Source organism: Flammeovirga sp. SubArs3 (genome assembly GCF_947387565.1).
Classification (GTDB): domain Bacteria; phylum Bacteroidota; class Bacteroidia; order Cytophagales; family Flammeovirgaceae; genus Flammeovirga; species Flammeovirga agarivorans.
Map to the genome: position 1 here is coordinate 865,073 of NZ_CANDOA010000001.1, position 230,686 is coordinate 1,095,758.

127 protein-coding genes and 1 other RNA gene (2 of these 128 cut by a window edge) are annotated in these 230,686 nt (G+C 34.0%); 96 read left to right on the forward strand and 32 right to left on the reverse strand.

Annotated features, from left to right (window positions below; translation table 11 throughout):
- Nucleotides 1-3,402: the 5' portion of a two-component regulator propeller domain-containing protein gene (locus tag QL232_RS03240; protein ID WP_281613056.1), read on the reverse strand. It extends 786 nt beyond the left edge of the window; the window shows 3,402 of its 4,188 coding nt (coding positions 1-3,402); its start codon is at nucleotides 3,400-3,402; its stop codon lies beyond the left edge, outside the window.
- A 574-nt stretch (nucleotides 3,403-3,976) separates the two neighbouring features.
- On the opposite strand from QL232_RS03240, the gene QL232_RS03245 reads away from it, so the two are divergent.
- The 4 genes from QL232_RS03245 to QL232_RS03260 all read left to right on the forward strand — a co-directional run bounded on the left by QL232_RS03245 (nucleotide 3,977) and on the right by QL232_RS03260 (nucleotide 11,586).
- The gene (locus QL232_RS03245; RefSeq protein ID WP_281613057.1) at nucleotides 3,977-5,569 is read left to right on the forward strand and encodes an alpha-L-fucosidase; all 1,593 of its coding nucleotides are present in this window, start codon (nucleotides 3,977-3,979) and stop codon (nucleotides 5,567-5,569) included.
- A 104-nt stretch (nucleotides 5,570-5,673) separates the two neighbouring features.
- Nucleotides 5,674-7,197, forward strand: a complete 1,524-nt coding sequence (locus tag QL232_RS03250) for an alpha-L-fucosidase (RefSeq protein ID WP_281613058.1) — start codon at nucleotides 5,674-5,676, stop codon at nucleotides 7,195-7,197.
- A gap of 6 nt (nucleotides 7,198-7,203) precedes the next feature.
- Complete coding sequence (locus QL232_RS03255; protein ID WP_281613059.1) at nucleotides 7,204-8,310, forward strand: aldose epimerase family protein; 1,107 nt, start codon at nucleotides 7,204-7,206, stop codon at nucleotides 8,308-8,310.
- A 219-nt stretch (nucleotides 8,311-8,529) separates the two neighbouring features.
- Nucleotides 8,530-11,586 (forward strand): immunoglobulin-like domain-containing protein, encoded by a 3,057-nt coding sequence (locus QL232_RS03260; protein ID WP_281613060.1) that lies wholly within the window; start codon nucleotides 8,530-8,532, stop codon nucleotides 11,584-11,586.
- Between the two features lie 416 nt (nucleotides 11,587-12,002).
- Here QL232_RS03260 and QL232_RS03265 read toward each other — a convergent pair whose 3' ends face one another.
- On the reverse strand, nucleotides 12,003-14,495 hold the full coding sequence (locus QL232_RS03265) for a glycoside hydrolase family 2 TIM barrel-domain containing protein (protein ID WP_281613061.1): 2,493 nt from the start codon (nucleotides 14,493-14,495) through the stop codon (nucleotides 12,003-12,005).
- A gap of 353 nt (nucleotides 14,496-14,848) precedes the next feature.
- Here QL232_RS03265 and QL232_RS03270 point away from each other — a divergent pair, with 353 nt between their 5' ends.
- The 10 genes from QL232_RS03270 (at nucleotide 14,849) to QL232_RS03315 (ending at nucleotide 29,468) form a co-directional block, all read left to right on the forward strand.
- Nucleotides 14,849-16,360, forward strand: coding sequence for a sulfatase (locus QL232_RS03270; RefSeq protein WP_281613062.1), 1,512 nt, complete (start codon nucleotides 14,849-14,851; stop codon nucleotides 16,358-16,360).
- 399 nt (nucleotides 16,361-16,759) lie between these two features.
- The gene (locus QL232_RS03275; RefSeq protein WP_281613063.1) at nucleotides 16,760-18,313 is read left to right on the forward strand and encodes an arylsulfatase; all 1,554 of its coding nucleotides are present in this window, start codon (nucleotides 16,760-16,762) and stop codon (nucleotides 18,311-18,313) included.
- Nucleotides 18,314-18,480: 167 nt separating this feature from the next.
- Nucleotides 18,481-20,427 carry a right-handed parallel beta-helix repeat-containing protein gene (locus QL232_RS03280; RefSeq protein ID WP_281613064.1) on the forward strand — a complete coding sequence of 649 codons (1,947 nt, stop codon included), beginning with the start codon at nucleotides 18,481-18,483 and terminating at the stop codon, nucleotides 20,425-20,427.
- A gap of 207 nt (nucleotides 20,428-20,634) precedes the next feature.
- Complete coding sequence (locus QL232_RS03285) at nucleotides 20,635-21,693, forward strand: L-rhamnose/proton symporter RhaT (protein WP_281613065.1); 1,059 nt, start codon at nucleotides 20,635-20,637, stop codon at nucleotides 21,691-21,693.
- 86 nt (nucleotides 21,694-21,779) lie between these two features.
- Nucleotides 21,780-22,940 (forward strand): mandelate racemase/muconate lactonizing enzyme family protein, encoded by a 1,161-nt coding sequence (locus QL232_RS03290; RefSeq protein WP_281613066.1) that lies wholly within the window; start codon nucleotides 21,780-21,782, stop codon nucleotides 22,938-22,940.
- Nucleotides 22,912-24,357, forward strand: coding sequence for an aldehyde dehydrogenase family protein (locus tag QL232_RS03295; protein ID WP_281613067.1), 1,446 nt, complete (start codon nucleotides 22,912-22,914; stop codon nucleotides 24,355-24,357). Before QL232_RS03290 ends, QL232_RS03295 begins: the two co-directional genes overlap by 29 nt.
- A 2-nt stretch (nucleotides 24,358-24,359) precedes the next feature.
- The gene (locus QL232_RS03300; RefSeq protein ID WP_281613068.1) at nucleotides 24,360-25,310 is read left to right on the forward strand and encodes a 2-dehydro-3-deoxygalactonokinase; all 951 of its coding nucleotides are present in this window, start codon (nucleotides 24,360-24,362) and stop codon (nucleotides 25,308-25,310) included.
- The gene (locus QL232_RS03305; RefSeq protein ID WP_281613069.1) at nucleotides 25,303-25,956 is read left to right on the forward strand and encodes a bifunctional 4-hydroxy-2-oxoglutarate aldolase/2-dehydro-3-deoxy-phosphogluconate aldolase; all 654 of its coding nucleotides are present in this window, start codon (nucleotides 25,303-25,305) and stop codon (nucleotides 25,954-25,956) included. The genes QL232_RS03300 and QL232_RS03305 overlap by 8 nt, the downstream gene beginning before the upstream one ends.
- 4 nt (nucleotides 25,957-25,960) lie before the next feature.
- Nucleotides 25,961-27,139 carry an alpha/beta hydrolase gene (locus QL232_RS03310; RefSeq protein WP_281613070.1) on the forward strand — a complete coding sequence of 393 codons (1,179 nt, stop codon included), beginning with the start codon at nucleotides 25,961-25,963 and terminating at the stop codon, nucleotides 27,137-27,139.
- A gap of 427 nt (nucleotides 27,140-27,566) precedes the next feature.
- Complete coding sequence (locus QL232_RS03315) at nucleotides 27,567-29,468, forward strand: endo-1,3-alpha-glucanase family glycosylhydrolase (protein WP_281613071.1); 1,902 nt, start codon at nucleotides 27,567-27,569, stop codon at nucleotides 29,466-29,468.
- A 173-nt stretch (nucleotides 29,469-29,641) separates the two neighbouring features.
- Here QL232_RS03315 and QL232_RS03320 read toward each other — a convergent pair whose 3' ends face one another.
- Complete coding sequence (locus QL232_RS03320; protein ID WP_281613072.1) at nucleotides 29,642-30,529, reverse strand: AraC family transcriptional regulator; 888 nt, start codon at nucleotides 30,527-30,529, stop codon at nucleotides 29,642-29,644.
- A 293-nt stretch (nucleotides 30,530-30,822) separates the two neighbouring features.
- Here QL232_RS03320 and QL232_RS03325 point away from each other — a divergent pair, with 293 nt between their 5' ends.
- From QL232_RS03325 to QL232_RS03385, 13 genes are all read left to right on the forward strand, one after another.
- Entirely contained in the window at nucleotides 30,823-34,941 is a 4,119-nt protein-coding gene (locus QL232_RS03325) for a right-handed parallel beta-helix repeat-containing protein (RefSeq protein WP_281613073.1), read from the forward strand.
- A 345-nt stretch (nucleotides 34,942-35,286) separates the two neighbouring features.
- The gene (locus QL232_RS03330) at nucleotides 35,287-38,466 is read left to right on the forward strand and encodes a TonB-dependent receptor (protein ID WP_168882568.1); all 3,180 of its coding nucleotides are present in this window, start codon (nucleotides 35,287-35,289) and stop codon (nucleotides 38,464-38,466) included.
- Between the two features lie 15 nt (nucleotides 38,467-38,481).
- The gene (locus QL232_RS03335; RefSeq protein WP_281613074.1) at nucleotides 38,482-40,122 is read left to right on the forward strand and encodes a RagB/SusD family nutrient uptake outer membrane protein; all 1,641 of its coding nucleotides are present in this window, start codon (nucleotides 38,482-38,484) and stop codon (nucleotides 40,120-40,122) included.
- A 52-nt stretch (nucleotides 40,123-40,174) separates the two neighbouring features.
- Nucleotides 40,175-42,148, forward strand: coding sequence for a hypothetical protein (locus QL232_RS03340; protein ID WP_281613075.1), 1,974 nt, complete (start codon nucleotides 40,175-40,177; stop codon nucleotides 42,146-42,148).
- A 354-nt stretch (nucleotides 42,149-42,502) separates the two neighbouring features.
- Nucleotides 42,503-44,068, forward strand: a complete 1,566-nt coding sequence (locus QL232_RS03345) for a sulfatase (RefSeq protein WP_281613076.1) — start codon at nucleotides 42,503-42,505, stop codon at nucleotides 44,066-44,068.
- Between the two features lie 15 nt (nucleotides 44,069-44,083).
- The gene (locus tag QL232_RS03350; RefSeq protein WP_281613077.1) at nucleotides 44,084-47,014 is read left to right on the forward strand and encodes a sugar-binding domain-containing protein; all 2,931 of its coding nucleotides are present in this window, start codon (nucleotides 44,084-44,086) and stop codon (nucleotides 47,012-47,014) included.
- Nucleotides 47,015-47,116: 102 nt separating this feature from the next.
- The gene (locus QL232_RS03355) at nucleotides 47,117-50,923 is read left to right on the forward strand and encodes a cellulase family glycosylhydrolase (RefSeq protein WP_281613078.1); all 3,807 of its coding nucleotides are present in this window, start codon (nucleotides 47,117-47,119) and stop codon (nucleotides 50,921-50,923) included.
- 128 nt (nucleotides 50,924-51,051) lie between these two features.
- Nucleotides 51,052-52,488 (forward strand): sulfatase-like hydrolase/transferase, encoded by a 1,437-nt coding sequence (locus QL232_RS03360; RefSeq protein WP_281613079.1) that lies wholly within the window; start codon nucleotides 51,052-51,054, stop codon nucleotides 52,486-52,488.
- Nucleotides 52,489-52,573: 85 nt separating this feature from the next.
- Nucleotides 52,574-54,016 carry an arylsulfatase gene (locus QL232_RS03365; protein ID WP_281613080.1) on the forward strand — a complete coding sequence of 481 codons (1,443 nt, stop codon included), beginning with the start codon at nucleotides 52,574-52,576 and terminating at the stop codon, nucleotides 54,014-54,016.
- On the forward strand, nucleotides 54,017-55,900 hold the full coding sequence (locus tag QL232_RS03370) for a sulfatase (RefSeq protein WP_281613081.1): 1,884 nt from the start codon (nucleotides 54,017-54,019) through the stop codon (nucleotides 55,898-55,900). It begins immediately after the preceding gene.
- 4 nt (nucleotides 55,901-55,904) lie between these two features.
- Nucleotides 55,905-58,598 carry a sugar-binding domain-containing protein gene (locus QL232_RS03375; RefSeq protein WP_281613082.1) on the forward strand — a complete coding sequence of 898 codons (2,694 nt, stop codon included), beginning with the start codon at nucleotides 55,905-55,907 and terminating at the stop codon, nucleotides 58,596-58,598.
- 452 nt (nucleotides 58,599-59,050) lie between these two features.
- Nucleotides 59,051-61,636, forward strand: a complete 2,586-nt coding sequence (locus QL232_RS03380) for a family 78 glycoside hydrolase catalytic domain (RefSeq protein WP_281613083.1) — start codon at nucleotides 59,051-59,053, stop codon at nucleotides 61,634-61,636.
- Between the two features lie 39 nt (nucleotides 61,637-61,675).
- Nucleotides 61,676-63,322, forward strand: a complete 1,647-nt coding sequence (locus QL232_RS03385) for a sulfatase (protein WP_281613084.1) — start codon at nucleotides 61,676-61,678, stop codon at nucleotides 63,320-63,322.
- Nucleotides 63,323-63,387: 65 nt separating this feature from the next.
- On the opposite strand, the gene QL232_RS03390 is transcribed toward QL232_RS03385, so the two are convergent.
- The gene (locus tag QL232_RS03390; protein WP_281613085.1) at nucleotides 63,388-64,272 is read right to left on the reverse strand and encodes a catalase family peroxidase; all 885 of its coding nucleotides are present in this window, start codon (nucleotides 64,270-64,272) and stop codon (nucleotides 63,388-63,390) included.
- 265 nt (nucleotides 64,273-64,537) lie between these two features.
- Here QL232_RS03390 and QL232_RS03395 point away from each other — a divergent pair, with 265 nt between their 5' ends.
- Complete coding sequence (locus tag QL232_RS03395) at nucleotides 64,538-65,371, forward strand: Cof-type HAD-IIB family hydrolase (protein WP_281613086.1); 834 nt, start codon at nucleotides 64,538-64,540, stop codon at nucleotides 65,369-65,371.
- Between the two features lie 70 nt (nucleotides 65,372-65,441).
- On the opposite strand, the gene glsA is transcribed toward QL232_RS03395, so the two are convergent.
- Both glsA and QL232_RS03405 read right to left on the reverse strand, forming a co-directional pair.
- Entirely contained in the window at nucleotides 65,442-66,509 is a 1,068-nt protein-coding gene (gene glsA / locus QL232_RS03400; protein WP_281613087.1) for a glutaminase A, read from the reverse strand.
- 267 nt (nucleotides 66,510-66,776) lie between these two features.
- Entirely contained in the window at nucleotides 66,777-67,571 is a 795-nt protein-coding gene (locus QL232_RS03405; protein ID WP_281613088.1) for a hypothetical protein, read from the reverse strand.
- A 337-nt stretch (nucleotides 67,572-67,908) separates the two neighbouring features.
- Between QL232_RS03405 and QL232_RS03410 the strand changes: the two genes are divergently transcribed.
- The 6 genes from QL232_RS03410 (at nucleotide 67,909) to QL232_RS03435 (ending at nucleotide 80,734) form a co-directional block, all read left to right on the forward strand.
- On the forward strand, nucleotides 67,909-69,291 hold the full coding sequence (locus tag QL232_RS03410) for a TolC family protein (RefSeq protein WP_281613089.1): 1,383 nt from the start codon (nucleotides 67,909-67,911) through the stop codon (nucleotides 69,289-69,291).
- 117 nt (nucleotides 69,292-69,408) lie between these two features.
- Nucleotides 69,409-70,503: an efflux RND transporter periplasmic adaptor subunit gene (locus tag QL232_RS03415; RefSeq protein WP_281613090.1), complete on the forward strand. Its 1,095-nt coding sequence runs from the start codon at nucleotides 69,409-69,411 to the stop codon at nucleotides 70,501-70,503.
- An 82-nt stretch (nucleotides 70,504-70,585) separates the two neighbouring features.
- Nucleotides 70,586-73,744 carry a multidrug efflux RND transporter permease subunit gene (locus QL232_RS03420; protein WP_281613091.1) on the forward strand — a complete coding sequence of 1,053 codons (3,159 nt, stop codon included), beginning with the start codon at nucleotides 70,586-70,588 and terminating at the stop codon, nucleotides 73,742-73,744.
- Between the two features lie 111 nt (nucleotides 73,745-73,855).
- The gene (locus QL232_RS03425; RefSeq protein WP_281613092.1) at nucleotides 73,856-77,017 is read left to right on the forward strand and encodes a multidrug efflux RND transporter permease subunit; all 3,162 of its coding nucleotides are present in this window, start codon (nucleotides 73,856-73,858) and stop codon (nucleotides 77,015-77,017) included.
- 354 nt (nucleotides 77,018-77,371) lie between these two features.
- Nucleotides 77,372-79,072, forward strand: a complete 1,701-nt coding sequence (locus QL232_RS03430; protein ID WP_281613093.1) for a hypothetical protein — start codon at nucleotides 77,372-77,374, stop codon at nucleotides 79,070-79,072.
- Nucleotides 79,073-79,390: 318 nt separating this feature from the next.
- The gene (locus QL232_RS03435; RefSeq protein WP_281613094.1) at nucleotides 79,391-80,734 is read left to right on the forward strand and encodes an FN3 domain-containing metallophosphoesterase family protein; all 1,344 of its coding nucleotides are present in this window, start codon (nucleotides 79,391-79,393) and stop codon (nucleotides 80,732-80,734) included.
- A gap of 97 nt (nucleotides 80,735-80,831) precedes the next feature.
- On the opposite strand, the gene QL232_RS03440 is transcribed toward QL232_RS03435, so the two are convergent.
- Nucleotides 80,832-82,052: a GTP-binding protein gene (locus tag QL232_RS03440; RefSeq protein WP_281613095.1), complete on the reverse strand. Its 1,221-nt coding sequence runs from the start codon at nucleotides 82,050-82,052 to the stop codon at nucleotides 80,832-80,834.
- Between the two features lie 120 nt (nucleotides 82,053-82,172).
- Nucleotides 82,173-82,838, reverse strand: coding sequence for a murein L,D-transpeptidase catalytic domain-containing protein (locus tag QL232_RS03445; RefSeq protein ID WP_281613096.1), 666 nt, complete (start codon nucleotides 82,836-82,838; stop codon nucleotides 82,173-82,175).
- Between the two features lie 215 nt (nucleotides 82,839-83,053).
- On the opposite strand from QL232_RS03445, the gene QL232_RS03450 reads away from it, so the two are divergent.
- Entirely contained in the window at nucleotides 83,054-83,863 is an 810-nt protein-coding gene (locus QL232_RS03450; RefSeq protein ID WP_281613097.1) for an SDR family NAD(P)-dependent oxidoreductase, read from the forward strand.
- Nucleotides 83,864-83,938: 75 nt separating this feature from the next.
- Nucleotides 83,939-84,940 carry a hypothetical protein gene (locus tag QL232_RS03455; RefSeq protein WP_281613098.1) on the forward strand — a complete coding sequence of 334 codons (1,002 nt, stop codon included), beginning with the start codon at nucleotides 83,939-83,941 and terminating at the stop codon, nucleotides 84,938-84,940.
- An 84-nt stretch (nucleotides 84,941-85,024) separates the two neighbouring features.
- Here QL232_RS03455 and QL232_RS03460 read toward each other — a convergent pair whose 3' ends face one another.
- Entirely contained in the window at nucleotides 85,025-89,518 is a 4,494-nt protein-coding gene (locus QL232_RS03460; protein ID WP_281613099.1) for a cadherin-like beta sandwich domain-containing protein, read from the reverse strand.
- A 608-nt stretch (nucleotides 89,519-90,126) separates the two neighbouring features.
- The gene (locus QL232_RS03465) at nucleotides 90,127-91,767 is read right to left on the reverse strand and encodes a leucine-rich repeat domain-containing protein (protein WP_281613100.1); all 1,641 of its coding nucleotides are present in this window, start codon (nucleotides 91,765-91,767) and stop codon (nucleotides 90,127-90,129) included.
- A 447-nt stretch (nucleotides 91,768-92,214) separates the two neighbouring features.
- Here QL232_RS03465 and QL232_RS03470 point away from each other — a divergent pair, with 447 nt between their 5' ends.
- A complete protein-coding gene (locus QL232_RS03470) occupies nucleotides 92,215-93,678 on the forward strand; it encodes a sulfatase (protein ID WP_281613101.1) in 1,464 nt (487 codons plus the stop codon).
- Between the two features lie 270 nt (nucleotides 93,679-93,948).
- Here the strand turns inward: QL232_RS03470 and QL232_RS03475 are convergent, their stop codons facing one another.
- Nucleotides 93,949-98,013, reverse strand: coding sequence for a caspase family protein (locus tag QL232_RS03475; protein ID WP_281613102.1), 4,065 nt, complete (start codon nucleotides 98,011-98,013; stop codon nucleotides 93,949-93,951).
- Between the two features lie 725 nt (nucleotides 98,014-98,738).
- On the opposite strand from QL232_RS03475, the gene QL232_RS03480 reads away from it, so the two are divergent.
- Nucleotides 98,739-103,535, forward strand: coding sequence for a RecQ family ATP-dependent DNA helicase (locus tag QL232_RS03480; protein ID WP_281613103.1), 4,797 nt, complete (start codon nucleotides 98,739-98,741; stop codon nucleotides 103,533-103,535).
- A gap of 545 nt (nucleotides 103,536-104,080) precedes the next feature.
- Here QL232_RS03480 and QL232_RS03485 read toward each other — a convergent pair.
- Nucleotides 104,081-104,440, reverse strand: a complete 360-nt coding sequence (locus QL232_RS03485) for a hypothetical protein (protein ID WP_281613104.1) — start codon at nucleotides 104,438-104,440, stop codon at nucleotides 104,081-104,083.
- Nucleotides 104,441-104,724: 284 nt separating this feature from the next.
- Between QL232_RS03485 and QL232_RS03490 the strand changes: the two genes are divergently transcribed.
- The 13 genes from QL232_RS03490 to QL232_RS03550 all read left to right on the forward strand — a co-directional run bounded on the left by QL232_RS03490 (nucleotide 104,725) and on the right by QL232_RS03550 (nucleotide 124,477).
- Nucleotides 104,725-107,088: a DEAD/DEAH box helicase family protein gene (locus QL232_RS03490; RefSeq protein WP_281613105.1), complete on the forward strand. Its 2,364-nt coding sequence runs from the start codon at nucleotides 104,725-104,727 to the stop codon at nucleotides 107,086-107,088.
- 34 nt (nucleotides 107,089-107,122) lie between these two features.
- On the forward strand, nucleotides 107,123-108,007 hold the full coding sequence (locus tag QL232_RS03495; protein WP_281613106.1) for a GIY-YIG nuclease family protein: 885 nt from the start codon (nucleotides 107,123-107,125) through the stop codon (nucleotides 108,005-108,007).
- Nucleotides 108,008-108,036: 29 nt separating this feature from the next.
- On the forward strand, nucleotides 108,037-108,681 hold the full coding sequence (locus QL232_RS03500; protein WP_281613107.1) for a hypothetical protein: 645 nt from the start codon (nucleotides 108,037-108,039) through the stop codon (nucleotides 108,679-108,681).
- Nucleotides 108,682-108,702: 21 nt separating this feature from the next.
- Nucleotides 108,703-110,133 carry a type I restriction-modification system subunit M gene (locus QL232_RS03505; RefSeq protein ID WP_281613108.1) on the forward strand — a complete coding sequence of 477 codons (1,431 nt, stop codon included), beginning with the start codon at nucleotides 108,703-108,705 and terminating at the stop codon, nucleotides 110,131-110,133.
- Between the two features lie 2 nt (nucleotides 110,134-110,135).
- On the forward strand, nucleotides 110,136-111,839 hold the full coding sequence (locus QL232_RS03510; protein ID WP_281613109.1) for a restriction endonuclease subunit S: 1,704 nt from the start codon (nucleotides 110,136-110,138) through the stop codon (nucleotides 111,837-111,839).
- 93 nt (nucleotides 111,840-111,932) lie between these two features.
- Nucleotides 111,933-115,115 (forward strand): P-loop NTPase fold protein, encoded by a 3,183-nt coding sequence (locus QL232_RS03515; protein WP_281613110.1) that lies wholly within the window; start codon nucleotides 111,933-111,935, stop codon nucleotides 115,113-115,115.
- Nucleotides 115,116-115,138: 23 nt separating this feature from the next.
- Complete coding sequence (locus tag QL232_RS03520) at nucleotides 115,139-116,911, forward strand: carbamoyltransferase N-terminal domain-containing protein (RefSeq protein ID WP_281613111.1); 1,773 nt, start codon at nucleotides 115,139-115,141, stop codon at nucleotides 116,909-116,911.
- A 454-nt stretch (nucleotides 116,912-117,365) separates the two neighbouring features.
- Complete coding sequence (locus tag QL232_RS03525; RefSeq protein ID WP_281613112.1) at nucleotides 117,366-118,073, forward strand: hypothetical protein; 708 nt, start codon at nucleotides 117,366-117,368, stop codon at nucleotides 118,071-118,073.
- 56 nt (nucleotides 118,074-118,129) lie between these two features.
- Nucleotides 118,130-118,513, forward strand: coding sequence for a His-Xaa-Ser system protein HxsD (hxsD, locus tag QL232_RS03530; protein WP_281613113.1), 384 nt, complete (start codon nucleotides 118,130-118,132; stop codon nucleotides 118,511-118,513).
- Nucleotides 118,500-119,969 carry a His-Xaa-Ser system radical SAM maturase HxsB gene (gene hxsB / locus QL232_RS03535; protein ID WP_281613114.1) on the forward strand — a complete coding sequence of 490 codons (1,470 nt, stop codon included), beginning with the start codon at nucleotides 118,500-118,502 and terminating at the stop codon, nucleotides 119,967-119,969. The genes hxsD and hxsB overlap by 14 nt, the downstream gene beginning before the upstream one ends.
- A 5-nt stretch (nucleotides 119,970-119,974) precedes the next feature.
- Nucleotides 119,975-121,093, forward strand: coding sequence for a His-Xaa-Ser system radical SAM maturase HxsC (gene hxsC / locus QL232_RS03540; protein WP_281613115.1), 1,119 nt, complete (start codon nucleotides 119,975-119,977; stop codon nucleotides 121,091-121,093).
- Nucleotides 121,094-123,139 (forward strand): hypothetical protein, encoded by a 2,046-nt coding sequence (locus QL232_RS03545; RefSeq protein WP_281613116.1) that lies wholly within the window; start codon nucleotides 121,094-121,096, stop codon nucleotides 123,137-123,139. It begins immediately after the preceding gene.
- 6 nt (nucleotides 123,140-123,145) lie between these two features.
- Complete coding sequence (locus tag QL232_RS03550; RefSeq protein WP_281613117.1) at nucleotides 123,146-124,477, forward strand: MBOAT family O-acyltransferase; 1,332 nt, start codon at nucleotides 123,146-123,148, stop codon at nucleotides 124,475-124,477.
- Between the two features lie 214 nt (nucleotides 124,478-124,691).
- Here the strand turns inward: QL232_RS03550 and ssrA are convergent.
- Nucleotides 124,692-125,101, reverse strand: a transfer-messenger RNA (tmRNA) gene (gene ssrA / locus QL232_RS03555).
- Nucleotides 125,102-125,321: 220 nt separating this feature from the next.
- Nucleotides 125,322-125,708: a hypothetical protein gene (locus QL232_RS03560; RefSeq protein WP_281613118.1), complete on the reverse strand. Its 387-nt coding sequence runs from the start codon at nucleotides 125,706-125,708 to the stop codon at nucleotides 125,322-125,324.
- 327 nt (nucleotides 125,709-126,035) lie between these two features.
- On the opposite strand from QL232_RS03560, the gene QL232_RS03565 reads away from it, so the two are divergent.
- From QL232_RS03565 to tnpA, 4 genes are all read left to right on the forward strand, one after another.
- A complete protein-coding gene (locus tag QL232_RS03565) occupies nucleotides 126,036-126,923 on the forward strand; it encodes a bile acid:sodium symporter family protein (protein ID WP_281613119.1) in 888 nt (295 codons plus the stop codon).
- A 114-nt stretch (nucleotides 126,924-127,037) separates the two neighbouring features.
- The gene (locus QL232_RS03570; protein ID WP_281613120.1) at nucleotides 127,038-128,363 is read left to right on the forward strand and encodes a hypothetical protein; all 1,326 of its coding nucleotides are present in this window, start codon (nucleotides 127,038-127,040) and stop codon (nucleotides 128,361-128,363) included.
- A gap of 196 nt (nucleotides 128,364-128,559) precedes the next feature.
- Nucleotides 128,560-130,314, forward strand: coding sequence for a lysine--tRNA ligase (gene lysS / locus QL232_RS03575; protein WP_281613121.1), 1,755 nt, complete (start codon nucleotides 128,560-128,562; stop codon nucleotides 130,312-130,314).
- Between the two features lie 151 nt (nucleotides 130,315-130,465).
- On the forward strand, nucleotides 130,466-130,912 hold the full coding sequence (gene tnpA, locus QL232_RS03580) for an IS200/IS605 family transposase (protein ID WP_281613122.1): 447 nt from the start codon (nucleotides 130,466-130,468) through the stop codon (nucleotides 130,910-130,912).
- A gap of 28 nt (nucleotides 130,913-130,940) precedes the next feature.
- On the opposite strand, the gene QL232_RS03585 is transcribed toward tnpA, so the two are convergent.
- On the reverse strand, nucleotides 130,941-131,393 hold the full coding sequence (locus QL232_RS03585; RefSeq protein WP_281613123.1) for a hypothetical protein: 453 nt from the start codon (nucleotides 131,391-131,393) through the stop codon (nucleotides 130,941-130,943).
- Between the two features lie 353 nt (nucleotides 131,394-131,746).
- On the opposite strand from QL232_RS03585, the gene QL232_RS03590 reads away from it, so the two are divergent.
- Nucleotides 131,747-132,637, forward strand: a complete 891-nt coding sequence (locus tag QL232_RS03590) for a 3-hydroxybutyryl-CoA dehydrogenase (protein WP_281613124.1) — start codon at nucleotides 131,747-131,749, stop codon at nucleotides 132,635-132,637.
- Between the two features lie 290 nt (nucleotides 132,638-132,927).
- On the opposite strand, the gene QL232_RS03595 is transcribed toward QL232_RS03590, so the two are convergent.
- From QL232_RS03595 to QL232_RS03605, 3 genes are all read right to left on the reverse strand, one after another.
- Nucleotides 132,928-133,524 carry a hypothetical protein gene (locus QL232_RS03595; RefSeq protein WP_168882602.1) on the reverse strand — a complete coding sequence of 199 codons (597 nt, stop codon included), beginning with the start codon at nucleotides 133,522-133,524 and terminating at the stop codon, nucleotides 132,928-132,930.
- A gap of 88 nt (nucleotides 133,525-133,612) precedes the next feature.
- Nucleotides 133,613-134,902, reverse strand: a complete 1,290-nt coding sequence (locus QL232_RS03600; RefSeq protein ID WP_281613125.1) for a glycerol acyltransferase — start codon at nucleotides 134,900-134,902, stop codon at nucleotides 133,613-133,615.
- Between the two features lie 108 nt (nucleotides 134,903-135,010).
- Entirely contained in the window at nucleotides 135,011-135,217 is a 207-nt protein-coding gene (locus tag QL232_RS03605) for a hypothetical protein (RefSeq protein WP_168882604.1), read from the reverse strand.
- Nucleotides 135,218-135,434: 217 nt separating this feature from the next.
- Here QL232_RS03605 and QL232_RS03610 point away from each other — a divergent pair, with 217 nt between their 5' ends.
- Entirely contained in the window at nucleotides 135,435-135,962 is a 528-nt protein-coding gene (locus tag QL232_RS03610) for a DUF4442 domain-containing protein (protein WP_168882605.1), read from the forward strand.
- Nucleotides 135,963-136,258: 296 nt separating this feature from the next.
- Here the strand turns inward: QL232_RS03610 and ggt are convergent, their stop codons facing one another.
- A complete protein-coding gene (gene ggt / locus QL232_RS03615) occupies nucleotides 136,259-137,965 on the reverse strand; it encodes a gamma-glutamyltransferase (RefSeq protein WP_281613126.1) in 1,707 nt (568 codons plus the stop codon).
- 153 nt (nucleotides 137,966-138,118) lie between these two features.
- Here ggt and QL232_RS03620 point away from each other — a divergent pair, with 153 nt between their 5' ends.
- Nucleotides 138,119-139,240, forward strand: coding sequence for a GNAT family N-acetyltransferase (locus QL232_RS03620; protein WP_281613127.1), 1,122 nt, complete (start codon nucleotides 138,119-138,121; stop codon nucleotides 139,238-139,240).
- Between the two features lie 78 nt (nucleotides 139,241-139,318).
- On the opposite strand, the gene QL232_RS03625 is transcribed toward QL232_RS03620, so the two are convergent.
- The 4 genes from QL232_RS03625 to QL232_RS03640 form a co-directional block, all read right to left on the reverse strand.
- Entirely contained in the window at nucleotides 139,319-140,938 is a 1,620-nt protein-coding gene (locus QL232_RS03625) for an FAD-dependent oxidoreductase (RefSeq protein WP_281613128.1), read from the reverse strand.
- Between the two features lie 10 nt (nucleotides 140,939-140,948).
- Complete coding sequence (locus tag QL232_RS03630) at nucleotides 140,949-142,751, reverse strand: thiamine pyrophosphate-binding protein (protein WP_281613129.1); 1,803 nt, start codon at nucleotides 142,749-142,751, stop codon at nucleotides 140,949-140,951.
- 162 nt (nucleotides 142,752-142,913) lie between these two features.
- Nucleotides 142,914-144,371 carry a carbon starvation CstA family protein gene (locus tag QL232_RS03635; protein WP_281613130.1) on the reverse strand — a complete coding sequence of 486 codons (1,458 nt, stop codon included), beginning with the start codon at nucleotides 144,369-144,371 and terminating at the stop codon, nucleotides 142,914-142,916.
- Nucleotides 144,372-144,528: 157 nt separating this feature from the next.
- Complete coding sequence (locus QL232_RS03640; RefSeq protein WP_281613131.1) at nucleotides 144,529-146,145, reverse strand: calcineurin-like phosphoesterase family protein; 1,617 nt, start codon at nucleotides 146,143-146,145, stop codon at nucleotides 144,529-144,531.
- Between the two features lie 560 nt (nucleotides 146,146-146,705).
- On the opposite strand from QL232_RS03640, the gene QL232_RS03645 reads away from it, so the two are divergent.
- The 4 genes from QL232_RS03645 to QL232_RS03660 all read left to right on the forward strand — a co-directional run bounded on the left by QL232_RS03645 (nucleotide 146,706) and on the right by QL232_RS03660 (nucleotide 152,418).
- Nucleotides 146,706-147,260, forward strand: a complete 555-nt coding sequence (locus QL232_RS03645; RefSeq protein ID WP_168882612.1) for an acetate uptake transporter — start codon at nucleotides 146,706-146,708, stop codon at nucleotides 147,258-147,260.
- 283 nt (nucleotides 147,261-147,543) lie between these two features.
- Nucleotides 147,544-149,730, forward strand: coding sequence for a PKD domain-containing protein (locus tag QL232_RS03650; protein WP_281613132.1), 2,187 nt, complete (start codon nucleotides 147,544-147,546; stop codon nucleotides 149,728-149,730).
- Between the two features lie 162 nt (nucleotides 149,731-149,892).
- On the forward strand, nucleotides 149,893-150,876 hold the full coding sequence (locus QL232_RS03655) for a helix-turn-helix transcriptional regulator (RefSeq protein ID WP_281613133.1): 984 nt from the start codon (nucleotides 149,893-149,895) through the stop codon (nucleotides 150,874-150,876).
- 165 nt (nucleotides 150,877-151,041) lie between these two features.
- Nucleotides 151,042-152,418 (forward strand): DUF1214 domain-containing protein, encoded by a 1,377-nt coding sequence (locus QL232_RS03660; protein WP_281613134.1) that lies wholly within the window; start codon nucleotides 151,042-151,044, stop codon nucleotides 152,416-152,418.
- Nucleotides 152,419-152,517: 99 nt separating this feature from the next.
- On the opposite strand, the gene QL232_RS03665 is transcribed toward QL232_RS03660, so the two are convergent.
- Nucleotides 152,518-153,084, reverse strand: coding sequence for a carbonic anhydrase (locus QL232_RS03665; RefSeq protein ID WP_168882616.1), 567 nt, complete (start codon nucleotides 153,082-153,084; stop codon nucleotides 152,518-152,520).
- Between the two features lie 305 nt (nucleotides 153,085-153,389).
- Between QL232_RS03665 and QL232_RS03670 the strand changes: the two genes are divergently transcribed.
- Nucleotides 153,390-153,851, forward strand: coding sequence for a hypothetical protein (locus QL232_RS03670; RefSeq protein ID WP_281613135.1), 462 nt, complete (start codon nucleotides 153,390-153,392; stop codon nucleotides 153,849-153,851).
- Nucleotides 153,852-153,911: 60 nt separating this feature from the next.
- Here the strand turns inward: QL232_RS03670 and QL232_RS03675 are convergent, their stop codons facing one another.
- Nucleotides 153,912-154,547, reverse strand: a complete 636-nt coding sequence (locus tag QL232_RS03675) for a hypothetical protein (RefSeq protein ID WP_168882618.1) — start codon at nucleotides 154,545-154,547, stop codon at nucleotides 153,912-153,914.
- Nucleotides 154,531-155,022 (reverse strand): sigma-70 family RNA polymerase sigma factor, encoded by a 492-nt coding sequence (locus QL232_RS03680; RefSeq protein ID WP_281613136.1) that lies wholly within the window; start codon nucleotides 155,020-155,022, stop codon nucleotides 154,531-154,533. Before QL232_RS03680 ends, QL232_RS03675 begins: the two co-directional genes overlap by 17 nt.
- A 352-nt stretch (nucleotides 155,023-155,374) precedes the next feature.
- Between QL232_RS03680 and QL232_RS03685 the strand changes: the two genes are divergently transcribed.
- Entirely contained in the window at nucleotides 155,375-156,772 is a 1,398-nt protein-coding gene (locus tag QL232_RS03685; RefSeq protein WP_281613137.1) for an OmpA family protein, read from the forward strand.
- Between the two features lie 69 nt (nucleotides 156,773-156,841).
- On the opposite strand, the gene QL232_RS03690 is transcribed toward QL232_RS03685, so the two are convergent.
- Nucleotides 156,842-157,492 carry a hypothetical protein gene (locus QL232_RS03690; protein WP_281613138.1) on the reverse strand — a complete coding sequence of 217 codons (651 nt, stop codon included), beginning with the start codon at nucleotides 157,490-157,492 and terminating at the stop codon, nucleotides 156,842-156,844.
- A gap of 682 nt (nucleotides 157,493-158,174) precedes the next feature.
- On the opposite strand from QL232_RS03690, the gene QL232_RS03695 reads away from it, so the two are divergent.
- The 8 genes from QL232_RS03695 (at nucleotide 158,175) to QL232_RS03730 (ending at nucleotide 172,216) form a co-directional block, all read left to right on the forward strand.
- A complete protein-coding gene (locus QL232_RS03695) occupies nucleotides 158,175-159,659 on the forward strand; it encodes an ATP-binding protein (RefSeq protein ID WP_281613139.1) in 1,485 nt (494 codons plus the stop codon).
- Nucleotides 159,660-159,661: 2 nt separating this feature from the next.
- Nucleotides 159,662-162,874 (forward strand): Z1 domain-containing protein, encoded by a 3,213-nt coding sequence (locus tag QL232_RS03700; RefSeq protein ID WP_281613140.1) that lies wholly within the window; start codon nucleotides 159,662-159,664, stop codon nucleotides 162,872-162,874.
- An 8-nt stretch (nucleotides 162,875-162,882) separates the two neighbouring features.
- A complete protein-coding gene (locus QL232_RS03705; RefSeq protein ID WP_281613141.1) occupies nucleotides 162,883-163,824 on the forward strand; it encodes a PD-(D/E)XK motif protein in 942 nt (313 codons plus the stop codon).
- 2 nt (nucleotides 163,825-163,826) lie between these two features.
- A complete protein-coding gene (locus QL232_RS03710) occupies nucleotides 163,827-166,271 on the forward strand; it encodes an AIPR family protein (RefSeq protein WP_281613142.1) in 2,445 nt (814 codons plus the stop codon).
- 429 nt (nucleotides 166,272-166,700) lie between these two features.
- On the forward strand, nucleotides 166,701-168,116 hold the full coding sequence (locus QL232_RS03715) for a DNA cytosine methyltransferase (RefSeq protein ID WP_281613143.1): 1,416 nt from the start codon (nucleotides 166,701-166,703) through the stop codon (nucleotides 168,114-168,116).
- A 2-nt stretch (nucleotides 168,117-168,118) separates the two neighbouring features.
- Complete coding sequence (locus QL232_RS03720; protein WP_281613144.1) at nucleotides 168,119-169,366, forward strand: DNA cytosine methyltransferase; 1,248 nt, start codon at nucleotides 168,119-168,121, stop codon at nucleotides 169,364-169,366.
- Nucleotides 169,367-169,455: 89 nt separating this feature from the next.
- Nucleotides 169,456-170,895 carry an AAA family ATPase gene (locus QL232_RS03725; RefSeq protein WP_281613145.1) on the forward strand — a complete coding sequence of 480 codons (1,440 nt, stop codon included), beginning with the start codon at nucleotides 169,456-169,458 and terminating at the stop codon, nucleotides 170,893-170,895.
- A complete protein-coding gene (locus tag QL232_RS03730) occupies nucleotides 170,888-172,216 on the forward strand; it encodes an LlaJI family restriction endonuclease (protein WP_281613146.1) in 1,329 nt (442 codons plus the stop codon). Before QL232_RS03725 ends, QL232_RS03730 begins: the two co-directional genes overlap by 8 nt.
- Before the next feature lie 65 nt (nucleotides 172,217-172,281).
- Here the strand turns inward: QL232_RS03730 and QL232_RS03735 are convergent, their stop codons facing one another.
- Nucleotides 172,282-173,412: an HNH endonuclease domain-containing protein gene (locus tag QL232_RS03735; RefSeq protein ID WP_281613147.1), complete on the reverse strand. Its 1,131-nt coding sequence runs from the start codon at nucleotides 173,410-173,412 to the stop codon at nucleotides 172,282-172,284.
- Between the two features lies 1 nt (nucleotide 173,413).
- On the opposite strand from QL232_RS03735, the gene QL232_RS03740 reads away from it, so the two are divergent.
- The 16 genes from QL232_RS03740 to QL232_RS03815 all read left to right on the forward strand — a co-directional run bounded on the left by QL232_RS03740 (nucleotide 173,414) and on the right by QL232_RS03815 (nucleotide 208,632).
- The gene (locus tag QL232_RS03740; RefSeq protein ID WP_281613148.1) at nucleotides 173,414-174,055 is read left to right on the forward strand and encodes a methyltransferase domain-containing protein; all 642 of its coding nucleotides are present in this window, start codon (nucleotides 173,414-173,416) and stop codon (nucleotides 174,053-174,055) included.
- Nucleotides 174,056-174,726: 671 nt separating this feature from the next.
- Complete coding sequence (locus tag QL232_RS03745) at nucleotides 174,727-176,736, forward strand: tetratricopeptide repeat protein (RefSeq protein WP_281613149.1); 2,010 nt, start codon at nucleotides 174,727-174,729, stop codon at nucleotides 176,734-176,736.
- A gap of 317 nt (nucleotides 176,737-177,053) precedes the next feature.
- On the forward strand, nucleotides 177,054-178,826 hold the full coding sequence (locus QL232_RS03750; protein WP_281613150.1) for a hypothetical protein: 1,773 nt from the start codon (nucleotides 177,054-177,056) through the stop codon (nucleotides 178,824-178,826).
- A 77-nt stretch (nucleotides 178,827-178,903) separates the two neighbouring features.
- The gene (locus QL232_RS03755; protein WP_281613151.1) at nucleotides 178,904-179,527 is read left to right on the forward strand and encodes a hypothetical protein; all 624 of its coding nucleotides are present in this window, start codon (nucleotides 178,904-178,906) and stop codon (nucleotides 179,525-179,527) included.
- A gap of 77 nt (nucleotides 179,528-179,604) precedes the next feature.
- Nucleotides 179,605-180,729 carry a caspase family protein gene (locus tag QL232_RS03760; protein ID WP_281613152.1) on the forward strand — a complete coding sequence of 375 codons (1,125 nt, stop codon included), beginning with the start codon at nucleotides 179,605-179,607 and terminating at the stop codon, nucleotides 180,727-180,729.
- A gap of 8 nt (nucleotides 180,730-180,737) precedes the next feature.
- On the forward strand, nucleotides 180,738-183,143 hold the full coding sequence (locus tag QL232_RS03765) for a PEGA domain-containing protein (RefSeq protein ID WP_281613153.1): 2,406 nt from the start codon (nucleotides 180,738-180,740) through the stop codon (nucleotides 183,141-183,143).
- Nucleotides 183,144-183,161: 18 nt separating this feature from the next.
- Complete coding sequence (locus QL232_RS03770) at nucleotides 183,162-185,387, forward strand: SUMF1/EgtB/PvdO family nonheme iron enzyme (protein WP_281613154.1); 2,226 nt, start codon at nucleotides 183,162-183,164, stop codon at nucleotides 185,385-185,387.
- Between the two features lie 92 nt (nucleotides 185,388-185,479).
- Entirely contained in the window at nucleotides 185,480-187,420 is a 1,941-nt protein-coding gene (locus QL232_RS03775; RefSeq protein ID WP_281613155.1) for an SUMF1/EgtB/PvdO family nonheme iron enzyme, read from the forward strand.
- Between the two features lie 259 nt (nucleotides 187,421-187,679).
- Nucleotides 187,680-189,272, forward strand: a complete 1,593-nt coding sequence (locus QL232_RS03780; protein ID WP_281613156.1) for an FAD-dependent oxidoreductase — start codon at nucleotides 187,680-187,682, stop codon at nucleotides 189,270-189,272.
- On the forward strand, nucleotides 189,265-190,263 hold the full coding sequence (locus tag QL232_RS03785; protein ID WP_281613157.1) for a hypothetical protein: 999 nt from the start codon (nucleotides 189,265-189,267) through the stop codon (nucleotides 190,261-190,263). Before QL232_RS03780 ends, QL232_RS03785 begins: the two co-directional genes overlap by 8 nt.
- 7 nt (nucleotides 190,264-190,270) lie before the next feature.
- Complete coding sequence (locus tag QL232_RS03790) at nucleotides 190,271-195,457, forward strand: AAA family ATPase (RefSeq protein ID WP_281613158.1); 5,187 nt, start codon at nucleotides 190,271-190,273, stop codon at nucleotides 195,455-195,457.
- A gap of 326 nt (nucleotides 195,458-195,783) precedes the next feature.
- The gene (locus QL232_RS03795; protein WP_168882640.1) at nucleotides 195,784-195,936 is read left to right on the forward strand and encodes a hypothetical protein; all 153 of its coding nucleotides are present in this window, start codon (nucleotides 195,784-195,786) and stop codon (nucleotides 195,934-195,936) included.
- Complete coding sequence (locus QL232_RS03800; RefSeq protein WP_281613159.1) at nucleotides 195,936-203,546, forward strand: S8 family serine peptidase; 7,611 nt, start codon at nucleotides 195,936-195,938, stop codon at nucleotides 203,544-203,546. Before QL232_RS03795 ends, QL232_RS03800 begins: the two co-directional genes overlap by 1 nt.
- A gap of 310 nt (nucleotides 203,547-203,856) precedes the next feature.
- Complete coding sequence (locus QL232_RS03805) at nucleotides 203,857-205,524, forward strand: hypothetical protein (RefSeq protein WP_281613160.1); 1,668 nt, start codon at nucleotides 203,857-203,859, stop codon at nucleotides 205,522-205,524.
- 341 nt (nucleotides 205,525-205,865) lie between these two features.
- Complete coding sequence (locus QL232_RS03810; protein ID WP_281613161.1) at nucleotides 205,866-207,428, forward strand: BCCT family transporter; 1,563 nt, start codon at nucleotides 205,866-205,868, stop codon at nucleotides 207,426-207,428.
- A gap of 37 nt (nucleotides 207,429-207,465) precedes the next feature.
- Nucleotides 207,466-208,632: a hypothetical protein gene (locus tag QL232_RS03815; RefSeq protein WP_281613162.1), complete on the forward strand. Its 1,167-nt coding sequence runs from the start codon at nucleotides 207,466-207,468 to the stop codon at nucleotides 208,630-208,632.
- 298 nt (nucleotides 208,633-208,930) lie between these two features.
- Here QL232_RS03815 and QL232_RS03820 read toward each other — a convergent pair whose 3' ends face one another.
- On the reverse strand, nucleotides 208,931-210,397 hold the full coding sequence (locus QL232_RS03820) for a hypothetical protein (RefSeq protein ID WP_281613163.1): 1,467 nt from the start codon (nucleotides 210,395-210,397) through the stop codon (nucleotides 208,931-208,933).
- Between the two features lie 410 nt (nucleotides 210,398-210,807).
- Here QL232_RS03820 and QL232_RS03825 point away from each other — a divergent pair, with 410 nt between their 5' ends.
- Complete coding sequence (locus QL232_RS03825; RefSeq protein WP_281613164.1) at nucleotides 210,808-212,667, forward strand: hypothetical protein; 1,860 nt, start codon at nucleotides 210,808-210,810, stop codon at nucleotides 212,665-212,667.
- A 37-nt stretch (nucleotides 212,668-212,704) separates the two neighbouring features.
- On the opposite strand, the gene QL232_RS03830 is transcribed toward QL232_RS03825, so the two are convergent.
- Nucleotides 212,705-213,475, reverse strand: a complete 771-nt coding sequence (locus QL232_RS03830; protein ID WP_281613165.1) for a hypothetical protein — start codon at nucleotides 213,473-213,475, stop codon at nucleotides 212,705-212,707.
- Between the two features lie 151 nt (nucleotides 213,476-213,626).
- Between QL232_RS03830 and QL232_RS03835 the strand changes: the two genes are divergently transcribed.
- From QL232_RS03835 to QL232_RS03845, 3 genes are read left to right on the forward strand one after another with little or no spacing between them, the layout of a single operon-like run.
- Nucleotides 213,627-218,981: an Ig-like domain-containing protein gene (locus QL232_RS03835; RefSeq protein WP_281613166.1), complete on the forward strand. Its 5,355-nt coding sequence runs from the start codon at nucleotides 213,627-213,629 to the stop codon at nucleotides 218,979-218,981.
- Between the two features lies 1 nt (nucleotide 218,982).
- Entirely contained in the window at nucleotides 218,983-219,894 is a 912-nt protein-coding gene (locus tag QL232_RS03840) for a type IX secretion system membrane protein PorP/SprF (RefSeq protein WP_281613167.1), read from the forward strand.
- A gap of 9 nt (nucleotides 219,895-219,903) precedes the next feature.
- A complete protein-coding gene (locus QL232_RS03845) occupies nucleotides 219,904-222,369 on the forward strand; it encodes an OmpA family protein (protein ID WP_281613168.1) in 2,466 nt (821 codons plus the stop codon).
- A 47-nt stretch (nucleotides 222,370-222,416) separates the two neighbouring features.
- On the opposite strand, the gene QL232_RS03850 is transcribed toward QL232_RS03845, so the two are convergent.
- Together QL232_RS03850 and QL232_RS03855 are read right to left on the reverse strand one after the other, a co-directional pair.
- On the reverse strand, nucleotides 222,417-222,854 hold the full coding sequence (locus tag QL232_RS03850) for a hypothetical protein (RefSeq protein WP_281613169.1): 438 nt from the start codon (nucleotides 222,852-222,854) through the stop codon (nucleotides 222,417-222,419).
- A gap of 111 nt (nucleotides 222,855-222,965) precedes the next feature.
- Nucleotides 222,966-225,422 carry a fused MFS/spermidine synthase gene (locus QL232_RS03855; protein WP_281613170.1) on the reverse strand — a complete coding sequence of 819 codons (2,457 nt, stop codon included), beginning with the start codon at nucleotides 225,420-225,422 and terminating at the stop codon, nucleotides 222,966-222,968.
- A gap of 327 nt (nucleotides 225,423-225,749) precedes the next feature.
- Between QL232_RS03855 and QL232_RS03860 the strand changes: the two genes are divergently transcribed.
- From QL232_RS03860 to QL232_RS03875, 4 genes are all read left to right on the forward strand, one after another.
- Complete coding sequence (locus QL232_RS03860) at nucleotides 225,750-227,369, forward strand: arylsulfatase (protein ID WP_281613171.1); 1,620 nt, start codon at nucleotides 225,750-225,752, stop codon at nucleotides 227,367-227,369.
- Nucleotides 227,370-227,441: 72 nt separating this feature from the next.
- Nucleotides 227,442-229,136: an arylsulfatase gene (locus tag QL232_RS03865; RefSeq protein WP_168882653.1), complete on the forward strand. Its 1,695-nt coding sequence runs from the start codon at nucleotides 227,442-227,444 to the stop codon at nucleotides 229,134-229,136.
- 57 nt (nucleotides 229,137-229,193) lie between these two features.
- A complete protein-coding gene (locus QL232_RS03870; protein ID WP_281613172.1) occupies nucleotides 229,194-229,730 on the forward strand; it encodes a hypothetical protein in 537 nt (178 codons plus the stop codon).
- Nucleotides 229,731-229,748: 18 nt separating this feature from the next.
- On the forward strand, nucleotides 229,749-230,686 hold the 5' portion of the coding sequence (locus QL232_RS03875) for an AAA family ATPase (RefSeq protein WP_281613173.1). 22 nt of this gene lie beyond the right edge of the window; only the first 938 of its 960 coding nucleotides appear in the window; its start codon is at nucleotides 229,749-229,751; its stop codon lies beyond the right edge, outside the window.

Below are 230,686 nucleotides of genomic sequence, written 5' to 3' on the forward strand. Positions count from 1 at the left end.
CGGTTTCGTTGTTAGGCTTAGTTCTTCTTCTTGAGCTGTTAATTCCTCTTCTTCCTCATTTTCAATCACTACAGCTTCTTCTGAGATACTTTCAATTTTTACATCATCTTGATAAGCAACTTCATCAAGAGGGAATTGAATTTTGAAAGTGGAACCAGCATTTTGTTTACTTTCTACCTCAATAGTACCATGGTGTAACTCCACTAAACTCTTTGTAAATGATAGGCCAATTCCTGTTCCTTCACTTTTTGATTTTGTCTGATTATCTACTTGATAGAATGGTTCGAACAAATACTTTAGATGCTCTTCAGAGATACCAAAACCTGTATCTTTTACTTCGATAACGACATGGTTATTTTCTTGCTGAATAGTCATCTTTACCTGACCTGCATAGGTAAACTTAAAGGCATTGGAAAGTAGGTTGTTCAGGATTTTCTTGAGTTTATCCTGATCAAATAACCCCTTAATAGAGTGCGTTTTGATATCCAAAGAAAAGTCTACTCTTTCATGATTGGCAAACTCTTTAAACGAATGGTAAATCTGTTCCGTAAACAATACCCAATCTCCTTGTTTTACTTGAAGTGCGGTATGCCCTTGTTCCATTTTTCGGAAGTCTAGCAGCTGATTAACCAGATTCATTAAATGGTTCACATTTTTATGAATCAGCTTGTAATACTTTTCTTTTTCTAATGAAGAATAAGCATTCCCTTTACTCATTAATTGTTCAATTGGTGTATGAATGAGCGTTAAAGGAGTTCTTAATTCATGAGAGATATTCGTAAAGAATTGCAACTTCATTTGACTTAGGTGCTCCAGTTTTTCTCTTTCAAACTGCTCCAACTCTAATTGATGTCTCTTTTTTACAGTAATTAGAGAGAATCTAGAGAAGAGGTAAATGAAACCAACGATGGCAATCACATATAGTATCTTTGCCCATAAAGTAGCCCACCAAGGAGCTGCTATTTCAATATCAAGATATAATGATTTAGGGTTCCAGATATTATCTCCATTAGATGCTTTTACTTCTAAAGTGTAGCTGCCTGGAGATAAGTTGGTATACTTTGCTATTCTGAAATCAGCGTTGGTTGTAATCCAGTTCTCATCAAATCCATTAAGCTTATACTTGTATTTGTTCTTGAATGGAGATCCATAATGTAAGCCTGCAAATTGTACTGCAAAGCTATTTTGATCATGGTTAAGCTGTATTTTTTGTGTGTATTGAATATTCTTTTTTAGAATAACATTTCCATCTAAAGTATCATTGACATGGATATTTTTATTCAGAACACTTAGTTCAGTAAATACTAAATCTCCAACTAGATAATCATCGACAATTTCATGAGGAGTGAAATAATTGATGCCATTGACGCCTCCAAACATCAGGTCGCCATTTTTTAGTTTGCAAGCAGCCAGATCACTGAATTCATTATCTTGAAGGCCATCACTAATGTTGTAATTTTTTATTTCTCTGGAATCCAGATTTATTCTTGTGATGCCATTGTTACTTGCAATCCATAGGTTTTGGTAGTCATCTTCCAATATAGATTTGATGATATTACTAGGTAGTCCATCATCAATTTTAATATGTTCGAAAGAAATACCATCTCCATTAACTTTTTCTGGGTTGACGATATTTAGTCCTCCGCCCATTGTTCCTATCCAGATCTCACCGTTTGATGCTTCAAAAACGGGTAGTAAATAGTTGTAGGAAAGGCTGTTTTTTTGATCTTCATGATGTTGATAGATCTCAAATGCAGGTCTGTCTTTTAATTTCTCTTCTTTTGAAATAAATACTAAACCATCTGACGATCCCACCCATAGGTTGCCATAACTGTCGATAAGAATATTGCGGATAAGTTTAACTTTTCCCTGTTGAAGATCTTTTTGATTGGAAATATTGGTCCATTCAATTTTACCATTTTTCTTTATGCCTCTGATCAGTCCTTTACCATAAGTACCTAACCAAATCACATCATCTCCATCACTTTGAATCGTAAAAGACGGGGCATCCTCATTTTCAGTTAGAAGAAATTCAGCATCTATATCAGTTAGTGTTTCCAGGTTCGTATCAATATCCATTTGATAAACCTTTCCTTTTTTTCTGATCCCAAACATAAGTTGATCTCCCCATTCGGTAATATCAAAAGTGGTGTTTGGTTTAAGGTTTTCGATAGTGAATGATTTGTACCCTACATTCATACCTTTACTACTATTCTCTAAGACATTTAAGGCTCCCCCTTGAGTGCCCACCCAAATTCGACCTTTACTGTCTTCGTAAATTGATCTTATTTTATTGTAGGAAATACTACTTGGATCATTGGTTTTATAGATATCCTTAAAGCGTTTACCGTTTGGATTGTATTTGATAACACCCCCACCTTTAGTACCTATCCAAATTACACCTAATTTATCTTTGTATACTTCAGTAATGATATTAATTTTTAAGGCATCAAAGTTTTCACTATGAATATGTTTCTTTTGAATATAGGTCCCTGAAACTTCATCGTATTCCATAAAAAGTAACCCTTTTCTAGTACCACCAATCATATACTTATTAGGATCAATACATAAAGTGTTGAACCTTGCGGTAGATACTTTTCTTAAAGATGATTTCTCTTCATTAAATAGCTGTATGCCATGTGGTCCTGAAAAGAATACTCCATCTTCCGATTCTGTAATATCCTTTACAGGAGGGATCTTCGTATTTGATATTTCTTTAAATGTATAAGACGGTTGATTATTGGAAGGCTTAATGGCGATTTGTAACCCTTTTTTTGTTCCTACCCATAGATTTCCATTTCTGTCATTAAATAATTTAACGACACCATTGGATAAAATGCTTTTAGAATTATGGTGGTTAGCGTAATATTTTTGAACCTTCAATTGGTCTTTTGTTAACTCATTAGCAGGTATACGGTTCAACCCCTTTGTGGTGCCCACCCATAGGTTGCCCTCATCATCGAGAGCTAAGGAATGCACATTGTTAGAGCTAAGTATTTTTGAGTCTTGAACGTTACGAAAGGAGGTCATTTCACCCGTCTCCAAGTTTAATCTACAGATACCAGAATTTAATAATCCTATCCAAAGGTTATTGAATTGATCTTCTTGAAAACAACTAATGATATTAGAAGTAAGCTGATGGGTATCCATGCTATAGTTGGTAAAACTATACCCATCGAATCTACTGATTCCTGCGTTGGTACCGAACCACATGAGCCCCTTACTATCTTGATAGATGCTAGTGATATCATTTTGTACTAGTCCATTTTTAGTAGAGTACAATTGTATATCAAAAACAATTTCATTCTCTTGTGCATACAACTGATGCGAAAATAAAGAGAAAAGTAATAGGGTAATTTTAGCAATTATAGTACTGTTGGTTGTGAAGTAGTAATTTTTCATAAGTTCATTTCATTGTGGTGGATATAGTATCAAAAAAATCCTCTCCAGAGTACCTTTATAGTCCCTTTTGAAGTGCTAGTGATTTAAATGAAAATCAAATAGAGTAATTATTTACTAGGGTGAAATTAGTATTATTTATCCCCATTTTTTGCCCAATAGGGTAGTTTTTCAAAAAATCACCCGCTAATAAGGACTAAAATCAAGTGGTTGTTTTTTCAAGGGTAGTAAGTGATAAGTTTAAAAAATGATTTGACTACAAAAATAACGCTTTAGTTTTAAAATTATTCATTGATGTAATGAATCAGTAGGTTGTTAAATGACAATTTATGCTAAAAACGATTACTTCTCTCGTTTCTATTTTCAAAAAGGTCAATCTCACACTAAAACCGCTTGTTTTTTCATCTATGGATTATTACCCCAATTGGTTTACTAAAATTCTCTAATCAACTCATAGTATCCCTATACATTTGTTTCAAGCAAGAAGAAATCAGTCATAGTTACTGATCACTTTGTTGGCTTTTGAAATCAAATCTAAAAGTCTTTGACTTACATAAAATAGGATAGTATGAAATTAATGAAGACATTTTCTCTGTCTGTGATGTGTGCTCTAGGAGCTTGCCAAATGCAACCAAGACAGCAAGAACTAAAATCAACTGAAAAATACACAGAAGACTGGAAGTCGTTATCGAAGGTAAATAAATCTCCAGATTGGTTTAGAGACGCCAAGTTTGGTATCTATACTCACTGGGGACCAATTTCCGGTGCATTTGTAAATATGAAGCCAAAGCAAAAACTTGCAGGGTGGCATGGTATGATGATGTACGGAAAAAATGGTATCCCTAATTGGAGGACTGGTGAGTTACCAAAGCATAAAGATGGAAGTGTTAACAACGACCCTACATCAAACTATTTACATCATGTAGAACAATTTGGTGATCCTGCCGAATTCGGTTACAAATACTTGATCGAAAACTTTAAGCCTACAGGTTTTGATCCACAGAAATGGGCAGAGCTGTTTGAAAAGTCAGGTGCTAAATATGCAGGCCCAGTGGCCATGCACCATGATAACTTTGCGATGTGGGATAGTAAAGCGACAAGATGGAACTCTGTAAATTATGGAGGAGTAGATGTTTCTAAAGAGTTAAAATCTGAGGTAGAGAAAAGAGGAATGAAGTTTATTGCTTCTTTTCACCATGCATTTACTTGGAAGTATTTTGCACCTGCTCATGAATATGGTGGAGTAGATCCAAAAGATTATGATCTATATACTGATCCTCATGATTATTACAACAATGAACCAACAGAAAGATTCTATAAAGAATGGTGGGCTAAACTAAAAGAATATATCGATACCTATCAGCCTGATATTATTTGGTTCGACTGGTGGTTGGAGAATATGAACGAAGAAAGTAGAAAGAAATTCTTAGCCTACTATTATAACAAAGGTATCGAATGGGACAAAGAAGTGGCTGTTCTTTTTAAAGAAGAGACTTTCCCTGAAATTACTGCTGTTCGTGACTATGAAAGAGGAAGACCGAACCAGCCAAAAGAAGATGTTTGGATCACTGATACCTCTCCAGGTACTTGGTTCTATAGATCGAATGCTAAGTTTGTCTCCTCCAATGAGCTTGTAGATATCCTTATCGATATTGTAGCTAAAAATGGTAACATGTTATTGAATGTGCCTCCAAACCCTGACGGAACAATTCCTGTTGAAATGGAAAACCTTTTATTGGATATGGGAAATTGGTTAGCAGTGAATGGTGACGCTATTTACGGGACAAGACCTTGGACTATTTTTGGAGAAGGACCAACAAGAATCCCTGCAGGTGGACATAAAATTGAAAGAAAGAAAATCAGATATAAAGCGAACGACATTCGATTTACTAAAAAGAGCAATAATGAATTTTACGCTTTAGTAATGGACACACCAAAAGGTGATATCAAAATCAAGTCGTTAAGCACAGCGATTGGTCTATTAAATAACAAAATCGAGAAAGTGACCTTACTAGGAAGTAGCGAAGAGTTGAAATGGAAAAGAACAGATGATGGGCTAATTATTCAACGCCCGAAGTCGTTCCCAACAAAATTTGCTCATGCTTTCAGAATCTTATGTGAAGGTTACTCTGAAACTGAACTTGGAGGAGAGTTCGAGCAGGTATTATAAATAGGTGCGGTTAAGTATGAGGGGAAGGGAATAGGATTCTGATTAAAAGCATAATGATCAACCCTTCCTCATCTATTATTCCTTTACCTTAAAAGTGTGGTATAATGAGATACAATCTAATGAAGGCATTAGCTGTTAGCTTTTTATTTTTCGTCATTTATAGTTTTTCTATGATCAGCACTCATTCAGAAAAACCTCAGCATTATGCTTACGATACTAATTGGGAGTCGGTGCAAACGTATCAGGTGCCTCAATGGTTTAAGGATGCAAAACTGGGGATTTTTGTGGAATGGGGTATTTATAATGTTCCTAGAATTAAAACATCTTATTATGCCCGATGGATGGATTTTGATAGTGTGCAGTACAATGCGAATGGGAAGGTAGTGAATACCAAACCTCATCCTTTGCATAATTTCCACAAATCACATTATGGAGCTTCCACCAAATACGAAGATTTTGTATCATCTTATACCACACAATCTTTTAATGCTGATGAATGGGCAAGCCTATTTAAAAAATCAGGAGCTAAATACATTATTTCCGTAGCAGAACATCATGATGGTTTCGCTATGTATAATTCAAATCACACTTCATTTAACAGTGTACAACTTGGTCCAAAAAGAGACCTTACAAAGGAATTAATACAGGCATCAAAAAAGCAAAATTTAAAAATAGGCTTATCCTCACATTTTGCCTACAACTGGAATTTCTATAGTCCCAATTCTTCTTTTCAAGATGAAAATAGGCAACTGGGATTGGCATCTCAGTACCCTTCACAGCCAGTGAGTCAAAATTTTATTGATCATTGGTGGGATAGAACGAAAGATATCATTGACCAATACCAACCTGATTTAATGTGGTTTGACTTCTACATGAATAAAAATGAGTTTAAGCCCTATCATGAAAAATTAGCCCTATACTATTACAATAAAGGCATTGATTGGGAGAAAGAAGTAGTCTTACAATCACAGGATAAATACAGTCATGCTCTACCCAAGGGAACCAATGTGATGAACATTAATTATTCGAAGAACAGAGAGATTAATGAAGAGCAATGGCAGGGGAATATTCCACTGGTAAAATATAACCTTGAGACAGGCGAAGAGAAACATAAAAAAACGAAAAGGGTAATTGAAGATTTTATCGATATTATCAGTAAAAATGGCAATGCTCTTTTGCATGTATTCCCTAATGCTGATGGAACGATTCCCGATAAACAAAAGCAAGTATTAGAAGAAATAGGAGAGTGGATAAATATCAATCAATCTGCAATTTTTGGAGCTTCACCTTGGACGACCCATGGTAAAGGAGCAATCAATACTTTTAAGGGTTCCTTTTCAAAACAATTAAAGGTGAATTATTCAACAAGAGACAGCTATCGTTTTACTAAAAATAACAACAGGTTGTATGTCTTTATGATGAGTAACTCGGAAGATGGTGTATTAGAAGTATCGGATATTGAAAGTAATAATCAGCAGAATAAAATCCGACATATCAATTTGTTAGGTAGTGATGAGAAAGTAGAATGGAAGCAGTCTGATCGGGGTTTATCGATTTTTATCTCTAAACATCAACCTAATAAATACGCGCGTGTTTTTGAAATCGAATTTGAAAACCAAATCTTATAAATAGAAATGAAATTATACTGTATTACACTATTCTTTCTAGTGATTTCCCAAATAGGGTTTGCACAGAAAGATCAATTTACCATCACGAAAAATGAGTGGGGTAAAGAGGGTAAGGAAAAGATTTTTTTATTGGATTTACAAAACCCAAATGGAATGCATATTCAGCTGACAAATTATGGGGCTATTTTGGTAAGGGCAGAAGTACCAGATCGCCACAATAATTTTGAAGATGTTGTATTAGGATTTGACTCACTTGCTCAATACCAACAACCGAACCCTCTTTTTGGGGCGACAGTAGGACGTTTTGCAAATCGAATAAGAAATGGAGCATTTGAGATTGATGGAGTTGTTTATCATTTGGATACAAAAGGAGGTAAACACTCTATTCATGGAGGTGGTGAATTTAGTAGTGCACTTTGGAAAGTGGAAAAGACCTTTAAAAGAAAGGAAGAAGCAGGGGTTGTCTTTTCTTATTTTTCTAAAGACGGTAGCCATGGTTTTCCTGGTAATGTACAATCCAAAGTGACGTATACGCTTACAAAAAATAATGAAATTAAAATTGATTTTGAGGCCAAAACAGACAAGGATACACATATTAGTATGACCAATCATTCTTATTTCAATTTAAATGGAATGAAAAGATCTATTGTGGATCAAGAAATAAGAATTGATGCCAATACAATTACTGCTATTGATAAAGACATTGTACCTACAGGTCAATTGGAAGAGGTAAGGAACACCGAAAAGGACCTTACTGTTCAAAAACCAATCGGTGAAAATATATTTAAGTTAGCCAATAACGGTTACCACTTTTGCTATGTTTTTAATAAAGAAATAAACAAACCTAAAAAGGTTATTGAAGTTGTAGATCCTACTTCAGGACGAACATTATCTGTAGTAACAACACAACCCTCAGTACAATTTTACACAGGTAACTCGTTAGACGGATCTATAATTGGTAAAGGAGGTAAGGCCTATGGAAAACATATTGCCTTTTGTTTAGAAACACAACATCTACCCGATACACCTAACCATCCTAACTTTCCCACTTCAATGGTGAAAGCAGGAGAGACTTATCACGAAACAGTCATCTATCAATTTGGTGTAGATTAAACAGTTGAATAATTAAAGAATGATGAATTAGGTGAAAACCATTTCTGAATTGTGTAAATTGGAATTGCTATCTAACAATCTTATAGGGTACTTTTACAAAGTATTAGGGGTAAATAACTATTATTGGTTCCTTTTCCTTGTAGACTAATTACATGATAAAGAAGTGAATAGATACTTTTGATCATTCTCATAAATGAAATGAATGTATACTTATTAAGCATGAAATTAAAAACTACTTTTTTATTAGCAAGCATACTAACGCTTTGCATTTCATCTGTATTTGCAAACTTTGATGCTTCGGTCGCAACACTTTCTTCTTCTAATAACTTAGTACCCAACTATCAGTTTAAAGATGGAGACGGTAACCCGTCATTAGACGAATGGGAGAATACTTCGGCGACAGCTCCAAATTCAATTACAGCCGTAACTGGTGTAGGAGAAAGCCATCAGGTTCTGATATCAAAAAGTGATCTTTCAGGAAATTGGAGCGATGTGAAAATGGGGTTAACATGGCAGGATTTTGATCTAAGTGGTCAAGATGCAATGGCGAAGTTAACGTTATCAGCCAAAGTAAAAGCATCGAACGATGATGGTATGAAATTCAGACTTTATCTTCGTTATAGAACAAGAGACATCGACGATAATATTGTCAATAACAATGTTTACTCAGATGTTTTTGTAGTGACAAGCACAGAACAAGAATTTACTGTTCCCTTGGAAATTCCTAATGATGCTTTTCAATGGAATTTAGAAGTACAATTTGGGGGTACCAAAAGTGGTGCAGCTGGAGACCTCTATTTTTCAACTCCTTCTTTATCATTAGATGCAGAAGAAGAAGAGAAACCTGTAGAGCCAAGTGATCCAGATAATATTATCCCTGATGATAAATTCGCAGATAACCTTGGTAATCCTACATTAGCAGTTTGGTCAAATACATCTAGTGCTGACCCCAATAGTATAACTGCAGTAGAAGGAACTACCAACTTTAATAAAGTATTGATCAATAAAGTTGATGGAGGTTCTGGAAATTGGAGTTCATTAGTTTTAGCATTGCCTTGGCAGGATATCGATTTACCTCAGGATACTGAAATGATTACTTTTGAACTGTCAGCTAAAGTATTGGCGTCTAATGAGGACGGTGCAAAATTCAGATTCAACTTTAGATATAAAATGTTGGATGGTGAAAATAATCCGCAAAATTATGATGTCAACTCCAATCAATTTGTGATTACATCATCTGAAAAAACATTTACTACAACTTTTGAGGTTCCAAAAGACGCTTATCAATGGAATTTAGGAGTACAATTTGGAGGTGTTGATAGTGGAGCTCCTGCTGATATAACTTTCTCTCATCCTATTTTAAAGATTATCCCTTCTGAGGAATCAACAGATGAGGAAATGGTGGCAGAAGCCAAAGAAAATTTAGTGATTTCTTTCGCGAGTGGTGATGATGCAATGATGGTTACTCAAAATGTAACGTTACCTGTTGAAGGTGATAACGAAGTAGCTGTAAGTTGGGTGTCGTCCAATACATCTGTAATTTCGAATGATGGAGTTGTAGTTCGTCAGGATGTGGATATAGAAGTGACATTAACAGCGACACTATCCAAAAATGATGTATCGGATACTAAAGATTTTGTATTGAAAGTATTGGGAGAAAGTGCACCTGCTGAGCCTGAAGTGGACAACCTAATTCCAAACTTTAAGTTTACAGATGATTTGGGAGCACCTTCTTTTGATGGTTGGACAAAAAATACTGCAGAAGCTCCGAATACACTAGATGTTATTGCAGGTGTAGATGACCATAACATTGCCGTTGTAGATAAACAAAACAGTGATGGGAACTGGAATGCATTAATCATTGGACTGCCATGGCAAAATATTGATTATTCTGATCAAGAAGATTCTGTAGCGTTTACTTTATCAGCCAAGTTAAAAGCCTCCAATGATGACGGAGCTATTTTTAGATTTTACTTTAGATACAGAACAAAAGACGAAAACGGTCTGCAAGTAAATAACGATATCTATTCTGATCGCTACACATTAACTTCCAGTGAAGAAGTATATACCACTTCTTTCAAATTGCCGAAAGATGCTTACCAATGGAATCTATCTGTACAATTTGGCGGTAGTGACAGTGGTGCTCCAGCCGAGATTTTATTCTCTTATCCTAAATTATTTGTAGAAGAAGCCGATCAAGGCCCTACTGACGAAGAAAAATTAGCAGAAGCAGTAGAAGCACTAGAAGTTCTATTTGCTGATGGAAATGATGCAAATAATGTATCACAAAATATTACTCTTGTAAATGAAGGTTTAAATAATACAACAGTTACTTGGGATGCGAGTGCTCATGCGAACATCACTAATGATGGAGAAGTGACAATTACTGACGATGAAGTAACAGCAGACATTGTAGCAACAGTTACTTTAGGTGATTTATCAGGTCAAAAATCATTTACCCTTACTACTGCAGCAAGTTCTGATGATGTTATTGTAGAAAGAGTGGCGGGTAAATTAGAGGTGGAATATGCAGAAGGTGATAGCCAAGAGGCAGTAACAGCTTCTGTTACACTAACTACTTCTTATGATGAATATGAAGAGGTTCAAATTGAATGGGAATCGAGTAATGATGCAGTGATCACTAGTACAGGTGTATTAACAGTACCTATGGAGGTGACAGAAGTAACGCTAACTGCTACGATTACATTAAATGAAACTTCTACAACAAAGTCATTTGTACTCACTGTACTTAATAATGAAGAAGAATTAATTCAGGAAGCATTTGATGCTTTAGCCATTATTTATGCTGAAGGGGATAGTACTGAAAGCGTTACTTCGGATCTAACATTAATTACAGAAGGGTTACATAATTCAGAGATTTCTTGGGTTTCTGATAGAACAACGATTACGAACGAAGGAGTAGTTACTAGATCTTTTAGAGATATCAATACTAACTTAACGGCAACAATCCAATTGGGACAAAGCACTATGGTTAAAGAGTTCGAAGTAATTGTAATTGCAGAGCAGGAAGTAACCTCTATTGATCAAGATAAGGTGATACTAAATGTATACCCTAACCCCACTTTTGGTGATGTGACTTTGACTTCTTCATTACCCTTCCAAGGAGTAGATATTTACAACTTGATTGGAGTAAAAGTGAAGACGATACAATTCGTTCACCAAACACAAAAAACGACGCTTAATTTAGATGACTTACCAAGAGGTCAGTATATTTTAAGAGTAAATAACCAGCCGATAAAATTTATCAAAAAATAAGGGACGGTTATAAATAAGGAGACTAAAAACAGCCTGGGTGATTCAGTTCATTCAGGCTGTTTTTTATATACTAATGAGTGGTTTGATTAGTATTCTAGGTTAAAGGATATACCACATTTTTGTCTCAATAAAATAAGCTAGAATATAAATACATAATGATATTTTGGTGTGATGAGTACCAAGAAATCAATACTGTGTGATTTCAATAAGACATTGCAAGAAGAATCGAATACCCGACTTTATATGAGATCATTTGCAGTTCTGTAATTAATTATGGAGACATAAGAAAAGCCTTAGAAAACAATTCTAAGGCTTTATCATCTGCTATTTGAATTAGATATTTAGTTGAGAGTATTGTAATTTATTTAACTTGTTGAGTGAATTGTTTGTAGTTAGTTTATTACTTACAAATGTGATTACAGTTCTTTTGGATTTGCCTTTGTTTCAACAGATATTTGAGCCTTTTTTAACCCTTTTCCCGTAGCTGAAATGATGATTTTACCACCATCACCTTTATTAGCTCTAGCGATAACTAAGGCCATACCATTAAAAAACTTTAGTTTTTTATTTTCAGGTAAGATTAATGAAGCAGGGTCGCCATTGCCTGTAGCTTCAAAAGTACCATCACCAGTTACTGAGAATTGAATCTGACCGTTATATGTCGCACAGAAGTGGCCTTCAGTATCCAATGCTCTCGCTGTAACAAATACTAAATCTTCTCCATTGGCTGATGAAATGATTTTTCGATCAGCTGTCAGTTCAATATTTTTAGCTTTTGATGTAGTATTAATCACTTTCTCACTCACTACTTTATCTCCATTATAAGCGACTACTTTTAGCTCCCCTTTCTCATAAGGAACGTCCCATCTTAATCGATAGGGTGAAGGATAATTATAAGGACCTTCATAATACGAGAACTTAATAGGTACTATACCTTTATCCACACCTTTTACTTTTTTTCCTAAACTTTTACCGTTAAGAAATAGCTCTGCTGATTCTGCATTGGTATAGGCAAAAACAGGAATTTCTTTTCCTTCAAAACCCTTCCAATTCCAATGAGGAAGTAAGTGTACCATTGGTGTATCTGTCCACTGACTTTGATAGAGATAAAATCTATCTTTTTTAAATCCACATAAATCTACAGGTCCAAAGAAAGACGACTTGTTCGGCCAATCATCGTTCCAATAGCCATTGGTCGAGTTGTCTCTACCACCATAAGGTGTTGGCTCTCCCAAGTAATCAAAACCCGTCCACATAAATTCACCTAGTATACTAGGGTTCTCTTCTAAGAATTTAAATTCCATATCGGGAGGGTAAGACCAAATTGGTCCAATGATATCATAACTTGTTACTTGGTGGTCTGTGTTTTTCTCATATTTCTCTAAGAATGGAGTGTGATATACTCCTCTTGAACTAGTAATAGACTCTGTTTCTGAACCATATACAATCCAGTCAGGATAGTTTTCCTTAATTTCAGCATATTTGGCTGCTTTATAATTGAAGCCAACAATATCTACATGATGTGCTAGTTTATTCTTTATCGAATTTTCATATTGATTAAAACCCGCAGTATTGGGTCTCGATGGATCTTCTCTATGACAGATTTCTCCAAGTTTTAGTGCTACTTTCCATCCATCTTTCTCTTTTTGTTCCCTGATTTCATTTCCGATACTCCACATAATAATCGAAGGGTGGTTACGATCTCTTCGAATCATATCTGTAAGGTCTCTTTCATGCCATTCATCAAAAATGGTATGGTAACCGTTCTCAATTTTCTGAATACCCCATTCATCAAAAGCTTCATCAATCACCAATATTCCCATTTCATCACACAGTTCCAGTTGTTCTCTGCTAGGCGGATTATGAGAAGTTCTGATCGCATTTACTCCCATCTCTTTCATAATTTCCAATTGGCGTTCTGTTGCTCTTCTATTTACGGCAGTACCCAATGGGCCTAAATCATGATGTAAGCAGACCCCTTTCAACTCGGTTCGTTTTCCATTTAAGAAGAAACCATCATTTGCAGTAAACTGGATACTACGCACACCAAATTTGGTCGTATAACGGTCTAATATTTTTCCGTCTTTATCTTTTAATTCCGTTTCTAATTGATAGAGGTGTGGAGAAGTGAGTGTCCATAACTGTGGCTGAATTAAGTTAAATGATTGTTGCGAATTGATAGTCTTACTACCTTCTGCCACCGTTTTATGTTGTAATTCTTTTACGGTTTCCCCCAAGTTATTTTTAATAGTTTGTACTACGGAAACAATTTGATCAGCTGCTTTGAAATTCTGAATTTCCAATTGGATATTGACACTAGCTACTTTAGCTGATACGTTAGTCGATGTAACAAAAGTACCCCAATGTGCGACCCGAATGTCATTATTGATATTTAGCCAAACTTTTCTGTACATTCCTGCACCAGGATACCACCTTGATGATAAGTCTTCTGGTTTAGCTTTTACTGCAATAATATTCATTCCTTCTTGATGAAGGTAAGGGGTTAAATCATATTCAAAGCCTAAGTACCCAAATGGTCTTTTTCCTAGATAATGCCCATTGATCCAGACCTCTGAATTTTTCATTACACCTTCAAATTCAATGGCAATATGTTTTCCTTTTTGAGTATTAGTTAAAGTAAAGCTTTTTCTATACCAGCCCTCACCATGAAAAGGTAACCCACCACAACGAGCATTGTACTCTTTTGAAAAAGGCCCTTCAATGGCCCAATCATGAGGTATTTGTACTGTCCTCCACTTTGAATCATCCAGTGTTGGTGATTGTCCATCTTTTACCTCACCTTTAAAGAATTTCCAATCGTTATTGAAATCTGTATGTCCCGTAGACTGTCCATAAACTAAGCTCGAACAGAATAACAAAACAAAGAAATTGATCAAGTAATATTTCATTCGCTTTTCCTTTTATGATTCGTTTTGCTTCTCTTTTCATAGAAGTTAAAGCAATGTATAGAGTATGTTGGTGAGTTATCATGGAGGATTGAATAGAAAAAAATACCCCCCTTTTATTCATAGTATTATTAGGTTTATTTTTCTATTCAAAACTTAGAAAGGGAGATGGTTTCATTTTGGTTAAACTTAATTGTAGGGTAATCATAGAATATAAATGAGTAGTGATTTAGGTATAGAATGAAGTAATAATCCTTCATAATAAGAGGGGATTTTATTTAATTTCTATCCTACACCCTTAACTGAAGTGAGTTTCTGATAGCTTTGATCCAAACGAATTAATCAATGCAATTGAAATGAAATTACTCTATCCAATTTTATTAAGCTCGATACTGTTATTTTTTATATCGTGCAATCAAAAACAAGAACCAAAGAAGTTCGACAAGCCTAACATTATTTGGGTAATGCTTGAAGATATATCACATGACTTTGAATGTTATGGTATGCCTGCAGTAAAAACGCCGACATTTAATGCATTAGCGAAGGAAGGAACGATCTATTACAATTGTTTTGGTACAGCGTCTATCTGTTCAACCAATAGATCAGCGATGATGGTAGGAGCACATCAACGTCTTACCAATACACATCACCACAGAAGTAATAGAAACGAACCTTTAGCAGCTCCATTTAAACCTTTTACTTATCAATTAAAGAAAGAAGGGTATACGACTATTTTAGGTCATACCAAAGTAAGAGGAAGAGGAAGAAAAGTAGATGTCAATTTTAAGCACAATAAGATTGGTAATTGGGAAGAAGACTATGGTTTATTTGATAAATACGATGAGTTTACTGCAGAAGATCAACCATTCTTTGCTCAGATACAATTGAATGTTACGCATAGAGGTGATTGGTGGAATGAGGTGAGAGCAAAATCTGAACACCCTGTTAACACTGCTGATGTACAGCTACCACCAGAATATGCAGACCATCCAGCAATTCGTCTAGATTGGGCCAAATATCTTGATCAGGTAGAATATGCAGATGCTGAGATGCAGATGTTGATTGATGAATTGAAAGAGAAAGGGCTATATGAAAATACGGTAATCATTGTAATTGGAGACAATGGAAGATGCAACATAAAAGGTAAAGGTTACTTGTTTGATTCCGGATCAAGAATTCCTCTGATTATTAAATGGCCAGAAGGGTATGAGCATGATGAAGAGTCTCGCCAAATTATCGCAAGTACAGACATTACGGCTACTATTTTAGATATCGCTGGGGTTGACTTACCAAACTATCTAACGGGTCAATCTTTTATTGATGAAAATTTCGACCGTAAAAATGTTTATTCATTTAGAGGACTATGGGATGAAATTCCAGAACAGTCGAGTTCAATCACAAATTCAGAATTTAGGTATATCAGAAACGACAAACCAGAAATTCCATACGATGCTCATCAAGGGTATTTGGAGTGGTATCGTCCGGCAGTGCATGTGATGAGGACATTAAGCGAAGATGGAAAATTGAATGAAGTACAGCAAAAATGGTTTTCTAAATCAAAACCAAAGGAAGAGTTGTATCATATAAAAAATGATCCTTTTGAAATAGACAACTTGGCTAACAATCCAGAATACAGAGATGTATTAAAGATCATGAGAAAAGAAGCCATGCAAGCGGACCAAAGAATGACTCCGGTAGCTTCAGTTTTTGATCCTAATCCTGTACCTGGTTTGGCGCCTATAGAATATATAAAAGAATATCATCCGGAAGCATATAAAAGAATGATTGAGGGAGAAGAAATTGGACACAGTAAGTACATGAAGTTGTACAAGGACTACTTATCAAAGCAGAATACGAATACTAAATAACAGACAAACTGACTAGTTCAAAATTGTTCAATAGCCGGCAGTTTTGTTGGCTATTGAACTTCTCATTATTTACTGACTACTCCTTCTCAATTCTTGATAAAAGTGAACAAATTGTGTTACATTTTGTCTTAAATGTTTCCCTGAAAGATATTTTCTTTAATAAATAAACGAACCAATTGCAGGCAGTTTTGCAGGTTTTGACCGTATTATGCTACTGATTTATCTTATTCTTGCCTATTTTTCCTACAACTCTTACTTTACTTGCTATCGATTATATTTTTATCCAAAAATGATTAAATAAGATACTTTTAGGTCAATATTGTGTTCATTATGCTGCTAGTGACCACCTATCTTTGTGTTATAACAAAGAAATAAACTATCTTTTTTAATATAAATGGAATGAAGAAATTATTATCATGTTTAGCATTGGCTGGAGTAATGGCTTGTCAGAAGCCTGCAACTAACCAAACTGATGTTTCAAACAACACAGACAAACCAAATATCATTATTTTTTATGTGGATGATCTTGGTTATGGCGATATCGGAAAAAACGGATTAATAGGAGCAGAAACACCGGAAATTGATAAATTGGCCGATGGAGGTGTTCTCTTTACAGATGTCCACTCACCTCATGCTACTTGTACACCATCGAGGTATTCAATGCTTACAGGCGAATATGCGTTTAGAAAAAAGGCACAAATTTTACCTGGAGATGCTCCATTGCTTATCAACCCGAATACAAGAACATTACCCGATATGCTTAGAGAAGCAGGGTATGCCACGGGTGTAGTAGGAAAATGGCATTTAGGTTTAGGTAACGGTAATGTTGATTGGAATAAGGCCGTTAAACCAGGTCCATTGGAAATCGGTTTCGATTACTCGTTCTTACTTCCTTCAACTGGAGACAGAGTTCCTTCAGTATATTTAGAAAATCATAATGTGGTTAACTTGGATCCTAAAGATCCTATTACCGTTAGCTATAAGAAAAATATTTCAGATCGCCCTACAGGTAACGATCATCCAGAGTTGTTAAGACAAGGTGCAGATAAGCAACATGGGAATACGATTATTAATGGTATATCTCGTATTGGTTATATGAAAGGTGGAGAAAAGGCACTTTGGACGGATGAAGATTTCCCTGAGAAATTAGCAGGTAAAGCTTCAGACTTTATCACAAAACATAAAGACGAGCCTTTCTTCTTATATTTTGCATTTCATGATATCCATGTTCCTCGTTTGCCTTCAGATAAATTTAAAGGTAAATCACCAATGGGTCTAAGAGGAGATGTGATTTATCAAATGGATTATACAACAGGTTTAGTAATGAAAACATTACGAGATCTAGGTATCGAAGAGAATACATTAGTGATCTTTACATCGGATAACGGAGCAGTGCTTTCAGATGGTTATGATGATAAAGCAATTGAGCTATTAGGAGATCATAAACCAACAGGTCCATATGCTGGAGGGAAGTATTCTTCATTAGAAGGAGGAACAAGAGTGCCAATGATTGCTTACTGGCCGAATAGAATTAAAGCCGGTCAGACAAATGATGCTACATTCTCACATATTGATTTTTATGCTTCTTTTGCTGAATTATTAGGAGAGGAGATTCCTCAAGGTGTAGCAATAGATTCGAAAAGCATGCTGCCTGCTTTATTAGGCGAGTCTCAACAAGGTAGAGATTTTATGGTGGAAGAGGCATTTTCGTTAGGAATGCGTCATGGAAAATGGAAGTATATACAACCTATTCCAAAAAAGAGGCGAATTCCAGATTTTATGGATAAGAAAAAGTTTATCAAAGGTGGACTTTCTCACCAACCTCAATTATTTAACTTAGAAGAAGATATCGCAGAAGATAAGAACATTGCAGAACAGCATCCAGAAATCGTTGCATTAATGCAAGGGAAATTGGATTCTATTAAAAATGTAAACACTGTTCCTTCTAAATAATATTTGCCTCAAAGGTTTGTATACTTTATTACTCATTGAGTATACAAACCTTTTTTACCCACTAATTCAAGAACATACATCTAATCGGAACTAATAAAAATAGAGATTACTTATAGATATAGAGATGTGATTCTGTTTAATTTTTTAAAGCATTCGACAGATATAAGATGAAAAAAATAAATTTGATACTTCTACAGCTACTATTTTTAATAATATCAGCAGTAGCATCAGAAAAATACTATGTGAGTTCTTCCGTTGGAAACGATAAAAACCCAGGGACCGAAGAGGCTCCATTGCAAACTTTAAAGAAAATCTCATCCATTAAACTAAAAGCAGGAGACCAAGTATTCTTCAAAAGAGGAGATCGTTTTGATGGTCATTTTGTAGTCAACGGATCAGGAAAAAAAGGTAAAGAGATTGTCATTTCGTCGTACGGGGATGGTGCTTTACCTATTATTACCGGTGAAGTAGGAAAAGAAAACGGAGGAGATTACCAAGAAGCAATACTTATAAAAAACCAAAGTCATATTATTATTGAATACTTAGAAATTCATAATGAAAGACTGACTGAAAGAGAAAATGTAAGAAGCCAAGATGCTTTTGGAATTTACGTTTTAAATAACGGAGTAGGGAGTATAGAGAACTTTACTTTCCGTCACCTAACATTCAAAAAAGTCTATGCACCTCAACCTGTTTTGAAAGAAAAAGGAGAGAAAGCATTCAATGGTTTAGAGGTAGCAGCATTACGATTTTTTAGTACTAGAAATATGAATCCTTCCAAGATGAAAAATATCAAAGATGTACTTATGGAAGAGTGTTATTTCGAAGATGTACAACGATTAGGTGTTCATATTAAACATGGAGGGAGTAAGCCAGAGTTGAAGGATCACCCTATGAATTTTAATGAAAACTTTATTTTTAGAAATAATGAATTTCATCATACGGGAGGTACTTGTATCCTTCCAATCAGAACGAATAACGTTTTAATTGAAAAGAACTTATTCAACTACCCAGGTGACGATTCTGATCCAAGAATGCCACATAGAGGTAGTGCTGTTTGGACTTGGAGATGTAAAAATACGGTAATCCAATACAACGACTGTTTACATATTAGAGGCTATCTAGATTCTCATGGTGTTCATATCGATCATGAAAACTTAAACACTTTTATACAATACAACTATATGGAAGATTGTGAAGGTGGATTTGTTGAAATATTGGGTGGAAATGTCAATTCTGTTTATCGTTATAATGTATCAGTTAATGACGGTTGGAGAGAAAATCCTAAATGGAAAACAAGTAACCATACGCTATGGATCAATTATAAAATACCCAATGGCGAACATTATTGTGAAAACAGTTACGTCTATAACAACTCTGTTTATGTAGATCAAGGCTTTAAAACTTCGATCGATATGAAAGGGAAAAAGACTTATATCTTCAATAATATATTTGATTATGCTAAGGGGGAAATGGGGACAAAACAAATGATGATCGATTCGAGAGGAACTACCTTTTTCTTATCAAATAACGCTTATCATGGTATAGTTGCCAACCGTTTTACATCAAAAGATCTAGCTCCCATTTTCATGTCGAAAGTATATGATAAAAAAGGCAACTTTATGATGTCAGAAGACGGTAACGATCTTAGCAATGGTATTGTGAAGTTTGGCCCTAAAGTAGTAGGAGCAGGAAAAGGAGTATTTGCAGAAGTAGCTGAGTTTCCAAAAGTAGATTTCTTTGGGAATCCCATTGATTACCCTTCTGGAAAAGTGGCTGTAGGTGCTTTTGATGTTCAAATGAAAGCTGCAAAAGCGATTGAACTAAATAAGTTGAAAACTGCTGAAGCTACAGCATTTGTGAATAAGTATGGTCATGCAAAAATAACAGCGGATACCAAGTCGAAAGCTGTAAAAGTGGAATTCTCAAAAGAACAAAAAAATATGCCTGTTAGAGTATTTGACCATACTGGAAAAATGATCTATAGAGGTAGTTTAATCGATGCATCATCACTAGACATTGATGTGAATTTGGAGCATGTAAAAAGTATTGTGTACGTTATGTTAGGAAATGGTGTTGACCGTTTCACAAATAAGATAACCGTAAGCAAATAAGCGTAATACAGTTTAATTATTAAGAAAGTAGAATTTCAATGAGAATTGAATATTTAGGTATTGAAATTCTACTTTCATCCTATTTTGACATTTAGACTTTTAAACAATACATGTTGAAGTCAAAATACAGCTACTTTAAGTGAATTTATGTCATAAATACAATTAAAAAATAGGTGATATTTGGATTATACATAAACTGAAAAAGAAATGAATTTACTAGCAATTACATTAATCCTTCTTGCAAGTTTTTTTCAAGGAACATTTGGATTAGGAATGAAACATATCTCACCATTAAAATGGGAAAACTGGTGGGTTGTACATGCTTTAGTGGCGATGATTATTTTCCCAATAGCATGGGCAGTATTTGCTGTACCTGAGACGTTTACTATAATTAGTGAGTCAGACAGTAACGTGTTAATGATGGCGATGTTGTTTGGTTTTCTTTGGGGAATTGGAGGTATCCTTTTTGGAGTGAGTGTAGAGTATACAGGGGTATCGATTACTTATGGTATTGTGATGGGTTTAGCGGCATCTGTAGGTTCATTAATTCCTATGTTCCAGATGGAAGAATTGCCTGCTAATTTCAATACCGTAATTGCAGGAGTAGGTTTGTTATTAGTCGGAGTAGCTATCACAGCTGTGGCAGGTGTAAAAAGAGATAAAGCACAAAAAGCAGTAAGTGAAGATACAATGATTATGGAAGACGATGGAGATGTCTTAGTGGCTCCTCCGAAAGTAGAGACGACACCAAAGAAATCGATAAAAACAGGAGTAGCCATTGCGGTAGCTTGTGGTGTATTATCGGCTTTATTAAATGTAGGTTTTTCTAACGCGGCTCCAGTGGCGGAGTTGGCGGTTTCAAAATATAATGTAGACCCAAAAGATGCTAGTTTAGTAGCATGGGTTGTTGTGTTGATAGGCGCTTTTGCTATGAATGCCTTATACGCGGTTTACAAGTTAGTTGTGAATAATTCTTGGGGCGACTTTTCCACACCAAACAGTACAAAAGCATATACTTGGGCAATTCTTGCAGGTCTATTCTGGTTTGCTGCTTTAGGTGTATATGGTCAAGGTGCTGCATTGATGGGGTCTTTAGGTCCAGTGATTGGATGGCCAATGATGCTTGGTTTGGCATTGATTATTAGTAACGTTTGGGGGTATAGAGAAGGAGAATGGAAAAATGCTTCTCAGCCTTTTAAAGTACTATTAGGAGGACTTGCTGTACTTATTGTTGCCATTTGTATTCTAGGGTATTCCAACTTATAAAAATTACTAACAGTGTACTAGACTGGTGCACATAATAACTATCAGTTCCTGTAGACTTTATCTTAAGGGACATAAAGCTTAATTGAATGAAGATTATTGATATACAACCTTACGTTCTTTCGCAAGACTTAGAAACACCCTTCTACTTCTCGCAATGGCACTATGCCTCAAGAAAGATCTGTTTGGTGAAGGTGACACTTGAAGATGGAACTTACGGTTGGGGCGAAGGTTATGGCCCAGCAGATATGATCAAAACTGGAATAGATTTTTTCAAACCATTTGTACTTGGTGAAAATGCTTTAGAAAATGAAAAAATCTGGCAGATCATGTATTTAAGATCAATGGATTTTGGTCGTAGTGGTATTTTCAATGCAGCAATTAGTGCAATTGATATTGCCTTATGGGATGCCAAAGGTAAACTGCTCAATCTACCGGTCAGTGTGTTATTGGGTGGGGTTAAAAACCCAGTGATTCACCCTTATGCTACAGGATTTTACTTCACAGATTCTCCAACATTAGAGGAGGACTTAGCCAAAGAAGCAAAAATATATAAGGAACTTGGTTTCAAGGCTGCAAAAATGAAAGTAGGTTTAGGAATCGAAAAAGACGTACATTATGTTGAGTTGTTAAAGAAACACCTTGGTGATGATGTAAAACTAATGATCGATTCTAACCATGCCTACAATTATAGAGAGGCATTGGAACTTTGTAAACGAATTGAACATTTAGATATTGGTTGGTTTGAAGAGCCAGTTCACCCCGAAGATTACAAAGGTTATAGTAAACTAAGGGAGAATACAACCATTCCAATTGCTGGAGGGGAGTGTGAATATTTAAGACATGGCTTTAAGCGTTTATTTGAAACCGAAAGTGTAGATATCGCTCAACCAGATATTTGTGCATCAGGTGGACTAACGGAAGCAAAGAGAATTGCAACGTTAGCTTCTTCTTATCACAAAGACATTGTGCCACACTCATGGGGAACTTGGATTGCAATTAGTGCAGCGGTTCATTTTGTGTCTAACTTAGACCAAAACCCAGGTAGAATGTTTAGAAACGCTCCAATGATAGAATTGGACCGTACAGAAAACCCACTTAGAGATGATGTGACAAAGCATAGTATCCAAGTGAATAACGGAGAGATCCAAGTACCTACAACACCAGGTTTAGGTGTAGATGTAAATCAAGAATTCTTAGAAAAATATTCGATAGATAAAAATGCAAGTACTGAACCACTATGGTCATAAAGGCCTATATATCGACGGAGAGTTTGTAGAATCATCTTCAAAAAATATTTTTGATTTAAAATGCCCAGCAAATGAAGAGACAATTGCTACAATTTCTTGGGCAGAGAAAGAAGATACAGAACGTGCTTTAAAAGCCGCTGAAGAAGGTTTTAAAGTGTGGTCAAAAACTCCAGTTCAGGAGAGAGTAGACAAAATGATGGCTTTAAGAGCAAAGCTATTAGAAAATAAAGATCTATTGAAAGAGGTGATTTCTCATGAAATGGGAAAAACTTTTGATGGTGCAGATGAGGATGTAGTGAGTATTACTAATTCACTAGAGTTTTATGGAAAAGAAATCTTAGCAAAAGAAGACTTCGAAATTCCAGATAGAGAAGGAACACACCGACATACAATGGTACATCAGCCTTTGGGTGTAGTTGTTGCTTTCTTGGCGTATAATTTCCCATTGCTAAACCTTGGTTTTAAACTGGGTCCTGCCCTAGCGGCAGGGTGTTCTATCATTATCAAACCGTCAGAAATTTCACCACTATCGGCATTGAAGGTTGCAGAATATGCTCATGAAGTTGGTTTTCCTAAAGGTGTTATCACAGTATTATGTGGTAACAGACAAAACGTGGGTATTCCATTGTGTGAGAGTACTGTACCTCGGTTAATTACGATGATTGGTGCCACTTATACGGCCCAAAAATTAATTGAGCAAAGTATCAAAACTTCTATCAAAAGATACTCGATGGAGTGTGGGGGTAATGCACCGTTTATTGTATTTGATGATGCAAATATTGAAGATGCCTTAGCAGTAGGTACGGGAGTGAAATATGGCAATACGGGTCAGATTTGTGTAGCCCCTAACCGTTTCTTTGTTCAGGAGGGTATCTTCGAAGAATATGTAAAACGCTTTGTAGAGATTGCCGAATCTAAAAAATTAGGTTTTGGTAGAGAAAATAACCCAGATATGGGGCCTCTAGTAAGTGAAAAAGCAAGAGATGGTGTACATCAGTTTGTACAAGATTGCTTAGCTCAAGGGGGAACGTTACTAACTGGAGGCGAAAAGGTAGAAGGCAAAGGTTTCTACTATATGCCAACAGTGATTGTAATGGATGACCCGAAGGCTCCAGTTCTTCAACATGAAGTATTTGGACCAGTAGCGGTAATTCTGAAGTTCAAGACAACAGAAGAAGTGATCCAGAAATCTAACGATGTTACTGCAGGTTTAGCTTCTTATGTATTCACTGAAGACGAGGATAAGCTAGAAGAAGTGACGATGGCTTTAGAATTTGGAGAAGTTCAACAAAACGGAGTGAAATACGACATTTATCTGCCCCACTTAGGAGTGAAAAATAGTGGTTTAAGTATGGACTGTTCAAAGTTTGCTTTGGACGATTACTTAGTGCAGAAAAGAGTGAGTAAAAAATTATAAAAATGAGTGTACCAGAAAAATTCATTAGTTGTGATTGGGGTACTTCTAATTTTAGGTTAAGAGTGATCAAAACAGATACTCTTGATGTATTAGAAGAGTTTCAAACAAACAAAGGAGTGAAAAAGGTGTACAGAGAATACTTAGAGCAAAAGAAAGTAGATCAAGGTAGGTATTTTTCAAACTACCTTGTAGAACAACTTTCTAATATCTCTACAAGTATTGATGACAAAGTGATTGTTGCATCAGGCATGATTTCTTCATCTATTGGGATGAAGGAATTAGGCTACTCTCAAATGCCTTTTGATGCCTTTGGAGAAAATCTATTTAGCAAACGACTTTCATTAGCAAGAAACCTATCTGTATTGATGGTCTCAGGGGCTAGAACCCAAGATGATGTAATGCGTGGAGAAGAGGTACAGGCAGTAGGGTTGTCTACTCTTTTACCTGTTCAAAAAGAAGGTGTGCTTATACTTCCAGGTACCCATTCAAAGCATTTATCTTTTAAGGATTCCAAGTATACTGAGTTGAATACATTTATGACAGGAGAGATGTTCGACATTATCTCTAATCAAAGTATTTTACGCAATTCGGTTACTCCGGGTGAAATGAATGAAGCAGCCAAAGCACATTTTATTCAAGGGGTAAGAGTCGGTGCAGAAGAAGGGTATACGAACCAGCTTTTTAAAATTAGAGCACACGACTTAATTTCTAATGTAGATAAAACAACTGCATACTATTATCTTAGTGGTTTGTTAATCGGTGATGAGTTAAGTTACTTAAAAGATTATGATTCATCGATTTGTATGGCAGCTTCTGGTAAAATTAATGAGTTGTATCAATTGGCGTTAAATGACCTTATTGAGAAGAAAGACAACTTAATAGTTTTTGAAGAAGATGTTATTGAAAAAGCATTATTAATAGGTCAAAGAAAGATTTTAGAACAATATGTCTAACCAAACAACTTTTTCGTGGGAGGCTTTTGAAGCAGCTCCCGTTGTAGGAATCCTAAGAGGTGTCACAGTAGATACATTAAATAGAATTATACCTGTCTATCAAAAAGCAGGGTTTTCTACGATTGAAATTACGATGAATACCGAAGGAGCAACAGATTTAATCGCTCAGTTAAGAGATGAATATCCATCACTAAATGTAGGAGCAGGTACTGTGTGTTCTATGGATGACTTAGAAAAAGCTTTAATGGCTGGAGCACAGTTTATTGTTACTCCGATTCTTAATGAAGAAGTAATCATAAAATGTAAAGAAATCGGTGTTCCAAGTTTTGTGGGTGCATTAACACCAACAGAGATATACAATGCTTGGACATTAGGTGCGGCAGCGGTAAAAGTTTTTCCATGTAGTCAGTTTGGTGTAGGGTATATCAAAGATGTGTTAGCTCCATTAAATACCATTAAATTACTACCCACTGGTGGTGTGACAAAAGATAATATTGCGGACTTCTTTAAAGTAGGAGCCATAGGTGTAGGTATGGGCGGTTCTTTGTTTCCCAAACCATTAATGGAAGAAGGAAAAGAAGAAGAACTAATGCACTATTTGATCAGTTTGAAAAAAGAAATACCAACAGCGACAATACTCTCTTAAATCAATGAAATTTCTAAAGCTATTTTTAGTATTTCAATTATTCCAATCTTATTCTTGGGCATATGAGGTAAAAACTGAGGTTGTAAAGACTGTAGATGGTTTTGCCTTGCCAATAACAATATTACTACCGGAAGGGGAAGGACCTTTTCCGGTAGTTTTTAATGTTCATGGTGGCGGTTGGAATGGTGGAACGACGACCCAAGTACCCGAGGCGAGTGTAGGTGATTTTGCGGCAACAATTACAGATGAAACCCAAGTGATACATGTTGGTATAGGTTATCGTTGTAAACTACAAAATGGAACTTTTGAAAAAGCAATGCAGGATATCGATGCCGCTTTCAAATGGTTTTCGAAGAGAGCGAAACTATATCAAGCTGATATGAAAAGAGTGGGTTTTACGGGAGGATCTGCAGGAACTCCATTGTCAAGTGTATATATGCAAACCGTTAAAGATTGCAAGTTATATATAGGTATTAATGGAGTATATGATCTTCCAAAAAGAGATCCTAAAAAATCATCTTTCCCAGATAAAAAAACAGCACACCTCTATAAGATTGACACTGAAGAAACCATGAGAAATGCTTCGGCTGTTTATCATCTAAAACCAAACAAAATTCCATATACGCTGTTGGTTCATGGTACTTATGATCATACCATTGACATCAAACAGAGTCAAAATTTCCAGAAAGAAATTGAAAAGAAAGAAGGGAAATGCGAATTACTATCCTTTGAAAAAATACCTCATGGGTTGTTACGGACTTACTATCCTCATGTTTATGAGACCACTGTAAATAGAATCACTGAGCTGTATGTTAGTGAATTAGGGGTAGATCGAAAAGCCATAGACCTTGTAAATAAAAAATTAGCGATAGAATTAGAAGAATATAGGGATCTTAAAACGCTATCAAAAGATAAGATTTTAGGAAAATGGTCTTGTCCCAAAAAATGGTTACAAGATGCATTAGAAGTGACATTCACTACGGATAATATTGTGAGTATAAAAGTGAATGACCAACCTATCGTAAATACTGCTTATCATATGGAAAATGAGCAAGTCATTGCAAAAGTTGGAAACAGGAAGTATGCGTTTAGAATGCAAAAAAACGGTGTACTGTATTATTACCGAACTGTAAAGCAAGCGGAAGGCCGGAAGGTAATGTTTGAAAAGAAAACTGAAAATTAAAATTGTATATATTCATTCAAAGAAAGTTTATGATAAAAGGATTTAACCGCTGGTTGATCCTTTTTTTATTGTACAATTATGTAAATATCAATATCGTACTACTTATGGTGTAAATAAGGAAAGAAGTGTGCAGATTATATACCTAATTTTAAAATATATTAAATAATAGAAGTCAAAAGGGGATTGATTTGGAAATATTTCTTGAATTCAACGAGGAAACTATCAAAATGATTATAACATAGTATGCCTGATTTGATATCGGTGTACTACCCTTCTTCCAAGTTGAAATAAATAATCAATTACTTTTTGATCCCAAATACTCTGGAATACTAATATACCAGCACCTGTATTCTACTGTTTTATAAAAGCACTATTTCAAGTGTTTAAGTGAACGAATTACTATCTATACTTACTAAATTTTATGACGATGAAACAAATTATTTTACTTTCTTTTCTATTAGTTTTTACTACTCTTTCAAATAGTATTGCTCAAACCTCTAATTACTTTACAGAGAAATTGGTATTTGCCACAAATCATCCAATACTCAATTATGGTAATACCACATCCTACCTTAAAGGGATGAGGTATGAAACATTAATGGCTACAGAGGAAGACAGTCTTGTAGGACGGTATAGAAGTTACCTCCCTCAAGTATCTCAAATGACCAATCCAATGCCACTAAATGAAGCTGTAGAATTCGAGATGCGTACTGCAAAAAGTATGGGGGTTGATGGCTTCAAATTTTTTGTCAATGTAGATGCCAATAAATATTACCTTAATAGGTTTATCGATGTAATTATCGAGTATGTGACCGTTGCATCTCGAAAAGATATTGATTTCCAATTTTCTGTATGTATCAACTTTCCAAAATGGACCAAAAGGAGAGCGGATTATTTAAAAGAGACGACTTTCCAGAGGTTAGACCAGTTGTTTAAAAGAACAAACTACTCTAAACTGTGGTTAAGAAATAATAAAAATGAGATCGTTGTCTTTACTACAGAGAGTAGTAAGATTATTCAAGAATGTATACCAAAAAGAGATGTAAAATATTTTTTGGATAACCCAGCAATCTTCAAAAAAATCGCTGGGGAATATGATGAGATAGAGAAAAGGTTAGGAACTCCGATTTCTATAGTTTACCATTCTTCATTTCCTCCTAATGTATCTTACAACCATTTAATATTAGATCATTTTCCAGCACTATCTTGTGTAAAATACTCTCAATTTTATGACCCTGGTGTTGAAAGTATTAGAAAAATCTGTAAGCAAAGAAAAAGACCTTTTATTCAGCATGTATTTCCTGATCAGTTAAGCACACAAATGATTTTAAAGGAAAATGATAAAAAGGTCGCGGAGAAATCAAAACTCAGTTATACCTTAAAAAAGAAAGATGTGTACCTGAAATCACAAAGTTTAAAACTAACACAAGGATTCAGAGATTTATTGGGTAAAGCTGTTTCTAGAGATGCAGACTTTATAGATGTAAGTTCTTGGAATCTTTATGAAGAGGGGTCACATTTAGCCCCCGAAATGCACCATGGATATGCAAATGGCTTATTGCTTAAGTACTACAAAAATATTTGGAAAACTGGCGTCGAAAATATCGAAAAAGAATTCGTAATTACTTCTTACAAAAGCTATAACAGTACTCAAAGGGCAGATACAGACATTGAAGTAAGAACCAGTTTGTCTATGTACCCTGACAAAGATCAAGATAGTATAGAAGTGGTGACAGTTCTTAATTATCCTGCGGATGTTTACTGCAATAATAAGTATTTGGGAGAAGCAAAAAAAGGTATATCAGCTTTCTATGCTCCAAAGAAAATAGGGACAGTAACCGTTGAAGTGAAAAGAAAGAATAAAGTGGTGATCGGATATGAAACGCCAAAAGCAATTATCAGTTCTCCAAAGAGAATGGATTGGTTAACATATTCATTCTGTAACCTGGACGAAGAGTTAGCAAGAGATACGCAAAACTATATTTTGGATAACGAAATGAAACATATGAGAAAGCGTTTCTTGTTATCCAAGGAGCAACAAGGAGCGTGGAGAATCGCTGCATATAACCGATACCAAAGTGATCTATTAGCGGCACAACAATTTGGTCAATTACCAGATAAGTATTTAGCAGCTAGAGACAAGAACGAAAAAAAATATAGAGCTGATATAAATAAAATCATTAAAGATCTAGATTATGAAGTGTGGCTAGAATTGGAAGAAAAGGCAAAGTCTGTAGAAGGTATACAAGACATGATGATGCCCTCTGTACTTCCTAAAGAGCTGGATGGTTATAACATTTTGCCGGTGGCAAATCCTTTAAACAATTAGTTTTTACCTACGGATAAAGATAGTAATTCAATCAAAGGAGTACCCCTTGGGTACTCTTTTGTCTTTATCGTTCTTTAGGTAACGACAAAAAGAAAAAGGGAGATGATAAATTTAATTATCGTCTCCCTTATATATTTGATTATGTTTATTTGAAATTACTTGTCAAAAGGTGATTATACCATTGACTCTAAAAGTTGCCCACTTAAGTGCATTTTTTGATAGTCTCTCGGACTTACATTTTTCAGTTTCTTAAATTGTCTATTAAAGTTGGTCTGTGAATTAAAACCACAAGAATAAGTAATCTGACTGATAGATAACTCATTTTCAATCAGTAGTTTGCAGGCGTGTCCGATTCTTACTTCATTTAAGAATTGTGAGAAAGGTTTATGTGTTCTTTTCTTAAAGAATCGACAAAAAGGAGATATTCCTAAATAAGAAAGTTCAGCAACTTCTGACAACTGAATTTCTCTATGGAAATTATCTAACACAAATTGATATACCTTATTGATGCGTTCTGAATCCTTATCATTTAGTTCTTCACTAAAACCACTACTTGCAAATTGATTGATATCGTCAGTAATAGATAGTTTATGAAGAATTTCCATAAGAATAAGCATTCCTGAGAAGCCTGTTGTTTTATTCAACTTTAATAAAAGCTGAAAAATCTCTTCCTTTAATGCGGTATCCCTAAATTCAAGCCCATTATTTGCTTTCTCAAAAAGCTTCTTAAGAAGTACAGTTTCGTTCAACTCAAAGAAAGCTTTACCTAAGAACTCAGGCTCAAATTGTAAGATAAGTGTATCGGTTTCCAAACCGAGGTTATTGTAGTATTCTGGAGAGTTTTTCCAAAGGTGTGGAAGGTTCGAGCCGACTAATACAAGCTCTCCTTCTTGAAATTCACCAACATGATCTCCAAGAAAGCGTAGTCCAGAGCCTTTGTTTACATAAATCAATTCTAACTGTCTATGGTAATGCCAGTCTTCATCCAAACATGGTTTTTGGTTTCGATAAATGGCAAAACTTCTGTTAGTAGGAGTAATTTTCTTTTGAAGTAATTTCATTTCGTCATTTCATAGTTACATACCAATATCTACAAATTTGCACCTATTTTGATAAAAATCAATTATTTCGATCTGTATTATGTCAAAATAGTGTTGGTATGTGTGAATACATGTCTCATTGACACTAATTATTTCGTCGATATTTGACTCACTGATGAACATAACGCCCAATATTAAGTACATACAATGCTGTTTTGTATAAAGAAGTCAATATAGCATTGAAAATAGTGAAATAAGGGCCATAGATGAGTAAAGCAACTACCTTTTGCTAAATTTTAATTACGATGAATGAAATGAAAATTACCACTAATTTTTTTATCATATTTTTTGTCCATTCCCTTTTTTTTGGAAGTCAATTATATGCCACAGATTATTATATCGATGCACAAAATGGAAATGATACCTATAATGGAACATCTGAAAAGACTCCTTGGAAATCACTTCAGAAAGTCAATACGATCACCTTATCTGCCGGAGATCATGTATATCTAAAGTCAGGACAAGAACATAAAGGACAACTCAAGCCAAAAGGCAGTGGAACAGAGGCATTACCTATTGTGATTACAAAATATGGTGGAGATATTCTTCCAATCATTAATGGTCAAGGTTACAGAGCTAATATTTATCTGAATAATGTAGCAGGCTATGAAATCCTTGATCTAGAATTTATTAATGACGGAGGTGATGCTTTAGATGATCATGAAAAAACGGACATCAACAGGGCTGCAATATATATTACATCAACTTTAAAAATTGAAAAGTATTTTTTGCTGAAAGGATTAAAAATTCATGACATCTATCCAAAAGGACCAACAGTAGATGAAGACGGGGATCCCACTTATAATGGTCAAGCATTAACCATTTCTACTTCTTCTAAAAACCCTACATACATCGAGAAGTTGATTATGGAGGATTGTGATATTTATGATATCGGATATAGAGCAATCACAACGGGGAGATGGTCTAGAGAGAATACAGAAGCAGCCTATTTATATCATAAAGATTTTGTATTGAGAAATAACAACATCTACGATATCGGTGGAGCTGGAATAGTACCAATTCATATAGATGGTCTATTAGTAGAAGGAAATACTACAAACTATACAGGATCCACCAAAGACCCTAGAATGATTGGTAGAGGGAGTGGAATTTGGCCACTTTACTGTAAAAATGTTGTTATCCAACATAACAATTTCATGCGAGCAAGAGGCAAAAAAGATTCTTGTGGAGCACATGTTGACATTGGGAATGAAAATACACTTATCCAATACAATTACAGTTATGATAATGAAGGAGGATTTGTAGAAATTCTAGGGAAAAATATCAATACGATTTATCGCTATAATGTTAGTGTAAATGATGGATGGAGAGTTAAAAATGATCGATCACCTCAGTATGGTGTGATCTTCTGGATGTCGGGATATGCCGGAAATGGTGAACCTAATGAAGGGTCTGTCAATACTCAAATTTACAATAACACCATTTATGTTGGAGAGGATATAACAACAAGAATATTAATGGATTATGGAATGGATACCCACTTTAAAAACAATATTGTAATAAACGATGGGGAATTAATCTATTATGAAAAAAGAGATATTGGTACTCACTTCGACTACAATTATTTCTATGGAAATGATATAAAATTGCAACAAAGTAATAAACCAATGCCTTATGGAAGTAATGATGTTGTTGGAGTAGATCCACAGGTATTAAATGCAGGTAGTTTATTGGATAGAGATTATAGGATCAAATCAACATCACCAACGATAGGGACAGGGGCAGTAATAGATGAAAATGGTGGTCTAGATTATTGGGGGCAAGATTTACCGAATGGTAAACCGACAATAGGTGCTTATGAATATAATGTTACCTCTTCAGGAGACTTACCGACTCAATTTTATGTAGATGCTGAAAGAGGAGATGATACGAATTATGGGAATGACCCTAAAGCAGCCTATAAATCACTAGAAATGATAAATAAGTTATCTCTAGTGCCTGGTGATAAAGTATTTTTTAAAGGAGTTTTTGAGGGTGCTCAATTGAATATCAATAAAAGTGGATCAGAAGAAAATCCAATAATCATTGCGGGAATTTCAGAAGAAGAAACTCCTACACTTGTGATGAATGCATCCACTTCAGCAATAACATTAACAAACGCTGATTATGTAAAAATTCAAAACCTTAAGATTGAAAAAGGAGAAGGTAATAATCTTCAACCTTCAATAAAAGGTGTTTTCAATAATGCATTGGATCATCATGATTTATCATTTGAAAACATACATATTTTTAATACAGCAGGGCATGGCTTTTCTTTTGTACCTGATAATGGAAACTTAAGTAATTTGAGCTTTAAAAATGTAAGTGTAAGTAACTCAAAAGGAAGCGGACTAGTAGCAAAGAATGTATCAAACATCACAATTGAGTCTGGTGAATTTTTAGACAATGAAGGTTATGCTTACCTTTTTGATGGGGAAAATTCCATGGATATCTATCGAAATAGAACAGTAAATAATGCATTAGGAGTGCTGTCTGCTTCTGAAGATGGTCAAAATATTGTTGCTCGATTTAATATCTCAATTAATGATGGACTATTTGATGCTGATGGAAAACTATGGAATATTGGTTCAAATTCATCTTTTAAAGGCTTCAATAACACGGTATATATTCCAATAAATAGAAACTTAAATGTAGTTGTCGGTGATCAATCGTCTGTAGAGTTACGAAACAATTTATTTTATCATGATGGCAAAATCACTTTTGATTTACCATCAGCTTATACAGCAGATTATAATGCATTTTTTGGTATTTCTGAGAAACCATCATTCACTTTTGGTGAACATGCAGTTTTTGAAGATCCTTTGGTAATGGATAAAACTTCTGTAGAGGCAGAAGGGTTCATTTTGTCACGAACTTCTCCTTTAAATAAGGCAGGAGAGATGATTGAAAATATTGGCCCTGTGGATTATTTTGGAGATAATATTGAGAATATTTCAACATGGAATATTGGATTCAATATGGTCGCTTCAAATGAAATTGTTGGAGACAGAGTAGACCCAGAAAAAATTTATATTGATCCTGTAAATGGAGATGATGAAAATGATGGGTTTTCCCCAGAACAAGCATTAAAATCATTAGAGCAATTATCAAATACTAGAATTATTGCAGGAGATGAAATACTGTTGTCAACAGAAAGTGTTCACCAAGGACAACTTCAAATTATCGGTTACGGAACCCTGGATAAGCCAATCAAAGTAACGAATTGGGGTGAAGGGTTAGCAACGGTGAAGGCTTCAGGTACAAATACAGTACTTCTAATTGAGGATCAAAGTAACATTGAATTTGAAAACCTATCATTGACAGGGGCCATTTATGGTGTAAATATTCAGCAGAATGATTTTCCTATTTCTGGTGTCTCATTAAAAAATATTGAACTAAAAGGACTTAGTACTGGAGTGGTAGTCAATGGAAAGTCAAGCAAAGTGAAAAACGTTGAAATTGAGGGATGTACATTCGATGGGTTGTCCTCTACTGCAGTAATTTTGAGAAATACAGAAGACTTTAGTTTAACCGCTAATTCATTTATTGATATTCAGGGAAATGGAATTGTTTTGGAAGAAGATAACCATGGTGCTACGATTACGGCCAATTCATTAATTCATGTAACAGCGTCGGGTATTAAAACAGAAGGGAAGCTTTATCAATCAGAATTGAGCTATAATCTATTTGTAGATAACCTTGGTGAGTTATTGATAGATGCAGCTGAAGGAACAGAGAATGCCTTTCTTCACAATACGTATTATACCAGCCAAGGAAAGAAACAGAGTATTCAATTTACAGAAAACAGTGAGTGGGATGTGATCAATAATATCTTCCAAGTTGATGGTAGTGTTGAGGTGGTTATTGCAGAGAAAATCAATTTTGTCAATAACAATATTTACGGAGTTGGCATTGAGTTTTCAGGTTATCCAATAGACGATAAAAACACCTATGATAATCCTTATTTATTAGATGCTGGTAGTAGTGATAAAGAAGAATATATGGTCTTTGCAAATTCTAGTATGATAGGTGCAGCGACACCGATCGTTACAAGAGCGACATTAGATGTTTTAGGAAATGAAATATCAAAAGTTGGTAGTGATCTAATGGGTTGTATTCAGATCAATTCAGAGGATGAAGTAACGAGTATTTCTGAGGATATTAAGCATTCTAAATGGATAGTGTACCCCAACCCCTCTATTGGAAAAGTACAAGTTAACCTTGAGGAGGGAGCTGTAGTCGAAGTCATAGCTTTCAATGGTAATAAATTTTCAAGAAAGGTAGTTAATGGATCGATTGATCTTGAGGATTTACCTAGAGGTGCTTATATTCTATGTTATCAACATAATAGAACAAAATTGATCTTGCGTTAGTATTGGGATGAAATGTTAAAAAACGGGCTAATCAGAGAGTTTAGTCCGTTTTTTTATGATTAATAGTACGTGTATTTGTGAAGAAATTTAAATTTTTTTAAGATTGTATAGAATACCAATTCTATTTTACAATTCTTTTAAACACGATTTTGTTCCAGCCACCAAAAGGTAAAGTCAATAAAGTACTACTTTATGTATAAAGGTGTAATGAATACGCTAATAATATATATGATATTTGAAGTGTAGGCTAGTTATAAGAATCTATTCAATATCTGACAACAATGACTATTCTTTCTACCTACTTTATGAGGCTTCCCTCTTTTTGAAAAATGATGATTAGATGAAATGAACACTAACTTATTTACTATTTTAACAGCATTCTTGTGTTTTGTAAGTATGTCCATTACAGCACAGGATGAATTCACACTGAAAGGTGTGGTAAAAGATGCCAACAATGAATCTTTACCTGGGGTAAGTGTCATTGTAAAAGGCACCAACTCTGGAGGTATCACCAATTTTAACGGTGAATTTTCCCTTCAAGCAAAATCTGGCGATACTTTAGTTTGCTCATTTATTGGCATGAAAACTAAAGAAGTAGCGGTAAACAATGAAAGCTTTATCACAGTGACTTTGCAAGAAAATGTAGAGCAACTAGAGGAAGTTGTAGTTACTGGCTACGGTGAGATGAGAAAAAGAGACTTAACAGGTTCCTTAACCCAAATTGATGAATCGACAGATGTAAAAACTCAATTCTCTACCGTAGACGGACTTTTACAAGGTCGTTCTGCAGGTGTACAAGTGATTGGTAACGATGGTAGCGCAGGTGGTGCTACTTCCGTTAAAATCCGAGGAACCAACTCATTAAGAGGTAATAACGAACCACTTTATGTTGTAGATGGTGTAATTGTATCTACTGCAGGTGAAGGTATGAGTAGCCCTTTTGAAGGTGGTGAAGGATATGCTATGGGTGCACAGAATGGACTGGCAGGTATCAACCCAAGAGATATTGAATCGATGGAGGTGTTGAAAGATGCTTCTGCAACAGCGATCTATGGTTCTCGTGGAGCCAACGGTGTTATCCTAATTACTACTAAAAAAGGTGAGAAGGGAACAGAGAAAGTTACTGCTTATGCCAATACCTCTATTTCTCAATTCCAAAGAGAAATTGATGTTTTAGATGGACATGAGTATGCCGCGTTTATCAATGAGATCAAATTACAACAAGGTACTCGTCCGATGTATAACATTGATCCAGTAACTAAAGAAGTTTCTAGTTTTAATAATGGAGACGTATTCAAGTCTGTAAATTGGCAAGATGAAGTATATCAACAAGCCGTTAGCTACAATGCGGGAGCAACACTAAGTGGTGGATCTAAGAAGTCAAACTATTACATAGCTGCAAACTATAGAAATAATCAAGGTCTTCAATCTATTGCTAGCGTTAACGGTGGTGACTTAAGAATTAACTACAGTAGAAATGTAAGTGATAAGTTTAATTTCAATATTAAATCATCACTATATTATTCAAGTGGTTCTTACTCTCAGTCTGGTTTATCTGCAGGTGGTAATGCTTCTATTGTAACTCAGGCAATCATGTCTAGACCATTAGAAGGAGGTTCACTAGCAGATGGTGATACTGAAAATGAGGATACGAATAATACACCTCTAACTAGAATGTTAAGTACCGATGATCTTACAGAAGAACTTCGCTCTCAGTTATCGTTGAACATGAAATACAAGTTCAATAAATACCTTACTTATAACTTAAGAGCTGGTGCAGATATTCGTCTAAAAGATAGAGAAGTTTGGTATGGACCAGGTACTACAAGAGGTGACAGATCAAATGGTACGTACAATCAATCGTCACAAGATCGTAGAGCATTTACTATCGATAATTTATTGATGTATAACCGTACTTTCAATAAGAAGCATAGAATCAATACTACTATTGGTGCTACTTACGATGGTGTACTACAAGATAATCAGGTTTATGGTGTCGCTGACTTCGGAAACAAGACATACAGAACTGAATTCCCTCAATTAGGTAGAACAGTGATTATGCCTTTCTCAAAAACAAGATCTGATTACACAGTATTATCAGGTTTAGCAAGAGCAAATTACTCTTTTAAAAATAGATATATTCTTACTGCTTCAGTAAGAGCAGATGGTTCTTCAAAATTTAGACCTGACAGACAATGGGGTTACTTCCCTTCATTATCTACGGCATGGTACATCTCGGACGAACCTTGGATGAAAGGCCTAAAGACATTATCTAACTTAAAATTAAGAGCAGGATGGGGTCAAACAGGTAACCAATCTGTTCCTCCTTACAGATCGTGGCAAAGTTATACAACAGGTAGATATGTAGATATCAATGGAAATACAATTACTACAACAAATCCTATTAACTTTGAAAACCCTAATATTACTTGGGAAACAACGGCACAAACAAACGTTGGTATCGATTTAGGTTTCTTTGATGATAGAATCACATTAGTAACAGATATCTATTACAAACAAACAGATGATCTTTTACAGCAAGTACAAATTCCTAACTCTTCAGGATTCGGAAATTACTTAACCAATAGAGGTTCTTTAGAAAGTAAAGGTATTGAGTTTGCACTAAGCACAGTAGCATACGACAAAAACGACTTTAAATTAGAAGTAGGTGGTAACATCTCTTTCAATAGAACAGTGATTACTGACTTAGGTGTTCCTCCTTCAACATTCTTCTTGAATGGTAAAGAAGTAACAGAACAAATGATCCAAGGTTCTAATATTGCAACAGGTTATGTATTAAAGGCGCCAGCTAACATTTTCGTAGTAGGTGAGCAGTTAGGATTAATCTACGGATATGAGACGAATGGCATTTATAAGTCAGCAGAAGAAGCTGCAGCAGGTGCTCCAATCAATGATAAACCAGTAAAAGCAGGTGATGTACGTTTTGTCGATCAGAACGGTGATGGTAAAATTACACCAGATGATAGAACGACAATCGGTAATCCAAATCCTAAATTCAACTATGGTATCAACCTTAACGCATCGTATAAAAACTTAAGTTTAGCGGTACTATTTACAGGAGTTTATGGCAACGATTTATTAAATTCTGGAATGGCATTCTATGGTTACCCAGATCCGATGTGGAACAGTAACAACGTTAGAAGAGACGTTTATCAAGACAATTGGTCAGAATCTAATACAAACGGTAATAACCCAAGAGTGGGTTATGGTTACACAGACGGTTACAATAACCTAATTAATGATAGAGTGATTGAGGATGGTAGTTACTTAAGATTATCTACTGTAACATTATCGTATAATGTTCCTACTGCTAAACTAGGGATGAAGAAGGTGAAATACTTAAATGTATACGCGACGGGTAGAAACTTATTCTTACTAACGAACTACACAGGTTATGACCCTGAAATCACTTCTTACTTATACGACGGTACTATTCTAGGTGTAGATTGGCAAACAATGCCTAACCCAAGAACGTTCATCTTCGGTTTCAACTTAACATTCTAAAATCTACCTACTAACATGAAAAATAATCAGATCTTAAAATATATAATTCTTCCACTTTTAATATTGTCATCTTGTACAATTAAGGAAGAACCACCATTGGCAGATAAAGACCTTATTTACCAAGATGTTACAGCAAAGAAAGCAGTACTGGATGGTGTGTACGCTTTAATGATTGATTTTCCAGCATACAAGCAAGGGTATCATGATACCAAACAAACACACTCAGGTATTTTAAACTCGAAACAGTCTGCACAAAGAACAACTTTCGGTTCATTAAACATGGACCCAACGTTCAGTGGATTAGACAACAGCTGGAACAGTTATTACTCGGCAGTTTTCAGACTAAATCAATTTTTATATGATGTGCCTTTAACAGAAGAGTCTACAGATTCGGAAAGAGATTTAATTGGTAATGCACATTTCTTAAGAGCTTTTCAGTATTTCCATATTGTAAGATCTTGGGGTGATGTACCTTTAGTAACGTCTCCTACATCAGAAGAGACTATACACAATGCGAAATCTTCTAAAAGTGATGTATACAAGCAAATTATTGCCGATCTGAATGTTGCTATCGATAATATGAGTGAAGCAGGTATTGCTCCAGGATACCCAAGTGTACATGCTGCAGAGTTCTTATTAGCGAAAGTATACATGTGGATCGCTTCTGCAGAAGATAGTGGAGAAGAAGAGATGTTAATCAGTGGTATTCCTTTTGAAACAGATACGACTACGAATGTAGAATTAACGTATTGGCAAAGTGCAAAAGCACATGCAGATAAAGTATATGGAATGTATTCATTAGTACCTAACTATAATACATTATTTGATGCAAAAGAAGGAAACCAGACTTCAGAAAGTATTTTCGAATTAAACTTTAACAGTGAAGTAGCTCAAGTATCTTATACAGCGATTTTCACTCCTAATAACTACACAAAAGGATTGAATAACTACGGTAGAATCGTAGTGAATCCAGAAGTATATACAAAGCATATCAATACGCACCCTACAGATCCAAGGTTTATCAATAACTATTTATCAGAATACATTGGTTATGCTAGAGATCAAGCAACGGGAGAGGTAGTTGAATCTCAATGGCCAACAGTGATGAGAATTCATACTGAAAATAGATTGACCCTAAGAGAGAATCAAGTCGGTAGTGGTTATGGCAATTTAACGAAGCATATAATCAAGGATAGAGACCAAACTACATTGGACTCACCACAAGGATTTATCATTTATAGATATGCAGACTTGCTATTAATGCTTGCCGAAATAGAAAATGAACTAGGTAACTCTAGCCAAGGTGAAGTATACTTAAATGAAGTTCTTGAAAGAGCAAGAAACTCAGCAGAAACACCATCATTTGAGCCAGAAGGTGTAAACGGTCTTTCTCAAGTAGAGTTAAGAGAGCGTATTTACAACGAAAGAGAATTTGAGTTGATAGGTGAAGGAGAAGACTGGTATGAAGCAAGAAGAAGAGGGTTTGCTTTCTTCACTTCTCATGTCATCGAACCGCATAACAACTTTATATATTTCAATGAAAACATTGATGTTCTGTTTAATACAACAAGAAAAGGGATGTTACTTCCTATTCCATTAAACGAGATAACAAATAATCAAAAAATGACATCTGCAGATCAGAATTTCGGTTACTAAACCAGAAATAACTCAGAGTCATAGAAATTGAAATAAGTAAGAGATTACAATTATGAAAAAGATATTTTTATATAGTGTTATTGCTCTTTTAGCAGCATTAGCATCTTGTACAAAAGAAAAAGAGGTACTGGAAGATGTGGAGACGGACATCTCTAACCCTCCAAGTCAGGTGCAATACGATGGTGTGATCACTGGTTATGCAGATACTATCGCATCGGCCTTACCTTCGATGAACGGAACAACCAATGTCATCTTTGGTATTGAAAAACCGGTAAGAATCTACATCGATGGTGAAATGTATGATTACGCTACTGGAGTTTATGATAGTGCACAAATTCAAACGCTTTTCTCTACAGCAGAGAAGGATGGAAATGTTTTGATTTCCAATTCCCTTCAAATGGATGTAGCAGAACTTCCTTATGGAGATTATGTTGTGGATGTTTACACTGACTACAGAGGTGGTACAGTGGTACATGACTCGGCCATTACATTCCATTTGATTAATCTAGCAGTAGCTTTGGAAAAAGACTTGTATGAGTCCGAATTAAAAACTTCTGACTTAGGAGTGTTCCAAACTGTAAAAGGTATGATTACTGATCCTGAAGAAACAGAATTAGAGATCACTTCTTATAAATTAATGGACAATGCACCTGAATGGTTAAGTATTGATTCATTATCTGGTGAAATTTCTAAAAATACAGTGTATCTAGATACAGGTGACTATCAGTTTGGAGTGATGGTAAATACAAATATTGGTGGTAAATATTTCGATAGTACAGTAGCTGTTACTGTTGACCCATTGGATATTACAGTGACCTACCCAGAAGTAGATCTAGCATTCTTACATTTAGGAGAAGTATCTTCACCAACAGTTGCTGGAGGAGAACTTTCGGATGCCGACCCTAGTTCATTTAGATACAGCTTTGTCGATGAAGTAATAGGCTTTTCTATAGACTCATTAACGGGTGTGATCTCTAGACCAAACTTATCTAATTCTCAATCAACGAATAATATTAGAGTTGTATTGAAAACGGATATTGGTAATACATTGGTATCAACAGCTGTGGTGAATATTGCTCCTAAACCTGTTATGTCATTTACATCGGGAGGTAATGCAACCACGAAAGTGACAATGTCTCCTTGGACTGGGTTTACTGATTTACAAATTGTATTAGACCAATTAAGTGCAAATAATCAAACATATAGCATCACTTCAGACATTGAAGGTTTAACTGTTGATGCAAATACAGGTGTTATTTCGATGGCAGAAGAGCAAGCGGTAGATGTTGGAGAATACTTAATTTCTGTTGATGTTTATGTAGATGGTATCGATGAACCTGTTCCATATAGTGATGTGTATACTGTTGTAGTAGAAGTGAAATCATTCGATTATACAGGCGGAATTGAGAACATCAACCAAGATATACTTACGGCAGAATACAACGGTGTGAGAGCATATGAATACTCTGGTTTGGTACAACCGGCATGGGCTCAGACAAAAATGTATGCGAACTCTGTAGATGCATCGGCTTCTATTCCACATGTGAAAACAGTATTTGGAGATGCAGCAGCATTTGAATTAGGTAGAATTGGTGTAGTACAAAGAATTCCATTGGACGGTACAAATGGTAGAATTAAGTCGATCCAATTTAGTTACCTAGAAGCAGCATCTGTATTGTATGGAGCAGGTGTGAACTTCACTAGAACAGTAGAATTATCTTACAAAGAAGTAGATGCGTCTAACTATGTTGCAGATGATTGGACAACAATAGTAACAGAAGGAGATGAAAACGGATGGAGTTCTGGTTATTTTGATGGTATCCAATGGGGAATTACAAATGCTAGACCTTATTTATTACCGTCTGAAGCAACGAAGATTGAAAGACCAATTGATGTAAGCGAATCTGATAGCGATCATTTATTCGTAGGTATGTTCTTTGATATGCATATCAAAATGTGGGTAAACTTTGGTATCGCAGATATCAAATACACAACTATCGAAGCTTACAATGCGATCTTTGAATAGGTCTCTCTTCACTTTATAGTTAAATTCATAGAATTGTTATATATCTTAAGGCTATTCCTTTATTGGAGTAGCCTTTTTTGTGTTGCATAGTACTATTTTTTCTAAGGGAATTAATGGAAAGCCATGATTAAATTACATCCACTTTGATCTATTCTGTGCTACAATTATCTTAGATCATAGAAAATCAGTCAGATTTTTTCAAAATCAACAGACATTTAATAGCTCAAAGTCAATAATGTGCTACTTATAGTGAATTAGTGTTGAATACTTACGTTCCAAACCTCCGATATTTACAATATTAATTGTGGAACTTACAATTCTGACAACTATACAAATAACAGATAGCTTATTGAAATGAAATTACTTTTTTTATTACTTACTCTAACTTCCTGTTTTGCAGTACTTGCAAAGGATAAAAAACCGAAGGCACAACCCAATGTTCTTCTGATTATGGTCGATGATTTAAACGACTATGTTGGTTTTCTTGGTGGTCATCCACAGACAAAAACTCCAGGAATGGATGCTTTGGCAAGTGAGTCTGTAGTTTTCACTAATGCATTTTCTAACAACCCTATCTGTGCTCCTTCTAGAGCAAGCTTTTTTTCTGGGTTATATCCACATACATCAAAAAACTTTGGGTTTAAGAAATTTCAGAAGAATCCAACTTTGATGGGTTCAAAGACAATGATGGAAATGTTCAGAAGTAATGGATATACTGTAGTTGGTGCAGGAAAACTGATGCATCATCACGATAAAAAATTATTTGATGAATATGGTGATAAATCAGATTTCGGTCCTTTCCCATGGAATGGGGAGAAAATATCGGGACACCCAAGTGTTCCTGAAGCTTTCAGAAATGTAGGAACGCTAGATGGTAGCTTTGCTCCATTAACGGATATTCCAGAAGTGAACGGCTACAAAGGTTGGTACGACAAACAAAATGGATGGCCAATTACGGTAAAGCCATTTAAATATATAAATGATGATAATAGAGATAAGATGCCTGACGAAGTTAAGGCTGCTAACATCAAGAACTATATAAAGAAATTTGAGAAAAGTAATTCAGACAAACCCTTCTTTATGGCAGTAGGTTTTAACCGTCCTCATACACCTTTGTATGTGCCTCAGAAATATTATGACATGTTTCCATTGGAGTCAGTACAATTGCCTCAAATGCTTTCTGATGTAAAGAAAATCAATTATTACACACAGAAACAAGGAAATAATGGACACAAAGGGACAGAGCATTTTACCAAACTTATTGAAGGTTTTGATGGTAAAAAAGAATATGCATTAAAGAAATACATTCAGGCTTACTTGGCATGTATTGCCTTTGTTGATGATCAGATTAATGATGTGCTGACTACTTTAAAAGAATCTGAATTCGCAGAGAATACAATTGTAGTATTAGTATCTGACCATGCTTATGAAATGGGAGACAAGGACTACTTATACAAAAATGCACTTTGGGATAATGCAACAAGAATTCCAATGATCATTCATGAGCCAGGCATGAAGAAAACACAAAAGGTAGATCAACCTGTCTCTTTAATTGACATCTATCCTACGTTGGTAGACTTGTGTGGACTAAAAGGATCAACAATAAAAAATGAAGAAGGTCGACCATTGGATGGAAATAGTATGCAACCCTTATACAACAACAAGGCAGGAAGTTGGGAAGGTAAAGAATATGCACTCAGTGCAGTAACAGGGGGCCAAGGAGATGTGGTGAAAAGAAATCACTTCTCAATTCGCACAAAAGAATATAGATATATCTGTTATGCCAATAAGACAGAGGAGCTTTATGATCATACAAAAGATCCCAATGAATTTAATAATGTGGTAGATGATCCGGCATATGCGAAGGTCAAAGAACAATTATCAAATCAGCTTCTACAAGAAATAGGGTTGGCAAACTAAGAGAATTATAAAAAAATGGACTACAATTATATAAAGAGTTTATTATTAGGAGGGATACTTTTGTTGTTAGCAAATTGTCTCTACGCTCAAGACGAAATGTCATTGAATGGTCAATGGAAAATTATTTATGATGATAATAATGAGGGGAGAGAGAAAAACTGGATCTATGGAGAAGGTTTTGATCAGAGTAACCTTCAACAAGATATTTCAGTGCCCAGTTGTTGGGAAGAGTTCAAACAAGATTATGAAGGTGTTGCCATTTATAAGACAGAGTTTGAAGTTCCTGCAGGTTGGAAAGGAAAGAACATTGCTATTCAGTTTGGTGCAGTAAACTATATCTCAGAAGTTTACCTTAATGATGAAGTGGTTGGTTACCACAAAGGTGGTTTTACTCCTTTTGAGTTTAGAGTAAACAAAACGATTAAAGCAGGTGAAAAAAATACGCTAATTGTAAGAGTAGTATCTCCAGTATTGTATTCCGACAAGGTGATTGACGGTATTGGACCACACCAAACACCCATGTGGAGAGGTGCATTAACGGGTGGTATTTGGCAAGATGTATCACTAAGAGCTACAGATGCTTATGTTGTAGATGATGTATTTATCCAAACAGATTACAAATCAGGTGATGTATCGTTTGATTTGGGTATTGAAAACACAACAACAGCGAATCAGGATGCTGAAGTGATTGTCAATATTCTTGATAAAGACAAAAAAGTAATCCTTTCGAAAAAAGAAAACTTGGCTTTAACACCAGGTGTAAATGATTTAGATTGGAAACTGAATATTGAAAACCATCAGAACTGGGGACCTAAAAATCCATACTTATACACTGCTCAAGTACAGATAGTAAAAGATGGAAAAGTATCTGATCAGAACGATATCCGTTTTGGTATCAGAGAGTTCACAATAAAAGATAAGAAATACTACCTAAACGGTGAGGAGTTTTATTTAAAAGGAGCATTCTTCGAAGGCTTGTACCCTACAAAATTGGCGTACATGGATTCTGAAGAAATGGCCAGAAAAGAGATTCAATTGGCTTTGGATGCTGGGTTTAACATGATCCGTCCTTGGAGAAAACCTCCTCCAAGAAAGTGGTTAGACCTTTGTGATGAAATGGGTGTGTTAACTGTAGGTTCTTTAGCTATTGAATGTATGCACCGTCCTATCGCATCGCCAATGTTACCAGATATGGTAGAGACAGAAGTAAGAGAATCTATCTTAAGAGATAGAAACAGAACTTGTGTGATCCAATGGGAGTTATTCAATGAATTATGGCAACCTGTTTTAATTCAGATGTTACACCCAATGGCATTATTGGCAAGAGATTTAGACCCAACGCGTCTTGTTCTAGATGAATCTGGTGGATTTGCCAACGGAGCCAACATCTACCAGCCTTATGAAAAAGTAGCGATCAAATTCTCAGATATTCATACTTATCCTGGATACAATTTCAATGACAATGCTTTCCAGAAAATGAGACAGGTATCTTGGACAAAAGAGGAGAAAAAGGCAGCGGGATATCCAAAACTAAAATCTCCTGGTCATAAGAATAAGCCAGGTGCTATGGTGTTTGTTTCAGAAATTGGTTATGGTTCACTGCCAGATTTAGAAGCAAACAATAAAGAGTTTGCTGCAAAAGGAAATGCGTTGGCTCCAATGTACAGAGAACACAAGCGTTTGGATGAAGACTTCAACAAAGTATTGGATGCATCAGGTATGCGTTCGGTCTTCCCAACACTTCATGATTTAATAGTTGCTCAGCAAAATTACCATGGTACGTTGAACAAAAGAATGCTAGAAGCATCTCGTTCTAACTACCTAACTGCAGGATACTGTATCCATGCATTGTCTGATGGCGATTGGATTATTGGTGGTGGTATCATTGACTTATGGAGAAACCCTAAAGGAAATGTATACGAGTACACTAAAATGGCCAACCAACCTCAATTAGTGATTTCAAGAATCAAAAACAGAAACTTATTTGAAGGAAAGACTTCTAAGTTATCATTGGTAGGTATCAATGAGTATGCGGATGAAAAAGTGACTGTTGAAATGAATATCACAGATGAAGAAGGGAAGTTAGTATCACAAGATAAGGTGAAAGCAGACCTTACGCATGGGGTTTCTGATCTTCATATCGGTACTTTACAGACAAAAGGATTAAACGGTAATTACACTCTTTCTTCTGTGATGAAAAATAAGAAAGGAGAAGTGATTGCATCAAACAAAGAAACATTCTCAGTATTTAATGAGGCTGCATTGGCTGTATCTTCAAAGAAGGTATTGTTATTAGAAGCTGATAATAAATTGTCGACTTACTTCACTGCTAAGGGGATTCCTTTTGAGAAATTCACAGGCAAAAACAAGAAAGGCCAATTGGTTATAGTGGGTAAATTGGGAACGGATGACGCTTTTAAAACACAAGTAAAAGCGGCAAAAGCATATGCTGAAAAAGGCGGAACAGTCTTCTTTACTGAAGTAAAAGGTAAAAAAATCAATGAGACTAAACACAGAGAAATTCCAGATGAGTTACAATCTTCCGACAATTTCCCTTACAATGCTACACTAATTCCTGCCAATGGTTTATGGCATAATGCGGCACCAATTGTAACGGACCATCCTGTATTTGCAGGGCTACCTACGAATCAATTTATGGGATTGGAATACACTGCTATTGGTACAACAACGGCAATGATAATGCCTGAAGGGAAGAATATTGTAGGTGTGATAACTCATGACCGTTTTCCTAAGCAAGACAAAATGTTGAGAAACTATATTGGAGTGGGTAAAGTATATTTTGATTCACACATGTTGGAGACAGAATATGGTAAGGGCAAAGTAATTTACTCTACACTAAACCTAAGAAATGGCTTGTCATTTGATCCTGTATCGCAAAAGATCATGAACAATATCTTAAGCCATTACGGTGAAAATATGCAATAAGAAACAATTGGAATCATGTACTTTAATTTATAGAGTACATGGTTCTTTTTCTATTTTTTATCTCTTATTTTTTTTACGAGCCAACACTTTAAAATTGATTAGATGAAAAGATTACTTATACTATTACTATCAATCTGTACTTATTCTTTGGTATATGCACAACGACCATTACGTTTTAAAAGTCCCACTTTAATAACGAATGGAGCGACTGTAATCAAATTAAAAAATGATGGAACACTGGGTGAAATCACACACAATGGAGTGAAGATCATTCAAGGTGCTGCAGTAGAAATAATGAAAAGCGAAACTTTACTGAAGGGAGTGAAGTTTAATGAAAAATCAGAATATGCCATAGTTGGTCAGACATTGACGATTACCAATGCTTTTATGCACAAAAAGGCAGAGCTAAAACTGATTTCTAAAGTGGGAATTGAAGGTCAAGGGTTGGTTGTTGAACATACACTCGAAGGGAAAAAAGGATACTCAGTAAGTGCGGCTCAAGTGTATTTTACTTCAGAAACTTTTGATGGACAAACTTATGCGATCAACGATAACAGAGCACCTCTTTTATCAAAAGCGGATGCAAAAGGAACTTGGAATGTTTTTAAGAACCCAACACCGTCGATTAAAGTGACAATGGGTGAAAATGTAGGTACACAGACAGACGTTTACTTTAGAATGATGACAGGTAAAGTCTCTATGATTCTTCCTACTGTTAGTGAATATTTCGACGATTATATCGTAAAGTTAATTCCAACTACTCCAGGAAAAGTGGCTTACTATATTGCATTACCAAAAGGAGGACCATCACAAGGAACGGCTAAAACGGAAACTAAAAAGAATACAAGTGTAGCACCACTAAAAGTGGTGAATTCTCAGATGATCAAGAACAATAAATCATTGGTGAGAATGAAAGACATAGGCATAATGGGAGACGTTATGCATGTTGGCAATAGCCTAGTCAATGGAGCTTCTTTATCGATTAAAAAAGACGGTAAGATTGTCAATATTCCTTTTGCGATTACAAAAAATGCGAAAGTAGAAGGGAATAAATTAGTGATCAAAAATGATTTCAAATACCAAGGTGATTTATTTGAATTGACAACTACTGCCATTGCTGGGAATGGATATGTGGACTTCAACTACAAGCTAAACGCACCAAGTGAGTATACATTTGCTGGTATCACCTTCTTTATGGACTATAATACTTACAAAGGAATACCATTTAAGTTGGATGGTGCAAGTTTTAAATACACTCCAAAAGAGCAAGCCAAAGATTGGCATTATGTTGTTTTTGGTAAGCAGGCAAAAGTATTTACAGCTTCAAATCAAGAGGGAACAGATGCCAAAATTGAATACACTAAAGGTTCAGCTGGCAAGATGGATGTAATCGTTCAAAGAAATGGTTTCTTTAAGGATTACATGCTAAAACTTTGGACAACAGACACAAGCAATGGCTTGAATGTTAGAATAACAATGCCTGTTGGAGGTGAATTGAAACTGCCTGAAGGTGTTAGAATGAACGAAAATCAAGTCGTTAACGGTGGCTTTGAAACAGGTACTCGCGATTGGGGGGTAACTTTCGATGCTTTTGATGCCAACTCAACATTTACATTGGATGATCAAGACAAGACAGAGGGGAATAACTCTTTATTATTGGATGTAAAGCAGATTGAAAAACCTATCAAAAAAGAGCAACAAAAAGTATCTGTAACCTCAGAGTTTATCAAATTGGCGGGGTCAATGGAAATGACATATTCATTGGATATGAAGTCTTCTGTTGCAGGGTTGCCTGTGAAATTGAGAGTAAACTACCAACAAACGGATGGTGTTGCCAATAAGGGTACTATCTTTTTGGAAAAACCTGTGAAGTTAACTTCTGAATGGAAACGATATACTTTTAAAGTACAATTGCCAAAAGGTTTGTACGATGCTTTTTCTGTAAGCATTGTTGCACCAAAGGTGAAGCCCGATACTAAAATCTGGATGGATGCAGTTCAGTTTACACCAGGAGAAAAGACGACGTATGCTGCGACAAAGAAGGTTGAAATTGGTGGTGACACTCCCAACGAATTCAATTTATACTCTCCAGGTGAAGACGTAAAATTGATCACAAAAGTTAAAAACAATACGAAAGGAGAAAAGGCCCTTAAAGTGAAAATGACGGTCTTAGATCCTGATTATTATAACGTACTTCAACTAGAAGAAAATGTAACTGTAAAAGGGAATACATTATTAAGTCAGCCTTTCTCTAAAGAGATTTTCACATCACAAAAACAAGGTGCATACAGAGTTTATATTTCTGTGTTGGAAGGTGATAAAGAAATAGACAACTACTATTATTCATTTGGTATTTTAAAGCAGGTGGAAAATAGATCAGTGAATACTGCCTCAAAATTTGGTCTTCATATGGGAGGTCATCATTATTTGGATGCTATTAAATTGGCAAGTAAGGCAGGTTACACTTGGTTAAGAAACGGTTCTTTCTACAACAACTGGAGTATGATCGAACGTAACAAAGGCCAATACAATAACTACATGATCCGTTGGAATATGGGTGTTATTGATATCTTGGAAGGTTACGGATTAACTCCACTTGGACAGTTAGGTGTGCAAGTGCCTAAATGGGCTTCTTCTGCACCAAAAGGAAGTAATGAGTGGAAATTATATCCACCAAAGCCAGAGTTTTTACCTGATTATGCGGCCTATATTAAGAAGATGGCAGAAACCTTTAAAGGAAAAGTACATGCTTACGAAATATGGAACGAACCTAATGGAACACCATTTTACAGAGGTACGGCACAAGAATTTGCTCCTTTATTAAAAGAGGCTTTTGTAGAAGTAAAGAAGGTAGATCCTGATGCTGAAATATTGGCATTTGGTCTAACTCACTACGGTAAAACAGCGAAGAATTTCTTGAATGATGTGTTTACAGAAATCGGATCAGACTATTGCGATGTGGTGTCGTTTCACCCTTACACCGAAGGAAGGTTAAGTCCTGATAAAACACATGTTGCACATCAGTTCGAAGATATTAATAAAGACATTAAGAAGTTTGGTAAAGAGAAGCCACTTTGGGCAACGGAATACGGTTTCTTCAACCCTCAAAAAGGTTCTCATACGTTCACTCCTTTCAAAAATAAAGATGTGCCAAAGCGTTTAGTTTCTGAAGAGGAAGCGGCAAGATTCTATGTGCAAGAAACAGCGACTGCTTTTGCAAACGGTACAGAAAAAGCCTTCTACTTTATCTTTCAGGAAGGTGACATTGCCAACCGTTGGTTCCATGGCTTTGTGGGTGTAAATGGTACTCGTTTAAAGTCGATTTACTTCTCGGGTGCAGCCATGGTAGACAATCTTGATTTTACGAACTGTCTTGGTTTGGAAAAAATCTATGAAGATATATCAGTTTCAAGATTTGAAAAAGACGGTCAGTTTACTACACTTTTATGGAAAACGGATGGAGGCAAAGACGTTGAAATCAAGACGTCAAAAGCATTAGAACTAGAAGATATCAACGGTAATGCATATACATTATCACCTAGAAATGGTGTTGTATATGTGACCATTTCTGAAGACCCATTGTATATCAAAGGTGATATCACAAAAGACAAAATCTCGCCAGCCAAATTCAATTTGGGAGAGTATGTTCGTCAGGTAAACCCATCACAAGAAGCAGGTTTGAAAGTAGAAGGAAAATTCCCCACTACCTTGGAGGCTTCACTACAGTCGGGTATCCTAGACAAAGTAGAAACAACTCCTCTAAAGTCATCAATCAATTTCAAAACATCTAAAAATGTGCTTAAAAATGAGCGTTATAAAATGCATGTAGAATTGATAGAAAATGGTAAGGTTGTAGGTAAGTTGGAAAGAATTTACTCTACAGAAATGAACAATAAAAAAGTCTTATAACACTACAAGAGAAGCAACCTCAATTTTATGTCAATATAGGTTTGTTTTGTGCTCATCTGTTCTGCTAATTAGTTTGTATCATTACATAAATTAAACAGAGCAGAAGAACTATTTTTTGAGAATTGAATATGAAAAATTTATTACTGGGAGGTATGATCATTTCGATGTGTGGAGTGATAGCTGCCTTTAAAACTTCTGAAGTTAAAAAGAAACGTAGTAAGCCCAATGTTATTGTGATCATGTGTGATGATCTTGGTTACAGAGATGTAGGTTTCAACGGTTGTAAAGATATTCCAACACCTAATATAGATCGTATTGCAAACAATGGTATTCGTTTCACCAATGCCTATGTTTCCTACTCGGTTTGTGGTCCGTCTAGGGCAGGGTTTATAACAGGTAGATACCAGCAGCGTTTTGGTTTTGAAAGGAACCCACAATATAAAGCGGACGATCCGAATATGGGTTTACCAAAATCTGAAAAAACGTTGGCAACAGTCTTGAAGACTCAAGGCTATCATTCTGGAATCATCGGCAAGTGGCACTTAGGAGCACATGAGTCGAATCACCCCATGAACCGAGGTTTTGATGAGTTCTATGGTCACCTTGGTGGCGGTCATTCGTATTATCCTGAGCTGTTGACAATCGAAGATAGTTATGGTAAAGATTTGAATGAGCCAGACAGCTACAAGACTTGGATCATGAAAAACCATAAGCCTGTAAAAACAGATAAATACCTAACGTATGAGTTTTCTGATGAAGCGGTTTCTTTCGTAAAACGCAATGCAGACGAACCGTTTTTCTTGTATTTGTCATACAATGCACCGCATACACCAATGCATGCTCCAAAAGATAGATTGCCTCAGTTTGATCATATTAAAGATCCGAAAAGAAAGAAATATGCAGCCATGGTTTCTGCAGTTGATGAAGGTGTGGGTAGAGTTTTAGATCAACTAAAAGCATCGGGAATTGAAGAGAATACTATCATTTATTTTTTGTCTGATAATGGTGGTCCTGAACCAAAAAATAAATCAAACAACGGGGAGCTTAGAGATGGAAAGGGCAGTGTTTACGAAGGTGGTTTTAGAGTGCCTTTTGCGATGTCATGGCCGGGTCACATCAAGCCAGCTACATACGATAACATGATTTCTTCTTTAGATATTTTTGCTACTACAGTAGCACTTGCAGATGCAAAAATGGATGTAGAAAGACCATTGGATGGAGTGAACCTTGTACCTTATGTGACAGGAAAGGATACTGGAATGCCACATGAAACGATCTACTTAAGAAAGTACGATCAGAAGAAATATGCGGTGAGACATAAAGATTATAAAATCGTTAGAAGTTTTGCAGATGGAAAGAATGTGACTGAGCTTTATGATTTATCTGCAGATATTTCGGAGAAAACCAATGTAAAAAGTCAGCATCCAGATCAAGTGAAATTGATAGAAGACCTGAGAGTACAATGGGATAAAGAACTGATCGATCCAATCTTTTTAGGGCTTATTCATTCTGATTATTGGAAAGCCAAAGCAGCTAAAAAAGCAAAGAAAAAGAAAGCACAATAACCTTATATATTTTAGAAAAGAGGAGTGATTGAAATTGTTCCTCTTTTCTACTTTTAATGAATGATTACTTATACCAACTAACAGTATGAAATATATTTTGACTGCAATATTTCTGACGACTTTTATTATAGGTGTATCTACCCAAAGTTATGGTCAGAAAAGAAAACCTAATGTAATTTATATCTTATGTGATGACTTAGGATATGGTGAAGTTGGTTACAACGGACAGCAAAAAATACAAACTCCCGAACTGGATAAACTCGCCAATTCAGGGATGATATTCACCGATCATTATTGCGGGAATGCCGTTTGTGCACCTAGTAGAGCCTCATTAATGACAGGTAAGCATCCTGGACATGCATACATTAGAGCCAACAGCCCAGGTTACCCTAAAGGACAAACGCCAATAAAAGAAGATGCCGAAACATTAGGAAAGCTGATGAAGAGAGCTGGATACAGTACGGCATGTATTGGTAAATGGGGTTTGGGTAGTTTCCATGATTCAGGTAACCCCAATGATCAAGGTTTTGACCTTTTTTATGGTTATACTGATCAACGAAAAGCACACAATTATTATCCTGAATATTTATGGTTAAATGGTGAAAAACAGATGTTGGATAATGGTAAAGGCAAGCAAAATGATTACAGCCATGACCTGTTTACAGCAAAAGCCATCAATTATATCAAAGAGAAAAAAGACGAACCGTTTTTCTTATACCTCGCTTATACTATTCCTCATGTAAAATGGCAGGTGCCAGATTTGGCTCAATACAAAGAGAAAGATTGGCCAGAAAGAATGAAGATTCAAGCAGCTATGGTATCAAGAATGAGTAAAGATGTAGGTGCGATCATCAATCTTTTGGAAGAGTTGGGCATCGACAAAAATACACTTGTGATGTTTAACAGCGACAATGGTGCACATGGAAAAGGGGGAACAACAGAATTCTTTAAAACTTCTGGGGATTTAAGAGGTATAAAACGATCAATGTATGACGGAGGAGTACGTTCCCCAATGTTTGCTTATTGGCCTGGAAAAATCAAAGCAGGATCAACGAGTGATCACATTTCTGCATTTTGGGATGTCTTACCTACTTTATCGGACATCACCAATGAACCTTTGAAAGGAGAAACGGATGGTATTTCTATGCTGCCAACGCTTTTAGGTAAAGACAAAAAGCAAAAACAACATAAATATTTGTATTGGGAGCTTTACGAAGGAAAACCAAATTGTGCTGTGCGATACGGAAAATGGAAAGCCGTTGTTACAGACAGAAGAAAAGGATTGAATATAGAATTATATGATGTGAAAGCGGATGAAGGGGAAGGAAAAAATGTGGCAACAGAATATCCAGATGTTGTAAAAGAAATTGCTTTGATGATGAAAGACGCTCACATCAAAAGTCCTTATTGGGACAAAGATTTTAAACCGTTGTTTAATGCAGCCGCAGCTTGTGAATTTAATGGTGTAGAAGTAGACGAATCCACCATTTGGCCGAAACCTAAACAGAAATCAAAAAACTTAAAATAGATGAAGACATTAATTAAATCACTATTCACTTTTTTATGCGTAATGAGTGGATGGTCTTCATTCGGGCAAGATAAACCAAACATTATCTGGATATATGCTGAAGATACCTCACCTTGGATGGGGTGTTACGGTGATGAAATCAATAAAGATGCAACACCTAACATTGATAGAATTGCTAATAGCGGTGTGCGTTTCAATAGAGCTTATGTACCCGCCCCTGTTTGTTCGGCAACAAGATCAGCCATGATGGTCGGTCAAAGTGCCATTCGTTTTGGAGGTCAGGAACATAGATCATCTAGAAAGGAAGAGACTAGAATCTACTTACCAGAAGGATATAAATTGCTGCCTCAGATCATGAAGGAAAACGGGTACGTTACATACAATCATGGTAAGACAGATTACAATTATGCTTGGGATAAGGAAATGTATACAACTCAACTCAAGAAAAAAGTAGATTTCTCTGAGTTGGTAAATCAGCAACCGTTCTTTGGTCAAATTCAGACAAAAGGTGGTAAAAACAATACGACAAAGTTTCCTCAAAATAGAAAAGTAAATCCATCGGAAGTTACTGTTGCTGCAGATTATCCAAACAATGAAGTATTCCAGAAATGGTTTGCTCAGCATTATGATGCTATACGTAAAGATGACTACTTGATTGGTGAAATTTTAAAAGGATTAAAAGAAGCAGGATTAGATAAAAATACGATTGTCGTTTATTTCTCTGATCATGGTGCAAACAACCTTTTGAGACATAAACAAATGACAACGGAAGGGGGACTACATGTTCCTTTTATGGTGATGGGACCTGAACAATACGTACCAAAAGGAGAAGTAAGAAACGACTTGGTGAGTATGCTAGATTTAACAGCAACAACCTTGGCTTGGGCAGGTATCACACAGCCTGAATGGTACGAAGGACAAAACCTTTTTGCCAAAGAATTTACCCCTAGAACAGTAGTAGGAGGTCATAAAGACCGTTTAGATCAGACTATCGATCAGGTGAGATCAATCAGAACAGAAGATTATAGATATGTGAGAAATTACCATTTGGATAGAATCTTTTTACAACCTCAATACAGAGATAAAAAAGAGTACACTAAGAATATTCGAGCACTATATGCTAATGGTGAATTGTCTCAACTTCACAAAGACATTTATTTTGGAGAGCGCCAACCTGAGGAATTGTACAATGTCACTAAAGACCCTGAAATGATTCACAATTTGGCCAATGACCTAAAGTTCAAAAAAGAGCTTAAAAAGCACCGTAAATTAATGGACGAATGGTTAGCAAAAGGCGATATGGGAGAAGGTGATGAGTCTATCGCTGAGCTAAAAGCTAACGGAGAAAATAAGCCTTGGGGAGAAGGGATGAACCCTGAATATGAGGTATACAGAGATGATTCGGACGGTGATGGTATTTCTGATAAATTGGAAACTCTATTGAAAAGGGATCCAAAAGACGGTCTTCTACTTTTCACTTTTGATAACGGGGGATGGCAGACTGAAGGTTGGAATTCTGATGATATCTCTTCGAACCTTGCAGGTTATTTAGGCTATCTTGATTTTACATTGGATAAGAAAGAAGGTAGCATCACAAGAGATGGTTTGAAAGTAACGGCTTCTAAAAAAGACCAATCCTATGATATTAAATTAAAAGCTGACCACCCTTTAGAGGTGATTCTTTTGGCAAATAATCAAGTCATTGGAATGAAACATTTATCAAAAGAGAATACTACACAAACATTATCATTCAAACTGGATAATGCAAAATGGGAAGGTGAAATCAATTCATTGACTGTAGTATTTAAAGGTAAAAAAGGAACTACCATCGAGATGGATTTTATGTCTGTAAAAAGAGAGTCATCATCTGCCTTAACGAATTAATATTATGGATTTCAGAAAGCACTTATTAAAGATACTACTCCTACTTTTTGGTCTTCAGTTATCAGCTTATGGACAAGAATTTTCAACGGCAGGGTTCTATCAAACAGACCCAAAAGTTAGAGAGGCCATCAACTTTAATGTAGGTTGGCGTTTTGTAAAACAAGATGTAGAAGGAGCCGAAGCGAAAGATTTTGACGATAGTAATTGGAAGGTAGTCAACTTGCCAGATGGGATGGAATTGTTACCTCTTAATGCTAGTGGTGGTGTAAATTATCAAGGCCCATCTTGGTACAGAAAACATTTTACACCGGATGAGCAACTGAAAGGCAAAAAAGTGATGATACACTTTGAGGGTATCATGGGGAAATCAAAAATCTGGATCAATGGTCAGTTGGTACGTGAAAATTTTGGTAGTTATTATCCCATTCATGTAGACCTTTCTGATTATCTAAAATTTGGCGAAGAAAATGTCATTGCAGTTCGACCAGACAATAGTAACGATCATAGCTATCCTCCTGGGAAACCTCAAGAAACATTAGATTTTACTTACTTTGGAGGTATTTATAGAGACGTATGGCTTATTACTCATAATGAAGTTTATGTGACACATCCGCTTGCTGTAGATAAAGTAGCTGGAGGTGGTGTATTCGTTCATTTTGATGACCTAACAGAAGAATCTGTAAAGGTTTTTGTTGATGTAGATATTGCCAATGAAGGGATAGCAAAAGACCTTCAAGTACATCTTTCATTAAAAGATAAAGCAGGAAATGAAGTCGCAAAACTGAAAGAAAAGGTTAACATTTCATCGGATGATTCAGAGCAGTTAAAAATGAGTTTTACGGTGAAAAATCCTAAGTTATGGTCGCCTAATCATCCACATTTGCATCACCTTTATGTGACAATAAAAGACAAAAAAGGTAATGTATTGGACACCTTCAGAAATAGAGTAGGTATTCGTACTATCGAATTGAAAGGATCTGAAGGACTTTTCTTAAATGGCAAGAAATATCCTAAATTATTGGGAGCAAACAGACATCAAGATTTTGCCCATATTGGCCATGCTTTACCCAATACTCTGCATTATAGAGATGCTTTGAAATTGCGTCAGGTGGGAATGAATGTCATCCGTTCAGCTCACTATATTCAAGACCCAGCCTTTATGGATGCTTGTGATGAGCTTGGAATGTTCTTGGTTGCAGCCATTCCAGGTTGGCAATATTGGAATAAAAAGGAACCAATTTTCCAAGAGCGTATGTTGAAAGACGTTCGTAATATGGTGCGTTTAGAAAGAAATAGACCCTCTATTTTATTGTGGGAAGTCGTTCCTAATGAAACACATTTTCCAGAAGAGTATGCTATAAAAGCCACTCAGTTTACAAAAGAAGAATACCCATATCCAGGTAAATATACGGTTACTGATGCTCGAACACACCGTTCGAAAGCACAGAAATACTTCGATGTTTTGTATGCCAATGACCAAGTGGAAGCACACAAACAGAAATCCATTTTTAAAAGAGAATGGGGCGATTTTGTAGACAATTGGGTTGACCATAACTCTGTCAGTCGAGTAGCTAAGCAATGGGGTGAAGCACCTCAGGTAAAACAGGCCATGCATTATTTTAAAGAAGAATGGATGGAAGATGGAGAACTACAAGAATGGCCGTCTATGACGATGATTTACGGAGCAAGTGAATCACTATTCGGAGCCACATTATGGCATTCATTTGATCATCAAAGAGGGTATCACCCCGATCCATTTTGGGGTGGAATTATGGATGCATACCGTCAACCAAAGTTCTCATATTATCTATTCAAATCACTTTTACCAACAAGCGGATTAGAAGATGTTCCTCATGTAGATGCAGAACCATTTGTTTACATCGCACACCTGATGACACCATTTTCACCGAAAGATGTAGTAGTTTTTACCAATTGCGATGAAGTGAAACTGACCATGTATGGAGAAGAAATTGGTATCAAAAAATCAACAGCCCCCAACAGTCCAGTACCCAGAGTTCCAGTTGTTTTCACAGATGTCTTCAAGAAAATTGATGCAAGAAATAAAAACAAAAAAGGCTATGGAAAGATTGATCAGAAATGGGTAGAAAGTGCTGTGATGAAAGCTGAAGGTATAATTGATGGAGAAGTAGTAACTGAACACAGCCGTTGGCCGGCCGGAAGAAAAAGACGTCTCCTCTTAAAAGTAGACGATATGGGCATTACCCCACAGGCAGACGGTAGCGATATTACAACTGTAGTAGCCTATTTAGTAGATGCAGGTGGTGCCATTAAAAGACTAAGTGATGAATATGTCCGCTTCACTGTTGAGGGCGAAGGAGAATTGATCGGAGGAGTAAACAATGAAATCAACCCTCAAAAATTACTTTGGGGAGAAGCAGTTGCTCTAGTAAAATCTTCTACCAACCCAGGTAAAGTGAAGGTAAGAGCAGAGGTACTAAAAGACGGAATTAATGCACCTAGTTTTGCAGAAATTGAATTCAATACCGTTGGTCCACAGCATCAATTACACTACACTGAACTACCTCAAAAAGAACAAGAATATATCCCAGCACCTCTACTTGTAAATGAAAGCGAGGAAATGAAAAAACTCCGTGTTGAATTACAAGAAGCAAAAAAACAACTTCAAGAATACAAACTGAATGAAGTAGGGAAGCAGCAAGATACTTTTATTGAGTAGGTCATTCAATTCTTCTATTTATGAAATAGTATGGAAAGCAATTTAGGACTTATAGTAATGGGATCTTTTATAGGCGAGACCATCAATAAGTATTTTTATTGCCAATACTAACCCTATTTTGACTGAAAAATAAAGAACCAATTGGGGATATATCAATATTTATCCAAATAGCTTTATTTTTAAATTATATAGTAAAAACAGCAACTATATAGTGATTTTTGTAAATACTAAAAGACCTTACATTGTACCGATAACCAACAGTGTATTCGGTAGGATAAGATCAAGATTGTATTACTTTTGTAATAAGCAATTACTTATTTTTTGAAATGAAATGATTGAAATAAAGATAACTCAATGTCGTCTTTATGAAATTGATAAGAGTGCTTATATGGTAATGAAATGTGACTTCAAAAATCAATTCAATAGAAAACAGAGATTAATTAACTAACAAAATGATAGGAGCAAAGAAAATATCAGTAGCCTTGTTATGTGCATTGCCTTTTTTTAGTTGGGCACAAACATCGGACTTAGATAATGGTATTACCGGTCATTGGGAAGAATCTTATGCCCCTCAAAAACAAGATTGGCAGGCCTATTGGATTTGGAACACTGATGATGGAAAAGAAGAAACAAAGCAACACAAAGTTTTGTTTAGAAAGTCTTTCCAACTTTCAGAAATACCTGCTGATGCTATATTAAAAATAACAGCGTCCTCTTTGTATAAGCTCTATATTAATGGTGAGTACATCAATAGAGGTCCAGCAAGGTCAGCTCCTCATCATCAATCATATGATGTGTTAGATATTAAATCAGCTTTACAAACCGGTAAAAATGTAATAGCGGTGGAAGCACACTACCAACAAGGAGAAAATGCATACCACTTGAAAGGTAGAGGTGGGTTTCTAGCAGAACTGTCTATCGGTGATCAATTGATTTCAACGGATAATACATGGAAAGTTGCAGTAGATAAAACTTGGAATAATGAGGCTCCAAGAATCAACCGTTTTCAATTGGTGGTTACAGATCAGGTAGATTTGAGAAATAAAGAAGAAGCCTGGAATCAACTAGATTTTGATGATTCGAAATGGTCTTCTGCAGTGGGATTACAAAGGAATTCTGGTTGGCCCTCTGCACAAAAGAATGCAAAACCAAGAGCAATCACAACCCCATGGACCAACTTAGAACAAAGACATATACCCTATCTTATTGAGCAAGATGTAAAAGCAACATCACTTATTGATGCCGAATATGTTGATAGCTATTTTACCTCTGAAGAAAAATGGGATAGAAAAGTGAAGCTGAAACGTTCTGTGCTTTCAAATATCAAAACTAAAAACTATCTAAAGGGTAAAGGTCCTTTGGTATTAGAAGTATCTGATCAACCTTATTTATTGGTTTTCGATTTTGGAACTTTGCTTAACGGTATGCCAAAATTCGATATCGAAGGAGAGGCAGGCACAAAGGTAGAAGTGGTAGGTATTCCTTATATGGTTGATGATCAGTTTACTTGCAAAGTAGTTGATTCTCGTTTAGTAGATGAGGTAATATTATCCGGAAAGAGAGAGCAATGGGAGGCCCAATATTTTAAACCTACTCGATATTTGGCGATGGTTATTCATCCTCAAAAAAATCCTGTAAAAATATATGATTTCTCCCTGCACCAAATTAAATATCCTTTTGCTACAGATGGAGATATCAGTTCAACAACTGCAGATTGGGTGAAAGCATATACTGAAGCTACAGAAGAAACAATAGATGTGTGTACTACCGACGGATATACTGACAATTATCGAGAACGTAGACAGTATGCTCAGACAGGGTATTATGGTGCAATGGGTAACTATTGGACATTCGGAGACTATGCATTACAAGCAGCAAAACTTGTTCAAGTAGCTCAAGAAGCAGAATCCAATGGACTATTTCCTGCTTATGGGCCATTACTGAATAATGATTTTATGGTGATCTTAGACTCCGATATTTTGTGGGTCAGAAGTTTACATAATTACTTACTTTATTCAGGAGATCAGGAAACAGTAGAAATGTTGATGCCAGCAGCTCAAAAATTAATGAACCTGTTGGAAACGTATACCAATTCTGATGGTTTGATTGACAACCCTGCATACGCCTATTGGTTAGATCATGCTAAAAATGATAGAAGAGGTGCGAATCTAAACTTAAACGGCCATTATATTGGTGCACTTCAGGATTTTGCAGAAATTCTATCATGGATGGGTCAAGAAGGTGGTGAAAAATATATTCAACAGGCCAATAAGGCAAAACAGGTCATCCAAGACAAATTTTGGAACGAACAGAAAGGATTATTTGCCGATGCTTTAATTGATGGACAACAATCCAATCAGTTTAGTGAGCATGCACAAGCAATGGTACTGACTTTTGGAATTGCAACAGATCAACAGGCGGAAAAGCTGATTCCACAACTACTTAAAAAGGATAAGTTGAATTATGTAAAAAGAGACAACGGCATGTTTATGGTGACTCCGGCAATGTCTTATTTTTTACATAAAGGATTGGCGAATTATGGTTTTATCGATGAATCTTTTGAGCTATTCAGAAGAAGATTTGATGAAATGTTGGCCCCTGAAATGAACGGGACTCTATGGGAAGAATGGTGGAGAGATGCTTCAGGAAGATTTGGCAAAAAAGGTATGATTGGTAGAACGAGGTCTGATGCTCAAACAGAAAGTGCTTTTGCAACAGCTTTATTCGCAGAATATCTAGTGGGTATCCAACCAACAAAACCCGGAATGGCGGAATTGGTATTGGCAAAAACGAAGGCCTCAATAGAAGATATCTCTGCTACAATTCCTACTCCACAAGGGATGCTGAAAATTAATTGGAAAGTGAAAGGAGGCGTAACCACTTTAGAGGTGGAAGTGCCAAAAGGTACAACGATTAAGCTGGATCAAAAATCATTGGGTTCCCAAGTGGAAATCAATGGCAAAAAACAAGGTAATAAAGAAAACTATGTTCTTTTGGAAGAAGGTAAATACCAAGTTTCGTCTTCAAAAGAGATGTAGAATTCAATAAAGAAAAATCACAAAGTAGAAAATATAATTATGAAGAAGTTATTCGTTACTCTTCTTTCAGTACTGGCCATAAATAGTTATTGCAGTGCTCAAAATACGCAAGACAAACCCAACGTATTGTTCATTATTGTGGATGATCTAAACGACTTTGAAGGTAAATTCGGAGGGCATCCACAAGCGAAGACACCAAATATTGATAAGTTGGCAGATTCTGGTGTTACCTTCAATAATGCACAAACCAATGTGCCTGTTTGTCAGCCTGCAAGAAATAGCCTATTTACAGGTGTCTACCCTCATGATTCTAGAGACTTTGGTTGGACACCCCGTAAGCAACAATATGTAGTAAAGAACAATAAAACGCTTTTCGAATTATTTAGAGAAAATGGATATGCGTTATATGGTTCAGGAAAATTACTACATAAAAATGATAAAAAACTATGGGATGAATGGGGGGTACCTGAACGTATTAATTATGGACCACATGCTTTTAATGGAGAAAAAATCATACCTCACCCATCAGTACCAGAGCCATTTAGAAGTATAAATATCGTAGATGGTTCTTTTGCGAGATTATCAGATGTACCACAATTTGATAGTACGAAAACAACATTAAATCCGGGTTGGGGTTACCCGAAGAAAGAGTTCAGATATGTCAATGATGAAGACAGAGATCTTTTTCCGGATGAGCAGCATGCGAATTGGGCAGTAGAAAAAATAAAGGAATTAGAGAAGAGTGGATCAAATGAACCTTTCTTTATGGGTATTGGTTTTGTAAAGCCTCATACCCCTTTGTATGCTCCTGATAAGTATTTTGATATGTTCCCTTTAGAAGACTTGAAATTACCGGTCATCAAAAAGGGAGATGCTGACGATAGCTTCTTTAAAGACAACTACCCGATGTCTCAAATGGGATTGAAATATTATAAGGCCTTGTGTGATTCTTATGAAGATGACGAAGAAGGTTTAAGAAAAGTGATTCAGGCCTACTTAGCTTGTATAGCCTTTATGGATGATCAAGTAGGTAAAGTGATGGATGCCTTAGATCAATCAAAATTTGCAGAAAATACGATAGTAGTTTTTACTGCCGATCATGGTTGGAACTTTGGAGAGAAGGACTACTTATATAAAAATTCACCTTGGGAAGAATCGGCAAGAATCCCAATGATTGTTCGTTATCCTAAATCACAAAAAACAGGTAGTGAGGTAGATCAGCCGGTTTCATTAATTGATATTTATCCTACATTACAAGATATGTGTCAATTAGAAGGAAGTACTAAATTAAATGATAATGCAGCAGCACTTGGCGGATATTCTTTTGCTCCTTTTATGACAGATAAAAATGCAACTTGGGAAGGACCTGAAGGTGCTCTTACAGTAATGGGGGTAGGTATTTCAGAACCTATCGAAGGACTAGCAGTATCTACGAACCCTCAAGCTTTATGGCATATCAAAGTGCTAAAAGATCTTGGCCAAGAATTTATTTTACAGCAGACTTATTCGTACAGGACGAAAGATTTCAGATACATTCGCTACAAAGACGGGCAAGAAGAACTATATGACCACCGTAAAGATCCATACGAATGGAAAAATGTAGAGGCAAAGAAATCTTATGCTAAGGTTAAAGCGGAACTGAAAAGACAAATGTTTGATATTATTGGGGTTAGTGCACCGCAATAAATAATAAAAAAGAGTTAGTGGTTAGATATAAATGTCTAATCACTAACTCTTAAAATCTATATGTCCTATTGTCTATTTTCTTTTGAAATAGGATAAGTTTTATCTCTGATTTTGACCATTGGATCCGCTGCTTCAATACCTTCTACAAGGTTGCCAGGTAAGAACATCAAGTTTTTATCTGTGGCTTCTTCGGTATTTACTTCATTAATTTTTAAGAGACCTAACTCTACAATTTCATTGTGATCACTCCAAACCACTGTAGGGTTATCAATCACATCATTATCATTAGCCAATTGCAAAACGAGTCTCAAGTTGATTGTTTTGTTTGCGACCCTATCACTAATTTCATTCATTAGGAAATTATTAGCTAAAGCTTTTACTTGATCCTCCGGATAATATTCTTCTACCTCAGGTAGAACCTGATATCTACCAAATCGAACAACTCCATCTTTATTGATAAACTTAAATGCATTAACCCCATAGTAAGGTAATGTTGCGAAACTCTTTGGCATTGGTTTGTGTGCTGTAAGAAATGCCTTCGCAGTGGAGTGCTGTTCTAGATAATCGTTTAAGGTATCTCCACCTTGACCCAAAGCCATTAATAAGTTTCTAAAATCTAAGGCTGTTGGTGAGGGAAAACCATTAAAAGAATGACAAACAATATCTGTACTTTCTTCGTTGGCTAGATGAAATTTTATACCTAAACCTTTGGGGTTAGACATTTCATCGTTATCTGGAATTGTTGGTACACCTGCAAAGTTAGAAAAACGTATCGTTATCGGACTAGGTTCTTCTTGTAAGTGTATCGCCTTTGTAATGTTTTGAGCTGATGAACTCGGTTGAAAAGATCCTGTTAATATAATGCCTTTTGCATGTACAGCCCTAGCTTTATGCTTTCCAAATACACCGTTTAATGATTGGACTAATTGAGAAGGTAAGTTATTTTCCATAATGTTTTAAGGGAATGATTGTGTGTGATATAAAAGATATTCTTATCCTTTTTTAACGGTATTCCCTATCAGCATTTATGTTATTATTAGCTGATTCTATACAAGGATCTTATCAATTTTTGCTTGTAGCAATACCTTTTTCTATTCAAAAGAGCCTCTATATAAGATTAATAACGAATTTTTGAATCTGTTAATAGTAGTTCTGAGAAAATAATCGTAATAATGCATGTTTTTATAAAAGCGGTTGTGAATTAACAAACTAAATATGTACTTAGGTTATAAAATGTTGGTCCTAGATATGGACGATACTCTCTTAAACGACGATCATATAATATCTGAGAGAAATAAAGAAATGCTCATGAAAGCACAGGAGGAAGGCATTAAAGTCGTATTGGCTTCAGGTAGACCTACTCCAGCTATGTTATCGTTTGCTAGAGAATTAGAATTAGACAGATTTGGCTCTTATATCATTTCCTACAATGGAGGGACATTGATTGATATGGCTGATGAAAGTGTTGTGTTCTCACAAAGTTTATCAGTAAATAATATCCATACATTGTATGATTTTGCCAATGAGAATAATGTAGATATCATTACTTATTCTGCAGATAGTATTATCAGTGAGTCGCACTCAAAATATATTCAAGTAGAATTGGATATTACTAAAATGAGTTTCGACCAAGTGACGGACTTCAAAGGTGCAGTAGACTTTGAACCGATCAAATGTATTATGTTGGAAGAACCTTCAAAATTACAGGAGGTGAAACCAATATTAGAAAGTAAATTCCCAGAACTTAGTGTTTCTTTCTCCAAGCCGTTCTTCTTGGAAGTTACACAAACAGGAATTGATAAGGCAGCAACGCTATCTAAATTAGCAGAAATTACAGGAATCAAGAGAGAAGAAATCATTGCCGTGGGTAATGCTGGAAACGACCTTTCTATGGTAGAATATGCTGGTTTAGGTGTTTGGGTTGACAATGTAACAGAAGAATTACGTCATAAAGCAGATGTTATTGTTGCCTCAAACAATGATGACGGAGTAGCGGAAGTCGTAGAGAAATACCTATTGAAGCAAGAAATGAGTTTAGAAGTACTCTAATAAAAAAGGAGTCAGGGATTAATCAAATATCCCTGACTCCTTTGTTTTTACATATATATTATTTCCTTTTTTATTTAGGCTCAACTAAATAAGGATTAACACCTAGCTTCTCGATAATATAATGGATAGCAAGTTTTGCTTTCACACTATTACCCGCTTCGTCTAATGGAGGAGCGATGGCAGCAATTCCGAATTTTCCTGGAACGACAGCAACAATACCTCCACCTACACCACTTTTGGCAGGGATACCTGTATAGAATAACCATTTACCTGCATCATCATATAAACCTGACGTTGCCATCACAGAAAGTGCATGTTGAGTAGCATCGGGTAAAATCACTACTTCATGAGATAAAGGGTTAGTACCTCCATTTGCTAAGGTAGATCCCATTACTGCTAAATCTTTTGCATTAACACTTACGGCACATTGTTTCGTGTAGATATCTGTAGATTGTAGAGGATCAAAATACATTCTTCCATAAGAAAGTAATAACATAGAGATGGCCTGGTTTCTCTTATTATCATTCGCCTCGCTATTGTAAACGTTCCAATCGATATCAAGGTCTCTTCCTGCAAAGGAGTTTAATGTATTTCTGATGTTATACCATTTTTGAACAGAGTCTCTACCTGCCATTAAGGAAGTAGTAGCAATAGCACCAGGGTTTACCAATGGGTTAATTTTTTTTCCTTTTGAACGCTCTATGGCTGTGATGGAATTAAAAACCTCACCAGTAGGTTCAACGCCAACGGCATGAGCTATGCTATCCGCTCCGATTTCATCAATCACTTTTGCCATAATAAACGCTTTAGATACACTTTGGATGGAAACTTCATCGGTTACATCTCCGATAGAATACACTTTACCTTCTACAGTAACGATCACAATTCCGAAGAGATCTGACGGTACATTGGCTAATTCTTTTATGTAGTCGGCATTTTTGCCTTCCTCTACATCTTTATATTTATTATAAGCTTCATGTAAAGCAGCTTCAATGTTTTTCCCTTTTAGCTTTTGTGCCTGTGAAGGAGACACAATAAAGAAAGTTGAAATAAAGAAAAATAACGGTATGTATTTAGTAACTAATTGCATATTTCTTTTGGGATAATTAAAAAGTGATGGATATACGATCCTTTTCATTAAAACGCTAGTATTCAGTACATCAGATTATATATTTCGATTGTAAATATATAAAATTCGGCTATTTACAATTTAAACTTCTGTACAAGAGATTTTAGTATCAACATAAAAGCCCCTCTCCATATCATGAAGAGGGGCAGGTAGCTGTTTGTTAGTAGTAGTCCTTATTAAAAGGAAGGAATTTATGGTAACGAATCATCAAGCAGTACATCATTAAGCTGATTGAACAATTCATGCTGGTTTTAAATTAAGCTAAGTGTTAAAGGTTTATTGTATTCTTTCTGAAGTATGGAATGTAAATTCTTCACCATCGCTCTCGATTGTGATAGTCCCTTTATAATCTACATTAACTAAAGTGGCATCATAGTCTGTTCTATCACCATGTTCAAACTGTCTTTTAAAATATCTTACTTGATTATCGTCTGTCATAGCAAGGATATCAATTACTTTTTCACCGTTATTTTCATAGGCATTCACTTGTTCGTAAATTCTTAGTTTGGCATCCAACGTTTCTTGATGAGTATCATGTTTTGTATGACCTAACCATTGGTTGATAGCTTTTTGGTTGTTAGTGACTGCTTTTTTTCCGTAGTTATCCACTAACTGTTGTTCCTGAGCTTGTTGTCTACCTTTTAAAGCACTAACACTAGCCGTATATTTTTGATTATTTGTCGCCAATTGAGCATAATCACTGTTTTTACTATGATCTAATGAAGGTACTTTATTACCATAAACTTGATCAGGAGTTGCAGCTTTTTGCGGAGCAACTACTTTTTGTTGTTCAGGAACCGGATAATCATTGGTTTCTTTGGTAGGTTGTTGTGCAACATTAGTATTTTTTTGATCAGTATCTTTGGCTTCCGTTGTACTTGCTACATGGTGTGTTGTAACAAAATTCTTAGTACTATCTTTTTCAGAATTAGTATTGTTTTGATTCTTGTTATGATTAATGACTTGATGAGTATTTTTTGGAACTATCGGAGTAGGTTCATTATCATGTGAACAAGCAAACATTGTAGAAGCGATAACTAACGTAGCGATAGTAGTAGATAAATTTTTCATGATTGAAATATGTTTTGTAATTAAGAATGATAGTTAGTCTAACGCCGTTATTGATATCTAGATGTGTGTTTTTACAGTGCTTGACATTGGAGGGAAGAATGGTCATCAAATGGGAAAAATTGTTAACCAAATGGAGGTATTTTCTTAAAATTATTTAAAAATAACTGTAGAATATCATTATTTATAGAGAGTCTTCTAACACCTTTTAAGAATTGATTCTATCAGCATCCGATTTATTAATATCAAGATCTGACTTTGGAAGAGGGCTTTTCATGAAAATATGAAACGATGTTTCTAAAAGTGCGTTTGTGAAATCAAAATCTATTCAACGCGCATCATGAAAAATTATTTACTTCTGATCATTGGCATTTTAATGTCATCTCAAATATTCGCTCAATCTACTTTAGATTCTATTCCAGAAGAATGGTCTTCACCAATAGATAGTATTCAAACAGTAGAGGAAATAACAGGATGGTACAAGACATTTAACGATCCTATACTTAATGAGCTCATTCAAAAGACTGCTGAAAACAACCTTAATGTGGCTCAAGCAGTCAACCGAATTGAAAAAGGAAGAATTATGCATCAACAAAGTCAAGCAGGATATTTTCCTAGTATTGGCGTAGATGTATCGACAACATATAGTAACAACAACAGATTGGATGGTTTAACTCCAGATGATGTAGAAGACCAAGGCGATTGGTATTACAATGCAGGAGTTTCTATGAATTGGGAAATTGATGTTTTCGGAAGAATTCGAAAAGGGGCTAAGGCAGCAAAGTATTCCTACGAACAAGCTCAAGAAGATAAAAATGCCGTAATGGTGAGTATTTTATCAGAGGTGTCTACCGCTTACTTAAACCTTAGAATTTATCAGAACCAAATTCGAGTAGCTGAACAAAACGTCTTTTCTCAACAGAGAGCTTTAGATTTAGCTAGAGATCAATACCAATCAGGTACAAAGTCAAAACTTGCCGTTTTACAGTCTGAAGGAATTTTATTCCAAACACAGTCAACGATAAAAACCTTAGAAGCAAGAGTCGTTTCTCAAATCAATATGATTCAAGTGTTGATGGGTGAACTACCACAGGGGTTAAAGTCAGCATTAAGTCAGTATGCACCACTTCCAGATATCCCTCAGGAGTTGCAAACACTTTTACCCGCTCAAGTGATTCGTCAGCGTCCAGATGTTCGTTCTGCTGAGAAAAACATGATGAAACTTTCAGCTACTGTAGATATGGCTACCGCTCAACAATTACCTGTTATTGCCATTCAAGGTAAGGTAGGTTTTATTTCCAAAGAACCGGATGAGTGGTTTACTTCTGAATCGCTGAGTTATTTTATTGGGCCGAAATTGACATGGAATGTATTCTCAGGTTTCTATCAGAAAAGAGAGAAGCAGATTTCTAAAATAGAATGGCAGAATGCTCAAATCAAATATCAAAATACAGTATTAACGGCATTCAAAGAGGTAGAAAATAGCCTAATGAATATCAAACAGTTAAAAGAATCTGCGAATTGGATGGAACAATCTGTTTCTGCTACTTCAGAGGCGTTAGACATCTCATTGAACCAATACCAAGAAGGTCTAATTGATTATACACCTGTCTTGAATTCTCAACAAAACCTCCTAATGGTACAGAATCAGGATGTTGAGATTAAAGGAGATTTACTGATCCAAATCGTCAAGTTGTACCAATCTCTAGGAGGAAATCTATAAGAATATGATCGGAAACTATCATGATGTGACTTTAGAAATCAATATTAGTAACATCGTGATAGTTACATCGTTACAGAATATATACACTACAAATACTGAAAAAATTTATTCTCAATAATGAAAAAAATTCTCTCACTTATATTGATGGGCGCTGTTTTCACTTCATGTTACAAGAAGCCCGACTTATACCAGGCACCCAAGGTTCCTACGGTAAAAGTAAGTCATCCACACAAAGAAGAAATTGAACTTTATGATACGTATACTGGGTATACTGAAGCTTTAGGTAAAGTAACGATCGTTCCGAGGGTAACAGGAACATTAGAGCATCGTTATTTCGAACCCGGTGAAAAAGTTCGTAAAGGACAGGTATTGTTTACGTTGGAAAAAGAACCTTACTTATCTCAGTTAAACCAAGCGAAAGCCAAAGTGGAAAGAGCAAAGGCAGACCTTGAAATGAAAAAAGTAACTTACCAATCGTATGCAAAATTAGTCAATACAAGTGCTGTTTCTGAGTTAAAATACTTACAATCGAAAGCAAATGTAGATGAGGCGGAAGCTGGTTTACTAAATGCTATTGCTGATTTGGAAGCACAGAAGAACACTTATAGTTATACTAAAATCAAAGCTCCTATCTCAGGTACAATTTCCAACTACTATGTAGATAACGGAAACGTAGTAAAAGCAGAGTCTTCTACAGAGTTAGCGTATATCGTGAACAGCTCAAAGATGAACATTTTCTTTACAGTGCCTGCGACAAAATATTATGAATTACAAAAATTACATGAATCGTTAGATGGTATGTCAGTTGATGTACTTGCAGATGATAATGAAACGTTATTAGCAGAAGGTAAGGTTATTTATCATGATCCTAATGTTGATTTGAAATCGGGTTCGATTACTTTAAAAGCTCAAGTAGAAAATAAAGACGCTGTTTTGATTGATGGTACTTATGTTCGTATCAAATTGATCAAAAGAGAACATGAAAATGCAATGTTGATTCCTCAAGTGGCCATTGAAAGAGACCAAGTGGGACCATATGTATATACTGTAGAAAGTGATACGGTACGTCAGCATAGAGTAAAATTAGGTGAGGAAATTGGTGATCAGATTATTGTGAAATCTGGTGTTAAAGAATCGGACGATCTCATTGTATCAGGTATTCAGAGAGCAAGAGATGGGATTAAAGTAAATCCTGTAACTGCTTCAAAATAATAACTCATAAGAGAGAGTGTAGTTGAAAAAGACTACACTCTTATTTCAACCTACACATTCACACTATCAATCCTATTCAAAGATGCTTTCTCGGTTTTTTATTCGTCGACCAATATTTGCCGCTGTATTAGCGATTGCAATATTGATTATCGGTGGTCTGTCGATTGTAGAGCTGCCGATTGCACAGTATCCTCAAATTACCCCTCCAACAGTAGTTGTAAAAGGGTTATATCCAGGAGCTGATGCAACAACCATCGCCCAAACAGTGGGTGCTCCTCTAGAAGAAGCTATTAATGGCGTAGAGGGCATGATCTACATGTCATCTACAAGTAATAATGATGGTACTTATAGTTTAACCATTACTTTCGAGGTGGGTACAGATGTAAATATCGCCACTGTACTTGTGGAGAATAAGGTATCACAAGCCCTTCCTATGTTACCATCTATTGTACAACAATTGGGGGTGACAACAGAGAAAAAATCAACCAATATGGTAATTCTTGCCAGCTTATATGCTGACGAGGGATCAGGAATGGATTCCACTTTCCTAGTGAATTACGCAGATGCATATATTGCTGATGAGCTGCGAAGAATTGAAGGTGTGGGTGATGTATCCATCTTCGGTGTTGGAGATTATAGTATCCGTATCTGGCTTAACCCTAAAGCACTAGAAGATCATCATTTATCTGCTACAGATGTAATGAATGCAGTGAAGAACCAAAATGTAGAAACAGCTGCAGGACATGTTGGACAATCTCCAGAAGTGTCCAAACAAATCAACACTTTTGCTATAAACTTATACCCAGGCCGTTTAAAAACGGTAGAAGATTTTGAAAATATCATCGTACATACCAATTCAGATGGAGGAAGTGTCTTCTTAAAAGACGTTGCCCGAGTTGAATTAGGAGCACAACAGTATACCATGTCATTTAAAAGTACAGGTATGCCTGCAGGTGGTATCGGTGTTTATCAGTTGCCTGATGCCAATGCATTAGATGTGGCCGATGCACTTATTGAAAAACTAAATAGTCTAGAAGAAAAATTCCCAGAAGGATTACATTATAAAATTAACCTAGATACAACCACTTTCGTTAGAGCTTCAATCCATGAAGTAGTAGAAACATTGGTGATTGCAGTGATTCTGGTATTTGTTGTCATGTACATGTTCTTACAAAGTTGGAGAGCGACAATTATACCTTCTGTAACGATTCCTGTGGCATTGATTGGTGCTTTTGCAGCCATGTTAGCCTTCGGATTCTCCATCAATCTATTAACGTTATTCGGTATTGTGTTAGCCATTGGTATTGTAGTAGATGATGCCATTGTGGTAGTAGAAAACACCTCAAGGTACTTGGAGCAGGGGATGTCCTCTAAAGATGCAGCGATCGAGGCTATGAAAGAGGTAACAGGTCCTATCATTGCAACAACATTGGTGTTGATGTCGGTATTTATTCCTGCAGCAATGATGTCTGGCATAACAGGGGCATTGTATGAACAATTTGCTTTAACAATTGCCTTTTCAACCTTCTTTAGTGCCTTAAACGCACTTACTTTAACACCTGCTCTTTGTGCATTAATTCTTAGAAAAGAAGAGCCAAGTAATTTTATCGTAATGAGATATTTCAATAAGGGATATGATTACTTGGTCCATAAATATGAAAAAGGAGTAGTTTTCGCGATTCGTAAGTTTGTGATGTTCTTAATTATTTATGTAGCGATCACAGTACTTTCAGTGGGTGGTTACGGTATTTTGCCAGCTACATTTATACCTAATGAAGACCAAGGGTATATGTTGGTATCCGCTCAGCTTCCTGATGCTTCTTCTTTGAATAGAACATCAGAAGTTTCAACAAAACTTGATAGTGTTTTTACACATGTTGAAGGCGTTGATAACTGGGTATCAATTATTGGTTACTCAGTAATTGATGGGGCCACAGCATCCAATCAGATCACTGTCTTTGTAAGATTAAAAGATTGGGATGAAAGATTAGAAAACGGAAGAGACCTTTTAACCATTCTAAATGACATCAACGAACATGCCTATGCGATAGATGATGCAGTAATATTTTCTTTTATTCCTCCTGCAATTAATGGTTTGGGAGCATCTGGAGGTATTCAATTAGTACTTCAGGATAAAAAAGGAGATCAGTTTGGTAAGCTGCAGTCTGTCGGAGCCAAGTTTGCACAAAAGGCACAGGAAAGCGATACCTTCAAAGGAATTAACTCTACATTCAGAGCCAATATCCCCAATGTAAAAATCTTTATCGATGCCGAAAAGGCCATGATGTATCAGATTCCTCTCAATGAAATTTACGCTTCATTAAACTCAATTACAGGTGTTTCTTATGTCAATGATTTCTCTAAATGGGGTAGAACATACCAAGTGAATGTTCAAGGTGAAATGGAATACCGTAAGGTAGTAGACGATATCTATAAGATTAAAGTGAAAAACAAAAAAGGAGATTTGGTATCACTTGATAATATCGTTCAAACCCATTACTCATTTGCTCCCCAAGTAGTTACGAGATACAATATGTTTAATGCCAGTAATTTGATTGCTCAAGTAAGCCCGATACATAGTTCTGGTGATGGTATTGAGGAAATGAACAAATGGGTAAAAGAAGAATTAGACATCACCATGGATGCCGAATGGACCAATATGGCTTACCAGGAAATCAAAGCCGGATCGAATGTGGTATTCATCTTTGTAATGGCAATTTTGTTAGTATACCTTGTTCTGGCAGCACAATATGAATCTTGGTTAGATCCTTTTGCAGTAATTCTTGCCGTACCAATAGCCTTATTTGGAGCTGTATTATTTGTAGCTTATAAAGGGCAAATGAATAGCGTTTACATGCAAATTGGTGTTGTTCTATTGGTGGCACTATCTTCAAAAAACGCCATTCTTATTGTTGAGTTTGCAAGAGAGAATCTATCTAAAGGAATGTCGCTAAAAGAGGCCATTATTCATGCTTCAGTACTTCGTTTTAGACCTATCTTAATGACTTCCTTTGCCTTTATTCTCGGTGTATATCCATTAGTAATTGCAACCGGAGCTGGCGCCAATGCAAGACATGGTCTGGGTTCTACAGTATTTGGAGGGATGCTTTCATCCACCTTACTATCCATCTTCTTTACACCAGTTATCTATTATGCTTTGCATTATGTATTTAACAGGAAGAAACATAAAAGTAACGAAGATACAAATAATGTTAAACAAATAGAACAAGATAATAAATAACAGCGTTTCTTATAGTGTATTCATCTTATGGACACACTCTCAATTCGCTAATATTCAGTAGGTAGTTTACTATTTTCTGATTTATATACACACTATTCATACACACTTAAAATGATCTCAAAATTTTTCATCAACCGCCCGATATTCGCAGCAGTATTGGCTATTATTATCGTACTCACCGGTAGTATAGCACTGTTTGAACTGCCGATCGCAGAATACCCGAATATCACACCACCAACTGTAAGCGTTACTGCTTCTTACCCTGGTGCTAGTGCAGAAGTTATTGCAGAAACAGTAGGAGCCCCTATTGAACAGTCTGTCAATGGCGTAGAAAATATGTTATACATGAGTTCTACTTCCAATAATGATGGTACTTATTCTTTAACTGTGACCTTCGAAGTAGGTACTGATTTGGATATTGCTACCGTATTGGTTCAGAATAAAGTAGCTCAGGCCTTACCAAAGATTCCAGATATCGTTCAAAAGTTAGGTGTTGTGACAGATAAATCTTCTTCTGGAGTATCTGTACAAGCAGCCAATCTAGTAATGATTGCCGCAATACAATCGGATGATGATATTGTAGATTCTTTATTCTTAAGTAACTATGCTAAAGTATATATCGCTGATGAATTGAAAAGAATCCCTGGTGTAAGTAACGTGAGTATTTATGGTGTGAATGACTACAGTATCCGAGTGTGGATGGACCCTTCGAAATTAAAAGATAGAGGTTTATCTACAGATGATGTGAAAAATGCCATTTTATCACAAAACGTTCAGGTTGCGGCAGGGCAGTTGGGTCAGACTCCTTCTGCAAGTAATCAAAAAAATCAATATGCTTTAATTGTTTCACCTGGCCGTTTGTCAGATGTAGAACAATTTGAAAATATAATTATCCGAGCGGATGAAAAAGGTAGATCTATCCATCTAAAAGATGTCGCTAATATTTCTTTAGGAAGTAAAGATTATACTATGTTTTTCCACCTAAACGGAAAACAAGCAGCAGGTATAGCGATCTATCAATTGCCATCAGCCAATGCATTGGAAATCCAAAAGCAGGTAACGGAAAGATTAACAGAATTAAGTAAGAAGTTCCCTGAAGGGATGTCATATACAGTACCTTTAGATACTACAAAATATGTAAAAGTATCTATCGATGAGGTAATTGAAACATTGGTGATTGCCATTATTTTGGTATTTATTGTGATGTACATGTTCTTGCAAAGTTGGAGAGCTACTTTAATTCCTGCAATCACAATTCCTGTAGCCTTGATTGGTACCTTCGCAGTGATGAGTGTGCTAGGTTTCTCCATCAATATTCTTACGTTGTTTGGATTAGTATTGGCCATTGGTATCGTAGTAGATGATGCTATTGTAGTAGTAGAAAATACCTCAAGACACTTGGAAGAGGGGATGAACCGAAAAGAGGCAGCCATCCAGGCCATGAAAGAGGTAACAGGACCTATTATCGCGACAACATTAGTATTAATGTCGGTGTTTATGCCTGCGGCTTCAATGAGTGGAATTACAGGGCAACTTTATAAACAATTCGCTTTAACAATTGCAGTGTCAACCTTGTTCTCCGCCTTCAACGCTTTAACCTTAAGTCCTTCATTATGTGCATTAATCTTAAAACCTAATGAAGAGAAAAAGCAAAGTTTTATCTTCAAATGGTTCAATAAAGGATATGACTATGTTTATGGTGGATATTCAAAAATCTTACTATTCTCAGTAAGAAAATACGGTCTTTCATTACTAGTCTTTTTAGGTATTGCTGCCTTTGGTTTGGTAGATTTCAATATGTTACCGACATCATTTATCCCTCAAGAAGATCAAGGGTATGTGATGACATCAGTAGAACTGCCAAAATCGGCGTCGATGAACCGCACAGCAGAGGTCAACAAACAATTGGATAAAATTTACGGTAATACTCCAGGTGTTGCTTCATGGATGACAGTGGATGGTTTCTCTATTATGGACGGAACAACAGCACCAAACAGAGCGACAGTCTTTGTGATTTTTGAACCATGGGACGAACGTATCGATGAAGGGTTGGATATCGACCACATCATGCAAGACCTATCAAAAAGATACGAGGAAGTATTTGATGCAAAAGTTACTTCTTTTGTTCCTCCAGCAATTAGTGGTCTTGGTAATACTGGTGGCTTCCAAATGGTGATCATGGACAAATCAGGAGCGGAGTATGCGAACCTACAAAAAGTAGCAAAAGGATTTGTTAGCGCAGGACAGCAACAACCTTCACTTACAGGCGTTGGTACAACCTTCGATGCTAAGATTCCACAACTTCGTTTGGATGTCAAAAAAGAAAAAACAGAAATGATGGGCGTATCATTAAATACAATTTATGATGCTTTGAACGCCTTCACAGGACAACAATATATTGATGATTTCACAAGATGGAACAGAACCTACCAAGTGAATATCGAATCAAAAGCAGAATACAGAAACAAGGTAGATGACCTTTGGAATATGTATGTGAAATCTGATAAAGGAGAGATGATATCTATCGGTACGCTTGTAGATATTTCTTACGAAGAAGCCCCTGAGATGGTGACGAGATACAACCTTTATAATGCAGCATACATCAATGGAGATGCAAAGTCTGGTTTTAGTTCTGGTGATGCCATTACAACGATGGATCAATTATCTCAGAAGCAACTAGACGAAGGAATGGTGGCAGAGTGGACAGGCTTAGCCTTCCAACAAATTCAGTCGAATGGTAGTGTCATCTTCGTCTTCCTTTTGGCAGTAGTCTTTGTATACCTTGTATTAGCAGCACAATACGAGTCTTGGTTAGATCCTCTGGGTGTAATTCTTGCCGTTCCATTAGCTTTATTTGGAGCAGTAGTAGCCGTCCAACTAAGAGGTTTAACAAACGATGTCTATATGCAAATTGGTATAGTATTACTAGTGGCACTTGCCTCTAAAAATGCCATTCTAATTATTGAATTTGCAAGAGACAATATCGCAGAAGGAGAGAAACTATTTGATGCCATTATAGACGCAGCCAAAGTACGTTTCCGTCCTATCTTAATGACATCATTTGCCTTTATTCTTGGTGTTTACCCATTGGTAATTGCTTCAGGAGCGGGTGCTAATTCAAGACATTCATTAGGAACAACAGTATTTGGAGGTATGTTGGCAGCTACATTCTTAGCCATCATTTTTGTTCCTTCCAATTACTATATCCTACATAAATATTTAGGAAAAAAAGAAACTGAAAAGTTAGAAGAAAATAAAGAAAAATCAGAATAGATTTTTGAGTAGTGTAGAATAGTAAAAGTCATCCTCACCTTTGGAGAGGATGACTTTTTTTGTAGTAAAAAAAACTGACCTTTAAAAGTTGTTGCCCATCTGTACATATACAATATGAATTCAAAAAAATCATCTATTTTATCTTATTGTTACTGTATATTATTCATTTATCATAGCATTGATTTATAGATAATTAATGTTGATAGATTGTTGTTATAAGCATTTTTTAGGATATAATTTTTTAATTATTTGAGTAGAAATATATCCAAAGATTAAGATTTTTTACTTCAATGATAAGCTGCGTTTTCTAAGGATATAAGCTACTCTTTTTCATTAGAAATTTATAATTAAATTATGTATTACAACAGACAAATTCTAAATGTTTGCTTCTTGCTAACTCTACTTATAGCCTCTTGTTCAACAGAGAAAAAAGAAGAAGATTTACCAACCCCCACAACAACGATTTCGACAGATATGCTTCCAACATTAACATTGGAAGAATCGGATTTTTTAAGAGGGACTACCTCTTTTGAAGTCGAAGTGACTAATGAAAACATCGACTTAGTAAGTGTAGAAGAAATGCAGCTTTTATTGGAAGGTAAAGACTTAGATTTTGATGTAAGTAATGAAAACAACAAATGGCTGTTTACTTTTAATTCTCTACAATTAGAAGACGGTATGCATGAGCTTACTTTTAGTGCTTCATTATCGAGTGAGTTTGAGTTACCTGAAAATGAAGTGTTAATTAAGCATACTGTAGAAGTAGATAACTACCTTCCGACAATTACGGTACAACAAGGTTATATTGGAGGCTACTTTTATGAAGATATTCAAGATAACCAATATTATTCTTCTGTAAATAGAAGAAACAACCATGAGAAAAGTATTTTTATTATCGATAAAGAAGGAACAAAAATATCTGAAGTATACGATCTTAACTTTAGTGAAGGGAACATAGACATTGCTATCCCTGAAACAACACGAGAAAGAGATTTCTTTTTAGTAGACTTCTTTACCTACGACCATTATTTTAAGACAGATCATCATGCCTTTGATGATTTGGATCGGGAATCGATGATAACTTACGGTGAATTAACATACACAGCAATCAACTCTATCAGTGAAACATCTCCAAATTATGAGCATATAGAAAACGAAATAGTAGAAAATGAGACTAAGGAAGTAACAATAGCTTATCCTACTGATGACAATATTTCTATTACTCTTAAGCTCATCAATGAGAATGAAGAAAACATTACTGAAACTGTTGAAAATGGAATGCGTTATGTTACCATCAAAACAGAATATTCTTCTTTAGGAGATAATTATCGAGAAGCAAACTGTTTGATGGTGGCTGAAGATGAAACAAACAATCACGCAATAGTTATTCTGAATTTATTGAATGATGGGGATACATTAACTGTATCTAAAAATGATTTAAAGGATGATGTAGAAACATTCAATGTGAGTAATGAAGAAAACTTTAGACAAGTTGTCCTTTCAGATGACTTAAATTTTATCGGTAATGGGTTCTATTCTTTTGATATTCTAGAAGACAATGTCATGGAAAGAACATATTTCAGAAATGTAATTAACAGTAATGTTGAAGTAAAGTATTTTTCTCTAAAGAGAAAGATCGAAAACCGTTTCTTATATGCGTTTACCAATCATGTAAGTTCTGCATCAGAGTTTAATAGCATTCAAGAATTTACAGAAAACGATATTCAAGTCACATTAGAAAATGACCTCTTGACTGTAAAAACAGACCTCCAAATAGCTAGTGATGCAGAAGTAGATGCATTAATATATTATGATGAAATTATCGTTGGTGAACATGAATTTAGATTCAAACAAAAGTTTGTGTCTCCATTTAATACATCAATTGCCTTTGACATCAAAACACTAAATAGTATTGATCACATTAAGACGCTTCATAATAGTAATTATGCTAATGTGGATGACTTTACACAATCGGCTGTAGGAGGACAGATATCTAACGATTTACTGTATTATGATGATGGTCGAATCTTGATTTCGAAATCAATAGAATTATAATTTGAATTAATAAATAGTATTTGATCGAGAAATAGTCTACCAGTTTTGGTAGGCTTTTTTTATTTCTTTTGCGATGTATCATATATAAAGTATTACGAATATTAATAGTAGTTATTAATACAAGAAATCCATGCAGATTTACATTCATATTATTGATTAATAATGGTTTATGTATTTGTGATTTCTTCTATGTGTTATAGAACTTATAGCAGTATAATGTTCAGATAAGAAATGATTAATTAAAAATTAATCGATTATGCTTAGTTTGGTGATGACAATACGTTAATATTAGATTCTAAATCATCAAGCATATTATTTATGAAACTTCTTACAGTACTCTTCTTTTCATTTTTTCTATATCAGAATACGCTAGCACAACATCATCACCATGATCATGGACATGATCATTATAAAGGACTTCATCATTGGGAAATTCCAAGTAGAGACCCAGACAGAATTATACTAAACTTTAATGGTGACCCAGCAACGAGTAGAGCTGTAACTTGGAGAACTGATAGTACTGTAACCAATGCCTATGCCCAACTTGCTGTTGCTACCGTTAATTCTAAGTTTACAGATAAAGCAAAGCAATTAGAGGCAGTCACTGAACCTTTTAATTTAGGTCAGTATAAAGGAAATGCTTCTTTAACTGTCCACTATCATAGTGTTGTTTTTACTGAGCTTAACCCTGATACACAATATGTATATCGAGTAGGAGATGGTAAAGCCCATTGGTCAGAATGGATTCAATTTAGAACCGCAAAAACGGAGTACTCGGCCACTCAATTTGTTTACTTTGGGGATGCCCAAAATGATGTGTTAGAACATTGGTCTAGAGTAATAAGAAAGGCATATCAAACAGCACCCAATGCAGCATTTGTAATTCATGCAGGAGACTTGATCAATCAGGCACATAGAGATTACGAATGGGCAGAATGGTACAAAGCAGGTGGTTTTATACATCGCCAGTGGACGGCTATCCCCGTGGTAGGTAATCATGAGTTTAGAGGGATGACAAAAGGAGCTCCAAAGCGCCTTTCGATACAATGGAGACCACAGTTTACCTTACCTGTAGAAAAAGAGTTAAGTAAAGAATTACATGAAACGGTATATACTGTCGATTACCAAGATATTCGAATCATAGTACTCAATTCGACCGATAAATTGGAAGAACAAGTAGAATATGTTGAAAATCAGCTAAAGGACTGTACCGCAAAATGGAAGATCATCACTTGTCATCATTCTATTTTTGCACCTGCTAAAGGACGTAATTTTCAATTTGGTAGAGATAAATGGAAGCCTATTTTAGATAAGTACAATGTAGACCTTGTATTAAATGGTCACGACCATACGTATGCAAGAGGACATGTGCCTATCAGAACTACAAAAAATAAGAAGAACGAAGATCTTCAGACGGTTTATGTCACTTCTGTAAGTGGGCCAAAACAATACAAATTGGATACTGAACAGATGAAAAACTATAAGGTAGATGGTTATGAATTGGATGCGTCTGGAGAGCAAACACAGTTTTATCAGGTCATCACCATTGAAGACAATACATTAAAATATGTGGCCTATACTGTATTGGGTGAGAAGTATGATGAGATGGAAATTTCAAAGGATTTTAAGACGGGTAAGAAGAAGCTAGTGAATGCTCAATAATAAGCATTTCAAATAAAAGAGAAAGCACATTCCATTTGTAAGGTACTTTACAAAAGGGTGTGCTTTTCTCATTCTATTCTAAAACATCTATTGCATTCTATTCATCATAAGCAAATGATCTTTCGACCGGCCAATCATCATCATAGCCCAGTTTCCAACGAAGTGTTTTTAACTCCTCATCAGTGGCAAGACATTCATCCAGATCTTTTCTAATTTGCTCTTCATCCATATCCTGACCAATCAATACGATTTCGTTGTTTCTGTCACCGAATGTTTGATCCCATTTTGCCTCAATTGATGCTTGGTTTTCTAAAAAGGCTACATAATTTAATCTCTTATTGAGGTGCATGCTACTCCACCATACTCCGGCACTATCTGCTTTTAAGGAACCTCCTGCCTGACTCCATACTAATGCTTGATCTGGTCTTGAGGCCAACCAAAATAGGCCTTTACTTCTTATTACAGTAGTAGGGAATAAGTATTGAATATATTTCCAAAAACGATCAGGGTCAAATGGTTTTCTATTTCTGTAGACAAACGAAGAAATACCAAATTCCTCTGTTTCTGGAGTATGTGATTCTTTATTTAACTCTTCGATCCAACCTGCACTTTGTTCAGCTTCTTCAAAATTAAATAGACCAGTATTTAAAATAGCAGAAGGAGCTACTTTACTGTAAGATGATTCAATAATTTTAGCTGAAGGGTTGAGCTTTTTTATAGCAGCATGTAACACTCCCAAATGATCTTTATCGACAAGATCTGTTTTATTCAGAAGAATCACATTAGCGAATTCAACCTGATCTGTAAGTAAATTGACAATGGTTCTGTAGTCACCATCAATATCTGTCAGTTCCCTATCTACAAGCCTTTCAGGGCTACCAAAATCTTTAAAGAAATTAAACGCATCTACAACCGTAACCATAGTATCGATATAACTGAATTTAGAAAGGTCGATACCGTTTTCTTCATCGATAAATGAGAAGGTTTGTGCTACCGGAACAGGTTCACTAATACCTGTACTTTCAATAAGTAAATAATCGAATCTATTTTCTTTTGCTAAACGTTCTACTTCAACCATTAGGTCTTCACGGAGTGTACAACAGATACAACCGTTGCTCATCTCTACTAATTTCTCTTCAGTACGCGATAGGGTATTTTCGTTTTTTACTAGATCTGCATCTACATTTACTTCACTCATATCATTCACAATAACAGCTACTTTTAAACCTTCTTTGTTGTGAAGAATATGGTTGAGTAATGTTGTTTTGCCTGCTCCAAGGAATCCACTTAAAACAGTTACCGGTAATTTATTGTTCATAATTTCTCTTCTAATATATGCGACAGTGTCGCAATATAATAATGAAAAGATTGTAGATGCAACATATACACCTCATTTCCTTTCATCTATTTAAGAATTAATTCCTGAGTGGAGAAGATATTATTGATAGATCCACATTAAAACATCATCCTCACTTTTTAAAAGAGGATCCAAATAACGCATAGTAGTATTGGAAACGGCAGGGCATCCCCAACCTTCTGCAGTTCCTTCAGGGAAAATCTCTTCATCTTTTACTGCCTCCCAAGAGTGTAAAACGATAATCCTTTTATAAGCATTACTATTACTACTTTCTAAACCATGCATCTTATAGTTCACATGGATACCCCAATTACTATAGCCTCTTTTTCCGATCTTATATTTTCCCAAAGAAGACAAATGACTTTCAAAGACATTACTAAAAGTAGGTTTGGCTCTGGTCTCATCACTAGACCACATAAAGTCACCACAGCCATGCGAAACCAACGCTTCTTTTAATACCGTTTTCTTTTCAAGATCATATACAAAAAAGCGATTTCTACCAGAGTGTATTCCCATATCAATCAGAATACAGTATTTAGAGGATAGATTATTTTTTTGATTATAGATGAGGGCTTCTTTTGCTTTTTGTTCAATACGATTTTTGATTTTCTCCTGAGTAAATTTCTTTTGATCATTCTGATACCTCTCCTTATTCCATTCTTCCAACCAATGGCTAGTAGTATCCTCTTGAGCAAACAACTGAAAAGTGAAAAGTATAAATATCAATAATGAATATATGGCTTTCATAAGGGTAAATTGAAGTGGATTTGTCACAATAGTATAACCGATGAGTGCATTGAATATGCACAGCTTACTTATATCATAAAGTGTACTAGTTTTGGTGTTTACAGTGTTGTGAAGAATATTATAACATTATTTAGATTTATGGAGGAGATGATTGATCTGAATTCAATGATATTTATGAAATTAGCTTTAACACACTTCACTAATGCAAAGAACACATGAAATACTTTAATAATAAGAATGTTTTTATCACCGGAGGGACAAGTGGAATCGGCTTAGAAATGGGAAAACAACTTTCTAAGTTTGGAGCTCATGTAGTGCTTTTTGGAAGAAAAGGACTAGAGGAAGCTAAGGAGACAATAACCCTCCAGAGTGATACTAATAAAGTACATGCTATTTATACTGAAACCACTGATTTAAATACTGTTGTTAGTGCCTTTGCAGAAGGGAATAATTTACTCGGTGGGGTAGATATCGTGATTCATTCTGCAGGAATCGGTCGGTGTGTTCCCTTTAATGATTTCGCAAAAGATGATTTTGAAGAATTGATAAATGTAAACGTTTTTGGTACTAGAAATGTAGCTGAAGCCGCTTTCCCATTATTAAAAGCATCACAAGGACAGTTAATGTTGATCGCTTCTTTAGCGGGGATTGTGACAAATTATGGTTATTCAGCCTATTCATCGTCGAAGTTTGCGACAATTGGATTTGCTGGAGTATTAAGAAGTGAATGGAAACCAATGGGAGTTCAGGTATCAGTAGCTTGTCCTCCAGAAATAGACACACCTTTAGTAGAGGCAGAAAGGTTAGAATCGCCCAAAGTAGCCAAAGTTTTAAAGCAATTTGCAGGAAACCTTCCTTTGGAAGTCGCATGCAAAAAAATGTTGAGAAGATTAGCAAACAAAAACTATATGATTATCCCAGGCTGGAAAGCTAAGTTTGTGGCAATTAACCAAGGTTTATTTCCTAGTTTAAATAACAGAATTACTGATTTTATCATCAGAATGTTTTTAAAAAAGGAGCTATGAAACTTAATGTATAAATTAAATAATTGTATTTTTAAACCGAATTTAACTTAGCTCACCAAATAAAACTTTTTTACTATGAATAATGAACAAGCTACTAATGAATTAGAGAAACAATCCGAAGAAAAAAATGAAAATAATAACGGTTTTTATTCTGAAAAAGGATTATATACTTTAGCAGGAGCTTCAACTTCCATTTTCATTATTACTAACCAATTAGTTTGTAACTTAATTGGGGAAGATCTTTTTCTTGAAAACATAACTAAAATTTTATTAGCTTTTTCTTTTTTTGTTTCAGTTTTGACCTCATGGCAAGGCATAACAAAATTAAAAAAACCTTCATATTATTATCTTCTATTGGTTAATACAGGGTTAATTTTTTCAAGTGTAACTGGCATGAACACTCAAATGCAGGATAAAGTAAATACTCAAAAAGTTACTTCTGTAAAAAGTGCTAGTCTATTACCAAACATATTAGAGTATAATAATATTTATTGGTATCAACCACAACCATTATTAGATAGTATTCATGATCTAACTGTTGAAAACCAAAGTATTAAGTTAGAGTTGAACCAAGTTTATAATAATTCAAAAAATGATACAATTGATTCGCTACATTTTGAAAACTTAAAATTGAAAGCAATGGTTGATAGTTTAACAGAAAGATTTAATAAACACAATCATCATCATAGTTTTGTTACTTCTAAAGACACAATAGTAATTAATTCCAGTTCTTCAAAATTAGTAGATAATTATAATAACTTACAGGCAAATTTAAGTGATTGGTTGTCTAGATATGAAAATAGCATAGAATATAAAAGTTATAAAGCAAAAGTTATTAATAAGAAGAAAATTTGTGAGATTTGTAAAAATAGGCAAGCAAAAGAGATTCATATGAAAAGTTATCAAAATATTGGTTTTCAAAAAATCAATGAAGCCTATGCTATATGTGAAAGATGCCATGATAAATTACATAGAATTAATAAAAATCATATACTAGATTTCAAATTTTTTAATCCGTTTAATGGTGAGTTTGATACTCTTATTTATAAATCTGCAAACAGGCATATTCACCAGTAAAGAAATATTCATTTATTATAGCCCTAACAAAATTTTCTTTGCTAGGGCTATGATTATAATAATTTAATTGAGTATTACTTTTTTTTAGAAAACCACTTTTTCGACAACATTCAATTCCTGATCAAATACCCTTACGATCATTAATCCTTTTTGATCGATATGAATTTTCTCTACGGTATTTTTTAAGGTTGATGCATACAGTAGCACCCCATTAGAGGAGATGACTTGGATGTATTTTCCCTTCAAAGTATCGTCAGATGCCACCGTAAGCTGGTGATCACTTGACTTATAAATTTGTAGGCCAAAATCCTCGTTGGATTGGGAATAAATGGTTCTATTGTTACTTGTTGAACTACTTAAGCTGGGGCCATCAATTGCTGAAATATAGTATTCAACTCCTTCAGTTTCATAGATATCACCACCGCCAAGAAATAACAGTAACTTATTGTAGGTAGTTTGTGATAGATCTTCATTCGAAAAATCAAATATATATTCTACCCATTCATCTTGTACTATAATAGAGGCTCTTTGGTCATAACTAGGGCCAATATTATTTTTGTTCATGACCTTTAAGATAAGATTATTATTCCTTGGATAGTTGGCCTGACCAGAAGCCTGAAATATTTTCACTCTAAATAGTTGGTCGGTACTAAAATCGATATCTCCATCTAGATTAAATACAATTACTGCATTTTGTACTCCTTGACGAACTACTTTTCCTACTTTAACAGCACTGCCAACAATATTATTACCGGCAGGGTTGGTGAGGTTTTGAGTGATAGTTGTCGTTCCAGAATGCATGGTTGTAGGATAGCTATTGCCATCAAATTTATAGTACTCTCTGCCTGGAATATCAAAATGTAACCAATAATATGCTGTAGCAGTTCCATCCTCGGAAGTGACCGTAATTAGGGAAGAATCATAAAAGTTTTTGGCTGTTATACTTTCAATAGTAGCATTTTCATTGTACGGGATGACTTGAAGAGACGGAAGATTAGTCGTCCCAATAGGTAAATTGATGGTGTACTCAAAAGTAGTAGGGTGAAATGATGTGATACTTATATCGTCCAATAAAATATCTACTAAAGTAGCATTCGATGGGTCTTTGGCGATTTCAAAAGTAAGCTGATATAATTTAGACAGGGAACCATCTTCACTTGTGACTTGAATATGTGTGGTATCTTGAAGTGATGTGGCCTCTTGGAGTAATATTGATGCCAATTCACTATTTTTATTAGCGGTAATCGATGGTACATTTGCTGTTCCAAAAGGTAGTGTAATCCTGTAATTTAAAGTATTGGGATCAAAACCTTGTAAGGGTTCATTATTGATGGCTATTGATTTTAAATCAGCATCTTGTGAGTAGTTGATGTGCGGACCTTCAACATCAGCGATATAATATTCCACACCACCTGTCTCATTGATATCACCTCCACCAAAAAAGATCAATAGCTCATCATAATCGGTTAATGTGAAATCTTTATCAGAGAAATCGAACACATATTCTACCCATTGATCTTGTTGAGTAATAAGGATAAAATCTTCATATTTGGGTCCATTATTCTTTCTATTTTTAACGGAGAAATAAATATTATTGCGTTTAGGATAGGCACCCTGTTCAGAGGCCTGATAGATCTTAAAGCGAAAGACTTTTTCCCCTGTTTTATCCAATTGACCATTAAGGTCGAAAGCAATTAACGCATTCTGATAGGGACCTCTAGTGATTTTGGCTACTTTGGTAGAATCAGCAACAGTCTCATCGGGGAACGGATTGTCTAAATTTGGTGTGACCGTTACGGTATGTCCTCTTAAACTAGGATAATACTCCCCCTCATCAAATTTGTAAAATGCTCGACCGAGCACATTGAGTTTTACCTTGTAGGTTTGCATAGAACTACCATCTTCGCTATATACATTGATGATCGTAGTTCCATAAAAGTTTTCGGCAGGTATGATCTCAATTGAATCCTTGGCATGATAACTAGTGGCTTGTATGTGTGGAGTTTCCACCATTCCTTCCGGTAAATTCACTTGATATTCAGTGGTATATTGTGAGAAGTTTTCTACGGGTATATCATTGACGGTGATTTCTTTTAAAGAGGCCTGCTGAATCTTCTCTACAGTGAGTGGCGTTCCTTCAGTAAATAGGAATAGTTCTATTGCTGCTGTAGATTGATTTGTTGAAGAAAGTGTCACTTCATTAAACCCTTGTTGAGCTTCAAAAGTCCCTTGTAGATCTACATCCACTTCACCTATTAAGTTCCAATTTTTATCATATATTTTTGCTTTTTCACCACCTCGGTATTCTATATACTGACTTTCTGTTGCAGAAGCTAAAATAGTGGTCGGTAGAGTTAAAGTAGCACCATTGATATGAATACTAGGGTGAACAACATCCTCATTTCCCCACATGACTCTGATGATAAATTGAGGTGCTTGAGTCGAGTATTTATTTTCCAAATATTTTGTAGCTCCAAAGTTTGTTTTTACCCTCGGAATATACATTCCATCTTCTTGTTTCGAATGGAAATATTGTAAAGCAGGTTCTACTTCTAGCTCACCTTGAATTGAATCTACATGTTGAGACATCATTTGGATAGGGACTAACTCATATTCTTGGTCTAACTCTTTAAGTTCGTAAGTGACTTCAGATGCCCATTTATTTTCATACTTAAAGTGTGTTGAAGTCATGACCTGTCGTTGCGCTGCAGTAAGCTTTCTATTTGCATTTTTCCACTTTGGTAGTAATGATAATAACTCTTCAGTCTTTCCGTACTGTGTTAGCTCTTCCAAAGAAATACCAAACATAGGATCAGGTCGTAGTATTGAGAAATTTCTTCCATTTACCGCAGCCTGAACACTTAACATAAAGTTAGCTGCAAAGAGGTTTGATGATTCCCTTACCTCATTTTTATGGGTAGTACTTTTTCGTTCTAAACGAAGTGATGGTCTGCCATGGTTATGGTCTCCAACAGGAGAAGTAAGGTAAGCCTTTGTACTATTTAATTGATATTCAATATATCCTGCTTCAGGCTCTTTTCCATTGGAAGTTCTCACAACAATCGGATGATCTACTTGTTCATATACTTTCTGTGCAAACTTTCGGAACCCCCACTTTCCGTCAAAGACATGAATCTCAGCACCATCAAACAATGCGTTAGATACCTTGCAGTCATTTAATAGCTCTGCATATTTCATGGTAATCGTATCGAAAAGAGCAGAGTTATTTTCAGGAACATAAACTTGATTATAGGCTAATATAATCCCTTTCACTTTTGTGTCTTTGGCATGTTCAGAGCGGGGAGTATTAAAGATACTTCTGTTTTCAATATTAAATTGCCAAGTGCCATCAGGTAAAGTTTGGATACCGTTTACTTGGACCATTTCATCACCAATTTGTAGGTATTTGTAATGAAAGAAGGTAGGTAAGGGACCACTTAGATGACCAAATGTGTTACTCTCCTGTGAAAGTGTAGAGGGTGCATTATACCATGTTTCTTTTGGTTTAAAATATACCACCAGCTCATTTTCTGATATTCCTTGTTGCAAAGTACCCTCTACCCAAGTCGCTAGGTCATCAGATAAATTATCCATTGCGTAAAGTGGGTCTTGTTTTCCAATACCGCCACTAACATAGTGTAAATTAATACTTCTATCATTTTGGGCTTGAGTATTGGAAAATGTTTGGAGTTCTTCTTTCCCATTGAAAATACCGTTAACCTCCCAGTTGAGTGTATTTGATGGCCAAAATCCACCATGCCATACGTCCGTAAACATATTGATAGTGGTCACATCTGCCATTTCAAAATAGGGTTCAAAAAGTGGAAGCTCCAGTGCATTATTGGGACGAATATAAAATACACTTTGATCCTCAAAAGTAGCTTTCCATTCTTCAATCCATTGGACAGCTCTTTCGTAATTCCAAGTTCCAGGAACTGTAGGATGTGGCATGGCCTCTCTACCCCAAGCTCGTAGTATACTTTCATCCTGTTCTTCCTCATTGGAAAAAGTATATAGGGCAAATCCCCCCAAAGTATTTCCTTTATATCTTTCCCAAAGATGTTCGAAAGAGATACTTAGATGAGATGCTGTACTTTGATCCAAAGTCATATAATCAAAAGAAAGCAACTTTGTATGCTCATCTGTATTGATTGTAAATGTCATCGTTGCTCCTACAGGTAGATCTCCATAAAAATCAATCAAGTTAAAAGCGATATAGGTACTTTGTGCATCGATGTTGAAAGTAGCATAATATTGCTCATTGGTGGTAGTGAATACAATGTTATCAGCAGAAGTGAAGACTTTAGTAAACACAAGGTCCTCTTCATTTGGTATTTGTAATCTTAATCCATTGTTGACATTATTTCGTAAAACTTCTTTTCCACTACTTAATTTTAGTGATTTTGGATGTGCATCACTTCCTATTTCAAATTGAAAGCGGCCCGATGTAAAAACCAAAGAAGATGTGACAGGAACTAATTGAGTAGGGATGACTTGGGTAGATAAATCTTGACCATAAGTATACAACCCTACAAACAATAGCTGTAGCACCATTGAAAGTGGTAATAATTTATTCATTTCATGTGTGTTTAATCAAATAAGTAATATTCCGCGATTTTACTTATCCCATTCAAAAATTATTTCTGAAAATCTCGATTGTCTGCTAAAGGGTAAGATCATTGATTTAATCTTTTAGAGTTAAGTAGTTGTCAGACAAAAGATAGATGTAGTGATCGATAGCAATTGCTTTCTTTATTTAGGAAGCATAAGGTCCATTGACAGTATTTTCATGTTACTTTTATTTAGATGTAAAGAGCTGTATTATAACTCAGTAGAGAATTGATTTCTTGTAAGTGTTGTTGTTACAATTTTAGCACATTGGAGTAGACTCTACCGTACTCATATCTTTCAAAACCTTCACTTACAGTATTGAGTTTTGTAAGTAATTGATTATAAGTAGTATGTGTTAGTTGGGATAAAACAGGAATCTTATGTAAGAAATGGGTTATCGTTGATATTTCAAAGGTGAAATCATTTCCATCGAAAGATAGTTAGGAGCAAAAACAATGGAATAAATAGTAAAAGTGTACTTAGATAATAGGAAAAAGAAAAAGCTTAACATAGGAGAAATTGTTTCTTTCTACCTATGTTAAGCCTTTTTTTATTTGTGTAATACGATAAATATATTACATTGTTCTTTCGTTGGCTTCATCAAAAGTCAACTCTTCTAAATCCATATCTAAAATTGCTTGAGGAATTTCACCTGTAAAAGAGTTACCTTCTAATTTTAGTATTTTAAGATTGGTAAGGTTACTTAATCCTTCAGGAATTTCACCTGTAAACTCATTATAATTAAGATATAGATTTTCCATGTGCTCATACTCGAGTAAGAAAGACGGAAATTCAGTATTAATCTTGTTTGAACCAACAAATAACGACTTTAATTTCGTTAGGTCTGCCAAGCTTTCTGGTAAGTAAGTAATTTCATTACTCCCCATATAAAGTACCTCTAAATTGACTAATTTATTGATGTCATTTGGTATACTCTTTATGTAGTTTCCACTGAAGCTCAACGCTTTCAATTTAGTACACTTGAATAACCAATTCGGAAGTGTTCTAAAGGCATCCCAGCAATAACTCATATATAAAACCTCTAAGTTAGGCAATACACTAAGGTCTGGAGTAGGATCCATGTTACCGTTGTCTGAAATAGACAATTTTTCTAGGGTCTTCATTTTTGTCACTACAGCTGGCAAGGGACCTGAAATAATTGTTTGTCCCATATTCAACTCAGTAATTGATAATTCAGCAAGAGTACTTGGTAAATCATCAAAACTTGTATCGTAAACATTAAAGATCTTTAATTTTGTCAGTTGGTTGATTTCATTAGGGAAGAGACTGAAGTAATTATAGTTAAACTTTAGGTTTACTACATCAGTAAGGTTAGCAAGATCTCTAGGAAACATTAATTTTCCATGTAACTGGAAATCTCGATCTAGTCCCCAAATATAGAGTTCTCTAATTCTATTATCGCCATTTACTTCAACATTCGTAAAATCTTTAAGTTCAAGTGAAGCATCCCAATTGTATCGATCCAAGTTAGTCTCATCGATTTGATAGAAAACGTCTTTTATAGCTAATAGAGTAGCTTTATCCGAAAAGCCTTCTTGTAAATCAATAATATCAGACGTTTTGACGATACTACTAGATGTACTGATAGAACTAAATTCAGCATACGAAGTTAAGAACTTTGAGTTCTTTGCATCTTCAGAGACCGCAGTAATAAAAAAGGCACCGCTTATAGGGTAGATCGCTTTATTTTCACCCACTTGATCTGTACTTGCTAATAGCGTACCATCTAATGCTGTAATCTCTAAGCTTAAGTTTTTGAATGCATTTTTATACTCTTCCTCAAGCTCAATAACTAAAACATTGATATCAGTAAGTTTCTCCTCGAAGGATAAATTTGTATCCTCATTGGCTTTGATATCAATCGTAGTTTCATATTTAAAAGCAGGAGTACCGATACTCTCAGGGTTATTCGTGATATTCACCGTATAAGATCCAACCCCTAGTTCATGAGTTTCGTTTGTTATTTCATGTCCAGCTTGTCTACCCGATAAAGTAGCAGTAATCAAGACATCAGAAGGCTCAAGTGCTAAAATTTCAGAGTGTACAGAAGTTTCAATGTTAAGATGCATCTCAGATAATACGAGATTACCGTTTTCCCATTCTGTAGTTTGCTCATCTTTGGTAGCATCACATGAATAGAAAAAAACAAAGGCTAACACAGACAGAGATAGCCATGAAGAGTTAAAAAGTTTCATTAGTTAATTAGTTGATATTTCTACAATAGTTATACTATACAATATTAATAAGAATAAGGGGAGAATGCAAAGGTGAAGAAGACCGAGAATGATTTAAGAATTAGAAATCTACCTATAGCAAATACTCGTTGTATTGGAATTAAAGCTATAAACGGTTAATAAGAGTATCATCAAGCAAAGAATTGATGGAAGATGGCTTACTCATTTCCAAAAATTAATTTTTTGAATAGTCTCTGCTATTTTTTATTGAATTCAAGCTATTACATAGCTAACGATTTTTCTAACTAGTAGAAGGAACTACCAATTTTTTAATACAACAAATATACAATTTGTAGGAAAGTTGATTTCATAAATTTTAAATATGAAATACAAAATACAAATATATGATTAGTTGTAGAGGATTTATACTTCAACCTTAAGATTGAATAGTACATAAGAAAAAATGAAATGAAAAAAATACACCTCTTTCTACCCTTAGTTTTTATACTAATAAGTTGTCATAAAAATACTTTTGATAAAGATAAAACAACGGACAAACCCAATATTGTACTTATTCTTACGGACGATTTAGGGTACAATGATATAGCCTCTTATGGAGCCCCAAAAATCAAAACACCTCATCTAGATCAGATGGTAAAAGAAGGAATAAAGTTTACAAATTTCTATGCACAACCGCTTTGTGGACCTTCAAGAGCAGCATTGTTAACCGGTTGTTACCCCATTAGAATAGCCGAACCGAATAATGTGAAGAACTTTCATACGAAACTTCATCCAAACGAAATAACTATAGCGGAAATGCTAAAAACTGAAGGTTATACTTCTGCCTGCATAGGGAAATGGCATGCAGGGGAAAGTGTAGGACAAATGCCATTAGATCAGGGTTTTGACCTATTTTACGGAACACCTAAATACAATGGAAATACGAAATTGATTGAGGATAACCCTAAATTTAGAGCAACTGTACTTAATAATACGGACACAGTTATGACCATCAATACGGTAAAAGAAATGGGATTACTGACGAGCATGTATACGCAGAAAGCGACCACCTTTATTAAAGAGAATAAAAGTCGTCCCTTCTTTTTATACCTAGCACATAATATGCCCCACGTACCTTTGGGAGCTTCACAAAATTTTAGAGGTACTTCTGAAGGAGGTTTTTATGGAGATGTTATTGAAGAGTTGGATTGGAGTGTTGGGGAGGTACTTAAAACATTAAAAGAAGAAGGATTAGAGGAGAATACATTAGTTATTTTCACTTCTGATAATGGCCCTTGGGTCGAAGATAAAATTGGGGACCATGGAGGAAGTGCATATCCTTTAAGAGGGAATAAAACGCAAACATGGGAAGGAGGTGTAAGAGTCCCTTGTATTATGCAGTGGAAAGGAAAAATGAAAGAAGGCCAAACGAACCATGAATTATTAACTACCATGGACTTTTTTCCTACTTTTTCAAATCTAGCCAATGCTAGAATACCTCAAAATCTCACCATAGATGGCAAAGATTTTACAGAGGTAATCCTTGAAGGAGCGGAAAGTAGCCTTCAGTATTATTACTACTATTCTTATACTCATTTGCATGGTGTTAGAGATAAGGATTGGAAGCTGGTACTTCCTCGACAAGCAAAACCTAAATTTATGAAATGGGCAAAAAGAAAGATTGATGGAGTAAGCGAAATACAACTCTACAACCTTTCTACAGATAAAGAAGAGCAATTCAATGTCGCTGATCAATATCCAGAAAAGGTAAAAGAACTTATGTCGAAAATCGAAACAGCCAGAAAAGAATTGGGCGATAAAGACCGTATCGGTGAGAATGTTCGTTTTTTCGACAATGCCCCTAACACCCAACGCATTGAGGAGTACAATAGATTAATGAATACGGTGAGTGTTGGTGATGTTCGGTTGTAGGGGAGAGTGGAGTTGAAATAAAGGGATGGATTTTCAATGGATTTTCCTCAACAACCTAGGATTTAAATCCTGGGTGGTTGAGGGGAAGTCAGAAGTTGACTATTCCCAATTTTGTGGATCTTACTTTTCCTATGACCATTATGCTGTCGTAATCCTTCTTTTAATGGACTAGGGTCTCTAACACAATTATTAGGCTAAACGTTATGAACATTTCGATAGAATTTTAAAAGTATCATATAACATGGTTCACACTAATAGATTATGTTATTTTTATTCAAATAAAACAGTTTTTTTAAGATTCAGTAAACCATTTTTAATGAGAGGTATACAATGTACATTATTTTTATTTTCCTGTAAGCTGATTTCACCTTCATATAATCCATCGGAATTAGAGATGATTTTTAGATACCCAGAATAAAAGTTAGCAGAAAGAATTTTTCTATTAAAACTTAAAGTGACCAAATGTTTTCCCTCATTATTTAGAATACTGACCTTATTATCTTTAATCCCGATAAATAAATTCTCATGATTAAAAAAGTTTATAGAATTATAATTAGGACCTTTATTAAGGTATTCTAACCTGTTCTTACCCACATAGTAATTAAAAAAATATGAATCTCTTTCATTTTGTAATACAATGAATTTATCCTTCTTAAAAAGGACGTGAATATAATCGTCATCATGATTAGATGGAATTTCAATATGTTTAAACACGGAATCTTGAAAAGTAAATTTATTTGGGGTATCAGGGTCGTGGTTATCTTTTATATAATATTCTTTTGAAAGAGTCGTAAATGTTTTTGATGAATATATATTAAAATCATTTTTCTGAGTAATAGGCTTGAATTCTTTTATTGGATTAAGACTTTTGTTTGGTACATCAAGAAAATACAGTGTGTTATAAGTTTTAACATAAATGTCTTCACCAATATTTATTATTCTTCTGTTGTAAGATTGGTTATTAGAAATTTGCTCATTTTGATTAAACAAACATATTGTTCTCAAAGTATTTCTATTAAGTAGATTTAAAATAGTATTATTTTGATATGAATAATAAGCTATGTATTTACTAGAGTTAGTATCTAAATCATTATTATTTATTTCAAATGGTATTGGATCTGTGAAATTTCTATTAGTCAAATTTACCAATATGGTTGAAAAGGATCCTCCAATATGAGAGTATAATTGAATTTTTAGTATTTCATTAATAACATGATATGAAATAGAAGTGTTTTCAAGTTGAATTGGTTTATTTAATTTATAAATAATTTCTTTGCTATTTATATTAAAAATTGAAATATCTGTGACAACTTTATTATCTAGTATATTATGATTTGATAATGAGAACAAACTATCATTGATTGTTTTACTATCGTCATATTTAATATTTATTTGATTGGTATGAGTATATTGGGAGTTAAATACTTCTACTTGGTCTGTTAATAGTATCGGGGTTAATTTGTTGTTAATTCTAGTGACAGTTTTTTTTCTTACTGGTAATGTTCTTTTATCTAAAAAATTAAAGATATTATAATTAACATTTAAAGATACACCATAAATCAAATTAGAGCTTTCAACCCTATTCCAACCATTATCAAACCATTTATAAGCCCAATCTTCATCAATACTAGACAAAAAAGAAAATGATAAAGAGTCTAAATGATTTAATTTATCAGAATAACTTAATGGATGATTATATGACTCTAATTCTTTTTGAAATAAATATATTATTTCACCATCTGAGTTTATCTCATACATATAAGGTTTCTTAGTATTTTCTTCTGCAGTTAGTAATATATAATGATTATTTTTTATTCTAATAATCTTATCCATCCAATTATCGTTTGTCCAATATTGATTTATAATAGTTCCAGGTAGTATTTTAATTATTTCACCTTTAGAATTAAAAATTATTGGTTTCCCTTCTAATTTTTTTTGTTCATAAACTTCATAAAATCCACCATTGATTATAAATGTTTCTTCATTTAAAAAATAAGCACTTCTTCTAGTATCAATAGGACCGTCATCACTATTAAAAAGTAGACATTTAAATCTCAAATTTTTATTTAGAACAGAAAATCTTCCATTCCAATAATATACTATAATAGTTTCATTTTTTGGTGAAAATGAAAAATCAATACAAGTGCTTAAAGGTAATTTTGTTTCATTTATAATAGTTCCATTTTTGGAAATGTGCTGTATAGATTTATTTGTTAGTAAATAAAATCCATTGCCATTAGTATACATTCTAACAAAGTAACCATTTATTTTAAATCTTGAAATTATCTTATTTGAAGAAATAGATTTTATAAGGATGTCATGTTTATGTGCAATGACAACAATAGAATCATTCAATAAAAGAAAGTCATGAGGGTAATCATTACTGTTACTAATCTTTAAAGAGTCATTAACTTCTTTGATATATGTAGTTTTGTCGTCTCGTAATTCAAATTTCTCTTTAGTAAGCTTGAAACTTTTATTGATGTAAAAAATATAATCAATAGAATCGTTATTCATTTGGATTTCATCTAAAAGAACATTGTTATTGATAGTTAATAAAACATGTCCATCGGAAGAGCTAAATATATTTCTGAATGAATAATAAAAATTATCTTTTTGTGGTATAGTTTTGACTTTTTTACCTTTCAAGTTATACGTAATATACTCTCTACTTTCACCTTCATTATTTTTCGTCATTTTATGATAACAAAATGTAATATTCTGGTTCTTATCAAAGAAAATATTACTGACAAAGTCAGAGTTCTCAATTTTAATATTCGCTATTTTTTTGTTCCGTTTATAGAACATATAAGAGCCTTTTGATTCTTCTATTACAATCAATTCATCTTTTGAGACTTGAAAAGCTCCTTTGTTATTTATAGATATATCATTATTGATTTTGAAATCATAGACTTTTTTAAATTCATCATTGTATACATTAAGTTTTCCATCATAATATGTATATATTCTATTATTCTTAAAAATAGCAGAGTTGAAATTGAATTCTTTATCGAATGATTTTAATACATTTCCATTAAAGTCAAGAATATGGTATAATCGGTTATATGGATTATCAGAATAGGCAAATATTTTTCGTCCTTCATAATCTACACTGATCCCATAATAAGAAAAATCGGAAATAACAGAAGAGTCAGTTTTGATTAATTTTTGTTGTGGAAGAGGAGGCTCACTTAACTTTTGACTAAAGTATAAAGAATCATGTTCTAACATCATCTTATAATATACTTTTTGAAGGTCATAATTAGTACTATCTAATTCATAAGCATCTACTAGGTTTCGTACAACATCAGCATAGTTCTTCTGAGCATAAGCCTCTCTAGCGTCTTGAGTAAGTACAAGGCTTCTTGCCTCTCTCTCCCTCCTTTCGGCTTCTAACTTAAGGTTTTTCTCTTCCAATAATTTGTTCACAAGAGATGAGTTATCACTACTTTTTATTCCTCCAATGATAAACTCGCTTCCAGGTTGGTTATCTCCAAAGAAACCATACATTGATTCTGTTATATTTAACTGAGCTTGTTGGTGGAGCCATGACAGTGTGATAGGATGTCCATTTTTATCACCATTTTCTAAAGCATCAAGTAGTAAATAACAAAAAGGTGAGTGCTTTTCAGCATACCCATCGGGTACAGGTTCTAATGCACCTGATGTTAAGAATAATCTTGATTTTTTAGCTAATTTCTGTTTGGCATATGTCGTAGTACTTTTTGAGTCATAAACCTTATTTCCAGATCGATAAGAGTTTACTTTGTTATTAAATGTTCCTCCAAAGCAAACATCTAAAATAATTCCAACATGTTTAGAAGGTAAAGAATTAAGAATTCCATTGAGTTGATTATATGCTAAATAAGTGCTTCTTGCAAAATCTTCAGTAGATGGTTTTGTATCTTTGAAAACTAAAAAACCATCATTATAAATAGTCTTATCATAATCCCCATGACCAGCAATAAAAACTAGAAATCGATCATCTCTTTTAAGTTTATCATGGTAAGATATAATTGTCTTTAAAACATCATTTTTTGTAGGAGAAAGTAATAGTTCGGTTTCAAAATTATATTTAACTTCTAATAGTTCTTTCATACTTGTTGCATCATACTCTGCATTTTTAAGGTCACTCCACATAGGTTTACCTTCATATTGATCAGAGCCAATAATCAGAGCATATTTACGGCTATCAGTAATTTTAGAGCTATAATTGTCTATTTTAGGAGTAAGGCCTCTGTTGGTACTATTGGTATCTATTTGTTCTTGGGCAAATAGTAGTAGAGAGAAGAAGGTAAATGTAAGTAGTAGCGTGATACGTTTGAAAGTCAACATTATTGTAGGTAAATATTATAAATGATTTACTAAGGTAAAAAAATATTTTTAGGAATAGATTTTTTATTTTAAAGTAATAGAAGGATGTGAAAATATAACCGTATTTATAATTTAGTTGGTATAGTCATACTTTGGATTTATGGCTATTAAAATTCATGTTTTTTCTGTAATTCTCTGAAATAATGATACAGTTTTTTCAGTTTAAAATAAATTAAGATAAAACTCAGTAATTGATTAATTATTGTGTCTTATTTTTTTCTTAGCAGCCTCCTATTACATTTTAAGTTCTAATAACTCTTGCTCAGGTATTTTTTTCTAGTATTCAATTTATGTTTCCAATCAAAGTTACCATATTTTTGTAACCAAGTCTGTACTATTCGATCACCTTGAATTCCATATTTACCTTAAGCCACTTTAAACTCAATTGATCAATTTCCACTTCTGGTACAATTTGAAGTTTTAAGGACAAGGTAAAACCCTTCTGAGTACGCTAAATGTATTGGCTTTTATTTTCTTCCATAATAACGATTGTGTTTATGTATCGTCGTTATTTTAGGACAGTTTAAAAGGAAAAGCTAGAAGTAGAAGTACAAATTATTTCAAAGGAGAATAGAGTAGTAGAAAAAAAGGAGCCTGGTCCTTAAGAGTAGAAAACTAAAAATCCTGTTAACTAAAATTAATGCAATATTTAAATAATAAATGTGATTTGTTATATTTATTTTTAAATGAGAACTATTGCATTTATTGATATTGAGGTTAATGTAAAATCAAAAAAAATTGAAGATATTGGTGTATTGACTAGCGATGGAATGAAATCTCATTCAACATCAAATAAGGACCTACTTCAATGTATTCAAACCAAAGATTTTATTTGTGGACATAATATATTTGTCCATGATATACCCATTATTGAAAGACAATACATCGTTTCTTTTGATGATAAACATTTGATTGATACGTTACATTGGTCGCCTTTACTTTTTCCAACAAAGCCTTATCACCATCTTCTAAAAGACGATAAACTTCAAACCGAAGAGCTGAATAATCCATTAAATGATTGTCTAAAAGCAAAAGATCTTTTACAAGATGAAATCTCCGCCTTTCATAAATTAGATGATGAATTAAAGTCAATTTTTTACTCATTATTGAAAGACAAAAAGGAGTTTTTGTCTTTCTTCAAATACATTGGGTATAAAGAATCTGATTCAGATCCAATCACTTTGATTAGAAAAAGATTTAAAGATGAGATATGCGACAATATAGATGAACTATCAGAAATAGTTTCCGATCGTCCGATTGAGTTGGCTTATGTATTATCTTTGATTTCGATAAGGAGTAAATATTCAATTACTCCTCCTTGGGTCTTGAGAACATACCCTGAGATTGAAAATGTATTTCGTCTTCTTCGTAATACAAAATGTTCTTCGAACTGTAATTATTGTAAACAGAAATTAGATGCCAAGGAAGGCTTACAAAAATATTTTGGCTATCCTGATTACCGTAAGTTTGAAGGGAAGTCACTTCAAGAAGATGCTGTAAACGCTGCCATTAATAATGACTCCATCTTAGCTATATTTCCTACAGGTGGAGGTAAATCGATTACCTTTCAAGTACCTGCTTTGATGAGTGGAGACAATGTAAAAGGGTTAACAGTCGTCATTTCTCCATTACAATCTTTGATGAAAGATCAGGTGGATAACTTGGAGAAATCTAGTATCACAGATGCGGTTACGATTAATGGATTATTAGACCCTATTGAGAGGGCAAAGTCTTTTGAAAGAGTCGAGGACGGGAAGGCTTCTTTATTATATATTTCTCCAGAATCACTACGGTCAAGGTCAATAGAAAGGCTTTTGCTTGGACGAAATGTCGTTCGATTTGTCATTGATGAAGCCCATTGTTTTTCGTCTTGGGGACAAGACTTTAGGGTGGATTATTTATATATTGCTGATTTTATCAAGAATCTGCAGGAAAAGAAAAATCTTGATTATACCATTCCTATTTCATGCTTTACCGCCACTGCAAAGAAGCAAGTAGTCAACGATATCAAGTTCTATTTTGCAAGCAAACTCTCTCTTGATTTAAAAGAGTTTAGCTCAAAAGCATCAAGAACTAATTTAAGTTATCAGGTAATTCCTAAGAAAGGAGATAAAGAAAAATATGCGAAGCTGCGAGAGTTATTGGAGGCGAAACAATGTCCGACTATCGTTTACGTGTCTAGAACAAAAAAGGCGTATAAAGTAGCTGAACAATTGAACCAAGATGGTTTTTGTGCCAGGGCTTATCATGGTAAGATGGATAAAAATGAGAAGTCGGAAAATCAGGAACTTTTTATCAATGGAGAAGTAGATATTATGGTGGCTACGTCTGCTTTCGGTATGGGAGTAGATAAAAGTGATGTTCGAATGGTAGTACATTTCGAGGTATCCGATTCTCTAGAAAATTATGTTCAAGAAGCAGGAAGGGCAGGTAGAGATCAGAGTTTAACAGCAGAATGTTTTGTGCTTTTTAATGAAGAAGATTTAGATAAGCATTTTCTTCTATTAAATCAGACAAAATTAAATTTCAATGAAATAAAACAGATATGGAGTGCCATCAAGCAATTGTCTGTTTTTAGAAATAGTGTGTCTAATTCTGCTTTAGAAATTGCAAGAAAAGCGGGTTGGGACGATAGTATCAAAGAATTAGAAACAAGAGTCACTACTGCAATAGCAGCTTTAGAAGATGCTGGATATGTGAAACGAGGACAAAACATGCCTCAAGTATTTGCAGATAGTATCCAATCGAAAAATGCTCAAGAAGCGATTGATAAGATTTATGATTCTCCTCGATTTAATGAGGATCAAAAGCAAAATGCGATTCGAGTGATAAAGAAGCTGTTTTCATCAAAAACTAGAATTAAAGAAGATGATGAAAAGGCAGAAACAAGGGTGGATTATATCTCTGATCATCTTGGATTAAGTAAAGAAGAAGTCATTGAAAGCATTTCCTTAATGAGAGAAGAAGGGATACTTTCTGATGCTAAAGATCTTACAGCTTTCATCAAAAAGGAAGACAAACAAAATACATCTTTGAATATATTGAGATGGTTCATCGGTATCGAAAGGTTCTTGATGAATGAGTTTACTGAGGAAGAAGGCCAATACCATATCAAAGAGTTAAATGAAAAAGGTGAAGCTGAAAATGTGACCAAAGTAAATCCTCAAAAGATAAAAACCATTTTAAACTTTTGGGTGATTACCAATTGTATCAAGAGAAAGAAAGATGAGTTTTCTAATCATCATTTGTTGGTGAAAAGTAAATTGCCTAGAGAGACGTTCAAAGAGAAAATTAATTTACGATATAAAGTAGCCCAATTAATTGTAGAATACTTATTTATAAAAAGTAATGAACAACCCTCTTCAAGTAAGGAAATTTTAATCCATTTTTCTGTTTTAGAATTACTAAGATATATCGAATATAAAAATGTTTCGTCTATTGATAAGATCCATCCTAATATAAAGGATGTGGAAGATGCACTTTTCTATTTGTCAAGAATTGATGCAATAAAGATTGATGGAGGATTTTTGATCACTTACAATAAAATCAAAGTCGATCGTATAGAGAAAAATAATGCGATTAAGTATAAAAAATCGGATTATAAAAAGTTAGAAGATTATTATCAAAGTAAAACAGAACAAATACATATTGTTGGGGAATATGCCAACAAAATGATTGATGATTATAAGTCAGCTTTACAATTTACAGAGGATTATTTCCATTTAGAATACGCAGACTTTCTGAAGAAATATTTCAAAGGAAATAAAGGAAAGGAATTGAAGCAAAACATCACTCCTGCAAAATATGAACAATTGTTTGGTGGGTTGTCCATAACTCAAAATAGTATTATTACGAATAATAAATCGGAGTACATTTCTGTATTGGCAGGACCTGGAAGTGGAAAAACGAGGGTATTAGTCCATAAACTCGCTTCTTTAATTTTAATGGAAGATGTAAAGCACGAACAACTTTTGATGTTGACATTTTCTAGAGCAGCAGCCACTGAGTTTAAGATGCGTTTGAAAGAACTGATTGGTAATGCCGTTTATGGAATAGAAATAATGACGTTTCATTCCTATTGCTTTGAGATATTGGGAAGGGTAGGTGATTTAGAAAAGGCTAAAAATGTAATTGCTTCTACGGTAGAAATGATTCGTAGTAAAGAGATAGAGCCATCGAATATTACCAAAACAGTTTTAGTAATTGACGAAGCCCAGGATATGGACGAAGATGAATTCGATTTAGTATCTGCTTTAATGGAGGTGAATGATGATATGAGGGTGATTATGGTGGGAGATGACGATCAGAACATCTATGAATTTAGAGGGGCGTCATCAAAATATCTGGAAAATTTTATACATGAACATCAAGCGAAAAAGATTGAATTAACAGAGAATTATAGAAGTGATAAATCACTGGTAGAGTATTCCAATCAGTTTGTTCAAAAGATCCAAAATAGGTTGAAGGAAAACCCAATCACACCTAAATCTAAAATGGATGGAACCGTAGAATTGACCAAATATTCGTCAGCACATCTAACGGAAGCTGTGGTAAGAAAAGTGTATCGTAGTGAATTAAAAGGGTCTACATGTATTCTTACCCATTACAATGTAGACGCTCTTCAAATAGCAGGAATGTTGAACATGATGGGGAAGAAAGCCAAACTCATTCAAACCAATGAAGGATTTAATCTCTTCAATTTATTTGAAATCAGAAAGTTCATCTCAGCCATCGATTTTCAAAATTCTGAAGCAATTATTGATAATCAGGTTTGGAAAGCAGCCATCAATAAAATTAAGATAGAATTTAAGGACAGTCCTCATCTAGAAGTTTGTTTGAATATTACCTCTGCGTTCCATGATTTATACCCTAAAATCAAGTACAAATCAGATCTAGAAATTTTCATCAAAGAGTCTAAGCTGGAAGACTTTATCAACTCAGAAGAAGAAACGATATTGGTATCTACTATTCATAAATCAAAAGGAAAAGAATTTGATAATGTCTTTATCATGTTGAAAGACAAAATCGATAATGTAGATGCTAAAAAACGAGAATTATACGTCGCCTTCACAAGAGCAAAACACAATTTATTTATACACACCAATAAGAATTACCTTAACAATATCGCTATCCCTAATTTGCTTTGGAAGCAAGATGATGAACAATATGAGCCATCAAAACTTTTGTTGCTTCAGACTACTCACAAAGATCTTTGGTTAAGTTATTTTGTTCGTATGCAAACTCTAATATCAAAATTAAAAACAGGAGATGAACTTACTTTTGATAATGAAGGCTGCTATTTCCAGGATCATTTCCCAATATTAAAATTCTCAAAAGCATTTCAGGAAGATTTAAAGAGATATGAAATGAAAGGGTATACCATCAGAAAAGTAAAGGTGAGTTATATAGTATATTGGTGGAGTGAGGAACATGAGCAAGAGGTGAAGATTGTGCTGCCGGAGGTGTTGTTGAGGAGGGGGTGATTGGAATTATCTTAATGGCATATAATTTTAGATTAAAGAACTTTTTGAAAGCTTCATTTTTTAGGCCAAAATGTAAATGAGAAAACAAAGAAGCTACTAGAGTAGTGTCTCCTATACCTTTTGGAAAGTGTTTTATTTTTTTATCATGAAGTGAAGTAGAATAGATCATTGGTAATTCTAAGGCTTCGATAATAGCTCTGTAACCAATATTAAATTTTCCTTCCTTCTTCTTTGTAAAAAATGGTGCATTCATATAGTAACCTGTAATTTTTTGTTTAAAAGGATAAATAATTGGTACAATTCGTAATGTCTCAATTTGTTAATATGGTATTTATATACAGTATAGTATCCAAAAAGTGAATGTGAGCTATATTGTGTATTGGTTGTGTGAGAAGCATTAGAAAGAAGTAAAATTGTGTTACCAGAGGTTTTATCGAGTAGGGGATTGATGGTATAAACTTGATTACTAAATAATTATCTTAAATTTAGATCTAACTCTCTTTTTAACTTATTGGAGGGTTAGATCTAAGATTTGTTTTTTTTTATTAAAAATATTCACCGTATGAAACATCATAAAAATCAGATGATCTATAGCCTTCATATTTTACATATATCGTTTGAAATCCAGCATTTCTTATTAATTGAAAAACTTGACTTGGCCATTGGGATAAAGTAACTTTTAAAAGTGTTGTGCCATATTCTACTTGATCTACATTTGAAAGGATTTCACTAGATTTTAAAATGATGATTAAAGACCCTTTATTATCATTACCCCATTTGACTTTTGAATTACTTGGTAGATCTTTATTTAGAGCCTGTACTACTTGATTCTTAGTAAGGTTTTGTGCATTTACGGAAACTATTAATGATAATATTAATGAAATAGATAGAATGAATTTTTTCATGATTATAAAAATTTATTTAAGTATTTATTTTATAATCTTATAAACGATTGATATTGAATGAAAATTCACGTTATTCAATAACGTTAAAATATTAAAAATATAACTGTTGTTTAATAAATTTGGAACCAATGTTTTTAGTTTCTATAGACTAAAAAATTTAAATATTTATTTTTTCTAAATTTATTATAAGATAATTAGTTATTTGAGACCTTTAATAAACTTATGAAATTCAAAATTGATATATTTAAACTCTGATTTGATAATTAGCTAGATCTTCAAAACTGATGAACAAAAGACAACTGTCGGAAAGAGATATCTGTACTAAATTCATTACCCCAGCAATTGTAGGTGCAGGTTGGAATATTAAAAAGCAAGTAAGGGAAGAAGTGTCATTTACGGATGGACGTATTATCGTTCAGGGTAAAATGCATGCAAGAGGGAAATGTAAGAGAGCTGATTATATTCTATTCAATAAACCTAATGAAGCAATCGCTATCATAGAAGCGAAGGATAATAAAAAACCTGTAGGTTCTGGAATGCAACAAGCATTAGAATATGCTGAGATTCTACAAGTACCATTTGTTTTTACTTCTAACGGAGATTCTTTCGTTTTTCATGATAAGACAACCAATACTGAGGAAGAAATCGCACTAGAAGATTTTCCTTCTCCCGAAACTTTATGGAATAAGTATCTAAAATATATTGGGATTGAAGATGACTCAGCAAAGAAGGTTGTAGAACAAGAGTATTATGTTGATGAAGGTGGTATGAAACCTAGATACTACCAACAAAATGCCATTAATAGAACTATTGAAGCAATAGCTAAAGGGCAGAATAGGATCCTTTTAGTAATGGCTACAGGTACAGGTAAAACGTATACTGCTTTTAATATTATATGGAGACTTTGGAAAGCAGGGATTAAAAAGAGAATTCTATTTTTAGCAGATAGAAATGCTCTTTTGACGCAAACTAAAAACGGTGACTTCTCTCCTTTTGGTAATGATATTATGACGATTATAAAGAATCGCAAAATTGATAAATCCTATCAAATATACTTTGCACTGTACCAAGGTTTAACGGGGAATGATGATACAAAAAATGCGTATAAAGAGTTTAGTCCTGATTTCTTTGACCTAGTTATCATAGATGAGTGCCATAGAGGGAGTGCTTCAGAAGCATCAGCTTGGCGTGAGGTGTTGGATTACTTTAGTAGTGCTACACAAGTGGGTTTAACCGCTACACCTAAAGAAACGAAGGATGTTTCTAACATTAATTACTTTGGTGAACCTGTTTATTCTTACTCTTTAAAACAAGGTATTGAAGATGGATTCTTAGCTCCTTATAAAGTAGTACGTATCACGACTACTATTGATGAAGGATGGAGACCGACAAGAGGAAAATTGGATAAATATGGACATGAAGTAGCAGATAGAATTTATAACTTAAAGGATTATGATCGTAACCTTGCTATCGATGAAAGAACAAACTTAGTTGCTCAAAAAATAACGGAATACTTAAAGGGGTTTGATCGCTATGCAAAGACCATTGTATTTTGTGTAGATATAGATCATGCCAATAGGATGAGACAAGCCTTGATTAATGCTAATGCAGATCTTGTGGCAAAGCATCCGAATTTTGTAGTGAAAATTACCGGTGATGATGAAGTAGGAAAACGAGAGTTAGATAACTTTACTGATGTAGAGGAAAAATGTCCTGTTATTGCAACCACCTCTAAAATGTTGACTACTGGTATTGATACTAAGATGGTCAAATTAGTAGTGCTAGATACAAATATCGGATCGATGACTGAGTTTAAGCAGATTGTCGGTAGAGGTACTCGTATAAGGGAGCAAGATGGTAAGGTATTCTTTACTGTTATGGACTTTAGAAAGGTGACGAACCTTTTTGCAGATCCTGATTTTGATGGTGATCCAGTTCAAATTTATGAGCCGGAAGAGAATGAACCCGTTATGCCAGAAGAGGAGGATATAACAGAAGAAGATCCGATTTTAGGAGAAGACGGTGAGCCAATAGATGGTGAAGAGGGAGTGCCACCTCATGATTTTGGTGATATGGATGAAGAAGATGAGCCTCGTAAATATTACGTCAATGATGTAAAAGTAACAGTTGCACATGAAAGGGTACAATATTATGGACCTGATGGTAAATTGATTACAGAATCACTTAAAGATTATACAAAGAATAGTGTGCAAAGAGAATTCTCATCTATTGAAGTTTTTAAAGAGAAGTGGAATAATGCAGATAAAAAAGAGGCAATAATAGATGAACTAAAAGAACAAGGAATCTTGATAGATGCGTTAAGAGAAGAAGTAGGAAAAGATATGGATGCTTTTGATTTGATCTGTCATATAGCCTTTGATCAACCTGCACTTACTAGAAAAGATAGAGCAAATAACGTAAGAAAGAGAAACTATTTTACAAAATATGGGGATGTAGCTCAGAAGGTGTTATCAAGTCTTTTAGAGAAGTATGAAGAGGAAGGTATAGTTTCTATCGAACAGGGAGGCGTCTTAAAAGTACAGCCTTTTGATCGAATAGGGTCTCCTGTAGAATTAGTAAAAGCTTTTGGAAAGAAAAAAGATTTTGATCAAGCAGTGAAAGAGCTTGAAAGTGAATTATATGCTTAATTTTTACTAGCACAAACTTTACAATTCAATTAGAATGTTTGGAAAAACAATAAAAATATATTTATCAGATGCTTCTGCAAGTGGATTGAGACATGTAGAAATTGTCAATTGGTCAGGACAAGCGGTAGCATGTCCAAGGAGTAAATTTTCTGAGTTGAAAACTTGGGAGGAAGCTCAAAGACCAGGTGTTTATTTTCTATTAGAACAACATGCTACTGATGGTAGAAATAATGTATATATAGGAGAGTCAGAAAACGTATATGATCGTTTGGTGGATCATTTTAGGAATAAAGATTTTTGGAGTGAGGTAGTGTTCTTTACCAGTAAAGATGAGAACTTGACTAAAGCTCATATAAAGTATCTAGAATCTCGAATTACAGTTTTAGCTCTTGATGCTGATCGTTATGATCTTGAAAATGGTAATACGCCTCCTCAGTCGTCATTACCACGTTCTGAGAGGTCAGCTATGGAAGAATATCTTCATAATATTAAAATGGTGATGGGAACATTAGGCCATCCATTATTAGAAAAGTTAGATGCTACATCTTCTAATAAAGAAGAAAAGAAATCGGAAACTGAAGAGGAAGAAATATTCTATTTCAAAATCAAAGGGCTAACTGCAAAAGGCAAAAGAAGTAATGAAGGCTTCGTCTTATTAAAAGAGTCTCAAATGGTAAAAGAAACTTCAGATAACTTTATTAAGTATAAACAGAAATTATTAGAAAAAAGAGAAGACCTAATTAATGATGAAAATATTGTGGAAGTAAGTAACAAATGCTTTACCCTTAAAAAAGATGTTTTAATGAGTTCATCTTCCTACGCGGCAGCTATAATTGCAGGAACAGCTAGGAGTGGACCAGAAAGTTGGAAAAACAGCATAGGAAAGTCTTTGAAACAAATTGAAGAAGATTCCATTTAAATCAATCAAAAAAACAATAACAAACAAAAATGAAAAAGTCAGTATTTCTATTTTTATTTATGTCCGTAATTTTTATTGGATGTAATACTTCTGCACCTCAACATGATTTTATTCAAGAATATGGAGGGACTATAATTCGAAATGAGAAAACCCCTTTGAAGGCAATGTATTCGATTAGAATACCAAGTCAGTTGACAAAAAATCAAATAAATAATATTGCTGTTCAGTTAAAAAATGAGAATTTGGACAAGCAAAATGTTTTTATTGAGTATTTACTTCCTGATATGGTATTAAATAATGGAGCATGGGCAACTTCACATTATAATCCAACATTAGAGATTAAAATACTCGGACTAACAAAAGAAGAAGAGCAGAAAGTTAAAAATGAGATTGTAAAAGAAGAAGTTAATGGAGATGTAATAGGGAAATGGTATAACAGTATGCAATATATTGAACATACTGTTCTAATTTATAAAGAACAAGGTAACCTGAAAGTGAAGTTGAAGTTTAAGAGCGGAAGTGAAAGCGTAAAAGATTTAAAGTATAAAAAAGTAGGAACTAACTCCAAGTACACTTACAGAAATGATTTTGGTGAATACTACATACTTACACCCAATGGTCAATTATCTTTATATGATAATGATGGCTTAATTACTAAATTGAAAAAAATATAAAAATAAGATTCTAGATCAACAATGAGCCAAATAACATCAAATATTAAAAGCATTCGTGACATCATGCGTAAAGACACTGGTGTAGACGGAGATGCACAACGTATCTCACAGATGGTGTGGATGCTATTTATGAAGATTTTTGCCGATAAAGAAGAGGAATGGGAGATTACCATAGACGATTATGAGAGTCCAATTCCAGAAGAGTTGAAGTGGCAGATTTGGGCGGCAGATGAAGAAGGGTTGACAGGTGATAATTTGATGGAGTTTGTCAATAATACATTGTTTCCGAAATTAAAGGAGTTAGATATAACGGAAAGTCCTCAGGCGAGAATTATACGTTCTGTATTTGATGATACCTATAACTATATGAAAAACGGAACGCTCTTCCGTCAGGTGATTAATGTGATCAATACGATCGACTTTAATAGCAATGAAGAGCGTCATATGTTTAATGATATCTATGAGACGATCTTGAAGGAATTGCAATCGGCAGGTTCTTCGGGAGAGTATTATACGCCTCGTGCAGTAACGCAGTTTATGGTGGATATCTTAAACCCTCAGTTGGGTGAAAGTGTAATGGATCCTGCATGTGGTACGGGTGGTTTCTTGACTTGTACCATTGATCATGTTAGCCAACAAGTGAAGACTTCTGAGGATACACAAATTATGCAATCGGCGATTCGTGGTATTGAGAAGAAACCTTTGCCAACTTTGTTGTGTACAACCAATTTAATGTTGCATGGTTTTGATCTTCCTGCGGTAAGAAGAGATAACCTCCTGACAAAGCCTTATGCAGATTGGAGTGGTAATGAAAAAGTAGATATCATCCTTACCAATCCTCCTTTTGGTGGTGTGGAAGAAGACGGTACGGAAACTAACTTTCCTCAAAAATTTCGTACAAAAGAAACGGCTGATTTATTCTTGGCTTTAATCATTAAGCTATTAAAAGATAAAGGACGTTGTGCAGTGGTATTGCCTGATGGTACTTTGTTTGGTGAAGGGGTGAAAACGCGTGTCAAAGAGGAACTGATGGAGAAATGTAATTTGCATACCATTGTTCGTCTACCGAATGGCGTATTTAATCCTTATACAGGTATTAAAACCAATGTATTGTTCTTTGAGAAAGGGACACCTACGGAAGACGTATGGTACTTTGAGCATCCTTACCCTGAAGGGGTAAAGAATTATAATAAGTCAAAGCCGATCAACATTAAAGAGTTTGATTTAGAAAAAGCATGGTGGAATAACCGTGAGGAAAACCAATATGCTTGGAAAGTGTCTGCGGAAGAAATCAAGAAGAGAAACTACAATTTGGATATCAAAAATCCACATCAAGCGGAAGACAGTTTGGCAAGTCCAGAGGAACTATTGGAACAGTTTAGAGCTTGTGAGCAAAACATCAGTAGTATCCAAGAGGAGATTGTAAAAGTATTAACGGAAGCTTTACACTAAGCATGACACATTCGCATATCATAGAATACTTCAAGGAGTTAAGTATCCATCCTAAAAATGCTGAGGAATTAAAAGGCTTAATTCTTCAATTGGCAGTGGAAGGGAAGTTGACAGAGAAATGGAGAGAAGAAAATCCTAATGTCGAACCTGCTTCTGAATTACTAAAACGTATTCAAGAAGAAAAGGCACAATTGATAAAGGAGAAGAAGATTAAGAAGGAGAAGACTTTACCTGTGATTGATGAGGGTGAAATACCCTTTTATTTGCCGAATTCTTGGCGATGGTCACGTTTAGGGAATATCTCAAATTATGGAAAAACAATTAAAGCTGAATCCTCAGATGTAGAACAGGATATTTGGGTTTTAGAATTAGAAGATATAGAAAAAAGAACATCAAAATTATTAAAAAAAGTATTTTATAAAGATAGAATTTTTAAGAGTTCAAAAAATTGGTTTAGTAAAGGAGATGTTCTTTACGGCAAGCTAAGACCATATCTAGATAAGGTCATTGTTGCTGATGAAAGAGGAGTGTGTTCTACTGAAATAATTCCAATCAAACTATTTGGTTCAATCTATCCTGATTACATAAGGTTGTTTTTGAAAAGTAGTTTTTTTATTAATTATGCGAATAGATCTACTCATGGAATGAGGATGCCAAGATTAGGAACTGAAAGTGCAAAGAAAGCAATAATAGGTATCCCTCCTGAACAAGAACAAAAAGCCATCGTCCAAATCGTAAAACAACTCTTTTCAGAAATCGAGCAATTAGAAGAGCAGACAAAAAAGCGAATTCAATTAAAAGAAGACTTTGCCACATCCTCATTACAGCAATTAACCTCTTCCGATACAGAAAATGCTTGGACATTCTTAAAACCTCACTTCCAAACCTTCTATACTACCCAACCCAATGTAAAGAAGCTAAGAGAAGCCATCTTACAATTAGCCGTTCAAGGAAAGCTCACTCATCATTGGCGTAAAGAAAACCCCAATGTTGAACCCGCTTCCGAACTGCTAAAACGTATCCAAGAAGAAAAAGCACAACTCATAAAGGAGAAGAAGATCAAGAAAGAAAAAGCCCTTCCAGAGATTACTGAAGAGGAAATTCCTTATGAGTTGCCTGAAGGGTGGAGTTGGTGTAGGATGCAGGATATTTCTATAAAGTTAGGAGCAGGTAGTACACCATCTGGTGGGAAATCTGCATATGTAGAGGAAGGAATTAAGTTTTTCCGTTCACAAAACATATACAATGACGGTTTGCGTTTGGAGAATGTAGCATTAATTACTGATGCAATTCATGAAAAAATGAAAGGAACAAAGGTACTACCAAAAGATCTCTTACTAAATATAACAGGAGGATCTATTGGCCGATGTACACTTGTACCTGATGATTTTGATACAGCGAATGTAAGTCAACATGTTGCTATTGTTAGACTTCAAGAATTAGGTCTTAGTAGCTTTATACATACTTTAATTATCTCACCTCAGTTCCAACAAACTATCATGGATGTACAAGTAGGAGTTTCAAGAGAAGGTTTAAGTATGACAAAATTAAAACAATTTTTAGTTCCACTTCCACCATTAGAGGAAGTTCAAGCTATAAAAGATATAACAAATAATTTGTTAGCTCTTTGTTACCAACTAGAAACATCTTTATCAGAAAAAGAAGGAGTAGAGTTGGATTGGATGAAGAGTGTGATTAATGGGTAAACTATAGATGTAAGTTGCTAGCTTTTGAGGTTGGTGACTTGCTTTTTCTTTCTTTGATTTTTTAAAAACTAAACAACTATTGAACTGATTATTATGATCAACTTACTATTACTTCCAATTTGTTTTGTATTTATATCCTTGGCTTTATTCTTTGAAGTGGCCTTTTTTCTGTTGGGTAAGAATTATGTTGAAGTTAAAAAATACCCTGAAAGATTTAGAGAATTTATAAATAAACTAATTTTAGCAGTGAAAAATGGATGGTATATCTTTAAGATAAGTATGATCAAGTTTAAAGATATTCTAGTTTCAAGAGGAAAGATGATTATTACTTATTTTAATAAAAAGATTAGATGTTTTTATGCAGCCATTAAAACTCTGAAACCTACATTAATAGAGGATATCCAATACTTTAGATCATTGAATTTTATTATTCTTTTATTTATTGTAGGAGCTGTCTTTTCCTTAGATAATCAAATAATTAACTTATTTGATGAAAAGATTGTATTACCTTATTTGAGTGAAATTTATACTTTATTCGAAGATATTACTTTTGCTACATTAATAATATTTATTTTTTCAATAGGACTAGCTTATTATAGTTATTATAAATCAAATATTAATTTAACTCCATCTTGGTTTTATATTCTAAGTATTTACCTTATTGAATATGTGAGATTATATAATCGATATTATCATATTGATTATACTTTATACGGAGTGAATATTCCTTATTTAGTTTTACTGTCTTTTGTATTTGTTTTATGTGTAAATATTAAATATTTACGAAATTTAATTTTAGAATATTATTATGAAATCAATGAAAAAAAGAGTGATGGAGCTCTATATAATGATTCTCCTCTTAAAAATTTAAAAGACGATCAATATGGGTGGGAAGAAACTGTTCGTGTATTAAAAAACAATATAAAAAACTCTGATTATAATACTGCTTTTACAATTGGAATAACATCAAAGTGGGGTGATGGAAAAACAACTTTTCTTAATTTTTTAGATGATAATCTCAAGGAAGAGTCATTATTAAGAATTCATTTTAATCCATGGTTAAGTGGAAATAAAAATAATATTATCGACGACTTTTTTAAAGAGTTGAACAATAAGGTTAAGTTTGTGGATACAAATGTTTCAAAGGAACTGATTAAGTATGCAAAAGCATTAAATTCATTTCATAGTACTCCTTTTTTTAAATCCGTTATTGACTCATCTAGCCTCCTAGCTAGCTCTCCTCAATCAATAAGAGAACGATATAAGTCCACATCAAAATCATTGAAAATGATGAAAAAGAAAATAGTGGTCTTTATTGATGATTTAGATAGGTTAGATAAGGATGAAATCCCTGAAATAATGCGCCTTGTGAGAAATACATCTAATTTTCCAAATATGTATTTTGTTCTGGCTTATGATAGAGACTACGTAGATTATGCAATAAAAGAAGGTATAAATAAGTATAGCTATGAGCAATATTTGAATAAAATAATCCAACTTGAAATAGAATTGCCTAAAATGAATAGGCAAAAGTTAAATTATATTTTAGTCGAATATTTAAAGAATTTTTTAAATGAAGATGAAATAGAGTTATTGCCATTGATTACTAATCCTCATGAAAAGTTGGAAAATGTTCTCTTTATTGAAGACTTTTTTCAAAATATTAGAGATCTAAAAAACTTTATGAATCATTTTATTATTGATTATGATTCAAACGATTCAGTAGCAAATATTAGAAATTTTTTCTTATTGTCATTATTGAGATTTAAGCATAAAGTAATATGGGAAATATTATCAGATAAAGGTCTAAATAGAATTTTTTTAGGTAAAATAAATAATGATTATTATTCATTAATTGACAGGAAAGAACTCACTCAAAAACTTTTAAAATATGAAGAGTTACTAATTGACAACTCTAAATTAATTGTTCATGAATTACAAAAATTTGAAGTTGAAGAAAATGTAATGATTAATAATAATTTAGAAAGTGACCTTGATTCCCTTCATGAAGATTTGGTCAATTCTAATAATAGAAACGATAGAGATTATTATCATACTCCTTCAGGGCAGGTTGAGAAGATTTTGGATTTATTATTTATCAAAGACTCTGATCTAACCATTATTTCTAATCACCATCATTACTTTATAAAAGGATCTACCTTAGTTCAAGATTTTTCAACAAATGATTTAAAAGAGTTAGTTTCAGGAAACAATATTAATTTGGTGATTTCACATATTAAATCAATTCTTGAAACAGGTGTTGATAAAAAGGACATAAGAAATCTATTTTTAGCAATAAATACCTATAAAACAATCGAAGAGTTTGAAGTATATATAAATTCATATATTTCTTTTATTACGTACTTTGATTTCTTAGATGACCAAAGTTATGATGGATTTCTCTATTTGTTGGATCTTGAAATTCGTTCAAAAGAACAAAAAGAGAAGTTTATCGAAATGATTTTTAATAATTATTTCGAATTAAATTTTGATGAAAATATTAAAGTTTTAAAAATAAAGCTAGCCTTTTTAAGGCTGTTAATTGAAGCATATATACAATTTGATAATGAACCTGAAAAAGAGAAATTAAGTGATTTAAATAGGATCAAGAAATATAACTTTTTAGAGAACTATAAAGATATATTTTTTAATTCTGCTGAAGATCTTTTAAAAAGGTACTTACAAATCAATGTATCTAAGCCCTTTACACAAGGAGTTTTGTTAGATATTATCTATACCAATAAATCTAGTATAGAAGATGGTCTTTATATTTTATCTGACAATTGTAGAAAACTCATAGAAGAACTTTTGTCAGAGTCTAAAGATATGAGATTAGATTTTATTAGTTCATTACTATTTAAATCAAATGAAAGCCCATATGGAGATTTGTATAATATTAAATGGGTTGCTTATCAAATTAATAATCAAAAAACTAGTTTAGAGGAGGGAATGAGTAGTTTTGATTCTTTGTTGAAAGAATATTATGATGAATTTAAAGATGAAATTGAATATCAAAAAGTTTTAGTATTGTGGAGTTATTTAAGACAAAATGAAAAGAACTTATTTACTGATGAATTGGGTGATAGTGGATTACATATCAAAAATTATACATTATGGGAAATGAACCCACTTGCTGTGCCTTTTCATGATAATATTGATAAAATAGATAAGGAGAAAATGGAGAAAGCAGAGGAGTTTTTAAAAACCTTTGATGAATCATTATCTTTTTCTTATTCTAAATATTTGTCTGATTCTGACTCTGAAGTTAATGTTTAAATTGACCATCTTAGGTTATTATAATGAAAATTCTAGGAATATCATGTTATTACCATGACTCGGCAGTTGCAATAATTGAGAATGGTAAAATTTTAGTGGCTATCCAAGAAGAAAGGTTGTCAAGAATTAAACATGATAAATCATTCCCAATTTTAAGTATCAATTATTGTTTGTCTTTTTTAAATATATCCATTAATGAGATTGACGATATTATTTATTACGAAAAACCATATGTGAAATTTGAAAGGATCATTGATAATTTTATTGATACTTACCCAAAGAGTATAATACCATTTATTCAAAATATACCCTCTTGGATCGGTGAGAAATTATTTTTAAAAAGAACGTTCAAAAAAAAAATGAACGAGATTGGGCTGACAAAAAATATACAGTTAAAATTTGCTGAACATCATTTGTCACATGCAGCACAAACTTATTTTTTATCTTCGTTTCAAGATGCATCAATTTTAATTATCGACGGTGTAGGTGAAAATACTACAATATCGTACTGGAAAGCAAAACGGAATGAATTAGTAGTAGTGAAAGAAGTCTTATACCCTCATTCATTAGGACTATTGTATTCTGCATTTACTTATTATTTAGGCTTTAAAGTAAATTCTGGTGAATATAAAATGATGGGCTTAGCTCCTTATGGAGATATAGATTCTAACCAATACAAGGAATATAAATCTAAGATTGAAAAGAATTTATTAAAAATTGACCTAAACGGAACATTTACCTTAAATATGAACTACTTTACTTTTCAGTTTGGAAAGCAAATGGTGGACCATAAAAAATGGAGGGAATTGTTTGGTCTTTCAAAAAGAGAACAAGATGACATATTAAAGATAGATCATTGTAATTTTGCTTTAGCAATTCAGCATGTAGTAGAGGAAGTTGTTCTAAAATTACTAGAAGAATTGAAAGCACTTAATGATTCCAATAACTTGTGCTTAGGTGGTGGTTTTTTTATGAACTGTGTAGTAAATGGAAATGTTAAATTGTCATCATTGTTTAAAGAGGTTTTTATTCCTTATTCAGTTGGAGATTCAGGGGGTGCCATAGGTGCTGCTTTATCTTTATGGCATATTTATTACAATAATCAGAAAAGAGAAAATAATGAAATTCCATATTTAGGAAAAGAATATTCTTTTTCTAAAGATTTGTTAACTGATGATTTAACAGTAAATAGATATAATAATGATAAATTGCTTACTGTAGTAGTTGATGAGTTGGTTAATGGAAAAATTATTGGTTGGTTTCAAGGAAGGTCAGAATTTGGCCCTCGTGCATTAGGCAATAGGAGTATTATAGCAGATCCAAGATTAGAAAATGGGAAAAATTACGTAAATCAAAGAATAAAATTTAGAGAATCTTTTCGTCCTTTTGCACCTTCTATTTTAGAATCAGAAGCATTGAATTATTTTAATATATCTAATTCTAAATATATGCAATTTGTAGGTGCTATTAATAAAGAGAATAGAATCGAAAATGTAACTTTGAATAAGAATAGTATTGATAATCAAAAGGATGTTATAATTTCTAATTACCCTTCTATTACTCATGTTGATTATACATCAAGAATACAGACGGTTAACAAAATGAATGGAAAATTTTATGAATTGTTAAATCATTTCTTTTCAGAAACAGGATGCCCTATGTTATTGAATACAAGTTTTAATCTTCGTGGAGAACCAATTGTTGAGAGCATTGAAGATGCTCTTAATTGTTTTAATTCTACTAATCTGGATATACTAGTAGTTGATAATTTTATAATAGCAAAAAAGAATGGATGAATTTATTGATTTAATACGCTTTGTATTTTTAAAGAAAAAATTTTATTTCTTACCAATTATCATCTTAGTATTGTTAATAGGAGGAATAATGATAGCTTCTGAGTCTGCATATATCTCACCTTTTATATATTCATTATTTTGAAAGATAAAATAGTATTTCTTAGAGTTTATATCGTTTTATGTTTATTGTATTTTTACCTACAATATCCAATCAAAATATTATACATTGCTTTAATAATTTATACTTTATTTTTGTTTTTTCCTTTAACTAGAAATATAATATATGAAGTACTTAATAAAGTAAATCAACTATTGTTAAAGATAAGTCTGTTATTAATATATTTAGTGATTCTTTTCCCTATAAAATTATTTAAACAACAGTTTGTTTATTCAGAAGAAAAGAAAGAAAGAAATCATTTGTTTACATCAAAGGATTTCATAAAACCATGGTAATATGAAACTTAAAGATTTAGTAAAAAAAACTATTTTAGGTGCTATGACATCTATTGTATCATCTTATCCATCTACAGCAAATGATGTATTAGAAACAAATAAAAATGATGACGGAAATGATGAGTTGAAAGATAATGAATTTGTTTTAAATAAGTTAACACCTGATCTTTCACCTAAATTATTACTAAGGCAATTTTCTGATGGTGATTTCGAATTGAAGATGCATAGATCACATAGATCTCATCAATCACATAGATCTCATTATTCGAGTAACTCGGGTCATGCATCACATTTTTCACATTATTCATCTAGTACTACAACAACGCCTACTTATACATCTCCTAGTTATAACAATAATTCATCTTCTTACACATCTCCTTACACTGCTCCTCCAGTAAAGAAAAGCACAAAAACGAGAGTGAAGTTCAAAAATACTTGTGGAGAAAAAATATATCTACTTCTAAGGTATAAAGATATGATTACCAATCAATGGACAACAAAAGCTTGGTTTACAATTGAAACAGGTGCAACTGTTTATGTTGAAAATGTTAATAATACTGCTGTTTATTATTATGCATATTCAGATTCGTTTGTATGGAATGGAGAAGATAATATTCAAACGTATCAAGGAAAATCTTATCATTTAAGGAGGGGAGGTATAAATAGGGATAGTGAGGGTAATTGTGTTTTCACATTATACTGTAAATGATAGAATAAATCATCATCTAAAACATTATTATTAATTTTGCATTGCAGAAATAATTTATGGAAATATTACAAAATAGTAAAGATACAATTATTTGTATCTTTGAAGATTCATTATATACTGAACCTGTAATTATGAAATGTTTTTATTGGTACTCTGATAATTATATTGTTACTCTTTCAAAAGAGAATCCAAATTATATTATTGATTTAACTTATAAAGAAGGAGAAATAACTAAGGAGCATTTTAATTCTTTAAACTCTAAAATTAGACAAGATATATATGATTTTAAATTAAGGTCAATAGTTAATGAAGAGACAAAAGTTGTAAAGGAGTTATTGATTGCAAAAGCATTTTCTAACCTAGATGATTTTGAGACACCTCCAAATGGAGAGATTTCAGATCCTGTTGGATATTACCCAGAGAATAATGAGGAAGTTTAATACAAAAGAGTTTTATAATAGTTTTAATAATACTTACCATTTATTACCGTTTAAATTTCATAGATTAAAGGATAGAAAAGAAATTATTGTAAATGAGGTAGGTGATTTTTTGATTGAAAAAGAGGGTACTGTAGCAGATATCATTCATAGAAATGTAGATGAATCATCTGAGTTATATCAAAATCTACTCTCAAAGTTTTTTATATCTGAGTCTGTTATCCCAGAGTTAATTGACATATATGCAACAAGATATAGAACCAAAAAGTCTTTTTTAGATCATTTTACTGGACTACATATTTTTGTAATAACGTTAAGGTGTAATCATTCATGTCATTATTGTCAAGTTTCTAGAAAAACAGAAAATCAAAATGATTTTGACATGTCTTATCAAGATATTGATTTATCTATCGATTTAATGTTCAAGACACCTTCAGCAAGTATTACAATGGAATTTCAAGGAGGAGAACCTCTACTTGCTTTTGACAAAGTAAAGTACTCTATAGAAAGAGCTAAGGAATTAAACAAACATTTTCAAAAAGATATAAATTTCGTCATTTGTACAAACTTAACTCCAATTACGGATGACATGTTAAGATATTGTTTAGAAAATAATGTTTTGTTATCAATGTCTTTGGATGGACCTGAATATGTACATAATCAAAATAGAGCCAAAACAGGTACACAAAGTTATGAATTGGTAGTAAATGCATTAAATAAAAGTAGGGAAATAGTACCAACTGAAAATATTTCTGCATTAATGACAACTACTTTATTAAGTCTTGATTACCCTAAAGAAATAATAGATAATTATATCCAAAATGGCTTTAATCATATCTTTCTAAGAGCAATTAGCCCATATGGTTTTGCTTTAAAAAACTCAAAGAAAAATATATATGAAACTGAAAAATATATAGAATTTTATAAAAAAGGTTTACTGTATATTCTTGAATTAAATAAGAACGGACATTTTTTTGTGGAAGATTATGCCTCTATTGTATTAAAGAAGATCTTAACACCATTTACTACAGGTTTTGTTGATCTGCAATCTCCTTCAGGAGTAATAAATGGAGTTGTAGTCTATAACTATGATGGTTATGTTTATGCGAGTGATGAGTCAAGAATGCTTGCGGAAAATAAAGATTTTACATTCCAACTAGGACATGTTTCTGATAATTACGCTGACATATTTTATGGAGAAAAATCAGAAGCGATTGCCCAATCCTGGGCATTAGAATCATTAAATGGATGTTCTGATTGTGGTTTACAAGTATATTGTGGAGCAGATCCAGTAAGAAATCATGCAACTCAAAATGATATGGAAGGTCATAGACCAACATCAACACATTGTATGAAAAATATGGCAATCATTGAGTTTCTTTTTGAATTGATAGCTGATAAAGAATCTGGTTATGAAAAAATATTCAGATCATGGATAAATAATAATTCTTACGAATAAATAACATGACATTACATTTAAAGGGAAAAGCAGCTTCTATTGAAACTGTTATTGTAGGTAAAGTAATTAAGAATATTGATGATACTATTACTTTAATTGATAAAAATGGTAATGAAAGGTTAGTTATTTATTATGGTCAATTACTAGGTGTACCAAAGAATATTCCTACACTTTTATTAAATAGCTCATCTGAGGTAGAAAAATTAAAAGATGAAGATATATTATTAGTGAATGAAAAAGGAAAAGTTACTATACTTTATCAAAATGAATCGATTCATAATACATTATTTATTACTGATAGATGTAACAGTAATTGTTTGATGTGTTCTCAACCTCCAAAAGACAGAGATGATTTAGACTTTTATTTTGAGGTTAATAAAGAATTAATTCAACTTTTACCAAAAAATTTATCTTCTCTAGGTATAACAGGTGGTGAACCAACTTTGTTAGGTAAAAGACTACCTGAGCTCTTGAAGTTAATTACAGAGTTTTTACCTGATACCTATATTCATATCTTAACAAATGGTAGATCATTTGCTTGGAAAAGTGTTGTAAAAGAACTAGCTGAAGTAAATAATCCAAATATAGTTTATGGTATACCTTTATATTCGGATTATTACTTATCACATGATTATATAGTACAGGCAAAAGGAGCTTTTAATCAAACAGTGTATGGTATTCATAATGCTGCAAGGTATGGCCTGAGAGTTGAAGTTAGAATTGTATTACATAAACAAAGTTATGATAGACTTTTTCATTTATCGGAGTTTATCTATATGAATATGCCTTTTGTTGAACATATCGCTTTTATGGGTTTAGAGTTTACTGGATATACTCCATACAACAAAAAGATTTTGGATATAGAACCAAGTATGTTCTTAAATAACCTTGAAAAAGCAATTTCATTTTTATCATTAAATGGGATGAATGTGTCAATTTATAATTTACAGCATTGCTTAGTGAGCGAAAAATTATGGAAGTTTTTAAGGCCATCTATTTCAGATTGGAAAAGGGGATATTTAGAAGAATGTAATAGGTGTGAATTAAAACCTAAATGTGGAGGTGTATTTACAACTTCAAAAAAGTATAGTGAAGATATTAAAGCAATAACAAATCATATATAAATGAAGGGAAAAGCTTTTGATGAAAAAACATATTATAAATTTATAGCTTATGTTCTTTTATCTTTCACATTAGTTAATCCAGTTGTGTTTTATTTAGTAGTGGATAACTTAATATTAAGTTTATCAATATTTTTTATTACACTAGCCATATTAATTATTAATCTCTTTAAATTTAAAAAATCATGGATCAATTGGTGGTTAATTAATTGCCTTTCTGTTATCTCCCTTTTTATCTATTCTGAATTAATTTTTAATGAGAAATTTTCCGATTATATAATTGAAGATTTATATGATTTAAAAAGTGGTTATTACTTTAACAAACCATTTTTAAATAAAAAAATATACGATAAAGAGTATGTTGTAGATTACGTAACTAATCAAGAAGGATATAGAGTTTCAAAACATTACAACAAACCCAATAACTATAATGTAAATACTGTTGATTGGTTATTTATCGGAGATTCATTTACTCAAGGTGCTCAGGTAGATTTTCATGATCTATTTACAACCGATTTATATAGAAAACACCCTGATAAAATTATTATTAATTCGGGAATAAGTGGATTTGGGATTGCGGAAGAATTGGCATATTATAAAAATGAGGGGTATAAGCTAAAACCTAAAAAAGTTTTTTTGCAGTTATGTAGTTTTAACGATTTCATGAATGTAAAAGAAAGAACTTATGGGTTAACTGATTACTTGATGCAAAAGTCAAATTTCATAAGGTTTTTATTATATGGTTTTAAGTATGCTAATCCAAAAGAATTGCCATTGGGGAGGTGGACAGAGCCATTTTATGATACAAAAGAGGGGAATTTAGATTATAATATCTTTTATAAAGGTGAATCTGAGATAAAGAAAAATGATTTATTAAAATTTGAGAAATATCTTAAGGAGTTTAGTGAAGTAACAACGAGTCAAGGTGCTGAATTAATAATCTTTCTGATTCCAACAAAAGAACAAATATCTAAAAGGTACTTAGATGAAGTATTGGAAAATTTTGATATTGATATAGCTGAATTGGACCTTAAAAAGCCGAATAAATTAATGTTAGATTTATGTAAAAAATATAACATTGAATTTATCGATATGTACGATATTTTTTCTCAAGTACCTTTCTTTCCTTTTTACGATTATGATGAACACTTAAATATAAATGGGCATAAATTAGTCGCAGATATAATTAATCATCATGAAACAAAATCTAATGTTTCAATATTGAGTAAGGAATTTATAGGAGATAGGTATCCAACAACTTTAAATAATGGTAATAATATCTTATATCAATCGATTAGAGCTGGAAACTCTGAAATTATTCTTGCAGATAATAACTTAAATGAAGTAAAGAGAATAACATATAATGATATAGATGAAATACATCCAAAATATAATGAAATATCAAATAAATTAGTTTTCACAGAAGGAAATCAGGCTACAAATAAAACAAATGTGATTATTATGAATTTAGATCAATCTGAAAGGTTTACAATAACTGCTTCTGATTCCATTTTTGGAGCTATTCCTGATATTTCAATGGATGGTAAAAGTATTGTTTATGCAGAATGGAAAAAAACAAATAAAAATATTACAAACCCTATTATAGTAAAATATGAAGTGGAATCTCATAGTAAAAAATATTTAACTAATGGCAAAAATGAAAGCTGGAGACCTGTTTTTTCTCCCATAAACAAAAATCAAATTGTATACATATCAAAAAGTAAAGATGAATTCTTCAATTTATATTTGTATGATACAAAAACCGAGGAAGAGGTGAAATTGACAGACTCAAATTTTGATATCTGGGATCCTTCATTCTCACCTGATGGAACCAAGTTGGTATATTCTGGTTTTGAAAAAAATAATTGGGATCTATTTATTTTAGATTTAGCATCTCTAAAAATTGAAAGAGTAACAAATACAAGAGGAAACGAATGGGATCCTATATTTAATTTTTCGGGAGATACTTTAATTTATGCTGGTGAATATGGAATTTTTGATGGAATATATTTTAAAGAGTTAGAACAGGAACCGATTTTACCACAATAATTGAATATGCCTTTTTTTTCAATCCAATATTTCATAATTATATCTCTTTCTATTGTAATTGATATAGTTTTTAAGAAAAAGTTAATTAGAAATAGTTTACTATTAGTAAATAGCTATTTTTTCTATTATCAGATTGATCCTAATTTTTTAATATTATTGATTGTTTTAACGATTTACTTTTATGTTTCAGGGTTTATTCTGAATAGAGAAAAAAGTAGAAAGATATTTCTTATAGTTTTTATTGTTCCGATAGTTTCTATTTTTTTCTTTCTTAAAACTCCTTACTTATTTAATTTAGATATTAATGGTATCATAATACCTGTAGGTTTTTCATTTTATTCATTACAGGGAATAAGTTATTTAGTGGACATATATAATAAAAAGAGGGGAAACGAGAAGTCACTTCTTATTTTTTCACTTTATCTATCGTTTTTTCCTCAAATTCTTGCAGGCCCAATTGAAAGAAGTAATACATTAATTCCCCAATTAAAAAATAGAGGTAAAACTAAATCTATTAATATTAGATTAGGTTCAAAACATATTTTATATGGATTATTTTGTAAGTATGTAATTGCTAACCAACTTTATAGTCTGCTAAATCCAGTACTGTTAAATTATACTGATTACAGTTCTATTTCATTATTTATTAATCTATTGATGTATTATATGTATATCTTTTTTGATTTTCAAGGTTATACTATGATAGCAATAGGTAGTGCGAATCTTCTCGGTATAACTCTAACAAAAAACTTTAATAAACCATATATAGCATCTTCGATAAAAGATTTTTGGCATAGATGGCATCAGACACTAAGTATGTGGTTTAAGGATTATATATATATTCCCCTTGGAGGTAATCGAACAAGGTATTTCCAATTAAATATAATTTTAGTATTTATATTAAGCGGTATTTGGCATGGTAATACAATTAATTATCTTATTTGGGGAGTCTTTCATTCGGCATTATATTTAATTGAATATTATTTGCCTAAAAATATAACTCAAAGTATCTGTTATAGATGTATAACTTTAGCGCTTATAATAGTAAGTTGGGTACCATTTTTTTATCAAGATACTCACTTAATGTCATCATTTATTATAAAGCTTTTTTTGTTTGAATCAGGAGCTAGTCTACATTATACTATTCAAGATTATACTGTTATTTTTATAACGTTAATTGGTTTAATCATAGATTTTAAGTTTGAAAAACTTCTTTTGCAGAAGCATACTTCAATTAAGATGAAAATATTAGAATTTGTTTCAATTGATATTATGTTAGTTTCAGTATTACTTCTTGGAACAATCGGAGTCAAAGAGTTTTTATATTTTAGATTTTAAATAATCAATTATAACATTTTTTTCTTAAAAGAATAATAGTTTATAAAAAGTTCTAAATAATATTTATTGCCTTTCTATATAAAAAACCGTTTATTACAGCCATCAAGGCTATTAAACCACTAAGTCTTTAAAAAGGGTCGGAAATTTATGTTTTCACAATTGTTTTCCCCTAGAAACAAAAAAACCGTCCCTACAATACTGTAAAGACGGTTATTAGTGGAGTCGGAGGGAGTCGAACCCTCGTCCAGAGAAGCACCCTGTCAAGCCTTCTACATGCTTAGTTTCACTTAAATTTTCGTGATATATCCCGCCGGAAACAACCAAAATATATCCTTATCTGCTTAAAGCTTCATCCTCAACCCACAGCAGGTATCAGACTAGATCAATGATTACGGCACCGCCGATTCTTCGCCCAAAGATCAAGGCAAAGGACGATGTAGCTCGGGAACGCGATACGCGTTCAACCATTTAAGCCCAAATGTCTACAACCCTAAGGGAGACTAGGCAGCCATAGCAAACGAATTGTTGCCAACTAGATTTTGGAACTATCTTTCAAGGCTCTCATCCCATGAGCCTGCATGCTTATACTTGCAAAATATCAACCTGTCAAAACCAGTCGACCCCAAAGTGAACTGGCCGTTCTCATTTGAACGGACTACAAATTTAAGCGGAGAAAAGGACATTATCAAAATGATTTCACAATTAAATAATAATGAACTGATCTACAGGATAAAAAATATTAAAGGTTAACATTTTTTTTAGTTTTACAAAAAATAAAACCACTTGAGTGAACTAATACCCAAGTGGTTTCCTTAATATTTTTAATAATCTTTGGCGATACTAATTAACGTAAAGCCGAAATCGAAAATCTTACTAATTGGTCTTTTACATCCATGTAACGATTAATTACTTCATCTAACTTCTCTTTAAAAGAGTGGTATTTTTCAAAAGTATCGTCACATACCTCTGTGTTATTACTTTCATGTAACAATGAATCATCAAAGGAGTCAATCTCCTGATAAATAGCCTTAATGTCTTCTGATAATTGAATGTTTGTTGTCTTAAATTCGTTAAGCTTATTTTTTTGGAATGTATCTAATTCTCTATTCAGGTAAAGGTCTATTCTTTCATTTGATAATTTTATTTCATTTAAATAGAAAGTTATTTCGTTTTCTAAGAACCTAATTTCAGATTTAACATCGGAGATGTACTGAAGCAAACTTATAGTCATATCTTTTTTTCATTTTTGTTGAGTTGATTTAATTTAAATAACGGCAAATTTATTATTCGGTTGCCTTTATTAACCTTTCTTTTTGATTTTAATATAGGATGCAAGTTAGAAATCTTAATAATTTTAAATCTCCTGAAATAATTAAAACTATTTTTCCCTTCTCAAATTATTGTCAGATTAACTAGCTGTATACTAGTGATCTATATTTACTTAGTTGGTCTTCTTTTCTCCTTAATTTGGTGACCTTCTTGAAAATTGGAACAAAATCTGTGAAATCATATTGACTTGTATTTAATCGTAACATTAACTAACTAATTTATTACTACTATGAATGAGACTAGTACGCTATTGCTCGGCTTGGCTTTAGCCATCATTATGTTGGGTATGGGATTGTCGCTCACCTTAGATGATTTTAAAAGAGTAGCAAAAAATCCTACTGCTGTAATTTTAGGACTTGTTTTACAATTGGTTGTTTTACCGATTGTGGCTTTTGGAATTGGCTATTATTTAGCGTTGCCATCGTTTATTGCAGTAGGTTTAATCATTCTTGCGGCATGTCCGGGGGGACCAACATCCAATCTTATCACACATTTGGCCAAAGGAGATACTGCATTGTCGGTGTCATTAACAGCCGTAAGTAGTTTTGCTACAATTGTTACTATTCCTTTTGTGATCAATATGGGATCAACATTTTTTATCAGCCAAGATCAGGAGATCTTATTGGATGTACCTGAAACAATCAAGAAGATTATGATTGTAAGTATTATTCCGATTATTCTGGGAATGGCGATTAGAAGGTTTTCAACCACCTTTGCACATAAGATGGCTAAACCTACAAGAATTGCATCTGCAGTTATTTTAATTGTGATGATCTTGGGTATTGTGATCAAAGAAAGAGATAATGTGATCGAATATTTCTCTCAAGCAGGATCAGCGGCATTACTTTTAAATGTAATTACAATGGGAATCGGTTTCTTAGCGGCCAAATTATTCCGCTTAAAAACACCTCAAGCGACTTCTATTGCCATTGAAACAGGAATACAGAATGGTACTATGGCGATTACCATTGCAATAGGTATTATGGGAAGAGTAGACCTATCTATTGCTGCTGGTGTATATTCATTAATTATGTTCTTTACATCTGGAGCATTAATCTTCTTTTTCTCTAAGAAAAATGAAAAAGAATCGAGTAGGATACCACTTACAAATAACTAAAACATCAAAGGCCTCAAATATTTAAAGTATTTGAGGCTTTTTTATAAGTAGCTGATTACAAAACTATTATTTGACTTTCATATATAAAACTCAACTATCCACTAAAACTTAAAAATGGAATACTTAAATTTTTTTACTCTCTCTCACTGTGTAGTATTTGCCTGCCTGTTTCTAATTATCGGTTTTAAAAAAGAAGGATTTTCTGTAGATAGCGATCCATTCAAAGTTCATGTGCAAAAATCTGCATTGTTTGGAGGCTTTATTGTCGTTCTTTTCTCACTAATGCTATTATTGAATTATATTCAACCGGCGTTTATTGAGCATTCAAAACACCCTAAAGAAGAGGACCCAGGTAAATACGCCAGTTTGTATATCTCATATGCCATTACCTTGGTGGCCAATATTGTTCCTTTAATCACAAAATGTCTGAAAGAAAAAAAGGAAGACAAGAACAAAGGATTTCTACCTTATAACTCTATTGGTTTTATTGCTCTCGTACTTGGTTCTACCGGATTGATCTCAACACTAATCTTCTTTATCAGTGGTGAGATCACTTATGTAGACAGCTATGTTTCTTACTTAAGTCATTTTATCCCTGCAGTGGCAGGTCTAGTCGCCATTCTTGGAGAAACTTTTTACAGTGAAAAGAACATTTCAAAACTTACTGATCTAGGTAAAGTTTTAGGTGTGGTATTATTTATTGGTTTCTCTTTGTCATCGTTTAATGCAAGTATGGCGGATAAGCAAAGTCAACAATTGAATAAAAGAATAGAAGATGCTCATAAAGACTTAGACGATATTATTAAGAAATCTTCAGGATTAGACGCGTCTCTTACCAGATTAACCGATGTGATCAATAACAGTAATATCATTCAATTTGAAGATAAGGTTGATGTCTTGAAGAATACGTTAGCGGGGCTTTCAAAAAATATTTCGGCCTTGGATACAAAAGTGAAAAAGTTACCCAAAAAAGATGTAGTTGAAAAGGTGATGACAAAAGTGACAGCAATTGAAGCTTTAGAAAAAGACTTATTGGCCAAAGTAGATCAATTACCTTCTGACGAAGACATCAATGCTATTAATACCCATCTCACGACATTAGAAGAAAAGGATGCTCATTTGGAAACACAGATAGACAATATTCCGACAAGCATTCATAAAATAAATGAAGAGGTGGCGAAATTAGACCAAACCATCCAATCAATAAAGGAAGGCATGTTGGATAAAGAAGATATCAATCGTAGGTTGGATGAACTGGATGCTTCTTATAAAACGCTTAGTGAACTGATTGAAAAGATGCCAACAGAAATTAGTAAAGATATCGCAAAACAAAAGACTATAAAAGAGACAAAAGAAGATCCATCAAAACCCACTGGTGATTTAGCTGAGACGGGTAATGGCAATACCGATAAATCTCTAAGTAAAAATGATGGTGGATAAGATAGAATAAGAACAATACAGCAATTCTTATTTAATTTTTGAGTGATTTATCAAAATATATTTTAATTATTGAAATTCTGATTACGAATTTCTTTCAATAGGGCAATTATTCAAATTAAATCTATTACTTTCGTTGATTGAAATTGTGTAGTAGCATCAAATTAGGCTACTATTCTCAAGAATAAAACATTCAACAATGCAAATTCTTAGCGAACAGGAAGTACTCCGTAGAGAAAAAAGACAACAGATCATGGATCTTGGTATTGATCCATATCCAGCGGCAAAATTTGACGTAAACGTTTCTGCTGAAGATATATTAAAGAACTTCGAACGTAGACCAAACGATTACGGTACAATTACTATTGCTGGTCGTCTTATGAGCGTTCGTGAAATGGGTAAAGCATCGTTTGCTGAAATTCAAGATGCAACAGGCCGTATCCAAGTTTACATCGCAAGAGACGAAATTTGTCCAGGTGAAGACAAGACGATGTACAATAAGGTGTTCAAGAAACTTTTAGATCGAGGAGACTTTATTGGAATCGAGGGTTTTGTATTCAAAACTCAAGTTGGTGAAATCAGTATTCATGCGAAAAGCTTGAAGGTTTTATCAAAATCGTTGAAACCGCTTCCAGCTGTAAAGATCACTAAGGATGAGGACGGTAACGAAACTGTTCACGATGCATTCACAGATCCGGAATTAAGATACCGTCAACGTTATGTTGATTTGGTAGTAAATAAAGGTGTTAAGGAAACGTTCTTAAAAAGAACGAAAATCATTAACGCTATGCGTAGCTTCTTCAATGATCACGGTCATTTAGAAGTGGATACTCCAGTGCTTCAGGCAATCCCTGGAGGTGCGGCAGCAAGTCCATTTGTTACTCATCATAATGCTTTGGATATTCCTTTATACCTTAGAATTGCCAACGAGCTTTACTTAAAGCGTTTGATCGTAGGTGGTTTTGATGGTGTATATGAGTTCTCTCGTAACTTCCGTAACGAAGGTATGGACAGAACACACAACCCAGAGTTTACAGCAGTTGAGATCTATGTTGCTTACAAAGATTACAACTGGATGATGGAGTTTACTGAGCAATGTTTAGAGCATGTTGCTATGACAGCAAATGGTACAACAGATGCGAAAGTAGGAGATAACGAAATCTCATTCAAAGCTCCATACCGTCGAGTAACAATGGCTGAGGCAATTATGGAACACACAGGTAAAGACATCAACGGTAAGTCTGTTGAAGAATTACGTGTATTCTGTGATGAGTTAGGCATTGAGCATGACGAAACTATGGGTAAAGGTAAATTGATCGATGAGATCTTTGGTGAGAAATGTGAAGGGAACTATATCCAACCTACATTTATTACTGACTATCCTGTTGAGATGTCTCCTTTATGTAAGCGCCACCGTGATAATCCTGAATTAACAGAGCGTTTTGAGTTGATGGTAAATGGTAAAGAGGTAGCCAATGCTTACTCTGAGCTTAACGATCCAATCGACCAAAGAGAGCGTTTTGAAGAGCAAATGAAGTTAATGGAAGCTGGCGATGACGAAGCAATGTTTATCGACCAAGACTTCTTAAGAGCATTAGAATATGGTATGCCTCCTACATCTGGTTTAGGTATTGGTATCGACCGTCTTGTAATGATGTTAACAGATAATGCTTCTATCCAAGAAGTATTGTTCTTCCCTCAAATGCGTCCTGAAAAATGGCCTGTAGCTTCTTCTGAAGAGCAATGGTCATCGATCGGTGTTGAGAAAGATTTAGTTCCTGTGATGCACAAGTTAGGTTTCTACATGGTATCTGACTTAGCAGATAAAGCCGCTGGTAAATTAATGAACGACTTCATCGGTATGAAGAAGAAGTTGAAATTAAAGCAAATCCCTAACCCATCGAAGGATTTAGTGGAAAGCTGGATTACAAAAGCAGCTTCAGTAACAGAATAATTTTGAAGTAATTACTTCAATAAAAATATAAAGCGATGAATTTCGAAAGGAGTTCATCGCTTTTTTCTTTTAAACCCAGGACTTAATTCCTGGGTTTAAAAGAAAAAACTTAGATTAGTCACCTTAACGATTTATAGCTACTCAACTAACTATGTCTCATTCAAATCATCATCTATGGTTTCATATTGTATGGACTGTAAAATATAGAAGACCTCTTTTTTCAAAGAAGTATTGGCAAGAACATCTCGGTTTTATTATTCGTTCTACATCGAAGAAAAATGGAATAACGAAATGTTATGTAAATGGATACAAGGACCATGTTCATATTTTAATAAGAATATTTCCGACTCAAAATATTTCCTCTGTTGTCAAGAAAATAAAAGGAGTTTCATCAAGAATAATCAATCAACAAAAGCATTTTTCAGAACCATTCGAATGGCAAGAAGGGTATTTTGTGACGACTGTTAGTCCATCAAATATATACAGGGTAATTGGCTATATTCAGACACAATGGGAGAAACATGAAAGATTGGATTTCAATGAAGAAATGAATCAAATAGAATCATTAGTGGAGGCTACTTATCAACCCAGGAATTAATTCCTGGGTTGATAAGTAGTAGTTAACGCTAAGAGATATACCCTAACTCTTCAAGATCAGGATTAAAATACTTTTTTCCTCCATCATTGACTTCCGCCAACTCAACAACATAGCCGCCAGGCATTTCAAACCTTCCTTGGTACCCGATAGGTACAGGAGTTTTTTCTTGATGAATGATGAAGTTTTCTTTTTTTGCAACGGCAATTACTTTGTCAATATCATCTGTCCAATAAAGAACTTTAGTATTGATAAGGTATTCAGGAAAACCATCGAATGAATCTGTAATTACTACGGAGATATTGCCAAAAGGAGAAGTTAAAGCAACCACTCTTAGTTGACCATATTTAGGCATTTCAAATACATATTCGACCTTAGCGTTAAAGTTCTTGATATATGAATTGATAAAATCTTTTTCATCCTTGAATTTGATAAAAATGCGAATGTACTCTTTACTTGTATAAAGTGATGATAATGTTTCCATAGGAATAAAGTTGTTATATGTAATAAATTTGTTAAGAGTGTAGGACGCTAAAAAGTTGTGGTTAGTTACTTGAATTATATAGTGTTAACGCTTTGTCTATACATTCATTAACACCTCAAAGCAGACTTTAATTTTACTGGTAGAATCGTATCAGATATCTATAAAAAAGGTGTTTTTATAGAAGGGAAATCGATAATAATTCCATCAGTTATATTGATGATAAAAGGTGGATTTTTTAGAATTCATATTACCTTTTTTCTAATGCAATGCCTATATTTATCAGAGATTGAAAAGTGAATAACTATTCAGTTTCTAAACACATGAACTTTTTATACCAATAAACACAATTAGCAATGCAAAACATCTCAGTCATTGGGTCAGGTACTATGGGCAATGGTATCGCTCATGTTTTTGCGCAGAACGGATTTAAAGTATCTCTTGTAGATATTTCTGAAGCGGCACTTGAAAAAGCAGTGAAAACGATCACAAAAAACTTGGATCGTCTGATTGCAAAAGAAAAAATCACAGAAGAAGTAAAGCAGTCTACTTTAGCCAACTTAACTACTTATTCTAAGATGGAAGAAGGAGTAAAAGAAGCAGATCTAGTTGTAGAGGCAGCAACAGAGAATGTTGATCTCAAATTAAAGATCTTTGAGGACCTGGATCGTTTGACAAAGCCTGAGGCCATTTTAGCTTCCAACACCTCATCAATTTCTATCACAAAGATTGCTGCGAGTACTCAGCGACCAGAGAAAGTCATTGGTATGCATTTTATGAATCCAGTACCGATGATGAAGTTGGTGGAAGTGATAAACGGGTACCTCACTGATGAATCAACCACTAACTTTGTTGTTGACATGTCAAAAAAGATTGGTAAGGTTCCAGTACCTGCCAATGACTATGCCGGCTTTGTTGCCAATAGGATTCTAATGCCAATGATCAACGAAGCAATTATCTCACTTCAGAATGGTGTAGCAGGTGTAGAAGAAATCGATACGATTATGAAATTGGGTATGGCTCATCCAATGGGGCCACTACAATTGGCAGATTTTATTGGTTTAGATGTTTGTTTATCCATCATGAGAGTTTTACAGGAGGGATTAGGAGATGATAAGTATGCTCCAAGTCCATTGTTAGTCAATATGGTGCAAGCGGGTATCAAAGGAGTGAAATCTGGAGAAGGATTTTATGATTGGGTAGAAGGAAACAATAAAGCTCTTGTAGTGAGTAAGCGTTTTAAATAGAAATAGCAAAGTGGTTCAAATTAAAAACTTGAACCACTTTTTTATAGGTGACTTATTAATAAAGATAATTTAATTGATAGTCGATGTAGATAGTTGTGTGTGTTCAACCTCTATTCGAGTGGTTCGCTCATTGTTGAAATGACGATGTTAATATCTTATTGTTTAGCTCATCCTTTTAGTATTACAAAGTTGTCAATTATTTGCTAGATGGTCGTGTAAAAAATGGCTATTGATGATCGAAAACTGACTTTTGAGCAAATAAAAAAAGGTGCCTTATAGCACCTTTATCTTTATTGTAATGTTTTCATATAACTTTCGAGTAATGCACTGACGTTTTTGACGTCATATACTTGCCACCCGTCATCTGTTTTTCTAAGTTTTACGATGAGGTCATCAATTCTATCACTTCCTTCTAATTGAAGCTGAAAAGTGAGTGAAGCTTGATGCTCATCCACCACTTTTTCTTTAAGCCCTTTAAATACAGCTCCATCGCCTTTGATAATCGCTAATAAACCCATTACCTCAGTACTAATTCCTTCAATTGTATTCGGGATATTATGATTTCCGGTAACGATACTATTTTCCACCTGCTCTTTTACAATAGAAACAATAGAAGGTTTCATAAAAGCAATTAATCCTGTAGCAATATCAACTTCACCATTATTTTGAGCCATTGCAAAAGTGATATACTGATCGACTAAACTATTAATAATAGCATCTTCATCTACATATTTTTTAAAACTGTCAAGGTCCTTATCATCTATCGCATCTTTAATTTTTACAAAAGTCATCTCGGGACCACCTTGCATGGAAAAGTAAAAAATTCCTCCAACTGCAGCAATTCCAACAATAACGCTAAGGATAATAATTAAATTCTTATTGTTCATTCTTTAATTTTTTGTATTCACTATGGAATAAAATAAAACGGCACTTGATTTCAAATACAAGTGCCGTTTTATTTTCAATTTTGCTTATTTATTTTGATGAGAAGATATGTAACAAACCTGCAATAGGGGTGTAAAACAGTAAAATCTCAGGATTTTCAACGATAGTATCGACCACAGAACTCAATGATACATCTAATTCTTTTTGTTGATCGACGATAGGCCTTACAATATCAAGTTGCTCTTGCGCATCTTTGGAGTAGCCACCATTCTCTTCCAATTCTTTTCTGAGTGATTTAAAATCTTCACTGTGCTTTTTGAATACTATGGGCCACAGTGCAGGGAAGAATTTAAACGCTCGGTTGATGTCTTTTAGATTAACGGACAACAAATCCATTAAATCATAGGGTTTCTGACCATAAATAGCAACCGCTTTATCAAGTTCTATCTGCATTTGGTCATGAATTTCCTCGCTAAGAGCATAAATTTCTTCTTCGGAAATATCTTCAATATTTCTTTCACCTACCATTTTATAAGGGCTGATTCTTTTACCTCTTACAAAAGTAAGGTTGGCAGGGAAGGCAAAATAAAACATCCACGGCTGAATAGGGATCAGTGTGGTCATAACACCAATCGGTAGAAATGGGATTCCCAGTTTCTGAACAAAATCATTCAATAGGGAAACACTATAACTAAAAGGATTGATGTATTCACCGTTGACTGTTGCAAAAGGAACAATATCTGTTTTATACTTAATACTCATTCTCAACGTAGAAGTGGCTAAACGTTGTAGGGAGTATTTATTATTGAAACCTTTGCCAATACCGGGAACACCTTCTGGATATACCAAAATATTAGAGCCATTGTAATGCATGGCTGTTTCATAATTCAACCAAGTAGCATCAATGGCACCGAGTTTTTTCCAGAAGTTCTTTAAAGTGAAGGGATTCATAAACTGACTACGAGAAAGAGCGGGGGCTGTAATTGCTCTAACACTATTCTGTAGGTCGTAATCCGTTTTATCAAATAATCCAGAAACAAAGGCTATTGCATCCCATGGGAAAGCCATTCCTGAGTGATTACTTGCATATATAATTGGGGCATCAGGGTTGTTGCGTTCAGGAATCTTATCGAAACCGACAAACTTAATTCTGAAATAACCCTCATTGATAAATTTCAGCAATAATTTAGATATACTATAAGCATACCCAACATCGAAATGATCATCTAAAATATGAGCATTCTCTTTGATTTCTTTTGGGGCAGTATCATTAATCAAACGAACGCTGTCATTTGTTTTTTCTTCTGATAATACCTCAGTAGCTAGTGATTTCTCCGATTTTTTCACAATACTGTGTAATTCCGTTTGTTTAGAGGTCATTTCTAAATCAGATTTAATTTAGGTTATTATTGTTTCTCATCAAAATTATAACAAATAACCTATAAATTAAAACTTATTAAAGAAATGTTCATTCACTAAACGGGTGGATTACATGTTCATTGTCAGGATATCAAGACCATAACCATTGGTTACTTGATTGTAAAAGAACATATCGGCTGAAACTAAAGCGGCAATGATAAAGATTAAAGTTGCGAAAGCATTTTGTACTAACATCTTTTTTAAGAAAAGTTGGTAACACTTAATGATAATAGCAACGTTAGCAATGATAAAATAAATAGTAAGCAAAATTGTCATAAGAATAGATGTTTTTTACGATTGAGTTTCTACTATATACTTCTTAACCCTACTAAGAGTTTGTGATTCCACTTTAATATATGTGAACACTGTTAAAGGATTTTAAATTGCTAAGTGATTGAATCTGATTAAATTATAGAATTCTTCATTATTATAGTTATATTGTAAAACAGTTCATTCATTTAAAACTTGAAATACCAATCTTAAACAACACTAAATGGATACCACAGAAATAACACAGAACACGATTGAACTTACACCAAAACAAGAGAAGTTTGCACAGAAAATGCTGAACCCATTGAAGTTCAAACTTTTTACGATGACACAAGTGCCTTTAGGTTTTATAGCAGGGATGAAGCTAAAAACGTTGGAAGCATCAAAGTGTTCAACAACGCTACCGTATAAATTTTTAAACAAGAATCCGTTTAAGTCCACTTATTTTGCTGCACAAAGCATGGCAGCAGAATTGTCTACAGCAGCTTTGGGAATGTTACACCTTAGTGAGCATATGAAAACCATTGCCTTTATCATTGTAGATATGGAAGCGAAGTTTGTGAAGAAGGCAACAGCTAAAGTGACTTTTACATGTATAGAAGGAGATAAAGTGAAAAAAGCTATTGAAGACGCTTATGCAACGGGAGAATCTGTTGAGGTAAAAATGCTCACAGAAGGGAAAATGCCTGATGGTACTGTAGTATCCAGGTTTTATTTTACATGGTCATTTAAAAAGCGATCTAGAAAGTAATAGAATGAATATTTACTATTCAGATAGAAGGAGCGTACAACTTGGATGTACGCTTTTTTTATGAATCTATGAGCATAAAAAAAAAGCAGACCATAATTTGATCTGCTTTTTCTAGTGTTGTGTGTGCGATTGTGTGTTTCAAACAATCAAGAGACGTTCTCTAATCTCTCGATCTAGCATTGTGTTATTACTATATTGTTTATCGGTTATACAAATGAAGTAAAAGTGTAATTAATACGCAACATTTAAAACGTATAAATTACAATTATGTCATAAATTTAACATTCTATAACATTTTAATGTCCCAAAGCACACCCATCGCCTCTTGTATTATCCGAAGCTCCCTCTAAAGAGCCATCTTCTAATACTCTTATACAATCCATCTTTCCTAGTTGTGGAGTGGTTTCTAGGTGATGTCCAAATTTCTTTAATGTTGAAATGGTCTCTTTACTGAAAGCACCATCTTCATAATATACAATATCAGGTAGCCATTGAGAATGGAACTTCTTCGTATCTACAGCCTCCTGCATAGTCATACCAAATTGTGTCACATTTAATATCGTCTGTAGTACCGAGGTAATGATTGTTGATCCTCCTGGAGTACCCACAACTAAGAATAGCTCTCCATTTTTTTCTACTATTGTTGGCGTCATGCTGGATAGCATTCTCTTATTTGGAAGGATCTTATTAGCTTCTCCACCCACCAATCCAAATTGATTAGGAGTACCCGGTTTAATACTAAAATCATCCATCTCATTATTCATAAAGAAGCCTGCTTCCTGTATAAAAACTTTACAACCAAAGTTGCCATTCAAAGTCGTTGTAATGGAGACGGCATTTCCCATTTTATCGACAATAGAAAAATGTGTCGTTTCAAAGCTTTCAATAGTTTGAACATTTCCTGCTTTTATTTCTTGAGAGTTGGTCGCCTGATCATTTTTGATGCTCGAAATCCTGTTGTATATGTAATCATCAGACAATAAAGTATCGATAGGGACAGGATAAAAATCGGCATCACCAATATGAGTGGCTCGATCAGCATAAGCTCTTCTTTCTAGCTCAACAACATGATGTACCCATCCACTTGAATTATGAGCATAATTATGTGGATCAATCATATCCATGCCTTTGAGGATTTGACCTAAAGTGATTCCTCCAGAAGAAGGTGGTGGCATACTGATCATTTTTAATGAATCCTGAAAGGTAACTTCTATCGGCTTTCTCCATTCTGAATGATATTCAGCAAGATCTTCTTTTGTGATAATGCCATTTCCTTCCTTCATAGCTGTTACAATAGCATGGGCAACTGTTCCTGTATAAAACCCATCTCTTTTATTGTTTTGAATAAGTGCAAGTGTTTTTGCCAGATTAGGGTAGTATATAACATCGCCCTTATTCCATTTTTCTTTCTGATTAAATGGATAGTCGAAATGATTGAATGTTTTAAAATCATCAGCATATTGATTGATTTTTTCTGCTTCTTGTGCGGTTAATGTTACTCCATCTTTAGCCAATTGAATAGCGGGAGAAAGTAATTCTTGCCAATCTAGTAGCCCAAGCTTTTCATGCATCTTTACCATTCCATCTACAGAACCGGGAACTCCAGCAGCTTTTAAACCCTTTAAGCTAAGATCTTTAATGGGTTCACCATTGTCATCTAAATACATGGTAGTAGTGGAGGCATGTGGTGCTTTTTCTCTGAAATCTAGCGATCCTGTTACTCCATTATCTGTTCGGTATACCATAAATCCACCTCCACCGATATTACCGGCTCTAGGGTAGGCAACCGCTAAAGCAAAATGTGTAGCAACTGCAGCATCAAAGGCATTTCCTCCTTTTTTAAGGATCTCTAATCCAATTTTTGTAGCTAAAGGATGAGCAGTGGATACCATACCATGCTTTCCAATAGGTCCAGTATTTTGATGGGTGAGATGATCGTTTTTTTGTTGACAGCTTATTAAAAAGGTAAGGTGTAATAAGATTAGGGTGTATATTTTTTTCATGAGTGAGATAGAAGTGAGTTATAATTCCATAAAACTTCAAAAAATTGTTTTTTGAAATATAACTTTTCGAATTAATATTTATATCATTCTATAAAAGTCTTAAATTGCGACTTGAATTTAAGAAAAGCAAAGTCCAAGGAATAAATATAGATTATGAGTGTCGAAATCCGTCCTGTAGTTTCTAAGAAGGATCAAAAAGAATTTGTGAACATTCAGTTTGAACTTTACAAAAACAGTACATATTGGGTGCCACCCATTAAGAAAGACGAGTTATCCATTTTTGAAGCTGATAACCCTTTTCAAAAATTTTGCGACACACAATATTGGTTAGCTTACAAAAATGGTAAGTGTGTGGGTAGAATTGGGGCGATTATCAATCATAAATACAACGAAAAAACCGAAGAGAAGAATGTTCGTTTCACTAGGTTAGAATTTGCTGATGATAGAGAAGTTGTTCAAAAGTTATTAGAAACTGCAGAGCAATGGGGTAGAGATAAAGGAATGACGGGTATTGTTGGACCTTTAGGCTTTACAAATCTTGACCATCAAGGAATGATGATCGAAGGACATGACTACCTCCCTTCAGTAGCATCAGAATATCATTTACCTTACTATAAAGAGCATTTAGAAGGGTTAGGTTATGATAAACTAGTTGACTGGATCGAATTCCGTTTAACTATGGATGATGCCGTTGTTGATAAAGGAATTAAAGGAGCTTCTTTATTAATGAGAAGAACAAAAACTAAGATCATTTCTTTTAACTCTTCAGATGAGTTAGTAAAATATGCGGATGAAATCTTCAACTTATTAGGAGAGGCATTCAAAGATCTTTACAGTGTAATTACTTTCGACCATGATATGGTGGAATACTATAAGAAGAAATTCTTGAAGTTATTATCACCAAAATATGTAAAAGTACTCGTTTCTGAAGAAGATAATGAAATGATGGGTTTTGTAATCGGTATGCCTTCATTGTCTAAAGCGTTACAAAAAGCAAATGGTAGCATTTGGCCATTTGGTTGGTGGCACATTATGCAAGCATTAAAGAAAAATGATACTTGCGATATGTTGTTAACAGCAGTTCATCCAAAACTACAACGTCTTGGTGGTGGTGTAATGCTTGTAGGTGAATTACAAAAGACAATGAAAGAAAATGGTATCAAGTACCTTGAAACAACAGGTATGTTCGAGACAAACCAAAAAGCCATTCAGAACTGGAAAAACTACGATCATATTCAGCACAAACGTAAACGTTGCTTTACTAAAGCTTTATAGTCATCTTAGTGATTAAGAATAAAAAAAGAGTTACTTCATAATAGAAGTAACTCTTTTTCTTTTATAAATAGAGGAGTATTATGCTTTTGAAGCTTTTAATTCACCTTTCTCATTTACCTCTTCTTGATCGACACCATATTCTAGAATATTTTGAGTTTCTCTTAATGAAGAAATCAAAGATCCTTGAATCCATGCTTGATCTGTAGAACAGTGTTCGCCAGCAAAGAATAAACGCCCTTCTGGTTTTAATACATCTGCCCATAAATGCTCTAATTGACCTGGCCATAAGAATGCAAATGCACCTGCTGACCATTCATGAGTACTCCATGCTATTGAAGCCGTATCCTTAATCATTCCTTCCTCTTTTAATTCGGGGTGGAATAGGGAAACTTTATCAACAACCACTTCATGTCTTTTTTCTTCATCTAGTGCAGCTAAACGATTGGCATCTTCCCCTAAAACGTAAGAGGCTAGCATTACACCGTCTTTTCCAGATGGTGTATCACCTTTTACCTCATGTGGGTGCATGGCCATACCACCAAAACCTTTTACTCTTAGGTTTTTGTCGATATTGTTTTCTGTTTTTACATGATCAGAAGGATAGTAAGTCCAACGAGTGATCTCATCAGATAAACTTGCTCCACCATAGATTCCATCTTTTGTTTCCCAGAAACGTTCTTTACAATAGATAGCAGTTTTCGTTGCTGCAGCATATTTCATTTCTCTGATAGCTCTTTGCTTTCCAAATGAAATACCTCTAACCGACATGTTTCTTAGAACACTAAACGGGATAGTACATAATACATAGTCGGCATGAATCTCTTCATATTTACCGAACTCATTATGTAAACCAATAATTACTTTGTCTTCCTTATTATCGATACTTTTAACGACAGTTTTTAGACGGACATTTGGACTCACTTCTTTAAATAAACCATCTGTTAGTTTACCCATTCCGCCAATCACTTCTTTTAGCCCATCATCAGTATCCACAATATTATCACGGATAAACATAGTAATGGCTTTGTCTCTCCAACCGTCTAGACCGATGAAGTTACCGACCAGTTCATTTGCATCTTCTCCTACACAAATTTCGTTGATAAACTCACCTAAAGAGGTGTTATCATATTCTCTTAATCGGTCAGTAGTGATTTTTCCATTGAACAAATCTTCTACTTCTTGATCAGTTAGCAAAGAGATAAGGTGATTTAATGCAGCACCAAATAGCTTTGCAGGTGGTTGATTACTCTCTAACTTTTGATAGGTCGTAAGGTCGTATCTTGGAAGAAGATCATCATGGATATTTTTGATACGTGATTTCTTTTGTCTACAATAAGCATAAGCATTATCGTTTTCAAAGATCGTTACAAACCTTCTTAACTCACAACCCATTTTATCTAGGTAATAGTGAGTGTAATCATGGCTTTGAGGAACTCTCATGGCACCTAATTCACCATAATTTTCATCAGGGTTTTCTTCGTCAAAACGATAGGTATATATTCTACCTCCGATACGATCGGAAGCTTCAAGTACTTCTACTTCGTGGCCTAAGTTTAATAACTCATAGGCACTGGCAAGTCCTGCAACACCGGCACCAATAATTGTTACTTTCTTTTTTCCAGATTTTGCACTGGCAGCAATGATATTGTCAATTTGCTCCTGAATGGGAACATGTGGGTAGGTAATATTATTTTCCATGATACACTAATTATTTCATTATTTCGTCGTAGTAAGGAGGTACCTCATGTGTGTTAATGTGAGCCACAATAACTTGAGGGATATTTTCGTTTTCAGCTCTTTCGATAGCTGTCTTCAAAGCCACTTTTGCTTCAACATTATTACGAACATCATAAGCTTCGGCACCCAATGCTTCTGCGAACTTTTTACAATCAGGGTTTCCTAATTGGTAATAGTCGTACCATGAACCTTGTGCAGGATCTTTTGGAGGAAAGAAGTGAGCCTGACCTTGACTTACCATTCCTAAATCATTATCATTTAAAACGATCCAGATAGGAGCTACTTTATATTGAACTGCAGTAGTGATCTCAGTACCATGCATCATAAAAGCACCATCACCTACAATCGCAATACAAGTTTTATCAGGAGCACCCAATTTACCGCCAACAACACCTGCAACACCAAATCCTAAAGGACCCATGTTTAATGAGTAGTGGATTTGTTTCGGTGGATCAACATTTAAATAGTGTAGCGACCAACCAACACAATTAGCACAATCACTAAAGATATTGGCATCATGTGGTAACTCTTCGTTGACGATCTGCATCAATGCCTGAGGGTAGATAGGGTCTGCCTTAAGTGTCATTTTCTCCGGATGCAAATAAGGAGAATGTTGCTCTTTGATCCCATGGATAAAGTTCGCTCGGTTTTTAATCACACTCTCAGGTAAGTGATGATCTTCATCGGCTAATTCAAAAAGAGTATCCAAGAAAACACCAATTTCTGCTACAATACCCATAGAAATTGGCATCCCACGACCAATAATACTTTGGTCTAAGTCGATTTGAATTACGTTATGTAACGAAGGATTTAAATCATCTTCCCAAGAGTTGGTAGCTAATTTACCCAAGCTAGAACCCATAATCACTAAGCAATCGAAATCGCCATCAAGGTCTTCACCTTTTAGGTAATATTGTGGCCATTCTGATTGGGCAGCTCCAAATGTACGCAATGACATCACATCGCTTTCCGGGTAGATCCCTTTTGCATCTGGAGTAGTCATTACTGGTAAAGCGTACTTATGCGTAAACTTCTTTAGTTTTTCTAATCTTTCTTGATCTCTCAAGGCTTCTCTAGCACCGTTACCTAAAAATAGTACGGGTCTTTTGGCCTCTCTAAGTTTCTGTATAGTTTCTTTTACTCTTTTGATATTACAGCCATCAGGTACTGCTCTATAGTTGTTGACTTTCTTAGGAATCTCAACATCTTCAATATCCATTGCAACAATATCGTTGGGTAAACTGATATGTGCTGCTCTTCTAGGGATACTCCAAGAAGTTCTTAATGCTTGTTGAAAAATCGTAGAGAAGTTAGAGCTGTCTGTAACGAGACCACTATATTGATCTGCGTTATTAAAGATGGCAGAAACATTTAGTTTGGCATCAATCCCTTCTTGTAAATAAGATTTACCAAAGTATTTCTGATCTACTTCACCAGAAATAGTTAGCATGGCAGAATTGTTTGCTTGGGCATTCATACTACCAGTCAGTGCATTGGTAGCACCAGGACCTGCGGTCACTAAAACTACACCTAGTTTGCCTGAGGTACGGTAATATCCTTCTGCGATATAACCAGCACCAGTTTCTTGCTTTGTGATGACATATGTAAATTCATCACGGTTGTTTTTTAAAGAAGTAATGAGATTGGCCACTGCGGCTCCAGGTATACCAAAGATTTTGTCTATACCTTCTAGTCTAAAATAATCAAGTAGTAAGTCAGCAACAGATGTACTTGGTTTGTGATTAATTAGACTTGATTCTGAAGAGAATTTCATATGCTAGTTTTAAAAAATTATGAGAGTGTAAGGTAAACTAAAATAGAAATGAATAAAAAGAGTCTAAGTCATCTATACGATACTTTAAAGACTTAGAGAATGATCATCATTATATGATAGTTTCCCTTACAATGAGCCGTTTTATTCAACGACAAGACGTTATTATATAACATCTACCGCTTCTGTTTTTTGAATATCAGAAGTAGAAGATGATTTTTTTACTTTCAAGAGAAATAACCCAAGTAGAGCAATAGCAACGGTTATTCCTATCCAATTAGAGACAGTAGAAGAGAGGTGGAACCCGATTGGTGCCAACATAATATAAGTAACGACCACTGCAGTCATAAATGTGGCAGGGAGGTAAACATACCATGCATTACCTTTTTCTTTTTGCATATAGACAGCACAAGCCCATAATACAATAGTCGCTAAAACTTGATTTGACCATCCGAAATACCTCCAAATAATTGAGAAATCGATGGTCGTTAGGAAGATTGCGATAGCAAAAAGTGGAGCAGTCACTAAAAGTCTTTGCAATAAACTTTTTTGTTTGACATTAAAAGCATCTGCCACGGTAAGTCGAGCACTTCTAAAGGCCGTATCTCCTGAGGTGATGGGTGCAGCAACAACACCGAAAATAGCCAATATTCCACCTATTTTGCCTAGCATTGTATTACAGATTTCATTCACCACCCATGCGGCATTGTGCCCATCTTCTGCCATTGTTTTTCCTAATGCTTCTACGCCTCCGAAAAAGGCAATAGCAGCAGCCGCCCAAACCAATGCAACGATTCCTTCTGTTATCATTGCTCCTGCGAAGATGATTCTTCCTTGTTTTTCATTTGTAACGCATCTAGCCATCATTGGAGATTGAGTAGAATGAAAACCAGAAATGGCACCACAGGCAATAGTAACAAAAAGTAGTGGAAATATCGGGTTACTCGCTTCATCACTATGCATATTTCTAAAGGTAGAAGCAGTTAATTCTGGAATTTGATAATCACCAATCAATAATACTGAAAGTATTCCGACAGCCATAATCAAAAGGCATACACCAAAGAAAGGATATAATTTGCCAATCAATTTATCAATTGGAATCATGGTAGCGAGTAGGTAATAAATAAAGATGGCTACTACTAGAATTTGTGTATCAATATCAGTCAACTGATGGATGATGGTTGCAGGACCTTTTACGAAGACTACTCCAACTAATATCAACAACAATACAGAGAAGCCCGTCATAAAAATGCGGACCTGCTTCCCAAGAAATTTACTGACGATTTCAGAGATACTGCCTCCACCCATTTTAATGGATAACATACCTGATATGTAATCATGAACTGTACCCGCAAAGATGCACCCAAAGACAATCCATAAAAAAGCCACCGGTCCCCATAAAGCACCAGCAATTGCACCGAAAATTGGGCCTAATCCGGCTATATTTAAAAATTGAATTAGGAAGGTTTTCCACAGTTTCATGGGAACGTAGTCTATTCCATCTTCTTTGGTTATAGCAGGTGTAGGAGCTGATTCATCTACACCAAATTGTCGTTCTAAATAGCCCGCATAGAAAAAGTATCCACCGATTAAGGTGGCTATGCATAACAAAAATGTGATCATTATGTATGTTCAGTCAGTTGTATTGTAATAATGTTCTATCGTGAGGCAGTAAATGCCTTCAATAGAAAGAGAAACGAGTCTTCAATTGTCTCTCAAGTTAATAGATATCAATAAATATCCTTCTACATTCAATACTTTTTGTAAGTAGAGTGTAAAATTATTCCATATTATACCAATCCACTTCTTGGTAGTCACCATCAAAATTACCTTTTGTAAATATGCGGTAGCCTGTAAAAGACATTCCATTGGGATCTTTTGCCTTAATTTTAATGATATGACTTCCGTCCTTAAAATCTTCAGGGAATTCACCAACCCAAATATGTGAAGGAAGGTTTTTGGGATACCCCGGACCAAGGTGTGATTTACGATTAGCAATATTCAAAGAATCCCTGATATAGACTCTTCTGGCTGTAGGGTCTACAATCTGTTCTTTGCGTTCTAATTTTTGCCATGCTGCATCATCAACTTGTGCATAGACTTCTGTATGGATTGACCCTGCCCAGATATTTGTGAGGAAATGGTTTTGAGTGAGCCCATTGGGGATATGAATCGTAGGATCTACTTTGGCATTTTCGGGTTGGTATACCCAAATTTTCATCTGCTTATTTTTAGGTTTCCCTGTCGCTTTGTATTCCATGGTTACCTCATTTCCATCAAAATGTGCGAGATAATATCCTTTGGGAGAGCCATCACCCATTAACCCATGAGGAATGCCATCAAGGTCTAATTCTCCTCCCCACCACAAACCACAAGTGGCACCGGTTACTACTTCATGTAAAGTATTTTTTTCACCATAAGGCAAATACATATGGGTCATAGCATGTAAATGACCAGAAAACGAAGAAACATGAGGGAATTCGCTTATCATCTCCATCAGTTCATCTCTACTTTCTTCCAGCATATGGCCTAACGGAATATGTTGTAAGAAAACGATCAATCGATCTTTAGGAACAACAGACAAATTATTTCGGATCCAATCCATTCGTTCTTTTGGAATATAATCTTTGTATTGAATCCCTTTGATCGTAGTAACATTATTGATCGCAATAAAATGAACATTACCGATATTGAAAGAGTATTGATCAGGACCATAAAACTTCTTAAAAGCACTAAAATCTTGTGATATATCTTCTATATCGTAGTTCCGGTCATGGTTTCCTGCTACTGGATAAACGGTAGTAGTAAACTGTTTGAAAAGCTGATTTAAGGCAGGGAAAATACTTGCATTATCATCCCCCATATCCCCAAGCATCACAGCTCCTTTTAGGTGAGGGTATTGGTATAACTCTTCTGCTATTTCATGAGCAAAGTTTACTTGGTATTGATATCTGGCTTGTATATCACCGATCATTGCAATGGTAAACGGAGACGACTCATCCACCTTAGCTAAAGGAAAATTAAGGTACTCAGGTACTTCTTTATTTTGTTGAATAGTTGGCCCATAAGATGATGCTGTAGGGTTAGGGTAATAATGCAAGAAGTCTGACATGGTATTGTAGTCGTTCGTTCTTAGAGAATACCCACTTGGCTTACTAATAAATATTGTTTGTTGAGGTTGTAAAGGTAGTTGGTAGAAACCTTTCTCATCGGTAACAACTACATCTCTACCGTTGGATACTGCAACACCTTTAACAGTTGGTTCATGATCATCGAAAAGGCCATTATTATTAAGGTCTTCATAGACATACCCCTTGACATATTTTGACCCTTTCTCTGTGACGCCAAAACTAGGGATATATAAAATCATTAAGAGTAGATAAATTGTAGTTTTCATTTAGTTTAGCTTGAAATTAAAAAGTAATACGATAAAATAGTTGTACTAAAGTACTCGGACAATTCTGTTTTTGGACCCTTAAAGATAATAGTTATCAAACTTATTTTAATGACGATGATTAAACTTTTCCACCCGTTAACTCTTAAGTAATTTTTAATAAATCACTGACAATGTGATTACAAATAAGAGATGGTGTTGTCATAATTATAAATCAGATGATTTTTTTATCAAACTATAGAAAATATAAAGGTTCAATAAACAACATAAAAAGCATTCACAGTTATCAATTAAAGGGGATATATACACAGAATCACGACATAAAACCCAGCTATATAAATGTGCACTAACTTCTAACATTGGGGTGTTGCTTACGAGCGACACCCTTTTTTGTGTCTTATCGCTAGCATTTGCTGAATAATATTTAATGTAGTAGAGAATCCCTTTAAGTTACCTTTCATTAACTAGCAGATCCTATTGTTTTTAATATTTTTGCAGTCCAAAATTCTAGCCCTATTACTCTATTAAAATAATTTTTAAACATCATTATAAATTAAATTAATATGAGAAATGGCAACCCCGCCGTTGTTGGTTTAGCTGGTTTTGGCTTAACTACTTTACTGTTACAATTCCACAATTTAGGGCTTATCGGTATTGGTCCTGTATTATCAATGGGTGTGATCTTTGGTGGATTAGCTCAGTTTATTGCTGGTTTCCAAGAACAAAAAATGGGGAACAGTTTCGGTTTTTCAGCATTCGTTTCTTACGGAGCATTTTGGATGGGCCTTTGTATCATCTGGTTGTGCAACCACTTTGGTATATATGAGTCGAGCCATACAGATGTAGGCTTCTTTCTTTTAGCTTGGATGTTATATACAGCTATTATGTTTGTGGGTAGTTTACGTATCCATACTGCAATGGCTTTTACATTTGGAACATTACTGTTAGGTTTCCTTTTCCTAGTACTTGAGCATTTTGTTTCACCTGCTTTCAAAGTGATTGCCGCTTTAGATCTTATCGTTTGTGCCTTATCTGCTTGGTACATGATGGCAGCTGCAATTATCAATGAATTAGCCGACAAAGAAGTACTTCCATTAGGAAAGAAAATCATCAAATAATAGATATAAAAGAGAGCAAGTATTCAGTATTTGTTCTCTTTTTTTATGGATTTACCCAAAAGACTGTCGATAAGACTATTACAAAAAGTGATCTTTGAAAAAATTATTGGTTTCAAAAGGTTACAATGCTATGCGTAGTGATTGTGAGCCTTGTTGAGTATATCTAAAGTCCCTAATTTTGTAATAATTAAAACGCATACTTTCATCTACTTTATTCTTAAAACTACCTCACCCGTCCAAGTCTATATGATTGGATGCAATAGCTACTTTTTAACTAAATAGCATGAAAAAACTTCTATTCTCTTTGGTGTTTATTCATCACATTTTTTCAGTTTTTGCTCAAGAATCTTTAGAAGGAGTCTATACCGTTAGTGAATCAGGAGACTTTCAAACTATAGATGATGCAGCGGAAACACTCAATCAAACTCCTTTTGGTGGTGATGTTACTTTATTAATTGATGAAGGAACACACTATGGTAATCTAATTTTAGATAGCCTAGAGTTGAATGGGTTTACATTGTCCATTACTTCTAATGGAGAAAAAGAGAATACAATTATTTATCCTTTGGAATCGGAGGACAATTACAAAACAGGTTTTTATTTTAAAAATATTTCTGGACTGAATATCTCAGACCTCACCTTTAGAAATGATTCCATTGGTGATTCGCCTTTAGATAGACTAGTGATTACAAATAGCGTCATAAAAATTGACTCTTGTGATAACGTTCAGATCAACAATATTACCATAGAGTCGGATACAGTTGATGATTTACAACTTGAAATGTATGTTTCTGCAAATATTGCCATGGAAGGGGTCAATGAGGTGGAGATCGATTCTTGCTTTTTTGAATCAGCATTCTTTAACCTTGCTTTTTCAGACTATGACAGTTCAACCAATATAAAAGTACAGCACTCTACTTTCCAATATTCTATTTTTGATTTAATCGGTAGAGGACAGTATGGAGGAGACTTCGAAATAAATAATAATCAGTTTTTATCGGAAAGAATTGTCTCATCGACCAACCATATTTATCTACATGGAAGTAGTAGAGAATTCCCTTCAAGAGCTGGTTTTATTGGAGATGTGAAAATCACTAATAACGCATTCAATGGGATAAATTCATCGGGAAATACAAAGTGCATTTATCTGCAATATTTCTCTAATGCATTAATAGAAGACAACGATATTTTAGGTGGATATTATGCCATGTTTTTAACTTATGGTGATACAGTGATGGTCAATAGAAATAAGATATCCACTACCTTATATTCAGGAATTGAATGTGCAGCCAATAATGTCTATCACTTAACAAACAATACTTTTATTTCTCATAATGCCAGCTATATCATCGATGATCAGGTGACAAGAGATGAACTGGTCATTGCGAATAATACTTTTTACAGACAAGAGGTTCCCAATCATTCTACTTCTGGTTTTCTTCGTCTAAGAGACTTTGAAGGGGATTCATTGGCGATCGTCAATAATCTATTTGTATTAAGTGATACTATTAGTAGAGGCATACGTTTAGAATACTTCGATTTTGATATCAATTCGTCTAAATGTTTAATTGATCATAATGCTTTTATTAAGAGTAACGATCAAGCAGAGTTACTAAGCCTTTACTCATTCAGAAGAGTAGCAGTGAATGGGGAATCAGATATCGATTCTTCATTTGTGACATTGGAAGATTGGCAAAACTTTCAACCTAATTGTGATCAGAATACGATGGTTACTGCTGATCATAATCTTAAATATATTCCGGCTTCTTCTACAGATGGAGAAACCTTTATCAAAACGGCAGATTTCCATCTCACTAATGGAACAACTTTCCGTAAGGGCTTATTCTATGAAGGAATCGGTACAGATATCGATGGAAATCCCCGTAGCGAATACGCAGGGGTAGACATAGGAGCTGACCAATATTATTTAGAACATGCGGTAAGTGCGGAAACATGTGATGAAGACCTCACCTTGTCATTTTCCCATTTGGATGAAGCAGTAGTTTCCTACACTTGGTATTTTGGTGATAGTACTACTTCCTCTGAAGTAAATCCTACGCATACTTATTCAGATTTAGGAGAGTATACACTGTCTTTGGTTGTTTGTGATAGCAGTGGCTATTGCGATAGTACTTCTTTTGTTATCACTATTGAAGACGAGGATTGTAAAGTAGAATTAGAAACACCTCTTACAGCTTCTCTGACAGACAAAGTATCAATTTTAGTATATCCAAATCCAACGACTGGGCCTATCCACTTTACAAGTCAATTAATAAGTGGTGATGTGGATGCACAGTTAATCAATCTTTCTGGAGAACTTTTGTTTGAGGGTATTGGAACCTTGCAAGATTTAAGTGTGGATATAAGCGAGGTACTGAAATTAGTCTCGCCAGGGTTGTATATCCTAAAGGTCGATGATGGAGAGAATCAATTTACAAAGAAGATAATTGTTGGAGACAACAACAGATAATATAAATACAAAAATCTTTCTCAAAGTTTATAATCAATAGCAAATAAGACTTAGGCCCAGGGGATATCCTGGGCTTATTTATTTTCTAATAATGCCAACTTTATCCTCAAAGTTTTTCATCTTAGTAATGAATTAAAGAAATATCATTAGAGTAAGTATTCTATGGAGTTGAATATTAAGGACGGTAGTGCCTTTGAGATTTTAAGTCAAGTACATGAGAAATTAGGAGGCGAATTGACGGAAAAAAAGTATGAGGTTCATAATGAATTGGTAGACATCGTAGCGCATCAATTTATCTTGATTAGAGGAAGTAACATTATGGTCAATTCAGTCAATACTAAAGAAGATCTGAATTATAATGTTATTGGAGATACTACCGGTAGCCGCTTTATCAACTTCCGTTTTGAATATAATGCAGACCTTATCCGTAACACTTCAGACTTAAACGAAGAAGTAGACTTTCCTGTAAGTGGTATTGCCATTTATGATACTTCCTATTCTTTTAAGACCTTCAACAAGAAAGACAGATTGAACCAATGGGTATCGCTTCGCATAGAGCGTACACAAATTAATGGCTTGTTTTATGAATTTGAACGCTATTTGGATGTGATTTTCCCTGAAGGACAACAGTTGGTTCGATACGATATTGTGCCTCTAGAAATGCATCTACTGCTAAAGGATATTTTTGATCTTAATTTGGATGAAAGAACACCTGTTGTCAATAGCATTATTCTTTCTAGATTAATTGAATGCTTAGGCATCTTTTATCAACGCTCCATCGATAAACACTATAAGGCGACACATAATCTACACCCTGATGATTTAAAACAACTGATGGAAATGAAAGATACATTGATTAATCCTTATAAACCTTTACCTTCTTTAGCCAACCTGGCCGAAGGGTATGGATATTCTTTATCAAAACTGAAGAGAGATTTCTCTAGTGTCTTTGGATCAAGTATCAAAAAGTTCCATACCGATTTACGATTAGAGATGGCAAAACAGTTGTTACAGAACGAAAATAGGAGTATCACAGAGGTATCGAGAATGGTAGGGTACAACAGTGTCTCTAAGTTTTCGGCAGCATTTAAAAAGAGTTATCAGATTTCACCTAAGGAAGCATCAACTAAATATCAGAAAAAATAACTTTTAGCTTTTTGGTATACAGTTAGGCCTTTAATCACAAATTGCAACTGCTTTACCCGCGTTTTTAATTACATAAAGAATTTAAATCAACCGATGCTTCTCAACAGAAAAATCGGTCTAAAATCAATTGTAATGAGAAACAACTTAACCACCTATTTTAGTAAAATGCTGAGTGTAATAATGGTCAGTCTGATAGTGATCACTTCCACTTTTGCTCAAGAAAATCACAAAGAAACGGTAGCCTACAAACAAGCTTATAATTTAGCGGTACAGGCTACTATTTATGGTTGGGCACCCGTAATGATGGATGTCGCTTTGGAGCTACAAACAGACGTTGATGCTCCTATGAATAACGGTCAGGCTCCTATCAATCAATTGGGTCCCATCACAAGACTTTGGGATTATAGAGACCGTTCTTACACTACACCCAACAATGATACTTATTATATCCAAGGTTGGGCAGACCTTGAAGATCAGCCGATGGTGTTATTTATTCCCCCGGTAAAGAACAGGTATTTTATCGAACAAATATTGGATATGTATACCGAATCTGTAGTAGACCTTTGTAATGCTACTATTGGTGAAGAGGGCGGTTACTTTATCCTTGCCAAGAGAGGAAAGACTTTTGACAATCCTAATGATCTACCTGTATTTTATTCTAACACAAGATATATTTGGTTGGCAGGGCGACTTGGAGTAAGTGCTTCAGCTGAAGACCATAAAATTGCCCAACAATTACAAAAGGAGTTTAGATTAATGCCCTTAAGTGAGTATCCTCATGGTGGTGTTCAGCCAGTGCCTTTGGTTAGAAAGGGAGCACCTAAAGTGAAATTCCCTAAAGGTTTGGCATGGTTCAAACGATTTGAAAAAGTACTTTTAGAAAACTATCTGGAAGAAGACAAAAGCATTACAGATCAGTTTAAATATATAGGCATTGGTAACGGCCAAATTGATGCACTTTCGGAGGTGCAGAAGGAGGCACTAGTACAGGGTTTTGCCGATGGTTTTGAGATGATATTACATACTGCTCAAAATACAAATACACCAGTCAATGGTTGGAATTATGAATATACAGCAGGGAAATATGGGGCAGACTACTTACAAAGAGCTGCCATTAATATGAACTCTATTGGTCTGAACTCGCCAGAAAGAGCCATGTATCCTAAACGATATTTTGATCAGAATGGAGAAGTGCTTCATGGTAAGAATGTCTATGAAATCACTTTGCCAAAAGACATGCAGGTCAATCAAGCGATGGGCGGTTTCTGGTCGATCACGATGTATGATGCTGAAGATCGTTTTATGGTAGACAATGCCATCAATAGATATAAAATTGGTTCGATGACAGAAGATCTAGAATACAATACGGATGGGTCGCTAACGATTTATATCTCCTATGAGCAGCCCAAGGATCCAAAGCAGTTGAAAAATTGGTTGCCTGCGCCTAATGCTGACTTTATGTTGCAAGCGAGGTTTTATGAACCAACAGAAAAAGTAGTGAATGGAGAGTTCCATTTACCACAGCTATACCTAACGAAGTAATAAAAAAATAGGCTATTTCCATAGATGGAGATAGCCTATTTTTAGATACCAAGATCTTGTAATGTGTAGTGTAATAAAATTCGCAGTTCCTTTCGAATCTTATAAGAAGTCTACTTTTCCTGAATCTAAGTTATAGTAAGCAGGAACGATTTTCACCTTACCGCTTTCTACTGCTTCAGTGATAATAGAAGATCTCTTCACTAACTCATCAGCATTTAACTCAGCATTTTTCTTCACTACAGTGTTTACGTCAGCACCTTCACCTGAAGCAACAACTGCAGGAGTAATTTGACATAATAAGTGGTTTAAGTTGTGTCCGTTGTCACCTCCGCCTAAAGCAGCGCCTACAGCACCACAGCTTTGGTGTCCTAAAACAACAATTACAGAAGATCCTAAGTGAGCAACAGCATACTCAATAGATGCAATACTGTCTGTATTTGCAATGTTACCTGCAACACGAACTACGAATAGTTCACCTAAACCTTTGTCGAAAGCGATTTCAGGAACAACTCTAGAGTCAGCACAGCTAAGAACGATTGTATTTGGCTCTTGACCATCTACTAAATCTGCTCTACGAACACTATCTCTAAGGTTTCCATCTGCTTTGTCTTGGACGAACTTTTCGTTACCAGCTTTTAAGCTTTCGATAATTTCCTGTTGTGTCATACTTAGTTTTAAGATTAAGATTGTACTTCTTGTGTAATAAATTCTTCTGAAAGATAAAGGCTAGATCTCAAAAATAAAAAGGCAGCCATATATTTTCATTAGTATACAAATCACACTTTATTAACGGATCATAGTTCCTCGTCTATGATAAATTTTGTCTAAAATATTCATTGATAACACCTTACAAAAGGTTTTGTTTATTGATAATCATTCACTTTCATTGTCTTAATTTAATTGCACTGCACTGTGTTTTAGTGGTATCTTGCAGATTATTAATGAATTAAGCTATTTTCAACTTACGATTCATGAACACTCAACTATCAGAAAGCAGCTACAAAGAAGAGGTGAAAATCTATTATGATTCTCCTCAGAAATTAACACAATTTTATTGTGGCGGGCTTTTCGTAATTATAGGCATACTATTGACACCTTTTAATTCAATAGACCTTATCGAATACATTTTTCCGGTAATCGTAATCCTTTTTGGAGCATACATTACTGTGAAATCCTATATACAATGGAAAAATATTAACCCTCAATTGCTTTTCAATGAGGAAGGCATAAAGCTAAGTAATGGTGAGATCATCCACTGGAATGAAATCTCTATTATCGAAGCGATAGAGAAGGAGGGGTACATGAAAGGGAGTACTACTTTTTTAGTAATTGAAAAGATTGATGGCCAATACTTGGAGCTATCGCTCAACGATTTCAATACTACAGCTGAGGAAGTGAATAGTATACTTTATAAGTTTATTCGTGGCCTGTAGCTCACCCGATATGGAAATAAAAAATCCGAAGTAGTCATCACTGCTTCGGATTTTTTTATGTTATAGATCTGCTTTTAACTCTTCCATATCCTTTATCATATCCTTCAGTTTTCTAAACTGAGCACCATAAACAATATTCATGTCCATATAATAAAGTTTTTTAGTGAAGAGGCAGAGTAAAACCGCACCAATTCCAAGTATAATTAACCAATGGATTGGCATACCATAGAATAACTCTTCCGGGGCAAAGTTATCTTGGATGGTTTGTTGTAATTCCGATTGCCATACCCCCATTGTGAACAGAATCAATAAGGCAGGGTAGACATAACGGTATATTTTGGTATATCCTTGAATAAGTTCTTGTAACCAATCATTAAACTGATGGATATACGTATAGCTATTGTCCGTTTTATCCAAAGAAGTGAGTTCATCTAATTTTTTCTTCCCATAGTAAACAACAAACCAGAGGTGTAGCGAGATAAGTACCCCAAAAGTGAATGCTTTGAGAAGCCCACTAACGATTAGGATGGGCACAGTAAAAATCAGTATACCCCATAAGTTGATCTTAAAGTCTCGAATAAACTTATCGACAAAATTAATCGACTTCTTTTCATAGAGTGCATTTATCTTTGGAGCCACTAACGCATCTTGGTCTATAAACCCTTTTTTCCAGATAGATTCAATTGACTTTTCCATTTAATATCTTTTTTAATCGTTCTTTAATTCGTTTAATTCTCACCCCAATATTATTGGGGGTTACCTGAAACGTATCAGCAATTTCCTTATTACTCTTTTCCTCTAGATAGAGAAGAATAATGGCCCTGTCGATTTCGGAGAGTTGACGGATCGCATCATAAAGCATTGCAAGGTCCTCGTCAGGAAAAGCTTTACTTTCCTCGTAGAGCTCTAGAGGAAGGTAATCACTGGCAAAGTTCTGAGCGTTGTTCTTTTTCTTTTTGAGTAATGTTAGGCAAACATTTAATGACAGTCTATAGACCCAAGTCGACCAATCAGCATCTTCCTTAAAATTGTCTTTGCTTCTCCATAGCTGTAGACAAACTTCTTGGAAGTAATCTTCAAAATCCTCTTGGGAGTTGGTATATGCCCGGCATATCTTAATAATGATACCACTATGAGGCTGTATAAATGTAGTATAGAAATCACTGCTCACGTTTCTTTTTTATTTTTATTAGTGGCTTGCGTTAGGATAATATTACACCCTTATTCATTTTTTTTCAAAAAACTTTTTTTGGTATCGAAATACTGCCCTAAAATAACGTGGTTATAGTTTGGGATTATGATCATTGATTACAAAGAAATGACTCAACTATGATGTCTCACTTCGAAATAGATATTTACTCTTTAAGTAACTCTTGGTAAAAACATTCAATATTTAGTATCGTTTGTCAAAATATGACAAGTAATTGGTTTTTTATACCCCTGTGACCTCAGAAAACAAGAGATGATTCTTTGGTATATCAATTGAAACATAGGGGATATAGAATGAACCAAAACTTTTTATTATGTCATCTCTTTTCAAAATAGTACTTTCCTTTACCTTGTGTTGGTTACTTCCAATGAGTTTACAAGCACAATTTGCTCAAGTATTTTTCCATAAAAATCAGCATCAATTAAATTATAAAGCGAGAACGGTCCTCGATAATATTATATCAAAAAGCAAAGAAAGTGGTGCTTGCCGCGAACTTACTTTATATGGATTTACTGATCAGGATGCTTCCTTCGAGCACAATAAGAAATTGGCGTTGCAGCGTTCGATGTCGGTCTATCATTATTTATTAGAAGCAGACGCTCCCTTTATGTATAATTTTGTAACCATTGGTGAGGACGATATAGAAAAAGTACCTGATCATATCAAAGATAAAGAAGCCTATATGAGAAGGGTCGACTTAAAGTTTAAACGCAGCCATTATGACCGTACCTTTACAAAACAAGACTTCCCTAAAGAAGAATTTCTTATTGACCTGACCAAAGACACGACCATAGTAGGTCAGCAGGGGACAGTACTGAATATTCCTGCTTACAGCTTTGCACTAACTGAAAATAAAGAAGTAAAGATTGTTTTAAGAGAAGCATATACAGCCTCAAGTTTTATAAAAAATAAGCTGACTTCTGAAACAAACGATGGTGGTTTACTATCCTCTAAAGGAATGATACATGTAGAAGCCTATAAAGAAGGAGAAAAGGTAGACTTGGCTCCCTATAAATATATCTCTGTGAAGTTTAAAGGGAAGAAACATGGAGATGGAATGTCTCTGTATTATCCGAAAAAAGTAAGAGATGAGATGTTGTGGGAAAACGAACAAGATTTTTCCTCCCAATATTTAGCTAACAATATGTACTTCTCTTGGAGGTCGTATGCCTATTACGAAACCTATGAGCCAGTAAAGGATACCATCAGCTTATCACATGAAATTGATACCTTGATTGATGGGAAAAAGTATGTCTATACCAGAATTTATAAGCCAAGAGAGAATATCAATTATACCTCTCTTACGGAAATGTCTATGGATGTGCCTGCAGTGGACAATTACTTTAATGCATTTAGTCTTGGTTGGTTGAACTGTGATAGACTGAATGGATTTTCTGAAAACCAAGTCACAGAATTATATGTAGATATTAAAAGTGATGACCAAGCACCAAAAGCAGTGCTATATTTCCCCAAATTAAACGCGATTACTTCGAGTCATTATCATATCGATGGGAAAGCTTATTTCTATCAAATACCCAAAAACGAGGAAGCCTATTTGGTATCTTATTTTTCAAGAAATGGGGAAAACATTTTGTTTGGAAGTAGAAAGATCAACACCTCTACAGAGAATATTCAATTGACCTTACAACGCATTACTCCCTATACCCTAAACAGAGAGCTTGAGAAATTGGATCAGTCCATAAGGCAATGACGCTTATTGTACTTCAAGCAAACTTCAAAAAAAAGCGGAAGGTGGAGTTACACCTTCCGCCACTTTATTTTATACGATAACGCCTAAACTTTCAATGATCTGTTCATCATCATCGGTAGCAAAGCGAGCCGCGACCATAAACTCATCGCACCATTCGATCAGTTCGGAGATGCTCTTGTTTTTCTTTTCAGTAAGTGTCTGATCCAACCCTTTATCTAGAGTATTCTGTGATAACAGTTTCTCAAGTTCTTTAATCTCTTTAGAGAAAAGCTTTAGATTTTCTTCATCCAGTCTTAGTGCCAATAATTTAGCATGAATCGCCTTATTGGCTTGTAGCTTTTGGATCAGTTTCTTTACGCTATCGATTTGATCCGTCTTTGGTCTCGGAAAACGTTGATTGAGCCCTAGATCAGCAATCAGAATAGCATCCTTTTTAAACAATACTTTTAAGCCTTTTCTGATCTTACTGACTTTGTCTTTAAAGACCATATAAGCCTCATCTCTCTTTATTCTGGTCTTTTGTGATTCCACCAGTTGAAGGTAGTTATTGTCTACATCTTCTTTGGCCTTTTTTTGTAATGCCAGCCCTTGTTTGATTTTCTTCTCATCGTACCCCACAGTAGTTAACCGTTGCTGAAGCCCTTCGACCTCTGGGATATTACTAAACATACGTTCAGTAAAACTTAATAGCTCGCTTTCTTTTAATGATTTAAAGTTCATAATAGTTGAGTTTTGAGTTCATAAGAATAACGTTAGCAGTTTTGTCTATGTTCTGAGACATTTTACGGTTACACTCCCCTGTTTAAGTTTTACCCGCTCTCATTTTAGCGTTGCATATAGGCATTTTTACGTTACATGCCCCTGTTTCACCGTTACATCAGGGCAAATTCGTATTACAAACCCATGAATTAACGTTGCAAGTATCCATTTTTATGTTGCAAAGGGTCATTTTACCATTACATCGGTCTATTTTATGGTTACCTAACCATAAACTGACGTTACATTAGGGCAAATCAAGATTACATCCATATAAATAAGTGGATTGAAGGTATAAATCGAATAAACAGTAGGGTATTGGACCAGAAATAGCACTTCTATAGTTAGAAGAATCGTAAAATGAATAGATCCATAGACATAAAATTCCCCTTAGAAAGTAGAAGGAAATACATAGTTAGCTTTATTATTTAATGAACAAGTTGAAAAATTAATTACGTTAAACAGCTGATTAGCTTTCGGTTGTAAAGATAGGCTTAACTTATTTAAAATTTAAAGAAATTATGAAATAATTTTTAATTACAGGGATAGAAATAGATTTATTTAATATTGTTTAATGTTTTTTGTAATATTATTTTAATTTATGACCTTTTGAAGAAATTTTGAATGCCATTTACTTTATCCAATAATGAAAGAAAAAAATTACTGTCAAGCTAATCCTAATCCGGAATACTTAATTAAATCAATAGCTGAACAAGGGTATACTTTAGATACTGCTTTAGCAGATTTATTAGATAATTCAATTTCAGCTGAGGCAAATAAAATTGAAATTATCACAGATACAAGTAGCTCAGATGAAAATATGAGGTTATACTTAACTGATAATGGTTATGGTATGACTGAGTCTGAGCTTGAGAAAAATATGCATTTTCCTAGTAGTTTAATGGAAGCGAATAGGAATATTGAAGACCTTGGACGTTTTGGTTTAGGCTTAAAAACTGCATCTTTTTCTCAAACAAGAAAGTTTACTGTATTATCTAGAAAAAAAGGTACTGATAAATTTTATGGGAGAACTTGGGATGTAGATTATTTAAAACAGACACAAGAATGGAGGATGATCATTAACTCTAGTAATGAAGTTGAAACACTATTAAAAGATTATAATAGAGTATTGGGTTTAACTTTAAATCAATTTAATGACTATCAGTGTAATACTATTATAATCTGGGATGGTTTAAGAAAATTTCAAAATATCATTGATCCAAGTAAAAGAGCTGAAGCTTTAAAAAATCAGCTTACCTTTTCTACAAGTGAATATTTAGGTATTGTATTTCATAAATTTATTGAAAATGGTTTAAAAATTAGAATCAATAATATTAGAGTTGAAGCATTTGATCCTTTTAACAGTAATGAAAAGAATGGAATTAGATCTTTAGGTAGAAGAGAACGAGAATTTGGAGAAGATGTTTTAGGTTTAGAAGGTTTCGTACTACCAAATCAAGCTATTCGTGACGAAAATATTAGAACACGTTTTCTACCACAAAGTGGGAAAAAAGGATTATTAGATTTAGAAGGCATATATATTTATAGAGGTAATCGAATTATTTATTTTGGAGGGTGGAACGGTTTAATAAAAAAGTCCTCAAGGTTACAATTAGCTAGAATGATGATAGATGTAGAAAATGTAAATGATGATCTTTTACATTTGAATGTTGCTAAATCACAAATAACAATACCTTTTGATTTAAGGAGAGCAGTTGAAACTTACCTTGAAGACCTAACAAAAGAAGCTCATGTTGAATATTATAATTATGGTTCAAGAAAAAGAAGAGATCCAAAAGAGAAAGAACTAGAGTTCATTGAAAGACAACCTTCATCTAAAGGAGCTATTTATAAGGTTAACCTTAAAACACCATTAGTTAATGATTTATTATCATCTTTAAATGACGATCAAGAAAAGCTTTTTAAAAAAGTATTACTTGCTATGAATTCTACTATGAATCAGATGAGAAATTTAGATGATAAAAAAGATTCAGCAAAGATAATCGAAGATGAGGAATTAGAATTTAAATCTTACTATCATGAATTAATAAATTCAGGTCTTTCTCATGAAAGAGCAATAAGAACTATATCAAGAACATTAGGAGTAGATAAATCATTAATAATTATATAAAAATGTCAAGAAAAAGAATATCCCCAAAAGAAATTATTACAGATACGTTTTATGATTTCATTAGTGAAATAAATGACGATAAAGGGAGAATAACAGAAAATCAATTAGAAAGTTTAAAAAATGAATTAAAAGATGAAATTTATAAAGAGTCTGTATCTAATTTTAATTTTTTGAATAGAAGGAATACTGATATAGAACTTACATCAAATGATTTTGATAAACTATACTCATCTGTATTAAACGAGTATCTCTGTACTTATTCAATAATTAATGATCCTAGTTACACTTTAGTTAAAGAAAATCAATCTTGGTTAAATTTAGAACGAGAAGAAAAATTAAAGTGGTTTGATGAAGATGATAACTCATCTTATAGAAATCGTTATTTCAACCATCTAAGAAAAGGAGGAAGAACAGAAAAAGTAATTCAAGAGACAAAAAAATCTAGTTTAGATATTCTAAAGAATTTAGGTGACCCTGAATCTGCAACATCTTTTTTTGTAAAAGGGGCTGTAGTAGGAAGTGTTCAATCAGGTAAAACTGGTAATTTTAATGCTTTAATAAATAGCTCTATAGACCTTGGATATAGGTTGATAATAGTACTAAGTGGAATTATGGAAGACCTTAGAATCCAAACTCAAATTCGTATAGAAAAAGATGTGATTGGTCCAGAAATAACACAAGGAAAATATTTAGGTGTTGGTGATATTCAATATTTCCCTGATCACATCGATTCGATAACAGATAGAGTTAGTGATTTTAAAAAAACAATAGTTAAAGGAAAGTCATTTAAATCTAAAGGGAATAATATTCTGATCTGTAAAAAGAATTCAACTGTTTTAGATAGTTTATTGCAATGGTTTGGTGAATATTCAGGTGAAGATGATCTAATTAATACTCCTTTATTAATCGTGGACGATGAAGCAGATAATGCCTCTTTGAATAATCATGGTCATAAAGGTAAAGAGGAAGCATCAAAAATCAATAAGCAAATTAGAGCCATTCTACATCTTTTTACTCAAAAATCATATGTAGGATATACGGCAACACCTTTTGCTAATATTTTACAAGATAGAAATGATCCACCAACTTCAAAATATTTCACAAAAGATGGTAATAGTTTTGAGATGGAGGGGAATTTATTTCCTGATGACTTTATTGAACTTCTAACTCCTCCATCTAATTATGTAGGTATAAAAAGTTTTTTTGAAACAAGGTCAGAAGAGGTAAAAAAAATACCGCATTTAATAGAGGAAATAAATCCAAAAGATTTCGAAGAAAAGCTTCCAACAAGGTTTTTGAAAATAACAGGAGAGCCATACATTAAAGATTTTCATCCTTTAGAATCTAAGATAAGAACTCCCAAAAAAGAAGATAATTACCCTAATGAATCTGATGGGCTTCCGAACTCTTTAATAGATGCTGTCAAATGTTTTATACTGTCAGTTGCAATTAGAAATGCAAGAAAAAATGAATTGAAGAATACAGAGTTTTATCATCCTCATAACACAATGTTGATTCATATTTCTAGATTTAGTGATTGGCAAGATAGAACTGCTAAACAGGTTCAATTATTAGTAGATGAGTTAACTCAAAAATTAAATAATGATGCTATTGATTCTGATGTTTATAAAGACTTCGAAAGAATATGGAATATTTATTATTTGAATAAAACATCAGATATAATTGATAATTTACCTGAAGGATATACTGATTCTTTCTTAAAAGACCATGATTTTAATGAAGAAATTAAAGGTTTACTCCCGTTGTCAATCAAAGGTATTGAAGTTCTTGCTATAAATAGTAAAAAAGAGAACAAGGATAAGAAACTATTCTACCCTGACTTGGGAAGTAAAGAATTTAAAGAAAAGAAATATATTGCTGTTGGAGGAAATAGACTTTCAAGAGGATTTACTTTAGAAGGTTTAACAATAAATTATTTCCTGAGAGAGACATATAACGCTGATACTCTGATGCAAATGGGGAGATGGTTTGGTTACAGACCGGGGTATTTAGATTGTTGTAGATTATTTACAACAGAGGAAAGCATTGAAAGGTTCAATGAAGCTTCACTTATTATGGAAGATCTTGAAAATAAGTTTAAAGAACTTGCAAATACACCTAATAAAAAACCTAGTGATTTTACTATCTGGATAATGAATAATCCAGGAGTAATTAAGTTAACTAGACCGAATTTCCTAAAAGATTTATATGTAAAAAGTTTAAGCTTTAGTGATTATGTTGAACAATCAACAAAATTTCATATAAATAAATCATTAATTGAAACGTCATTTAATGCATTTGAAGAACATATAAATAAATTTAAGAATTGGAAACACGATGATAAGTATTCTGTACTTGAAACAGACCAAGAAGGGTTAAAAGGGTTTTTAAATCTACCTAGTACTATGATTAATCTTAATATCTTAGGTTTAGATGAGTACCTAGAAAGTTGTAAGAGTAAGAATAAACTAACTAAATGGAAAATTTTTATAAGGAAGCTAGGTGATGCAAAACACAATTCACAAAAACTATTAAATCAAAGTTTTAATCCTGTTATTCGTAGAGGACCTTCACCTGGTACAGCAAATAGAAAATCATTGATTAATGAAAATATATTTAAAGCAAGAAATGCTACAATAATATCACCAAAGGATTTTGCATTTCCACTTTCAGAAGATCAGATCAAAAAAGTTGAAACTAAATTCAAGGAAAATAGAAGAGGTCTTTTAGAAGCAGGGTATATAAGAAATAAAGATGGGTCTATATTAACTAAAGATGAAATTGAAAATAAAATAAAAAAAATTGCTATCCCTGATTCTGAATATAGAAAGGAATATGATGAATCTGAGGGAATATTAGTTATTTATTTAATCAATTTAGAAGGAGTATTTCAACATCAAAAAAATGACCCTATAACTGATGATGAACTAACAGATTATAAAATTAAAATGGGTTTAGAGAATATAAATACCCCATTGATAGGTTATGCTCTTGGTTTCCCTAGGTTAAATGGAATACCTGAAAAAGAATATGTTTCTAGACATTATTATGATAATATTGATAAAGATATTGAAGAAATGAATTTAGAAGAGCTACAAAATGTTTATAGAAATGAAGTTTCAAATCCAGACTATGATGAAAATTATACAACTTGGGATTTTGAAACATTAATAGAGGTGATTAAGGATCTAAGAGAACAAGAAGATGAATTATAAGAATACTTATGAATAAAAAAGATTTATTAAAGAAATGGGATAAATTAAATGGTCAATCTGAAAGAATAAAGATTCACCATCAATGTATACCAGAGTTTTCAATTGGATTTAGTGAGAATTTTAATTTATGTGCTCATCTAAAAATAAACAATAAACAAACTAATTTGAGACATGAGCGTCATGAAGAAAAAAATATAAGTTTTATCTTCGATAATAATGTGAAAATTATTGTTGTAGAATTATTGGATGTTTTTTTTAAGGACATTTTTCTTGATCTTATAATATCATTATTTAATACAATCAAAGATGAAAAAGATGATCAAAAAGTTGTAGATAATTTTACATTCTGCATTTTTAAATGGCGTTCTTTTTTTACTAAAACAAATGGTAATTTATCAGAAAATGATATAAAAGGATTATTAGGAGAACTATTCATATTAAAAAATATAATATCTAGAAATAAACTAGAAATCAATGATGCGATCAAATCTTGGAGAGGGCCTTATGGAGACCCACAAGATTTTCAATATGATACGAATCTAATAGAAGTAAAATCAAAATTATCTTCTGAGGAATCTGTAAAAATTTCGAGTATTCAGCAATTGTCTCCTGAAGGCCAAAATTTAATACTTGCCGTTGTAAACTTGAATAAAAGTGCTGATGGTAAAGATTTATCAATGATGATTAATGATTTAAGAGAGATTGTTATTTCTAAAAATGGAGATATTTCGGAATTATATAAATCTTTAAGAAAAGCTGGAGTAGAAATTAATGAACTCCAAAAATATGAATATTTAAGATTTAATTTTCTACTAGAAGAATTTTACAATGCATCAAGTCCTGAGTTTCCTAGTTTAAGGACTGATAACGTACCTAAAGAAATAAAAAAAGTAAGATATACATTATTATTATCAAACTTAAAAGCATATAGAATACCTGAATTTTATTAAAAATGGATATAAACGAATTATTAATTAATAGAGAAGATATTCTTGATGGTTCAAGAAATGAAGAAGGAGTAATTAGTCAAGAACTGATCTTGAATAAGATTATTCCAGATCTTTTAGATACGAAATTATTAGACTCAGATGATGTTGAAACATGTTTTTTTGATGATGGGAAACTTCAAATCAATGGCTTCATGTTAAATGATACTGAGGAAAGATTACAGATATTTGTAATAAATACTGATAGTATAAGTAAAAAAACAAAAAAAAATGATCTAGAAATTTCAACAAAATCATATTATGATAAATACTTTAATAAAGGATTGAATTTTATTAAAAAAGGTATTAATCGCAATATTGAGGAAGTTCAAGATTCAGATTCAACAGGGATTTTACTTAGAGATTTAGAAACAAGTGACTTCTTAAATAAAATTGATGTAATCGAGATTTTTGTTATTTCATTAACTTCTACAATTGAATCTAGGGGTATAGACAAAACAACAAAAAATATTGAGTTTAAAGACGATAAGATAAAAACAAAATTATCATTAAATAATGGGAGAGAAACTAAAGAAAAAGAGATACTAGTTTTAAAAAAACTTATTGATCTGAATTTTCTTTACAATGTTTTTCAATCAAAAGGGAATAGTTATCCATTGGTTGTTAACTTTGAGACCCTTTTTGGTGGGAAAATGGAAGCGTTAAGGGCTGCAGATGAGGAAAATTTTGAATCTTATTTATGTGTTTTACCTGCAACAGGACTTGCAAATTTATATAGAAGAGAAAGTACAAGGTTATTAGAGAAAAATGTACGATCCTTTCTACAATTTAAAGGTGTAAATAAAGGGATGAAAGAGACAATTACAAAATCTCCTGAAAAGTTTATAGCCTTTAATAATGGACTAACTATTACTGCTACTGATAAAGATCTTTATGAAGAGAATGGTAAAATATATTTAAAATCGCTTACAGACTTTCAAATCGTAAATGGAGGTCAAACAACTGCTAGTATCTATTTTTCAAGTAAAGAAGGTGCCAATATTGATAAAATTAGTCTCATGGCTAAAATAAATATTGCAAAAAATATGAGTGAAGATGATTTAAATACTCTGATATCAGATATTAGTATGTATTCTAATTCTCAAAGTAAAGTTTCAAGAGTCGATTTGAAATCTAGAAATACAGAATTAGATAAATTAAAATCATTGAGCAATAGTGTAGTTACACCTACTTCAAAAAAATGGTTTTTTGAAAAGTCTAGAGGTGAGTTCCTTACTAAAGCAAGATTGGCAGGTAGTAATGGGAAAGCTAAGATTGAAAAAGAATTTCCAAGAGAGAGGAGGTTTTCAAAAGAACAGCTCGGTAAATATTATACATCATGGGGCAATACCCCATATCTAGTTAAATTAGGTGGTGAAAAGGTATTTAGATATTTTATTGAAGAGCTTTCAGGAGATAATGAAACTAAAAAACCTAAAACAATAGATAGAGATTTTTATGAGAATGTAATAGCTAAAATAATAATCTTTAAATCTTTTGAAAAAATATATGGTGCAGGTAAAAATGCAATTGGACAACTACGTTCCGCAACTGTACCGTATTCAATGTCTTTTATAGTAGAGTTATTTAAAAAGAATAAAAAACATTTTTCTTTAGAAAAAGTATGGAAAGAGGAGAAAATATCTTCTAACCTAGAAGAATATGCATTATATCTAATGAAAGAAGTCGATAATTGGATTAAAAAATATTCATTATCTGACGATTTTGGTCAGTATGCTAAAAAAGAACAATTATGGGTTGATATTAAAAAATCAAAGGAGTTTAAATCATTCTTAATATCAGAAAATTCTAAAGTAATTTTAAATGAATATGGTCAATCTGTTGTCAAGAAGAAGAAAACCTCAAAAGAAGTAGATTTTGATGTAATCCTTAATACTATAGATATTTTTGAAAAAGGAAGAAGTTTTTATAAAAATCTAATTAATGATTCAGAAAGCTTTATTGATGAAACTACAAAAAGGCATTTGTCAAACAATTTGATCAAATTATTTAGCAATGAGGGAACACCAGATGATATTGGAGTCGAAGGTATTGATTGCTTTAATCAATTTATAAATACGATTAAAGAAAATAAACCTGAATTATTGAGTTTATATTCTTTTGAAAGTAATGATATTCTTAAACATACTATTAGTAGGATAATTACAGAATATAATATTCAAATTGAGGAGAATAATAATGTCATTAGTAGATTCGAAGGTTTTTCACAAGTAGCTAGGCAAAAGAGTATACCGTATGCAGAAACTCTAAATGATATAGGTAAAGCACTCGCAAGAGGGGTTGCACCATCATTAAAACAAATATTACAAGCATCAAATTATTTTGGTAAATCTATAAATAAACAAAATTCTGAAGATCTAAAAAAAAAAGATATTTCAAGAAAATTGTAAACCAGGACTTAAAAAGAACGCCTTCTACAAGTAATGATGCAGCAATTAATTTTTTTGGATTAGATATTACTACCTCTAATGAGAAAGAATTAAATATAATCTTTAATGGTCGAAAATATGATATTAGATTATCGAAACGTAACACTAGGAATGAGTTTCGATTATTTATTAATCATATTCATAACTTAATTAATTATGAAGTTGGAGATGTTCTAGAGTTTAATTATTTGAATGATAACTTATTCGAAGTGAAAATATCAGATGATCAGATTCTTGAATCAAACCAAAACCATTTAGTTATTTCAGAATAAAATTTAGCAGAACATATCAACATTATGTTCTGCTTTTTTATGTTTGTCAATATTTCTATTTAGTGGTAGGAATGAATAGAGACTTTTGTAATTTTGTAGATTGACAAATCATATTTAAATGGCAAAGAAGTATACATATATAGATTTATTTTCAGGAGCAGGAGGATTATCAATTGGTTTTGGAAATCAGGGTTTTAACCTTGAAATAGCAAATGATATTGCTAAACCTGCACTTGATACATTAAAATACAATACAGCCAAGTATTTACATCCAGATATGAATTTGGATCGTATTATTCATGGTGATATAATCGAATTATATGAACACTTAGGTGTTGGGCTTGTAGAGCAAGAAAGTCAAGGTCATAAAGTTATAAAGACAATGGCTGAAGAGAATCTTAGAAAGAAAGCACCTTCAGTTAAAGATGATGATGATATTAATGAAATTTTAAGTGAAATAACTTCAGTTGATGTATTGGTTGGTGGACCTCCTTGTCAGGGTTTTTCAATGATTGGTCGGTCTAAGAAAGCGACTCTTGAAGAGAGAGCAAATGGTTTTATAGATGATCCAAGAAATCAACTTTTTAAATATTACTTGAAATTTGCTGAAAAATTATCTCCAAAATTAGTTCTAATTGAGAATGTTAAAGGTTTAGCTTCGGCTTCAGGTTATAGAGATTTAATCGAAGAAACATTAAGAAAAACAGGTAATTTAGGATATAATGTACATTCTGAGATACTGAATGCAAAAGATTATGGTATCCCTCAAAATAGAGAGAGAATATTCTTTATTGGTGTAAGAAATGATCTAGTTTCAAAAGATATTACAGCTAAGCATATCTTTGATTTACTACTCAACGAGAAAGTAGAAAAAGAATTGACTTTAGAAGAATCAATTTTTGATTTACCTCAAATTGAAGCAAACCCAAAGCCCAATAATTATGATTCTAAAAAAGAAATTGCTTTTGGTAAACGTCATTATTTTGGAGAAAATATATCAAAAGGTAAATTTTTAGAATTAATTGAGCTAGATAGATCATCAAATTATAGAAATGAGATTAATTCTTATAATGGAGAATTGATTACTCCTGAACATTTATTTAACCATAAATCTAGGTATAATAACGAAAGAGACCTTTTCATTTACAAACATCTAGTAGAAGGGAAATATCTTAATGATCCAGTAAATAAGAAAGCTCTTTCAAAAGTTACATATGGTGTCTCTGTTGATAAAGATGGAAATAAAGCTGTTAGAAGTTTTGGTGATAAATATTTTAAATTAAATTCAAAAGGGGTATCTAAAACAATAATTGCACATCTCGAAACAGATGGAAATTCTTATGTTCACCCAGGGGAAAAACCTAGGAGTATAACCCCAAGAGAAGCTGCTAGAATACAATCATTCCCTGATTGGTATTTCTTTACAGGGTCTACAAGAAATCAGTTTAAACAAATTGGAAATGCTGTACCTCCATTGTTAGCTTCGAAGATTGCAAAACAATTCAAAACAGTATTGGATAGCTTAAATAAATAAAGATGAACTTCATAGATTTATTTGCAGGTTGTGGAGGTCTTTCTGAAGGCTTCCTTAATGCTGATAAAAATAACCATGGACTAGCCCATGTAGAATGGGAATTACCTATGGTAAGAACCTTGCGAAATAGACTTCATAAACAATGGAAACATTCTGATGTAGAAGCAAAGAATAGTGTTATTCATTTTGATATCCAAAAAACTGAAGAATTGATAAATGGTAATTGGTCAGAAGAATCAATCTTAGATTATGGCAAATCTAATGGTGAATTACCTAAAGAAAAAGGTTTAAAAGGATTGGTTGGAAATAAAAGTGTAGATGTTATTATTGGAGGTCCACCATGCCAAGCATATTCAATTGCAGGAAGAGCTCAAGATAAAAATTCAATGAAAGAAGATTATCGAAATTATCTTTTTGAGAGTTTTGTGAAGGTAGTAGATGAATTTAAACCAAAATTATTTGTGTTTGAAAATGTTCCAGGGATGCTTAGTGCAACTCCTGGTGGAAAACCAGTTACAGAAAGAATTTTTGAAGCATTTAATGAAATTAATTACACTATTCTAGCACCTGAAAAATTAAAAAGTGCTGTCTTTTCTGCAATTGACTTTGGAGTACCTCAAAAGAGAAATCGTATTATTCTTGTAGGTTTAAATAAAAAATGGTCAGAAGAAAATAACCTTACCTTAGATAAGGTATATAAATCAATAAAAGATCAATTTATTGATACAGACATATCTATTAAAAGTGTGATAGGTAATGAACCTAAACATTATCCATTAGAAGAACCACAAAAAATATTAAAACGAAAAGTGTCTCATCTACCAAAAGATACTGATTTAAAGGAAATAAATGAGACACAAATTCCTAGATTCCAAAATAATAGAGATATATCCTTTTTCAAGGAATGGATAGAAGGGAATTGGAATTACAGGTCTTCTCAGGATCGAATAGATTTTTACAATAATAAGTTTAAAAAAGAATCAAAGCATGCTAAATACAGAAGTTTAGAATGGGATAAACCTTCTCCAACTGTAGTAGCTCACCTATATAAAGACGGTTTAATGTTTCTGCATCCCGATGCAGAGCAAGCAAGATCTATCACAGTAAGAGAAGCCGCTTTACTACAATCCTTTCCAAAAGATTTTATTTTTAACGAATCTATGGGATATAATTTTAAGATGATTGGAAATGCTGTTCCACCTAAGATGGCAGAAGGTATTGCGAAAGGAATAAAAAAGATATTACAATAATTATTAATATTGACTTACAAAGTATATATTTAAAACACATTATATTATATAATGTGTTTTTTTGTAAAAAAACAAGCAGTTTAACTTCAATGAAATGCATAAAAAAAATACAAAAACAAGACATTGATAGACAGATGTCTTTTTCTAAAGAACCGTCCAAATATATGTTTGGTATTGATGTGAGTGATAAAACCATATCAAAAAATGTGGAATTTATAAACTCAACAAAACCAAAATATAAAGAGGAGGTTACTTTAAATGTTCGCTCGGGAGAAGGTAAACCTCAAGTTATGATTAATAAAGGTTTAAAAGAAATAATATTAGATAAATTAGAGGGAAACTTAAATGATATTATTATTTTTGAAAATACGAAAAAAGATGATGTATATTCATTCCATCTTGTGAAAAGTGGTTCTCCTGATTATGATGCCTATGAAACTATTCTTGGGAAAAAGACTCAAATTGTATTTATAGATGACGAACCTCCTATAGGTGAATCTCCGATCAATAAACCTCATAACCGCCTTGTATATGGTGCCCCAGGTACAGGAAAAAGCTACAAATTAAAAAAAGATTCATCTGCTTTTGGAGGTAATATGAAAAGAATTACTTTCTACCCCGACTACTCATACAGCAAGTTTGTTGGATCTTACAAGCCTGTAAGTAATAAAAAGAAAACAAGTAAATTTGCAACATCTTATAAATCAATTAGCAAAGATAATACAATAAGCTATGAATTCGTACCAGGACCTTTCCTAGAAGCTGTAAAAAAAAGTAAAGATAATAAAGATGGGAAAGGTATTCCCTATCTTCTCATTATAGAAGAAATCAACAGAGCAAATGCAGCAAGTGTTTTTGGAGAAGTATTCCAACTTTTAGATAGGGATAATGGAGTAAGTGAGTATGGAATAACATTGAGTACAGAGGCTCAACAATGGCTTTTAGACAACGGAATTATTAAAAGCCTAGATGAAGAACTGAAACTCAATAATAAGCTCTATATATGGGCTACAATGAACTCTGCCGATCAAGGTGTATTCCCTTTAGATGCTGCTTTTAAAAGACGATGGAAATTAGAAGGTACATCTATTAATGATGAAGATAGTATTAAGGCAATTGCAGATTGGGAAATTACTTTCTTAGGTAAAAAGTACAGTTGGAATACTTTTAGAACAGAAATTAATGAGCAATTATCTAGTGAAAAGATTGGAGCTAATGAAGATAAACTTATTGGACCATTCTTCTTGAAAGAAGAAGAATTAGATGATGATTCTGTTATTAAGAATAAACTTATCCATTACCTTCGAGAAAATGTTGTTAGGCATAATCCTACCCAATTATTTAACGCTGAATATGCAAAATCTTTCTCTAAAATTTTAGACGCAGGAAAAGAAGATAAGATCTTCACATTTGGCCTAACAATAGCATCTGATAAAACTCCTTCTCCTGAAAATAATGAAGACTCTTCTTCTTCTGAAAGTGATATCCCTAATGAAGGTGAAATTTCAAATGAAGAGGGTAATGAATAAAGGTCATTTAACTTACTTCAATGAACTAGAAAGTTATTCTATTTCTAGTCTTGATACACTATTAGGGAAAGGTAGTACTCAAGAACTATTAGACCTTGAAGTCATAAAGAAAAACAATAATACCTATCAGTTTAGATACGTAGGAGTCATTACGATAAAGGATACTATTATTGGTGTTTTACCTAAGTATACAGGCTATTATAATTGGGATGACCCCCAAAAGTTCAACCACTTCAAACTTATTATTCAGTCTCTTATTATTTATAGTAAAAGTGCATACCGAAAACATAATGATGAAGACTACCTTTCTGATGCTGATTCTGTTTATAATGAAGCAGCATCTGCATATTGGCTCTTAGAAGATTTTCTCAGTAATGGTCTATGGAATGAATACCCAACAGAAAAAGTACTTAATGGGGGTAATGAAATTGATTGGGATCATACCATCAATAATATAAACCCAATCATCCAAAATGGAAATCCATATTATGTAAATTATTATACTAATGAAATTAATTGGGTATCTGAAAATGTGATTACTCAAATTCATGAGTGGGCTTTATATTACTGTAATAATAAATATGCATCTATCTTAGGTTTTCCTATTACTTATTTTTATCCTTTAGAAAAAGGAAAAATAGGATCAGATGAATATATTATTTCTAAAATAGATGAGATTTTACATGAAGTATTTGATGATAGAAAAATACAATTGCTAAAAAGAATAAAGCTTCTAATTCAAAAAAAATCAGAAGAAAATTCAAATTACATTTCCCTTTTTGGCACCAAAAAGTTTGATACTGTATGGGAAGAAGCATGCAAAGAAGCTTTTTATGATCAGTATGAAGAGCATAAAATTCATATCGAGAGTCCAATATGGAAAAGTACTAATGAGAAAGTACTTAAAACATCAGCTAAACATATCCCTGATATTTTACACAATCATGATAATGCTTTTTTAGTTCTTGATGCAAAGTACTACAATGTTCAAATTAAGGATGAATCTATTGATGGTCATCCTAATTTGGGTGATATTACAAAACAATTTATCTATGCTCATTATTTCAACCGTTTGTGTAAAGAAAAACCTATTATTAATTGTTTCTTGTTCCCTAATATTGATAATGAATTTACATCTTTAAAACATATCGGTTATGTAGATTTACCTCTAGAAATTTTTGAAGGAGAGCGGATATTCAATATTTATATATCACCAAAGGAACTTTTAGAAATGTATGTAGGTTCAAAAAATAAGCGTTTCCTTGAACAACTATTGACTATTACTCTTCCTCTTTCAACTAAGAAGGAAAAATTAAAATAAGAAAAATAAATCTTTTATCAGAAAATGTAAAAAGACACCTTCGATCAATTCTATAAACCTACCACCTACCACCCCTCAAACCCCAATTCATTAATTAAGTAATCACTCTTTTGACATAAGGCATTAAATATATCCTCAAAAGAGCCGTTGATGATATTTAAAGAAAGAGCTACTTCTCTCTCGAATTGTTGTTCATACCTAGTATGAGTCAATTTCCATGTAGAGAGGATAAGCTCTTTTTGTTTTATCAAGCGTTCAGTGGTAGGGATTTTATCACTTTTTTTGTTATTGATGCTTTTAGAGGAAGGGAGAAGGTTCCAGATATCATTATTTTTCCAATAAGAGTAAGGAATGATATGATCGGTATCAAATTTATTCGTTAATCTCTTGCCTGACCATACACAGTACAGTTGAGAGCTGCTTTGTAACTCTTGGTAAAATCCTTTAGGAGGTTCTACACTTCTAATAGTAGTAGACTGAAGTAATAGTTGTGATACCTGTTCTACATTGAAAGAAAGGTGTTTGTTATTACTAAAATTCATTGTTGTAGTCGCCCAATTTTGAATAAGGGATTGCTCTCCAATTAGAAATGATCCAAACAGTTCTAGCCCAGGTTGAATAAACTTCTTAAATTGTATATACCCCATAGTGTTGTGTAGGTCGTTCTTAAATAGCTGCTGTTCGCTTTTTAGAAGAGTACTAAAATTAGGGTTAGCTCTTTTTAGGTACAGTTGGTAGGTATCCTTATAAAAAGAATGAGCAATATGTTTCATAGGGTTTCTAATAATACATATAGCGATCTCTTTAATACACAAAATATATTTATTTCTTCGCTCACCATTTTTGAATCCAAAACGTATATCTTTAGCCAATCCTTTTTGAATATCATTTAGTGTACCGCTGTAACAATCTATCAAATTTTTTAGGGGTTGATAAAAGGCAATTTTATTTCCTGAATTTTGACTTATTCCATGATATACAAAAGGAGTGTAATAGTATATCCACTTCTCACATAAGGGGGCTAATGGGAGGTAACAAAACTGATTATCGGTATATACAAGAGCATTCGATTCAGACAAGATTTCAATAGTACCTCTTAGTAATGCCAACTTATAAGTAGAATTTTTACTATCTTTCTGTAAGATATGACTGATGAGTCTAAAGGCCTCATTACTATTACTATTCAAACGATTCATAATGCTAAAAAAAACTACTATTAAACACTACCCCGAACTTACGGCAATTCACCGTAAAAACTATTCTTTTCCTACTCGTTTTTTATATGAAAAAGGGGTACTAAATGGCGATATTTTAGACTTTGGTTGTGGCCATGGAAAAGATGTAGAAACACTTTCCAAATTAAATTATCAGATAGACAAATACGATGCTTTCTATCACCCCAATTTTCCACTAAAAAGCTATGATGTAATATTCTGTCACTATGTATTGAATGTTATCGACAGGGTAGAACAGACAAAAGTATTGGCAGAAGTCAGCTTTTTATTAAAACCAGGAGGTAAGGCATACTATACGGTAAGGAGAGATTTAGTAAATGAAGGGATTCGATGGCATGCGATATATAAGAAACCGACCTACCAATGCAATGTTACATTACCTTACGAAAGCATAAAAAAGACCAAACATTGTGAGATCTACTGTTATGAAAAACCAAAAAGTACTGGATTTATATTGGAAACTATTTTTGCTCAAGTAGTCATTTATGATGGAAACCTTCTGTTTCAATCTCTAAGAAATAATAAAGTGAAATATCTTAAAGCAGTTGAGATTATAAAAGAAGTGCTTGAGCATAGGTGTGAGATAAATGAGTTGGAGATATAGGTTATATATATAAGATGATTACAAAAAGTGATATAAAACAAAAGCGGGAGAAAAAATCTCCCGCCTTATGCATGTTTAACCTGTATCAATTTTTGTTTTCTTGATGGGAATATAAATTTCCAAATATCTTAAGTCTGCTTTAAATGTAATCTTTAAGTGAAGAAGTATGGCTAAAAACGAGGGGATACCCCCTCGATTTTAATTCACTGAATAAGCCATAAAAAAAATAAAGTAGTTAGTATATCAATACTTATTTTAACAATCTAGAAATAGATAGTATTTGAATGAAAAGTCTTACTGTTTTTCGGTTATAGCATACGATAAACTCCCGTCTATAGTAGCTGTAGAAATTTCTAAACTATCTATTGAAATAATTGAATTGGTAGAAAGGCTATGAGCTTTCGCCCCGAAATGACATATAGTTAGAACTAAAAAAATACTTAACTTGATTCGCATTTTATTGTATAGATGAAAAGTAATATTTAAGTAGCAAATAATATTGACCGGCTGTTTCGATCTGATACAAATGTGGGAGGAATCGCTTTTAAATGCTAAAAAACAGGGGGGACAAAGGGGGGACACCCATAAATAAATGTGAATTTTTTAAAAAATCATCGAAAATGAATACTTTTGAACGCAAGTAATGCTGTGATTTTATACACTATTTCGAAATGATGACTATCAAAAGAACTCTACTATTTTTTTATTTACTTTTTACCTCCTGTATCCTATGCTGTCCTCTTTATGCACAGTCAGCACAAGAGCCTATTTTTGAACAGTTATTGACACTGGATTCCTTACTGTCCATCAATAAATATGAGGCCGTAAAAAAGGGATTGAAGGACTTTTCTCCAGAGCAAATTTCTGAAAAAGATACTCCATCAAAAGTACTCTATTATCGTATGTTGGGGGAGTTGAAAGAGAACGAATCCAAACAAGAAGAATCCATTGTTGCTTACGAACATTTGCTAGAGATTTCTTCAGAATCATTAGACACTAAAATTGCACTTATCCAAGCCAAGGGGATTAACGATTTAGGTATTGCCTATGCACAAATTGGTGAACTTGAAAAAGCCAAAAGAGCACACTTTCAAAGTTTGGCACTCTATAATAAATACAACGATCCACAAGGAGGTTCATTTAATTATGGAAACCTCTCTATCATTTATAAAGAATTAAAACAGCTCGACTCTGCTCTATACTGTCTTGGTGAAGCTACTAAAATGGCTAAGTTGGCACAAGATACATTGGGGATGGGCTACCATTCTTTGAGTCATGGAATTTTATTGATTGATAATAATGAACCGGTAGATGGGTTGGCGGAGTTAAACTATGCTTTTCATATTTTCCATTTGATGAAAAATGAGAAAATGAAACAGTATACCAATAGAATTCGAGCGGGTGCTTATAAATCCATCAATGACTATTCTACAGCACAATCATTATTGTTTACTTCTAGAGCCTATTACCAAAGTGTTGGAGATACCAAACGATTAGGTCAAACGGATTTGTCTCTTGCGGAGGTGTATTTTCATTTGCAGGAGTTAGATAGTGGATATCAATTTGTACAAGAAGGCATCGAAGCTTTTGATAGTGTCAGGTATGTAAAAGGGTTGGTAAAAGGGTACCATCTTTTTGGGGAATATTATGCGAGAAAGAATAGCTATGGCCAAGCCATCAAGAATTACAAAAAATCTTTGACGTTATCAGAGAATAAATACAAAGGGATGATGGCCAATTCTTTGTTGGCAATGGGTAGTATTTACTTGCAACAAGGGAAAATCAATGAGGCACAAAAATATGCTAAAGAAGCCTTTAAGGTTTCCAATGGTAGTCTGTCGGAAGGTTCTGAAAGAAACTACTACGATGTGATGTATGAGACCAGTAAAAAACAAGGGAACATAAGAGAAGCATTGCATTACTTGGAAATATTGGATCAGAAGAAATCGGAAACTTTTAATCAGGAAAGAGCCAATGAGATTGCTAGAATAGAATACAAGTCAAAACTTATTTTGGAAAAGGAACGCTTGGAGATGGAAAAGAGACAGGCTTTCGAAAACCTTCAAAACGAGCTGGCCAGAGAGCAAATTATCTTACAAGCAATTATTGTGGGTGTAGTATTAATTCTTATTATTCTATTTGTGTTGTACCGTTCTTATCAACTGAAAAAACAAGCCAACCTGAATTTAGTGAGGAAGAATGTGGAGATCAATGAGCTTAGAATCTCTGAAAAAGAATTGGCCGAAGAGACATTAGCGTTGAAAGAAAGAGAATTGGCAACCACTACAATGCTCTCCCATGAAAGAAATACATTATTGGAACAACTGAATGAACAGATTACTGCTTTATCTGGCAAAGTAGATGAGACAATAGTTCCGGAAGTAAAAGAAATTAAGAAGACAATAAAACTCAATCTAAGTGAGGACAGCTGGCAAAGTTTTACCTATCAGTTTGAGAAGGTTCACCCAAGGTTTTTTGATAAACTGAAGACAAGATATCCGTCGCTTACACAAAGAGATTTAAAGATCTGCGCTTACCTAAGAGTGGGTATGGAGAGGAAAGAAATTGCTACAGTTTCCAATATGAGTCCTGAAGCAGTAAAGAAAAGTCTTTACCGTATTAAGAAAAAAATGGAGTTGACGGCAGAAGAAAATTTACGAGAGTTTGTGATTGCGATTTAGAGATATAACAATGTACGGATATGTCTACTAGCCAATGTAATACGATCAAAAAAAATGAATTATGGGCTGTGATTAATCTGTGTTATTTTTAATTTAATTTATATTAAAAATCTATTAAAAAGTTATTAAAAGTTAGATACAGCAAATAATATTTCGAATAATGTTAATTTATTTTTTGTTTTCTAACCCTTTTATCAATAGTTTTGCACCGTGTTATTTTACCGCTGGTTTAGTTACTATTGTTTTTAACAAGCAAAATTATTTTGAATTCTTTATCAATTTTTTATTCTCTTTTTTGTGTTTCTACATTTCTATTTGTGTCTACTTCTACTCAAGCACAAACTCCGCAGATAGAAAAAATTAAAGCAGCCCAACATGTGTACATGTGGGGTGAAGGAACAGGGATCACAACCGACGAAGCCGATCAACAGGCTTTGAGAACTTTGATTTCACAGATTTCATTATCTGTAGAAAGTCAGTTTAGTACGCAGTCTTGTTATGGTACAGGAAGTGAACTAAAGGAGAATGTTTCTTCTGTAGTCAACACTTACTCTAGTGCCACTCTGAACAATGCAGAACGTATCGTATTTGGGGAGGAGCCAGATGCTAAAGTCTTTAGATATATCAAAAGAGAAGATGTAGCAAAAGTCTTCACGAATCGATACAATAAAATCAAAGAGTTTGCTCATTTTGGTGATAAGTATTTGGAAGAATTGAAAATTGCAGATGCAGTAAGGTATTACTACTGGGGTATGATTCTTACTCGATCACATCCAGATGCTAATGAGCTCACATACAAATCCGAAATAGATTATCAGGAAAGAAATCTGATGACATATTTTCCAAAACAATTGGATGATATCTTTGAAGATATCGACTTTAAAACAAAAGAGATCGAACTTGAAGAAGACCATAAAATTGTTCATCTAGGAGTGTACTATAAAGATCAAGAAGTACAAAACCTTGATTACACCTATTGGGATGGAAGAGATTGGTCGAGTATTGTTTCGGCAAAAGATGGAAGAGGAATTTTAGAATTTATGGGCCCTATGGCTGAATCAAAAGAAAATTCTAAGATCAAGATTGAATATATGTGTAAAAAAGAAGCGAAGATGGATAGAGAAGTGGAAGATGTTCTTTCAAAAGTGAAAGGTATTCCATTTAAATCTGCCTATCAGCCCATAGAATTCAATAAAAAGCAAAAAGTAGAAGTAGCCAAAAAGCTAGTGTCACCAACTACTACTACTACAAAAGACCTTAAATTTTCTGATGTAGTGGTATCAGAAGATTATCAGAATATAGTAGAAAAAGCAATTAAGTTATCTCAGAATCATGATTTCACCTCTTTAGCTGAAATCTGTACTCCACAAGGTAAAGACTTTTTAGAGAGACTTTTTTCGTATGGTAGTGTGTCTATTTTACCCTCTGACGATGTGACTACTTTTAAAGTAGGTGATGTTACTGAAGTGAGAGCCGTCCCGATGTCGTTTTCATTTAGAAACAATAGAAAGTTTATTGAAGATGTAGTTTTTGGCTTTGATGTGAATGGGAAAATTGATCATGTCAACTTTGCGTTAAGTAAAATTGCTTATGAGGACATCTTAAGTAAAAAGAACTGGCCCAAAGAAGAAAAACAATTGATCATCCATTTTATGGAGCAATACAAAACAGCATATGCACTAAAAAGATTAGATTATATCTCTTCGATCTTCTCTGATGATGCACTTATTATTGTCGGTAACATTGTGAAAAAATCGAATGGTCCTGAAAGTAGATTTGGTGATCATACGGTGGTGAAGTACAATAAACAGACAAAAGCGGAATATATCGGGAAGCTAAAATACCAATTCCAAAGAAAGGAATTTATCAATTTAAAATTCGAGGACAGTACGATCAAAAAGGCAGGATATGATAAGCCAATTTATGGTATTCAAATCAAGCAACATTATTTTTCTAACAACTATGGTGATAAAGGGTATTTGTTTCTAATGGTAGATTTAACTTCTATCAAAGAACCTATGATTCATGTCAGAACATGGCAACCTGAAAAAAATGCTGATGGAGAAGTGTTTGGACTTGCCGATTTTTAAGCAACAATCATTCAAAATTTTTTATATAGATAAATCCTATTGTGGATTTCATTTTCAATAATAGTAGAATAAACTTTATGAGAACTCTTAGATTATTTACCTCACTTTCAGTAATGTTACTGATGGTCTTTGCCGCTCAAACTTCTATAGCTCAGTCTAAAGCTCAAAAGAAAGAGATCAAAGCGAAGCTGAAGTATTTCAAAAAAGAAAAAGCAGAAGTGATTGGTTCTTCTCGCTCTTTGGAAGTGTTATTAGAAAAGCACTATGCAAAATTGGATGCAGAAGGATACGAAGAGACTATTGGTGTTTCTGAAAATTGCCCAACAACTAATCTTTGTATTCAACATGCAACAAACAATGCTCAAGTACAATATGCCACGTTAGCGAATAGCTTTCTAAAAGGTAAAATGGTATCAGAATCTGGTTTGGATGCTGCTCGTCAAGAGGGTGCGATGGACAAGTTTTATGCCGCTTACGAAAAGCAAATTTCTTCAAATTTATCAGGGATTCTAAAGCAAAGTTTTGCAGTAAAAACAAAAGATCGTTTTGAAATTTACTTTTTAATCGACGAAGATGGTGCTGCTAGAGCGAGAAGACAAGCTTTAGAAAGAGCAGTGGAAGAGTCGAGAGCCAACCAAGAGTGGGCAAACAGTGCTAGCAACTTTATTAATCAATCTCCAGATTCTTCATTAACGGAATAATATGATTTGAATACTTCATTATTGATAGAAAATAGTGAAGTATTTCTTTCGTTTTACATACAACAATCTTTACTCTAATGAAAAAGCATTTACTATCATTCATTCTATTCATTCTATCTACTTCTTACCTGACAGCTCAGAGTTCTTTTCAAACTTGGTTAAACCAAAAGGACCGTGACTATATGGCTTGGAAGGCTGCGGCTGAAAAAGCAGAACATGATTGGCGTTCAAATAGCGAAAGTGAATACGAAAGATGGCAGAGAGCCAATGGTATTACTCCTTCACAACAACAAACGACACAATCACCAACACAAAAGCCTCAGAATGAAGAGGTAGTGCAGCAACAGGTTGAAGAAATTCAATCCGAAGTAGTGGAAGAGACTATTGAAGCAGTAAATGGTGCCGCCCGAAAAAATCATAAAAATTGGGCAGTGATCGTGGGTGTAGCTAATTATAGAGACGAGGAGTTACGACTAAATTACACCAATGATGATGCTTACAAGATGTATGCATTCTTTAAAAGTAAAGAAGGTGGGAACATCCCGGAAGATCAAGTAATTCTTTTAATTGATGAGGACGCTACTAAAAATGGAATAGAATCGTCTTTGAAAGAATTGTATTCTCAGGCAGGAGAAGAAGATGCGATTTATTTTTACTTTTCAGGCCATGGGAGTACCCAACATTTGGTAGCCCAGGATTGTGATGCGACAGTAAAACCATATTACGAAACAGTTGGCAATGAAGATATCCCGGTAGTACCTGGTTTAGTTACACATGCTCTTGTGAAAAAAGTGATGCAAGAAAGTAAAGCAAAATATAAGTTTTGTATTGTTGATGCTTGTCACTCTGGAAGTTTAGCTGCAGATAAAGCCAATCATTCAGAAACTATAATTGCAAATATGGATGCTCCAGTGCAGCATTATCAGAATCTGTCAGATATTGATAAAGGTGAGGTGTTCATATTATCCTCTAAAGGAGAAGAAACATCGGTTGAAGCTTCTTCAAAAAGACAAGGAGTATTTAGTTACTTCCTGATCAATGCACTATATGGTCAAGCGGATAAAAATAAAGACTTGTATGTAACGGTTTCAGAGGCATTTGCCTTCACAAGAGAAAATGTTAGAGACTATACAGACAAACAACAAACCCCAATTATTTGTGGTGATTTCAAAAACAATCTCATCATGTCAATTGTGAATTAATTATTATTATGAATAAGTCATTTTTTAAACTACTCTTATTCCTTTTGGTATTTATGAGTACTGCTTCTTATGCACAAAAACTATCAATTATTGATTTTGAGCATAAGCAAACAGACATGGATGCAAAAGTGAATTTCCCAAGGGAAGACATTAATGGTGATAAATGTGCCATTATTAAGGTTCAAACCGATCGTAAAGACTTGGAGTTTTCTCTAGGTACTAGTATTCAGCATGAAGGTGTGGAACAAAAGATCGGAGAAGTTTGGGTATATGTACCTGAAGGCACTAGAATGATCTCTATTGCTTCTCCAGAACTTAACAAAAAAGCCAATTATAATTTTCCAATGTCTATTAAGAAGTCTAACGTATATAGCATTACGTTAGAAGTAGGTGGGAAATTCATTTTTGAGCCAGAAAAGAAGAAATCCAGCTATGTGATTTTCTCTACTAAACCAGAAGGAGCATTGGTATATGTAGACGATCAATTTGTAGGAACGGCCGAAGAATATGGTGGTGAAATACAGAAATTATATGAAGTTGGAACCTATAAATACAAGATAGAATTAGGTGATGAAACACTAGTTGAAAGTACTTTCAAAATTGTAGAAGGTAAGAATACAAAGATTCATCATGACCTGATTGGAGGTGTTTATGTTACTTCACCTATTGAAGATGGGGCAACAATAAAAGTAGATGGGATGAATACTGGCCAAAAAACACCAGCTTATATTCCAAACATTCCTATTGGTAGAAGGAAAATCCAACTAACTCATAAATGGTATATCCCAGAATCTAGAACAGTAGATGTTGAGGCATTAAAAAGTGATACATTAAGAGTTTCAATGCGTCCAAATTTTGCTACAATTACAGTTAACTCTGAAGATAGAGGGGGGTATTTATATGTAAATAATAAATTATCTGAAGAAAGAACGTTTAGAGTGAGACCAGGTTTAGTAAAACTGGAACTAAAAAAAGATAAACATAAAACTGCGTATAAAGACATTAATGTTACTGTTGGAGAGAAGAAAATAATTGATTTAAACCCAACTCCGATTACAGGTACTGTACAATTCTCAGTAGTGCCAAGTAACGCAAAAGTATATTTTAATGATGAGTTTTTAGGAAACACTCCTTTCGTAAGAGATGATGTGTTGATTGGTACTTATAGAGTGAAGATTCAGAAAGATAAGTATGCAACGTTAGCTAAAGATATTGTTGTTGAGGAAGGTAAAGTTACAGAGATCAATGATAGATTGTTAGAGTATAATCCTGACCTTGATGCTTGGAATGAAGCTTTGGCACTGAATACTGTAAATGGTTACAATAACTACATCTCTGCTTATCCACAAGGTGATTATGTAGCACAAGCAAGAGAAAGTATATTGGAAGTGGAACGTCAGAAAGTAGCCCAAAAAGATCATGCCGCATGGGAAAATACAAGAGCGGAAGATACTCCTGCGAGTTATAGAAAATACTTAAGAGAATATCCGAATGGTTATCATCAAACAGAAGCGAATTCTCGTTATAAAGAATTGGATAATCAAGCTTATAATGAAGCCATTACAAATGGAGCTTACTCTTATTACTTTAATAACTTTCCTAATGGAATGCATTATCGAGAGTTAAAGGATAAGTATAGTAACGAGAGAATCGATGTTGATTATAATAATATGGTCAAGCATCCTACTGTCGCTAATTGTAATGCATTTATTCAAAACTACCCAAATAGTTCTAAGACTTCAGAAGCTTATAGGTATTTGTATAACTTATACAAACAATCAAGTGATGCCTCATTTAAGAAAAGAAAATACCAAGATGCTATTGATATGTTGAGTGGTTATGCTTCAAAATACCCTAACTCTCCATATACTAATTCAGCATATACTGAGATTAGAAAAATTAAGAAACTGAAGAACAGAAACAGTTCATTTTTTATGTTGTACTCCTATGATGCAGAAAGTGACTTAGGGATCACAATGGGTTCAATCAACCATAATAAGATGGGCTTCTACACAGGTGTAAAAATGAATACAAACATGTTCTCTATCAATAAAATTAAGGAAGACGAACTTGATTCTGAAGGATACAGAGCAACAGGTGTAGTGAAGAATACCAACCTTTCAATGTCTATGGGATTCACTTTTAATGTGGTTTATCCAGTGTGGTTCTATGTTGGAGCTGGTTTTGGCTACTATGGTAGATATATTGAGGTAGAGAGCAATAATCCTTATGCTTATGAAGATGTATTCTATGCAGAAGATAAAGATAATTCTGGTATGAAGGTATTCCCTGAGGCAGGTGTGTATGGTAGATTATTTAATGCAGTAGTATTAAAATATGGCATTAAATATCAAGACAAAGGATTGACACATCAATTTGGTGTTGGCTTCCCATTCTGGAGATATTCTAACTAATTTTTATAAAGAAGAAAAATGAGAAAGTTTATAAAATTTCTTTTTCTCCTAATTTCCTGTGGTTTAATTCAGGCATGTAATAATGTTTCTTTACAGGAATTAGAAGAACAGAATTTAATTGATACATCTGCTTTAGATGAAAAAGGAGCAGTGAGTCAGGCTACGATAATGCTCCCTGGAGGTGTTCCATTGGAGGTCCTTAGAATCAATGGAGGTACTTTTACAATGGGTAGTGAGTTTGGACATGATGATGAAACTCCTCATGATGTTACCTTAGACTATTACTATATCTCGAAATATGAGATTACACAAGAACAATGGCAAGCTGTGACGGGATCCAACCCAAGTAATACTATTGGTTATAACTATCCAGTAGAGTCAGTTTCTTATTATGATATCCAGAACTTTATTGAATCTCTTAATAGTTATACAGGAGAACAATTTAGATTACCTACTGAAGCAGAATGGGAATATGCCGCTAGAGGAGGTACAAATACCATGTATTCTGGTAGTGATTTTTATGATGATGTAGGTTGGTTTGTCAATAATTCAAATTCACTACAAGAAGTAGGCACCAAACAACCCAATGCTTATGGTCTATATGATATGAGTGGAAATGTTTGGGAATGGGTATATGATTGGTATGGGGAATATCCTACATATGAAGAGTCTAACCCAACTGGACCATCTTATGGTGAGTACAGAGTAGTAAGAGGTGGTTCTCATAATTCATCTATTGATATTGGAGTAACACTAAGAAATGGTAGTGAGCCAGATGCTTCTTATAATGATGCAGGTTTTAGGTTAGCAGCATCGGATGTTACAGCCAATAATCAAGAGGAAGAAGTAGAAAATGAATCATTGACTATCAACATTGCTGAATATACTACAATGGAAGTGATAAGAATTCCTGGTGGTGAATTCAATATGGGATCTGATTATGGTGATTATAATGAAACGCCGGTACGTAGTGTAAGTGTTTCTGACTTCTATATGGGTAAATACGAGGTGACCCAAGCACAATGGGTTGCTGTAATGGGGTACAATCCAAGTACCTACTATGGAGATAATTATCCTGTTGATAATATCTCATGGGAAGAAGCTGTTAATTTCCTTGAAAGAATTAGTAACTATTCTGGTTACAATTTTAGGTTACCGACTGAAGCAGAGTGGGAATATGCTGCAAAAGCAAATGAAAACTACACTTATGCTGGTAGTGATAATATCAATGATGTTGGATGGGTTGGAGGTAACTCATTTGAGGCTCCAAGTGAAGTAGGTACTAAAAAGAGTAACGCTTTTGGTTTGTATGATATGACTGGTAATATCTCTGAGTGGGTATACGATTGGTATGGAACATATTCATATGATGATACCTATAATCCTTATGGTCCAGCTTATGGTACCTATAAAGTATTAAGAGGAGGGTCTTATTTAACGATTGATGATGCTTCAACAAATACTTACAGAGGGTATATTTTACCAACTGGATCTGTACAAGCATTAGGTTTTAGAGCTGTAAGTTCTACTGTTCAAGAAGATCCGATCTATGAAGAGGAAGAAAATGACTATTCTCAGACTATTTATTTAAATGAAAGTGTGACAATGGAAATTATCAGAATTCCTGGTGGATCATTTAATATGGGTGGAGACTCCAATCATGATAATACTTTCCCAATTCATGAAGTTGCTGTAAACGATTTCTATATGTGTAAATATGAAATTACCCAAAACCAATGGTATGCGGTAATGGGATATAACCCAAGCTATTATAATGGAGGGAATTACCCGGTAGAGAGTATTACATATAATGATATCATTAACTTCATCGATAGATTGAACGAAATAACAAGTTATACTTTTAGATTACCTACTGAGGCAGAGTGGGAATATGCTGCCAATGGTGGAGAAACTTATCAATATGCTGGGTCAAGTTCAATCAATAGTGTTGCTTGGTCTACACAAAACTCTAATTCTACTCAATCTGTAGGTCAGCTAAACCCTAATGGTTACGGATTATATGATATGAGTGGCAATGTAGCTGAAGTCTGTAGTGATTGGTTTGGAAATTATTTCTACGGATATCAAAATAACCCTACTGGTCCAACTTCTGGAACATATAGAGTGATTAGAGGAGGAAGTTTTGCTCACGATTATACCTATTGTTCTACTAAAGCAAGGTTATCTCATTATCCTACAAGTTCTAATTACTATGTAGGTTTTAGATTAGTTGCTAATTATTAATGATATGTGACTCTCTCATTTCTACTGTTCTTGTAAAGCTTAGATTACTTGAATGATAGTCTTGGGAGAGTTTCTTTTTACTTTACTCAATAATGAAACATCTATCTTTACTTTACATTTTTGTTTTTTGGACAACGAATCTAATTGCTCAAGAACCAGAACTTGCTGTGGTCAACTTTCAGGAACTAACACAAGACATGGAGGCGAGAATAAAATCACCTTTGGAGGATCAAAATGGGGAAAGATGTGCTATAGTAAAGGTTGTAACTTCTGAGAAAAACTTTGAATTCGAAGGTGATGGAAATGGGATAGTAAAAGTATTACCAAAATCTGGTGAATATTGGGTATATATTCCAGAAGGATCAAAAAGACTAACAATTAAACACCCCAATTTGGGCATTTTAAGAAATTATATTTACCCGCATAAAATAAAAGAAGCCACAACCTATGAAATGATTTTGAAGTCTGGTAAGGTCAGGGTTATTGTTGAAGAAGAGGAGAAGAAATTCCAATTAGTAACTTTTAAAACAGTAAACAGTGGGGCAGATATTTATATCAATAATGAGTATTATGGACAAACACCAAAAGTGATATTATTGGAATTTGGTAAGTATAACTACTCATTAAAAAGACCATTATACCAACCAATAAGTAAAGAACTTGTTATTGATAAAGAGTTTTCTGTTGAACTAGCTCATGAGTTAACCCCCGATTATGGAAGCATTCGTTTAATTACTCCGGCGATAGAAGGAGCTGAAATATATATTGATGATAAACCTACAGGATTAAAAACACCTGGATTGGTTGATTATTTGGAAATTGGAAAACATACAATAACAGTAAGACACCCCGATTTTTTGCCATTTACTCAAGAGGTTGAAATATTAGAACCGAAAGAGTATGATTTATCTGTAGATCTCAAACCACACTTTGGTTTTCTTTCATTGAAAACATTAAAAGGAGCAACAATTAGAATTAATGGGACAATTATAAAATACGATAATTGTATATCACTTTCCACAGGTAAATATATAGTGGAAGTTAGTAAGCCATCTTATAAAACAAGTGTAGAAACAATCGCTATTACTAATAGTGATACCACCTTTTTAAACTTACAACCCTCAATAAAGAAAGGTAAATTATTGGTAAATTGTTCGCCTTCTTCTAATCAATCACAATTATATATAGATAACAGATTAATAGGTCATCTTCCTTACGAAGGAGATATTACAGAGGGTGAACACTTAATAAAAGTACTTCAAGAAGGTTATGGTAGTAAAGAAGAGGTGATTTATATTAATGATAACGAAAAGAAAGTTTTAAACTTAACTATAATAAAAGGAGAATACTTAACTGCTCAAAATACAATTTCTCAAATTGATGTTGCGATACCCGGTAACCTATTTATTGAAATGGTAAAGATTCCAAAAGGAGAATTTATCATGGGTAATAAGAAGGGTGATCCTGATGAGAAAGATGAAAAAAGAGTTGACGTTGAAGAATTTTATATGGGTAAGTTCGAAGTGACACAGGAACAATGGTGGTCTATTATGGGTAAAAAGCCTTCTTTCTTTAAAGGAGAAAAATTTCCTGTAGAAACCGTCAGTTGGAATGAAGTACAAAAATTTATTCAAAGACTAAATCAGTTGACGAATAAGAAATTTAGGTTACCCTCTGAGGAAGAATGGGAATATGTAGCAAGAGCACAGCAAAAGTTCACCTATAGTGGTGGAATTGACTTAACATCAGTGGGTTGGTATAGAGGTAACTCCAACGGAACTACTCATAAAGTAGGTACAAAGTTTAAAAATAGATATGGTATCTATGATATGAATGGGAATGTTTGGGAATGGTGTAATAATGATTATTCACCTTCTTATGCATATCATGAGATTTCTAATCCTACTCCTGAAAAAGTTCTTAGAGGAGGTGGTTGGAAGGCATCTGAAAATGGGTGTAGAAATACCAATCGCTTTAAAGCAGCATCTACTGTGAAAGCAAATAATATAGGATTTAGGTTAGTCTGTGATTGACCTAAAACTCTTTTTCAACTTTATCTCCAACTTGATAGTCGTAGTACTATTGATTTGGAGATTTTTTATTTTTATCATTTTCACTACAAAAGCACCATTTTTTTGATAGTAGAATAATCATATTAATAGTAGATGTACAATGTCTTACTACTAAATAAATAATGTATTCTAAATATGAATTCATTTTAAAATTATTCTGTCTTATAAAAATAAAAATATATATTGAGTCAAATTTGCTACGTACTCATAATTTTTTGCTATGAATAACAAACTCTCTATTCTCGATGTTGCTGTAATTGGTGGCGGTGCATCTGGTGTGTATAGTGCTTGGAGACTACAAAATGACGCTCAATTTGCTAATAAATCTATCAGTGTTTTTGAATCAAGTTGTAGAATCGGTGGACGCTTATTATCCGTTACACCTCCGGGTATGCCCAATACAAGATGTGAACTTGGTGGAATGAGATTCCTATCTTCTCAAAAATATGTTGCCTCTTTAGTCGATTATTTAAAATTAGAGACTAAACCTGAAGCAGTATATGAAGATGAAAATATCGCCTACCTTAGAAATATTAGACTAAGATTTAGTGAATTAGTTGATAAAAAATTACTACCCTATAACCTAACTTTTGCTGAGGAAGGAAAAACAAGCGATGAAATTTTAAGCTTCGCATTAGAATCCATTATTCCTGGTGTGACAACCAAGAAAGGGGATGAGTTAAAAGAATTCCTTCAGTCTTACAAGGTAAATGGGAAATATCTATACGAATACGGCTTCTGGAATTTATTGTCATTGTCATTAAGTAACGAAGCAATAGAGTATGTTAAAAAAGCCGGTGGGTACGATTCAACATTCCAAAATTGGAATGCTTATGATACCATAGTTCTAAATTTTGATTTAGCGGCAACAGATAATTCTTACCATCTATTGGTAGACGGTTACGAAAATTTACCAATTACCTTGGTTGATCAGTTTATGGAGAAAGGAGGAGAAGTGAAGATGTTCTATAAACTAGAGAAGCTCAACTTAACTTCTGATGAAGAGGGAGAATTATTCGAGTTAGTATTTGACATAAATGGTTCAAAAGAAACGGTATATGCAAGAAAAACGATTCTAGCGATGCCAAGAAGATCTTTAGAACTTATCGATATTGATCCAAAACTGATGAAAGAAGATGGATCATTTAAAGAACTGATAGAATCAGTTTCGCCAATTCCTTTGTTTAAGATGTTTATGTGCTACCCTTACCCGTGGTGGGAACAAGTAGGAGTAACGGAAGGTAGATCTGTGACAGACTTGCCGATTAGACAAACTTATTATTGGGGAACTGAAGGTAAATTGGATAAAGCCGACCCTAACAATACCAACTCGGTATTAATGGCTACTTATGATGATGGCCAAAGTGTCTTCTTCTGGCAGGGATTAGAAACCCAAAAGAAGAAAGAACACTTTAAGACAGAACAACATGATCATGAACATGGGGATACTTCTCTTTGGGAAGAGCATAAATCAAATCCATTAATGGTGAAATACATGCACCAACAGATTCAAGAAATGCATGGAGTAAAATATGCTCCAGCTCCTTATGCTGCTGCATTTAAAGATTGGAGTGAAGACCCATTCGGTGGTGGAGTAAACTTCTGGAATATTGGAGAGAAAAGTTGGGAAATCATTCCAAAAATCTGTAAACCAGTGGATAATGTAGATTTATTTATCTGTGGTGAAGCCTACTCAAATGGACAAGGTTGGGTTGAAGGAGCTTTCGAAACAGCTGAAATTGTTCTTCAACAGCATTTTAAACTTTCAGAACCCTCTTGGGTAAATAGCAAAGAGGAGGTTGAAAGTGAGTAAGGATTTAAAAGTGAGGATAACAGGCAAAGGTTGTAGTTATCCTGCTAGAATTAGATATAATGACGACCCTATTTTTAAAGGCATCCAAGACGATGGTTTATTTAGAGGGTATAAAGAACGCAGAGTACTAAGCTTGAATGAAAGTATCTCTGAATATATGACTGCTGCATCGTTTAAAGCTATAAGCGATGCAGGAGTTCCTGTTGATGAAATTGATTTATTAATCGGGTATGGAAGTATCTCGGAGTACAGTACTCCTAATATTTTGGCCAAGTGTCATTATGAATTAGGTTTAAGCTCTACATGTTCGATTATTCCATTAAACGATGAATTCAACCAGCTGAATACTGCCCTTCATTTGGTGAAAAGCTTAATCGAAACAGGAAGTGTAAATACAGCTTTGATTTGCCTTGGGTCCAATTGGACAAAGCATGTTGATTATAAAAGTAGTGCAAGTATTAGTGCGTCTGATGCTGCTGCTGCTCTCATTGTAACAAAATCAGAGGACACCAATTGTTTTTATATCGAAGATTATGGAGTAAGTGTAGACTCCAGTGATTATTCATGTATGTCTAACTCCCCCGATGTAGAGGGTAAAATGGAGGAGGACCCATCACAACCAATTCTTGAAAATACAAATACATTTTCTTCCCCATATTTTCACCTTACAGAACAAGGAGTTAATGTATTTAAGCAGTTTGGTATGAATGAACCTGTTAAAGTGTCGAAGGAAATTTTAGAAAGAAATAATGTGTCTAATACCGACGTCACTTTAATCTCACACCAAGCCTCATCTGTTCTTATGGACTTCTGGGGAGAGGAAATTCAACCAAATCAATATATAAATACCATAGCAAACTTTGCCAACATGACATTGGTGACAGTCGCATTCAATTTTGCTTTGCATTATGATACGATTGAATCCGATCATCTACTCTTACTATGTGTTGGTTTAGAGCAAAAAACTTCAGTTATTTTATTGAAAAAATAGGACTAGCATGTTAGAAAATATCGGTACAATAAATGATGAACTAAGAAGGCTACAAGAAACAACAAACTATAAAGTTTGTATATCTAAAGCACACCAGTTACACAAGATTGTAAAGTCTAAGAAGTATCAGGCTTACATGAAGTATGAAACAGAGGTTTTAGAAAATCTTTCTTTAATTGATCAATCTAAATCTGATAAGGAACAAATCGTTTATAAATTTGGTATCCTGTCTAGATTCGCTGAGATTGATTATAAGTCTCTCTCTTTACTCGAGAAAATAGACCTTTCAATTAAGCTCTTAAAGAGAGTAAAAAAACTCCACGAATCTGGCTTAATTCACTATAATATTTCCAGACAGAATATCTGTGTTACTGAAAATAGAGACGTTGAACTAATCGGTTATGAACTAAGTGCTGAAGATGGTTCAAGCCCGAAACTTCAGACACTTGTTATCTTAGAAGATGATAACTGGAATTATATCGCTCCTGAGCAAACAGGGCGTATCAATACTTATTTAAACGCAAAATCTGATCAATATAATATTGGTGTATGTTTATTTGAGTTATTCACTAATAACTTACCCTTCAGAGGTAAAGATAAATTAGAGTTAATTCACTCACATATTGCCTATTCACCACCTCCTGTACATAAATTACATCCGGACCTTCCTCCATTCTTGTCGGAAGTGATAGGTAAGTTATTAGCAAAGTCTTCTAATGAAAGATACAATAACTTTGAGGCGGTAATTAAAGATTTTGAAAGGTTAAGAGATTTCTGTTCTGGTAGAAACCTTAAACTTCCTCAATATGCAGGTATCGATGATATCGAGATCACTTTAAAGATTCCGAATAAATTATACGGAAGAACAAACGAAAGTGAAATCTTTGTTGATGCCTATAATTCCATAAAGAATGAAGGACTTTCTGTTTTAGCGTTAACAGGTGTATCCGGTGTGGGTAAAACAGCCTTTATTAAAGAAGGAATTAATAAAATTCTAGATGAGAAACTGATTACAGTAGCGGGTAAGTTTGATCAATACCAACGTAACGTACCTTATCTAGGGATCATTCAGATTCTAAAGAATCTAAGTAGTCAGCTTTTATTAAAATCTTCGAGTGATATTGAAGCATTAAAAGCATTGATCGCTAAAAACATTGGTACCAATGGTAAAATCTTAACAGAACTAGCTGAGGAGTTAAAGTTTATCGTTGATGATAAATATGAGTTAGCAGAGTTAGGAGCCAAGGAATCAATGAAAAGATTTACCTATACGGTTTCTCAGTTCTTTAAAGCAATTATCTCTCAACACCCGATTATCTTATTCGTCGACGATATCCAATGGGCAGACCTATCTTCTGTCAACCTTCTGAAGGCATTGGTTGCTGATCTAAAAGATGAGCGCCTATTATTGGTATTTGCCAGTAGAGTGGAGGAAAGTGAGATTTTCCAATCTATTAAAGAGGATATCAATAAAGTAAAGCCATTAATCAATATCGAATTGGAGCCGCTTGGCAAAGAGATGATTATTGAAATGGTCAGAGATATACTTCCTAAATCTCCAAGTATAGAGGTACAACGATTAAGTGAAATTATCCAGAGAAACACAGAGGGTAACCCTTATTATATTCATGAATTTATCAATGAATTAATCTCTGCAAAAGATAATTTCAATTATCATAAAGATACAGGTAAGTGGGAGATTAATTTTGCGAAGATTGAAGAAAGTATGGCCACTGAAAATGTTGCTGAAATCAGTCTAAAAAAGAAAGATCTACTTTCAAGCGAAATTAATGATAAGTTAGCCATTGCTTCTTTATTAGGTAACCGATTTGATGCCGTTGTTTTATCCAATCTTATTGGTAAGGACCCTAAGGAAGTCATTGATCAGTTAAAGAAATCAGTAAAGATGAACATTGTCGTTCCCCTTTCTGATAACTATAAATATTACGATAGTGAGTCTACTGAAAAAATTGAATATCAATTTATTCATGATAGAATTAGTCAGACTTACTATAATCACTTTAGTGAAGAGGAAAAGAAGAATTGGCACTTGAAAATTGCTTATTCTTTACTTGAAAACATCAATATTACTGATCCAAAAGTAAGGTTAAAAGCAGTAAACCATGCAAATATTTGTATTGACGAAATTAAGGAGAAAGAAAATGCTCTTGATTTTGCTCAACATAACTATGAAGCGGCTTTACTAGCGATTGAAAATGCGGCCTATGACGAAGCCAAAAACTTCTTGGAGTTTGGTTTACAATATGTAGGCGAGGAGATCAATAAGGAAAACAAATCAATTTGGTTAAATATCAAATTGAAATTGGCTCAGTGTTATTATGCAAGTGCTAATTACGATGAATGTATGACGATAGTGAATTCATGTCTAGAGTATGGTACAGATCGTACTTATTTACATGAAGCAGTATTAATTAAGGTACACTTATATGTGGTATTAGGTAAATACTCAGAAGCTATTGATCTGATTAGTGCCTCACTGAGAAAAAGTAAAATTCGATTTAAAAAGCATCCGAAACAATTGGATGTCATGATGGGAGTCATGAAATCGAAGATGAAGTTAAAGTCTTATTCTTTGGAGAAATTACAAAAGATGAAAGACTTAACAGATGAGAGTAAACTAGAGCAGTTACAACTATTGAGTGAGTGTTTCTTCCCTGCCTATATTTCAAGACCATTGTTGTTCCCGATACTAATTTTCAAGGTATTGGAACTAAGTATGAAATATGGAAACTCTCCAGTATCAGCGTTTGGTTACTCTTGTTACTCATTACTGAATTCAGGAATTGGTGATTTCGACGATGCCAGAATGTATGGTGAATTTACTATTGAATTGGAAGAAAAGTACAATTATAAACCATTAAATTGTTCTATTGAGCAGAACTTGGTGGCTTCATATTACCCTATTTTCAAAGGATATAATGAATCTATCGAAAAAGCCGGAAAAGCCATCCTATTGGGTAATGAGTCGGGTGATACCTTATTTACAGGTTTATTAAACTTACACCGATCAGCACAATTGTTCTTTGGTGGTAAGAATTTGAACTATGTAAAAAAAGAGGTTCAGAAAAGTATTGAAGTATCAAGTTTAAGTAATGAAACAAGATCTCCACTTTTACAGGCGATCTTAAAGCTCTCGAATACATTATTACAAGAGACGCAAGATGAAAATGCTTTGATGTCTTGGGAAGAAATTCAAGATCATTACAAAGAGATCAACAGTATGGGTGACCTTTGTAATACATACTTATTCGAAGCGATTGAATGTATACTTTCTGGAGATATTGAATTCGCAGTAGCGTTATTAGATAAGATCAAAGCTTCAGAAGATGCCTTAATGGGTGTGTTCTATCAAAATGAGTTTATCTTCTATTATTCTGTTGCTCACTTATTAAATCCTAAAAGTAATAAGAAGGCACTTTCAAGTATCAAAGGGTATAAAAAGAGGTTAAGTAAATTAGCTGCTATTAACCCTGAAAACTTCCAGGCTAAATTCTTATTAATTGATACCTTATTGAAGAAGTATCATTTAAAACAAAATGAACTTCATCAATTGGATCAAGTACTGGAGTATAGTAAGGAAAAAGATGATTACTTAATCACTGCGATTTGTTCTAGAGTAATATTCGAAGCGTATGAATCGTATGGAAATCATTCTTTAGCTGGCTATTATAAAAAGTATTCAGTTCAAGCCTTTGAGAAATGGGGTGTTAAGAAAGGAAATCATTTATTTGAAGATCACCTGAACTCAAGTGAAGATGAAAGCATAAATGCGACAAGTAATCAAAATGAAGATTTTGATATTAAGAGTATTCTGAAAGCTTCAAATATGATCTTTGCAGAGCTTTCTGTGGATAAACTTGTTCCTTCTATTCTAAAAGTAGCTATTGAAAATGCTGGAGCAAATAATGGTTTATTTATTACTAGTGTAGATAACGAGCTATACCTTAAAGCCAGAAGTTCAAGTCGTACTCATAAGAGTATTGAAGCTGTTAACTATCCAATTTCTTCTATCAAAAACGAAATACCTGCATTAATTATCAATAAGGTCATTGAAACAAGGGACCATCTGATATTACAGAATGCAAGTCAGGATTTCGAATTCGGAAGAAGTAGTTATGTGACGTCAAACAATACGAAGTCAGTATTATGTTATCCTATCGTTTCTAATAATGAAGTAAAGAGTATCATCTATCTGGAAAATAGCTTGGTAGAAGGTGCTTTTAGTGAAATACATTTAGAAATCATCAAGATACTTTCTTCTCAAATTCGAATTTCTTTAGAAAATGCCCACCTATACCAAACAATGGAGAAAAAGGTGGACATGAGAACTGAGGAGATCCGTAGACAGAGTGAAATTATTAAGAAAAGGAATTCTGATATCACTGATAGTATTCGCTATGCTAAGAAGATCCAGCGTTCACTTTTACCGACACCTGATAAGATGGAGTCATTATTAAGTGGACAGTTCTTTGTATTATATAAACCGAAGGACATTATTGCTGGAGATTTCTACTGGGTTGATAAAAAGGATGATGAGGTCATTTTTGCTGCAGCAGATTGTACAGGGCATGGTGTTCCTGGTGCAATGGTAAGTGTGGTATGTAGTAATGCATTAAACAGAGCAACAAAAGAATATTTACTTTCTAAACCTTCAGATATTCTTAATAAAGTTAGAGGTCTTGTGATTGAGAACTTCAACACAAGTACTTATGACGATGTAAAAGATGGTATGGACATCGCTTTATGTAGTTTGAATAGGAAAGAAATGAAGCTGAACTATTCTGGAGCACATAATGAGTTGATCATCGTTAGACAAAAACTTTTCAATACAGAAGGTGTCGATTTTGTTTTTGAAGATGATGATAAAGGGTTATTCCACATTAAGGCAGATAGACAATCTATTGGCTTATCGAATAAACCAAAACCTTTTACCAACCATACTGTAGATCTTATGCCAAATGATATGATCTATGTTTTCTCTGATGGTTTTGCCGATCAATTTGGAGGTCCACAGAATCGTAAGTTTTTGATTAAAGCTTTTAGAAAACTATTATTTGATATCAGTCAGGAAAGTCTACAAGACCAACATGATGTCTTAAATTACAGATTCGAAGAATGGAAAGGACACAATAATCAGATTGATGATGTATGTGTTATGGCCGTTAGAATATAATTAAATAGATCATTTTATGATCCAAAAATATCCGTCTCTTGTTCACCAAATATTAAACTATTGGAGAAGAAGAGACGGATTTATTTTTTCTAAACGAACCTTTTTCCCCTTTTTACCCCAATTTATATTTACCATCCATTAATAAAAAATCACCTTTTAAATAATAGAAAAACAGTTAGTTACAAGAGAGTGTAGTGGAGATGTAGTAGTGAATACTATTAAAATGTAGTAGTCGATGTGGAGATTTGTTTGACTGCCATTAAGATATTCTTTTCTCACAATGAGCTAATGTTGTGTATTAGTGTTTTAGAGACCAATTGACTTCTATGACAAAAGAGAAAAGTTCTGATGCTTCGGATAAAGACGAGATCATTAGACGTATTGAAGAACGAAAAAAGGAAATCGACACCCTTAGGAAGATCTTTAAAAAATTGTCTTCCTCTTCAACCAATTCATTCATTAAAAACAACTCAAAGTAATGAGAAAACTTTCACTATCATTGTTGTTGTTAATATGTTGTATTTTTTCTCCCATACTACAGGGCACAACATATGCGCAACAACGACCAACTCCTGTAAGCTTTAACGCTGATGGAAATGCAATGGGGGTAATTCATATTAAATTTGCTCCTTCTACTGCATCACACTTACAACTTTCTAATGCAAAAGCAATTGCTACAGCACAATTAGGTATCGCTACTTTTGATGCTGTGGTGAAACAATTTCAGGGACATGATCTAAAGCGTTTATTCCCATACGATCCTAAATTTGAACATAAACTACAGAAGCATGGCTTACACTTATGGTATGAGTTATCTTATGATTTAAACTCTGACCCCCTTACTGTATGTCAAACTATTGGAAACCTTGCTGAGGTAGAAATTTCAGAGCCTATTTTAGCAAAAAGACTTATCGGAGGTGAAAGTGGAGTAAGAAGATTGACAAAAGCAGAAATTGAAGCTTTTTCAACTACTGAAAATGCAGCCACGATGAATGACCCATTATTAAGTAATCAATGGCATTACGATAATGATGGATCGGCAGGGAAAAGAGAAGATGCTTCTATTAATCTTGCAGAGGCTTGGGCTCAAGTGACAGGAAATAAAGAAGTGATAGTGTCTATTCATGATGCCGGTATTGATGTTCAGCATGAAGATTTGATCAACAATATGTGGATCAATGAGGCCGAACTTAACGGTACTGATGGAGTAGATGATGATGGAAACGGTTACATCGATGATGTATATGGTTTTAACTTCTCCAACAATTCAGGAGCTATTGATCCAATGGTTCATGGTACACACGTTGCAGGTACTGTAGCGGCTACAACAAACAATGGTATTGGTGTAGCAGGTGTAGCAGGTGGCTCAGGTAATAATGATGGAGTTCGCTTGATGGCTTGTCAAATCCTTAGTGATAATGGCGGAAATGAAATTGCTAACTCTTACGTTTATGCAGCCAATAATGGTGCTGTTATCTCTCAAAACTCTTGGGGTTATATCGCTCCAGGAAATTATGAGCAATCAGTATTAGATGCCATCGACTATTTTATCGCTGAAGCGGGTGATTATGAAGGTTCACCAATGAGAGGTGGTATTGTAATCTTTGCAGCGGGTAATGATGGAGTGGATAATAAATACTACCCAGGATACTATGAGAGCTGTTTAACTGTTGCTTCTTCCAATGGTTTAAGAGAGAGATCTTCTTATTCTAACTTTGGTGAGTGGGTAGACCTTACTGCTCCTGGTGGAGACACTCGTTTAGGTACTTCACATGGGGTACTTAGTACGTTACCTGATAATGAGTATGGTTATCTTCAAGGTACTTCAATGGCTTGTCCTCATGTATCTGGTGTGGCTGCCTTGGTCGTTTCAAGATTAGGAAATGAGACCTTCTCTCAAGATGTACTGAGAAATCAGTTATTGTTTGGTACGCATAGCATGGATGAGTCTGCACCTAATTATATTGGTAAATTGGGTACAGGTTTGATTGATGCTGCCTTAGCGATTAAAGAAAATGATGGGATAGCTCCAGAAGTTGTTCAAGACATTGAAGTGTTAGCCAAGTCGTCAGATTTTGTAGATCTACAATGGACAGTGCCTAGTGATGAAGATGATGATCAACCAAGTAAATTTATGATCTCTTATTCTGCAGGTACTTTTAATGAAGAAACAGCAAAGTCTGTATTTGTTTTCTCAAAACTAGAAGCTGGAGCTAAATTCGATTATAGATTAGAGAATTTATCAGCGGAAACAAACTATGAAATTGCAATTAAAGGTTTTGACCGTTGGGGAAATGCTTCAGCCTATTCAGAAGTAATTTCAGTTGGTACTAACCTTGGCCCACAAATGTCTTATCCAATGGTGGATAATGCATGGTCTTATTCGGTTGAAATTAATGCAGATGCTGCTGAAAAGTCAGTTTGGGAATCTTCTTTTACTTTAGGAAATACCAACGAAGCATTGTTAGAGTGGTCTTTAGAAACGCGTCAGAAGAGCTACACTATCAAAAACTGGGCAACTCCTTCTTTGGGTTATGAAGTGAAAAATTCAGGAAAGTCTCTAATTCTAAATAGAGTAGTACCGATGGAGTCTGTAAGAAATGAAGATTACGAACCACTAAACCCATTTGTGAAAGAGTACCTAAGTTACACTAACTACTTCTATGCTACTTTCTTGATTGGTGATAATGATACGTCAATTCCTAATATGACAGCTTCTGCTTTTAAAGTAGAAAACGAGAATGGCTTTAACGTGACGAAAGTAGATGCCTATTTGAATGATATTACTTCTGGTCAGGCTACTTATGAAGTGTATCATGGTAATATCCTATCACAAGCGAAACTAGTATTCTCTAAAAAAGTAGAAGAGACAGATGAAGGAAATCATGAATTAACTTTAGATGATAGTGAATCTTATTATGTTCCTTATGGTGATATTGTTTGGTTGGTAGTAAAAGTACCTGCAGGGAACTTATATCCAATCGGTATTAGCTCAACCAACGATCATAAAGATGCGGTTAATTATCAATGGATGTCTTTTGATGAAGGGAAGTCTTTTGTTCCATTAAGTATCGCATTGGGTACTGACGAGTATTCGTTTACTCAAGGGATCTTTACGGATGAAGAATACCAAGGTGATTTTATCTCACTTACTCCATACGAAGGTCAAATCAATGGTGAAGGAGAAACAGAAGTGACATTTACAGCTGATGTATCTAAAATCAAGAATGGAGACGTAAAAACAAACATCATTATTTCATCAAATGATGAGAATGCTGATGGTGCAAGAATTCCTACGATTGTAAAAGTATCGGGACATGATCCAGAGTTAATTACTCCTGGTATTGTTAATTATGGTTCTGTACAGTTAGGTAGAGAGAAAGATATAGCGATCAAGTTAGAAAACTATGGATATGGTGTTTTCAAAGGTTCTTTATCTGTGACAGGATTAGAAGGAACAGCTTTCTCAGTAGTAGACAAGCCATCTAGAGTTTCTGCTCGTTCGACAGAAGATTTAGTTGTTCGTTTCCAACCAGATATGGCAGGGAATACCAATGCGGTATTAACGATTACGGATAAGAACGGTTTCGCTAATGAAATCAACCTTTTTGGTAATGGTGAAGAGCCTTCTGAAATTAATATCACACCAGAAGTACAGTTGTTTAATTTGGCTCACGGGGCTTCAACATCAAGCAGCATCGTTATCGAGAATACGGGTAATTTCCCATTAGAATTTAATATTCCAAAGTATAGTGATAAGCCAAGCTTCAGTGGCCATAAATTTGGTTACTCTTGGGAGTTGAAGACGGAAGACTTTGTTTGGGAAGAACTGGATGGTATGGAAGGAACTGTTGATGTTTCTAACCAATTTAAGGAAAATCCATTCTTAGACTTTGTTGAGGTGGAGTTAGGGTTCCAATATCCTTTCTATGATACATTGGTAGATAAAATGTATATGTCTCACATTGGTTTAATTGCCGTAGATGATAAAGATCCTGTGAATGGATCATGGGGAGAATTATTAGGTTCTTCTTTCACATCAAATGGTTATTTCGCCATCTATTATGAGTACTTTGATCTACTTTATGATTCAAAAATCTTATATAAAACATTTGACGACAAAGTAATTTTCGAATACAAAAATGTTCATTCAAAAGTTACTTATGGTGAGTCGGGAGATCCACTTACATTCCAGTTAGTGTTGCATTACAATGGACATGCAGAAATGCGTTATTTAGATTTAAGTTATTCAAATATTAAATCAATTGGTCCAATGTTGGGTATGGAAAGCCCGGATAAAAAAGATGGTATTTATTTCTATGATAAGAGCCATCAACCTAATTTCTTATTTGAGAAACAATGGCAGAATGTATGGATAGACATTAATTATCCTGGTCCACAAATCGTTTCAAACTTATCGCAAACGAATGGTTTTGTTGGCGTTGGAGAATCAAAAGAAATTACATTTGATGTAAACACAGATGGACTTGTAGAAGGAATGAATACTCAGTTTATTAGTGTAGAAAACAACGATCCATTCCAACAAATTGCACATTTCCAGATCAATGTAGATATCAACGAAGGTGGTGAAGCTATCGTAAAAACTTCAGAAAAGGCAATTGATTTTGGTCCTGTTTATAAAGGCAGTGATAAGATGATCATGTTGACGTTCTTGAATGAAGGAAATAGCAATACTGATATTGTATCAACAACATTTGAGGAAAACACTAAGCTGTCTGTAGACAAGTCAACTTTTGAATTGAGAGCGAAATTGGGTACTCAGGTAAAACTTTATCTGAATACGGATGAGTTAGGAGAGATAAATGAACAAGTTACTTTTACTCAGGAAAATGGTGATACGCATGTTTTTGAAGTAAAAGCCAATATCGTTAAAGCCCCAAATATTGCATTAAACTATACTGTCGATCCTTTTGTCTTGCCTACAGGTGATAAGGATGAGTTTACAGTAGAAATTTCAAACTTAGAGAGCGATACAACACTTAGAGTATTAGTTGAAGGTAGTAATTGGGTATACGAGAAAGCAGCTGATGTTGAAGTAAATGCATTACCAGACCTTAGAGACTTTACTTATTTCTCTAAAGATAATGATAGAGCTTTAGCCGGATTGGAAGACAAAGATGCTCCAACATTTAAATGGATTGATATTGTCAACAATGGTGGTACTAAATTGGAGTTTGATCAATCTACAATGTCTGCAGAGGTTGAATTTAATAAGCCAGTGCCATTCTATGGTAAGATGTATGACAAAGCATGGATGGGATACCCAGGTATTATTACGTTTAGTGAACCGACTCAGTTAGTTCCAATCATTAACAATATCATTCCTTATGCAGATGGTTTCAATAACTTCATTGCCTCATTATGGGGTCTAACAGGATACGATTATTTTGATGAGAACTTAGCAAAGGGTATTTATTTCTATCAAGATGATGAAAAAGTAGTTTTCACATATCACCGTTGGGTTCACTCATTCGGAGAAGGTGCTGGAGGCTTAGTAGACACACAAACGATCATCTATTTTGACGGAAGAATTAAAATTCAATATAAAACGATCAATCAAGGTACGGTTGATTTCTGGAACCAATATTTAGTGATTGGTTTAGAGAATGAAGACGGAACAGAAGGTGTATTAACGAGTTATGGAAAGAGTTTAGCGAAAGACAAGCTAGTTATCGAATATCACCCAAGTACTGTGATGAACGTAGAAGCAGGTGAAACAAAAGAAGTGACTTTTGAAGTTAACGCACATGATATGGTTGCGGGTAATTACTATACGGATCTTACTTTCTTAAACCATACTCCGGGTAAAGAAAATATCAGCATCCCAGTAGAATTAGAAGTAACTGCAGACTCAAAGTTATCTTGGGATACAGAGGAAATTGATCTTGGTGATATTGTTTATGAGGAATTCAAAAATTATAAATATGAATTTGCTTTGGAAAATAACAGTATGTCTCATCATACGTTAAAAACTGGCGATATCGTTGCAGATGCATCACTGAACTTAGAACTGTGGGGAATCTTAGAAGAAGTAGACCCTTGGTTACCAATGACGCCTGTTCCGGGTTGGGTTCCTTACGAGTCGTATTTCAATGAATTCTATATTGCTACAAGCATTCCTGCAGGCGAAAATATGAAAGCTCAGATCAGAATTATTCCATCTGAAGCAGGTTTATTTGAAGGAAAAATCACTGTAAATAATGCAGATGGTAGTTCAACTGACTTAGTGGTAAAAGCTAATTTCTATTTACCACCAGTATATGAGTCGGATGTTGCAGATACACTTTCTGTGAATGCGTTGACACATGAATATGTAGAGACTAAACAGTTTACAGTGTCTAACGAGAATGGTGCTTATCCACTAGATTATCAATTCGATATCGAGTATGTAAGAAAAGGCTTACCAATGAATGAAGTGTATAGTGCTCAAGCGAATAATGCTAGTATTAAATCTTCAGTAGTTGGAGCAAATGCCATTCAAGGTACATCAACTATTGATCATAATGATTTCCACCAAGTACTTTATTACGGTGAAGTTGATGCGGAAAAGGTACAATCGATTGGCTACGGTGGTGGTCAAAGTATGATTAGTATTACGAAGTTTGTAACGCCTGAAGAAGGGTTCCAATTATCTCATGTTTCGACTTGGTATTCTCCATCTGGAGTGAAGAATGGTGATGTGAAAGTGGAAATCCTTTCTGGAACTATTGACAACCTAGTATTAGTGTATGAAGAAACATTTGCAACGGAGACAAGTTCATCAGACCAAGTGGGTAGATTGGAGTTATTTGAGTTAAGTACTCCTCTTGAGTTCTTTAATGGAGAAAATATCTTTATTGCATTTACCTATGAAAAGTTCTCAGGTTATCCTCAAGGAATGATGAGATTTGAGGAGAGTATTCCTGAAACTTTCTACTTCCATACTACTCAAGGATTAATTGATATCACTGAAGATATCCGTTTTTCAGATTTCGGTTATTATGTAAGAGCATATGGTAAAAATGCCGGAAGTGACTCTTGGTTCTCATTGGATCAGTATTCAGGTACTGTAGAAGTAGGTGAATCTCAAACGATCAATGCAGGGTTTAATAGTGCCAATTCTAGAGGCGAGAGCAATCTTTTAGCGAAGATCAATGTAACGACAAATGATCCAAATATGGTAGATGAAGATGCTCAATTCTATGCCGCGATGATGATCAATACTGCTCCTCAGATGATTGAAGGTATTACAGAATTGACTATCAATGAAGGTGAAGAAATAACATTTACTTACACATTCGAGGATGTGGAGGAACATACCTTCTCATTAGAAGTAAAAGATTTTGTAGACTTCGGAAGCTTTACAACGACCGATAATTCAATATCATTAGAGCTTGCTCCTACGTTTGATGACGCTAATGATTATGCTTTCACTATTGTAGCCTCTGATGAACATGGAGTATCGTCAGAAACAGCCATACAGTTAACAGTAGAAAATGTAAACAGAGCGCCAGAAGCCATTGAACAAGATACTATTGTTCTTTCAGTAGGTGATGTTTATTACCTGTCAACTTCAGAAACTTTTGTTGATCCTGACGGTGATGAATTGACGTTTAGTATTGCTGATAACAACGATGGTTTAGCGATTACAGGTATCGCTAACGATGAATTTATTATCTCTGCATTAAAAGAAGGTATTACAGAAGTAGCAGTCATCGCATCTGACGCAGATATGGCATCTTCTGTACAAGTAATTCCTGTAAAAATAGAAGCAGCGAGTACAGACGAGGAGGAAGACGAAGATGAAGTAACGAATATTACAGAGGACAAGGTGACATACAATTTGTATAATTATCCTAACCCTGTTTTAGACCATACGACATTCACTTTCGAACTTCCTGAAAATGGAGAGGTAGAAATTAATATTTACACGCTTCAGGGTAAGTCTGTAGATCGTATCAAATTGGGACAACAGCATGTTGGTAAAGTAAATTATGAATATGCGACGGATCGTCTTCAAGCGGGTGTATATGTTTACACTTTGATTGTAAATGGCGAAGTGAAATTATTTGGAAAAATGATCAAATAGATCAACAGATAAATTGTTCAACAAGTACCCCTTCCTGGATATTCTGGGTTGGGGTCTTTTTCATTCTTTAGATGAATTCGTTGTTCACTTTGTTTATGTTATATTATCCTATTTCATTGATTAATAATATACTATCACTGATTATGTTTGTTAATTTTGATGTTCTAATTTATAGATCAAGTGATAATTAAAACATTGGAAAATCGACAATAGTATTTGCTATTAATAGTTTACATCCGGATTGATATTATCTCCTATCCTTGAACTTATCTACAGCTAAAAGTATTCAATTCATTTAAACCGAACTTCATTGAGACCAACATTTACTATCTTTTTCATGGTATTGCTATGCCATACTATTTCTGCTAAGTCAGTAGATAGTTTACATATTCAACTTTCAGGCACTTTAGCGTTAGAAGAAAGGACCGTTTTACTAAAAAAGCTTGCAGATTATTATCTTCAGCATGATTTAGATAAATCACTTACTTATATCGAAGAAGGGATTTTGCTATTAGAACAGCATCACAAAAAGGCTCTCCTCCTTGGTAAATTCTACCATTTGAAAGGTAATGTATATTTATCGAAAGGATTTTTAATTAACGCAAAGTCAGCCTACCATCAGGCAGAAAAAATATTTCAGGCCAATGATAATATCGAGGAGTTAACGAAGACTCAGATTAACTTATCCATCTTATATCAGAGAGAACAAAAATTTGATAAGGCAGAGAAGAAATATTTAGCGTTGATCACAAGGTTGGAAGGAATGAAGAACACTTTTTCAGAACGTCTTCTTCCAACTCTTTATATCAACACAGGAAGCTTATATGATGATATGAATGACTCAGATAAAGCAATCCAATTTTTCTATAATGCCATACAATCTTGTAAAGGGGAATCGTATGAAACTATAAAAGGGAAGGCTTTGCACAATATAGCTATTCAATATATTGTACTAAACCGTTTGGATGATGCCCAATTAAGTATAGAGGAAGCATTAAGAATCAAACGGAAGTTAAATGACAGTGAAGGAATTGTGACCTCATTGAATATCTACGGTAACATTTATCGAATAAAAAGAACATTTGATCAAGCACTTCCTTTGTATTTTGAAGCCTTAGCTCTAGCGAAACAATTAAAGTCTCCTTTGCTTTTGAAATACACTTATAATAACCTTTATGTTTACTATGAAGAAGTAGGTGATTACAAAGAGAGCATTAACTATTTTAAAAAGTTCAAAGAAGTTTCTGATCAGTTATTAGAACAAGATTATATAATGAAACTGAACGCTTTTGAGTATGAGTATCAGGTAAAACAGGAACAAGAAAATTTAGAGAATGATAAGAAGTTTCAAGAATATATCAGTGCTACCTTATTTATCGTCCTATTATTTTTCTTGGTTGTAGGGTTCCTTATTTTCCGCTATTATAGATTAAGTTTGAAACACTCCAAAGCAACGGCGTCGAAGATTAAAGCGGAATATGAAATGACCAATTTATCTCAAGAGAAAATCAAGTTGGAGAACGAAAAGTTACAGGCAGATATCTCTTATCGCGACCGAGAACTCACCACGAATATCATGCATTTAATGCAAAAATATGAATTGATTAACGCGGTATCTGAGGAACTTATGGTTTTACATGATCAGTTGAATGGCAAAGCAAAAAAAGAGCTGAGATCAATCGTTTTCAATCTACAGAATGACAACCAAAGTGATGTTTGGAAGGAATTGGAAATTCGTTTTGAGAAAGTCAATCAGGAGTTTTATGACCAATTGAATCATCATTTTCCTAAGCTCACACCTAATGAGAAAAAGCTATGTGCTTATTTATATTTAAATCTAAGCACTAAAGACATCTCCAATATTACGCACCAAAGTATAAAATCTATTGAAGTAGCAAGGTTTAGACTTAGAAAAAAATTGGGGCTAACCAATACAGATACAGATTACCAGACATTCTTCAATACTTTAAAAGATTAAACTGTATTATGTTATTTAAATTCATTTTTCAAGTTTACTTTTTGTATTAAAAGGGTATTTTATTGTCAGATTTGATAACAAAGGAGGATTAAGAATAGCTAATTTTTTTATCTACTGTTCAAATCGATAGTTTGTATAAAATAATTAGATATTATGACGTGGTTCTATGCTTGGTTATCTTTATACTTTGAGCAGATGGACATGAAAACATAGTTTTCTCAAAGCCTTTAAAGCTTTTAGTAGGGGTTTACTTCTCTTTCTAACCGTTCGGTTACTGATGTCAAGATATCATAAAGGTCGTTGCAAAATGGTCTTTAGAATCTTAAAAGAAAATCAAAAAGATGGCTCAAATAAGAAGTGATCAAAAAACATTTCTGGGTATAAAAGCAAACGCTACTGTATCATTGGTTTCGATTGGTGTTGTATTAGTTTTGGTCGTAAGTACCTTAGTGGTGGGGAAACCTATGGAAACATGGTTTAAGGAAACACAAAATAGCATTGCAAATAATGTCGGATGGCTATTTATCTTATTAGTGAATTGTCTTTTATTCTATGCCATTTTTTTAGGATTTAGTAAATTTGGTAAGATTAAAATTGGAGGAAAAGATGCTGAACCTGAGTTTTCTCAGACCGCATGGTTTTCTATGTTATTTAGTGCAGGTATGGGTATTGGCTTGTTATTTTGGTCAGTAGCTGAACCTGTTTTTCATTTCAATAGTAATCCTTTTTTAAAGAATCAGAATAATTTGTCTCAAGCAGCAGAGTCTGCTATGGGTATCACCTTTTTACATTGGGGAGTTCATGCTTGGGCTTTGTATGCTGTAGTAGGTTTGGCCTTAGCGTTCTTTACATTTAACCTTAAATTACCTTTAACGATACGATCCATCTTTTTTCCATTATTTGGCAAAAAGGTCTACGGTCTTCTGGGGGATCTTATAGATATCATTGCTGTGATTGCTACTTTGTTTGGTTTAGCCACTTCTTTAGGGTTTGGTGTACAACAAGTCAATGCAGGTTTAACTTACCTTTTTGGTATTCCTACTTCTGTTCAAGTAGAGTTAGTACTTATCGTTATCATCACTGGCTTTGCAACTTTATCATTAGTATTAGGCTTAGATAAAGGTATACGTTTGCTAAGTGAATGGAACATGCGTTTGGCAATGACTTTAATGGTTTTGGTTTTAGCCATCGGACCCACTCTTTTTATTCTAAAATCATTCGTTCAGAACCTTGGTTACTATTTGTATGAATTTTTTGAACTGAGTTATTGGACCAATTCATATAAAGGAGTCGGAAAGGAAACGAATTGGCAGAACTCGTGGACAGTCTTTTATTGGGCTTGGTGGATTTCATGGTCTCCATTTGTTGGAATATTTATCGCAAGAATTTCTAAAGGAAGAACAATCAAAGAGTTTATTCTAGGTGTATTGATTGTGCCGTCATTACTTACATTTTTATGGTTAACCGTTTTTGGAGGGAGTGCTTTATTTCAAGAACTTACAGGTAACCACAGTATTACAGAAGCGGTAAATAAGAATGTGGCAACTGCCATTTATTATTTATTGGAACAGTTTCCTTTTACTACATTTTCATCTATACTGACAATATTATTGGTGACTAGTTTCTTTGTGACCTCTTCAGATTCAGGTTCCTTTGTTGTGGATACTTTGACGTCAGGAGGGAGGCATGATGCCCCAACAATTCAGAAAATATTCTGGGCTTGTATGGAAGGCTTAATCGCAGGAGTTTTATTACTTGGAGGAGGTCTTACTGCCTTACAAACGGCATCAATATTAACGGGTTTACCTTTTGCCATATTAATCATCATTATGTGTTTTAGCTTTTACAAAGCACTGAGAGACTACTATGATGAACATTACAGAAAGAAAAGCAACGAAGGCTGATGATAATGGCCTCTAATTAACTTACTACAATCTGATTATGAACTATAAAAACTACCTATTACTATTTCTTCTCTTCTTCTTTTCTTTACCACAATCTTATGCTCAGGATAAGCCTGAAATACATTTTGGTGGAGCATTAAGGTTTAACTACAATTATTCTGATTGGAAAGAAGGTCATAAAAAAAGGGGAGGAGATTTTGGATATGATATGTTTTCGCTTCGCCCTACTGCTTCATACAAAGGGTTGGGTTTAAATGTGGACTTAAGGATTTATTCTGATGCTTTTGGTGGAATTATGCTAAAGCAAGGATGGTTTGACTATGACTTCTCAGAACAAAATCAAATTCAGTTGGGCTTAACCCAAGTTCCTTTCGGTATTACTCCATATAATTCTCATAACTGGTTTTTTAGTATCAATTTCTATTTGGGATTAGAAGATGATCATGATATGGGTATTAAGTATATCCATAATGGAGAGGAGTGGGAATATAGCTTTGCTTTCTTTAAAAATGCCGAGGAGCTTTCATTCGGTAGTAATTCCGACCTGTCCAATAGTAGATATGCTTATGATGTGGCATCAATGGATGAGAGTGGAGATGGTCAATTAGAATACCGCAATAAAGAAGTGAATCAATTGGCAGGTAGTGTATTGAAGAAATTTATCAACGATAAAGCATCACATCGTTTTGGTATCTCAGGGTTGTTTGGAGGTCTTTATAATTTAGATACAGAAAACATAGGGAGCCATTACGCTGTGGCAGTACATTATGAGTTGGACCGTGGTCCTTGGAACTTAAAAGCTCAAGTTTCTCATTATCAAAAATCGCCCAATGCTCCTGAGGGAGAAAGAACAGATGTATTTGGTATGACAGCTTTTGGAGCAGCATATCTTGTAGCATCACAAGCCACCTCATATACTGTAGGATTAAGTTATACACAACCTGTTGAATGGGGGCCTGTTTCATCCCTACAATTTTATAACGACTTTGGGTACGTAGATAAGACAAAAGAAACATTTTTTGACTCTTATCAGAATGTGACAGGTTGCTTGGTAACTGCAGGGTTACTCTATACCTATTTTGATGCAGCATTAGGAAAGAACCAACCTTGGTTGGGCCCCAATTATAATACAGCATTGGCATATGGTGATTCTGATGCAGATTGGCATCTTAGGTTTAATATCAACTTTGGATTCTATTTTTAGCATAACAAAAAGCCCTTCCAAACTGAAAGGGCTTTCTAATTTCTTTACATCTTTAAACTATCATCATCTTAACAAAGCAAAAAAGTGGGATGTCAAAAAAATCATCAACTAGGTAAAAAAATAGCAGTAATTGAGTCAAAAAAATAGATTGTAAAACTATGAACTACACTATATTATACTGCTGTAAATGAGCGATCTATTTTAATATTTCGGTCGAAGGCTTTCATAAATCGATTTTGTTGTATAAAAATTGATTTAACCCTATCAATAAAAGCTCAAAGACAGTATCCTGATACTTTTAATTACCTTGATTATTAATGTTGTAAGTGAATCCAAGGAAGATGCTCATCGTATTTTCCCAAATACTCATAGAGTTATTTCTATATCCTTGTAAAATGGTATTTGTTGAAGGGTCATATTCAATGGGATCAGAAAAATCAGCAAACTGTTCTAAATGCTGATCTTTTGAGTAGGAATATTGAATGCCTATAATCACATCAGAATGTAGAAATTCGAATTCAACCCCACTAGTAAAGTGGTACTGATCAATAGATGGCGTAATTATTTCGGCAGGGTTGTGATAGTCATGAGCTCCATCATACTTATCAAAAGAGAAATCTGTTCTAAACCCTCCCATCAATTCAAGGTGATCATTTATATCACCTCTCCATCCAAAAGCAATATTTGTTATACCTTCTCTTTTACTGGATACACCTAACCAATTATCAGATGGAATAGAATACCCACCACCACTAGATAATACCTGATTTTGTGTTTGGTTAATCATAGCAAATGGGTCAATTCCACCAAAATACTCTGCAGATAAGTAAATAGAGTGTTTCCTGAAACTTCTTTTTGTTCCCAAGGATAGACTAAAGGGAGTTTTGAAGTTTGTACGTAGTTTCAATTGTTGATCTGTGATTAAAAGGTCTTCTTTACGGCTCCCATCTTGATTATGGATATTATGTGTACTTACTTCTCTACTCACAGTAGACGAACCTGTGATTCTCATCGAAGGAGTGGTGACTGCCATCCCAAATTGCCATTTATCTCCAGAATAGGTAAGTCCGCCTTTAAAAAGAATTTTGGAAGTAAAGCCAGAGATATAATGATTGTAATTGTACTCGACTAAGTCTAAACTTTTATTATCAAGATTATAGGCTCTTGTCGTGACATTGTAGTTGTATCGGATATAAGAATAGGAATAAAAACCGCTTACCCCAAACTTCCATTTGGGAGATAGTTCTCTTGCAATACCTCCACCAATCCAGTAATCTTCATATTCACAGCGGTAATAAAAATCGCCAATAAATTCTTCATCACCAGGGTAAGTAGCTATTACGTCGACTTCCCTAACACTACGCGATAGTTGCTCATATTTATAAGAATCCCGAGTAAAAGTACATATCTCAATGCTTGTGTTTTTCCATTTTTCTGGTCGTAATAAATAGGCTACAAATCGGGGTTGTACTCTAAACTTTAGGTCTGAGGTTTTTTCTCCTTCTACTAAAGCATTTTTGAAATTGGTATTATAAAAACTAAAGATATTCGCAGTAATAGCAAACTTTTTATAGCTGATATCAGCTATTTGTGCAGGATTATAATAAATAGCAGTAATGCCACTTCCTCCACCCACTACAGCACCAGAAAGTAAGCTTGCATCTGTATTAAAGCTATTACTCCAATACCTATTGTATTGTGCCGAAATAGAGAAAGAGGTCAAAAGAAACAGAATCGTTAAGTAATATGAGGGGTTGATATTCAAATAGTTAATGTATTGGTTCAATATTAATATAATAACTTCAGAAATAAATGAATAGTGTTACTTCTATCTTTATTTGATCTACAATAAATAATACCCTTTTGATACTATTTTTAAGAATAGCTTTGATTGCTCATAGCAATGTCTCAAAAATAGAATTCTAATTTTAACATTTGTTTTGATTGAAATCTTTTATTAATATTGAAGTGCAAACTTTATTTAATTACTGATAACAGTAAAATGCAAACTATTTAAACTACTGGAAAATGATGCTTTACATGGAAAGGTAAAATCTATTCATCACAGCTATATTTTATACGCACAGATTTGATTATCTATAAAAAATCATAAGTAAACTAATTGTGTATAGTGATAAACTACTAACACGACGTATTTTTTATTTCTTAATAATTATGTTTTTCAATAAAAAACTATTGAAGTACGCTGCACTGTCAGCTGTACTGTTGTCTTCATGTAACAACAAAGTGGAGGACGAATTGCAAACTATTACTTCAGATATGCTGCCTACATTGACATTATCCGAAATGGATTTTCTAAGAGGTGAAGCATCGTTTGAAATGGAAGTATCCAACGAATATGCCGACCTAGTATCTGTTGCAGATGTGAAAGTGACCTCTAATGGTGCTGACTTGGATATCGAAGTTTCTCAAGAAAGTGATAAATGGCAAATATCTTTCGATTCAAAACAATTGACAGATGGTATTCACCCTATTAAATTATCTGCATCATTGAGTAGTGATTTAACGCTTTCTCAGTCGGAGATCACTCAAGATTTTGATGTTGAAGTAGATAATTACCTTCCAACAATTTTTTATGAGGCGGGTTATATTGAAGGTTTAAATAGTAATCGTACGGTTACATACTTCTCTAACATCCATAATGGAGAAATGAGAGAAGTTGAACAAACGTATTCTAATTACCAATTAAACTTCATGATTGTAGATGAAACAGGAACTCCTCTAACAAGCTACAATGATGCAAAAACAAGTAACGATTCTATCTTCTTTTTAATTCCTGCTGAAATTAGAGGCAGAAACTTTTATGTAAAGGAAGCGTATTCATATGAGTTTGATGAAGTATCCACAGAATTATTTGATAATAGTGTTACTACATATAAAAGGTATGATAGAAACATAGTTTTTAATTCTATCACTTCAAACTTAGATGAACCATTAATTCATACCAAAGATGAAGATAGCTCTTCGGGAACTGATGAAGATGTTATAACAAAACAAGTGGTTGTGGGAGTAAGTGAGGAAGTAGAGGCAATTACTAATTACCACTATTCTTACTATAATAATTCAGAAACAGAAACAATTGATGGGGTTGTTTATTACACATTACATTTAAGAGAAAGTAACAAAACTGAGTCTTTGTATTCAAACTATCCTAATAGTGCTTATTTCTATTCTGTTTATACTTATGCTCAGGATGATCCTAGTGAAGCAAAAGGTGTTAATATTGCCACTGATTTTATTAATGATGGGGATACAATATTAATTACTATGGATGATCTTGTCTCTCCAAAAACATATAGTGTTCACTATAAGGATAACAATACTTATACTAGACTGAATACTATGATCAGTGATGGTGAGTATCAATTAATGTACAATAATGCTTTCCAAAGAGAGGAAGGAGAAGAAGAGGATATTTATTACACTTTTGACTTTAAGAATCTTAATTCTGATGATTTCAAATATATTGAAGAAAAAGTAAATAGATTCGGAGATCATGGATTTTCCATAGTTGTACATCACTTGGATGATATTAATGATAAAAGTAATAGTTATCTAAACGCTGATAACCTTAACTATTCTGACAATGGTACAACAGCTAGTCTTGGAGTCCCTTCATTTACGGATGTATCTGTAGACATGACAATGATTCAAACATATAGTAAAGAATCAGAAGGAACTACCTCATATGACTATGATGTGATTTTCAAAACGAACAGTAATACAAATAGAACTTTAAGCATATTAGATTATTCTGATGAGGAATTATCAGACCTGCAAGGAGGTTTATTTAATGAATTCTCTAGCTTACCAGTAGAATATAATTATGTATCGTATGTAGCACAAAATGGCAGACTTGATGACGGTCACTTCTGGATGACTGATTACTATTATAAAAATAGTAATGCAAGGTTGAGAGGGCCATACTCTATTAGAGAGATGGCAAAACAATTCTTCTATGAAGAAGATCTAAAGCAAGCCTTAAGACAAGGTTATAAAATCAATAAAAACTAAACAGTAGCCCAGGAAAATATCCTGGGCTATTTTTTTACTATCTAGCATGGCCAATCGTTGAAATAATCACGCCTGGGCCATTTTTAATTCTTTTTATTTCCCAATGGTACTTCTCTTCAGGATCAGCTTTTAAGACCAATTTTTTCATTTCTTCAACGGAGTATGTTCGTATAGAAGAAACTATTCCATCCCACATTACAAAAAAGGGAACAATAGGAATAAAATAGGTAAATAGAATTCTTCCCCATCGAAATGGTTTAATCAGCAATGTTGTTAAAAGAACTGTGATTGGAGAAAAAATCATGGCCATAACACTTGGCACTGACCTTTCTTGTCCCTCAAATATTGCAATGGGTTGATTGGTTTTTACTGCATTTTCTAAAATCTGAATTGCATCTTTTTCATTAAAATGATGAAAGGATAAATATTGAGTTCGTATTCCTTGTAAAGAAACAGGAACATTTCTGGCGTCTATCTTTTCTTTAGAAAATGAGATGTTTTTATCCATATCCGATAATTTTTCCAAAGCGGGAAAATTTGGATAATAGTCCGTTAAGATTAATTGGGCTGAACTATTTTTTTGTTTTATCTCTGAAAATAAAGTCTCCCAACTTCCACCTCCCCCTGAGGCTAAATCTATTATTGTATCCACTCCAGTTTTCTGCATCAGGTCATGTAATATATCGGCAGTAGGAGAAAACATCTTACTTTTATTTGCAAGAAATTGTAAAAAGTCTGTTCCGTAATTTCGAAGAGTGGAAGGAAACCAAGATTGGTCCTCGAATTCAAATAGGTGTTGTCTTGCCATTGGTTGTTAGATTTATTTTCAAACCAATTTATAAATAAATCAATTAATGTATAGTGATATTTTAATACTTTGACTTTTTAGTGTTTTAATTTATATAACTTAATAATAGAGAAACTATTGACCTATAATTAACCCAAAAACCAATTATAAAATGTTTTGGCATACTACCAAAGCCTTACTACTACTACTGCTATTATCAACGATTTCATATGGACAGAATACTGAAATATGTAATAACGGTATAGATGATGATAATGACGGCTTAATTGATTGTTATGATCCCGACTGTGCTTTTTCCCCTGATTGCAGAGGAAGTATCGTCAATAACTTTTCTTTAGGATGTAATTTTGATGATTATCCAAATACACCTTCAATTTATTTTTCTGAAAAACTGAATAGTCATGATTTAGGTATTGTGATTGATAAAGCTTCTGGGGTTTTAGTTGGAGATATGGATAATGATGGGGTCGCTGAATTAGTAGTGAAAAGTTCTACTGATGGAATGATCTATATACTCAATACCGTCGATCAATCTGTAAAATATAGTATACCAATAGAAGGTAGTAGCCATAGTTATTCGCAAATGGCAATAGCAGATGTTGATGGGAATGGTAATGGAGATATTTTCATTAATGTCGGAAAAAATATTCATCGGTATGAATTTGGATCAAGTGGGGTTATTGCCAAAACTACGGTGGGAGTAGGTCATGAATACCAATCTCCACAACTTGCCGATTTTAATGAAGATGGTATACCTGAAGTTTATATAGGGAATGCTATTTACAATGCTATAGATCTTACATCCATTATTGCCTTTGATAATGATTTATCAAGTGGAAATAGTGTTGGTCAGGAAGCTTTTTCTATTGCCTATAACATTTTTGATGTAGGTGATCGTAAACCTACTCTAGGTACTTTTTCATCTTCTGACCATGTTGATGGTTTAGAATTAGTGGCAGGAAATGTGGTATACGCAGTGGATATTAGTGGTCAGAGTTTAACAAAGATATCAGAAGTACCCAACAACGATGGGTTTGTATCTATCGCTGATTTTGATAGTGATCATAGACCTGAAATTGTTACAGTCACACAAGAAAATAATCAAGCTGAGGTTTACCTTTGGTCACCTTATAATCAAACAGTTTTAGGAGAGTACTTCTTAACTTCTTCTACTATAGGAGGTAGAGTAGCTATTGGTGATGTAGACGGTGATCAAGTTCCTGAAATTATTGGAACAGGTCAATACCAACTATATATATTAGATTATGAAAATGGAAACCTTGAAGAACAATGGATATTTGATCAGACGAGCAATGATATTGGACTTGCAGGTGTGTCATTATTTGATCTAAATGGAGATGGAAAATCGGAAATCTTTTTTAACGATGATACTAAAGTATATGCTATAAGAAATCAGGAAGGTACATTTAATATTTCATCTTATGAGGTGTCGGGAGAAAATAGAGCAGAGTACCCTATTGTAGCTGATATTGATAATGATGGACAAACCGAAGTTATAGTGACTTTAGGGGGTACTGATGATGGTGGATTAATTGCGATTAATGCATACGATCAATTTTGGGTGACCGCACAATCCTATTGGAACCAAAATGGCTTTCATATTACCAACACTAATTTTCAGTTAGAGGTTGCTCAAGAGCTTCAAAGTAATTCTCACAGCTATTTTGATGGTATATTAAATACATTTTCATCACAAGCTTCTTATTATACACCCGAAATGGAGGTATTGAATGCAGCTCCTGATATTGTATTAAGAAGAGTTCAATCTGATGTAGCCCTTTGTAATAATAATGGAATTCTGAATATGATTATGACCGTTCAGAATGTAGGAAATCAAGTAGTGCCTTCTAACATGGTCGTTTCAATCTTTGATGGTAATCCATATGAAACTTCTGCTACACTAATCGATACATTTCATACTTCTGTACCAATTCATCCATTAGACACCTTACAATTTACACTACAAAACCGCATACCAACCGATGGAAGTACGGTCAATGCATTTGTGGTTTTAAATCATAATCCCTATAATTTTGATAATACAGTAAAGGAAATGCCTGTACCTGCAGATTCTGTTTACTCAAATATCCAAGAATGTAACTTTACCAATAACCTTATAGGTCCTTTTATCATCGAAGATTGTCTAGTTCCTGTGATTGTAGACTTAGATAATGATAATAGTTCAGGTCGAACAGGTCTAGATTATGAAAGCAACTATTTCGTAGGTACACAGCAAAGTGGAAGAATTTCAGATATTGATACAAGAGTATTTGCATTTTCTGCTGGTGCACTAAATAGAGTAGAAATATCATTTGCAGATGGACAGCCTTTAGAAGCAACGGATTCATTAATGATCAGAGGAGTATTACCATCAGGTATAGGTGTAAACTCTCCTTCAGATACTCAAAATATAGTATTATTAGGGGTGGCCTCGACAGATGCATATGAAGAAGCATTAAAACTGATTTATTTTACAAATGCGGCATTAACGGACCGATCACAAAGACAGATTGAAGTCAAGGCACAATTGGTTCCTAACGAAGACTTTGGTCCTGTGGCTACAGCATATGTCAATATTAAAGCAAGACCAACTTCATCAGATCAGTCATTAACTATAGATGAAGATGAGTTATATACTTTTAGTACGACCAACTTCCCTTTTAATTCATTAGATGGGTTATCATTTGATGGAATAAGAGTATCATATCCTGATGATACGAATGATTTTAAGGGGACACTATCATACGATGGACAGGAAATAACACCTTTACAGTTAACCACAGGCTATTATGTGGAGGATGTTTCTTTATTAACGTATCAACCTTTACCCTATGAATTTGGAACTAATTATTGTCAGTTTAAATTCAGAGTAAAAGATAATGGAGGGGAGGCCCTCATCGGAAATCATTCTGAACGATACGATTTCGTGATTCATGTGAATAATTTAGATACTCCTCCAATTTCAAAAGATACAACAATTGTTCTAAGGCAGTCAGAAACCTATACAGGAGATATCGACGATGATATTTATTTTCTCTCTTATGATAATGCGAGTTTTGCTAGCTTTATTGTTACAACCCTTCCTGGAAAAGGAACACTTCAACATAATGGAAGTGGAAGTTTTGCAAATGTTGTTGTCGGAGAAGAAATACCTTCTACAGCTACGCTTCAATATTCACCAGGAACTTATGATAATACTGATTTTAGGAATTGGGGTACATTTAATTTTAAAGTGAAAGATAGTAACAGTCTAGAGAGTGAAGAATATACATTTCATATTCATCTACTTGTTACCCTTTATATAGTAGATTTTGAAAAATCTCAATCGAAAAATGATCAAATACATTTTACACAAACTGATTTTGATGATCATTATTTTGACTTCAATAATGATCCACTAGATTCAATTATTGTAGCAACTGTTCCTGCAAATGGGGAGTTATTTTTCAATAGTGTTTTAGTCGAAGCAAATGATAGAATACCCTATGCGAAAATTGAAACGGAAGATTTTCATTTTCAACCAGATTCATTCTATCATGGCACTACTACTTTTGAATACAGTGTGATTAATACAGCAGCGGAAGAACCTCTATATAACGCAACGATCTCTTTAATTTACTCAGATGATCGACACCCTCCTGTAGCTGTTGATGACGTTGCTTCCACTACAGTAAATATTCCTGTTTGGATCGATGCTTTAGCCAATGATTATGATGAAGATGGGGATTCTATTTATCTCGAAAGAATAGTTTCAGAAAGTAATGGCACAGCAGAAATAATAGATGAATTGGTCTATTTTACACCCGATCATCTATTTAGTGGAACTGCGACAATAGATTATGAAATTTGTGATGGAATTGATGGCTGTAGCCAAGCAACAATCACAATAACCGTTACCAATGATATTCCTGAAATTTCAGATATCTACTATTCTGGTTACTTACCAGATACCATTTATTTTAGTCAAGAAGACTTTAAAGCACACTTTGACGATGCATTACCAATTGATCGAGTGAAATTTACTAGTCTTCCAGATGGTTCTGAAGGAACATTATATAGAATCTCGGGAGTTGCTTTGACTCCTAATGAAGAAATTACCGTTTCCTTGATCGATAGTATTCATTATGTACCTGTTTCTTCTGATGGAACTGTCGCAGAACAAATTCTATGGAATGGTTCAGATGGAATTGATTATGCTGATGCTGATGCCACTGTATTTATCAATATGAAGGAAAGAACCTACCCTCCTGTGGCCGTAGATGATAGTGCAACTACAGATGTAATCACAACGATTGAAATTGTTGTTTTAGCGAATGACTATGATCCTGATGGAGACCCTTTAAGAATTGTAGACGTAACTCTTGAGGAATCTGAAGGAGAAAGAGGAGAGATAAGTATCATTGGAGAAGTTCCAAACCAGAAAGTAGAGTATATACCTACTCAATTATTCTCAGGAGAAGTGATAGCACATTATACGATCACTGATGATCGAGATGGAACAGCAGAAGCGAATATTTATATTACAGTAAATGCCGCAGAAGGAACTCCTTCCACATCGGGTTTTGAATATTACCTGAGACAAGATACACCAAAGCATTTTGTACGATTTGATTTTGATGAAAACTTTGATGATCCTAATAATTTACCTTTGGAAAAAGTAGTATTTGATTCCCTACCTAGAAACGGGATACTAACTTTAGAAGGTAACCCAATAGTTCGTCTTCAAGAGATTCCATACGATTTATTAGATAGTGTTCTCTATTCTCCAAATGAAGGTTATGCAGGTTTAGACTCAGTGGATTGGACAGGTTCGAATGGAACTTTATACGCCAGAGAGTTTTCTCAAATTAGCCTTACAGTTATTCCAGGTTACAGAGGTAATTCAGTGGTTTTAGATGATATATTAAAACAAGGAGAACATGGTGCTCAACTGACGGTTGAAAAACAAGATTTTGCTGCAGCCTATCATCACCCTAATGGAGATACTTTAAAATACATTAGGATAGAATCAGTTCCTGAAAATGGATACCTTTTTTATAATGAAGATACGATTCAAGTAGGAGATGCTATCGAAATGGCTACTTACTCTTCCTTACATTTTATTCCTGATGATGGTTTTACAGGTATCGATTCTGCCAAATGGAATGGTAAAGCTAATATTGTTTATGCAGACACTGCCGCCAATTTACTTTTCGAGGTAGGACCAGAATTGCAACTATTTAATGCCTTTACACCCAATGGAGATAACATCAATGATTATTGGCATATAAAAGATATAGAATATTACCCGAACAATACTGTGAAGATTTTCAACAAATGGGGATTGGAAGTTTTCAGTACTACGAGTTACAATAATGAAGATATAAGATGGGATGGCACCAATAGTAATAACGGAAAAACGTTAGGGGTGGGAACCTATTATTATACCGTTGACTTGAAGGATGGTTCAGAAGTTAGATCAGGTTTCGTTGTAATCGCAAAATAATATGAAAAAGCTACTATTAATGATGGGTATAGTGTGTTCAGCATGGATACATACAAATGCTCAACAAGTTTCACTTTACTCTCAATATATGTTTAATGGATTGGTTCTAAATCCTGCTTATGTAGGTAATTACGAAGGGATCAATACAAATTTAATGTACCGTCAACAATGGTCGGGGGTAGAAGGAAGTCCAAATACATCAACGATCTCTGTGGATAGTCCATTAGGGTCTAAAAAATTATCTGTTGGAGGAATCTTTTCACAAGATAAAACTGCAGAAACAACGACGCAGACCTTTTACATGATGGCAGCTTATCGTTTACCGTTAGGCAATGGCAAACTATCTTTTGGTTTACAAGGAGGAATGAATTTTTATAGAGTGAATTTTCAAAATCTAAATACGTTCTTGCCTGATCCAACGTTACCCACCTCCATGCAACAAGAAAGTACACCCAATGTAGGTTTTGGTCTTTTTTATCAAACTGATAAATGGTTTGCAGGAGCATCGGCTCCTAAATTATTAGCTAATGATTTGAGCGATGGTCAAGGTACATTAGTCGCAAAAGAGGAAAGGCATTATTTTGTTACTGGGGGGTATTTATTTGATGTATCTCCTACAGTAAAATTAAAACCTAATGCATTGTTTGCATTTGTAGAAGGTTCTCCAACTTATTTTGACATTAACCTGAATGCGTTGCTCTACAATTGGTTATGGTTTGGAGCAAGTTATTCACTCAAAAACTCATTTACATTACTTACACAATTGGAATTCGGGCATCATTTCCGCTTTGGTTATTCTTATGATATTGTCACAAATGCTGGGCAAGGTGTAACCAGAGGTTCTCATGAATTTATGTTGAATATCTTCTTTACAGGGAAGAAAACTAAAATGTTAAGTCCGCGCTATTTTTAATCAAACATCATGAAAAAATTACTAACAGTATTATTGTTGATGAGCTTTTGTCACTTTATTCTTGCTCAAAGAATTTCTGATGTTGAAATAAAAAATAAAGAGCAGAGATTGGAGCAAGACATGGAAGATCTCAATTATTCCAGAGCTTTGGGAGAGTATCAAAAGCTTTTTGCAAAAACAGAATCGGATGAGCTTAAGAAAGAATATGCTTTAAAAATTGCAGTCTGTTATGAGAAGGTCAATAAACCTTTAAATAGTATTGAGGTGTATCAAAAGTTACTAGAAAATGATGTCGCTTTAGAAGGAGAATATGCAGAATCGTACGGAGATGCATTATTTGTGGCAGGGCATTATGATGAGGCTTCGTCATGGTATCAGAAAGCACTAGATACCTCTACGGATAGAGAACAAGTATATGAGAAAATCAAAAATATTGAAGATATAAGAAACACACCGAAGAACATTTTTTATGATGTATCCGGCGTAAGTTTCAATTCAGAATTGGATGATTTTGGTCCTGTTCCTTTTGAAAATGGGTTCCTATTTATATCGAATCGAAAAGGAGCTACAGGAAACAAGAAGTCAGCTTGGGATGGAAAAAGGTATCTAGATATTTTCTATGTAGATTCAGCCGGTTCGGTTTCCAATTTCTCTAAAAAATTGAATACTAATTTTCATGAAGGATCAGCCTCAATTACTGAAAATGGGGACATGATTGCTTTTACAAGGACTTCTAGAAAAGAGAAAGATGAAGCTGGAGTGAGTACTATTCAGATTTATATCTCTGAAAAAAATGATAAGGGAGAATGGGATAAACCGTATTCTTTTATATGGAATTCTGATGACTATTCAACGGGGCACCCATCTTTGACATTGGACGGAAGTCGTCTATATTTCGTTTCTGATAAAGAAGGAGGAATCGGGGGAACAGATATTTATTATTCTGAAAGGTCAGGAGATTCATGGTCCTCACCAATTTTATTAGGGAATGATGTAAATACAGAAATGGATGAAAAATTCCCTTTTATCAATAAGAAAAACCAATTATTTTTCTCCTCAAACGGTAGAGGTGGTTATGGTGGGTTAGATTTTTTTATGCAAGATATGAATCAGCCTACTCCAACGCCACATCATCTTAGGTATCCTTTAAATTCAAGTTTTGATGATTTCGGTGGAGGAGCCAATGCAACCGGAACAGCTTACATTTCTTCCAATAGAATCACCGAATTGGATTCTTCCATGAATGATAATATTTATGAGGTAGTCATCAATAAGTTTAAAGGTGTTGTGATTGATGCATTTACGCGTAAGCCTATTCCTAATGTAGGTGTTATGATAAATGATACAAGGATTACTACATCAGATTCTACGGGATATTTTGAAATTGATAAACAATATTGGACAGAAAAAAGTCAACTGATCGCATCACTTTCTGGCTATACTGCAGATACATTAAGTGGAGTAGAAACGGCAAAATTTATTGATAAAAATGAATTGTGTGTCTTAGAAATTGCTCAGCCATATGTTGAAGGCTATGTAAAAGATACAGTGTCAATGAAAGCTGTACGAGCAAGAATTACAATTACAGAGCGACATACTGGAGAAAAGTTTGAAGTGTATCCTGATTCCACAGGGTATTACCGATTTGCCGCAAAGCCTGAGACATTTTATGATATGATTGCTGAGAAGCCAAAGTTCTTTACCAGAAGAGCCGCAGTAAATACCGCTAATAATATGGTGTCGGAAAGAAACTTTGATGTCCGAGAAATTCAAGGTCAGAGAATAAGAATTTATTATGATTATGATAGGGCATTTATCAGAGATGACGCCTCACATGCTTTAGATACAGTGGTACATGTGCTCAGTTATAACCCAACAATAAAGATTGAACTCTCGGCACATACAGACAGTAGAGGATCAGAAAAGTATAATTTTAAGTTATCAGAAAGAAGAGCTCAGAAGGCTTATGAATATGTCGTTTCTAAAGGTATTTCACCTGAACGAATCACTTATAAAGGATATGGTATGACAAGACCTGTGGTGGATTGTTTCGATAAGGAATGTACTGAAGAAGAACATCAATTGAACCGAAGAACAGAGTTTTATGTCACAGGATATTTTGATGAAGAAGCTTATTATGGAGATGATTATGATGAATTAGAAGGGAAAAACCAAGGCTTCTTAATGGTCGATACAGATGGTGAAATGATGCGTATCTCGAAAAGAAATATAACAGGTTCCTTAGCTACATTAGAAGGTCAACTCTCTGGCTACAAAGTTACTATCAAAGATGATCAAGGAAAAATATTGAATACAAAAACCACAGGAAGTGATGGTGTTTTCAACATCACTGTTGAAGATAAATACAAGTATTCAATTGAAGTTTTAAAAGACGGAGAAACGATCAAAAAGTTAATTGTTACCTCCAACAATTTTGATGAAAATAACACCTATGATGTTCTGCTTTATCTTTAATGTACAAAGGTCATTGACTCATTTTCTGAATCAATGACCTTAATATTTTATTCATATGATTTTCTAAGCTTATCAGAGTGGAACTTTAATATTAGGGTTCCTTTTTTATTATATAATTCGACAGTTGTGGCATAACAACTACCTTCTTTTCTATAAATCACTTTAGCAGTAGTAAATGTTTTAGAGTTGGTGATTTTGAACGCAGAAATAATATCTTCATTTTGATCACTAGAGACATCAGAGAGAAACTCCCAATTATATAACTTTACTTGATTCTTATATTCATCCATAAGTAAGAGATAATTCTCTTCTACTTGCAGGAATTTGACTTCATTATTAGAAATTTCATCGACCTCATCTACAAAAGTAGCAGTCGGCCGTTCCATGATATAGGATGGAGATTTTATATCAATGCTCTCTACACATTGAGAGAAAGCAGGTACACTAAAAAGTATTAACGAGATATATAATAAAATAGATTTCATGAGATTTGATTTTTTAAAAGTATACCTTTAAATACGTTGATTCTCATTTTGTTGAGTAATAATTATTTATCGATTTCTATTAAAATCAGATTATTCTATTTTTCAGCCCATTTACTCTGGGTTATACCAATTGTAATAATTGTTAGAGTTATCATGCTCATATAAATCAGTTAAGAGCATAGACCAAACGTCTCTTCTGCCGATATAACTAGCTAAACCTGCGTAATAAAATCGATGTAGATTTTCCCTTTCATAAGCAATTTCTTTTTGAAGAGATTCAGGTAAAATACTAAGGTCTTCTTGTTGATCTAATAACCTTGGGAGGATATCTGTAATTACTGATTTTTTAACCCACCCATCATATTCTAAAATCGGATGATTATCAGTAACAGGGGCTGCATTTCTACTAAATACATGTAACCCATTTCTACCCATCACATAGGTGCTTAGAAATTGAGCTTCATTATGAATGCCAATTTCATCCAACGCCTGCTTTACTTCGGGGTAAGCCAAACGTTTCCTTATTTGTTCTAAGTCAATATTTAAAGGTTGCATTGAACCAATCACAAGCATTTCATGCATTTCTGTTGTCCATAAATTGGCGTAAGGGAATACATCAAGGATAGCCCTTACCATAGATGCAGAAGCTTCCTCCGTTTGTGTGGTTATCGGCCACCATTGTGCCATCATACCATTTTTTGATAATCGTTTTTTACATAATTGATAAAAATCTTTACTGTATAAATTATTAACACCGATAGCAGTTGGTGGAGGTGGTTCCAAAGTGATAAGGTCGTATACTCTATCTTCTTTCATTAATAGGTGTCGACCATCTTGCACAAGGATTTCAATGGCTTTATTTTCTGATAACTGATAATTACCATTAAAATATTTGGTAGCTTCTACTACCTCAGGAAGAAGTTCTACTACTCGCCTTTCTTTTAATTCCGGAAATTGAAGAAGGGCTCCCGCAGTTATTCCAGTTCCCAATCCCACCACTAAAGCAGATTCAGGTTTTCCATTAAATGTAATTAATGGGATAAGGGATTGAAGTCTCATGTAACGAAGTGAAGGAAAGACATCGCCCGTATTGGAAACACCTTGGATATATAAACGATTAAATTTTCGGGTATCATCTCCTTCTTCAACGACGGCAACTGTATGCCCAATTCCTTCTTGGAAGAAAACGATATTACCACCTTCTTTTTGAAGGAGAAGATCAATAAATTTTGTTTTAGGTATAAAAAAGACGATGGATAGAAACAGGATTAAACTAGGAGTGAATTTCCTTAACGATTCAACCTGATAAAAAGCTACAAAAGAAACGCCTAATGAAAGAATAAATAGAAGAAACAAACTATAGATAGTACCTAAGGTCGGGAATAAAATGAAACCTGTAATAAAACTACCAAGTACTCCTCCAAACGTATTCCATGCCAATAACTTCCCACTATTCTCGGATATATTCTTTCCGTCTGATATTATTACTGAAATAATCGGAAATAAAGCTCCCATACAGATAGTGGGTAATAAAATAAAATAGCAGCTAATAAATAAAAACCGCCCCATCATTAAAGCTCCCTTAGTGTCAAATACGGAATACATATAATTGCCAAATTGCTCTTGAATTGTAATTATATTCTGATCAATAAATAACACAGAGAGAAGTGTCACAAAAAGCCCCGAGAGAGTGATTGTACCAAAAGCAAACCAGAGGTTTTTTATTTTATTGACATATCTCCCCGCAATGAAATTACCAATAGCTAATCCTAAAAGGAATACACCCAACATAGTGGCAAAAGCATATGTTCTTGTATTTTGAAATTGAACTACTATTTGTCCCCACAGTATTTCTTGTGAAAGACCGATAAACCCAGCGAGACAATACAATAGGTATCCAATATGAAATTTCCCTAATGGAGCATGTGTTGCTTTTATATACGTTTCTTTTTTCGTCTTAAGAAATAGGAATATCGTAAAAGCACTTAGTAAAAGGTTGATAAACCCTGCAAATATGGCTGCACCGATCACACCAAATATAGGTATTATTAAAAAAGGAGTTGATAATGTTCCTACTATTGCTCCGGCGGTATTACTACCATAGAGGTAACCTATTCTCTTTCCCGTATTTTCTTCAGATGGTTTAGAGTATTTTAAAAGTGCTAAGAAAGTTCCACCCATAAAAAAGGCTGGGAGCGAAATGAGGAACCATGGAATCATATAAGCAAAAGCTCCCAAAGTGTGTTCCATTTGAATGTATGTGGTCTCTCCATAAAAAAGAAGTAAGCTTATAGTAACCCCAAGAAACGCAGTCACTATTTCAAAAATAGCATAACATAATAATGGAGAGTTATTCTTTTCTACATACTTCCCTAAGATATAATTCCCGATTCCTAAGCCAGTAAAGAAGCCACTGATAACGATAGAAGTGGAGTAAATATCCACACCTATAACAATGCCTAATTGTTTTACCCATAAGGTCTGAAATAAAAGAGAAGTGATTCCAGAAAGAAATAATAATAGAGAAAGTAATATTGTTCTGTGATATTGTTGTAGAGATCTGAGCATTAATTTTTGGGGTTCAATTGGAGATAGTGAAATAGTTTATTGATGTATTGCTTAATTAAATTAATAAGAAAATCACCCTTTTCCAATAGTATAATTTGTTGATTATAAGTAATAAATATCAGTTATATTCTTTATAAAGTTTGTGATAAGATGATATGAATAGTACTCATTATAATTGATTGACGTTTTCATTGTGATATTAGTAGAAAAAGAAACTTTAATAATTCAACCATTAAAAAATCTCCTTTTATCTCATTAATTTATGTCATACTAAAACCCTTGAAATAAATAATTAATTACAACCCAAGAACAATAACTCAATTGAAAATGAATCTATTTAGAGCGAAACTATCTTTTATGTTCATGTCTCTCTTTTTGATTTCAAGTATTGTTTTCAGTCAAAAGAAAAACAAAAAAGGAAAACAAGAGAAACCCAACATATTAGTAATGTGGGGAGATGATATCGGCTTATGGAATGTTAGTGCATATTCACATGGACAAATGGGCTATACCACTCCTGGTATAGATCGAATAGCCAATGAAGGAGTTTTATTCACAGATTATTATGGAGAGCAATCTTGTACTGCTGGTAGGTCTTCTTTTATTACCGGACAATCTGGATTAAGGACAGGGATGACAAAAGTAGGAATGCCTGGTTTTCCACAAGGACAGGCCGATGATGATCTAACGATTGCTGAAGCATTAAAAAACCATGGCTATATGACAGGTCAGTTTGGTAAAAACCACCTCGGAGATAGTGATGCAAGTTTACCAACAAAACACGGATTTGATGAATTTTATGGCTTCCTATATCACCTCAATGCAATGGAAGAGCCTGAATATGCGAATTACCCAAAGGATCCTGCCTACCTAAAAAAGTTTGGTCCAAGAGGCGTTTTAGATTGCACATCTGATGGCCCCGTAAATGATACTGGTCCCTTGACCGTAGAAAGAATTAAAACGATTGATGATGATTTAACAAAACGTACAAAAGCATTTATGGATAAAGCTATCGAACAAGATAAACCGTTCTTTGTTTGGTGGAATGCAGCAAAGATGCACTTTAGAACACATATAAAAGAAGAATCCAATGGCCTTTCGGGAAGAGGATTTTATAATGATGGTATGGTAGAGCATTCAAATCATATAGGTGAGCTACTCAAATACCTTGATGAAAAAGGTATTGCAGATAATACCATTGTTATCTATGGTACGGACAATGGTCCACAGACAAACTCTTGGCCTGATGGTGCAATTTCACCCTATCGAATGGAAAAGGAAACCCAATATGAAGGAGCTTACCGAGTGCCATTTATGATCCGATGGACAGATGGAGGAATTACTGGAGGTAAAAAACTAGAAGGTATGGTGGCTCATCTCGATTGGTTACCTACTTTATTGGCAGCAGCCGGTGATACAGAAATCAAGGAAAAATTGCTCAAAGGAGAATATAAAGCCAATGGGAAAAACTTTAAAATTCATTTAGATGGATACAATATGTTGCCCTATCTACAAGGTAAGGTAGATGAATCTCCTCGTAAATGGTTTATATACCATACTTCTGAAGCGGAACCTGTTGCCGTTCGTCAAGATATTGAAGGAAAAGAACAATTGATGTCTTTAAAGTGGGTATTTGGTGAACAAAGAGGAGTCAGTGGAGAGCTTTGGCAGGAACCTTTTACTTGGCTACGAATGCCTAAAGCTTTTGATCTAAAAATGGACCCATTTGAAAGGGCAGATTACGATTCTAATACCTATATGGATTGGTTTATCAATCAAATTCCATACATGTATGGAGCGATGGCCCACATGCAAGAGTATGTGATGACCTTTAAAGAATATCCGGCTTCACAGAAACCGGGTTCATGGAAATTAAATGAGATCAAGCAAAAAAGTTATGAAATAGGTCCTGTAGGCCCTGGTGGCTCTACAAAATCAAAAGAATGATCAACTGATAAATATTCATAGACAATTTACATATATCCAAAAACAACAATTATTTTATTTAATCAATTAATTATGAGAAAGAACAGTATTAAAGTTCTACTCCTTTCTTTTATTACTCTACTGATTTGCAACTTCAATCTTTATGCTGAAAAGACAGAGAAGATTGAGAAAGACAAGCAACCAAATATTCTGGTCATGTGGGGTGACGATATTGGCCTTTACAATATCAGTTATTGGAATCGAGGATTGATGGGGTACTCTACTCCTAACATTGACAAAATTGCTAATGAAGGAATCGCCTTCACAGATTATTATGGAGAGCAGTCTTGTACCGCCGGGCGTTCTTCTTTTATCACAGGGCAATGTGGTTTACGTACAGGAATGACAAAAGTAGGTCTTCCCAAGGCTCCACAAGGACAAGCAGCGGATGATATTACCATTGCAGAAGCTTTAAAAAACCTTGGTTATATGACCGGTCAGTTTGGTAAAAATCACTTAGGTGATAGTGATGCAAGTCTACCTACAAAACATGGTTTTGATGAGTTTTATGGCTTCTTATATCATCTAAATGCAATGCAAGAACCAGAAGATGCAGACTACCCTAGAGATCCTGAATTCTTAAAGAAGTTTGGACCAAGAGGTGTATTAGATTGTACTTCTGATGGCCCTGTAAATGATACAGGACCGTTGACAATTGAAAGAATGAAAACGGTTGATGATGAAGTGAATGCTAGAGCGAAGAAGTTTATCCAAAAAGCGGTCGATCAGAAGAAGCCGTTTTTCTGTTGGTGGAATGCCTCAAGAATGCACTTTATTACCCATGTCAAAAAGGAAAATAGAGGCATCTCGGGTCAAGGTTTTTATAACGATGCGATGATGGAACATGACCAACATGTTGGTGATATGCTCAATTTCTTAGAAGAGAAAGGGTTGACAGAAAATACTATTGTGATCTATGGAACAGACAATGGCCCTCATTATAATGCTTGGCCTGATGGTGCGATAACCCATTTTAGATCTGAAAAAGAGACCAATTGGGAAGGAGCCTATCGAGTTCCAACATTTATACGTTGGCCTGCAAAGTTTAAAGGAGGACAGGTATTAAATGGATTGATAGCTCATTTAGATTGGTTCCCAACATTGTTGGCGGCTGCAGGTGACCCAGACATTAAAGATAAATTAATGAAAGGAGGTTATGCTGCCAATAACAAGAAGTTTAAAGTCCATTTAGATGGGTACAATATGCTTCCATATTTAACTGGAGAAGTAAAAGAATCTCCACGTAATTTCTTTATTTATCAAAATGCGGATGCTCAAATTGTGGCTTTACGTTACGAACAAAGGAATTATGTCACAGGAAATTCCACATTTATGGCAGGAGGAGGTACAGGTGATACCCCTGGAACCTCTAAAGAAGGAATGTCTACCGCTTGGAAAATTGTATATGCAGAACAAAGAGGAAAAACCATGGAGTTATGGGCAGAACCGTTTACTTGGCTCAGGATGCCAAAGATTTTTAATCTAAGGCGTGACCCATTTGAAAGGGCGGACCATAATTCAAATAACTACTGGACATGGTTTATCAATCACCCATTTGTTTTCTATGGAGGCAATGGGATAATCATGGAACATATTCAGTCGTACAAAGATTATCCACCTTCTCAACGACCTGGTTCATTTACCATGGATGGAGCATCAGAAATGGTGTACAAAAACTTTGGAATGGGACCTGGAGGTTCAACAGGGGAAGGAATTCAAAATAAATAATTAACTAAATGCCCCATTCGTAATAACGAGTGGGGCTAATATTGATTAATAAACAAAATGAGACCATTACTTCTTTTGACTTTTTCATTGATGACTTTTCATGTGTTTGGGCAGGCCTATTTGATTGGATCACCCTTCGAAAAGGAGATGAAATCGGAATCTTCAGAGAAAAATGAAATGACCGCAGCTGTGCATCCTGCTTTTTTTAATTCCAATGATGTGATTGAGGAAGAAGGTGCTCCTGCTTTCTTAGAGGATTATATCAAAACATTTAATCAAGCAATTAACAATAAAGATATACAACAGCTTTCTAATTACTTTGATGGAGCACAACATCTCATCAATCACGAAGATCAATTAACAAAGTATATTGATAACTTTTTTTGTGGATTTGAAGAGGAGAAAAAGTACAATGGGACGAAATGCATCACTCTTGAACAAATAATGAAATCAGAAACCGTTTCACATAAGCTCTTGGGGGATAAAACATTAATTATCAAGCAAAAACTGAAAACTAAAGAAAAGAAAAATATAATGATCGAATTAGTACTTCAGCTTACGAGTACTAGTCCCAAGTTTATAGGAACGATGTAATGGAGATCAACCAAGAATATGATAGATCAAATTAAAGACTTACAAGAACGTATAAATGCCTCTATCATTGGACAAGAGGAATTGGTTGAATCTCTAATTATAGGTTTAATCACAGAAGGAAATATTTTATTGGAAGGCTTACCTGGAATGGCTAAAACGAGGGCAGTAAACACTTTAAGTAAAGTAATGGATATAGATATGAATCGTATTCAGTTTACGCCCGATTTATTGCCTTCTGATATAACCGGTACTGAGGTTTTTAACCCTGATTCGGAAGATGGTAATAGCTTCAGTTTTAAAAGAGGTCCCATTTTTACTAATCTTGTTTTGGCAGATGAAATCAATAGAGCTCCAGCCAAAGTACAATCGGCATTACTCGAAGCGATGGAGGAACATCAGGTAACTGTGGCTTCGAAAACATATAAGATGGATCCTTTTTTTATGGTTATTGCTACTCAAAACCCAATTGAACAAGAAGGTACTTATCCTTTGCCAGAGGCCCAATTGGATCGTTTTATGATGAAAATAGTGATTGAATACCTTACGACTGAACAAGAGGAAAAGATGTTGGAATTGGTGAGAGGAGAAGTTTCATCAGCATCAAAAAATTCCAAAGAACCTATTAATAAAAAAGTGATTTTTGATCTGAGAGATCAGTTGAATGCGATCAATGTTTCTGAAGCCATTAATAAATATATTGTTAGAATTATCGATGCTACGAGGTTTCCAGAAAAATACAATGAAGAGCTAAAGAAATACATCAATATTGGAGCCTCTCCTAGGGGAAGTATTGCCTTGGATAAAGCATCAAGGTGTATGGCATTAATGAAAGGAAAAGATTATGTAGATACAGATGATGTTAGAGAAGTTTGTCATAGAATTCTAAGACATAGAGTTTCTTTAACCTATCAAGCCAATGCTGATAAAAAATCTGCAGATGAAATTATTAATGAACT

Bases quoted from the DNA above. Each gene is read 5' to 3' on its own strand.
- QL232_RS03570 (WP_281613120.1), top strand. From the start codon at position 127,038: ATGGAATACTTAAATTTTTTTACTCTCTCTCACTGTGTAGTATTTGCC.
- QL232_RS03470 (WP_281613101.1), top strand. From the start codon at position 92,215: ATGAAAAAAATACACCTCTTTCTACCCTTAGTTTTTATACTAATAAGT.
- QL232_RS03640 (WP_281613131.1), bottom strand. From the start codon at position 146,145: ATGAAAACTACAATTTATCTACTCTTAATGATTTTATATATCCCTAGT.
- QL232_RS03445 (WP_281613096.1), bottom strand. From the start codon at position 82,838: ATGAAAGCCATATATTCATTATTGATATTTATACTTTTCACTTTTCAG.
- hxsD (WP_281613113.1), top strand. From the start codon at position 118,130: ATGGAAATATTACAAAATAGTAAAGATACAATTATTTGTATCTTTGAA.
- QL232_RS03360 (WP_281613079.1), top strand. From the start codon at position 51,052: ATGAAAAATTTATTACTGGGAGGTATGATCATTTCGATGTGTGGAGTG.
- lysS (WP_281613121.1), top strand. From the start codon at position 128,560: ATGCAAATTCTTAGCGAACAGGAAGTACTCCGTAGAGAAAAAAGACAA.
- QL232_RS03485 (WP_281613104.1), bottom strand. From the start codon at position 104,440: ATGAAAAAATTCATTCTATCTATTTCATTAATATTATCATTAATAGTT.
- QL232_RS03350 (WP_281613077.1), top strand. From the start codon at position 44,084: ATGGACTACAATTATATAAAGAGTTTATTATTAGGAGGGATACTTTTG.
- QL232_RS03795 (WP_168882640.1), top strand. From the start codon at position 195,784: ATGACAAAAGAGAAAAGTTCTGATGCTTCGGATAAAGACGAGATCATT.
- QL232_RS03585 (WP_281613123.1), bottom strand. From the start codon at position 131,393: ATGGAAACATTATCATCACTTTATACAAGTAAAGAGTACATTCGCATT.
- QL232_RS03525 (WP_281613112.1), top strand. From the start codon at position 117,366: ATGAAACTTAAAGATTTAGTAAAAAAAACTATTTTAGGTGCTATGACA.
- QL232_RS03560 (WP_281613118.1), bottom strand. From the start codon at position 125,708: ATGACTATAAGTTTGCTTCAGTACATCTCCGATGTTAAATCTGAAATT.
- QL232_RS03365 (WP_281613080.1), top strand. From the start codon at position 52,574: ATGAAATATATTTTGACTGCAATATTTCTGACGACTTTTATTATAGGT.
- QL232_RS03755 (WP_281613151.1), top strand. From the start codon at position 178,904: ATGAGAACTCTTAGATTATTTACCTCACTTTCAGTAATGTTACTGATG.
- QL232_RS03860 (WP_281613171.1), top strand. From the start codon at position 225,750: ATGAATCTATTTAGAGCGAAACTATCTTTTATGTTCATGTCTCTCTTT.
- QL232_RS03705 (WP_281613141.1), top strand. From the start codon at position 162,883: ATGAATAAAAAAGATTTATTAAAGAAATGGGATAAATTAAATGGTCAA.
- QL232_RS03490 (WP_281613105.1), top strand. From the start codon at position 104,725: ATGAACAAAAGACAACTGTCGGAAAGAGATATCTGTACTAAATTCATT.
- QL232_RS03655 (WP_281613133.1), top strand. From the start codon at position 149,893: ATGGAGTTGAATATTAAGGACGGTAGTGCCTTTGAGATTTTAAGTCAA.
- QL232_RS03690 (WP_281613138.1), bottom strand. From the start codon at position 157,492: ATGAACTTTAAATCATTAAAAGAAAGCGAGCTATTAAGTTTTACTGAA.
- QL232_RS03720 (WP_281613144.1), top strand. From the start codon at position 168,119: ATGAACTTCATAGATTTATTTGCAGGTTGTGGAGGTCTTTCTGAAGGC.
- QL232_RS03260 (WP_281613060.1), top strand. From the start codon at position 8,530: ATGAAATTAAAAACTACTTTTTTATTAGCAAGCATACTAACGCTTTGC.
- QL232_RS03600 (WP_281613125.1), bottom strand. From the start codon at position 134,902: ATGACCTCTAAACAAACGGAATTACACAGTATTGTGAAAAAATCGGAG.
- QL232_RS03735 (WP_281613147.1), bottom strand. From the start codon at position 173,412: ATGAATCGTTTGAATAGTAATAGTAATGAGGCCTTTAGACTCATCAGT.
- QL232_RS03335 (WP_281613074.1), top strand. From the start codon at position 38,482: ATGAAAAATAATCAGATCTTAAAATATATAATTCTTCCACTTTTAATA.
- QL232_RS03255 (WP_281613059.1), top strand. From the start codon at position 7,204: ATGAAATTATACTGTATTACACTATTCTTTCTAGTGATTTCCCAAATA.
- QL232_RS03440 (WP_281613095.1), bottom strand. From the start codon at position 82,052: ATGAACAATAAATTACCGGTAACTGTTTTAAGTGGATTCCTTGGAGCA.
- QL232_RS03850 (WP_281613169.1), bottom strand. From the start codon at position 222,854: ATGAAATCTATTTTATTATATATCTCGTTAATACTTTTTAGTGTACCT.
- QL232_RS03300 (WP_281613068.1), top strand. From the start codon at position 24,360: ATGAGTGTACCAGAAAAATTCATTAGTTGTGATTGGGGTACTTCTAAT.
- QL232_RS03290 (WP_281613066.1), top strand. From the start codon at position 21,780: ATGAAGATTATTGATATACAACCTTACGTTCTTTCGCAAGACTTAGAA.
- QL232_RS03340 (WP_281613075.1), top strand. From the start codon at position 40,175: ATGAAAAAGATATTTTTATATAGTGTTATTGCTCTTTTAGCAGCATTA.
- QL232_RS03810 (WP_281613161.1), top strand. From the start codon at position 205,866: ATGGCTCAAATAAGAAGTGATCAAAAAACATTTCTGGGTATAAAAGCA.
- QL232_RS03320 (WP_281613072.1), bottom strand. From the start codon at position 30,529: ATGAAATTACTTCAAAAGAAAATTACTCCTACTAACAGAAGTTTTGCC.
- hxsB (WP_281613114.1), top strand. From the start codon at position 118,500: ATGAGGAAGTTTAATACAAAAGAGTTTTATAATAGTTTTAATAATACT.
- QL232_RS03870 (WP_281613172.1), top strand. From the start codon at position 229,194: ATGAGACCATTACTTCTTTTGACTTTTTCATTGATGACTTTTCATGTG.
- QL232_RS03675 (WP_168882618.1), bottom strand. From the start codon at position 154,547: ATGGAAAAGTCAATTGAATCTATCTGGAAAAAAGGGTTTATAGACCAA.
- QL232_RS03625 (WP_281613128.1), bottom strand. From the start codon at position 140,938: ATGGAAAATAATATTACCTACCCACATGTTCCCATTCAGGAGCAAATT.
- tnpA (WP_281613122.1), top strand. From the start codon at position 130,466: ATGTCTCATTCAAATCATCATCTATGGTTTCATATTGTATGGACTGTA.
- QL232_RS03790 (WP_281613158.1), top strand. From the start codon at position 190,271: ATGTTAGAAAATATCGGTACAATAAATGATGAACTAAGAAGGCTACAA.
- QL232_RS03840 (WP_281613167.1), top strand. From the start codon at position 218,983: ATGAAAAAGCTACTATTAATGATGGGTATAGTGTGTTCAGCATGGATA.
- QL232_RS03660 (WP_281613134.1), top strand. From the start codon at position 151,042: ATGCTGAGTGTAATAATGGTCAGTCTGATAGTGATCACTTCCACTTTT.
- QL232_RS03270 (WP_281613062.1), top strand. From the start codon at position 14,849: ATGAAATTACTCTATCCAATTTTATTAAGCTCGATACTGTTATTTTTT.
- QL232_RS03845 (WP_281613168.1), top strand. From the start codon at position 219,904: ATGAAAAAATTACTAACAGTATTATTGTTGATGAGCTTTTGTCACTTT.
- QL232_RS03700 (WP_281613140.1), top strand. From the start codon at position 159,662: ATGTCAAGAAAAAGAATATCCCCAAAAGAAATTATTACAGATACGTTT.
- QL232_RS03730 (WP_281613146.1), top strand. From the start codon at position 170,888: ATGAATAAAGGTCATTTAACTTACTTCAATGAACTAGAAAGTTATTCT.
- QL232_RS03695 (WP_281613139.1), top strand. From the start codon at position 158,175: ATGAAAGAAAAAAATTACTGTCAAGCTAATCCTAATCCGGAATACTTA.
- QL232_RS03645 (WP_168882612.1), top strand. From the start codon at position 146,706: ATGAGAAATGGCAACCCCGCCGTTGTTGGTTTAGCTGGTTTTGGCTTA.
- QL232_RS03715 (WP_281613143.1), top strand. From the start codon at position 166,701: ATGGCAAAGAAGTATACATATATAGATTTATTTTCAGGAGCAGGAGGA.
- QL232_RS03865 (WP_168882653.1), top strand. From the start codon at position 227,442: ATGAGAAAGAACAGTATTAAAGTTCTACTCCTTTCTTTTATTACTCTA.
- QL232_RS03740 (WP_281613148.1), top strand. From the start codon at position 173,414: ATGCTAAAAAAAACTACTATTAAACACTACCCCGAACTTACGGCAATT.
- QL232_RS03245 (WP_281613057.1), top strand. From the start codon at position 3,977: ATGAAGACATTTTCTCTGTCTGTGATGTGTGCTCTAGGAGCTTGCCAA.
- QL232_RS03835 (WP_281613166.1), top strand. From the start codon at position 213,627: ATGTTTTGGCATACTACCAAAGCCTTACTACTACTACTGCTATTATCA.
- QL232_RS03405 (WP_281613088.1), bottom strand. From the start codon at position 67,571: ATGAAAAATTTATCTACTACTATCGCTACGTTAGTTATCGCTTCTACA.
- QL232_RS03385 (WP_281613084.1), top strand. From the start codon at position 61,676: ATGAAGAAGTTATTCGTTACTCTTCTTTCAGTACTGGCCATAAATAGT.
- QL232_RS03355 (WP_281613078.1), top strand. From the start codon at position 47,117: ATGAAAAGATTACTTATACTATTACTATCAATCTGTACTTATTCTTTG.
- QL232_RS03670 (WP_281613135.1), top strand. From the start codon at position 153,390: ATGAACACTCAACTATCAGAAAGCAGCTACAAAGAAGAGGTGAAAATC.
- QL232_RS03250 (WP_281613058.1), top strand. From the start codon at position 5,674: ATGAGATACAATCTAATGAAGGCATTAGCTGTTAGCTTTTTATTTTTC.
- QL232_RS03380 (WP_281613083.1), top strand. From the start codon at position 59,051: ATGATAGGAGCAAAGAAAATATCAGTAGCCTTGTTATGTGCATTGCCT.
- QL232_RS03775 (WP_281613155.1), top strand. From the start codon at position 185,480: ATGAAACATCTATCTTTACTTTACATTTTTGTTTTTTGGACAACGAAT.
- QL232_RS03635 (WP_281613130.1), bottom strand. From the start codon at position 144,371: ATGATCACATTTTTGTTATGCATAGCCACCTTAATCGGTGGATACTTT.
- QL232_RS03425 (WP_281613092.1), top strand. From the start codon at position 73,856: ATGATCTCAAAATTTTTCATCAACCGCCCGATATTCGCAGCAGTATTG.
- QL232_RS03285 (WP_281613065.1), top strand. From the start codon at position 20,635: ATGAATTTACTAGCAATTACATTAATCCTTCTTGCAAGTTTTTTTCAA.
- QL232_RS03650 (WP_281613132.1), top strand. From the start codon at position 147,544: ATGAAAAAACTTCTATTCTCTTTGGTGTTTATTCATCACATTTTTTCA.
- QL232_RS03830 (WP_281613165.1), bottom strand. From the start codon at position 213,475: ATGGCAAGACAACACCTATTTGAATTCGAGGACCAATCTTGGTTTCCT.
- QL232_RS03520 (WP_281613111.1), top strand. From the start codon at position 115,139: ATGAAAATTCTAGGAATATCATGTTATTACCATGACTCGGCAGTTGCA.
- QL232_RS03500 (WP_281613107.1), top strand. From the start codon at position 108,037: ATGAAAAAGTCAGTATTTCTATTTTTATTTATGTCCGTAATTTTTATT.
- QL232_RS03815 (WP_281613162.1), top strand. From the start codon at position 207,466: ATGAACTATAAAAACTACCTATTACTATTTCTTCTCTTCTTCTTTTCT.
- QL232_RS03465 (WP_281613100.1), bottom strand. From the start codon at position 91,767: ATGAAACTTTTTAACTCTTCATGGCTATCTCTGTCTGTGTTAGCCTTT.
- QL232_RS03550 (WP_281613117.1), top strand. From the start codon at position 123,146: ATGCCTTTTTTTTCAATCCAATATTTCATAATTATATCTCTTTCTATT.
- QL232_RS03410 (WP_281613089.1), top strand. From the start codon at position 67,909: ATGAAAAATTATTTACTTCTGATCATTGGCATTTTAATGTCATCTCAA.
- QL232_RS03370 (WP_281613081.1), top strand. From the start codon at position 54,017: ATGAAGACATTAATTAAATCACTATTCACTTTTTTATGCGTAATGAGT.
- QL232_RS03295 (WP_281613067.1), top strand. From the start codon at position 22,912: ATGCAAGTACTGAACCACTATGGTCATAAAGGCCTATATATCGACGGA.
- QL232_RS03475 (WP_281613102.1), bottom strand. From the start codon at position 98,013: ATGTTGACTTTCAAACGTATCACGCTACTACTTACATTTACCTTCTTC.
- QL232_RS03480 (WP_281613103.1), top strand. From the start codon at position 98,739: ATGAGAACTATTGCATTTATTGATATTGAGGTTAATGTAAAATCAAAA.
- QL232_RS03780 (WP_281613156.1), top strand. From the start codon at position 187,680: ATGAATAACAAACTCTCTATTCTCGATGTTGCTGTAATTGGTGGCGGT.
- QL232_RS03855 (WP_281613170.1), bottom strand. From the start codon at position 225,422: ATGCTCAGATCTCTACAACAATATCACAGAACAATATTACTTTCTCTA.
- QL232_RS03620 (WP_281613127.1), top strand. From the start codon at position 138,119: ATGAGTGTCGAAATCCGTCCTGTAGTTTCTAAGAAGGATCAAAAAGAA.
- QL232_RS03495 (WP_281613106.1), top strand. From the start codon at position 107,123: ATGTTTGGAAAAACAATAAAAATATATTTATCAGATGCTTCTGCAAGT.
- QL232_RS03595 (WP_168882602.1), bottom strand. From the start codon at position 133,524: ATGAACAATAAGAATTTAATTATTATCCTTAGCGTTATTGTTGGAATT.
- QL232_RS03515 (WP_281613110.1), top strand. From the start codon at position 111,933: ATGATCAACTTACTATTACTTCCAATTTGTTTTGTATTTATATCCTTG.
- QL232_RS03280 (WP_281613064.1), top strand. From the start codon at position 18,481: ATGAAAAAAATAAATTTGATACTTCTACAGCTACTATTTTTAATAATA.
- QL232_RS03415 (WP_281613090.1), top strand. From the start codon at position 69,409: ATGAAAAAAATTCTCTCACTTATATTGATGGGCGCTGTTTTCACTTCA.
- QL232_RS03345 (WP_281613076.1), top strand. From the start codon at position 42,503: ATGAAATTACTTTTTTTATTACTTACTCTAACTTCCTGTTTTGCAGTA.
- QL232_RS03825 (WP_281613164.1), top strand. From the start codon at position 210,808: ATGTTTTTCAATAAAAAACTATTGAAGTACGCTGCACTGTCAGCTGTA.
- QL232_RS03450 (WP_281613097.1), top strand. From the start codon at position 83,054: ATGAAATACTTTAATAATAAGAATGTTTTTATCACCGGAGGGACAAGT.
- QL232_RS03460 (WP_281613099.1), bottom strand. From the start codon at position 89,518: ATGAATAAATTATTACCACTTTCAATGGTGCTACAGCTATTGTTTGTA.
- QL232_RS03315 (WP_281613071.1), top strand. From the start codon at position 27,567: ATGAAACAAATTATTTTACTTTCTTTTCTATTAGTTTTTACTACTCTT.
- QL232_RS03725 (WP_281613145.1), top strand. From the start codon at position 169,456: ATGAAATGCATAAAAAAAATACAAAAACAAGACATTGATAGACAGATG.
- QL232_RS03430 (WP_281613093.1), top strand. From the start codon at position 77,372: ATGTATTACAACAGACAAATTCTAAATGTTTGCTTCTTGCTAACTCTA.
- QL232_RS03710 (WP_281613142.1), top strand. From the start codon at position 163,827: ATGGATATAAACGAATTATTAATTAATAGAGAAGATATTCTTGATGGT.
- QL232_RS03505 (WP_281613108.1), top strand. From the start codon at position 108,703: ATGAGCCAAATAACATCAAATATTAAAAGCATTCGTGACATCATGCGT.
- QL232_RS03610 (WP_168882605.1), top strand. From the start codon at position 135,435: ATGGATACCACAGAAATAACACAGAACACGATTGAACTTACACCAAAA.
- QL232_RS03545 (WP_281613116.1), top strand. From the start codon at position 121,094: ATGAAGGGAAAAGCTTTTGATGAAAAAACATATTATAAATTTATAGCT.
- QL232_RS03330 (WP_168882568.1), top strand. From the start codon at position 35,287: ATGAACACTAACTTATTTACTATTTTAACAGCATTCTTGTGTTTTGTA.
- hxsC (WP_281613115.1), top strand. From the start codon at position 119,975: ATGACATTACATTTAAAGGGAAAAGCAGCTTCTATTGAAACTGTTATT.
- QL232_RS03665 (WP_168882616.1), bottom strand. From the start codon at position 153,084: ATGACACAACAGGAAATTATCGAAAGCTTAAAAGCTGGTAACGAAAAG.
- QL232_RS03765 (WP_281613153.1), top strand. From the start codon at position 180,738: ATGAATAAGTCATTTTTTAAACTACTCTTATTCCTTTTGGTATTTATG.
- QL232_RS03395 (WP_281613086.1), top strand. From the start codon at position 64,538: ATGTACTTAGGTTATAAAATGTTGGTCCTAGATATGGACGATACTCTC.
- QL232_RS03685 (WP_281613137.1), top strand. From the start codon at position 155,375: ATGTCATCTCTTTTCAAAATAGTACTTTCCTTTACCTTGTGTTGGTTA.
- QL232_RS03745 (WP_281613149.1), top strand. From the start codon at position 174,727: ATGATGACTATCAAAAGAACTCTACTATTTTTTTATTTACTTTTTACC.
- QL232_RS03565 (WP_281613119.1), top strand. From the start codon at position 126,036: ATGAATGAGACTAGTACGCTATTGCTCGGCTTGGCTTTAGCCATCATT.
- QL232_RS03375 (WP_281613082.1), top strand. From the start codon at position 55,905: ATGGATTTCAGAAAGCACTTATTAAAGATACTACTCCTACTTTTTGGT.
- QL232_RS03455 (WP_281613098.1), top strand. From the start codon at position 83,939: ATGAATAATGAACAAGCTACTAATGAATTAGAGAAACAATCCGAAGAA.
- QL232_RS03305 (WP_281613069.1), top strand. From the start codon at position 25,303: ATGTCTAACCAAACAACTTTTTCGTGGGAGGCTTTTGAAGCAGCTCCC.
- QL232_RS03420 (WP_281613091.1), top strand. From the start codon at position 70,586: ATGCTTTCTCGGTTTTTTATTCGTCGACCAATATTTGCCGCTGTATTA.
- QL232_RS03265 (WP_281613061.1), bottom strand. From the start codon at position 14,495: ATGAAATATTACTTGATCAATTTCTTTGTTTTGTTATTCTGTTCGAGC.
- QL232_RS03590 (WP_281613124.1), top strand. From the start codon at position 131,747: ATGCAAAACATCTCAGTCATTGGGTCAGGTACTATGGGCAATGGTATC.
- QL232_RS03760 (WP_281613152.1), top strand. From the start codon at position 179,605: ATGAAAAAGCATTTACTATCATTCATTCTATTCATTCTATCTACTTCT.
- QL232_RS03435 (WP_281613094.1), top strand. From the start codon at position 79,391: ATGAAACTTCTTACAGTACTCTTCTTTTCATTTTTTCTATATCAGAAT.
- ggt (WP_281613126.1), bottom strand. From the start codon at position 137,965: ATGAAAAAAATATACACCCTAATCTTATTACACCTTACCTTTTTAATA.
- QL232_RS03310 (WP_281613070.1), top strand. From the start codon at position 25,961: ATGAAATTTCTAAAGCTATTTTTAGTATTTCAATTATTCCAATCTTAT.
- QL232_RS03390 (WP_281613085.1), bottom strand. From the start codon at position 64,272: ATGGAAAATAACTTACCTTCTCAATTAGTCCAATCATTAAACGGTGTA.
- QL232_RS03605 (WP_168882604.1), bottom strand. From the start codon at position 135,217: ATGACAATTTTGCTTACTATTTATTTTATCATTGCTAACGTTGCTATT.
- QL232_RS03800 (WP_281613159.1), top strand. From the start codon at position 195,936: ATGAGAAAACTTTCACTATCATTGTTGTTGTTAATATGTTGTATTTTT.
- glsA (WP_281613087.1), bottom strand. From the start codon at position 66,509: ATGAAAAGGATCGTATATCCATCACTTTTTAATTATCCCAAAAGAAAT.
- QL232_RS03630 (WP_281613129.1), bottom strand. From the start codon at position 142,751: ATGAAATTCTCTTCAGAATCAAGTCTAATTAATCACAAACCAAGTACA.
- QL232_RS03325 (WP_281613073.1), top strand. From the start codon at position 30,823: ATGAAAATTACCACTAATTTTTTTATCATATTTTTTGTCCATTCCCTT.
- QL232_RS03510 (WP_281613109.1), top strand. From the start codon at position 110,136: ATGACACATTCGCATATCATAGAATACTTCAAGGAGTTAAGTATCCAT.
- QL232_RS03770 (WP_281613154.1), top strand. From the start codon at position 183,162: ATGAGAAAGTTTATAAAATTTCTTTTTCTCCTAATTTCCTGTGGTTTA.
- QL232_RS03275 (WP_281613063.1), top strand. From the start codon at position 16,760: ATGAAGAAATTATTATCATGTTTAGCATTGGCTGGAGTAATGGCTTGT.